Consider the following 228,067-nt stretch of genomic DNA (forward strand, 5'->3'; position numbering starts at 1 on the left):
CCAATAATTTGATAACACACCAGTTTGAATAAGCTGCAAGCGTCCACTATGTGGTTCTCGACGTACGGTCGAGAACAGCCCCGGCACCGCCCTCACAGGCGCGTCGGGGTCTATAACTGAAAAATATAGAATCGATCCATCGAAAGATGTTTCGGCGGCTATAGCGAGAGGGAAACGCCCGGTCACATTCCGAACCCGGAAGCTAAGACTCTCAGCGCCGATGGTACTGCAGGGGGGACCCTGTGGGAGAGTAGGACACCGCCGGACTTAACTTAGAAACACCAGAAAAGCCACCCCACGGGGTGGCTTTTCTGCTTTAACCCTCACGGGCGTTCGAGGAGTCGATACGTCATCGCCGTGAACTGGGGGCGCTCGGGATCTACGAATTCTGTGAACCCAGCTCGACGGTAGGCCCTCACCGCAGGCTCATTGTCCGCGACGACGGCCAGGCGGACTTCGTCAACTCCGAGTTCGCGAGCCTTTTCGATGACTGCCCGGGTGAGTACGTGCCCCAGGCCCTGCCCGCGGTACCGGGGGTCGACAATGACTCGTCCCAGGCGGGCTGAAGCGCCGCCCACCGTGAGATCGAAATGTCCCCAGGCGGCCGGATATTCGTCATGAGCCACCATCCAGGCGCTCAGCCCCGGTCTTCGGGAGATCTCCTCGAATTGCGCTACGGTCGGCGGCCACGTCACGCTCGGACCGGCAAACAGGTACAACGCAGGCGCGTCGGGCACCCACTCAAGAAGACGCGCGTAGTCACGTGCGCGCGCAGGACGGGTCACAACCATGCCATGACACTAGTGCGATCGACCGTCACTGTCCGCGAAGAAGGCGCCCTCTCACACGTTCCTCCGAGAGTTGCCTTTCCGGTCGAGAGTTACCCTCGTACGGGTAACTCTCGACCGGAAAGGTAACCGGAGGGATGGCTAGCGGGCGGGGACGGCGTCCAGGGGGTCCAGGTCGTTGTCGAGATCGTCTACGGGAGTCAGGACCTCGCCGTTGAGTGCCTGGAGGGTCCAGCCGTCGTCGTCGACCTTGGCGACGGTCAGGGCCGCGTTGGTGATGGTGCCGACGAACTCGCCCAGGGCGCTCATCAGGGTCAGGCGGATCAGGGTGCCGTGGGAGACGACGATGATGCGGGCCCCCGGGTGCGCCGCCGCGAGCTCACGCAGTGCGTGGAGGCCGCGGGAGGCGACATCCGCCTCGGGCTCTGCGCCGATGAAACCGCCGTTGCCGGTCGGGCCCCCGTCGACGCGGAGCGCGTCGAGCTCGGAGCCGGCGCTCAGGCCCTCCGCGGGGCCATAGTTGCGCTCGACGAGCTCGGGGATGCGCCGGGTCACCGTGAGGCCGAGGCCGTCCGCAATGAGGTCAGCGGTCTCAGCCGCGCGAGACAGGGTCGAGGAGACGACGAAGTCCCAGTCGTATCGGGCCAGGTGCCCCACCGCCTCGGCGGCCTGGTCACGCCCGGTGTCGTTGAGGGGGATGTCCGACAGGCCCTGAATCCGCATAGCGGCATTCCAGTCGGTCTGGCCGTGGCGGATGAGGGCGAAGGTCGTTGGTGAAGTCACCCCTCCATTGTCCCCCGGCCGGGGAGGCAACGCAGAATCACCCGATGGCGACCTGCGTGGACCGGACTACGCGGCGAAGGTGCGCGCGTCGCTCGCGGCCAGGCGGCGAGACAGCAGGGCGGGCGAGGTGACGGGAGCCACGACCATGCGCCACAGAGCGACAAGCGACCAGCCGAACATCACGATCAGCAGGCCGTTACGCGCGGTGAGCAGCACGAGAGCCGACAGGTCGCCGTTGATGAGCGGCATGTAGAAGACCGGGAAGATCAGGGTGGTCAGAATGCCGATGGCGACCATCATGTACGCCGGCGCACGCCACGCGTGCCAGCTCTGGCTGACCCCGACGACGACGACGGGTGCGAGCCACAGCATGTACTGCGGGGACCCGACCTTGTTGAAGATGATGAAGGCTCCGACGAGGGCAAGGGACCCGACCAGCAGGAGCTGCGAGACGTCGTGGTGACGGCGCAACGCGACCAGCATGAGCGTGACGATCGCCCCCATCGCGATGAACATCAGCGGGTTCATCAGGGAGGCGACGAGCGTGGTGCCGGGGCCGCTGACCTCGCGGGTGGCGATCGCGTAGTTCTGGTAGATGAATGTGTTCGGGTGGCCGAGGGCGGCGAGCCAGACCCAGGGGGTCGTGATAGGCGCTTCGAGCTGCATGGCCCGGTCGGACTGCATCGTGACGAATCCGGTGATGTACTTGAGGCCGCCGAGGGCGAAAACCGTGCCGACGATGCCCGCGGTGACGGCGATGCCCGTGAGGATCACGGTGATGCGACGCCGGGAGGCGACGACGACCGCGACGACGACGGCGGCGGGCCAGACCTTCACCCAGGTGGCGATGGTGAGCAGGGCTGCCGCGACGACCGGGCGGCGCGCGAGCAGCACGAGGCCCATGATCACGAGCGGGGCGGTGAGACCCTCGAGCCTGAGGAGTCCGACGGGGCTGAGGACGAAGCTGATCACCAGGAAGAACCAGGCTGAACGGTAGCCGCTGATCTTGCGGCCGGCATCCGTCAGCACGACGACGGCGAAGGCGTTCAGCGCGGCCGTCATCAGGAACCACATCAGCTGGTACAACAGCGGGCCGCCGAGGCCGGCGACCACGATCGGGAACAGGGCGCCGATCGGGTACACCCACTCGACGTTGATGCCCATCCACACGTGGTGCACGAGGCCCTGCTGGGCCCAGGTGCGGTACAGGGGCAGGTCGCCGAGCACATTGCCGGTCAGGATCGCGGGAAGCAGGGCGAGCAGGAAGACGACGTGGATGGCGATGAAGCCGATCACGAGGGTGCGCGGGGTTTCCAGCCACAGGCGCCGTGCGGGCGTGAGGACGCGTCGGACCCGGTGGTCGACCTGGTCAAGAATGTAGGACATTTCACTCACCTCTGCAGACGGCCAAAAGCCCGGGAGGGCAGACTTCATCCAAATTATAGGTTTGTGCGCTGGGTTGCAAGACAGTTCTGCCCGGTTACCGGCCCTTCCTGCTGAGAGAGCTCACAGCCTGATGGCGGTCAGGCGAGCAGTTCGCGGATGTCCGCGGCCGTGAGCGCGGTTCCCCTGGCGCCGTCGGCGGAGAGCACGCTGTCGAAGAGATGGGCCTTGGTGGCCTTGAGCGCCATGACCTTTTCCTCGATCGTGTTCTTGGCGACGAGCCGGTACACGAAGACGTTCTTGGTCTGGCCGATCCGGTGCATCCGGTCGACGGCCTGCGCCTCGGTGGCGGGATTCCACCACGGGTCGAGCAGGATCGCGTAGTCGGCCTCGGTGAGGTTGAGCCCGAATCCGCCCGCCTTGAGGCTGATCAGGAACACCGCGTTGTCGCCGGTCTTGAACTCGTCGATCACCGCCGCCCGGTTGCGGGTCTTGCCATCGAGGTACGAATAGCTGATTCCCGCGGCGTCGAGCCGGGCGCGGGCCCGGCCGAGGTACTGGGTGAACTGGCTGAAGATGAGCGTGCGGTGCCCGCCGGCGACGATGTCCTCCAGCAGTTCGAGGAGGGCGTCGAGCTTGGTCGAGGGGATCCCGTCGTACTTGGCGTCGTACAGCCCCGCATCGAGGCTCAGCTGGCGGAGCATCGTGAGCGACCGGAAGATCTCGAACCGGTTCGCGTTCAGGTTCTCGATCAGGCCGAGCACCTTCTGGCGTTCCCGCTGCAGGTGGGTGTCGTAGACGGCCCGGTGCCGGGGGTTGAGCGTGAGCTCGAGCACCTGTTCCTGCTTGCTCGGCAGGTCACCGGCGACCTCCTCCTTGGTGCGGCGCAGCATGAACGGGCGGATGCGGCGGCGGAGCTGGGCGAGCCGCTCGTCGTTCGCGTCCCGCTCGATGGGTTTCTGGTAGAAGTCGGCGAAGCGCGTCGGGCTCGGGAACAGGCCGGGCGCGGTGATCGACAGCAGCGACCAGAACTCCATCAGGTTGTTCTCGAGCGGGGTGCCGGTGATCGCGAGCTTGAACGGCGTGTCCAGGCGCCGGGCGCACTGGTAGGCCCGGGACACGCGGTTCTTCACGAACTGGGCCTCGTCGAGCAGGAGACCCGCCCAGGGGACGGCGTTGTACTCGTCGAAGTCGAGGCGGAACAACGTGTACGAGGTGATCACGACATCCGCTCCGGCGTGCAGTGCCGCGATGCTCGTCGCCCGTTTGCGTGAGGTCTCGGTGACGGAGGCGACGCGCAGGTCCGGCGCGAACCTTGCGCATTCGGCGGCCCAGTTCGAAACGACGCTCGTGGGCGCGACGACGAGGAACGGGTCTGCGGGTGCGTCGCTGTCGCGTCCGGCCACCGTGCGGCTGATCAGGGCGATCGCCTGCAGGGTCTTGCCGAGACCCATGTCGTCGGCGAGGATGCCGCCGAGCCGGTGGTCGTGGAGGAAGCCGAGCCACTCGAAGCCGGACTGCTGATAGCTGCGGAGGGTCGCGTGCACGCCGTCCGGCACGGGGAGCGTCGGCACCCGTTCGACATCGGTGAGCCCGGCGACGATGTCCCGCCAGCCGGCGGCCTGGCTCGTGACGACGCCGAGTTCCTGCAGCTCTTCCCAGAGATCGGCCTGGAACGGGCTGATGCCGAGTGAGGTCGCGTGCGGTTCCTGCAGGCTGCGGGCTTCCTCGATCAGGCGGCGCAAGGTGTGCAGTTCGGGCCGGTCGAGACTGAAGTAGGTGCCGCTCGGCAGGATGAGGATGTCCTGGCCCGTGGCGAGGGCCCGGAACAGCACGTCGAAGGGCACGTCCTCGCCGTCGATCGACACGGAGACCGCGAGGTTGAACCAGTCCCGGTCGTCGAGGCGTTCGCTCGTCCCGACGCTGATCACCGGGGCGGTGTCCGCCGGGCGGTAGTCGATCACGTCGCCGCTCTGGACGACGAGGACGTCGGGGAGTTCGTCGAGCCGCGGCAGGACCTGCTCCAGGAAGTGGATCATGCCGGCGCCGCCGAGTTCGGAGTGCGCGGACAGCCGCGGCACGCCGCCGCGTCTCGGCGCGAGCTCGGTGAGGGGGGCGAGCAGGTCGTCGACGCCGCGGAGGATCCGGGCCTCAGCGGCGGCGTCGCGGTAGCGGTGCTCGCCGGGAACGGGCCTCAGTTCGAGGTCGTAGGCGCCGCCAGGGGCCTCGGCGGGAGTCCCCGTTGTGCTGGCGGAGGCACCGGCGGCCGACGGACCGGCCTGGTAGCGCCACGCCCAGTTCAGGGCGATCCGGGCATCCGTCTGGTGGCCGATCGTGAGCGTGAGCGCGGGCCGGGGGGTCTCGGGCAGCTCGAACGAGGCGTCGCGGCTCGTGACGCGCGCCCGGTCGCGGAGATAGGGGTAGAACTCGGCGAGGAAGGCCGGCTCGTCGTCGGTGGGCACGTCGATGGACTGGCTGCTCAGCGCGAGGGTGCGCAGTTCCCTGCTGACCTCGACCGCGAGCGGGGCGAGGGTGAGGCGGCCCCCGGTCGGGTCCCCGACGGGGGCGTCCTGCCAGGTGTAGATGCCGTGGGCGGGATCGCCCGTGAACCCGAACCGGCCCCCGGGCAGCCGGTGCTCGTCGAGCACGACGGTGGGGGTGAGCGCGAGGCCGCCGGGCGTGCGGCGGATGTCGAGCTCGAGCGATGCCGGACGCTCCGCGATGCGGACGGGATCCTGGGCGCCCGAGGTGGAGATGAGCGGGATGCCGGCGGCCGTCGCCTCCTCGAGCAGGCCCCAGAGCGCGCGGTCGGGGAAATCGTCGAGCTGGATCCACTGCGTCGCCGAGCCGTAATACGGGCGTCCGGCGAGATGCAGGGCGTAGAGCGCGGACAGCACCCGCCGTTGGGCGCGCTGGGCGGTGCCCGCGGTCTGGGCGATGTTGTCCCAGGTCAGGGCGCCGCGGATCCAGCGGCCCTGCTTGCCGAGCAGCATCGGCCGGGCGGCCAGGTGCCGTCCGCCGGACTGGAACCGGGAGTTGACCGGGGCGAGCACCTGGAACTGCAGCGCGAGTTCCGTCCCGGTCTGCGCGGAGGTCTCCCCGGGCGTCGGCAGGACGCCGAGCGCGCTGCGCCAGCGCGGAACGGACGGCGCGGGCGGGGCCGCGGGGGGTGTGGGGGACTGGAGTGCGTACAGGGCCGGCGGCGCGGATCGCCGGTTGAAGCGGTCGACGCCGGCCTCGTCGACCTCGATCGAGCCCGGGTTCCCGCCGTTCCGGCTCGTGACGAGGAGGGCGGCGACATGCTTGCAGTTGCTCCGCATCGGGCAGGTGCAGAGTCCGGTCGCGCGCACCGCGACCCCGGCGGGATTCAGGATGAACGAAATGGTCACCGTGTACGGGGAGCGTCCGGTGCCGCGAACCTTCCCGGTGAGCCTGGTCCCCGACTCGTCCCAGATCTCGGAGAGGACGTGGCCGTTGCGCGCGTAACGTTCACCGCGCGAAAAGGCCTGGCTTCCAACGAGGAGGGCGATCTCGTGTGAGCTGAGAGAGTGAGCCATAAGGGGGAAGAGGGTTCCTTAGAAGGTCGAACCCCATTCTCCCACGGTGTGCGGGCACTCGTCGGCGATGACGGCCCCGCGGGTGCGGCTCAGCGGGCCAGCCGGGCGGACGCGCCGGTGGGAACGACGATGAGCGGCACGGGCAGGGCGTTGAGCATGCGGTGGGCGGTAATGCCGAGGAAGATCGTGGTCGGCTGGGCGAGGCGGCTCGAACCGACGAAGGCGACCTCCTCCGCACGCCACTCGATGGCCTCGACGGCGGACTCCACGTTCTCGCCGACGGCGACCTCGGTCGTGATGGTGCCCGGTGCAGGCGCCCGCGTGGTGAAGTACTCGAGCACCGATTCCAGATGCGCCGTGCTCTCTGCGGTCCGGGCCGCCTCCAGTGCGGGTGTCGACTCGCCATGCTGGGTGCGCCGGGAGTCGACCTCGACGAGGGTGAGGAAGCGCACGTCCACGGTGAGGCCCGCCGTGAACGCCAGGAGCGAATCGAGGAGCGTCGACCAGCCGGGCCGGGTGCCGATCGCGCAGGTGATCCGGGAGAGCTGTGCCGGGGCGAGGTACCCGTGCGGTGCGAGCGCGACGGGAACGGGCGAGGCGTGCAGCAGTGCGTTGGCGACGCTGCCGATCGTGTAGCGGCCGCGGATGCCGTGCCGGGAGGCCCCGACGACGATCCGGTCGGAGTCGAATTCCGTGACGGCCCTCAGGAGACCGTCGGAGACAGCATCCGCCCAGATCAGGTGCGTCGTGGCCACAATGCCCGCCGGAACCCGCGCCGCGGCCCCGACGAGCCATTCGAGGCCCTGCTGCTCGAGGAGCGCCTCGAAGTCGGAGCCGGAGGCGCGCAGCCGTGAGGGCGCGACGGTCGAGTGCGGCAGCACCAGGCAGATCCGCAACTCGGCTCCGGTCAGGCGCGCGAGGGCGACACCGAGCTCGATGGCATCATTGCCGCGATCGGTTGCCTCGTAGGCGACGACGTAATTCGCTGTCCTGGTCACTCTGGATCTCCCTGGGGTCTCGGTGAAATATCGGTCGTGCTGGTCTGTGCGCTTCGGGGCCTGTGCTGCTGCTGCTCAGGGCTGCTCAGTGCTGGTCGTGATGCCGGTGCCCGTCGGTGTGGGCGGGTCCCGCGTGACTCGCCGGCACGTCGAGGGAGGGGTTGCGGTCGAAGAAGCCGACCGGCTTGAGCCAGAACGACACGGTGTCCGCCGGCATGATCGGCCACTCCTCCTGGCGGGTGATGTGGTGGATGCCGAAGACGTACCAGAGCACGATGTCGGTGTTCCGTACCGTTCGACCGGCACGGGTCCACTCGGGCAGGCCGTGGTCGACCGCGCTCTGGTTGACGAACTCACCGCAGGGCCAGCGCTGCCGGTCGTCGGAAGGCGTGACCCACACCGTGTGTCCGATCACCTGGGCGCGCTGGAACACCGGGGAGGCGGGGTCGAAGAACGCCGGGATGGCGCCGCCCGGAACGAGCTTGTACGACACCGGGGTGCCGAGCCCGTTGACCGCGGTCTCGTTCACGACCTTCCAGCTGCGCTGGGTCGTCCAGTCGTAGTCGTCGAAGCCCTCGGTCTCGATGGGCGTGTTCTGCTGGGTGAGGGCCAGGCCGAGCGGATTCGCGTCGTCGATCGGCTCGACGCGGGTCTCGGAGCGGAACACCGTGTTCTCGGGCCCGTCGATGTCGAGGTCCATCCGCGCGACGATGAAGTGCTGGTGGAAGGGCGCATAGGTGCGCGTGTCCACGAGGGTGCCGTTCGGGTGCGGCTGGCCCTCTGCGAGGCTCGTGACGACCATGATCCCGGTGGCACGTACCTCGCACTCCATGTTGCCGTCCTGGTAGAAGCGCCAGTAGACGAGGTATTCGTAGTTGGCGACGGTGACATGGAAGGAGACGACGAGGCGCCGCATCCGTCGTACCTCCGATCCACCGCTATGGTCGACGTGCTTCCAGAGCACCGCGTTGTCCTCTTCGTGGATGCAGATGGCGTTGGGGATCGCGTACGGTTCGCCGGCGCTGTTGTGCAGCACGGCGTCGAGGTAGCGGATCTCGCCGAGGCAGTCGCAGCCCAGTTCGAGGGAGGTGGTCATGAAGCCCAGGCCCCACTCGCCGATGTCGAAGGCCGTGCGACGGAAATGGTCGACGCTGGGATCCCGGTAGGGCACGACCATCTCGGCGAAGGAGAGCCGATTGGCGATCGGGCGCACCCGCTCGCCGTCCCGGTAGCTCACCTCGTGCAGGGTCATGCCCTCCCGGTAGTTGAAGCCGACCCGCAGCGACCAGTTCTGCCACTCGACCCGGTGGCCGGTGACCGTGAAGCTCGGCCCCTCCGGCTGCACGATGTCGAGCGGCTTGAGCGGCGGACGCCTGCTGAGGTCGCGGATGCGGGGCGGGATGAGGTGCGGGACGTATTCGCCCATCACGGCCGGCCGGTCGACCGCGAACGTGTCCTCGACGTCGAGGAGTTCCATCGTGTTGACGTCGATCACGAAGTGCAGGCCGCTCACCGGTCCGGCGTACGGGTTGGCGCCCGCCTCGGCGCGCACCCAGACGTCGGACCAGCCGATCCTCCGGCCCCGGAACCGCTCGGGGATGACGGCGTCGCCGTAGGTCCAGGTATCGATGAAGACGGTGTCGAGATCGGTGATGCCCCTGCGGGCGAGGGCCGCGACCACCTCCGGGTGCGCGCGGAGAGCGGCGTCCGCTTCGTCCCACTCGTCGACCGTGAAGTTGGCCTGCACGCCGGGCACCGTGCTCCAGTCCAGCAGGGCGTCGGCGCTGAGGGAGACGACCGCCAGCCAGGTGCTGTTCTCGGCCCGGTTCAGCACGACGAGCCGGGCGAGGCGCTCGGGGACCGCCCCCGCGACGTCGAAGGCGGCCCTGGCGTGCCGGCCCGGCTCGACGAGTTCGATCGAGGCGAACCTCCAGCCCGGTCCGACGCCGCGTTCGCGGGCGAGGATGCCTGCGGAGGCGGTGAACTCGTCGGCCGTCAGCGGGTCGAGGGGATGGAAGGTCATCGGGGCTCCTCGTGATCGGCTGTGCGTGTCGACGGCGCTGTTGCCCGGCACCGTTTGCGGTCATTATGGCACCGGTACCGTCGATCGTGAGTGCTAGCGGCATCCGCTGAGATCCCCTAAACTTGAGTCGATGCGACTCAGCTTTGCCCGTCGGCGGGTGGTCGCGCGAGAGAGAGGATCTTCCCCATGCAAGCAGGCCAGCAGCCGCCCCAGGAAGAAGCGAAATCTGCGCTCGAGAAGTACGGCGTGAACCTCACCGAGATCGCGAAGAGCGGCAAGCTCGACCCCGTGATCGGGCGCGACGCCGAGATCCGTCGCGTGAGCCAGGTGCTCACCCGCCGGACCAAGAACAACCCGGTTCTGATCGGCGAACCCGGCGTCGGGAAGACCGCCGTGGTCGAGGGCCTCGCCCAGCGGATCGTGGCCGGCGACGTCGCCGACTCGCTCAAGGGAAAGCAACTCGTGGCGCTCGACCTCGCGGCCCTCGTGGCCGGGGCGAAGTACCGCGGCGAGTTCGAGGAGCGATTGAAGGCCGTGCTCAAGGAGATCAACGACGCCGAGGGCCAGATCATCACCTTCGTCGACGAACTGCACACCCTGATGGGAGCGGGCGGCGGGGAGGGCTCGGTCGCGGCATCCAACATGCTCAAGCCGATGCTCGCGCGCGGCGAGCTGCGCCTGATCGGCGCGACGACGCTCAACGAATACCGTGAGTTCATCGAGAAGGACGCCGCCCTCGAGCGGCGCTTCCAGCCCGTGCTCGTCGACGAGCCGAGCGTCGAGGACACCGTCGCGATCCTGCGCGGCCTCAAGGAGCGCTACGAAGCCCACCACAAGGTGTCGATCGCGGATGCCGCCCTCGTCGCGGCCGCCTCGCTCTCGAACCGCTACATCACCGCCCGGCAACTGCCGGACAAGGCCATCGACCTGATCGACGAGGCCGCGAGCCGGCTCCGGATGGAGATCGACTCCGCACCCGTCGAGATCGACGAGCTGCGCCGCAGTGTCGACCGCCTCAAGCTCGAGGAGCTCGCGCTCAAGAAGGAGAAGGACGACGCCTCCCGCCAGCGACTCGAGAAGCTGCGGGCCGACCTGCTCGAACGTGAGGACACCCTGAAGGGGCTGCAGGCGCGCTGGGACAAGGAACGCGCCTCGCTCAACCGGGTCGGCGAACTCAAGACCCGGCTCGACACCGCGCGGAGCGAATCGGAGCGCGCCCAGCGCGAGGGCAACCTCGAACGCGCCTCCCGGCTGCTCTACGGCGACATCCCCGTGATGGAACGCGAGCTCGCCGCGGCGGAGCAGGCGGAGTCGGACGGGCCCCGGATGGTCAACGACCAGGTCACCGCGGAGGACATCGCCGCGGTCGTCGCCATGTGGACGGGCATTCCCGTCGGGCGCCTGCTCCAGGGCGAGACCGAGAAGCTCCTGAACCTCGAGGGCGAACTCGCGCACCGACTGATCGGCCAGAAGCGCGCCGTGCGCGCGGTCGCCGACGCCGTGCGCCGCAGCCGGGCCGGCATCTCCGACCCGGACCGGCCGACCGGCTCGTTCCTCTTCCTCGGCCCGACGGGCGTGGGCAAGACCGAGCTCGCCAAGGCGCTCGCCGAATTCCTCTTCGACGACGAGAAGGCCATGATCCGCATCGACATGAGCGAGTACGGCGAGAAGTTCTCGGTGTCCCGCCTGGTCGGTGCTCCTCCGGGCTACATCGGTTACGAACAGGGTGGGCAGCTCACCGAGGCGGTGCGCCGGCGCCCGTATTCGGTGATCCTGTTCGACGAGGTGGAGAAGGCGCATCCGGAGATCTTCGACGTGCTGCTGCAGGTGCTCGATGACGGGCGCCTCACCGACGGCCAGGGCCGCACGGTGGACTTCCGCAACACCATCCTCGTGCTGACCTCGAACCTCGGCTCGGCGTTCCTGATCGACCCCACCCTCAGCACCGAGCAGAAGGAGGAAGCCGTGCAACTGCTCGTGCGGCAGACCTTCAAGCCGGAGTTCGTCAACCGGCTCGACGACATCGTCGTCTTCCAGTCGCTGTCGATGGAGGACCTCGGCCAGATCGTGGAGCTCATGATCGACCGGCTCGAGAAGCGCCTCGTGGAGCGCCGCCTCGAACTCGCCGTGACCCCGAAGGCGCGCACCTGGCTCTCCGAACGCGGCTACGACCCGATGTACGGTGCCCGTCCGCTGCGGCGCCTCATGCAGACCGAGATCGACGACCGGCTCGCGACAGCGATCCTCTCCGGCAAGGTGCGCGACGGCGACACCGTGCTCGTGGACCTCGCGGCGGACGGCGACTCCCTCACGGTCACGCCGGCGCCCGCGGTGCCCGTGCCGGCGCATCCGCTCGACGAGGCCGACCTCTAGGTCACCTCGGGCACCGGCCCGTATCACCGCGAGAGCGGGTGAATCGTCGTTTTCGGGTCCCGAAACCGACGATTCACCCGCTTTCGCGGTCAGCGGAACGGGGGTTGAGCGACTGCGTGCTCGCGAGGGCGGGAACTAGGCTCGAAGCATGCGTGCAACTGTGATCTATGGCGAGCGGGACATCCGCCTCGAAGAAGTACCCGACCCGATTCTCTCGACCGGCGGTGACGCGATCGTGCGTGTCGTCGCAGCCTGCGTGTGCGGCTCCGACCTGTGGCCGTACCGCGGCGTGCAGCCCACCACCGAGCCGCACCGGATCGGCCACGAGTTCGTCGGAGTCGTCGAGGAGATCGGCGCAGACGTAACGACGATCAAGGTCGGCGACTTCGTCATCGCCCCCTTCTACGACTGCGACAACACCTGCATCAACTGCCGCAACGGCGTGAGCACCTCGTGCCTGCACGGCGGCTGGTGGGGTGCGGACGACCGGCTCGGCGGCTTCGCCGACGGCGCCCAGGGCGAGCGCGTGCGCGTTCCGCACGCGGACGGTTCCCTCGTCGCGACGCCGGCCATGCCGACGGATGCCCAGATCCCCGGCCTGCTGACCCTCGCCGATGTGATGGGTACCGGCCACCACGCCGCGGTCTCTGCGGGAGTGACCGCGGGCAGCACCGTCGTCGTCGTGGGTGACGGCGCCGTGGGCCTGTGCGCGATCATCGCCGCGAAGCGCCTCGGCGCCTCGCGGATCGTCGCCATGTCCCGGCACGCCTCGCGGCAGGTCGTCGCGCGCGAATTCGGCGCGACCGACATCGTCGAGGAGCGTGGCGCCGAGGGTGTCGCGAAGATCCGCGAGATGTTCGACGGTATCGGCGCGGACTTCGTGCTCGAGTGCGTCGGCACCAAGGAATCGATGGAGCAGGCGGTTGCGTCTGCCCGTCCCGGCGGAATGGTCGGCTACGTCGGCGTGCCCACCGGTGGCCCGATCGCGATGCAGCCCCTCTTCGGCCGCAACGTCGGGATCAACGGCGGCGTCGCATCCGTGCGCGGCTACATCGAGGAACTGCTCCCCGAGGTGCTCTCCGGGTCGATCAACCCGGGTCGCGTCTTCGACCTGGAGCTGCCGCTCGCCGACGTCGCCGAGGCATACGCCGCGATGGACGAACGCCGCGCGATCAAGGTGCTCCTCCGCCCCTGAACCGCCCGCGCCAGGCTCGGCTCGCGCCGTTCCTGACCGCGAGAGTACGAAAAGGGCCCCTTCACTTCGCGTGAAGGGGCCTTTTTCGTGCTCTCGCGAGGGGGGAGGGGCGGGTTAGTCGTTGGCGAGCAGGAGCTCGGCGAGGGGCTTGCGGGTGCGCGGGGCGATCTCGCGGGCGTAGAGCTCGGGGGAGAGGGCGTCGACGTCGCCGAGGACGCCGAGCACGGTCACCGAGACGACGGCCAGGTCGGGCGTGAGTCCGAAGGATTCGGCGATCGCGGCACCGTCGATGCCGCCGAGCTGATGCGTGTACAGTCCCTCTTCCTGGGCCTGGATGGTGAGGTGCGCGACGGCCTGGCCGAGGTCGTAACGCGCCCACGGGTTCTCGCGGGTCTCGTCGATCGGCAGGTGCGCGATGTTCACGATCAGGACCGACGCGGAATCGGCCCAGGCCTTGTTGAAGCCCATCAGGCCCTCGTGCACCTTGGCGAAGCTCGCGGTGCCGCGGCGCGCGACGATGAAGCGGGCCGGCTGGATGTTGCTCGCGGAGGGGGCCCAGCGGGCGGCCTCGAGGATGGTGGTCAGGGTGGTCTCGTCGATGACCGCGGTCGGGTCAAAACCGCGCGGGCTCCAACGCTCGGAGAGCACGGAGAGGATGGGCGACGTCGTGTCGGCGGCGCGGCTGAGGGTGTCGGTGATGAGGGTCATGTGCCCGTCTTTCGTCTGGAGCCTATGGGTGTCCGGGGCAACGCTGACCCACGATCTAAAACGCGCACGCCGCGCGCTTATTCCATGCGCACGCATACTGTGCGCTCGCGTCTCCCCGTGTGCCCCCCTATGCGTCGCGAAAGCGGGTGAATCGTCGGTTTCAGCGCGCGATAACGACGATTCACCCGCTTTCGCGGGAGGGGGTGGGCCGGGGCGGGCGGGACTAGTTGGGGGTGGCGGCGATGAGGTCGTCGCGCACGGAGCGGCGGAGCACCTTGCCCATCATCGAGCGGGGGAGTTCCTCGACCTCGACGATGCGCCGGGGCACCTTGTACGCCGAGAGGCGGGTGCGGCAGTAGACCCGCAGAGCGTCGACGTCGAGCGCGGCACCGTCGGTGAGCACGATCGCGGCAACGACGTCCTCTCCGCCGTTCTTGCTCGCGAGGCCCACGACTGCAGCGTCGGCGACGTCGGGGTGCGAGAGGAGAGCGGCCTCGACCTCGGACGGTGACACGTTGAACCCGCCGGTGATGATGAGTTCCTTGATGCGGTCGACGATCGTGACGAAGCCGTCGGCGGAGACGCGCACGATGTCGCCGGTGCGAAGCCAGCCGCCCTCGAGGAGGACCTTGGCGGTTTCACTCGGCTGGTCCCAGTACCCGGAGAAGACCTGCGGGCCGCGCACGAGCAGCTCGCCCTCTTCCTCAACACCGCGGTCGATCGACGGGTCCGCCGGGTCGACGACCCGGATCTCGGTGCTCGGGAACGGCACCCCGACGGTGCCGGGGCGGCGGCTCGGGCCGATCGGGTTTCCGACGGCGATCGGCGAGGCCTCGGTCATGCCGTAGCCCTCCACGAGCAGCCCGCCGGTCGCGGTCTCCCAGCGTTCGACGATCGAGACGGGCAGGCTCATCGCGCCCGAGATCGAGAAGCGGATGCTGCGCAGGCTCACCTTCCGTTTCTCGGCAGCGGTGACCAGCCGGTCGTAGATCGGCGGGACCGCGGGAAGGAAGGTCGGCGGAGTGTGCTTCGCGGCATCCAGCAGCAGGTTCTCGTCGAACTTGGGGAACAGTACGAGCCGGGCGCCGGTCGCCATCGCGAAGGTGAGGCACAGGGTGAGGCCGTAGGCGTGGAACATCGGCAGGACGGCGTAGAAGACCTCCTGGCCGGGGGTGAGCCCCGGTACCCACGCCTCGCCCTGGAGCGCGTTGGCCCTCAGGTTGGAGTGGGTGAGGATCGCGCCCTTCGGGGTGCCGGTCGTGCCGCTGGTGTACTGCAGCACGGCGGTGTCGCCGAGGGCCGGCCGCGGGTGGTTGTGGCGGAGCTTGCGGGCGCGCACGAGGGAGGACCACTCGACGGCGTCCTTCGGCAGCGCGGAGACGGTGAGTGCGTCTCGCGAGGACCTGGCCTGCTTGATCGGCAGCCGCAGGGCGAGACGCTTGACGAGCGGCATCGCATCCGTGAGGTCCACGGCGACCACGGTGCGGACCCCCAGGTCGGCGGGGAAGTCCCGCACGGTCGCGTAGACCTTGTCCCAGACGATCGCGACTCGGGCGCCGTGGTCCTCGAACTGATGCCGCAGCTCGCGCTCGGTGTAGAGCGGGTTGTGCTCGACGACGATCGCGCCGAGGCGCAGCACGGCGTAGAACGCGACGACGTGCTGGGGGCAGTTGGGCAGCACGAGCGCGACCCGGTCGCCGGGCTTCACGCCGAGGCGCATCAGCCCGTTCGCGACGCGGGAAATCTGCTCGCCGAGCTGGGTGTAGCTCGTGGTGCCGCCGAAGAAGTCGAGCGCGATCGCGTCGGCGTAGAGCCGGCAGGAGGCCTCGATCATGCCGACGAGGGTCTCGGAGGGGGCGGGGATGGTGTTCGGCACCCCGGGGGCGTACGAGCCGAGCCAGGGTTTGTTGGCGAAGGCGTTCATCGTGCGGCCGGTTCGGGGGTCGGCGCCGTGTTCAGGTCGCTCGCGAGTGCGTGAGCCGATCCGAGCTCGACCGTGAGCGCGGCGACGAAGGCGTCGATGTCGGTCTCCTCGGTGTCGAAACCGCACATCCAGCGCACCTCGCCGGTCGCCGGGTTCCAGTCGTAGAACCGGAACGCCTCGCGCAGGCGGTCGGCGACGCCGGGCGGCAGCACCGCGAACACCGCGTTGGACTGGGTGGGCTGGCTGAAGGAGACACCCGCGATCGAGCCGTCGGCGATGCCGGCGTCGAGGGCGGTGCGCAGCTTGGTGGCCATGGCGTTCGCGTGGCCGGCGTTGCGCAGCCAGAGGTCGCCGTCGAGCAGCGCGATCAGCTGAGCCGAGATGAACCGCATCTTCGAGGCGAGCTGCATGTTGAGCTTGCGCAGGTAGACCAGGCCCGCGGATGCCTCGGGGTTGAGCACGACGATGCACTCGCCGTACATCATCCCGTTCTTAGTGCCGCCGAAGCTCAGCACGTCGACGCCGGCGTCGCGCGTGAACGCGCGGAACGGGACACCGAGCGCCACGGCCGCGTTGGAGAGGCGGGCGCCGTCCATGTGCAGGGCCATCCCGTTCGCGTGCGCGTGGTCGGCGATGGCCCGCACCTCGTCGACGCTGTACGCGGTGCCGAGCTCGGTGGTCTGGGTGATCGAGACGACGAGCGGCTGGGCGCGGTGCTCGTCCCCCCACCCCCAGGCCTGCTGGTCGATCAGCTCGGGGGTGAGCTTGCCGTCCGGGGTGTCGATGGTGAGGAGCTTGATGCCGGCGACCTTCTCGGGGGCACCGCCCTCATCCGAGTTGATGTGCGCGGTCGATGCGCAGATGACGGCGCCCCAGCGCGGCAGCATCGACTGCAGGCCGACGACGTTCGCGCCGGTGCCGTTGAAGACGGGGAAGGCCTCTGTGCCCTCGCCGAAGTGCCGCGCGAACACCTCCTGGAGTCGCTCGGTGTAGACGTCTTCGCCGTAGGCGATCTGGTGGGCGCCGTTGGCCCTGCCGATCGCCTCGAGGATCTCGGGGTGCACCCCGGAGTAGTTGTCCGAGGCGAAACCGCGCGAGGAAAGGTCATGGAGTTGAGTCACCCCTCCATCCTTGCGCATCCGGCTCCGCCACCACTGTGAGTCGTGCCGACCGGGCGACTCCCGCGCATCCGCTCAGCCACGTCCGCTCAGCCCCGGAGCGCCTCGCGGAAGGTGACCCGTGCGCCCATCCGGAGCAGCGAATTCGCGTAGATCCGGGAGCCGATCAGGATCACGAGCGCGGTCGAGGCGAGCAGGATCGCGAGCGAGAGCAGCGGCTCCCACCAGGCGGCGGTGCCGAGGAAGATCCGCATCGGCATTCCGACGGGTGCCGAGAACGGAATGTAGGACATGATCGCGAGCACGGTGGGGTTGTCGTTGAACAGGATCACCAGGAAATACGGAATCATCACGAGGACGAGCACCGGCGACGTCGCGGAGCCGACGTCCTCCTGCCGGGACACCATCGACGCCGTCGCCGCGAACAGCGAGGCGAGCATCACGAACCCGAACGCGAAGAACACCGCGAACCAGACGAGCGCCGGGCCGATGTCGCCGAGCAGGACGTGCTGGCCGGTGACCGCCATGCCGATCGAGACGAGCAGGCCGATCGCGACGATCTGCCCGAAGGCCATGACGCTGTTGCCGACGACCTTGCCGGCGAGGAGCGCCCGCACCGGGATGGTCGTCATCAGGATCTCGACGACGCGGGTCTGCTTCTCTTCGACGACGCTCTGCGCGATCGTGGAGCCGAAGGTGATCGCCGACATGAAGAAGACGAGCCCGAAACCGATCGCGACGAGGTACACGAGGCCCTCCCCCTGTTTCGACGGTTCCAGGAGGGTCACCTCCGGCCGGAGGCTCAGGACGCCGACGACCTCGAGCGGGGTCCCGGAGAGGGCGATCACCCGCACGGGCAGCGGGTAGCCGGCCTGCGACTCCGCGGGCACGATCGCGGCGGTCACCGTGCCCGCGCGCACGAGGGACTCGGCGGCGGCGACGTCGTCGGCCTCGACGGCGGTCAGCGTGCCGGCCTGGCGCACGATCTGCGCGGCGGCGGACCCGACCACCGCGACCTTGGGCAGGGTCTGGTTCTGGCTCGCGATGCCGCCGGCGACGACGGACCCGATGGAGACGAGCAGCAGGATGCCCGTGGAGATCAGGAAGGCCTTGCTGCGGAGCCGGGCCACGATCTCCCGGGTCGCCACGAGCCGGACGCTCTGCCCGAGCGAGGGCGCGGGATGCCGCGGGTACCGTGTCGGGGTGGCGTTGCCGCTCGCGGTGCTCACTGGACGACCTCCTTGAAGATGGTGGCGAGGCTCGGGCGCTGCTGGCTGAACGCGGAGACCGGGCCGCGCTCGAGGGCGAGGCGGAGGACGTGCTGGCTCACGGCATCCGTCTGGGCCTCGAAGACCGCGAAACCGCCGTTCACCTCGAGGACGTCGATGCCGGGGACGGTACGGACCCAGCCGACGTCGTCACCCGTGCGGATCTCGAAGCGCGGGCTGCTGTGCCGCTCGCGAAGCTCGTCGCGGGGGCCGTTCGCGCGGATCTCGCCGCCGGCGATGATGACGAGGTCGTCGCAGAGGCGTTCGACGATGTCGAGCTGGTGCGACGAGAACAGCACAGGGACGCCGCGTGCGGCATAACTGCCGAGCACGCCCATCACGACCTCCACCGCGAGCGGGTCGAGCCCGGAGAACGGTTCGTCGAGGACGAGGAACTCGGGGTCGTGCACGAGGGCCGCCGCGATCTGCGCGCGCTGCTGGTTGCCGAGGGAGAGCGATTCGACGAGATCGCCGCTGCGCTCGCCGAGGCCGAGGCGTTCGAGCAGCTCTGCGGTGTTGCGCCGGGCGGATGCCGGTGGCAGCCCGTGCAGGCGGGCCAGGTAGACGAGCTGCTCGCCGATCTTCATCTTGGGGTAGAGCCCGCGTTCCTCGGGCATGTAGCCGAAGCGGCGGCGGTCGTCCGCGGTGAGCGGGACCCCATCGAGCCGGACCACGCCCGAGTCGGACGAGAGCACGCCGAGGATGATCCGCATCGCCGTGGTCTTGCCCGCACCGTTCGCCCCGACGAAGCCGGTCAGGCGGCCGTCGGCAATGTCGAAGCTCACATCGGTGAGCACCTGCCGGGTGCCGAACCGCTTGTCAACGTGCTCGATCGAAAGCATGCCCCTCCTCCGTCTGAACGCCCACGCTAGCGCGGGCCGCCGACCTGCGGGGCGGCGGTTTCGGGGGACGCTCCGAGGAGACGGCGGGTGAGGGCGCCGCGGGCTGAGACCAGCGCGTCGAGGGCGTCGGCGAGATCCGCGTCGCGTGGTGGCCGGGCGGCCTCGGCGGCGAGCAGTACGGTGCGCCGCATGAGTTCCTTGGCGAAGGCGCCCGTCGCACCAGTGGCGCGCTCGGCGGCGGCGTGGATCGCCCCGGGGGAGAGCGGCAGGCCACGCGCGTAGAGCTCGAAAAGTTGACGTCGCGCATCCGCATCGGGCAGCGGGATCTCCACGGCGAGGTCGACGCGGCCGGGGCGGTCGGCGAGGGCGCGTTCGAGCACGTCGACCCGGTTCGTCGTGAGCACGAAGGCGACGTCGGCGTCGCCATCGAGCCCGTCGAGGGCATCGAGCATCGCGAACAGCAACGGCTGCGGGCCCTGCGCCAGTGAGCGGTCCTCGGCGATGAGGTCGACGTCCTCGAGCACGACGATGGCGGGCTGCATCGCCCGGGCGAGCTCAGCGGCCTGGGTGACGAACACGATGCTGTTGCCCGTGAGGACGACTGCGGTCACCCCGGGAGTCGCGCTCAGCAGGTGTCGCACCGTGAGCGTTTTTCCGGTGCCGGGAGGGCCGTAGAGCAGGACGCCCCGCTTCAGGTGCCGGCCGGAGGCCCGCAAGGCCCGGCGATGCGCCCCGATGCCGACGACCTGGCGCAGGATCTCGTCGAGCACGCCGGGCGGGAGGATCACGTCCTCGACCGGGACCTCGGGCCGCGGCAGGAAGTCGGCGCCCGCCGCACCCATGTTGTATTGGTTGCCGCTGAAGGACAGCACCTGGCCGCGGAGCACGCTGCGCTCGAGCATCAGGCGCCGGAGGGCGGAGAGGAACGCCGCGCTGCCGGCCTCGTCGACGGCGAGGATCTCGAGCCGGGCGCTCTGGCGGTTGAACTCGGGGCGGGCGCCGCGTTGCAGCACGGCGACCGGATGCCCGTCCACGGTCAGCAGGCGGATGCCGAAGGAGACGACGCGACGTTCGGTGTCCGGGCCGGTCGCCGCGGTGATGTAGTCGACGGGCGCCGTCCCATAGGCGAGAAAGGGGCTGGAGATGAGCTCCTGGAACGAGCAGTGCTCCCGCTGCTGGCCGCCGGAGACTCCGAGCAACCGGGAACCGGGCCCGGCGGCGAGTTCGTCGAGGGCGATCTCCGCATCGACCAGGCGGTGAGCGGGCAGGTCTTCGGTGACGAGGGGGAGCGTGGTGACGTCGGCGTGCAGGAACTCCTCCACCACTTCGCCGAGCGGGGTGCGGGACGACGGGGTCGGTCGTGGCGCGAGGATCAGCTCCTCCATGAACCGCCGAGCCGTGTCCAGGAATTCCGTCTGGCGATCGTCCATGGTGTGCTCCCCCGAGCCGTCGATGGTGCCGGTTGGTGCGCTGCTGGTGCGTCTGTGCGTTCAGGCTAGTGGTCGCAGGGCCGGCTGGCCACTATCTGTGGCCGGGAGGTCAGCCGAGGGGGATGCGGGTGTTGGTGACGGATGCCGCCGGCACGTCCCAGAGGGCGACCACCCGTTCGGCGAGCTCGGGTTCGAGGCCGTCGAGGGCGCGGACGACGAAGATCGCGGTCGCGGCGGTCTGGCCGCTCGGAAGGGCAGCCTTCGCGAAGCCGTGGCCGACGGCGCGGGTCCAGGTCTCGGCCGCCGACTTCGCCGCGGCGTAGTTGGCGCCGCCGGGGGTGGGGGTGCCCACCGAGACCGAGGAGACGATGGCGAGGCGCCCGGCCGGCGAGGCCAGCAGGTCGGCGTTGAAGGCGCGGGTCGTGTTGCGCAGCGTCGTGACGATATTCCGGTGCAGGAATGCCCAGTCCTCGTCGGACTGCCCGGCGAGCCCGCCGCCGCCGCGCCAGCCGCCGACGAGGTGGATGAGCCCGTCGATCATGCCGTGATCGGCATGGACGCGTTCGGCGAGGCCCGTGACGGCCGGGGGGTCGGCGAGGTCGCAGACGTAGGGGAATGCGCCGGGTACGCTCTCGACGAGCGCGTCGAGGCGCTGCCCGTTCGAGCCGACGACGATCACGCGGGCGCCGGCCCCGGCCAGCGCCGCGGACACCGCACGGCCGGCGGTACTCGTCGCGCCCGCGACGAGTACCGTGCGGCCGGCGACGGACCGGCGCGCGGCATCCACTGCTTCGGTCATCGTCGCCGGCCCAGCCCGGCCTAGTCGCGCCCGGTGATGCCGGCCGTCGACTCGATGACGGTCTTCATCTTCTTGTCGAGCGCCTCGAAGAACATCGAGAGCGGGAACTCGTCGTCGAGGACGAGGTCGGTGTACCCCTTCGGCGGCCCGGCGAGCACGTCGATGGGCAGCCCGCGCGCCCAGGTGGAAGCCGGGTTCGGAGTGAGCGTCTCGGCGACCATCGCGTATGCGGCGAGCCAGTGTGCCTTCTTCGGCCGGTCGATCGAGGCCCAGTAGAGCTCGTCGATCCGGGCTCCGAGGGCGATCACGACATCGGGGACGGCGTCCCAGTCGAAGGTGAGCGCCGTGTCCGTCCAGTGCAGCACATGGTGCTGGTGCATCCACGCGAACAGCAGTTGCCCGCCGAGGCCGTCGTAGTTGCGTACCCGGCTGCCGCTGATCGCGAACCGGAAGATCCGGTCGAAGATCACCGCGTACTGCACGAGGCTCGCGTGCCTGCGGGCCTCCGGGCTCGCGTTGTCGTCGCGCTCGATCGTCACGGCTTCGCGGAAGGCGGTGAGGTCGCAGCGCAGTTCCTCGAGGGAGTAGAGGAAGAACGGCATCCGCTGCTTGATCATGAACGGGTCGAAGGGGAGGTCGCCGCGCATGTGGGTGCGGTCGTGGATCAGGTCCCACATCACGAAGGTCTCTTCGGCGAGGTGCTGGTCCTCGAGCAGCAGGGACAGGCCGGCAGGTACCTCGAGCCGGGTGATGGCGGATGCCGCGCGCACGACCCTGCGGAACCGGGCGGCCTCACGGTCGGCGAAGATGGCGCCCCACGTGAACGTGGGGATCTCCCGCATCGCGACCGTCTCGGGGAAGAGCACCGCGGAATTGGTGTCGTACCCGGGCGTGAAGTCAAGGAACCGGATCGGCACGAACAGCTTGTTCGTGTATTCCAGCTCCAGCTCGGCGACGAACTCCGGCCAGATCACCTCGACGAGGACCGCCTCGACCAGCCGGTTCGTGCTGCCGTTCTGCGTGTACATCGGGAAGACGACGAGGTGACGGATTCCGGCGGCCCGGTGCACCTGGGGCTGGAACTGCATCAGTGAGTCGAAGAAGTCGGGCACGCCGAAGTCCTCGGTCGCCCAGCGGGCGAAATCACGGTCGAGCGCCGCGAGGTAGCCGGCGTCGTGCGGGAAGTGCGGGGCGAGTTCTTGAATGGCGGAGCGGATCGCGGCGACGTGGCCGGCGGCATCCGCCCGGTCGGTGGGCTCGGGGACCGAGCCGTCCTTCGCCTGGATGGCCTGCATCGCGGTTGCGGCCGCCTTGAGCCGGAGCCACTCCGACGACGTCGCGAGGTTCGCGGCGTCTTCGAGAACCTCGGGCTCACCGACCAGTGCTTCTGCAATGTAATTCGACATGGGAACCTCCCGTCCTCGTGAGTGCCGCGGTCGCGGCGGGGTGAACGCGTTTCTCGGCGCGCGCCCCCAGCGTATCCGGGGACAGACGGCGTTTTCATGCGGGCTTCCGCAGTGAATCGCTGTGTTCGGTCGGTTTCGCGCGTGAATATGCCGCGCCCGACCGGCCGGCGTCGGCCCCGGACGCTGGGGACGCGAGTCGGGTTGGCTCGTCATCTCGCTCGCGATGTCCTGAAACGATTCACGGTCCGTGCGCTCGTCGCGACGGCCTAAACCGGAGGTGAGATGTGCACAAAGATCGTGTACGTTGCTAATGATGTGTGAAAACCCACACGACTTTCTCAGCCGGCCCACACGGTCGCGCTGAGCCGTGCCACCGGAGACACACGTCCTTAATCCACACCCAAAGGAGTCCAAGGTGGCGTCGAAACCTGCTGCAGAGATTATTCAAAGTATCGGAGGTGCCGGAAACGTCGTGGGTCTGACCCATTGCGCCACCCGGCTCCGCTTCCAGCTCAAGGATGCATCCGGAATCGACCAGTCGGTCGTCGAGGCGATCCCGGTCGTTTTGGGCGCTGTCCCCCAAGCGGGCGAACGCTACCAGGTCGTCATCGGTGGAGCGGTTGAGACTGTGTACAACGACATTATGGCGCTGCCCGAAATGAAGCGGATCAGCTCCGGCGAAGCCGCCGCCGGTGACTCCGTCGCCGACATGAAGGCCGCCGGACGGGCACAGGGCCCGCGCGGCAAGTTCGCCTGGCTCGACACGTTCTTCGAGGTCTTGTCCGACTCGTTCCGCCCGATTCTCGGCGCCCTGCTCGGCGCCTCGCTGTTCATTACGTTCATGGCCCTGATGGCCACCCTCGGTGTCATTCCGGCGTGGAACGCCCCGGGCGTCACCCTCGACCCGTCCTGGCAGTTCGTGAACCTGATGTGGAAGGGCGTTTTCGTCTTCCTGCCGCTCATGGTCGCCTACAACGCCACCAAGAAGCTCGGCGCGGACCCGTGGGTCGGCTTCGGCGTCATGGCCGTCGTCATGCTCCCCGGCTTCACGTCCCTCGGCCTCACCGAGGGTGCGCAGACCGTCTTCGACGGCCACGCGACCATCGTGCAGGTCTTCGGCCTGCCGCTGACCGTGACCGACTACAGCTCGCAGGTGTTCCCGCCGCTGCTGATGGCCGGCGTGCTCGCGCTGCTGAACAAGGGCCTGAAGAAGATCATCCCCAGCAGCATCCAGCTGATCTTCGTGCCGTTCATCCTCATGCTCGTGATGATCCCGCTGACCGCCTTCCTGATCGGCCCGCTCGGCGTCTACGGAGGCGCCGCACTCGGCAACTTCCTCAAGTCGATCAATGACTTCTCACCGTTCATCTTCGCGGTCGTCATCCCGCTCGCCTACCCGTTCATGGTTCCGCTCGGACTGCACTGGCCGTTGAACGCGGTCATGCTGCTCAACATCCAGACCCTCGGGTTTGACTTCATCCAGGGCCCGATGGGCGCCTGGAACTTCGCGTGCTTCGGTGCAACCGCCGGTGTGCTCGTCATCGCCATCCGCGAACGTGACAAGCAGATGAAGCAGACCGCAACGGGCGCGCTCGCCGCCGGTCTCCTCGGCGGTATTTCAGAACCCTCCCTGTACGGAATCCACCTGCGCTTCAAGCGCATCTACCCGCGCATGCTCATCGGCTGCCTCGTCGGCGGTGTCATCATCGGAATCGGCGGTGGCGTGAAGACGAGCGCATTCGTGTTCACCTCGCTGCTGACCATCCCCGCGTTCGACAACATCCCCCTCTACACGATCGCCGTCGCCGCATCGTTCATCGTTGCGATGGTCCTCGTGATCCTCTCCGGTTACCAGACGCCCGAGCAGAAGGCGGCCGTTGTCGCCCAGGTCGAAGCCGATGACGCCGCAACCGCCAAGAAGGACGCGCACGCCGCATCCGTCGCAGCACCGGTTGTCGCCGGTACCGCAGGCGTCGCCACGGCAACTGCCGCAGCGACCAGCACCGGCACGGCCACCGCCGTCGCCACCCTGCTCGCCACGATCGGTTCGCCGGTCGCCGGTATCGTCGTTCCGCTCGCCGAGGTCCCAGACCCCGTGTTCAGCAAGGGAATCGTCGGCCCCGGCGTCGGGATCGACCCGACAGAGGACACCGTCTATGCCCCCGCGGCCGGCAAGGTCCTTGTCGCGCAGCCGACCGGTCACGCTTTCGGGCTGCTGCTCGACAGCGGCGTCGAACTGCTCATTCACGTGGGTATCGACACCGTGAACCTGGCCGGCAAGGGCTTCGACGTCAAGGTCGCCGCCGGCGACCGGGTCGAAGCCGGCACCCCGCTGGTCACCTTCGACCGTGCGGTCATCGAGGCTGCGGGCTACTCGCTCGTCACCCCGGTGCTCGTGACGAACGCCCGGAAGTTCGGGCCCGTCGAGCCGGCCGCCTCCGGCCACGTCCAGGTCGGAAGCCCGCTCCTGACCGTCGACGCGAAGTAGCGGTCGTCACTCGCTAGATCGCTTCACCGTTTGACCGCTTCACCGCACAAGGCGGGCGGAGAATCCTCTGCCCGCCTTGTGTTTTTTCAGTCAGGGGTGTTCAGGGGCGCTCGGGGGCGGATGCCGCGCGCAGCCGCCAGAGCGAGGTCACCTCTGCGGTCCTCGCCGCGTGCAGCGGGTCGTCGGCGTCGGCGGCCTTCCGGTGCACGGGCTTCGTGTCGAGGCGGGCGACGACCTCGAGACCGGCGTCGTCGAACTGGTCGAGCAGGGCGTCCCTCGATCGCAGGCCGAGGTGCTCGGCGATGTCGGAGAGCACGAGCCAGCCCTCGCCCCCGGGAGTGAGATGGCTCGCGAGGCCGGAGAGGAAGCCCTGCAGCATCTGCCCGTCCGGATCGTAGACAGCATGGTCGGTCGCGGTGACGGCGGCGCCGGGGATCCACGGCGGATTGCAGACGATCAGGTCGGCCAGACCCGAGGGGAACAGATCGATGTCCTCGATCGAGACCGTTTCCGTGAGGCCGAGCCTGGCCACGTTCTCGCGCGCACAGGCCAGTGCGCGCGGGGCCGTGTCCGTGCCGATCACGCGATCGAAGCCACGGCCGGCGAGGATCGCGGCGATCACGCCGGTGCCGGTGCCGATGTCGAAGGCGGTGCGCGAGGCATCCGCTGCCGCGTTCGCGGTCCCGGTCGCAGCGGTCGCGGCCGACGCGGGGAGCGGCGCGGCGAGCACGAGGTCGAGGTACTCCCCGCGCACGGGCGAGAAGACGCCGTAGTGCGCGTGGATGCTGCCGCCGAGCGCCGGGACATCGACGCCCCTGACCCGCCACTCGTGGGCGCCCATGACGCCGAGGAGCTCGCGGAGTGACGTGACCGTCGCGGTGCGGCCGGCCGGGCCGTAGGTCTCGAGGCAGGCGGCGCGGGCGTCTGGCGCGCGACGCAGGGCGATCGTGTAGTCGGCGTCGAGCGGGATCAGCACGAGGCCGAGTAGCCGGGCGCGCTCGTGGGCGTCGGCCCTGGTCCGCTCGAAGAGAGCCGCCGGGCCGCGGCGCGGCGGATGCGTGCGGCGGCGGGCGGTGTCGATGTGGTCGATGCGGCGGGCGAGCGCGCCGAGTAGCTGCCGGGCGTTCTGGAAGTCGCCGGCCCACAGCATCCCGGTGCCGGACTTGGCGAGGCGGTAGGCCGCGTCGGCGGTCATCCGGTCGTCGGCGACCACGACGGTCTCCGGGGCGGGCCAGTGGTTCTCCGAATGCCACCCCGTGAGCGGCGGCGACGGATGCGTGAGATCGGCGGGCTTCTGCGGCGTGCGGGACATGGGGTCCGCTCCTGTGACACGACACGTGGTGGCTGGGCCTCCGACGCTCGTGCGCGTGGGACGACACGGCCGGGCGGCGCCCGGCGGTCTTCCCTGAGTATCGCAGTACGAACCCCGAACGGGTACAGCGAACCCGGAAGTGAGACGGGCAGGGCTCTGTGCTCGGACCGGTCCCGGTCCCGCAAGCGGGGCCGGAACCGGGCCAGGCGCCGGCCAGGTCAGCCGTTGATGACCTGAGGCACGGAAACGCTCTTGAGCCCCTCGACGCCGAACTCGAGCCCGTAGCCAGAGCCCTTGACACCGCCAAAGGGAATCATCGGGTGCACGCCTCCGTGCGAGTTGATCCACACCGTTCCGGCCTGGATCCGCGCGGCAATTCCCCGGGCGGCCGCGGCATCCGCCGACCACACCGACGCGCCGAGCCCCACGTCGAGTCCATTCGCCAGGTCGATCACCTCGTCGAGGTCGGTGTAGCGCACGATGGGCAGGGCCGGACCGAATTGTTCTTCGATGACGAGCGGATTCTGTGGGTCGAGGTCGGCGATCAACGTCGTGGGATAGAAGTTGCCCACTGCCGTCCGGTCGGGATTCCCGCCCAGGAGGACCCGGCCGCCTCCGGCTTTCGCGGCCTCAACGAGACTGTCGACGACGTTCCACTGCATCCGGTTCTGCAGCGGACCGAGCACATTGGCTTCCACGAGACCGACACCCATCGGCGCCGCAGCGGCCACGTCGACCAGGGCCTCGCAGACGGCGTCATAGACGTCGGCGTGAACGTAGAGACGCTTGAGCGCTGCACAGGTCTGGCCGGTGTTGATGAAGGCGCCCCAGAACAGGTCGGGTGCGATCTTCCGTGCGTCGACGTCCGGCAGCACGATCCCGGCGTCATTGCCCCCGAGTTCGAGCGTGAGCCTGGCCAGGTTTCCGGCCGAGGCCTGGATGATCCGCCGCCCGGTCGCCGTCGAGCCCGTGAACATGATCTTGCCGAATGCTGGATGCGCCGCAAGAGCGGCTCCGACGTCGCCCGCGCCGGTCACCACGTTCAGCACCCCGGCAGGCAGCACCGTGTTCATGACGGCGATCAGCGCGAGGCCGCTGAGGGTGGTGTATTCCGACGGCTTGGCGATGACGGCGTTGCCCATTCGCAGCGCCGGCGCGATCTGCCAGATGGCGATCATCATCGGCCAGTTCCAGGGGGTGATCACGCCAACGAGGCCCACCGGGCGATAGTGGAGTTCGGCGTAGCTCGCGCCGTCGTCGATGACGGTCTCCTTGGGAAGTGGAATCGCGGCCGTCGCACGCAGCCAGGTCGCGCATGCCTGCACCTCGAACCGGGCGTTCGGCCCGTTGAGCGGCTTGCCCTGCTCGCGGGAGAGGAGTTCGGCCAGGGCCTCTGCCGCGCTGTCGATGGCGTCCGCGGCCAGGTTCAGGATCGACGTGCGGTCTTCGTCGGGTCGGGCGGCCCACGCCGGTTGCGCCGCTGTGGCGCGTTCGATGGCGTCCTCGAGGTCTGACACGCCCTGAACGGGTGCAATCCCGACTATCTCACCCGTCGCGGGGTCGAGCACCTCCCTGGTACCCCCTGCCTCCGGCGTGATGCGATCCAGCAGCGTCTGATAGTTCTCCATTGATCCTCCTCGTGACTGTTCGTCCAGCCTCACAGGCCCGGGCATCGGGGTCCTTGACCGTGCGCGCACAGCCCGTGGTCGTCTGCGCAGGACCGCATCCGTGCGTGGCGGGTTTCGCGGGGGTGTGAGAGCGTCGGGATGACGAGGGAGCAGCGGATGCCTGACCGAGACCAGACCGAACAGAGGCCGATCGAACGGGAGGAGTTCCGCCGCCGCGCCGCCAGCCTGCTTGCTCGGTTCCGGAGCCACACCGACGCCGATCCCGAGTGGACCTACCTGTCGCCCAGTTATGCACTCGTCGGACTCGACGAGTGGTCGATCGGAGACGGCGCGGCGGCCGATGTCGACGCGTGCATTCGCGATCTTCACCGGTCCGCAGCGCGGCGGGGCATTCAGCGCATCGTTGTCGAGGTGGTGGCGTCGGATGCCCCTGCGCTCGCCGCCTTCCGTGCCGCGGGCTTGCGGGACAGCTCCGTCTTCGCCGTCGCTTCGAGCGCGGGAACGTCGTCGGTGCGGGTCCAGGTCGACACGGTTCGCACGGCCGGGACCGAGGACCGGGCGACCATCGTGGCGCTCGCCCGCGAGGAGGCGCTCTTCCAGGCCGTATCGACCTCCGCCGGTACGTCTGTGCACCAGCCGGTCGCCCTGTTCGAGGCGCTCGCCGATGACTGGTTGGGCGACCTCGGCTCGACGACCGTGCTGGTGGCGGAGACGGGCCTCCCGACCGGGCGCCCGGAGATCCTGGGCCTCATGGTCGTGCAGGACACCGAGAGCGCCGCGTCTGAACGGGGTCTCGGGCTGCCAGAGCGTCATGGCTATATCGCCGTGGCGAGCGTGACGGCGACGGCCAGGGGCCGCGGAACGGGGAGTGCTCTCTTCGCCGCCGCCGAAGCCTGGTGCGTCGGACGCGGCCTGGACGCCATCGCCTTGGACTACATCGTCGACAATGCCGCTGCGCGCCCGTTCTGGTCGGCGCGTGGGTTCCGGCCCGTCGTGATCCGGCTCGCGATGCGGGTGGGCTGAGCGGCCTCGCTATCGAGTGCCGCCCAGCCCTCCGTCGTAGCGGGAAACGCTCAGGCGGCGGGGTCGAACTCGTCGGAATGCACTGTCACGCTGATGAGGCGACCGTGGGCGCCGAAGGTGAAGTGTGTCGGAACGGTGCCGGTTTCGTCGAGTCCGAACAGCACGCCGTGGGAACGGATCGCGCTGGCGTCGCGGTGGTCTGCGATGGTGATCGAGGCACACGGGATGACTTTTTCACGCCACGCGAACACATAGATGCCGGGGCGGATCTCCCAGACCGAATTCTCGTCCGTGTCCGCGAGGCCACGTTCCGGGCCCGCAAGGCATTGCCACGTGTACCACTGCGGCGAGAGGTAGACGTGCTCGTACGCGTGTTCGGGGCTGTAGATCCACTGGACCCTCCGGCCAATGAGCGCAGTCGTGGGCGCCGGGGCCGTCCCGGTCGCCGGGACGCCCTCGATGGTCATCGGGGTGAACGTCTGTGTGACGGCCGTGCGGCCGGGACCGGCTTCGCCGATCGTGCTCACGCCGGCGAGCGCGCGGCCGTGACGCAGGTCGATCACGAGGGAGACGGCCTCCGTCGGCAGGTGGGCATGGTGGAACTGGGCGAAATAGAGACCGTCGTCGACGAGGAAGGCCTCATACGGATCGTCCCCGGACCCGGCAGGGTAGGTGTCCGTGGCGCCGGGCTCGTAGCTCCAGACCACCCGGCCGTTGTTGAAACTGTGCCGGATCGTGGTCCCGCGCCCGTCGACGATCACGATGTCGCGGCCCTCAAGATCGCCCGTCGGCTCCGCCTTGTTGGCGTCGAACCCGGGAGCCAGGCCGTCCAGCGGCAGCCAGGTGGACGTGTCGGACAGGGTGTTGCTTTCGGTCATCGGTTCTCCAATTGTGGTGCGGTCAGTGGGAGCATGCGCAGGATCCTGCACTGCACGAGCAGGTGGCGGCGACCGCGCCATCCGGCAGGTCGAGCGCGGGGTTTCGGTCCAGGAAGCCGTACGGCTTGAGGAGGAACCCCGAGTAGTCGACCGGCATGATGGGCCAGTCCTCCGGGCGGGGAATGTGCGTGGGACCGAAGACGTGCCAGAGCACGATGTCCGTGCCATCGAGGTCGCGGTCGGCGGCGGTCCAGCTCGGCAGACCGGCCCCGCCGGCATGGGCATTGGGATAGTCGCCGGCAGGGAACCGTTCGGCGGCATCGAACGCGGTTCCCCACAGGTGCTTCGTGGCGAAAGTCGCCCGGCCGAAGACACTGGACTCCGGCTGCGCCATCAGCGTCGGGCCGCCCTGCGGAAGGAGGTGGTACGAGGTGGGCTTTCCGACCGCGTTGACACGTGATGCGCTGCTCACCTCCCAGACCCGTCCGAGGGCTGGAGCGGCGAGACGCTGCGCGTCGGACTCCCGGGACAGCTGTGTCGACGACCAGGTGAACGCGTTGCCGTACGGATTGTCCGGGCCCATCGGAACTCCGACGACGTCGATTTCGTGCAGGGTGTTGTCGTCGCCGTCGATCGCAACATCGAGCCGCGCGCAGAACAGGTGCTGGTGGACGGGCGCGAAGACACCGGGTGCTATCTCGGGGGCGTGCGGATTGTTCGACCCGGGGATTCCGGCACCGACGAAGACGATCCCGGTGGCCTTCGCCTCTACCTGGATGGTCCCGTCGAGATAGAAATACCAGAAGAAGCCGTAGTCGTAGTTTCCGATGGTCGCGAAGTACGAGACCACGAGCCGCCGCGATCGTCGCACTTCGCTCTTTCCGTCGAGATCGGTGTGCTTCCAGAGCACTCCGTAGTCCTCCTCATGCATGCAGACCACCTGGGGGATGCGGACCGGGTGGCCGTGATCGTCGGCGACGAAACCGTCGAAGTAGTGGATGACGCCCAGGCAGTCGCAGCCCAGGGCGAGGGTGTTCGCGTTCTTGCCCAGCAGGTATTCCCCGGCATCGAAGTAGCTGATCCAGAAGCGCGTGGGTGTGACATCGCCATAGGGCACCACCATTTCGGGCACGCTGCCGCGGTGCAGCACGGAGCGGTCTTCGTCCCCGTCACGAAAGGTGACTGTGTTGAGCACGAGTCCTTCGCGTCCGTTGAAGCCGACCCGGAACTTCCAGTTCTCCCATTCGACGGCGGAGCCGTCGACCCGGAAACTCGGCCCTTCCGGCTGGGTGATCTCGATCGGCTTGAGGCTTGTGCGGGCGGGACCGACGGTGGCTGCGTCGTAGTTGCCGCTCTCCATCGGAACCGGGACGTCGCCCTCGTCCTCGACCCGGATGACGCGCGCCGCTGTGAGGTCGATGTGCACGATGAGGCCCTCGACCGGGTGCGCCCAGGGGCTGTCCCCCGGCGCCAGCCGAAGGAAGGTGAGCGAGCGCACGACACGTCTCCCGATTTCGTCGGCGCGGCCGAAATATCCGGGTGCGAGCGGCGCGCAGAAGGCGAGGTCGATGTGCTCGGCGAGCCCCCTTCGTTCCATGGCGGCCCGCCATTCCGGCGAGGCCTGGGCGATGGTCGCAGCCGCGTCGTACTCCTCGAACAGGTACTGCGGCTGGCCGTACGGGGCCTCTCCGGTCGTGAGCGGCGTATGCGAGACGACGGCGGAACCGGTGATCGAAACGACGGCCTCCGCGGATGTCCCTGTCGCGGTATCAATCAGGACGACCAGCACGGAGCGAGCAACCGGGTCACCCCGGCGGAAGCCGGCGACGACGTCCTTGGTCGGCTCCACGGGAAGGAGGGAGGCGAAGCGGACCGACTCTCCGAGAAGACCGGCGTTCTCGAGCACGGTACGCGCGGCGGAGATCTCGTCGCCGGTCAGCGGATCGAGCGGGTGCCTCACGTCGGTCGGCGTGGTGCTCGTGGGGTGAAGACTATGCGTGTGCGACATGGAGTGGCCTTTCGGGATGCTCGATCCAGTATCCGGGCGTCGATTCGGATCGGGTTGACTGAGAGGGTGAAGTGGTTGCCCCTGCGCGACCAGCCGCTACGGCGCGTGCCACCTGCGGCTGCGCTGATCGTGAGGGACTGCCCGCCTATCGGGGTATCAGGGTGTACTTCGTCGAGAGGTATTCCTGAATGCCTTCGAGACCTCCTTCTCTCCCGAGCCCGGACTGTTTGATGCCTCCGAACGGTGCGGCCGCGTTCGAGATGGCACCCGTGTTCAGGCCCATCATCCCCGTGTCGAGACGGTCGATCATTCGCTGGCCCCTGGCCAGGTCGCGGGTGAAGACATAACTGGCGAGCCCGTATTCGGTGTCGTTGGCAAGGTCGACGGCCTCATCTTCGGTCTGGAACTCGACGATGGTGACGACGGGACCGAAAATCTCCTCCTGCAGGATCGTGCTGGTGCGCGGGACGCCGGTGAGGACGGTCGGAGCGTAGAAGCTGCCGGTGCGCCGTGGGCGGATGCCGCCGATCACCAGGCCGGCCCCGTCCGAGATCGCCGCGCGCACCAGGGAATCGGCCTTCTCGACGGCCTTGTCGTCGATCAGTGGGCCGATGGTCACGTCTGGTTCGGTGCCCCGGCCGACGATCATCGCGCTGACCCGGACGGCGAGACGTTCGGAGAACGTCCCTGCGATCGAGCTGTGCACGATGAACCGGTTCGCGGCAGTGCAGGCCTGGCCGGTGTTGCGGAACTTCGCCGCGATGGCGCCGTCGACGGCGGCCTCGAGGTCGGCGTCCGCGAAGACGATGAACGGCGCGTTCCCACCGAGTTCCATCGACGTGCGCAGCACGTTCTCTGTCGCCTGCTTCATCAGGGTCCGTCCGACTGCCGTGGAACCAGTGAAGCTGAGCTTCCGCAGGCGGGGATCGGCGATGATCGGTGCGGAGACCGCTGAGGATGTCGACGTGGTGAGCACGTTGACGACCCCGGCGGGCAGACCGACCTCGTCGAGCAGGGCGGCGAACATCAGCGTGGTGAGGGGAGTGAGCTCGGGCGGCTTGATGACGACGGTGCAGCCTGCCGCAAGAGCGGGGGCGATCTTCCGTGTCGCCATGGCCAGCGGGAAGTTCCACGGCGTGATCAGGAAGCACGGTCCCACCGGCCGTTGACTGATGACCATGGTGCCCGTGCCTTCGGGGTTCGAGCCGTAGCGGCCTGCGACACGCACGGCCTCCTCGCTGAACCAGCGCAGGAATTCGGCCCCGTAGCTGACCTCGCTGTGCGACTCGGCGAGCGGCTTGCCCATCTCCAGGGTCATGAGTAGGGCGAAGTCCGCGGATCGCTCGATCAGGAGGTCGAACGCGCGGCGCAGAAGCTCGCCGCGAACCCGGGGTGCGGTGGCCGCCCAGCCGTCGGCCGCGGCGACGGCTGCGTCCAGTGCCGCCGTTCCGTCATCGGGTTGCGCATCGGAGATGCGTTTCAACAGGCTTCCGGTGGCGGGGTCGAACACGTCGAGGGTTGCACCGTTCGAACTGTCTGCCCATTCACCGCCCACGAAGAGGCGGCTGGGGATCCTGGCGAGCAGCTCGGACTCCCGTGCGGCCTGGTCGCTGTGCCCGGCTGATTCGCTCACAATTGCGATCCCAGCTTGAAGCCGGCCGGCTCGTCGTCGATGCGGGTATAGGAGAAACCGTCGGCGCCGATGGTGACAGCGTCTTCACGGGCGTCGGTCCGCTGCTCCACGCCGCGGGGGACACCGTCCAGGTCGAGCACCGTGGAGGCGTTCGTGTACCAGCTCGGAACGACGGGGGTACCCCACCAGTCGCGGCGCTGGTTGTCATGGACGTCCCAGGTGATGGTGGGGTTGTCCGGGTCACCCGTGTAGTAGTCATGCGTGTAGATCTCGATCCGATGCCCGTCCGGGTCGAGCAGGTAGAGGTAGAACGCGTTGGAGACGCCGTGGCGGCCGGGGCCGCGTTCGATCTTGTCCGACTGGCGGATGGCGCCGAGGTGGTCGCAGAGGTGCAGGATCTGGCTGCGTTCGTGGGTCGCGAAGGCGATGTGGTGCATCCGCGGCCCGTCGCCCCCCGTGAGAGCGACGTCGTGCACCGTGGGCTTGCGGAACATCCAGGCGGCATAGACCGTCTTCTCGGCGTCTTCGATGTCTTCGGAAACGCGGAAGTTCAGTCCCTCGTAGTACTTCACTGCGGCAGGGACGTCTGGGGTGACGACATTGAAGTGGTCGAGCCGGGAAATGGCCCCGGCCCCATGCACGTCGTAGCGCTGGGTGAACCGTTCGACGTGTTCGGCGTCGTAGAAGAACTCGATGGGAAAGCCGAGGGGATCTTCGATGCGCACGGCTTCGCCGATCCCGCGGGTGGCGCCGGCCGCCCGTCGCTCGACACGCACTCCCAATTGCGTGTAGTACTCGACGGCCACGTCGAGTTCGCGGGGCGACCGCACCCGGTAGGCGAGAACCGCGAGGGCGGGAACCGGGCCTTTCCGGATGATCAGCGAGTGGTGCAGGTACTCCTCGAAGGCGCGGAGGTAGATGGCCTCGTCGTCTTCATAGGTGACCACGAGACCGAGGACTCCGACGTAGAAGGCACGCGATTCGGCCAGGTCGGAGACGATGAGCTCGGCGTATGCGCAACGAAGGACGTCGGGCGGGGTCGCCGCGGTGGCGGTGATGTCAGTCATGGTTTTCTCCTCATTGAGTGGGTGTGTGCTCGAAGGCACGATGGATCAGTCCGGGCGAGGCCGGTCGTCGTCGCCGGCCGTCCGGGTCAGGCCGACGTCGCACCGAACTTCGCGGTGTGCACGTCCCCGAGGGTGATGTGCACGGCCTGGGAATCGGTATAGAAGTCGATGGAGCGGTAGCCGCCCTCGTGGCCGAGACCCGACGACTTCACTCCGCCGAACGGGGTGCGCAGGTCGCGGACATTATGCGAGTTCAGCCACACCATTCCGGCTTCGACCGCGTGGGCGAAGGTGTGGGCGCGGGTCAGGTTCGAGGTCCACAGGTAGGCCGCGAGACCGTACTTCACGCCATTAGCCAGTTCTAGGGCTTCGGCATCGGTGTCGAACGGGGTGATGGCGACAACGGGTCCGAAGATCTCCTCCTGGAAGATGCGGGCTTCGGGCTTCACGTCGGCGAAGACGGTCGGCGAGACGTAGTTGCCCTCGGGCAGGCCGGGAGGCCGGCCGCCGCCTGCGAGGAGGCGGCCCTCGGTCTTGCCGATCTCGACGTAGCTCATCACCTTCGCGTAGTGCTCCGGGTGCACGAGGGCGCCGACCTCTGTGCGGGGGTCGTGCGGGTCCCCGACAATGATGTTTCGCGCCCTGGCGGCGTATTTCTCGAGGAACTCCTCGTAGATCGACCGTTCGACGAGGATTCGGGAGCCGGCCGTGCAGCGCTCGCCGTTGAGGGAGAACACACCGAAGAGCGTCGAGTCGATGGCGGCGTCGAGGTCGGCGTCGGCGAAGACGATGGCAGGGGACTTACCGCCGAGCTCCATCGAGAGCCCCTTGAGATTCGCGGCGGCGTTGCGGAAGATCGTCTGCCCGGTGGTGGTCTCGCCGGTGAACGAGATGAGGGGCACACCGGGGTGTTTCACCAGGGCGTCGCCTGCTTCTTCGCCCAGCCCGTTGACCAGATTGAACACGCCGTCAGGGAGACCGGCGTCCCGGAAGATTTCGGCCCACAGGCTCGCGGAAAGGGGCGTGAATTCGGCGGGCTTGAGCACGACGGTGCACCCGGATGCGAGCGCGGGGGCGAGTTTCCAGCTCTCAAGCATGAATGGGGTGTTCCAGGGGGTGATCAGGCCGGCAACGCCGATGGGCTTGCGGTTCACGTAGTTCACCTGGACGCCGGGAACCTTGTAGGTGTCGTCGGCCTGGGCAACGATGAGGTCGGCGAAGAACCGGAAGTTCTCGGCCGCCCGTTTGGCCTGGCCGAGTGCCTGGGTGATGGGGAGACCGGTGTCGAAGGTCTCGAGTTCGGCGAGCCGGGCGTCCTGTGCCTCGACGGCGTCCGCGATTCGGTTCAGGATGCGCGACCTGGCCCGCGGCGCGAGGCCGGGCCACGGCCCGGTCTGGAAGGCCTTCGTGGCTGCGGCGACGGCGAGGTCGACGTCTTCCTTCTGGCCGGCGGCGGCGGTGGCGTATGTCGTGTTCGACACGGGGTCGAGAACGTCGAACGTGGCTCCGGAGACGCTGTCGACGAAGTGGCCGTCGATGAAATGCTGGATGCGCGACGGCAGGTTTTCGGGGATGAAGTGCGAAGCCATGTTCAGCTTTCTGTCTGGGGCGAGGGGTGGACGGAGTGACGTGCCTGGAAGGCGAGGAAGGCGTCGAGGGTGCCGATTCGGTGGGCCCTGGCGGCCAACTCGATGGGGAGGGGGTCCCCGCCGGCTTCGATCCTTCGGAGCAGGTCTTCGTGCTCGACGACCGATTCGCGGGCCCGGCCGGGCACGAATCCGAATGTCGAGTCGCGGAGAGCGTTCAGCCGGTCCCAACCGCGGTGTACGAGATCGAGAAGGTGCGGGTTCGGGCACCGCTCGTAGAGCACGGAGTGGAATTCGGTGTTGAGGCTCGTGAATCGGTGCGGGTCGAAATGGTCGAGGCACTCGATCATTTCAAGATTGATGGCGCGGGCCCTGGCGATATCGTCCGCCGTCACCGAGGGTGCGGACAGCGCGGTCGCAGCACCCTCGACGAGGGCCAGCGTCTGCATCGTGAACTGGTATTCCGAATCGTCGAACATCGCAACCTGGGCGCCGACGTTGCGTTCGAAAGTCACGAGGCCTTCGGCTTCGAGCCGGCGAATGGCCTCACGGACGGGGACGACGCTGACGTCGAGTTCTTTCGCGATCTGCCCGAGCACAAGCCGGAAGCCCGGCGAGTACGAGCCGTCGGAGATGCGGGCCTTGATCCACTGGTAGGCGCGCTGGGACTTGCTCTGATCTTTCACCCTGCCTGTGGTCATCGCTGTCGGCTCTTCCATTCGGAGTACCTCACTTTCCATTCCGCGTTCAGGGGGAACAGGCCCTCGATGCGCTCGCCCGCACCGATCCGCTCTGCGATGAAGGACTCTTCGCGCTCCTGTTCGATCGCCGCGTCGACGACCTCGTCGACGAGATCGGGCGGGATGACGAGCAACCCGTCGGCATCGCCGACGATGACATCGCCGGGTTGCACCGCGGCACCCCCGCAGGCGATGGTCAGGTCGATGTCCCAGGGAACATGACGGCGGCCCAGGACTGCGGGATGAGCCCCGCCGTAGTACGTGGGTATATCGAGCCCGGCCACGATGGCGAGGTCACGCACTCCTCCATCGGTGATGATGCCGGCCGCCCCGAGCACCTGGGCGCGTAGCGCCAGGATGTCACCGACCGTGCCGCTGCCCAGTTCGCCGCGCGCCTCCATGACAAGGACGTCTCCGGGCTGCAGGGAGTCGACGACACGCTTTTGGGCGTTGTAGCCACCACCGTGGCCGGCGAAGAGATCCTCGCGGAGCGGGATGTAACGCAGGGTCCTGGCTCGCCCGACGAGACGTGTGGCCGGGCGGGTTGAGCTCAAGCCGTCGATCGACACGTTGTCCAGCCCGCGCTTGCGAAGCTGCACGCTCAGGGTCGCGGTCGAAACGCTGTTGATCTTCGCCTTCAACGCCTCAGTGAGATCGAACCCGGCCGGCGTGGGGGCGACGGCCTCGGTGCTGCCCCACGCTTCGGCGAGCTGGACGTCGTCGACCTGGGGCGGAGCGCTGAAGGGGGGAAGCGGGACGGTGCCCTCGACGACGTTCGTGATGAGACGTCCCGTGCTCGGTGCGCCGGGCGCGGTCGGCGCATCGACCTCGACCTCCACCGTGTCTCCGGGTGCGACAACGGACGCTCCGGCGGGAGTGCCCGTCAGGATGATGTCACCGGGTTCCAGGGTGAGGAGCTGGGAGAGGTCGGCGACAAGCTGTCCGAAGGGAAAGAGCAGGTCGTCGGTCGTGTCATCCTGAGCGAGTTCGCCGTTGACCCAGGTGCGGATGCGGAGTGCGGCGGGGTCGATCTCGGCCGCCGCGATGACGCCGGGGCCGAGTGGGGTGAAGCCGTCGCCGCCTTTCGATCGCAGATTCGAGCCCTTGTCGGCTTGACGCAGGTCGTAGACGCCGAAATCGTTCGCGGCCGTGACGCCGCTCACGGCTGCCCAGCCTTGCTCCGGGGTTGCCCGTCGCAGGGTCTCGCCGATGATCAAGGCGATCTCGCCCTCGAACGCCAGAAGTTCGGTCCCGAGCGGTCGTTCAATGCTGCCGCCCGATGCCGCGACCGACGTCGCCGGCTTGAGGAAGTAGGACGGGAAGGACGGTGTCCTGCCTCGTTGGGCGGCGCGGGAGGGATAGTTGATGTGCACGGCGATGATCTTGCCGGGGCTCCCGGGTGTGAACGGCGTTGTCGGCATGGGTTGTCCTGTCTCTCGGGGCGACAATATCACAGAAGATATACGATCTGCTACAGTAGTTTTCACTGCCAGACCGAGGTCACGGCCGGTACCGTCACTGGACCGCCCGTCGCCCAGGAATCCAAAGAAGGATGTCATGCTCGATCCCGAGGTCATCGCCCGCATTGCCGACGAACTCGTCGACGCGGCCGCCACGCGAGTGCCGGTCAAGCTGCTCACCGCCCGATATCCCGGCATGACCATAGACGATTCCTACGCCGTGCAGTCGCTCTGGCGGGAGCGCAACGAGAGGGCCGGGCGGACGCTCGTCGGTCGCAAGATAGGCCTGACCTCGCGAGCGATGCAAATGGCGACGGGAATCACCGAGCCTGACTACGGCATCATCTTCGACGACATGGTGTTCGAGACCGGTTCGGTCCTGCGGTGGAGCGACTACGCGAACCCGCGGGTAGAGGTCGAACTCGCGTTCGTACTGAACCGGAGGCTCGAGGGTCCCGGTTGCACAATCTTCGACGTCCTCCGGGCCACCGAATATGTAGTTCCCGCCCTCGAGATCCTGGATTCGAGAATCGAGATGGATGGCCGCAGCATCGTCGACACCATCAGCGACAATGCCGCGATGGGCGTCATGGTCACGGGCGGGAGACCGGTTCGCCCGCACGACGTGGACCTGCGGTGGATCGGAGCCATGCTCTACCGGAATCAGACGATTGAGGAGACCGGCGTATCCGGTGGGGTGCTCAACCACCCGGCCTCGGGGGTGGCTTGGTTGGCCAATAAGATCTCGGCCCACGGAGCCGTCCTGGCGGAGGGCGAGATCATCCTCGCCGGCTCGTTCACCCGCCCGATGTGGGTCTTTGAGGGCGATACGGTCTTCGCGGACTACGGACCATTGGGGACGATCACGTGCCAGTTCCAGTGAACGCCGTCACCGGCTTCAGCGCTGCCCTCGCAGACGCGACGCGCCCCCTCGTCGGGATGTGGGCCTGCAGCGGCAGCCCGCTCGTCGCAGAAATCTGCGCCGGCTCCGGCCTGGACTGGCTGCTCATCGACGCCGAGCACAGCCCGAACGGCCTCGAGTCACTGCTCGCCCAACTCCAGGCGGTCGCCGGCTACCCGATCGTCCCCGTCGTCAGGCCGCCTGTCCTCGACCCCGTCATCATCAAGCAGTATCTCGACCTCGGAGCACAGAACCTGCTCATCCCGATGGTCGACACCGCCGATGACGCCCGGCTTGCCGTCTCCAGCATCCATTACCCGCCCCGCGGGATGCGCGGAGTCGGATCGGCCCTCGCCCGGGCATCCCGCTGGAATCGCATCGACAACTACCTCGACCGCGCCGGTGACTTCCTCTCCGTCACCGTCCAGATCGAATCGACGACGGCCGTGGCCAATCTGCGCGACATCACCGCAGTGGACGGCGTCTCAGCCGTCTTCATCGGTCCCAGCGATCTCGCAGCCTCCATGGGGCTCCTCGGTCAGCAGGACCATCCCGACGTCGTCGACGTCGTCGAACGCTGCATCCGGACTGTCGCTTCGTTCGGCAAACCTGTGGGCGTGAACGCATTCGCGGAGCCGCTTGCTCGCCGGTACCTCGCAGCCGGAGCCGATTTCATTCTCGTCGGGGCCGACGTCGCCCTGCTGGCGCGGGGGTCTGAGCAGCTCGCGACGGCATACATCAACGACGCGGAGAACACCCGTCCAGGGTCGGCGCCGACCCAATCGTACTGAGGCACCTGGCGGCCCGGCGATCGCCGCTCCCCGAAACACCACCCTGAAAACCATCCGAAGCCCCACAGAGAAGTGAGGAATGCCGTGCAATTCCACCACAACGGATACGTGTCCACAGATCCGCGAATCCAACCAACAGCGGGGGTCGGCATTGTTCGGCCTGACGCGCTTCCCGAGAATGTCGACGTGCTCATCGTCGGAACCGGTCCGGCGGGCATGATCACCGCCGCCCAGCTGTCCCAGTTCCCCGGCATCACGACACGCATCGTGGAGCGGCGGGGCGAACGCTTGGCCATCGGACAGGCCGACGGAATCCAGGCCCGCAGTGTCGAGACCTTTCAAGCGTTCGGTTTCGCCGATCGCATCATCGCCGAGGCCTACCGGATCACGGAGATGGCCTTCTGGAAGCCGGACCCCAGCGATCCGGCCCGCATCGTCCGAACAGCACGGGCCGTTGATGATCCTTCGGGCATCAGCGAATTCCCGCACCTCATCGTCAACCAGGCCCGGGTGTTGGACTATTTCGCCGAAGTGATGGCCAACGCGCCGACCCGCCTGACGCCGGACTTCGGTTGGGAATTCCGCAGCCTCAGCACCTCCGGTACCGGCGACCACCCGGTCGCGGTCACGCTCGTGCACACGAACGGTGATCGGCAGGGTCAGGAACAGACCGTCCACGCCAAATACGTGATCGGCGCGGATGGCGCGCGCAGCCGGGTGCGCGACGCGATCGGCTGCACGCTGGCCGGCGACCAGGCGTTCCATGCGTGGGGCGTCATGGACGTTCTCGCGGTGACCGATTTTCCGGACATTCGCATGAAGTGCGCGATCCAGTCGGGGTCCGGCGGCAATATCCTGCTCATTCCCCGCGAGGGTGGATTCCTGTTCCGCATGTACGTCGACCTGGGTGAAGTGGCGTCTGATGACGCCGGGGCCGTGCGGAAGACCGCTCTCGACGAGATCATCGCGACGGCGAACGACATCCTGTACCCGTACACGCTCGACGTGAAGGACGTGCCCTGGCACAGCGTGTACGAAGTCGCTCACCGTCTCACTGACAGGTTCGACGACGTCCTCCCCGAGGAGATCGGCACTCGGACGCCGCGGGTCTTCATCATGGGTGATGCGTGCCACACGCACAGCGCCAAGGCCGGCCAGGGCATGAACGTCTCCATGCAGGACGGCTTCAACCTCGGCTGGAAGCTGGCCCACGTGCTCGAGGGCCGCAGCCCGGAAAGCCTACTCAGCACGTACTCGGCTGAGCGCCAGACGATAGCCAAGGACCTCATCGACTTCGACAAGAAGTGGTCGACCCTGATGGCGACGAAGCCGGAGGATCTCACGAACCCATCGGAACTCGAGGATTTCTACACGAGGACTGCCGAGTTCCCCGCCGGCTTCCGGACGACGTACCAGCCCTCGTTGATCGTCGGCGGCGCTCGCCACCAGCGACTGGCCCCCGGCTTCCCTATCGGGAAACGCTTTGCCTCCGCGGTCGTGGTTCGCGTCGCCGACGCCAACCCTGTTCAACTCGGACACCACCATCGGGCGGATGGGCGTTGGCGCCTGTATGCGTTCGCCGATGCCGGCGCCGCCGGCGAGGCCTCGGCCCTCACTCACTGGGCGCACTGGCTGCGGACGGCTCCCGACTCGCCCCTCCTCGTCCATACGCCGGTCGGCGGCGACCCTGACAGCGTCTTCGACGTCAAAGTGATCTACCGGCAGGCGCACAGCGAGGTCGATCTCGGCCGGGTTCCCGAGGTCTTCCTCCCCAGGATCGGTCGATACGGGTTGACCGACTATGAAAAGGTCTACTCTGCAGCGCAGGATCAGGACGTCTTCGAACTCCGCGGACTGGGCGCTTCCGGCGCCGTCATCGTCGTCCGCCCGGACCAGTACGTGGCCGACGTGCTGCCGCTCGAGGGGACCGGTGAACTGGCGGCGTTCTTCAGGCCGATTCTGTTCGCCGTGTAGGGAAAGGCGGGCGGTCGGGCGGTCCGTCCTCAGAATGGGCCGTCCTGCCGCCGACAGTCACTCCGTGGCGGCTCGGGCGCGGCACTCACTCGGCGCGTAGCCATAGCAGGCCTTGAACACCCGGCTGAAGTGCGCGGCATCCACGAAGCCCCAGCGGGCCGCGATCGCGGCGACCGGGCGGTTGGCGAGATGCGGGTTGACGAGATCGCGGTGACAACGGTCCAGTCTCTTCGCGCGGATCCACGTCGACACGGTCGTGCCCTGTTCGTGGAACATCCCGTGCAGGTGCCGCGTGGAAATGAAGTGGGCGGCAGCTATCTGTCCGGGACCCAGGTCGCTCGACGCGAGATGTTCGTCGATGTATCCGTGGATGCTCTGCATGAGCTCGCGGTGCGGGTCACGCACCGCGACACCGGTATCGAGCTCATTGGCGATCATGGTCGTGACCAGGTCAAGGGCGCTGCGGGCCAGGCGCGATCCTCCTGGGGCGGTCAGCACCTCGAGGTGGTCGGAGAGCTGGCTGAGGAACGGGACGACGAGGCTCCCGACGCCGGCGCCACCGGAGATCCTGACCGCGGTGAGCTGCCCGACGGCGTGGGAAGGCAACTCGATCAGATGCTTCGGGAACATCATCACCATCGTGCGGAACGCGCTGTCGAAGGCCAGGGAATACGGCCGGTTGGTGTCGTAGACGGCGAGGTCGCCCGGCTGCAGCAGGACTTCCCGGTTGTCCTGGATCAGGATCCCCGATCCCTCGAGCTGCAGGCTGAGCTTGAAATACTGTCGGTTGCTCCGCGCGATCAGTTCCGGCGTGCGTTCGACGACGTGCCCCGCCGCGTTGACCTCCGAGACGTGCAGCTCGTCGACATCGACCGACCGGATGCTGCCCCAGAACGGATCGGGGTCCTCGCACGTCGTGTTGAGGGGCACGAAGGAGTTCGACACGTCGGCGCGGAAGTCACCGAAGGACTTGGACACCGCCGCGGTGACGCGTCGGGGTGCGTGGCCGGCAGCTGTACTCATGGAGAACCGCCTCTGCAGGATCAGGGAACCGTGGCGACATCGACGCGGTCCGTTCCGGTATGTTAGCAATTCCGCGGGCACGGGTCGAGGTTTTCGCTCTGGGACAGCGTTCGCGCGTTCGCGGAACAGTCCTCTTGGTGATCGATGCGTAGCGTGTGACGGATGATGGCACTCTCGCTCAACGGCGCTGCCGCCGCGTTCGCGGTGTTGCTGACGCTCGGGGGCCTCGGCTGCCACCTGGCGCTGCCCAGGCGGTCGCGGCATGACGGGGCGGGGATCTTCGCGTCCGTGGTCGCGGGTGTGTCCACGCTGGACATGGTGTGTCCGGGTGTGTCCCTTCTGCCGCCGCTGCTCTGGGCGCCCGGTCTTCTGCTGGTCGGACTCGTGCTCCTGTTGTCGAGAGGTTCCCGGGTCGATATCGCTCTCGATTCTGCGGGTCTCATCCTGATGGGTGCGTTGTGGCTCATGCCGGTGGGCCATGCCGCGACACATCCAGGCTCCGTGTCGTCCGCGCCGCAGGGCCACCACGCGGCCGCGCTCGTCGATCCGGCGCTCGCAGTCGCCGTTCTCTGCATCCTGTTCCTGGCCGCCACGATTGCCGTCTGCGTTCGAACGGGGACAAGCGGGCACCCCCGACGCTGGGGACAGGCGATGATGGCCGGTTCCATGGTCGCGATGGCCGTCGCGATGGCGTCATGAGGCAGGCCAGGGTGGAGCCCCGTTCTTCGACTCACTATCGAGGTTGCGTGTTCCGTCAAGGGCTGTTCACTACCGGAACAGCGGAGCGCGTCGCCGCACGACAGGATTGGGCCACTCAACTCGACCGGCTGTTCGTCAACCGGCCGGTCAACCCACGCACAAAGGAGAGTCCATGACCTCGACAACACGCCAGGGGACGAGGGCGACTGCCGCTGTCCCCGAGCGCCGACGTCTCGGCGTGCCCGCCGTTGCATTCCTGATCGTTGCCGCCTCTGCACCGCTGACCGTGCTCGCAGGCGGGGTGACCTCGACATTCTCGGTGACGCATGTTGCCGGTGTCCCACTTTCTTTCGTGCTGCTGGCGATAGCGCTCGCGATCTTCGCCATCGGCTACGCGGCGATGAGCCGCTTCATCAACAACGCAGGCGCCTTCTACGCCTACGTGGCCCAGGGAATCGGCCGGCCCGCCGGCGTCGGCGCGTCGATCGTGGCGATCGTGGCGTACAACATGATGCAGATCGGCATCTACGGCATGTTCGGTTTTCAGGTCTCGACCCTCCTTCAGGAGAAGATGGGAATCGAGGTCCCGTGGTGGGTGCCGGTGCTCGTCTGCATCGGCATCGTCGGGTGGATGGGCGTCAACCGCGTCGACCTCTCGGCAAAGGTGCTGGGAGTGCTCGTCGCCCTCGAGTTCGTTGTGGTCATCGTCTTCGACGTCGTCGCATTCGCCAACCCATCCGACGGATTCACCGCAGCACCTCTCACCCCCTCCACGTTGCTTGTGCCGGGAATCGGGGCCGTCTTCGCCTTCGGAATCGCGGCATTCATGGGCTTCGAGGGCGCGGCCATCTACGGCGAAGAGTCGAAGGACCCGCGTCGCACCATTCCGCGCGCCACCTTCCTCGCCGTGGCCGTGATCGGGGTCTTCTACGCCGTCTCATCCTGGGCGCTCTCGCTGGCCATCGGCGTGGACAAGATCGTCGACCCGGGAGGGATCTCGGCGGAGGAGGCCGGTCCGCCGCTCTTCTTCGGATACATCGCCCAGCACCTCGGTACCGTGTGGGTCGACATCATGTCCCTGCTCTTCATCACGAGCCTGTTCGCGTCGCTTGCGAGCTTTCACAATGCGGTTGCCCGCTACGGATTCTCGTTGGGCCGAGAGGGCGTCCTGCCCTCGTGGTTTGCCCGGGTCAGAGCGGCCAGCGGGGCGCCCTGGGCCGGTTCCCTCGCGCAGACCGTCCTCGCGGTCGTCGTGATCGTCGGCTTCGCCATCGGAGAGCTCGGCTGGGATCCATCGAAGGGACCGTACGCCGTGCTCACTCTGTTCACCTGGCTCACGAACGCCGGCGCGCTCGGACTGGTGCTTCTGATGGCCGTTGTCTCGGTCGCCGTCATCGGCTACTTCCGTCGCGATGGTCGCGGCGTGGGCATCGGGAGCCGCGTAATCGCGCCGGCCGTTTCGGGCGTGGCGCTCAGTGTCGTCTTCGTGCTCATCATCGTCAACTTCGATGTGCTGCTCGGGCAGCCCGAATCCAACGCGACGACATACCTGCTTCCGGCCCTCGCGATCCTCCCCGGAGTCGTCGGGGTGTTCTGGGCCTATCGCATCCGCTCGCGCCGGCCGGAGATCTACCGGCAGATCGGGCACGGCACCGATCACGGCGAACTCCTCGGCGAAGAGGACTAGCCGGAGGTCGGCGAGAATGCAGCTCGACCTGGACGGCCGAGTCGTCGTCATCACGGGGGCCGGCAGTGGGATCGGCCGGGCGTGCGCGCTGGCGTTCGCGACGGAGGGGGCGTCGGTCGCCCTCCTGGATCGCGATGTGGACGCCCTCGAACGCGTTGGTCGTGAACTTTCGAAGGCGGGCGCTTCCGTGCACTCCGTCCTGTGCGACGTGACGGACGAGGCCGCCGTGGCCGTCGCTATCGCCGGGGTGGTGGAGCGGTTTGGCGGTATCGGCCACCTCGTGGGCTGCGCGGGCATCTCCGGACCGTTCGGCCGTGATATCTCCCAGACGACCCTCGCCGAGTGGGAGAAGGTCCTCTCCGTGAACGTCACGGGAGCCTTCCTCCTCGTCAGGGAAGCACTTCCGTGGCTGCGGGGCTCCGAGGCGGCTACGATCGTTTTCGTCGCCAGCGACTCCGCCGTCGTCGCGGCGCCGGGGATGGTTCCCTACTGTTCGTCGAAGGCGGCGCTCGTGCAGTTCGGCAAGGCTCTGGCCGTGGACCTCGCCGCCGACGGTATCCGTGTCAACAGCGTCTGCCCGTCGATCGTCGACACTCCGATGTCGCGCGTCGACCTGGGGCGGGAGGACAGTGGTTTCCACGAGGCCGACTTCCCCGTCCAGGCTCCTGAGGACGTTGCGCAGCACGTGCTCTACCTGAGTTCGGTCCGGTCGTCACCCGTGAACGGCGTCGCCCTCCTCTCCGACTTCGGCTATTCCGCCCGCTCGTCCTTCCCTGCCTAGAAAGGCCGTCATGACCCACCCACTCAGTTCCGTTGCCGGCAAAGTCATCGTGGTGACCGGCGGCGGCACCGGGATCGGCGCGGCGATAGCCGCGCGATATCGAGCAGAGGGCGCCAACGTGGTCGTCATCGGTCGACGCGAGGGGCCGCTCCGAGACGTCGCATCGGCCACCGGAGCGGTCCCGGTCGTCGCGGATGCGAGCGATACCGAGTCCGCCAGGTCGGCGGTCGCCGAGGTCCTCACCCGCTTCGGGCGGATCGACGTTCTCGTCGCCAACGCCGGCGGGCATGGACTCGCCTCGGTGGCCGACACGGATGACGCAGCGTGGCAGGCGAGCTTCACCGCCAACGTGACCAGCGCCTTCGTGATGGCGCGGGAATGCATCCCCGCGCTGATGGAGTCGCGCGGCCAGATCGTGATGATCTCGTCCCTCGCGGGCCTGTTCGCCGGCCCGGAGGTCGCGGGGTACACGGTCGGTAAACATGCCCTCATCGGGCTCACCCGATCACTGGCGCGCGACTACGGTCGCCACGGGGTGCGCGTCAACGCGATCTGTCCCGGCTGGGTGCAGACGCCGATGGCCGATGAGGAGATGGATGCCTTCGCCTTGCGCTCCGGCTTCGTCGGGCGCGAACACGGCTACCGCCTGGTCACTGCCGATGTGCCGCTGCGACGGCCGGCACACCCCGATGAGATCGCATCCGTCGCGCGCTTCCTCGGGTCGGCCGAGTCCTCGTACATCACGGGGGCGGTCATCGTCGCAGACGGGGGCGCGCACATCGTCGACGTGCCGACCCTCGCGATGGGCTGAACGGGCCGTTGGCCACCGGCCCGCCGAGTCGGCATCCGTGCATGCCCGGCGACCCGGCCAGGCATGTCGTGCGGTCGCCGTCGGGCGTCTTCAGAGTGCAGAGGCGCCTGGTCGACAGGTGCTGGGAGCGTAGCCGTACCCAGTCTTGAAGACGCGGCTGAAGTGCGCGGCATCGACGAATCCCCAGCGTGCCGCGATCGCGGCGACGGGGCGGTCGGCGTATCGCGGGTTCATCAGGTCGCGTCGGCAACGCTCGAGGCGCCTGCTCCTGATCCACGTGGAGACCGTGGTGCCCTGATCCTTGAACAGGCCGTGCAGGTGTCGTGTGGAGATGAAGTGCGCGGCCGCGATCTGGCCGGGTCCGAGGTCCGTGGATGCGAGGTGCTCGTCGACGTACATGTGGATCCGCTTGACCAGATCCCGGCGCGGATTGCATCGGGACGCGGTCGCATCGAGCTCGCTCGCGACCATCGTCGTGACGAGATCGAGGGCGCTGTGCGCGAGTCGGGTGCCGCCTGGGTCGGCGAGCAGGTCGAGGTTGTCGGCGAGTCGACCGAGGAACGGCGCCACGAGGCTGCCGACGCCGGTCGTCCCTGAGATGGCGACGCCCGTGAGCTGCCCGACGATGTCGGGAGGCAGATCGATCGCGTGCTTGGGGAACATCATCACCAGGGCCCGGAATTCGTCCTCGAAGACCAGGGTGTACGGGCGGTTCGTGTCGTACACGGCGAGGTCGCCCGGTCGCAGAACCGCCTCGCGATTGTCCTGGATGAGGAGCCCTGACCCAGACAGCAGCAGGCTGAGCTTGATGTAGTTCCGGTCACCGCGTGCGATGAGCTCCGGTGTACGCGTGACGACGTGGCCGGAGGCCGCGACCTCGGAGACGTGCACCTCGTCGATTCCGATCGAGCGGATGCGACCCCGGAACGGATCGGGGTGCTCGCACGTTGTGTCGAGCGGCACGAAGGACTGCGACACCGCGGTTCGGAACTCCCTGAAGGTGCCGGCCACCTCCGCGACTACGCGTCGGGGGGAACTGTTCATCGCTGTACTCACACGAGGCCACCTCACGGGATCCATCAGACCGTGTCGACACTGTATGCGCTCCGGGCCCACCCCTGCTCGACTTCTCCGTCATTCCCCGCCTTCAGTTCCGTCCTGGACAGGTGTCGTGCGGCGGCGGAACAGTGTGTCCCCTGTCCACGCCCGCGATTGACAGGGGAGCGCACAGCGTTCTAGTATGGAATCGTTTCCATGGAATCGTTTCCACGAGGTACGGCCCGATCACACAATGAGGTGAGCATGATGAACGCGATCACGATCCGCGAGGTCGCAGCGCTCGCCGGCGTCTCCGTCGCCACCGCCTCCCGGGTGCTCTCCGGCAACCCGGCCACGTCCCCGGCGTCGCGGGCCCGCGTCGCCTCTGCCGCGGCGGAACTCGACTTCCGGCCGAACGCCCAGGCCCGCGCGCTGCGCGGGGCCAGGACGAACGCCCTCGGCCTGCTCGTCTCCGACGTGCGGAACCCCTTCTTCGCCGACCTCGCCCACACCGTGGAACAGGCGGCCATCCTGCACGGCTACGTGACGCTGCTCGGCAACGCCAACGAACGCGCCGACCAGCAGGACCGGTACCTCGACACCCTGATCTCGCGGAGGGTCGACGGCATCATCCTCGCCCCCGTCGGGGCGGGGAGCGACAGCATCCGCTCGCTGATCGCCCGCGAGATCCCCACCGTCTTCGTCGACCGCACGATCGCGGGCATGGACGTGCCGAGCGTCACGACGGACGGAACGGCCGGCATCCGCCAGGCCGTCGAGCACCTCGCGGCGGCCGGGCATACCCGGATCGGCTACATCTCCGGCCCGCAGGCCAGCTCGACCGGGCGCGACCGGTTCGCCGCGTTCACCCGGTCCGTCGTCGAGAACGGGCTGAGTCCCGACCCCGCGCTCGTCTACTTCGGCGACTACCAGGCGGCCAGCGGATCGGCCGGAGTGCATGCCCTGCTGGGCCTCCGCAAGCCGCCGACCGCCCTGCTCGTGGCCGACAGTCTGATGGCCGTCGGCGCCATCGCCAGCCTGCACGACCGTGGGGTGCGGCTCGGCGTCGACCTCGCGATGGTCGCCTTCGATGACATCGAATGGTTCGCGCTGCTCAACCCCGCGCTGAGCGTCATCTCGCACAGCGTCGCGGACATGGGCCGCACCGCCGTCGACCTGCTGCTGCAGGTCATCGACGGCGGCACCCCCGCCTCCGTCGTGCTGCCGAGCGAACTGATCGTCCGGGCGTCGTCGGCAACAACGGCAACAGCGGGAACGCCGGCGACCCCGCCCACAGCACCCACAGCCAGTCATAACAGCGTAAGGACGCACTGAAATGAATCCACAACCCCTGGTCACCCTGCAGAACGTGGGCAAGATCTTCGGCCAGGTGACCGTCATCAAGGACGTCACCGTGAGCGTGTACGCCGGCCACGTGCAGGTGCTCCTCGGCGAGAACGGCGCCGGAAAATCCACGCTGATCAAGATGATGGCCGGTGTCTACCAGCCGGATTCCGGCGCCATCGTCGTCGACGGCGCCGTCGTGACACTGCCGACGACCCGCGCGGCGGAGGACCTCGGCATCGCCACCATCCACCAGGAGCTCAACCTTGTACCGACCATGAGTGTCGCCGAGAACGTGATGCTCGGGCGGATGCCGACCAGGCACGGCATGGTCGACCGGCGCGCGCTCCGCAACCGGGCGCGTGCCGCCCTCGCCCTGATCGGCCTCGACGTCGACGTGGACACCCCGGTCGGCGAGCTCGGCATCGCCAAGCAGCAACTCGTCGAGATCGCCAAGGCGCTCAGCATCAACGCGCGCATCCTCATCCTCGACGAGCCGACCGCCGCGTTGACCAGGCACGAGACCGAGGCGCTCTTCGCCGTGATGGCCGACCTGCGGCGCCGGGGCGTCGCGATGCTCTTCATCAGCCACCACCTCGACGAGATCGCCGAGGTCGGCGACACCGTCACGGTGCTGCGCGACGGCGAGTTCGTCGCGGAGGTGCCCGCGTCCACGCCGGAGGCCGAGTTGGTGCGGCTCATGGTCGGCCGCAACATCGAGGACCAGTTCCCCCGCCGTGCCCCCGAGCTCGTGAACCCGGCCGAGATCCTCGCGGTCGACAAGCTCGGCGCGAGCGGCTCGTTCAGCGACGTCAGCTTCACCGTGCACGCCGGAGAGGTGCTCGGCATCGCCGGGCTCGTCGGCGCGGGGCGCACCGAGCTGATCCGGGCAATCGCGGGCGTCGACCACTATGACTCCGGCACCGTTCTGGTGCGCGGGCACCGGCTGCCCAAGGGCAACATCCCGGCCGCGATCGCGGCAGGGATCGGCCACGTGCCCGAGGACCGCAAGGGACAGGGGCTCGTACTCGGGGCATCCGTCAACGACAACCTCGGCTACGCGACGCTCGCGTCGACCGCCCGCCTCGGGCTCGCGGACTTCACCGGGCAGCGGCGCAGGGCCCAGGCCGTCGCCGAGAAGCTCCGCATCCGGATGCACACCATCGACCAGGCCGTCGGCGCGTTGTCGGGCGGCAACCAGCAGAAGGCCGTGTTCGGCCGCTGGATCATTGCCGCCTCGACCGTGCTCCTGCTCGACGAGCCCACCCGCGGCGTCGACGTCGGCGCCAAGGTGGAGATCTACGAACTGATGAACGCGATCACGGATGCCGGGGGCGCGATCGTCATGGTCTCGAGCGAACTCCCCGAGGTCCTCGGCATGAGCGACCGCATCCTGGTGATGCGGGACGGCCGGATCGCCGGCGAGCTGAGCACCGCGGAGGCGACCCAGGACGCCGTGATGACCCTCGCCGCCCGGGAGGCGGGCAGCACCGAGATCGACGCCATCGTCGACGACATCGAATCCGACGAACCGATCAGCGAACCGAACAGCACGACGATCGACGGCACCCTCGCCGCCGTCACCCCAGACAACGCACCGACCCACGAGAAGGAATGACACCGATGTCCACGACTACCCTGGCCCCGGCGCGCCGCCGCGTCGACTACAAGAAATTCCTCGCCAACAACGGAGCGCTCGTCGGCCTCGTCGTGTTGTGCCTCGCCCTCTTCATCGCCACCCCGGACTTCCTGACCGGGCAGAACCTGCTGAACATCGGCATCCAGGTCTCGACCGTCGCCGTGCTCGCGTTCGGGATGACCTTCGTCATCGTCGCGGGCGGCATCGACCTGTCGGTCGGCGCGGTCGCGGCCCTCGCCGCCATGGTGTCCAGCTGGCTCTTCGTCGCCGCCGGGCTGCCCGGCTGGCTTACCCTGCTCGGCGGCCTCGCCACCGGGCTCCTCGCCGGCATGGTCAACGGCCTGGCCAACGCCTACGGCAAGCTGCCCTCCTTCATCGCGACTCTGGCCATGCTGAGCGTCGCCCGCGGACTCACCCTCGTGATCTCCGACGGGCGGCCGATCAAGACCGCGCCCGAGGTCTCCTTCCTCGGCGGAAACCTCGGACCCGTCCCGATGCCGATCGTCGTGCTCCTGCTTTCGGCCGTCGTCGCCTCCTTCGTGCTCAACCGCACGGTGATCGGGCGGTCGATGTACGCGGTGGGCGGCAACGCCGAGGCGGCTCGCCTGTCCGGACTGCCGGTGAAGCGCATCCTCGTCACGGTCTTCGCCCTCGCCGGCCTGTTCGCGGCGCTCGCCGGGCTCCTCCTCGCCGGGCGGCTCGACTCCGCGCAGCCCCAGGCCGCGGCCGGCTACGAGCTCGACGCCATCGCGGCCGTCGTCATCGGCGGCGCGTCGCTCTCCGGCGGCCTCGGCAAGATCTCGGGCACCTTCGTCGGCGCGCTCGTGCTCGTCGTCATCCGCAACGGCCTCAACCTGCTGAACGTCACCTCGTTCTGGCAGCAGGTCGTCATCGGCCTCGTGATCGCCCTCGCGGTCGGCGTCGACGTGCTCCGCCGCAAGACGCGCAACAGCTGACCCGCCGGCGCCCGTCCTCCCTCCTTCCCCTTTTTCCCTTCCATCGCCCAACCCAAAGGAACACACAATGAAGTCGTCCTCTTTCCGCAGAATCGCCGCCGTCACCACCGCAGCCGCACTCATCCTCGTCGGCACGACCGCCTGCGGCCGGGGCGGCGGGGACTCGGCATCCGGCACCAAGATCGTGCTCGCCGTCTCCACCCTGAACAACCCGTTCTTCGTCGAACTCCGCGACGGCGCCCAGGCCGCCGCGACGGCCGCCGGTGTCCAGCTCAACATCGTGGATGCCCAGAACGACTCGGCCACCCAGGCCAACCAGCTGGCCACGGCCGCGTCGAGCGGCGCCAAGCTCGTCATCGTCAACCCCGTCGACTCGGATGCCGCCGGCTCGGCGGTCAAGGCGCTCAACACCGCGAACATCCCGGTCATCGCGGTCGACCGCACCGTCAACGGCGCCACCGTCGCGTCCCTCGTCGCGAGCGACAACGTCGCAGGCGGCAAGCAGGCCGCGATCGAGCTCGCGACCGCGATGGGCGAGAAGGGCAGCGTCATCGACCTGCAGGGTGTCTCGGGAACCAGCGCGAGCCGCGACCGCGGAGCCGGCTTCGAGGAGGGCATGAAGGCATACCCGAACATCACCGTCGTGGCCAAGCAGACCGCCAACTTCGACCGGGCGACCGCACTCGACGTGACCACGAACCTGCTCCAGGCCCACCCCGACGTGACCGGCGTCTTCGCCGAGAACGATGAGATGGCCCTCGGCGCCGTGCAGGCGCTCGGCTCCCGCGCGGGAACCGACATCAAGGTCGTCGGCTTCGACGGAACCACCGACGGACTCGCCGCGATCACGGCGGGCACCCTCGCCGCCACGATCGCCCAGCAGCCGGCCGAACTCGGCAAGCTCGCCATCGAACTGGCCGTCAAGACCCTCGCCGGCGAGAAGGTCGACGCGACCGTCCCCGTCGAGGTCGTCACCGTCACGAAGACGAACGTGGGCGACTTCACCAAGTGAGTTCCTTCACCCCCACCGCTGACGGCGGCCCGATCGTCGTCGTCGGCTCGATCAACGTCGACCAGGTGATGGTCGTCGAGCGCCACCCCGCGCCAGGGGAAACCCTGATCGCGCGGTCGATGGAATTCCTGCCGGGCGGCAAGGGCGCCAACCAGGCCGTCGCGGCGGCCCGGCTGGGCGCGCACGTCAGCCTCGTCGGCGCCACCGGACGCGACGCGGTGGCCGCGCTCACGATCGAGCTCCTCGAACGGGCCGGCGTCGACCTGTCCGCCGTGTCCGCAATCGACGGCCCGACCGGCCTCGCCCTCGTCACCGTGGCCGACGACGGTGAGAACACGATCGTCGTCGTCCCCGGCGCGAACGCCGCGGTAGGAGAGAGCGTCGTCGTCGGCGCCGCCGAGCTCATCGCGCAGGCCGCCGTCGTCGTGCTGCAGGGCGAGATCCCCGCCGCCGGCATCGAGGCCGCCGCACGCCTGGCCACCGGCCGGGTCGTGCTCAACCTCGCTCCGGTGATCACGGTCGACCCCGCCACGATCCGGCGGGCCGACCCGCTCGTCGTCAACGAGCACGAGGCCGCCCTGGTCCTCGCGATCCTCGACCCCGGGACCGACATTCCCCGCGCAGACGCCGAGCTCGTGTCCCGGCTCCGCGCCACCGGCGTGACCTCCGTGGTACTGACCAGGGGAGAACAGGGCGCGATCTGCTCCGATTCTCTCGGCACGACCACGGTTCCCTCTCCCCGGGTCGCCGCGGTCGACTCATCCGGCGCAGGCGACGCCTTCGTCGGGGCGCTGAGCGGGCGGCTTGCCGCCGGTTCCAGCCTCGTCGACGCCGTGCGCCTCGCGGTCAGGGTCGGCGCGTTCGCGGTGCGCACCCTCGGCACCCAGCAGTCATATCCTGGCGTGGACGACGACCTGCCCGAGGTGGAGAAATGAAGCGAACCGGCATCATCAATGCGGACCTCTGCGGAGCCCTGGCCCGCCTCGGACACACCGACGTGGTGCTCCTGGCCGATTGCGGCATGCCGATCCCGGCCGGGGTCCCGGTGATCGATCTCGCCCTCGTCCACGGCATTCCGCGGTTCGCGGAGGTCCTCGATGCCCTCACGAGTGAGATGGTCTTCCAGCACTGCATCGCCGCCGAGGAGGCGAAGGGCGCCCCTGCGGGTGCCTGGCTGACGGCGCGCTTCGACGGGATCGAGTACATCAGCCACGAGGAGCTCAAGACGCTGTCCGCGTCCGCCAAGCTCTTCATCCGCACGGGCGAGGCCACGCCGTACGCGAATGCGGCGCTGGTCTGCGGGGTGTCGTTCTGAGCCACGGCTCCAGAGATCGACGTGGTGCACCGAAACGGCCACACTGAGGGGGTCGGGGAATTCTCCCCGGCCCCCTTTTTTCGCCCCCATCGGCCGCGCTCGGCAGAGGAAACCGCATGAAGTTCGTTCTGGCACCCGACTCCTTCAAGGAATCGCTGACCGCGGCGGAGGCCGTCGCCGCGATGGAACGCGGCATCCGCTCGGTGTTCCCGGATGCCGTCTGTGTCGCCGTGCCCATGGCCGACGGCGGCGAAGGCACGGCAGACGCCCTCGTGACCGCGCTCGGAGGCACGCTTGTCGCGGCCGAGGTGCCGGATGCGCTCGGCCGGTTGGTGCGGGCCCGCTATGGGTACGTCGCGGCCGAAGAGCTCGCGATCATCGAGATCGCAGCGGCCGCCGGCATCCACCTCGTCGCGGCGCCCGACCGCGACCCGCGGATCGCGAGCAGTTTCGGGGTCGGCCGGCTGATCACCGACGCGCTCGACCGCGGCGCGCGCCGGTTCATCGTCGGGCTCGGCGGATCCGTCACCAACGACGGCGGTGCCGGGATGCTGCGGGCCCTCGGAGCCAGGCTGCTCGACGCGGACGGTGCTGAGCTGCCAGACGGCGGAGCCGCCCTCGCCCGGCTCACGCGGATCGACCTGGCCGGGTTCGACCCGCGCCTCGCTGGCACGGCCTTCCGGATCGCGAGCGACGTGACCAACCCGCTGCTCGGCCCGGACGGCGCCAGCCGGGTGTTCGGACCCCAGAAGGGCGCCGACGCAGGCGCCGTGGCCGAGCTCGATGCGGCCCTCGGCGTCTACGCGGCCGTGGTTCGGGAGGCCACCGGGCGCGAGGTCGCCACGGTCGCCGGGTCCGGCGCCGCCGGCGGGCTCGGGGCCGCCTTCCTCGCCTTCTTCGAGAGCACGATGCGGCGCGGCGTGGACGTCGTGATGGACGCTACCCACCTCTCGGAGTCGATGGCGGGCGCCGACGTCGTGTTCACCGGGGAGGGCGGCATCGACGCCCAGACCCTCGGCGGGAAGACACCGTTCGGCGTCGCTGAGCTCGCGGCCCGGCACGGCGTGCCGGTGATCGCCTTCGCCGGGCGGGTCGGGGAGGGCGCCGAGGCGCTCTATCGGCACGGGTTCGCTGCCCTCGTGCCGATCGTGCCGGGCGTCTGCACCCTGGAGGAGGCGCTCGCCGCGGGCGCGGCCAACCTGGAGAACGCCGTCGCGACCACCTGTCGCCTGCTCGCGGTTTCGACGCACGCCGGGTCCTGACCCGCGGCATCCGCTTCCGCAACTCGAGCGGGTTAGGTGCCGCCGTCTGCGGTGAGCCGGGCCGCGGCCGGCAGCGCGGCGGCGGAGTCGAGGTAGTGGCCGCCGGCCGAGAGCGGCTGCCGCGGGAGCGCATCCGTGGGTTCCGTCACCAGGTCGGCGATCGTGAACCGATAGACGAGCGGATGCCCGGTCGGCAGATTGAGCCGGTGGATCGCGTGGTCGTCGAGGCCGTCCAGCAGGGCGCAAAAGGCCCGGAGCGAGTTTCCGTGGGCGACGACGAGCACGGTCTGGCCGAGGCGCAGGCGCGGAACCACCCGTTCGGCATGGAAGCGGCCGACCCGGGCCATGACCTGGCTGAGCGCCTCGGTGCGGGTCAGTGCTTCGGCAGGGAGCCCGCGGAACAGGGGAGAGTCGCGGGCGGCCGCGAAGGCCGCATCGTCGAGCGGGGGCGGCGCGGTGTTCACCGACCGCCGCCAGGCCAGGAACTGGGCCTCGCCGAATTCGGTGCGCACATCGGCCTTGGAGCGACCGGTCAGGGCCCCGTAATTGCGCTCGTTGAGCCGCCAGTCGGCCAGCGCGGCCGCCGGGTGCGGCCGGAGCTCCTCGACCACTATTTCGGCCGTTCGCCGGGCCCGCTGTAAGGCGGAGGTGAACACGACGTCGGGGTGCAGGCCCGCCGAGGCCAGGAGCCTGGCGGCCGACCGGGCCTCTGCCGCCCCCTGGTCGGACAGCGGCGCGTCGAGGATTCCGGTGAACAGGCCGGCGGCATTCGCCGTGCTCTCGCCGTGCCGCAGGAGCACGAGGGTACCGGGAGTGTGGGTGCTCACTGGCTTGTCCTCTCGGCGCTCCGGCTGGGACGCTCCTGTCAGGCTATCGCCCGGTCGTGTCGTGTCGTGTCGTGCCGTGGAGCGCCGTGCGGCGTCGTCCTGTGCGGCGTCGTTCCGGGGCGGGGCTCAGAAGTCGAAGCCGCCGCCGAAGTCCCCGCCGCCGAAGTCGCCCCCGCCGAAGTCGCCGCCCGAGTCGGCACCGGTGTCTGCACCGGCTTCCGTGCTCGTGTCGCTTGCGGCGTCCCCGCCGGAATCGGTCCCCGAGTCGCTCGCGGCGGCATCCGTCGCCCCCGGGTCCGGCATGAACGCGCTCACGAGCGCGGACCCGATCACGTAGCCGGCGACCGTGCCGAGGATGGTGCTGCCGACCATGCCGCCGAACCCCAGGCCGCCCTGGCCCTGGCGGCCGAGGGTGCGTTCGAGGGTGCCGGGCTCGCGGAGCTCTGCACGGGTGGCCGCCTTCGCGAGCGTTGCCGGTTCGGCGTCGGCGGGTCGTTCGCTCGGCGTGGAGTTCTCGGTGAGGCGCTGGAAGAGCAGGTCGCGCTGCTGGTCGGTCAGCTTCGCGAACGCCTCGGTATGCACCTGCTCGATGGTCTCCGGCGGTGCGGTGCGCAACAGGTACTGGTAGCGCTCGACGGCGATCTCGTCGCCGGTGCGCTGCGGGGTGGCGCCGCGCGTGGTGGGCGCGGTTCGGGCCTGCGCCGTGGTGCCCTGTTCGTCGCGGCCGAAGAGGCGGTCGAGGAATCCCATGGTGTGCTCCTGGTCAGTCGGTGTTCGGGGTAGATCGTCGATCGGTTGCGTCCACGATGGCAGGCCGGGCTGGGTATGCACTGGGCTTCGCAGGCGCTCCCGCGGGTGGCGGCCCCCGGACCGGCGGCGATGATGAATGATGGAGGCATGACTCGAACCGTTTCCGGAGCCCGCGTGCTGATCACCGGCGCTGCCAGCGGCATGGGCCGCCTCTACGCCGAGCGGGCCGTCGCCGAAGGGGCGCGGGCGGTCATCCTCTGGGACCGGGATGCCGCCGCTCTCACCCGCACCGCCGCTCTCCTCTCCGAGGGCGCCACCGGATCGACGACGGTGTTCCCCTACGTCGTCGACATCGGAGACCTCGGCGCGATCGCGCAGACCGCCCAGCGCGTGCGCACAGAGGTCGGAAATCCGGACATCGTGATCAACAACGCCGGGATCGTGCGCGGCGCCTTCTTCTGGGAGCACGACAACGGCGACGACACGCGCCCGACCATGCAGATCAACGCCCTCGCCCCGATGTACATCGCCCGCGAGTTCCTGCCGGGGATGATGAGCACCAACGGCCGCGAATCGCGGATCGTGAACATCGCCTCGGCGGCGGGACTGCTCTCCAACCCGAGGATGAGCGTGTACGCGGCCTCGAAGGCCGCCCTGATCGGCTGGAGCGACTCCCTCCGGCTCGAACTCGTGCAGCAGGGCTTCAGAAGGGTCAAGGTCACCACGGTGTCGCCGAGCTACATCTCGACCGGCATGTTCGACGGCGCACGCGGGCCGCTGCTGACCCCCATCCTCACCCCGGAATACGTCGTCGACCGGGTCTGGCGGGCCATGCTCGCCGGGACTCCGCAGGTGACCATGCCGTGGACGGTCGGTCTCTCGAGAGTGCTGCGGGGCATCCTGCCGCTGCCGGTCTGGGACTTCGTGGCCGGCCGTGTCTTCGGCGTCTACAACACCATGGACGGCTTCGTCGGCCGTCGCTGACCGTCGCTGACCGTCACTGAGCGTCGGCGACCATCGCTGGCCGTCAACGCGGGTCAGGGCAGCAGCACGATCTTGCCGCGCGGATGCCCGTGCTCGCTGAGGTCCTGGGCCGCGGCGGCCTCGGCGAGCGGAAAGACCGCCGCGATCTCGACGTCGAACCGGCCGGCGGCGGCCAGCTCGGTGGCGAGCCGCAGGCCCTCCGCCCTGAGCTCGACCTGCTCGGGGGTGAGCGGCACCGGGCTGCCGCCTGACCAGGCCTGGATGCCGAGTTCTGCTGCCTTCCAGCCGACCACGATCGTGCCGATCCTGCTGCGGTCGTCGACGAGCGCGAAGGAGGCCTCGAGGGCCTCATCGGTGCCCGCGGCATCCAGGACGACATCGACGCCCTGGGGCGCGACCGCGCGGATGCGATCGACGAGGCCGGGCCCGTACACGACCGGGATGGCGCCGAGTTCGGCCAGCCGGGCCTGGTTCGGCTTACTCGCCGTGGCGATCACGGTTGCACCGTCGAGCAGGGCGAACTGGATCGCGGCCTGGCCGACGCTGCCGGAGCCGCCGTGGATGAGCAGGGTGTCCGCGGACCCCAGCCCGAGGGAACGGAGCGCCTGGTACGCCGTCCCGGCCGGTACCCCGAGGGCGGCGGCCTCCGCCCAGCCGAGCCCGTCCGGCTTCCGGGTGAGCTGCGCGGGGGTCGCCGTCAGGCGGCTGGCATAGGCCCCCGCCGCGCCGAGGACGATCACGGCGTCCCCGACCGACCAGCCGGTCACTCCGGCACCGACCTCGACGATCCGGCCGGAGGCGTCGGAGCCTGGCCGCCTCGGCGTCGTGATCGGGCCGGTCGGGCGGATGGCCCTCCGGATCTTCCAGTCGATCGGGTTCACGCCCGCCGCCCGGACCGCGATGACGACCTCGCCGGCGGATGCCCGGGGCTCGGCGACCTCGACCAGTTCGAGCACCTCGGGTCCGCCGAATTCGTTGTACTGAACGACCTGGGCCATGTGCGTCTCCTCGCGTGAGTGCCGGGGGAAGAACAACCCCCTCTCGCATTTTGACACCTCCGCGCCCCCGCCATAGTCTGGGCATCAGCTTGGAAACGTTTCCACTTAACGCAGTCCCGGCCGGGCAGGGGAGTGCAGTGATGGTCACGATCACCATCAAGGATGTCGCCGCACTCGCCGGCGTGTCCGTCGCGACGACGTCCCGGGTGCTCTCGGGCAATCCCGCCACCTCGGCGGACGCCCGCTCCCGGGTGCATGCGGCCGCCGCAGAACTCGACTATCACCCGAATGCCCAGGCCAGGGCGCTCCGGTCGACGCGCACGCACGCGATCGGACTTCTGGTGCCGGATGTCCGGAACCCGTTCTTCGCGGACCTCGCGCACACGGTCGAGCAGGCCGCCCTCGTGCACGGCTTCGCGACGCTGCTCGGCAACGCGAACGAACGGAAGGACCAGCAGGACCGCTACCTCGACAACCTGATCGCCCGGCGCGTCGACGGCATCATCGTGGCGCCGCTCGGGGACGGGAGCGGCAGCATCCGCTCGGTCGTCGGCCGGGAGATCCCGGCCGTCTTCATCGACCGCACCATCGAGGGCATCGACCTGCCGAGCGTGACCACGGACAGCGACACCGGGATCCGGGAGGCGGTGGATCACCTCGCCGCGCTCGGGCACACCCGGATCGGCTACATCGCGGGGCCGCAGTCCACCTCGACCGGCCGCGAACGCTACGCGAGCTTCGTGCGGGCCGCCGGCGACCGGGGCCTCAGCCTCGACCCCGCGCTCATCGTCTTCGGCGACTTCCAGGCCGAAAGCGGATCCACCGCCGTGCGCACCCTGCTCGCCCTCCACGAACCGCCGACCGCGCTGCTCGTCGCGGACAGCCCGATGGCGATCGGCGCGATCGGCGCGATCCAGAGGCTCGGCCTGCGGATCGGCACCGACGTCGCTCTCGTCTCCTTCGACGACATCGACTGGCTCGCTCTGCTCGACCCGCCCGTGAGCGTCATCGCGCACAGCGTCGCGGACATGGGCCGGATCGCCGTCGACATGCTCAGGACCGTGATCGACGGCGGCGCGCCAGAGTCCGTGCGCCTGCCCAGCCGGCTGATCGTCCGCGCCTCCTCCGCGACACCGATCGATCCCGGCCGATCCCGCTAGGCTCGGCGCGTGACCGAATCCTTCCGTTCCCTGTTGCGCTCCCTGCCGGACTTCCCGGCCTCCCTCCCGCCCTTCGACGCGAAGGCCGCCGAGTCCGATCCCACCCTGCTCTTCCAAGGCTGGCTCGCCGCTGCGCTCGCCGCCGGGGTACCCCAGCCGCACGCCTTCAGCCTGGCCACGGCGACGGCCGCCGGCCAGCCGTCCTCGCGGATGCTGATCCTCAAGAACATCGACGAAGCCGGCTGGCACTTCGCGAGCTCGGTGACATCGCGGAAGGGGCTCGAGCTCAGCGAGAACCCGCGCGCCGCGATGAACTTCTACTGGCCGCAGCTGGGCAGGCAGGTGCGGGTGGTCGGTTCGGTCATCGAGCTCTCGGCCGAGGCATCCGCCAGGGACTGGGACGAGCGCCCGGCCACAGACGGCCGTCCCAACCCGAGCTGGCGGCTCTACGCCCTGCAGCCGAGCGAAATCGAATTCTGGCAGGCGAGCGCCGACCGGAACCACGTGCGCTACCGGATCGAGCTGTCGAAATGACCGCCGCTTCGCCGAAGAAATCGCCGAACAAGTCCGGCTGGACCGCCGCGGACATCCCCGACCTCCGCGGCCGCACGGCCATCGTCACGGGAGCGAACTCGGGGCTCGGCTTCGTGACGGCGTCGGAGCTGGCCGGGCACGGGGCATCCGTCACCCTCGCCGTGCGCGATCTCGCGCGGGGCGAAGACGCCGCGCGGCGCATTCTGGCGGGGCTTCCTGCCGGCCGGGCAGCGGATGCCGCGGTGCAGGTGCGCGTGCTCGACCTGTCCAGCCTCGCCTCGGTTCGGGCCTTCGCGAGCGACTGGCTCGCCGAGCACCCGGGCGGACTCGACATCCTCGTCAACAACGCGGGCGTGATGAACGTGCCGGAGCGCCGGACCGCCGACGGATTCGAACTGCAGTTCGGCACCAACCACCTCGGCCACTTCGCGCTCACCGGGTTGCTGCTGCCCGGCCTGCTCTCCCGCGCCGCCGCCGGCACGGACACCGTCGAGGACAGCGTCGGGGGAGCCGGCCGGAAGGCCAGGGTCGTCACGCTCTCCTCCGCCCTGCACCGGCGCGGCCGGATGGACTTCGACGACCTGATGGGCGAGCAGAAGTACAAGCCGTGGGCCGCCTACGGCCAGAGCAAGCTCGCCAACCTGCTCTTCACGAGCGAACTGCAGCGCCGGGCCGACGCCGCGGGGGCACCCCTGCTCGCCCTCGCCGCCCACCCCGGGTACGCCCGCACGAACCTGCAGTCCGTCGGCGCGAGCATGCGCGGCAGCGGCTTCGAACGCCGCCTGACGGAGCTCGCGAACCGGGTGCTCGCCCAGCCCGCGGAGATGGGGGCGCTGCCCTCGCTCTACGCGGCGACCGAGCCGGGCCTCGGCGGGAACACCTTCGTCGGGCCGGACGGCTTCGGCGAGCAGCACGGCCACCCGCATCCGGTCGGGCGGTCCGAGCGGGCCGCCAACCGAGCGGATGCCCTCCGCCTCTGGTCGGAAAGCGAACGTCTCACCGGGGTCACCTTCGATCTCGGCTGACGCCCTGTCGCTCCTGTAGACGAGCTCGGCCGCTCGTCGCATTCCTGCGTCCACGCCCGCGCCGGTTTTCGCAGGCCGCGCCCGAAACGGCGGGCGCGGCCTGCGAAAACGGGAGCGGCGGCGGCGCCGCGCGCATCCGGTCGCGCTGGATTGACGGGGAAACTAGCGCAGCGAGGAGATGCCGAGGGCGATCTGCTTGAGGTTCCGGATCCGCTGCTCGTAGCGGGCAGCGAGCACGATCAGCAGGGTGCCGCCGATTCCGAGCCACAGCCACCAGGCGACGGCGGCGTAGGCGAGCGCGATCCACGGCCACAGCTGGGCGAGACCGTGCACGAGCAGCACCACGGCGCCGAGCACGAACGGCGCCTGCAGGCGCTGACGGAGGCCGACCAGGAGCACGCCGAGCGCGAGCACGCCGAGTCCGACGATCCGCCAGAGCGGGCTCTCGGTCACGTCGAGCAGCAGCGATGGAACGAGGAGCACGACCAGGCCGGGCGCGAGCCACGGCCAGCTGCGCGCGGACGGCGTCGCCTCGAGGTGCAGCCAGCCGCTCGCGACGAGTGCGACGGCGAGCGGCACGCTCACGATTTCGATCGGGTGCGGCACGCCGTGACCGTAGCCGGCGATCACCGCGACTCCGCCGGCAATGATGGCCAGCCAGGCCACCCAGCGACCGCCGCGGCTCGGGTCGAGCTGGAACAGCGTGACGTGCACGGCGGAGAATGTCCACGCGAGCAGCACCACGCGGATCGTCGCGAGCGGCTCGTAGCCGAGTGCGGCGACTTCGGCCCCGAGCACGCCGGCCATCGCCAGGACGACGAGACCGTAGCCGGTCAGGAGCGCTGCGGCATCCGTCGCCGGAGCCCGCTGCGGACCAGGCGGCGTCGGACCAGGCGGGGTCGGACCAGGCAGTGCACCGGTGAAGCGGATGTCGTCGCGTGCGTCGTCGCCGATGGTGCCGTCGGGCGCGCGGTCGCCGACGGCAGCGGGGAGCCCGGCGAGGGTGCCCCGGCGGGCCCCGGCCACGAGAATGATTCCGGTCGCGGTCGTCAGGAGGGCAGCGGGTAACAGCCAGCCCTCGAGCCGGGAGTCCGGTCCGTCTGGGACGCTGTCGAGGAGCGGGCTCACCCGGTTCAGGGCGGTGAGCAGTACGGCGACGAGTCCGGCGGCGACGGCCGACCAGGCCAGCGGGTGCCATGCCGGTGCTGCGCTGAGTGCGGCGCCGCCGATCGCGAGTGCGCCGCCGAGGGCGAGCACGAGGATCGGGCGGAGCAGGGACCCGTCCGGTGCCTGCGGGAGCGTGGCGCTCGGGAGTACGGCGAGCAGGAGGCCGGCCTGGATCCAGAACTGGGTCGACCGGGCCGCGCCCGGAAGGGGGTTGCGGAAGAAGTCGGCCGCGAGGAGACGTCCGGCGACGATCGCGAGTCCGACGGGCACCGTCACGATCTCGAGCGGAACCGGGACGCCGTGCAGGTACCCGCTGAGAAGTGCGACGCCGGCCCCGCTGAGGGCGGCCCAGGCGAGGGCGCGGCCCTCGGGGGTGCGGTCCCACCGGATCAGGCCGACGTGCACGGCCGCGCAGGCGAGGGCGAGCAGTATGACGCGCGGGGCGGCGAGCGGGGTCTCGTCGGGGGCCACTGCGGCGAGGCTCAGGACCTCGGCGAGTGCGCCGAAGGTGATGGCGAGCGTGAGCAGGCCGTAGCCGGTGCGCACCGCGAGCCGGGCGGTGATGTGGGCGTCACCGGCAGCCGAGGCGTCCCCGAGCATCCGTCGCCCGGATCGTGCGCTGAGGATTCCGGCGACCACGAGAACCAGCAGCGCGGGCAGGAGCCAGGCCTCGATGAGCAGGCCCGCGTCCTCGGGGCCGCGGAGGAGCGCCACGATCCGGCCGCCACTCGTCACGAGGAGCCCGAGGGCGCCGCTCGCCGTGGCCGCCGCGAGGTACCCGGACCGCGGAGGGGTCCAGCGCACGGCGCAGCCCACAAGGAGCAGCACGGCCGAGACGCCGGCGACCGCGAGCGGGCGGGCGAGCGCGCCGGTCCCGGAGACGAGCGCGAGGGGCACGAGCGCGACGAGCAGCCCCGCGAGGGTGAGCCAGCCGGCGACGGGGCTCCCGGCGGTCCGGCGGTCGACCAGGCCGAAGCGGCGGATGAGCGCGGCGAGCACGAGCAGGACCGCCGCGACGGGCAGCACATAGGGTTCCAGGGCCTCGGTTCCCGACCGGGAGAGGCCGAGCCAGAGGCCCGCGATCCCGAGGCAGAGCGCGACCCAGCCGAGGTGGCGTCGCGGGGAGCGCGAACCGAACAGCCCGTCGGAGGCGATCGCGGCCAGGAGCGCGGCGAGGCCGGCGAGGAGGAGCGCGACCCAGCCGAGCGGGCGGCCCGTGGCGATCGCAGTGATCGTTGCCGGGCCGAGCACGAGCAGCGCACCGGCCTCGAGGGCGAGCCGGTCGGAGGGGCGGCGGGGCATCGACGGGGGTGTCCCGGGCGGCGTGCGCGACCCGAGCGACCCGAGCGTGAGCCCGAGGGCACAGCAGAGGATGGCGGCGACCGGCGCGGCGACGTCGGCGACGGTGGTGGGGGCATCCGTCGCCCGGAGCACGGCGCTAAGGAGCAGGAGCAGCACCGGGGCGAGCGCGACGATCGCGGTGAGGCGCTCGATGGGTGCACCGACCCGGTTTCCGCGGAGGGCGAGCCAGAGAGCGGCGGCGGCGAGCAGCACCGCGGTGTGGATGATGCCCGCGACCGGTTCGGGCTGCAGCAGGTCGGCGCGTCCGGCGGGGTCGAGGGCCGCGGCGAGGCTCGCGACAGGCAGGGCGAAGGCCAGGATCGTGGGGGCGAGCAGGGTGCGGAACGCCCAGCGGCGCTCGGTGAGCTGCACCCACCGGGGTAACGGAACGGCGAAGAAGAGCTGGAGGAGCGCGGTCGCGGCGGTGAGGCCGCGCAGTTGATCCACGAGCAGCACCGATGCCGGTGGGCGGGCGCCGAGGGTGAGCGCCCACGGTGCGACGACGGCGGCGAGGAGGGTGAGCAGGACCGCGCCCGCGAGCAGTGCGCCGCGCCCCTGCGCTCGTCGGCCGCGTGCGGGCTGGTCGGCGGGTCCGGAGACGTTCGCTTCCTGGCCGGCGCCGAGCAGGCCGCGGGCGACGACGAGCGCGAGGATGCCGGCGGCCGTGCCGATCCACCAGGTGTCCGAGCGCGCCCAGCCGACCAGGAAACCGAGGGAGATGCTCACGATGACGAGCGCGAGCACGATCGGGCGGAGGGATCCGAGCGGCAGGCGGCCGTGCTGGTGCGCGAAGAGAGCGAGCAGGGCGCCCGCGCCCACCAGCGCGAAGAGCGCGGTGACGAGCCACAGCAGGCCTGAAACCGGCCCGGTGAACGGAACCGCGAGCACGAGAGTCGCAGCGAACAACGCGGCGACGAGGCGTGCGCGGGCGCGCAGCAGCCCGCCGGCGCGCCAGCTGGCGGCGGCGAGGGCGCCGGCGGCGACAAGGGCGCCGAGGGCCCAGAGACTGGTCGCACCGACCGGGTCGTCCAGCTCGTCGAACCAGGAGAGGAGCGGGTTGAACGTGGTGCCCGGGTCGCCGGAGAACACCGTCAGGCCGCGCACGACCGCGACGCCGAGCGGCCACGCCGCCGCAGAGAGCGTCGTCGCGAGGCCGAAATAGCCCGCCGCAAGTGCTGCGGTCAGGGCGGCGACGCGCTCGGCGGTGCGCCGGGCTCCGGTGGCGCGGTTGGACAGGAACTCCAGGCCGAGCGCGAGGGCCAGCGCGACCAGCAGGGGCGCCGTGACGAGCAGCGGCATGGTGCTGGTGCTGGTGCGGATCGCGATGATCAGGGCGATCAGCGAGAGCGCGAGCGCCGCGACGGCCGAGCAGAAGCACGCGAAGACGAGCGATCCGGCGCCCGGGGCCGGAAGCGCCGAGCGCACCCCGACGACCATGGCCGCGTGCACTGCCGCGACGAGCGCGACCGCGCCGAGCAGCCAGAGGGGGGCGACCTCGATGCCCGGGTCGACGAAGAGGGCCGTTGCGAGCGCGCCGAGCAGCGACACGACGGCGAAACCGAACACGATCGCCCGCTCGGGCGCCCGGTCGGGCGCCCGGTCAGCACCGGGTCGGCGACCGGCCGGCGCAGCGGCACCCGTCGATGGTGACACCCGTGTGAAGCGGTGGATGAGCGCGCCGACGGCTGCCCCGAGGCACGCGAGGTAGACCCGGGTCACTCCGTCCTGGCCGACGGCCGCGGCGGAGAGGAGCAGGCCGAGACCGGGCGCGGCGGCCGCGAAGCCGGCGACGCTCGCGACCCGCAGACCGGACACGGCGTTCCAACCGAGGAACAGCACGGTGCAGAGGAGGAGCGTCACTCCCCAATAGCCGTCGGCCTCTGTCGCGCCGAGCCCGAAGAGGTCGTTCTGGCGGAGGGACCAGGCGTCGAGCAGCACGAGCACGACCGCGAGGGCGCCGATGCCCTCCGCCGTGACCCCGAGACCGCGCCGCTTGAGCAGCGCGGCCGTGACCAGTGCCCCGGCGGTGAACGCCCCGACGATGAGGGAGCGCACGAGGAGCCCGGCGAAGATCCACGCCACCGTGAGGAAGAAGATCGCGGCGACGGACACGAGCGTGACCCCGACCAGGAGCAGCAGGATCTGCACGCTCGACCGTTTCGGCGGGAGCGACGGGTCCCGCGGCGCCGGTGCGGACTGCGGGGGTGCCTGCCGCGGCGGGGACGGGCGGGGCGTGGATTGGCTGGGCGGCGACTGGTGGGGCTGCGTGGACATCGCGGGCGCGGACAGGGAGGGCGCCGGCGTCGCGTGCGCGGACGGTACCGGCACCGAAGAAGCGGTCGAAGCCGCACCCGCGATCGGGACGACCAGGGGAGCAGTCGCCGACGGTTGGGGCAGCCAGGACAGGGGAGGCGCCGGAGCGGGCGCGGTCGGCGTCCGCTGCACCTGCTGGGCGGCGGCCCGGGCCTGGGCCGCGTCGAAACGCAGCCGCCCGATCAGTGCGATGCGCCGGTCGAACAGTTTCGCGGCATCCGTTGACACGGCGAGAAGGTCTGCGGCGACCGGATGCCGCAGGTCGAGCCCGCAGGACGGGCACCCGTATGGTGCGAGCGGGGTCTGGCAGGCCGGGCACAGGGTCGTGTCGGTCAGGTCGCGGAGCGCGCCGGGCCAGAGCACCGTGCCCGCGTACTGTGCGAACGGATCGGGTACGGCGGAATCGCCGCCGGCCGGTTCTGACATCGTTGCCCCTCGCTAGATGTGGACTGCCCCCACAGGCTATCGTGCGGCCGCAGGCACGCGGCGGCCCCCGTTCGGCCTGTGGACAACCGCTTCCGTCTCCCACCCCTCGCCCCCCTGTTGTTCCGCGAGAGCGGAGTTATGGCCCTTAAACCAGCGTTTTAAGGGCCATAACTCCGCTCTCGCGGGAGGGCGAGCGGATGCTCCGCGCGGGGAGCGGAGCGCGGGAGGGGGCTAGAGGCCGTTGGAGGTGAGCCAGTCCAGGAGCACGCGCTCGAACTCCTCGGGACGCTCGACGCTCGGGAGGTGCGCGGTGTCGCGGAAGGTGCAGCCGCTCGCGAAGGGCAGCGTCGACAGCAGGTACTCGTACTGGGCGAGCGCCGGCGTCACGTCGAACTCGCCGACCGTCACGAGCGCGGGAACCTCGATGTCGATCACCCGGTTGCTCGCGGGCGGTTCGAGCGGGATCGGCACCGGACTCTCCTCGGCGTGCACAACGTTGACCCGGTTGAGCGCGTACGCCGTCGACACGAACTCGGGGTCGAGGGCCTTCTCGTCCCTGGTCGGCCCGATCGCCCAGAGCGCGACCTCGAGCTGGGCGAGCCGGTGCCAGTCCCGGGCGTCGAAGGCCTCGTCGAGCTCGTCGAAGCGGGCATCCTCGAGCTCGGTGAGCTCGACCTCGGGGAACCCGCTCGGGCCGGACCCGATCGTGACGAGCCCCGCGACCCGGTCCGGGCTCTCGACGGCGATGTCGATCGCGATCGATCCTCCGCGCGAGCAGCCGATGAGGGTCGCGGACGCGATGCCGAGATGGTCGAGCAGGGCGAGCGCATCCGCCCGGTTGGAGAACGCGACGTTCTCGGTCGAGGTCTGGCCGAAGCCGCGCGAGTCGAACCGCACCACGAAGTGCTTCGCGGCGAGTGCAGCGACCTGGGGGTCCCACATCCGCAGGTTCGCGATCCCGGCGTGCAGCAGCAGGATCGCCGGTGACGACAGCGCGCCCTCGGTCTCGTAGTAGAGCGACGCACCCGGAACGCTGAGATGAGGCATGCTTCGAGCGTACGGCGGCGGCGTGACCGCTGGCAAGGAACCGGCTCCCGCTGCGGCCGAACTGTCCCCTAATCTGGGAGTAATGAGCGGCGTCCTGGTCGGGTTCTCCATCATCGGATTCGTGATCCTGGTGGGCTACCTCATCGAGCGTGCGGGGTTCGCCGGCCCCTCGGCGGGGTTCGTGCTCAACCGGGTCGCGTTCTTCGTGGCGATGCCCGCGTTGCTGTTCACGGTGTTGAGCCGCACGGATGTCCGGGTCGTGTTCTCCCGCTTCCTCCTGACGACCCTGTGCAGCGTCCTGATCGTGGTGGCCCTGTACCTGGTCGCGAGCCGGTTCCTCGGCCGCGGCAGCGGATCAGGCGCGGTGCCGCGCCGGGACCGGGTCGCCGAGACGGTGCTCGGGGCCGCCGGCGCCAGTTACGTCAACTCGAACAACATCGGCCTGCCCGTTGCGATCTACGTGCTCGGCAGCGCGCACTACGTCGCCCCGGTGCTGCTCCTGCAGCTGCTCCTGTTCGCCCCGATCGTGCTCGGCATCCTGGACGTCACCACGAGCGGGCGACTCTCGTTCCGGGCGGTCGCGACCCAGCCGCTGCGCAACCCGATGATCCTCGCGTCGCTGTGCGGGCTCATCGTGGCGGTGTTCGGCATCCCGATCCCGGAGGCCGTGTTCGCTCCCCTCGACATTCTCGGCGGGGCCGGCGTGCCGATGGTCCTGCTCGCGTTCGGCATGTCGCTGCACGGCGACCGGGTGCTGCGGCCGGGGTCCGGCCGGCGCAAGGTCGTGCTCGCCGCCGTGCTCAAGATCGCCGTGATGCCGGTCGTCGCGTGGGCCCTCGGCCGGTTCGTCTTCGACCTCTCACCCGCGGAGCTCTTCGCCGTGGTGAGCGTGGCCGCGTTGCCGACCGCGCAGAACGTCTTCAACTTCGCGGCGCGGTACAACCGGGGCACCGTTGTCGCGCGCGACACCGTGCTGATCACCACGCTCGCCGCCGTGCCCGCGCTGATCGTGATCGCCGCGCTGCTCGCGCCGGTCGCGTAGCGTCCCGGACTGTCAGACCCGCGGGCGGCGGTAGGCGGATGCCGGCGGCCGGGTCAGCCACGGGCGGAGCCACCGCGTGATCCACGGCATCACGAGCAGCGTCATCGTGGGCGCCATCACGAGGGTCGTCAGCAGGATGCGGGGCACGATCGGGAAGCCGCCCCACTCGGGGATCGCGAGGGTGACCAGGAACGTGAAGACGACATTCGTCGGAAAGAAGCCGAGGCCGATCGCGACCGTCTGCTTCCACTGCGAGGGCTGGTAGATGCTCGAGTCCGCGCCCTCCTGCGGGGTGTCGAACCAGCCTTCGATGCCGGTGCGCTTCTGCACCCGGGCGTCGAGGATGTAGTCGACGCCCTGGGCGAGCCACTCGGCGCGTTCATCGGAGCCTTCCCAGGCATCCAGGGAATCGGAGTTGTCGAAGCGGTAGAGCATGTGCCAGCTGAGCGAGTCCGCGCTCGTGCGCACCCAGCCGGAGCCGAGGAACCCGGGGAACGCACTCGCGAGGTCCATGCCCTGCTGGGCCCAGTGGGTTGCCTCGGGGATCCGGGTGGGCTGCACGCGGCGGGTGATGGAGACGGTGATGGAATCGGACGGCCCGGCCGCCGCCGGATTGCCATCGTTCCCCGGCGATACGGAAGACATGCATCCAGTATCCTCGACGGCCGCGGTCCCGGTCGAGCCCCCACCGCATCCTTCCGCTCAGGCATCCCGTGCGGCGGTATGGTTCCGAATTCAGGAGTTGAGCCCCACAGGTGCTCGAACTCAGCGGATGTGCGGCACTGGTCTGCGACCCGGGGGACCGCACTCGAGCTCAACTCCTGAATTCGGAACCACACGGGGCCGGTAGAGCCATGCGGGTCGGGCGGCTCGACTAGAAGATCATCGGGCGGTCGTCGTCCTCGTCGTCGAGCGTGAGGTCGACGACGACGGGCACGTGGTCACTCGGTGCGTCGCCCTTGCGCTCGTTCCGGTGGATGCTTGCGTCCGTGACGAGGTCGGTGAACGCCGGCGAGCCGAGAATGAAGTCGATGCGGAGGCCCTCATTGCGCGGGAACCGCAGCTGTTTGTAGTCCCAGTAGGTGAAGCCCTCCGGAACGAGGGGGCGCACCGGGTCGGTGAGCCCCGCGGCGGCGAAGGCCTCGAAGGCGGCCCGTTCCGGCGGTGAGATGTGCGTCGACACCCCGGGGATCAGCGTCGGATCGCCGACGTCGGAGTCGAGCGGGGCGACGTTCCAGTCGCCCATCAGCGCGAGGGCGAGATCGGGGCGGGCGGCGAGTTCGGCGCGGGTGTGCCCGTCGAGCTTGGCGAGCCAGTCGAGCTTGTACGCGTAGTGCGGGTCGTCGAGCGCGCGCCCGTTCGGCACGTAGAGGCTCCAGAGTCGCAGGTCGCCCACCGTGACCCCGAGCGCCCGGGCCTCGAGTGGCAGCCCGGGGCCCTCCTGGCCTTTGAGGAAGCCGGGCATGCCGGGGAAGCTCGTGGCGACATCCGTCATAGGGTGCCTGCTCGCGAAGGCGACGCCGTTCCACTGGCTGAGGCCGTGGATGGCGAGCTCGTAGCCGGCCTCCTCGAAGATATCGGAGGGGAACTGCTCCGGCTTGCACTTGATCTCCTGCATGGCGAGCACGTCGATGTCCTCGCGCACGAGCCAGTCGACGACACGGGCGGAGCGGGCTCGGATGGAGTTGACGTTCCAGGTGGCGATGCGCATGCGCCCAGCCTATTTGACGGATGCCGCAGCTCGCGTTTGCGCGCACGGCTCCGTGAGGTGTCGCAGATCGACGTTCGCGGGACGTGGGAACCTCGATCTGTGACACCTCAGGCATGAGGCCGCTGGGGTGCCGGCCTCAGGGGGCTACGGGCGCCGACTGCTTCGGGCCGACCTGGGCGGCCAGCGCTGCGAGCACGTCCGCCGGGGTCGCCGCGGCCTGGAGGGTGGCGCGGAACGCGGGCTTCATCAGGGCGCGGGATAGCTGGGCGAGCACCTTCAGGTGCTCGGTTCCGGCCGCCGCTTCCGGAACGGCGATCAGGAAGATCAGCTTGGCCGGGGTGCCGTCCGGCGAGGTCCAGTCGACGCCGTGCCTGCTGCGGGCGAAGGCCAGGATGGGGGCGCTCACTCCGTCCGACTTGGCGTGCGGGATCGCGATGCCGTCGCCGACCGCCGTCGTGCCGAGCTGCTCGCGGGCGAGGGCCGCCCGGACCACGAGGCCCTCGTCGGTGACGCGACCGGTCGTGCCCATCAGGCCGACGAGGGTGCGGATCATCGCGTCCCGGTCGGTCTCGGCGGCGTCGAGCACGATCGTGTCTTCGTCGATGTAGTCGAGCACCGTCTTCGGTGCTGTCGAGACGGATGTCTTCGCGGCGGCGGGCGTGACCCCCGCCGGGTCGGGCGTGGGGTCATCCGCCAGTGACGTGCTGGCCGGAGCGGAGACCGAAACGGGGGAACCGTTCGTCGGAGTCGTGCCAGCGACCGACGGTGCGTGGCGTTCCGCCCTGCGCGCCGATACGCCGAGAAGCAGCAGGGAGACGAGGGCGGTGACGACGGCACCGATGAGCAGAGCGGCGAAGTACATCGGCACCCCGGAGACCGCGCCGAAGACGGCGACGATCGGGCCTCCGTGCGGCACGGAGTCGGTGACCGCGAAGAGGGCGGCGATGCCACCCGCGACGGCTCCGCCGATCATGTTCGCGGGGATGACCTGCAGCGGCTTGGCGGCGGCGAGCGGGATGGCGCCCTCGGTGATACCGAAGAAGCCCATGAACAGGGCGGCGATCCCGGCCTCACGCTCCGGCTTGGAGAAGTAGCGGCCGCGGATCAGGGTGGCCAGGCCCATTCCGAGCGGCGGAACGGCGATCGCGGCGGCGACCATGCCCATCGGGGCGGGGTTCCCCGTCGCGATCAGGGCGCTGCCGAAGAGGAACGCGGTCTTGTTGACCGGACCGCCCATGTCGAAGGCGACCATGGCGCCGAGGATCAGACCGAGCACAATCGCGCTGCCGCCCTGCAGGCCGGTGAGGAACGTGCTCATGGTCGAGAAGACCCAGCTGATCGGCTGGCCGAGGGCGAGCACGAAGGCACCGCCGACGATCACGGTCGTGAGCACGGGGATGACGAGGATCGGCATGATCGGCTTGATGTAGCGGTGTACGGGGATCTTCTTGATGCCGAGGGCGACGAAGCCGACGAGGAATCCGGTGACGATGCCGCCGATGAAGCCCGCCCCAGATTCGGAGTGGTAGAACGATCCGGTCGTGGCGATCCAGCCGCAGATCATGCCCGGCGCGAGCCCGGGCCGGTCGGCGATCGCGTAGGCGATGAAACCGGAGAGGATCGGCACCATCAGGGTGAAGCCGAGCACGCCGATCTGGTTGATCGTCAACCAGAAGCTGCCCTCCGGGATGACGAGTCCCTTCGGGGTCGCCTCGCCGCCGAGGGAGAGCGAGATGGCGATCAGCAGCCCGCCGACCACGACGAACGGGATCATGTAGGACACGCCGTTCATCAGGGCGCGGTACAGGGTGCCGCCGAAGTCGGTTCTGCCGGTGGTCGAGGCCGGGGTCGCCCCGCCCGAACCGGCGGAGCCGTCGGCCGTGGGGGAGGGCTCGGCTGCGAGGGCCTCCCGGATCAGTGCGGCGGGGCGGTGGATGCCGTCGGCCACCCCGACGGAGACGATCCGCTTGCCCGCGAAGCGCGACGGGTCGATCCTGGTGTCTGCGGCGATCACGACGGCATCGGAACGGTCGATGTCGGCCTGGCTGAAGGTCCCTTCGACGCCGACGGAGCCGTGTGTCTCGACCTTCATGTCGTAGCCCAGTTCGGCCGCCGCGGCCGCGAGTTTCTCTGCGGCCATGTAGGTGTGCGCGATGCCGGTGGGGCAGGCGGTGATTCCCAGGATCAGAAGCCGATGCGGTGCCATCGGCGCTGCGGTGAGGGGTTCGGGCATGGCTCGAGAGTCCTTCCGGGCCGAGGTCGACCGGAATCTCCGTGAACACCACAGCTCAATTTCATAAGCTTAACTAACTTCATTTCGCCCCGCGAACGAGGGTGACCGGGTGAGGTGTCGCAGATCGACGTTCGCGGGACGTGGGAACCTCGATCTGCGACACCTCGGGAAGAGCGGGGACGTCCGGGCGGTTATGGGACGTGACAGGATCGAAGAATGAGCGGAAAGCGGGACCGGTGCACGGCGAACTGAGCATTTTCGCACTCGGCGGGATCGGCGAGGTCGTGGCGGGCGACGACCTCGCCGGGCTGATCCTCGCGGCCGCAGGTGCCGCCGGTGCCGGTGCGGGCACCCTGCTGCGTGACGGCGATATCCTCGCGGTCACGAGCAAGATCGTCTCCAAGGCCGAGGGGCGGGTGCGCGCGGCGAGTGACCGCGAGCAGGCGATCACCGACGAGACCGTGCGCGTCGTCGCGACCCGCGCATACCCGGGCGGCGTCACCCGCATCGTCGAGAACCGGCAGGGCCTCGTGATGGCCGCGGCCGGCGTCGACGCGAGCAACACCCCCGACGGCCTCGTGCTGCTGCTCCCCTCCCAACCGGATGCCTCCGCCCGCGCCCTCTGCGCCGCGCTCCGTGCGCGCACCGGGCTTCGCCTCGGCGTGATCATCACCGACACCGCAGGACGCCCCTGGCGCGAGGGCCAGACCGACATCGCGATCGGCGCGGCCGGCGTCGCCGTGATCGACGACCTGCGCGGCACGACGGATGCCCACGGCCGGCGCCTCGACGTCACCGCGCCCGCCGTCGGCGACGAGATCGCCGGCGCTGCCGACCTCGTCAAGGGCAAGGCGAATGGCACCCCGGTCGCCGTGATCCGGGGACTCGGCCGGCTGGTCCTGCCGCTCCCGGCCACGGAGGCCCCCGATGCCGCATCCGCAGGCACCGGCGCTGCACCGACCGGCGCCGACAACGGTGCTGCTCACCGGGGTGCTGTCGACCAGACGGCCGACGACCGCGGTGCTGCGGTCCTGCTGCGCCCGAGCGCGACAGACATGTTCCGGCTCGGCAGTGCGGAGGCGGAGGCCCTCGGCTATGCCCGGGGCTACGCGGCCGGACTCGCGGCCGGGCGGGTTGGCGACGCTGAAGTGGTCGCGGACGTTCCAGCCGCGACCGCGAAAGCCGACCTGCCGTGAGCTGGGTGGTCGTGGTTCCGGTCAAGGGCAACCCGGGCGCGAAGACGCGCCTCGGCGGCCCCGGCCAGGACCGTGCCCGGCTCGCCGACGCGTTCGCGCTCGACACCGTTGCCGCCCTCGCCGCCGCCGCCCCGGTCCTCGCCGTCTTCGTCGTGACCGGGGACACCGTCCTCGGCGCGCAACTCGCCCGCCTCGGCGCGCACATCGTCCCCGAGATTCGGGACCAGGCCGACGCGCTCAACGCCGCGATAGTCGTGGGGCTGGCCGCGGCCGCTGCGGAGTTCCCGACCGCCCATCGTGCCGTGATGACCGGGGACCTGCCTGCCCTCACCGCGGCCGACGTCGAACGGGCGTTCGTGCTCGCCGCGGGGCACGAACGCTCGTTCGTGCCCGACGCCGACGGGACCGGCACGACGACCCTGCTCGCGCTCGCCGGGGTGCCGATCAGCCCGCGCTTCGGACCCGGCTCACGTGCCGCGCACGAGTCGGCGGGGCACGTTCCGCTCGCACTGCCCGCCCGGTCCGGAATCCGCCGCGACGTCGACACCCCGGCCGACCTGGACCGGGTCGAACGGCTGGGCGCGGGACCGCACACGTCCGCGCTGTTCGCCGCGGCATCCGCCCCTCGCGCCGTTCCCCACGCCGTGCCCGACCCCGTCGTCACCCCGTCCACCGATCGCCCCCTCGAGAAATGAGCATCATGCTTCCTCTGAAACTCGGATACAAGGCATCCGCCGAACAGTTCGCCCCGCGCGAGCTGGTCGAGATCGCCGTCGCCGCCGAGCGGCACGGTTTCGAATCGGTCGCGGTGAGCGACCACTTCCAGCCCTGGCGGCACACCGGCGGGCACGCGCCCTTCTCGTTGGCCTGGATGGCGGCCGTCGGGGAGCGCACGACGCGGGTGCAGATCGGTACCTCGGTGATGACGCCGACGTTCCGATACAACCCGGCCGTGATCGCCCAGGCCTTCGCGACGCTCGGCTGCCTCTACCCGGGCAGGATCATGCTCGGTGTCGGGACCGGCGAGGCCCTCAACGAGATCGCGACCGGGTTCCGCGGCGCCGGCGCCCAGGACTGGCCCGAGTTCAAGGAACGTTACGCCCGGCTGCGCGAGTCGATCGCGCTGATGCGCGCGCTCTGGTCGGAGGACAAGGTGAGCTTCGAGGGCGAGTACTACAGCACCCACGACGCGAGCATCTACGACCGACCCGAGGGAGGCATCCCGGTGTACATCGCGGCGGGCGGGCCCCTTGTGGCCGGCTACGCGGGACGGTCGGGGGACGGCTTCATCTGCACCTCGGGCAAGGGCATGGAGCTCTACACCGAGAAGCTGCTGCCGGCGGTCGCGGCCGGCGCGGAGAAGGCCGGGAGGGACGGGGCCACGATCGACCGGATGATCGAGATCAAGCTGTCCTACGACACCGACCCGGCGCTCGCGCTCGAGAACACCCGGTTCTGGGCGCCGTTGTCGCTCACGCCCGAGCAGAAACACGACATCACCGATCCCTCGGAGATGGAGGCTGCCGCGGATGCCCTCCCGATCGAGCAGGTCGCGAAGCGCTGGATCGTCGGTTCGGACCCCGACGAGACGGTCGCGGCGATCGGCCAGTACATCGACGCCGGCTTCAACCACCTGGTCTTCCACGCCCCCGGACACGACCAGGAGCGGTTCCTGACGGCCTTCGAGCGCGACCTGGCCCCCCGCATCCGCGCCCGCGCCGGCGCCTGACCCGCGCCTGGCCTTGTGGAACGCCGCCGCCCGGGCGGAGCGCGCCATCGGCCGTGGCTAACTCAGGAGATTCCCCAGGGTGGGGTGGATCGGCCGCACTGGTCCGCGGGGTGTCCGCGGCCGGCGGGGCGGATTTCCTGAGTTCGCCCCCGCAAAGGCGGGCGCCCGGTGTGGGGCCATGCCTCTTAGGGCCTGAGGCGATCCCCAATTCGGTGGCTCGGTGGCGTGGTGTGTATCCGGGTGAGTGTGGCTAACTCAGGAGACTCCCCGGGGTGGGGTGGATCGGCCGCACTTGTCCGCGGTGTTTCTGCGGTCGGCGGGGCGGATTTCCTGAGTTAGCCCCCGCCGGTGCCGGAGACAAGTGGGTGTCACGCGGTGCAGGGTGGTCGGCCCCGCGGAGTCAGGCCTGGGGGTGCTCGGGCTTCTTGAGGTTGGCGCTGATCGCGAGGGCCTCGAGCACGGCGGCGGGAGTCTGTGCGGACTGGATCGCGGCGCGGAACGCCGGCTTCGCGAGGCAGCGCGAGAGCTGGGACAGCACCCGGAGGTGTTCGGTTCCCGCCGAGGCCTTGGGCACGGCGATCATGAAGATCAGCGTCGCCTTCTCACCGTCGGCCGAGTTCCAGTCGATGCCGTGCTTGCTCCGGGCGAAGGCGAGCACCGGCGCGAGCACGGCCTCGGACTTCGCGTGCGCGATCGCGATGCCGTTGCCCATGCTCGTGGTGCCGTGGGTCTCACGGCGGAAAGCGGCCTGGGCGACGAGTGCGACGTCGGTGATGCGACCGGTCGTGCTCATCATGCCGGCGAGGGTGCGGATCATCCGGTCCCGGTCGGTCTCGTCGACGTCGAGCACGATGGTGCGCGCGTCGATGTAGTCGAGCACGGTCTTCTTGCCTGTCGACACCGAGCCGGTCGTCGTCGACGGCACGATCGGGATCGCGGTCGTCAGCGGCATCGTCATCGTGGCGAGGTTGCGCTTGGGGTGCGGGGTGCTGATGACCACGGGCTCGGCCTTCGGGTGCACCAGGGACGGGGCTGATGCGACGGGGGCGGATGCCGCGGCTGCGGCCGAGGCGACGGCGCGTGTCCCCGGGGTCGCGGCAGGGGTCGCGGCCGAAGCCGGAGCGGGCGCTGCGGCCCGGGAGGTTGATGCGCCGGTGGAGTCAACCGAGGGGGCTGCCGCGCGGCGCCGGGAGACGACGATCGCGACGACGACGGCCGCCACGACGATGACGCCCACGATGAGAACGGGGACGATGGCCGGCATGCCGGGAACTGCTCCGACGACGGCGGTGATCGAGCCGCCGTGCAACACGGAGTCGAGATGTGCGGGCATGACAGTAGGGTCCTTCCGGTAGGCCGACCGGAATCGAGCGCTGAACCGGGGGCAAATTAGTTAGCTTAAGAAATAATTAGCCTGACTTAGTGTATCCCCCGCGCGGGCGACGCCACTCGGAACAATGTTGCCGCAATTTCCGCCGTCGTGTCCAGGTCGTGCATCCAGAGCGGCACGGCGAGCGAGCGGATGCCGGCGGCCGTGAGAGCGGGCAGGGCCGCGGCATCCGTTTCGTCGACGAGCCAGCCGTCCAGGAGGCCGCCGGTGGACCGGGCGCCGTAGTGCAGGCCGACGGCCGCAGCGGTCGTGGCGACGCCGATGGTCTGGAGGCACGCGTCGGCCATGCCGCGAACGGCGGCTCCCGCGATGATCGGCGAGACGCCGACGACGCGGGCCGGGGTCGACCGCAGGGCGTCGCGGATGCCCGGGATCGCGAGGATCGTGCCGATCGAGACCACGGGGTTCGACGGCGGCAGGATCACGAGGTCCGCCGTCAGGATCGCCTCGAGGACGCCCGGCGCGGCCTCAGCGGCGTCGAGCCCGCGCTGCACGAACTGCGTGACCGGCACGCTCGCGCGGTACCGGACCCACCATTCTTCGAAGTGGATCAGGTCCCCGGCGCGGTGCTCGTCGGCATCCGCTGCGAGGCGGGCGTGGGTCTCGACCGGCTGGTCGCTCATCGGCAGCAGGCGGGCGCCGGGCTGCCAGCGCTCGCAGAGGAACGCGGTCGCCTCGCTCAGGGTGGAGCCGGAGCGCAGCAGGTCGCTGCGCACAATGTGGGTCGCGAGGTCGAGGTCGCCGAGCGTGAACCAGGACCAGCCGCGCCCGTACGCCGCGATCTCGGACGAGGTGCGGCGGGACTCGTCCGGGCGGCCCCAGCCCTGCTCCTCGTTGATGCCACCGCCGAGGGTGTACATCACGGTGTCGAGGTCGGGGCAGATCCGCAGGCCGTCGAGCCACATGTCGTCGCCGGTGTTGACGATGACGGTCACCTGCGCGGACGCATCGTTCGCCGCCAGGTAGTGCAGCAGCCCGCGCGTGAACCGGGCCCCGCCGATCCCGCCCGCCAAAACCGTGATCTTCGTCATACCCCTATCCTCCTGCAGTCGTCCTGCTGCCGCTTTCGCGAACGGGCGGGGCGGGGGCGAAGAGCAGAGACGGATGCCCGCCGCGGGGGTGCGGGACGACGAAACTGTCCACGCCATAGACAGCGGCGATGACCGAGGGGACCAGCACCTCGGCGGGGGCGCCGGCAGCTGCCAGGCGGCCGTCGGAGAGCAGCAGGATCTGGTCGCAATACGCGGCGGCGAGGTTGAGGTCGTGCAGGGCGAGGACCGCGGTGAGGCCGAGGTCCCGCACCTGGGCGAGCAGGCCGAGCTGTCCGCCGATGTCGAGGTGATTGGTCGGTTCGTCGAGCAGGAGCAGGCTCGGGCGCTGGGCGAGGGCGCGGGCGATCTGCACCCTTTGCTGCTCGCCGCCGCTCAGGGAGCCCCAGTTCCGGTCGGCCAGCTCTGTGCCGCCGACCTGGGCGAGCGACTCGGCGACGATGCGCAGGTCCCCGGCCCCGTCGAAGCCGCCGAAGATTCCGGTGCGGTACGGGATGCGACCGAGGAGGACGACCTCACGCACGAGGAGGTCGATCGTGGGGCTCGCGTTCTGCTCGAGGAGGGCGATCCGCCGGGCGGTCTCGCGCCGGCCGAGGGTCGCGAGGGGCGCGTCGTCGAGGGTGATCCGTCCCGTCGTCGGGGTGTGCAGGCCCGCGATGAGGCGCAGCAGCGTGGATTTCCCCGCACCGTTCGGGCCGAGCAGGCCGGTCACCGAGCCGGTCGGGATCGCCGCGGAGACGTCGTCCAGGATCGTGCGCCCGCCGATGCGGAACGACACCCGCTCGATGACTACACCCATGTCCCGGACTTCCGGCTCTTGATCAGCGCGATGAACACCGGCACCCCGATCAGGGCGGTGATGATCCCCACCGGCAGCTCACGCGGGTCGAAGACCGTGCGGGCGAGGGTGTCCGCGATCACGAGGAACACCGCGCCGGATACCGCGACGAGAGGCAGCAGTCGGCGATGCCCCGGTCCGCTGAGCCCGCGTACGAGGTGCGGCAGGATCAGCCCGACGAACCCGATCGCACCGCTCACGGCGACCATCGCCCCGGTCAGCAGCGCGACCAGGCCGAGGAGCGCCCAGCGGGTGCGGTTGACGTCGACTCCGAGCGAGGCGGCGGCGGTGTCGCCGAAGGCGAAGGCGTCGAGGCGGCTCGCGGCGAGCACGAGCCCGGTGCCGGCGAGGAGAAGCGCGCTCCCGGCGATGAGGACCGTTCCCCAGGAACTGCCGGCGAGGGAGCCGAGCAACCAGTTCAGGATCTCCCGGTAGGAGTCGCCCTTGGCCGCCCAGAAGATCACGAAGGAGGTGCCCGCCGCGCCGAGCTGGGCGATGGCGAGGCCGGCGAGCACGGCCCGGCCGGGCGTGATCGTTCCGCCGACCCTGGCGATCGAGAGCGTCGCGACGAGCGCGGCGAGTGCCCCGGCGAAGGCGGCGAGGGGGAGCGCGACCCCGACGCCGAGGATCACGACGCAGACCGCGCCGAGCGACGCCCCCGACGACAGGCCGAGCAGGTACGGGTCGGCGAGCGGGTTACGCGTCACGCTCTGCATGACCGCGCCGCTCAGGGCGAGGCCGGCGCCGACGAACGCCGCGGTCAGCACCCGGGGGAGCCGCAGCTGCCAGACGATCGCGTCCGTGAGCACGGGCACCGTGCCGGAGTGCGGGAAGCCGAGGTGCGCCGCGAGGCTGCCGAGGACATCCGTGAGGCTCACCGGGGCGGGCCCGATCGTCACGGCCAGCGCGGAGACGAGCACGAGAGCGGCCAGGGCGAGCGCGAGCCACAGCCCGAAGCGAGCGTTCCGGCGAGCGGATGCCGCCGGCCGGGTCCGTCCCGCCGCGGAGCCCGTGACCGCTCTCACCGACTACTTGCTCAGCGAGTTGAGGTCGGCCAGCTGGTCGATCGTCGTGGCCGCGGCCTCGACGTTGCGGATGCCGGCCTCCGTCGAGGCGAACGGGAGGGTGATGTAGCGCTTGTTCTTCACCGCGGAGAGGTTCTTCGTCGCCGGGTTCGCCTCGAGGGTCTTGATCTTCGACTCTGCCGTGTTCCAGGTCGCGTCGACGAGCACGATGACGCTCGGGTTGGCCGCGACGACGGATTCCCAGCCGACCGAGGTCCAGGTGTCCTTCACGCTCGCGAAGACGTTCGTGAGGCCGGCGGCATCCATGATCATCTGCGGCGCGCCGATTCCGGCACCGACGTACGGGCTGTCGACGCCGCTCGAGTACCAGACAGCGGAGGTCTTCGTGGTCGCGGGGGAGAGCGTCGTGAGCTCCTTGCGCTGGGTGGCGACGAGCCGCGCGGCGGCCTCCGGGGCGCCGAACACGGCGCCGGCCTGGGTGATCTCGCCGAAGACGGTGTCGAAGGTGAGCGGGTTGGGCTGGGCGGCGCCCTTGCAGGCGGACGGAGCGACGTAGCTGCCGATGCCGACCGCGGCGAGGGTGTCGCGGGTACCGACACCGTCGGCGGCGAAGTTGGACTCCCAGCCGCCGAAGACGAAGTCCGGGTTCAGGGCGAGCACGGCCTCCTGGCTGGGCAGGAAGTCGCTGACGACCTTGAGGTTGGTGCCGATGGAACTGAGCGCCTGCGGGAGCGGACCGTCCAGGAACGCGGTGCCGACGATGCGGTCGCCGAGACCGAGGGCGAGGAGGAGTTCCGTGGCCGACGACTTGATCGACACGATCCGGCTCGGGGCCTTCGTGATCGTGGTCGTCCTGCCGCAGTTCTCGATCGTGAGCGGGTAGGCCGGCGTCGCCGTCGGGGTGGCGCTGGCCGTTGCCGCATCCGGGGCGGGGCCTGCGGGAATCGGGCTCGTGGTCGCGCAGCCTCCGAGGAGGGCGGTGAGCGCCGTGGCAGCAATGAGCGCCGGCCAGGCGCGAGAAGCGCGGGGCCCGCGGGAGAACGGGAGACGTGTCATGAGACCTTCGGTGGCCGGGCGGGACTTTCTGAATCGTACCAGCGCCTGATAACGGTTTCGCCGATCGCTTGCCACGGGCGCTGTTGGGCGACAGGATGATCCACACGCACTCAGCACGCCCGGAAGTTCCAGTGCAGGTTCAGTCATCTCGCAATACTGACTTGGTGGAGGCAGACATGTCCGACGGATCCAATAACCCGGCCAGCGGGAAGATCGGTCGGGATGCAGCCGGCCAGGGTGCGAACATCGTGCGAGCGGCGATCACCCAGGCCACCTGGACCGGCGACGAAGCATCCATGATCGCCAAGCACGAGGGATTCGTCCGCTCGGCGGCCGCGCAGGGCGCGCAGGTGATCTGTTTCCAGGAGCTCTTCCACGGCCCGTACTTCGGCATCGTCCAGGACCCCCAGTACTACGGCTACGCGACGAGCGTCCCCGGGCCGCTCGTCGAACGGTTCCAGGCGCTCGCCGCGGAGCACCACATCGTGATCGTGCTGCCGGTCTACGAGGAGGAGCAGGCCGGGGTGCTCTACAACACCGCCGCAGTGATCGACGCCGACGGCAGCTACCTCGGCAAGTACCGCAAGCACCACATCCCGCACCTCCCGCAGTTCTGGGAGAAGTTCTACTTCCGGCCCGGCAACCTCGACTACCCGGTCTTCGACACCGCGGTCGGGAAGATCGGCGTCTACATCTGTTACGACCGGCACTTCCCGGAGGGCTGGCGCATCCTCGGCCTGAACGGCGCCGAGATCGTCTTCAACCCCTCGGCCACCAAGCCCGGCCTGTCCAACCGGCTCTGGGAACTCGAGCAGCCGGCCGCCGCCGTCGCCAACCAGTACTTCATCGGCGCCAACAACCGGATCGGCACCGAATCCGGCGAGTTCGGCGACGAGGCCGTCACGTTCTACGGCAGCTCCTACTTCGTCGACCCGCGCGGCAACTACGTCGGCGCCATCGCCTCGACCGACACCGAGGAGATCGTGATCCGGGACCTCGACCTGAGCGTGATCCGGGAGACCCGCAACTCCTGGCAGTTCTACCGCGACCGCAGGCCGGACTCCTACGACCCGATCGTCGAAGCATGAGCACCCGGGTCGGGCGCACCCTGATCCGGGGCGGCACGGTGGTCAGCTCGACCGGCCGTTCCGAAGCGGATGTCCTCATCGACGGCGAGACGATCGTCGCCGTGCTCGCCCCCGGCTCCACGATTCTCGGGTTCGACGTCGCGGCATCCGCCGACCGGGTCATCGACGCGACCGGGAAATACGTCATCCCCGGCGGCATCGACGCGCACACCCACATGGAGCTGCCCTTCGGCGGCACCGCGGCCTCGGACACCTTCGAGACCGGCACCCGCGCCGCCGCGTGGGGCGGTACGACGACGATCATCGACTTCGCCGTGCAGAGTTACGGGCAACGGGTCTTCGACGGCCTCGCGACCTGGCACGAGAAGGCCGCGGGCAACTGCGCGATCGACTACGGCTTCCACCAGATCATCGGCGACCTCAACGCGGACTCGCTGCAGGCGATGGACGGGCTGCTCGACGAGGGGGTGTCGAGCTTCAAGCTCTTCATGGCCTACCCGGGCGTGTTCTACTCCGACGATGCGCAGATCCTCCGGGCGATGCAGAAGTCCGCGAAGACCGGGCTCATGACAATGATGCACGCCGAGAACGGGCCGGCGATCGACGTGCTCGTCGGTCAGCTGCTCGCCGAGGGCAAGACCGACCCGTACTACCACGGCATCGCCAGGGCCTGGCAGCTCGAGGAGGAGGCCACCCACCGGGCGATCATGCTCGCCGACCTCACCGGGGCGCCGCTCTACGTCGTGCACGTCAGCGCGAAACAGGCCGTCGCCCAGCTCGCGGCCGCCCGCTCCCGGGGCAAGAACGTGTTCGGGGAGACCTGCCCGCAGTACCTCTACCTCTCGCTCGAGGAGAACCTCGGCGCCCCGGGCTTCGAGGGTGCGAAATGGGTCTGCTCGACGCCGCTGCGTTCCCGCGCGGAGGGACATCAGGAGGAGCTCTGGCAGAGCCTCCGCACGAACGAGCTGCAGCTCGTCTCGACCGACCACTGCCCGTTCTGCATGAAGGGCCAGAAAGACCTCGGACTCGGCGACTTCTCGAAGATCCCGAACGGCATCGGCTCGGTCGAGCACCGCCTCGACCTGCTGTACCAGGGCGTCGTCGAAGGCCGGATCACCCTCGAGCGCTGGGTCGAGTTGACCTCGACGACGCCGGCCCGGATGTTCGGCCTCTACGGCACCAAGGGCGTGATCCAGCCGGGGGCGGATGCCGACGTGGTCGTCTACGATCCCGCCGGGCACACCTCCATCGGGGTGGGCAAGACCCACCACATGAACATGGACCACTCCGCGTGGGAGGGGTACGAGATCGACGGGCACGTCGACACCGTGCTCAGCCGCGGCAAGGTCATAGTCGACGGCAACAGCTACCTCGGGGCGAAGGGCGACGGGCGGTACCTGCCGCGCGGCCTGAGCCAGTACCTGACCTAGTCGCGTCACCCCGGCATCCGCCGCCCACCCGCCCCACCACCGAGAGAGCGCAGGCAACCCATGGACTTCGGAGCAGTGCTGCAGACCAACCCGCCATCGGCCAGGGTCGTGCAGCTCGCGCAGCTCGCCGAGGCCTACGGGTTCAGCCACGTCTGGACCTTCGACTCGCACCTGCTCTGGCAGGAACCGTACGTGATCCACAGCCGCATCCTCGCCGAGACCCGCAAGATCCTGGTCGGCCCGATGGTCACGAACCCGTCCACCCGGGATTGGACGGTGACCGCGTCGACCTTCGCGACCCTCAACGAGATGTACGGAAACCGCACCATCTGCGGCATTGGGCGCGGCGACTCCGCCGTGCGCGTCACGAACGGCGCCCCGGCCACCCTGAAGACCCTCCGGGAGGCGATCCACGTCATCCGTGAGCTCGCCAACTCCCGCGCCGTCGAATACAACGGTGCCATGCTCCGGTTCCCGTGGAGCTTCGGCAGCTCCCTCGAGGTGTGGGTCGCCGCGTACGGGCCGCTCGCCCTCAAACTCACCGGCGAGGTCGGAGACGGCTTCATCCTGCAGATGGCCGACCTCGACGTGGCCGAGTGGATGATCACGACCGTCCGGAAGGCGGCCGCGGCCGCGGGCCGCGACCCGGCCGCGGTGAAGTTCTGCGTCGCCGCCCCGATGTACATCGGCGACGACTGGGAGCACATGCGCAACCAGTGCCGCTGGTTCGGCGGCATGGTCGGCAACCACGTCGCCGACATCGTCGCCAAGTACGGCGCCGACTCCGCCGTGCCGCGGGCCCTCACCGACTACATCGCCGGCCGCGAGGGCTACGACTACAACCAGCACGGCCGGGCGGGCAACACCCACGCCGACTTCGTGCCGGACGAGATCGTCGACCGGTTCTGCGTGCTCGGAACCAAGACGGACCACATCACGAAACTCGAGGCGCTCCGCGACCTCGGCGTCGACCAGTTCGCCGGATACCTGCAGCACGATAACAAGGAAGAAACCCTGCGGGTCTACGGCGAGAGCGTCATCCCCGCGCTGCAGACCGCGGTCTCGGCGAAGTCATGAGTCGCCGGGCCGACACCCCGGTGCCGGCAATCCGCCCGGCAGATCCCATCCGGCCGGCCTGTCCGGTCCGGCCGAAACACCAAGGAGAACCCCTGTGACCGACCGCAAGCCGACCGCCGATCTCGACGAACTCACCGTCGACCTCGACCTCGCCCACGTGTTCCACTCCTGGTCGGCGCAGGGCGGCGGGCGCACCCCGTTCGTCCTCGCCGGCGGGCTCGGGTCCCGGGTCTGGGACCACTCCGGCACCACGTATCTCGACTTCTCGAGCCAGCTCGTCAACCTCAATATCGGCCACCAGCATCCGGCCGTGGTGCGAGCGATCGTCGAACAGGCCGGCCTGCTGGCCACGGTCGCGCCCGCGACGGCGAACCTCACCCGCGGCCAGGCCGCGAGCCGCATCGTCGCCCGCGCCCCCGACGGCTTCCACAAGGTGTTCTTCACCAACGGCGGGGCGGATGCGAACGAGAACGCGATCCGGCTGGCGCGGCTCCACACCGGTCGCGACAAGATCCTCTCGACCTATCGCTCGTACCACGGCAACACCGGCGCCGCGATCGTCGCGACGGGGGACTGGCGGCGGGTGCCGAACGAGTTCGCGCGCGGCCACGCGCACTTCTTCGGCCCGTACCTCTACCGCAGCGACTTCTGGGCGACGACCCCGGAGCAGGAGTGCGAGCGCGCCCTGCGGCACCTCGAGCGGGTGATCGTGAGCGAGGGGCCGAGCGGGATCGCCGCCGTGCTGCTCGAGACGATCCCCGGCACCGCGGGCGTGCTGCTGCCACCGCCCGGGTACCTGCCGGGGGTGCGCGCGCTGTGCGATCGCTACGGCATCCTGCTGATCCTCGACGAGGTGATGGCGGGCTTCGGCCGCACCGGCAGCTGGCTCGCGCTCGATCTCTACGACGTGGTTCCCGACCTGATCACCTTCGCGAAGGGCGTCAACTCGGGGTACGTTCCCGCCGGCGGGGTGATCATCCCGGATTCGATCGCGAACGACTTCGACACGACCGTGTTCCCCGGCGGACTCACCTACAGCGGGCATCCGCTCGCCATGGCCGCGATCGTCGCGGCGCTCGACGCCATGGAGTCGGAGGGGATCGTCGACAACGCGGCCCGGATCGGCCGGGACGTGCTCGCGCCGGGGCTCGCGGAGCTCGCGGAGCGGCACCCGATCATCGGCGAGGTGCGTGGGGTCGGCGTCTTCTGGGCGCTCGAACTCGTCGCGGACCGGGCGACCCGCGAACCCGTGGGAGCCGGGGTGATGGCCAAGATCAAGGCCGAGCTGCTCGCCCGCGGACTGCTGCCCTTCATCGCCGAGAACCGCATCCACGTGGTGCCCCCCTGCGTCGTGACCGACGCCGAGGCAGCCGAAGCCCTCTCCATCTACGACGAGGTCCTCTCCCTGCTCTAGCCGCCCGCACCGCGCCGCACCTCCCCGCATGCTCGCGTCCGCTCATCCGCTCATCCGCTCGTCCGCTCTTCCGCGAGAGTACGAAATGTGCCCCTAAACCACGCGAATACGGGCACATTTCGTACTCTCGCGGGAGGGTTGGCGGCGGTTTACGGGGTGCTGGCGGTGGGGGCGGATGCGGGGGTGTGGGCCTGCTGGACGCGGGCGGCCTGGGTACGGAGCACGTCGACGACCGTGCGCACCGCGAGGCGCTCGGCGCGGTCCGGGCGCATCAGCGCGACGATCTGCCGCTCGGCGTCCACGCCGCGCAGGGGCTTGAGTGTCACCTTGTCCGGCTCCCCGTCGCCCCAGGTGTACCGCGGCACGAGCGCGATCCCGAGCCCGGCCGCGACGAAGGCCTCGATCAGCCGCATATCGGCGAACCGCTGGGCGACCTTCACGTGGCCCGGGGTCCGCTCCTCGATCTCGTCCAGGATCCGCTCGAAGGGGTATCCGTCCGGTACCCCGATCCAGGTCTCGTCGATCACGTCCGCCGGGGCCAGCCAGGACCGGCCGGCGAGCCGGTGATCGGCCGGCAGCCCGACGTCGATCGGCTCGGTCATGAGCGGAACCACGGTGAGACCGCGCCCGCCCCAGGACCGCTGGCCGCTCAGGCTGTACGCGAGCACGATGTCGTAGTCGGCCGTGAGCGCGGGGAAGTCCCGCAGCTCGGGATCGAGGTCGGTGCACGTGACCACGAGGCCCGGCCGGTCGGCGAGTTGCAGCATGGTCCCCGGCAGCAGCATCTCGCCCGCAGTCGGGAAGGTGACCACGCTGACCCCGCCGGAGGCGTCGTTCCGGAACTCGTGCCAGACGGCGGTGGCGCGGGCGATCGCGACCGACACATCGGTGGCGCTGCGGGCGAGCGCGCGCCCGGCATCCGTCAGCACGATGCCCCGCCCGCGACGCTCGGTGAGGCGCACGCCGGCCTCGCGTTCGAGCACTTTGAGCTGCTGCGAAACAGCGGATGCCGTGCGATGCGTCGCCCGGGCGACGTCGGTGATCGAGCCGCGTTCGGCCAATTCCCTGAGCAGTTCGAGCCGCTGAATGTCCATGTAGCCACGCTACACAATGAGTGCAGGACAATGCGATTGTGCTGAATGGTTAGAGGTGGTCAAATAAATACGTCGAACACGTGCAGCAGTGCCTCCGTCTCACCGACATCCACCCCTGGTTGAAAGGCCCCATCGTGTTCGTTCTCATTGCCGTGCTCTCCCTGATCGTCGTCGCGTCCATCGTCGGCGTTGTTGTCGATGTGCAGAATGACGGCTACCGTCACATGCCCGAACAGCGCACCTTCGTCCGCGGCTTCTGATCCCGGCGCGACGCCTCCCTGTCCCCCGGGACGGGGCAGGCATCGCCAATCCCGAATGGCATACAGTTGATCCGTGACGGACATTCGGCAGCAGCTCATTGACTACATCTCGGCTGAGGCCGTGTTCCACGGTGACTTCACCCTCACGAGCGGCAAGAAGGCGACGTACTACGTCGACCTCCGCAAGGTGAGCCTCGACCACCGGGTTGCCCCGCTGATCGGTCAGGTCATGATCGACCTCATCGCCGACGTACCCGACGTCTCCGCCGTCGGCGGTATGACGATGGGCGCAGACCCCGTCGCCGCTGCGATCCTGCATCAGGGCGTCGCCCGCGGCCTCGCCTACGACGCGTTCGTCGTGCGCAAGGAGCCCAAAGACCACGGTCGCGGCCGCCAGGTCGAAGGCCCTGACCTCGCCGGCAAGCGCGTGATCGTGCTCGAGGACACCTCCACCACCGGTGGGTCCCCGCTCGCGGCCGTCGAAGCCCTGCTCAAGGTCGGCGCCATCATCGCGGGCGTCGCGGTCGTCGTCGACCGCAACACCGGCGCCCGCGAAGTGATCGAAGCGGCCGGCTACCCCTACTTCGCAGCGATCGGCCTTGAGGACCTGGGGCTGAACTAGTGCCGGATCAGCCGGGGAGCGGCGAAGAAGGACTCGACTGGCTCGCCTCCCAGCTCGGCGACGGAACCAAGCCGACCCTGCCGGACGACTTCGTGATGCGCCGCCCGCGTCGGGCGAAGGGCACCCCCGCGGATGCCGCCAGCCGGGTCTCCCGTGCAGGCCACGGCGACTCCGGTGCTGCTGGTACTGCCGGCACACCCCCGGCTCCCGCTGCTCCGGCCCCCGCTTTCCTGTGGGGACTCAAACCGACGACGGCGACCGCCGCGGTCACCGTGGTCAAGCCGGCGGTCCCTGCCCCGCCGGTCGCGCCGCTCGCCCCGCCCCTAGCACCGACTCCCGCGGTGCACACTCCGGCGCCCTCTGGCGAGCCGACCGCAAGCGAGCCGGCCGTGTTCCGGCCGCGCGCCGCCGGCGCCTCGTCCTTCGCGACCCCGGCCGGGCTGACGCCGGCCGGGCTGACGCCGGCCGGGCTGACGCCGGCCCGGGTGACCCCATCGACTTCTTCGGCGTCCGCAGGCTCTGCAGCCGGAACCGCGGGCTCCGCAGCCGGAGCCTCTGCGTCCGCAGGCTCCGCAGCCTCTGCGTCTGCCTCCGCAGGCTCGGGCTCACCGACCTCGCCTGCTTCGACCGGCGCGGTCGGTTCCGCAGGCTACGCCCCCGGCGACATCTTCTATCCGTCCGCGCGCCCACTCGCGACGACCGGCGACGCTGCCGCGACTCCGAACGTGGGCGCCACCGGAGGCTCGTCGACCGTGGGTGCCGGCCGGGGCATCCGCCCGGAGACCCCGCCCGAACCGTGGTGGACCACCCCCGCACGGTCGCCGCTCGTGCTCACGCCCGAGGAGGTCGCCGCGGATCGCGCCGCCACCGCCGACGGGCGCGGCACCCTGTACCCGGCTCGCAACCTGCCGGAGCCGGTCCCCGAGCCCCTGCCCGTGGCGCCTGCGCCGTCGCACTTCCGGCTCCGCGGGCGTCGTGCCGCCGCTCAGGCGGCCGACTCGGCGGTGCCGGCCGCGGCGACCGCCGCCGGTGCTGCCAGTGCCGCTGCAGCGACTGCCGCTGCAGCGGCGTTCACCGCCGCGACCGCCGCAGCCACGGCACGTGCGGTCGCCGAGGCTGCCGCCGCGCGTGCGGCGTCCGAAGCCGTCGAGCGTGCCGCCGTCGAAGCCACCGCCAGGGCGCGTGCCGAAGCCGTCGCTGCTGCCGCTGCTGAACGTGCCGCGGCCGAAGCCGCTGCTGCCGATCGTGCAGTTGCCGAAGCCGCGGCGTCCGAAGCAGCCGAGCGAGCCGAAGCAGCCGAGCGTGCCGAAGCAGCCGAGCGTGCCGAAGCCGAAGCCGCCGCGTCCGAAGCAGCCGAGCGTGCCGAAACCGAAGCCGAAGCCGTCGCAACTACCGCTGCTGAGCACGCCGAAGCCGTTGAAGCAGCGGCAACCGCCGTCGAGCGTGCCGACGCCGACGCCGACGCGTCCGCATTCGCTGGCGCCGAGCATGCCGACGTCACGGCCGCGACCCGCGCTGAGTTCGACATCGCGGGCGCCGCCGCCGCGAGTGCCGCTGCCGCGGTCGCCGCGGCATCCGTCGCGTCCGCGAGCGCGGCGCCGGCCGCAGCACTGCCGCCGCTCCCGGCTCCGATCGTGCCCTTTCCGGTCGACAACGACCCGTGGGCCGATTCCGGACTGGCGCCGACCGAGCTCGTCACCCCTCCGGCCCCGCTCGCCGAGTCCACCGAGCACCCGGCTGCACCCGCGGCCATCGACGGCGCAGAACCTGCAGGGGCGCTGAGCGCGTTTGACGCCCTGTTCCAGGTCCCCGCCGACACGGACGGACACGACGCCGCGGTCGCGGAGGCCGGTGCCCCGACGATGGTTCTCGCTGCCGGGACTGGTGCGGATGCGTCCCCTCAGACGCCCGCAACGGCCGGCTTCTTTTCGCGTCGCTCGAAGGGAACACCCGTCGGCGACTCGGAATCACCCGCCGCCGCAGCTGGCGTGCCCGGGACAGGCGTTTCGGGGAAGGCACCCGCTTCCGCACCGAGCGGTTCCGGCCACGGCGGCTCGGGAAACGGCGGTTCCGGCAACGGTGGTTCCGGGCACGGCCGGAGCGGAGCATCCGCCGAGCATGGCGGTCTTCCGAAACCCTTGATCTGGACCGCGGTCGGCCTGCTCGTCGCCGTCGTTCTGGTCGGGCTCTTCCTGCTCGGTCAGCGCCTCGTCGGCTCCCCGGCGACGACCGCCGCCTCTGCATCGGAGACCCCCACTCCCACCGCGACGCCGACCCCCACGCCGACCCCGGCGCCCACCGCAGCGCAGCCGGTCGGCGTGCACGCCTGGCAGACCCTCTTCGGTGGCGAATGCCTGCAGCCGTACGTCTCCCCCTGGGAAGAGACCTTCACCGTCGCCGACTGCGCAGCCCCGCACCAGGCGCAGCTCGTCTATCGCGGGCTGTTCGCCGGCGACGCGACAACGCCGTTCCCCGGCGAGGCGGCGCTTGCTGCGCAGATCAACCTGCTCTGCAGCGCGCCCGGCGTGATCGACCTCGCGGCAGCGGACGCGTATCCCGACGTGCAGGTGCAGGGCAGCTACCCCATCACCGCCGAGCAGTGGGCGGATGCCCCGCACCAGTACTTCTGCTTCGTCAGCCGGTCATCGGGCGACGGAATCACCGGGAGCCTCGCCGGCCCCGGGCCGACCGCCTAGCCGCAGTCGCGTCCGTCTCCTCGTTCGTCGCTGTACCGAATTCAGGAGTCGGGCCCTGCGAGCCGAGGCCCGGCCCCGGACCTGTGCCGCGCATCCGCCCCGCCGGGGTGGGGACGCGCTCAACTCCTGAATTCGGAACGCGCCAGCGGGGGGGGGGGGGGGATGACGCGGGATGGTGGTGGGAGGCGGGATGACGCGGGGCGGGTCGTTCAGATCTCGTCGGACTCGACGGGTTCGGCTGACACGAGCTTGTCCACCCCGGAGATGATCTCGTCCGGACGGAACGGGTAGCGGCTGACCTCGGCCTCGTCGCTGATCCCGGTCATCACGAGCAGCGTGTACAGGCCCGCCTCGATCCCGGCGACGATGTCGGTGTCCATCCGGTCGCCGATCATCGCCGTGTTCTCCGAGTGCGCGCCGATCTTGTTCATCGCCGAGCGGAACATCATCGGGTTCGGCTTGCCGACGACGTACGGCTCCATGCCCGTCGCCTTCGAGATGAGGGCGGCGATGGCGCCCGTCGCGGGCATCGGGCCGTCCGCGCTCGGCCCCGTCGCATCCGGGTTCGTGGCGATGAACCGCGCGCCGGCGAGCAGCAGGCGGATGGCCTTCGTGATCGCCTCGAAGGAGTAGTTGCGGGTCTCGCCCACGACGACGTAGTCGGGGTTGGTCTCCGTCATGATGAAGCCGGCCTCGTGCAGTGCCGTCGTGAGGCCGACTTCGCCGATCACGAAGGCCGTGCCGCCGGGCATCTGGCTCTTCAGGAAGTCGGCGGTCGCGAGGGCCGAGGTCCAGATGCGCTCCTCCGGCACGTTGAGCCCGGACGCGCGCAGCCGGGCGCTCAGGTCCCGGGGTGTGAAGATGGAGTTGTTGGTCAGCACGAGGAACGGCGTCCCCGCGTCGGCCCACTGTTGCAGAAGCGCGGCAGCCCCGGGCAGCGGGCTGTTCTCGTGGACCAGCACCCCGTCCATGTCGGTGAGCCAACATTCGATCTCGTCACGGCGTGTCATTCGGCGCTCCTCAGGGTCTCTTCCAGAGTAGCGGTCGAGGGTTCACTCAACTACGGACGGCACCGTGAGCCAGATCGACGCAGCCTCCGCATCGGAGAGAGGACGGATGTCGCCGCCCGGCAGCCGGACCCGCCCCGGTTCCCGCACCTCGAGTTCGGTTCCCGGCCCGATGCCGTCGCGAGCGAGGCCGCGGAGCACCACGGGATCCCGGTCGCTCACCCGCAGCACGACGCCGACCAGGCCGGGGTCGGCCCGGTCGACCGTGATCCCGGAGCGCGGCAGCACCGTGCCGTCCGCCGCGGGGATCGCGTCGCCGTGCGGGTCGATCACCGGCCGGCCGAGGCGTTCGTCGATCGCGTCCAGCAGCCGGTCGGAGAGAGCATGCTCGAGGATCTCGGCCTCGTCGTGCACCTCGTCCCAGTCGTAGCCCATCTCCTGCACGAGCCAGGTCTCGATCAGCCGGTGTCGCCGCACGACGGCGCTCGCGCGCAGCACCCCCGCGGGAGTGAGGGCGAGCGGTCCGTAGGGCACGTGCGTGATGAGCCCGGCGGCGGCGAGCTTCTTCACCATCTCGGTGACCGAGGAGGGCGCGACCCCGAGCCGGGCCGCGAGCGCGGAGGGGGTGATCCGCTCCGGCTGCCATTCGGTGTGCGCGTAGATGGTCTTGAGGTAGTCCTCGGAGGCCGGGGTACTGGTGCCGTTGTGCTTCATGCGCTGCCGTCCATCATGAGCGGATGCCGGGCATCCGTCGCTGAAATGCCGGGCGGATGCCGGTCATGCGCCGCTGAAGATCAGGACGAGGAGGACGACGTTGAGCGTCACGAGCAGCAGCGCGGCGATCGCCCCGGCGAGGGTCGTGAACCAGCGGTTGGCGTACTCGCCGAGGAGCTCGCGCCGGGAGGTGAGCCAGACGAGGGGGACCAGCGCGAACGGGATCCCGAAGGACAGCACCACCTGGCTGAGCACGAGGGCCTCCGTCGGGTCGAGGCCGATCGCGAGGATGGCCAGCGCCGGGATCAGCGTGACGAGCCGGCGCACCAGGAGCGGCAGCCGCAGGTGCAGCAGCCCGTGCATGATCTCGGCGCCCGCGTACGCGCCGACGGAGGTCGAGGCGAGCCCGGAGGCGAGCAGGCCGACCGCGAACACGGTCGCGACGATCGGCCCCAGGTTCGCCCGCAGCGCGTTGTAGGCGCCGGGCAGCGAGTCGGTGCCCGGCACACCCTGCAGGGCGGATGCGGCCAGGACCAGCAGGGCCACGTTGACCGTTCCGGCGAGCACCATCGCGAGGGTCACGTCCCAGCGGGTGCCCCAGAGCAGGCGGCGGGTGGTCGGCTGGTCGTGGGCGCCGGGGAAACGGTCGCGGGCGAGGGCGGAGTGCGCGTAAATCGCGTGCGGCATGATCGTCGCACCGAGGATCGACGCCGCGAGCAGCACCGAGTTGGCGCCCTCGAACCGCGGCACGAGGCCGGCGAGCACACTCGCGGGGTCCGGCGGCGCGAAGAACACCCCGGCGGTGAACCCGATCGTGATCACGCACAGCATCGCGACGATCACCCGTTCGAAGCTCTGCGCCCCGCGGCGGGCCTGCGCGGTGAGCACGAGCATCGACACCGTGCCCGTGATCACGCCGCCGAGCAGCAAGGGCAGCCCGAACAGCAGGTAGAGCGCGACCGCGCCGCCGATGATCTCCGCGAGGTCCGTGGCCATCGCGACGAGTTCGGCCTGCAACCAGTAGAGCCGTCGCAGAAACGGATGCCGGAACCGCGCCCCGAGGAGCTCCGGCAGACTCTGCCCGGTCACGATCCCGAGCTTCGCGGACAGGTACTGGATCAGCCAGGCCATCAGGTTCCCGGCGAGCACCACCCAGACCAGCAGATACCCGAACCGGGCGCCGGCGGTCATGTTGCTCGCGACGTTGCCCGGGTCCAGGTAGGCGACCCCGGCCACGAGGGCGGGACCCAGCAGCATCGCCAACCGGGCGGGCGCAGCCGGCAGGCGCGCAGCATCCGCTACGGTGCCCCCAGCAGTTTTAGGCATACCGAAATCATACGCGCGCCCCGCCCGTTCCGTCTCGCCCGCCCGCCCGTCCCTGTCCGCGAGAGCGTACTTTTGGCCCTTAAACCGCCGTCTTAAGGGCCAAAAGTGTACTCTCGCGGGGACGAGCACGGGCAGGTATTCGGGGCGGGGGTTGGCGCGGGGCGGGATACGGTGGAGCGGTGACCGAACCGCTGCTCCCCATTCCCGCTCAGACCGCCGCACCGACCGTCGAGCTGTCGACGAACGGGGTCGGGCCCTGGCAGGGGGAGCTGCCCGAGGAGTCCTTCTACGACCCGGAACTCCTCGAGCGCGGCGACACCCGCAACGTGATCGACCGGTACCGGTACTGGTCGATGGCCGCGATCGTCGCGGACCTCGACGAGAAGCGGCACCCGTTCCATGTCGCGATCGAGAACTGGCAGCACGACATGAACATCGGCTCGATCGTGCGCAGCGCCAACGCCTTCGGAGCGGACACGGTGCACATCATCGGCCGCAAGCGCTGGAACAAGCGCGGTGCCATGGTCACCGACCGGTATCAGCACGTGCTGCACCACGCGGATGTCGCCACGTTCGTCCTCTGGGCGGCGAACGAGGGCCTGCCGATCGTCGCGATCGACAACGTGCCCGGCAGCGTGCTGATCGAAACCTTCGCGATCCCGGAGCGGTGCGTGCTCCTGTTCGGCCAGGAGGGCCCCGGCCTCTCCGACGAGGCGATCGCCGCGGCGGACGCGGTGCTCGAGATCAGCCAGTTCGGATCGACGCGCTCGATCAACGCCTCGGCCGCCGCCGCCGTCGCAATGCACGACTGGGTGCTTCAGCACCGCTTCAAGTAGCGATTTCGCGACGGCGGTCGACGCCCTCGCGCACACCGGGATCGCTCTCATGGGTGAGCTCCTCGCCCTCCGCGCCCGGCTCGCCGTCCTCCCGTTCCTGATCGGTGCCGTGCTCGTGTCCATGAGCCGCCGGCGCCGCGCCCAGCGCTCCGAATAGGGGCTAGCGTTGCACTATGACTGCGATCACTGACGATCTGCCCGCCCGCCTGCTGCACGAAGAGCGCGAGGGCTGGGATGCGATCCTTGCCCGCCGCGCCGGCGACTACTACTGGCGCACGATGACGCGCGATGCCCTGTTGGTGCTCCCGGGGAACGTGGTCGCCCGGGACGCGGTCGCCGCGTTCTTCGAGGCACTCCCGCAGCTCGACAGCTACGAGCTGCACGACCCCGCCGTGATCCGGATCAACGATCGCGCGGGCATCCTCGTCTACCGGCTCGTCACCCGCCGTGGCGACGAAACGGTCGAAACGGCCGCCGCAACGACGTACGTGTTCCAGAACGGCGGCTGGTGCGTGGCCCTGCACCAGCAAAGCCCCGTCTAGCTCCGTAACCCGTCCGCGAAAGCGGGTGAATCGTCGGTATGAGCGTGCCATAACGACGATCCACCCGCTTTCGCGAGCGGATGCTGCGCGGCTTGTGGGCACACGGGGGCGGGTCTAGCGTGGCTGGACCGGGGTTCCGCACGGTAGGGGACCTTGGGTAGCGAAGAAGGGACCTGGGTCAATGGCTGACTTTGGAAACGAGGGCCTTGCGGAGTTCTATCGCCGGCCCGGTGACGCATCCACCGTTTATGTCGACGTCACGCAGAATCGTGAGGATCCGAGACGCACCTCGAGCCTGCGGCATCGCTCGGTGCGCGAGGCGCTGGCCGACGCCGGCGCCCCCGATGCGGATGCCGACGCCGTGATCGACCGGATCGAGGAGCCTCCCGGCAGGCCGGGCAAGGTCAGCAGGCTGCTCGTCGTCCGGGACGGTGTCGTCGAACTCGACGAACTCCTGCCCGGCGAACCGCTCGGCGAACTGATCGTCTCGTACGGGCCGGTGCCGAGCCTGCTGCCGCTGCTCACCCAGCGACCGCGCGACCTCACGTACATCATCGCCGAGGTCGGGCGCGACGGCGGCGAGATCCGGCAGTTCCGGCTCAGCCGCACCGGCGCCGTCGCCGAGGAGGAGATCGAGGGCGACACCGAGTACATCACCAAGGTGCAGGGGGGATTCCTCTCCAACTCCCGGTACCAGCGCGACACCGAGGAGATCTGGAAGCGCAACGAGGGCCAGGTTGCCGACGCGATCGACGAGATGGTCCGCACGAGCGGCGCGGAGCTGCTGATGCTCACGGGAGACGTGCGCGCGCGGCAACTACTGGTCGCCCAGCTGGCCCCCGCGAGCAGGGACATCCTCGCCGTGGTGCCGACGAACACCCGGCCAGGCGGCGCGACGACCGAGGAGCTCGAGGCCGACCTCGACCGGCACCTCGCGGCGATCCTCGCCCAGGACGAATACGACGCCCTCGAACGCCTCGAGTCGGGTCGCGACGAGGGACTCTCCGAGGCCGACTTCGCCGCCGTCGTGCGCGATCTGCAAGAGGGCCAGGTCGAGGTCCTCCTGCTCGCATCCGGCGCGCTGCCCGAGGCGACCCTGCTCGCGCTCGATCGTGAGCCCTGGGTGGCGTCGACCGAAGCGGATGCCCTCGGCGCGGTCGTTCTCGGAGCCGTGCCTGCCGCAGACGCGCTCGTCCGCGCCGCGGTGCTCACCGACGCGCGTGTCGTCGTGGTGTCGCCGGCGGAGTTGCCCGGTGGGAGCGGGGCCGCCGCCCTGCTGCGCTGGTCCACCCTCTCGACCCACTGAGCCGTGCCGCCGCCGCGCCGGTTTCGGCAGCCCGCGCCCGCCGTTTCGGGTGCGGCCCGCGGAAACCGGCGCGGGCGCGATCGCGATCGGCCGATCAGCCGATCAGGCTGGGGCGCAGGTCACGCAGGGTGCGGAAGTGCGTCATCCGCGTCACGCCGACCGCGGCGAGCACCAGGCCGCCGACAACCCAGAGCAGCAGCACCCCGGCATCCGCCCAGGCCGTGGCCGGGTTGCCGCCGTACATCAGCTGGCGGATGCCGTCGACCGCGTAACTCATCGGCACCACGTGGTGCAGCCACGCGAGCGGGGCCGGCAGGGTCTGCCAGGGGAATGTCCCGCCGGCGGTGACGAGCTGGATCACCATGAGCACGAGGCCGATGAACTGGCCGACGCTGCCGAGCCACACATTGAGGGCGAGGATGATCGCCGCGAACGCGAGGGCGGCGAGCCCCATCATCGCGTAGGTGCCGACCGGGTTGTGCACCTCGAAGTGCAGGATCCCGGCGAGGATTCCGAACAGCCCCGCCATCTGCACGAGCCCGAGCAGGCCGGGGGTGAGCCAGCCGGCCAGGGTGATCTTGAGCGGGGAGTGCAGGGCCGTGATCGCCCGGCGGGAGACCGGCTTCACGATCAGGAACAGCGCGTAGATGCCGATCCAGCCGGCGAGGCTCGCGAAGAACGGGGCCATGCCGGCGCCGTAGGTGCCGGCCGAGGTGACGGCGGCGGTCGTGAGCGAGACCGGGTCGGCGATCGTCGAGCCCTGCAGGGTGCGGGTCGGCGCGTCCGAATTCGGGATGCTCGTCACCCCGTTCGCGAGGCCGTCGCGCAGCACGCCCGCGCCGGACTGCAGCGTCACGAGCCCGGTGTTGAGGCTCGTCGCGCCGGTCGCCAGGCTTTCGGCGCCGGTCGCCGCGGTGCTCGCTCCGGTGGCGGCGGATGCTGCGCCGCTGTTGACCGTTCCGGCTCCGGTGGAGAGCGACGCGGCCCCGGATGCGGCGGTGCCGGCTCCGGAGGCGAGCTTCGCCGCGCCGGTCGAGGCATCGCTCGCGCCGGACGCGACGCTGCTCGCGCCGGTCGCAGTCTGCGCGGCTCCGGCAGCGAGGGTTGCCGCGCCGTCCCGTGCGGTGACGGCGCCCGCGGCGGCCTTCTTCGCTCCTGTGGCGACGTCCTGCGCACCGGCGTTGAGCTTGGCACTGTCGGGAACGAGGGTGTCGAGCTTGGCATGGACCCCGGTTACTATCCCGCTTCCAGTTCCCAGCCCAGTGCTGACGGGTTCCAACTCTTTCAGCACTGCAGCAATCTGCGCCGTGCTGAGCCCAGCCAGTCCATTCTTGATATTCGTGGTCGCGGAGTCGAGTGCCGAGGTGGCTCCCGTGAGAGCGGTGTCGGCCGTTGCGACCGACCCGTCGAGTTTGGGCGCGTCTGTTGCGAGCTGCGCCGTGCCCGCCGCGACTCCGCTCGCACCGCCCGATAGAAGTGCGGTTCCGTCCGCGAGGTCCTTCGTCCCGGTCGCGAGGTCCGCAGCACCCGAGGAGACCTTCGTCGCCCCCGCAGATACCTTGTCCGCGCCGGTCGCGAGCGTCGCGGTCCCGGTGGCGAGGCTCGTTGCACCGGTGGCGAGGTCTCTGGTGCCGGTGGCGAGCTGGCCCGCGCCCGTCGCGAGGGAGCTCGTCCCGGTGGCGAGCTGGCCGAGACCGGAGGCGAGGACGCCGACTCCGCTCGAGAGCTGGGCGGCACCGCTCGCGAGGCTCGCGCTTCCGTCGGTGGCCGATGTCGCGCCATCCGTCAGTTTGGTGGCGCCGTCTGCGGCCGTCACAAGGCTCGACCGCACGTCGGAGAGCCCGATCAGCAGCCGGTCGGCCGCCTCCTCGTTGACCTTCGAGACGATCGCCTCGCGGATCTTCGTCGCGGCCTGGCCGCCGATCGTCGAGGCGAGGTAGCTGTTGGTGTCGTTCGTGGTGAGGGTGATCACCGATTTGCGCGGCGCGGATGTCGCAGAAGACGCGATGCCCTCGGAGAAGTCGGCCGGGATGGTCACGCTGAAGTCGTAGCTCGCGTCGGCGACACCGGCCTCTGCGGTCGCGGCGGAGACCCGATGCCACTGGAAAGCGCCGGCGTCGGAGAGCTCGGTCGCGATGTCATCGCCGTAGTTGTGGCTCACGTTGTCGATGACCGTTCCGGTGTCTGCGACGACAAGCGCGACGGGCACCCGGTCGAGGCCGGCGTACGGGTCCTGGTTGGCCCACAGGTACAGGCCGCCGTAGAGCACGGGCACGAGCAGCAGGGCGGCGAGGGCGACCCGGGACATCACTGTTGCGGTCAGGCGCGCCAGTTCGGCGCGGATCATGGCGAGGACTTTCACAGGGCATCGGCTCCAGCAGTGGTTATCGGCGAGCGTCCGAGTCCGGAGGGCAGCACGCCGTCCGGCTCGAGGTTGGCGAGCTCGAGGTCCGCGATGGCGTGCGCTGAGGCGTCTCCGGCGATGACGAGCACCGCATAGCCGCGCGCGGCCAGGCCGCCGGCGATATCCCACCAGCCGAGCGGGTCGCCGCCGTGGCGGTCGGGAGAGGTGAGAACGAGGCCGAGCACGCCGTCGCGCAGCACGGCCAGCTCGGTCAGCAAGCGGATGCGGTCGTCGGGTGCGAGGTCGCCCATGTCCCACCGTGCCCGGTCGGCGAGGCCGAGGCCGGCGAGGAGGTGCTGGGTGGTCTTGCGGCGGAGGCCGGCGAACATCAGCTCTTCGGCGACGACGTCTTCGACCATGACGTCTGCGGCGGGCTCCGAGACGCCCAGGGCGTCGACGAGGGCGATCTGACGGCGCATCGCGGCGTAGTCGGTGTGGCCGTCGATCGTGACGGTCCCGGTGTCCGGGCGCATCCGGCCGGAGGCGATGAGGCCGAGGACCGTGGGACGGCGTTCGGTCTCGGCCCGGGCGAAGGCGACCGCGCCACTGGTGAATTCCAGGGTCGTCGGGGGAAGGGCCGAGTCTTTCGGACCCTTGGCGACGGACGAGAGGTTAACGCGCATGCGAGCGCCTCCGGAGGTGAGAGGAAACCGGTACGAGGCCGGCACGGAATCCTGGGGACAGGACGGGGTATCGCGGCGCTGGGACTGAGGTCACTCTAATTCACCCGGCCCCGTTTTTACCGACTAGTCAGTCTGAAGACGCGCTGGATTCCGGGCAGGCGTCGGGCAGCCCGGCACTCGCACCGGTCGAACCCGCCCGTCCTTGCGCGGCTGGGCTCGTCGATCTATACTGACTAGTCGGTACAAAACGAGTACCGCCACGAAAGGAACGACGTGCAGGCGACATTGGTAGCGGACGAACTGACTGTCAGTTACAAACGAGGCCTGGTCTACGGGCCGATCAGCTTCACCGCCGATGACGGCCTCACGGTCATCTGCGGCCCGGCCGGCAGCGGGCGCACGAGCCTGCTCCTCACCCTCGCCGGGCGGATGCGGCCATCCTCCGGCACCCTGTCGGTGCTCGGCGAAGACCTTCCTCGCCACGCCCGCCGGGTCCAGCGCCGCACCGGCGTGTCCGGGTTCCACGGCATCGACTCCCTCGAAGAGTCGGTCACCGTCGGGGCGGCCATCCGCGAGCGCCACGCCTGGCTCGCCCCCTGGTGGTCCTTCATCCGTGCGGTCGACGACGCCGAGGTCTTCCGCGTCTGCGGACCGGTCTTCGGCGACATCCCGGTTCCGGCCGCGAGCACGATGATCTGGGACCTCGACGAGGTCGAGATGGTGCTCCTCCGCGCATCCCTCGCCATGATGAGCCGGCCCAGCGTGCTGTTCTTCGACCAGGTCGAGCAGGTGCACTCCCCGGAGGCACGCCGACTGCTCTGGTCCCGGCTCGGCGCGATCGTCGCGGCCGGCACTCCCGTGATCGCCTCGGCCATCGCACCAGACTTCGAAATGTGGGCGGATCTCGGGCTCAAACCGACCGTCCAGTACATGAACCAGGAGATTCGCTAGATGTTCGCCTTCCTCTCTACGGGCACCGAACTGCGCCGATTCGGCAAGGGCACCCTGCCCAAGATCGCCCTCGTCGTCTTGATGTTCATTCCGCTGATCTATGGCGCCCTCTACCTCTGGGCGTTCTGGGCGCCGGACAAGGAACTCAGCAAGCTCCCGGTCGCCCTCGTCAACTCCGACACGGGCGCCGTCCGCGACGGCACGGACGTGACCGCGGGCAATGACCTCGTCGGCAAGCTCCTCGACGGTCACGACCTGGGCTGGGTCGAAACCAGCGCGGCCGATGCCGCCACCGGTGTGACCGACGGCGACTACTACTTCTCCGTCACCATCCCCGCGGACTTCTCCACGGATGCGATCTCCGCGGGCACGGACACCCCGACCGCCGCCCAGGTCATGGTCGACTACAACGACAGCAACAGCTTCCTCGCCTCCACCCTCGGTAAGCAGGCCATGATCCAGCTGCGTGACGCCGTGTCCCTGAACATCGGCGACCAGACCGTCAACACGATGCTCGTGGCCGTCAACAAGGCCGGTGACGGCATCCGCACCGCCGCGGCCGGTGCCGGAACCCTCGCCGACGGTCTCAGCACGGCCGAAACCGGCACCGGGACTCTCGTCGCCGGGCTGAACGACCTCTCCGCCGGCGCGTCCACCCTCGACGACGGCGCGGCCCGGGTGGCCGACGGATCGTCAACGCTGGCCGCGGGGATCGGCACACTCTCCTCGGGCGCGGCAACGCTCTCTGACTCCTCGGTAAAACTCTCCGACGGCGCGTCGACTGTCGCCGCCAAGACCAAGCTGGTGTCCGACGGACTCGCATCAGCAGCCACGGGTGCAGCCACCCTTTCGGACTCCTCCGACAAGCTCGCTGCGGGGGCGACGTCGATCGCGACGGGAACCGGACAGCTCGCAACCGGAACGAAGGACCTCGACGACAGCCTCGCGAAGCTGCAGACGGCCATGGCCGCTGCCCCGCCCGGAACGCCGGCATCCGCGTTCCTGCCGACCGTGACGCAGCTCGCGACCGGAGCCGACACCCTCAATACGAAGACGCAGGGCGCCGCCGCCCAGGTTTCCGGCTACGCGACCCTGAGCGGAAACTTCGCCACCGGCATGGGGACGCTCTCCGATTCGCTGACCGCCGGCGCCCCCGGGGCCGCGCAGGTGGCGGCCGGAGCGGCGCAGGTGGCCTCCGGATCGGCCGCCCTCGCCTCCGGAGCCGGCCAGCTGGCCACCGGCGCGTCCACCGCCGCCACCGGGTCGGCCACCCTCGCCACCGGCGCGGACAGCCTCGCCGCCGGAACCGGCACCCTCGTCGACGGCAGCAGCCAGCTCGTCGCGGGCGGCACCGCCCTGGAGTCCGGCACCGTGCAACTCGCCGACGGCAGCCACACGCTCGCCGACGCCCTCGCGACCGGAGCCGCGGACGCACCGAGCCTCACCGACGCGCAGATCTCCGAGAAGGCCGCGGTGATCGCGAACCCCGTCGACCTCAACCAACGGTGGGAGAACGCCTCGGACAGCTTCGGCGAGGGCTTCGCGCCCTTCTTCCTCGCCCTGGCCACCTTCGTCGGTGCACTCATCACGTGGCTCATCCTGCGGGCCCTGCCGACGCGGGCGCTCGCCAGCGCAGCCTCCGGCCTGCGGGCCACGATGACCGGGTTCCTGCCGGCCATGGCGATCGGGTTGAGCCAGGTCATCATCATGGTCCTGGTGCTCGTCTATGGCATCGGGCTGACCCCGGCGCACTGGCTGGGCATGTCCGCGTTCATCTACCTCACCACGCTTGCGTTCCTGGCCCTGCAGCAGATGTTCATCATTCTGTTCGGCACGGCGGCCGGCCGCGTGATCAGCCTGGTGCTGCTCATGCTGCAGCTCAGCTCCTCCGGCGGAACCTATCCCGTCGAGACCACGCCGGAGTTCTTCCAGATCCTGCACCCGTGGATGCCCGCTTCCTACGTCGTCACCGGGCTGCGGCAGCTCATCACGGGCGGGATCGACTCTAGACTGTGGCTTTCCGTGCTCGTTCTCGTAGGCATCCTGGTCGGCTCGATCGCGATCAGCGCCTGGAGCGCGTCTCGGCAGCGGATGTGGACGATCACCCGGCTGCACCCGGAACTGACCATCTAGGGTTGCGACCCGAACCGAGTGCGACGAAGGGACCGACAATGCCACGTGCCACGGGAACAAAACGGGCGATCCTGGACGCCGCACTGGAGCTGGCCGCCACCCGCGGGATCACCGGCACCACGATGGACGACGTCGCCGAACTCGCGCACGTGGCGAAGGGCAGCCTGTACTACAACTTCAGCTCGAAGGACAAGCTCTTCGAGGCGCTGCTGGAGGAGGGGGTCGGTTCGCTTTCCGACTCCCTCCGGGCGGCGCGGGACGGGTTGCACGGGAGCGAGGCGCTCGTCGCGCTGATCGCGGTGCTCCTCGACCTGATCGAATCGAACGCGGGACTGGCCAAGCTCATGGCGGCCGAGATCTTCCGCACCGACCGCGCCTGGCAGAAGACGCTGTTCGCCCTGCGGCACGAGGCCCTCGCGGTCTTCGCCGAGGCGATCGCCGAGGCCCGGCCGGCCACGGCGGCAGCGGGAACGAGCGGTCTGATGGCGTCGAGCGTCTTCGGCGCCGTGCTGATGGCGGGGCTCGAATGGCTGGTCTTCGATCCCGACCGCGACCGCGACGAGGTCTCCGCGGCCATCCTCGAGTCACTATCCGGCGGCCTGCTCGCCTGATCCCGCTCTGGGTCGTGCCGACGTGCTCCCGAAACCGGGACATTTCCGGTCATTGGCCCCCGGGGCGGCAGGTTCCGTGGGGCTCAGAGTGCTCACCGCGTTAGGATCGAGTGTGACCGGCGAAAACTTGATCGACCAGCCCGAGACCCTCCTTCCCGCGGAACCGGAGGTGATCGCGGCGCTCCGGAGTACCGAAAGCCACGCGTTGCCGTCCCTCGTCGCCGCGCACCCGACGTCGTCCCTGGCCTGGGCGGTGCTGGCGGATGTCGCCCACCTCGAGGGCCGCACGATCGAGGCATACGCCTTCGCCCGCGTCGGGTACCACCGCGGCCTCGACGCCCTCCGCAAGGCCGGCTGGCGCGGACACGGTCCGATCCCGTGGACCCACGAGCCCAACCGCGGGGTGCTGCGCGCCCTGTATGCGTTGCGCCGCTCTGCCGCCGAGATCAACGAGCAGGACGAGTTCGACCGCCTCACCGTCTTCCTGAACGACGCCGATCCGACCGCGATCGCGCGCATCAACCAGGAGACCATCACGCCTGATGGGTACCGGGCCGATGACCCTGCCCCGATCACCGAGGCGTTTTTCATCCGAGGAGAGAACTAATGCCAGCGATCGTTTTGGTCGGAGCCCAGTGGGGCGACGAGGGCAAGGGTAAGGCCACCGACCTCCTCGGCAGCCGCGTCGACTACGTCGTCAAGTTCAACGGCGGTAACAACGCCGGGCACACCGTCGTGATCGACGGCGAGAAGTACGCGCTGCACCTGCTGCCGTCCGGCATCCTGACCCCCGGTGTCACGCCGATCATCGCCAACGGCGTCGTCGTCGACATCGAGGTGCTCTTCGAGGAGCTCGACGCACTGATCTCCCGCGGCGTCGACGTGTCCCGGCTGAAGGTGAGCGCCAACGCGCACATCATCACCCAGTACCACCGCACGGTCGACAAGGTCACCGAGCGTTTCCTCGGCAAGCGCCAGATCGGCACGACCGGTCGCGGCATCGGCCCGACCTACGCCGACAAGATCAACCGCGTCGGCATTCGCGTGCAGGACCTCTTCGACGAGAACATCCTCCGCCAGAAGGTCGAGGGCGCCCTCGCCCAGAAGAACCACCTGCTCGTCAAGGTCTATAACCGTCGCGCCATCTCGGTCGACGAGATCGTGACCGACCTGCTCAGCTACGCCGAGCGCCTCCGCCCGATGGTCGCCGACACCGCGCTGCTCCTGCACGAAGCGCTCACCGCAGGCAAGACCGTGCTCTTCGAGGGCGGCCAGGCCACGATGCTGGATGTCGACCACGGCACGTACCCCTTCGTCACCTCCTCGAACGCGACGTCCGGCGGTGCGGTGACCGGATCGGGCATCGGCCCGAACCGGATCGACCGCGTCCTCGCCGTCGTCAAGGCGTACACGACCCGCGTCGGCGCCGGCCCGTTCCCGACCGAGCTCTTCGACGAGTCCGGCGAGTTCCTGCGCGCCAAGGGCTTCGAGTTCGGCACCACGACCGGCCGCCCGCGCCGCTGCGGCTGGTACGACGCGCCCGTCGCCCGCTACACGGCCCGCATCAACGGGGTCACCGACTTCGTGCTCACCAAGCTCGACGTGCTCACCGGCCTCGCCTCCATCCCGGTCTGCGTCGCGTACAGCGTCGACGGCGTCCGCCACGACGAGGTGCCCGTCTCGCAGTCCGACTTCCACCACGCGAAGCCGATCTTCGAGGACTTCCCCGGCTGGACCGAGGACATCACCGGCGCCCGCACCTTCGAGGAGCTGCCGCGGAACGCCCAGGACTACGTGCTCGCGCTCGAGAAGATGAGCGGCGCCCGCATCTCCGCGATCGGCGTCGGCCCCGGCCGCGAAGCGATCGTGTCCCGCCACGACCTGATCAACTAGCGACCAGGCCCGGCGCGGTTGAGGCCGGGCCGCAGGGTCTGAACGGAGAGAGCGGATGCGCGTGGCGCATCCGCTCTTGTCGTCTCGCGCCGTCCCACTCCGCGTCAAACGAGCGGATGCTGCCATTCACCGGCGGGATCCGGACGTTGCGCTCCGAGGGGGCCGACGCGGGCGGCCGCACACGTTACAGTCGGCAGGTGACCGATAGCACCGCCCCGCGCGACGCCCCCACTTCTGCCGCAGCCGTCCCCGCATCCGCAGCCGTCCCCGCATCCGCTCCTGCCGAGCCGGCCCGCCGTGCCCTCGTTGCGCTGCAGTTCCTCGGCATGGGCGTCGTCTGGGGCTCGAGCTTCCTGTTCATGAAGGTCGCCCTCGTCGGAGTGAGTTTCGGCCAGGTCGCCTGGTCGCGCCTCGTGCTCGGCGGCCTCACCCTCGGCCTGATCGTGCTCGTCACGCGGCCCCGGGTGAACGGCGGCCCCGTGCTGCCGCGCGACGCGGTCGTGTGGCTGCACTTCCTCGTGATCGCGGTGAGCGGATGCGTCGTGCCGCACCTCCTCTTCGCGTGGGCCGAGCAGTACGTGTCGTCGAGCCTCGCGAGCATCTACAACGCCGTGACGCCGATCATGACGGCCCTGATGGCGACCCTCGCCTTCCGGGTCGAACGGCTCGGGCGCGGGCAGGTGCTCGGGGTCGTCGTCGGGATCGCCGGCGTGCTCGTGATCATCGGGCCGTGGCGGTACGCGGCGCTCACCGGGGACCTCTGGGGCCAGCTCGCCTGCCTCGGCGCGGCCGTCTGCTACGGCTTCACCTTCGGCTACACCCGCCGGTTCCTGAGCGGGCGGCCGATCGCGGGGGCGACGTTCGCGTTCCTCAACATCGGGCTCGGCGGGGCGATCATGCTGCTGCTCACCCCGGTGCTGGCCTGGCACCCGGTGTCGCTCAGCCCGGCGATCGTCCTGAGCCTGCTCACCCTCGGCGCCCTCGGCACCGGGCTCGCCTACATCTGGAACATTAACGTGCTCCGCGCCTGGGGGCCCACGAATGCGTCGACGGTCACCTACGTGACGCCCGTCGTCGGCGTCGCCCTCGGGGTGCTGCTGCTCGGCGAGAGCCTCTCCTGGAACGAGCCGCTCGGCGCACTGCTCGTGCTGCTCGGCATCCTGCTCGCCCAGAAGCGCATCCGCTTGCGCCTGCCGCACCGCGTCCTCGCCTGATCCGAAACGAGGCCCGCGGCCAGGCCGACTCGTCAGGCCTCGCGGCGCAGTCTCGCTCACCGAGGCCCGGCCGGCTGAGTGCCGTATCCGCTCTCTCCGGCGCGATCGGGCGAATCGTGGGTGCGTTCCGGGAGTCAGAACGATTCACCCGCTTTCGCGCCCGGGCGCGCACGGTATCGTCGAACCATGGCCGAACACGAGGAGTTGCCCGCCGGCGCGGGGCAGGATGCGATCGACGAATTGACGGGCATCCGTCAGAGCATCGACAACATCGATGCCGCTCTCATCCACATGCTCGCTGAGCGTTTCAAGTTCACCCAGCAGGTCGGACGCCTCAAGGCGAAGCACGGCCTCCCGCCCGCAGACCCCGCGCGCGAGCTGCAGCAGATCCAGCGGCTGCGCGCGCTCGCCGAAGAGGCCAGGCTCGACCCGGGCTTCGCCGAGAAGTTCCTCAACTTCATCGTCGCCGAGGTCATCCACCACCACGTGCGGCTCGCCGGCGGCCAGGCCGCCTCGGGCGACGAGCAGGGGCCCGGCGCCGCGATCGGGGTCGAGCCCGATTCGGCGATCGGCGCCCCGGCACCCGCGACCGGCGTCGTCGCCGACTCCGCGATCGGCACCCCTGCTCCGGTCGCTGCAGCCCCGGCTCCCGCAACCACCGCAACTACCGCGCCTACCGCGCCTACCGCGCCTACCGCGCCTACCGCGCCTACGGCCCCGGCTCCCGCAGCCTCGGCGCCCACGACCCCGGCGCCTACGGCCCCGGCTCCCGCAGCCTCGGCCGCTGCAGCCCCGGCCCCCGCGGCCCCGGCGTCCGACCCAGCATCGTGAGCTGGGACCCGCACCACTTCCCCTCCCAGTCCGGCAAGTCCTTCGTCGTCACCGGCGCCAACGCCGGCCTCGGCTACTTCACAAGCGAACAGCTGGCCGCGACCGGAGCGCACGTCGTGCTCGCCTGCCGCAATCCGGTGAGAGCGGATGCCGCCCTCGCGGCTATCCGCGGACGGGTGCCCGGGGCATCCGTGTCGGCGATCACGCTCGACGTCGCCGACGCCGACAGCGTGCGCGCCGCGGCCGCGCTCCTGCTCGAGCTGCCCCGGCTCGACGGGCTCGTGCTCAACGCGGGCATCGTGCACCCGCCGCGGAAGCGGGAGGTGAGCGCGGCCGGTAACGAGATCGTCCTCGAGACGAACTATCTCGGGCACTTTCACCTCACCGCGCTCACGCTGCCGGCCCTGCTGCGCACGCCCGGCAGCCGGGTCGTCGCGCTCGGGTCGCTCGCGACGCGGCTGGTCGTCTCGCGCCTGGACAACCTGCAGCTCGCGACGGGGTACAGCGGCTGGGTCGCCTACGCGCAGTCGAAGATCGCGATGCAGGTGTTCGGCTTCGAGCTCGACCGGCGACTCCGGCTCGCGGGAGTCGGCGGACCTGACGGGGTGCAGAGCCTCGTTGCACACCCCGGCTACTCGGTGTCGGGGCTGACGCCGGGCATCCGTGGGGTCAATGAGCCCAGCCGGCCGCAGCGGTTCGCCGACAACCTGCAGGGCCTGATCGGCGCCCAGGGCAAGGACCACGGCGCCTGGCCGACCGTGCGCGCCGCCCTCGACACGGATGCCCGTGGCGGCGAATACTACGGCCCCCGCTATCTGACGCGCGGCGTGCCCACTCGCCAGCAACCCACCGACACGAGCCTCGACCCCTCGGTTGCGGCGAACCTCTGGTCCCGCACCGAGCGACTCACCCTCCCCTTCCCCGTCTAACCCGAGCGCCCCGAGCCGCTCCGCCCACCGCTCCCGCCCAAACCCGCCCAAACCCGCCGCGAGAGTACGAATTGTGCCCCTTCGACGCTGGCGAAGGGGCCATTTCTCCGCTCTCGCGAACCCGTCAGCGCGGCGCCCCGTTGCGAGAGTACGAATTGTGCCCTCATATCGCGCACCAAGGGGCCATTTCTCCGCTCTCGCGGGAAGAGTGAGGGGTGAGGGGTGCCGCGGGGGCTGGGTCGACGCGAACGCGACGGTTGGATGGGTCAGGGACGCCAGCCGCGGTCCCGAAGTGCGGTGTCGACCTTGCGCACGGCCGAGGCACTCTTGAGTCGAATATGGGTCTTGTTCAAGCGAACCACCCGCCAATCGGCTTCCATGATCGCGTCGAGTCGGTCGATGTCCCAGTGATACTGCTCTTCGTCCGTTCGATGCTGCTCGCCGTCGTACTCAACGAGCACTCGATACTCCCGGTAGACGAGGTCACCCGTCGCAATCTTCCGTCCCGACCTATCCGTCAGGGGAGCGTTCACTTCCGGCTCGGGTAGGCCGGCCCGCACCAGGAGTAGCCGGATCTCGGTTTCCCGTGGTGAGAGCACGCCGGGGCGGACCCACTCGAGCGCTTCTCTGAGCCGCCGTGCACCGCGCTTACCGGCGTGGCGCGCCACGCCGGTGCGCAGCTCGGCCATGGTCGCCAGCGGCCGCTTCCCTCCGACCAGGGCGTCGCCCATCACTATGAGTTCATCCAGGCTGAGCACGGCAGCGAGCTGGCGCCAGACATCGACCGGTGCGGCCACGCGATAACCGCCGATATCGACCCGGCGTACAGTGCCAGGTCGAGCGTGATGTGCGACGGTCCCTCTCACTCTCTGTCGTTCCGCCGGGTCGTCGACGCAGACATGAATCACGCCGGACGACGCGAACCTCCGGGGGAGAGGAAGACCGTGCAGGTGCGCTGCCGTGACGTGACTGAAGAACTGGGCCGTCGACATCCGCTCGGAGTATGCCGCTATGAGCGTCGCGATCGTTGCTGGGCCTACTCGTGGTGAGCGGATGCCGTGAAACGGCTGCTCAAGGTCCACGCCCCTCATCCGCTTCCGCGATACGCCCTCGTGGCGTCCACGGCGGGTGGTGAAGTGTCGGCCACGCAACGTGGGGGGAAGCTCGCGACGTCGTTTCATCCCCCGATGATGCCGATTCTCACGAACGAGCGAGCGTTCTATCCACAGCCCGTCGGCCAGGGACCGCGAGAGTACGAAAAAGGCCCCTTCGGATGTCGTGAAGGGGCCATTTTCGTACTCTCGCGAACCACACGCCCGTTCTGGGGGCGGGCGGCGGGAGCGCGGGGGGCTAGGCGAAGTGGGCGGGGAGGGTGGCGGTGTGGCGGGAGCGGAGGTCGGCGAGGGAGACCGTGAAGACGTCCTGGATTTCCAGGGCGTCGAGGGTGTTGTCGGTGACGCCGATGCGGAGAACCGGGTAGTTGCGGCCCTCGCAGAGGCCGAGGAACTTCACGTCGTCCTCGCGCGGCACCGAGACGATGACGCGGCCGGCCGACTCCGAGAACAGGGCGACGGATGCGTCGATCCCGTCCCGCTCGCAGATGTCGCCGAGCCACACGCGGGCCCCGACCCCGAACCGGAGCACGGCCTCGGCCAGGGTCTGCGCGAGCCCGCCGGAGGACAGGTCGTGCGCGCTGTCGACGAGCGCCTCGATCGACGCCGCGTGGAGCAGCCCGGCGAGGCGGGCCTCCCCGGCGAGGTCGACGACCGGCGGCAGGCCGCCGAGGTGCCCGTGCACGACATCGGCCCACGCCGAGCCGTCGAGTTCCTCGCGGGTGATGCCGAGCAGGTAGATGTTGTGGCCGTCGTCCTGCCAGCCGCTCGGCACCCGGCGGGCGACGTCGTCGATCACGCCGAGCACGGCGACGACGGGCGTCGGGTAGATCGGCTGGTCGCCGGTCTGGTTGTAGAACGACACGTTGCCGCCGGTGACGGGGATCTCGAGCTCGAGGCATCCGTCGGCGAGGGCGGTGACGGCGCGTTCGAACTGCCACATCACCTCGGGGTTCTCCGGGGAGCCGAAGTTGAGGCAGTCGCTGATGCCGACGGGCACCGCGCCGGTCGCGGCGACGTTGCGGTACGCCTCGGCGAGGGCGAGCTGGGCGCCGCGGTACGGGTCGAGCTGGCAGTAGCGCCCGTTGGCGTCGGTCGCGATGACGAAGCCGAGGCCCGACTCCTCGTCGATGCGGATCATGCCGGCGTCGTCGGGGAAGGAGAGCGCGGTGTTTCCGAGCACGTAGCGGTCGTACTGGTCGGTGATCCAGCTCGGGTCTGCGAGGTTGGGCGAGCCCAGCAGGGAGAGGAACTGCGCGCGCAAGTCGGCGGCATCCGTCGACCGGGGCAGAGCAGAGGCCGAGTCGGCCTGGAGCGCGTCGATCCAGGTCGGGTAGGCGACCGGGCGGTCGTAGACCGGGCCATCGATCGCGACGGTGCGCGGGTCGACGTTGACGATCTCTTCGCCGTTCCAGTCGATCACGAGCCGTCCGGTGTTGGTGACCTCGCCGAGCACGCTCGTCTCGACGTCCCACTTCCGGGTCATCGCGAGGAAGCCCTCGAGCTTCTCCGGGGTGACGACTGCCATCATCCGCTCCTGGCTCTCGCTCATCAGGATCTCCTCGGCGGTGAGCGTCGGGTCGCGCAGCAGCACCTTCTCGAGCTGGATGTACATGCCGCCGTCGCCGTTCGAGGCGAGCTCCGAGGTGGCGCAGCTGATGCCGGCCGCGCCGAGGTCCTGGATGCCCTCGACGAGCTTGTCGCGGAACAGCTCGAGGCAGCACTCGATGAGCACCTTCTCGGCGAAGGGGTCGCCGACCTGCACCGCGGGGCGCTTGGTCGGGCCGTCGGCGCTGAAGGTGTCCGAGGCGAGAATGGATGCCCCGCCGATGCCGTCTCCGCCGGTGCGGGCTCCGAAGAGCACGACCTTGTTGCCCACGCCGCGGGCGTTGGCGAGGTGCAGGTCCTCGTGCCGGAGCACGCCGACCGAGAGCGCGTTGACGAGCGGGTTGCCCTGGTAGACCGAGTCGAACCAGGTCTCGCCGCCGATGTTCGGCAGGCCGAGGCAGTTGCCGTAGAAGGAGATGCCGGAGACGACGCCGTGCACGACGCGTGCGGTGTCCGGGTCGTCGATGCGGCCGAAGCGGAGGGCGTCCATCACGGCGACCGGTCGGGCGCCCATCGAGATGATGTCGCGCACGATGCCGCCGACGCCGGTCGCGGCGCCCTGGAACGGCTCGATGTAGGAGGGGTGGTTGTGCGACTCGATCTTGAAGGTGACGGCCCAGCCTTCACCGACGTCGAGCACGCCCGCGTTCTCGCCCATGCCGACCATGAGGTTCTTCTTCATGGCGGGGGAGACCTTGTCGCCGAACTGGCGCAGGTACTTCTTCGAGCTCTTGTAGGAGCAGTGCTCGCTCCACATCACCGAGTACATCGCGAGCTCGCCGCTCGTGGGCCGGCGGCCGAGGATGGTGCGGATCTCCTGGTACTCGCCTGCGGTCAGCCCGAGGGCTCCGAAGGGCTGGTCCTTGTCCGGGGTGGCGATCGCGTTCTCGACGGTGTCGGCGATGCCGCGGGAGTGGGTGTTTGAGGCAGCGGTCACGAGCGGTGTACTCCCAGAGTCAACGGATGCTTAGCGCGGCCCAGTCTACCGGTTGCCTTCCCGGAGGGCCGTGGCCCCTCGGAACTGTTGCCGCTGCGGACACCTGTGACCGGCGCACCGGCCACAGTTGTCCGCACCGGCAGCACCTGCCGCGAATTCGGGCCGCACTGTCCTTTCGGGAGCGCCCCGTTCGTTCCTAGAGTAGATCCCACCATTCCCGATGGGTCATTCGCTGAAATCCCCGATGAAGGAGTCACCATGCCCAGCTATGTTGCCCTGACCTACACCCGCGACGTCGACTGGACCGCCCCGGAGCAGGCGGCAGAGATGCAGGAGTACCGCGAGTTCGGCCGCGACGCCGAGGCCGTCATCCGCGGCGGTGCCGCGCTCTACCCGACCCAGACCGCTACGACCGTGCGGGTCACCGGCGGCAAGGGCGGCGACATCGTCGTCGGCGACGGCCCATACGCCGAGACCAAGGAGGCCCTCACCGGCTTCTACCTGCTCGAGTGCGACAGCCTCGACGAGGCGATCCGGCACGCGGCCGCGATCCCCGCCGCCTGGAACGGCGTCGTCGAGGTGCGTCCGACGGTGCCGACCCTGATGTGATGACCGCGACGGATGCCGGTGGCGGTATCCCTGAGGTGTCGCGAATCGACGTTCCCGCCGGCGATGAACCTCGATCTGCGCCACCTCACGGGACTATCCGGAGCGCGGCAGTCGCGGCAGTCGAGGCCGGCCCCGACCCGGGCGGCGCGCTCGCCGCCCTGCTGCGGGGCGAGCGGCGCCGGGTGCTGGCCACCGTCATCCGCCTGACCGGCGACCTGCACCTCGCCGAAGACGCCGTGCAGGACGCCGCCGTCAGCGCCCTCGAGACCTGGCGTCGGATCGGCGTGCCGCCGAATCCGCGCGCCTGGCTCACCCTCGCGGCCAAGCGGCGGGTGATCGACCTGCTCCGGCGGGAGGGCGCGCGGCCGGTCAAGGAACGGGAGGCGATCATCCTGGCCGTGCAACGGGCCCCCGACGACACCCCGCCCGGCGTCGTCCGCGACGACCAGCTCCGGCTGATCTTCACCTGCTGCCACCCGGCTCTCGCGCAGGAGGCCCAGGTCGCGCTCAGCCTGCACGTGCTCTGCGGGCTGAGTGTCGCCGAGGTCGCCCGGGCGCTCCTCGTCTCGGAGGCGACGATGGCCAAGCGCCTCACCCGGGCGCGGCGCAAGATCGCCGACGCCGGCATCCGCTATCGGGTTCCCGATGCCGAGGAGCTGCCCGGCCGGCTGGGCGCCGTCGCGACGACCGTGTTCCTGCTGTTCACCGAGGGCTACGCGTCCCGGTCGGCGGATGCCCCGCCTCCCGTGTCCCCACCCCCGCCGCCCGTGTCGCCCGCGCCGCTTCCGCCAGGGCCGGCCGAGCGGGCCGGGCCGCCCGGCGCATCCGTCGCAGAGGCGGCGATCCGGCTGGGTCGGCTACTCGTCGAGCTGATGCCGGGCGAGCCCGTGCTCGAGGGGCTCCTCGCGACGATGCTGCTCCAGCACTCCCGGCTTCGCGCCCGGTTCGACGACGCCTGCGACATCGTGCTCCTGGCGGACCAGGATCGCAGCCTCTGGGACACTGACCTTGCCGCGGAGGGCATCGAGCTCGCCGCGTCCGCGATCCGCGGCAGCAGCATCCGCCCCGAACGGTTCGCGGTCACGGCCGCGATCGCCGCCTGCCATGCCCTCGCAGCGGATGCCGCGGCGACCGACTGGAACGCGGTCCTCGCCTGGTACGACGTGCTGCTCCACCTCGACCCGAGCCCGGTCGTGCGGCTGAACCGGGCGGCCGCCCTCGCCGAGAGCGGCGACCCGGCCGCGGCGCTCGCCGTCGTGGACCGGATCGAGGGCCTCGACGACTACTTCTGGTTCCACGCGACCCGGGCGGAGCTGCTCCGCAGGCTGGGGCGCGACCGGGAGGCGGGCGTCGCTGCTGTCGTGGCGGCCGGGCTCACCGAGTCCGCGGCGCAGCGCCGACTGCTCGCGCGCCGGCATCCGCTCTGAGGCAGGCGCGCGAGCGCCCACACGCCCGGCCGCAGGCATCCGCGCCGAGGCAGGCGAGAGCGCCCGAGCGCCCGCATCCGCGGGTACATTGCTGGCATGGAAAGAGCATCCGTTCGCGCCCGCCACCGGGCGCTCCTCGCGGCCAGGGACTCGACGGAGCGGCTCGAGTTCTTCAGCGACGCCGTGTTCGCCATCGCGATGACGCTCCTCGTGCTCGACTTGCGGGTGCCCTCGCTCGCGACAGTCCCGCGGGACGAACTCGGTCGGGCGCTTCTCGACCAGGCGCCCAAGTTATTCGCCTACGTGCTCAGCTTCGCCGTGATCGGCCTGAACTGGTCGAGCCATTTCCGTCGGTTCCAGGTGATCGACCGGGTTGACCGGCGCCTGGTGCAACTCGACCTGCTGCTCCTGATGCTGGTCGCGTTCGTGCCGTTTCCCACGGCGGTGCTCAGCGAGTACGGCCCGGAGGTCCTGAGCGTCGTGCTCTATGCGGCCACGGTTGCGCTGATCATCGCCGTGCAGTGCCTGATCTGGGTACACGTCAGGAGGGCGGGCCTGCTCAGCACCCTGGTCGACCGCGGGCTGTATCGCTACGTGCGGCGCAACATCCTGGTGCCCGGAGTCGTGTTCACGGTCTCGATCGGGATCGCCCTTCTCGGCCAGCCCCTGATCGCGATGCTCAGCTGGATCGTGATCTCGCCCGCATCGATACTGCTCAGTCGGGCCAGAATCGTTCGCTCTGATGAATACGAGCCGGCCGTGCGCCCCCGGTCGCCCGCGGGCGTGACCGCCGTGCCTGGAACGCACGCCGGGCCTGCCCCGCCAGCCACACCTGCCGCGCAGGGCCCCTGAGTGGATGCACCGTGCCACGATGGAGGAATGACCTACCTTCCGGCTGACACCAGATATGAGTCCATGCCCTACCGCCGCACCGGGAAGAGCGGCCTCAAGCTACCGGCCGTCTCGCTCGGGCTGTGGCAGAACTTCGGCGGGGTCACCCCGCTCGAGACGCAGCGCGCGATCCTGCGCCGCGCCTTCGACCTCGGCGTGACGCACTTCGACCTCGCCAACAACTACGGCCCGCCGTACGGCAGCGCCGAGAGCAACTTCGGGATCCACCTCAAGCAGGACTTCCGGCCGCACCGCGACGAGCTCGTCATCTCGACCAAGGCCGGCTACGACATGTGGGCGGGCCCCTACGGCGAGTGGGGCTCCCGCAAGTCGCTGCTCGCGAGCCTCGACCAGTCGCTCGGCCGGATGGGCCTCGACTACGTCGACGTGTTCTATTCGCACCGCGCCGACCCGGACACCCCGCTCGAGGAGACCATGGGCGCGCTGCACACCGCGGTCACGAGCGGCCGCGCCCTCTACGCCGGCATCTCCTCATACTCGCCGGAGCGCACCCTGCAGGCCGCGGCGATCCTCGCCGACCTCGGTACGCCGCTGCTCATCCACCAGCCCTCGTACTCGATGTTCAACCGCTGGGTCGAGGACGACCTGCTGAGCACCCTCGAGGACCTCGGCGTCGGCTGCATCGCCTTCTCCCCGCTCGCCCAGGGGCTGCTCACCGACCGGTACCTGCACGGGGTGCCCGCGGACTCCCGGGCGGCACGCGCCGGGTCGATGAAACGCGACATGGTCAGCGACGAAACGCTCGTCCACATCCGCGCCCTGACCGACATCGCCGAGGCGCGCGGGCAGTCGCTCGCGCAGCTCGCCCTCGCCTGGGTGCTGCGGCGCCCGGAGGTGACGTCGGCGCTGATCGGGGCGTCCTCGGTCGCGCAGCTCGAGACCAACGTCGCCGCCGTCGAGAACCTGACCTTCACAACCGCGGAGCTCATCGCGATCGACGCGCACGCCGTCGACGCCGGCATCAACCTGTGGGAGGCATCCGCCGCCGTCTAGAAGCTCACTGTTCGCGAAAGCGGGTGAATCGTCGGTTGCGGTACTGATAACGACGACTCACCCGCTTTCGCGGGATAGGGCGGGCGAGCGGATGCCGGCGCGCACCGCAGGTGCCCGGGTTACGCGGTTGCGAGCATCCGCTCGATCGCGGAGGTGAAGAACGTGAGGCCGTCGGTGCCGCTGCGCATCGCGGACGCGGTGTCCGGGCCGAAGCCGGGCTCGACCGCGTGCTCGGGGTGCGGCATCAGGCCGACGACGTTGCCGCGCGCGTTGCTGATGCCGGCGATGTCGTTGAGGGAGCCGTTCGGGTTCAGGCCGACGTAGCGCACCACGACGCGGCCTTCGCCCTCGAGCGCGGCGAGTGTCTCGGCTGAGGCGATGAAGCCGCCCTCGCCGTTCTTGAGCGGGATGGTGATCTCCTGGCCGGCGGTGAAGCCGCTCGTCCAGACGGTGTCGGTGTTCTCGACGCGCAGCTGCTGGTCGCGGCAGATGAACGAGCCGTGGTCGTTGCGGGTCAGTCCGCCCTCGAGCAGGTGGGCCTCGGTGAGCATCTGGAAACCGTTGCAGATGCCGAGCACCGGCATGCCGCTGTTCGCGGCGTCGATGACCTCGGCCATGATCGGCGAGAGGCTCGCGATCGCTCCGGCGCGCAGGTAGTCGCCGTAGCTGAAGCCGCCGGGCAGCACGATCGCGTCGACGCCGCGGAGGTCGTGCTCGCCGTGCCAGAGCGCGACGGCTTCGGCGCCCGCGATCCGGATCGCGCGCTGCGCGTCACGGTCGTCGAGCGAACCGGGGAAGGTGACGACGCCGATGCGCATCAGGCGGATGCCCCGACTGTGCTGTCGGCGCCGACGACGTGGATGCCGACGACGTCTTCGATCACGGCGTTGGAGAGCACGGAGTCGGCGAGTTCGCGCACTTCGGCGAGCATGGCCTCGTCGACGGGCCCGTCGACGGTGAGCTCAAAACGCTTGCCGAGGCGAACGCTCGTGAACCCGGTCTTGCCGAGGCGGCCGAGGACGCCGGCGACGGCTTTTCCCTGCGGGTCGAGCAGCTCGGCCTTGGGCATAACTTCAACGACGATGGTTGGCATGGTTCACTCCGAGACGTCGGGGGCGTGGATGCCTCGATTCTACAGTCCACGGGGGCCGCACCCGGGTCGGCTTCTACCGCCCGCTGCCGGCGCCGCTCTGCCCGAAGCCCGGTGCGATGCCGGTCCCCGGTGCGAGGCCGGCCTGCCCGAGCAGCACCCCGCGCAGCACGTCGCGGATCGCCGCGACCCCTTCGAGTGTCTCGACGAAGCTCGTGCTGAGCGGCGACAGCCCGATCCGCAGCCCCTCCGGCCCGCGGAAATCGGGGATGACGTCGTGTTCCCAGAGCGTCGTCGTGACCTGCCGCATCGCCGGGTGGTTGACCGTGACGTGGCCGCCGCGGTGGGCATGGTCGCGCGGCGACGTGAGCGTCACACCGAGCGGCGCGAGCCACTCGTCCACGAGGGTGATCGCGAACTCGGTGAGCGCGACCGACTTCGCCCGCACCTCCTCGATGCCCGCCTCGCCGATCATCGCAATCGTGTCCTGCATCGCGAGCATCCCGACGATCGGCGGCGTCCCGCTCTGAAACCGGCGGATGCCGTCGGCCGGGTGATACCCCGGCCCCATCGTGAACACGTCCCTGGTCCCCATCCAGCCCTGGATCGGCTGGGTGAGTACGTCCTGCAGGTCACGGCGCACATACCCGAAGGCGGGAGCCCCCGGCCCGCCGTTGAGGTATTTGTACGAGCAGCCGACGGCGAGGTCGACGTCGCAGAGGTCCAGCTCGACCGGGACGGAGCCGACGGAGTGGCTGAGGTCCCAGAGCACGAGGGCGCCGACCGAGTGTGCGGCCGCAGTGATCCGGCGCATGTCGGCGAGGAATCCCGAGCGGTAGGCGACGTGGCTGAGCAGCACGAGCGCGGTCTGCGGGCCGATCGCCGCGCGCACCTGGTCGACCGAGACCCCGCCGGCAGGGTCGGAGTGGATCCAGTGCAGGGTGAGGCCGCGCTCGGCGGCGATGCCCTCGAGCAGGTACCGGTCGGTGGGGAAGTTGTCGGTGTCGAGCACGATCTCGGTGCGCGCCGGTTCCGAGCCGACCCTGCGGTAGTCCACCGCCGCGCGGGCGAGCTTATAGAGCAGTACGGTCGTCGAGTCGCCGATGAAGACCTGGCCGGGTCCCGCCCCGAGCGCGACCCGTCCGAGCTCGTCACCGATCCGGAACGGCAGGTCCATCCACTCCTCGTCCCAGCCGCGGATCAACCGGGTGCCCCAGTTGTGCCTCAGGAACTCGGTGATCCGCCCGAGACTCGCGAGGGTGGGCCGGCCGAGCGAATTGCCGTCCAGGTAGACGAAGGGATCGGCCGCCGCGCCCGCCTCGGTGCCCACGAACTGCCGACGGTAGTGGGCCAGCCCGTCGATCCGGTCCATTCTGCGCGCGAAGACGAGGTGGGCATCCGTGCCGCCCTCGCCGCCGGCACCGGTGCGGCTCTGGTCGGGAGGAGGCGTCATCGGGAGTCCTTGGTTCTCAGGGAGGCTGCGGGCCGTTGACCGGCGCGACGCGGTTCTCCGGCGAGATTCACGGGTTCGCACGCGAGACCCGGTTCTCCGGCGCGATTCTATCCCGGACGGCGGAATCCGGGCGTGGACACAGGCGACATGGAGGATTCCCTCCGACCAGGCATAGCCGGGGGACTTAGAATCGACTCCATGACTTCGTCCGAACCGACCACGCAGGACGGCGCACAACCGCGTCGGCGCGACGCCCGGCAGAACCGGGAGCGCCTGATCGTCGAGGCACGGGCGCTCATCGCGCAGAACGGGGTCGACGCCTCCCTCGAGGAGATCGCCCGCCGTGCGGACGTCGGCGTGGCCACGCTGTACCGCAACTTCCCGACCAGGGACGACCTCGTGCGCGCCCTCTACGACATCGCGCTCGCCGAACTCGCGACCGTCCGCGACGAGGTCGTCGCGGCGCCGACGGCCTGGGCCGGCATCGAGCTCTACATGGAACGTGTCTCCGAGTGGCTCGTCGCCGACCCCGCGCTCCCGCACATCCTCAAGCGCATGGAGGTCATCGACCCGGGCAGCGGTCGCGGCAAGGAATTCCAGACCGTGATCGCGGGGCTCGTCGCCCGCGCGAAGAAGGACGGTGCACTGCGAGCGGATGTCGACGCGGTCGACCTCGCGGTCCTGGTCACCATGGTCGGTTCCCTCGGCACGCACGGCGGCGGTCACACCGGCCAGTGGCGCAGGCAGCTCGCGATCGTGCTCGACGGCCTGCGCCTGCCGGCCACGGACCGGCCCCGGCTGCCCGGCCGGCCGCTCGCCGCCCGCGAATTCCAGGCGGCGGTTCACGGGCTCACCCGGCGCGCCAAGCGCGCGGCATCCGGCAGCGGTTCCGGGCGCTGAGTGAAGGTCGCGACCGTCTACGACGTCGCCGCCCACGCGGCGGTGTCGATCGCGACGGTGTCCCGGGTGCTGCGCCGGCCGGATGACGTACGCGAGTCGACCAGGCAGCGGGTCCTCGCCTCCGTGCAGGCCCTCGGCTACGTGCCGAGCGCGAGCGCACGCTGCCTCGCCGCCCAGCGCACCGGCGTGCTCGGCCTGTTCTTCCCCGGCATCGACGACGAGGATGACGGGGGAGAGGCGCCGTTCGTGCAGGACCTCTCGGTCTCGATGGTCGTCGACGCGGCCGGCGGCAGCGAGGTCGCACCGCCGAACCTGTCCTTCGACGGGGTGCTGCGCGGCAGCGAGCGCGAAGCCTGGCGCCAGGGTTTCGCCCTCATGGTCGGCGTCGGCAGGGATGCCAATCCCGCCGACATGTTGCGGGACATCGCCGGACGGGTCGACGCTGTCGCGGTGCTCGCCGGCAGCGTCCCGGACGAGCTCCTCAAGCACGTCTCGCGGCGGATCCCCGTCGTACTGATCGGCGGTCCCCGCCGCTGCGCCGAGATGGACTTCGACCACGTCAGCGTGAGCAACCGGGAAGGCATGCGCGCCCTGACCGCGCACCTCCTGGAGAACGCAGACGCCACCGACCTCGCCTTCGTCGCCGGGCCCGCCGATTCGCCGGACAGCGCCGAGCGCTATCAGGGCTTCGTCGAAGCCCTCGAGGGGGCGGGCTTCGACCCGGCCGCCGCGACGATCCTGCAGGGCGACTTCTCCCGCATCCGTGCCCGTCGGCTCGCCGAAACGCTGCTCGCCACCGGGCGGATGCCGCGGGCCCTGGTCTGCGCGAACGACCGGACAGCGCTCGGCATGCTCGACGTGCTCGTGCCCGCCGGGGTGCGCGTGCCGGAGGACGTCATCGTGACCGGTTTCGACGGCATCGAGGCCGGGCGCCTGTCGACCCCGCGGCTCACGACGGTGTACCAGCCGATGGTCGAGCTCGGGCGGGCGGCGATCCGGGCGATGCTCAGCCGGATCGAGCACCCCGACCAGCCGCCGATCACGGCGCGCCTGCCCGTGAAGGTGCTGCTCCGCGAAAGCTCGGAGGGCACCCTCCCCGCCTGACCCGCGCCCGCTGCACGTGCCGACTGTCGCCGCTGTCGCTCAGTGTCGCCGGTGGACCGGGTCGCCTCGGCGGCAGCGGCGATTCTCGGCGGAGGCCGGGGTGCGGCGGCGTTGCCGCGCCTAGGCTTGAGTCCTCGGCAGCACGGCGGCAGACCCGGCCGTCGGGCCGGAAACGGAGCGCACCATGAGCACGATCGACCCCACTGTCACCCCGCCAGCGACCGGGCGCCATTCAGCCGAGGCGGCCATCATCGCGGACGTCACGAAGGTCACGGATGCCACGGGCGTCGCGGACGTCACGGACGTCACGGACGTCGCGGACGTCGCGGACGTCGCGGACGTCACGAGCGCTGCGGCCGGCACGTTCGACGGGTGGCCCGGGGTGCCGCGGTTCGGCACCCTGCCGGTCCCGCTGACGGATGCCGTCGCGAACGTCGGCATCGACCTCCCCTTTGGGCGCGTGACGGCCCTGCATGCGCGGCCGGAGGCATCCGCTCGAGGCGTCGTGCTTCTCGTGCCCGGGTTCACCGGTTCGAAGGAGGACTTCGGCGGTTTCCTGCCGTTGCTCGCCGACCTCGGCTGGGACGCCTGGTCGTACAGCCAGCGCGGGCAGGCGGACTCCGCGGCCCCCGCCGGCGCCGAGAATTACACCCTCGAGGCGTTCGCGCAGGACGTCGTCGCCGTGGCCGAACTCGTCGGCAGCGGCCGGCCCGTGCACCTGCTCGGGCACAGCTTCGGCGGGGTCGTTGCCCGGGCGGCCGCGATCCTCGCGCCCGAGCGCTTCCTCGACGTCACCCTGCTCTGCTCGGGTCCGCACGGCTGGGCCGGGCGGATGGAGCGCGAGGAGGCGATCCTCCGCGAGCGCGGATCGGCGGCGTGGTGGAACGAGGACAATCCGCACACCGTTGGGCTGCCCGATGCCGCCCTGACCGCCGACGAGGCCTTCCGCCGGCTGCGGATGGGGGCCACGAGCGACGACCAGTTGCTCGGCGCGGCCGCGATCCTCAGCGACGAGACCGACAGCACCGGCGAACTGCTCGCGACCGGCCTCGACACCCTCGTCGCGCACGGCGTCGACGACCCGGCCTGGCCGCAGGACTGGCAGGCGAGCATGGCCGGCCTGCTCGATGCCCGGTACGCGATCATCCCGGAGGCCGCGCATTCGCCGCAGCTTGAGAACCCGGAGGCGACCGCCGACCTGCTCGATGAGTTCTGGGGTCGCGACCGCGCGCATCCGCCGGTCGAGCCGCAGCAGCAGTAGCAACTCGCGCCTTGCCGCGCCCGCACCCCGCGCCCGCATCAGCGTCGAGCGTCGCCGTTCGCGTCGAGTGTCGCCGCTGTAGCGGGTCGATTCGGTAAGAACGGCGACACTCGCTGGGGAGTGCGCGGGGTTGCCCGTACTGGCCGCCGCCGGTGCGGCCTCGCCCGGACTTGCGATACTGGCCGAATCGTCAGTGGGCGCCGGAGCCGGGCAGAGGCGCACGAACGCCCGCGGTCGTCAGGCGGGGAGCGCCGTGCGCACCACGATCTGGTTGCCCCAGGGGTCGTCGAAGCCGAGGGTCTGCCCGTCGTGCCGGGTCTCGATGCCGAAGTGGGACATCCGCTCGCCGAGCGCACCGAGGTCGTCGGCGCCGGGCAGCACGATGTCGACCTCGCCGAGGCCGAGGGCGAGGCGGCGCCGGCCCGAGCCGGCGCTGTTCCAGGTGTTCATCGCCATGTGGTGGTGGTACCCGCCGGCCGAGACGAAGAGCGCGGACGGGCCGAAGTTCGCGGTGGCCTCGAAGCCGAGCCGGTCGACGTAGAAGGTGCGGGCGGTGGGCACGTCGCCGACGGAGAGGTGCACGTGCCCGACGATCGCGTTGCCGGCGCCGGGGTCGGACAGCCCCGTCTCGGTGAGGTGCTCGCCGATGAAGGTGTTGGGGTCGAGGGCGAGGGTGGCCATCTCGACCTGGCCGTGGGTCCAGCTCCACTCGGTGCGGTCACGGTCCCAGTAGAGCTCGATGCCGTTGCCCTCTGGATCGGTGAAGTAGAACGCCTGGCTGACGAGGTGATCGGCGCTGCCGGTGAAGGTGCCCGGATGCTTCGTCGCGACCGAGTAGACCGCTGCGGCGAGCTGCGCCTGGGTCTCGAACAGGATCGCGGTGTGGAACAGGCCGCTCGAGCGCGGCTCGGGGGCCGCGAGCTCCGGGGCGTGCTGCAGGATCACGATCGGGGTCGTGCCGCGCCCCATCACGGCGATGGCGCCGTCCTGGCTGAGCAGGCTGAGGGTGACGGCGTCGCGGTAGTACGCGATCATGCGGTCGAGGTTGCCGACGCGCAGGGTGACGGCGCCCATTCCGGTCGCCGCGGGGAGGAGTTCTGCTGCAGATCTGGTCACACCTGCGTCAACGGATGCCCCCGCCCCGCTATTCCGCGCCGCGCCGCCCCGAAGGTGCGGCGGTGTACCCCGGTGCTCGCTCTGCGGCCCCGGTCTGAGGCGTGGGGCGTGGCCAACTCAGGAGATGTGCGGGGTGGGCGTGGTTGGGCCGCACTGGTTCGGGGGTTTCCTGCGGTCGGTGGGCCGGATTTCCTGAGTTAGCCCCCTCGTGCGTGCCGGAGCGGCCTCTCCTGCTGACCGTTGCGGCCCCGGTGGCGGTCGGGTCTGCGGTGGTGGGTGTGGCTAACTCAGGAGATGTGCGGGGTGGGCGTGGTTGGGCGGCACTGGTTCGGGGGTTTCCCACGGTCGGTGGCGCGGATTTCCTGAGTTAGCCCCCACGTGAGGGTGAGAGGCGGCGTAGAACGGCGAACGAGTGCTGCCGGACCGGCGTTGCGGGGCGGGAGGGGTCAGTCCTGGTGGAGCTGGATCAGGTTGCCGCAGGTGTCGTCGAAGACGACAGAGGTGCCGAAGGCATCCGTGTACGGCTCGCTCGTGAACTGCACGCCGAGGCGGCCGAGCCGCTCGTATTCGGCGCGGACGTCGGGGCTGCCGAAGACGATCGCGGGCAGGCCGAGGGCACGGATGCCCTGGGCGTATTTCGCGGCGACCTTGTTGTCGCTCGGCTCGAGGAGCAGGCCGACGCCGTCCGGGTCCTCCGCGGACTTGACGATGTACAGCTGGTGCTCGGGCATGGCGAGGAGCTTCTCGAATCCGAGGACGGAGGTGTAGAAATCGAACGCGGTGGCGGGGTCTTTCACGTGGACGCTGCACATCTTGATTCGCATGCCCGGAGCGTAACATTCGGCGGCGCCGGGCGCCGAGTCCTGTGACCGCGCGCGTCGGGTCGCGGTCGACCCGCGGGACGGATGCCCGGGGCCGGCGAGGCCGTGGATCAGGAGCGGGGGACAGCTGTCGGCCCGGTATGCGGGTCTGGCGCCCGGATCAGGCCGTCATCTCGGTACGCGGGACGGATGCCCGGGGCGGGCGAGACCGTGGATCAGGTACGCGGGCCAGCCGCCGGCCGGGTACCTGGGTTAGCCGTCAGCCGTCAGCCGTCAGCCGTCAGCCGTCAGCCGTCAGCAGTCAGCAGTCAGCCGGGTACCCGGGTCAGGCGAGCGGGGCGGCCCCGGCGAGCCGCGTGAGCAGTTCGCGGTAACGGGCGGCGGTGCGCTCGATGATGTCCTCGGGGAGGGCCGGGGGCGTACCGGTCTGGTCCCAGTGCGCGCTCAGCCAGTCGCGGACGATCTGCTTGTCGAAGCTGGACATCCGCTGCTCGGGGGTCGTGCCGGTCTGCCAGAGGGCGGCGTCCCAGTAGCGGCTCGAGTCGCTCGTGAGCACCTCGTCGGCGAGGGTGATCTCGCCGGTCGCCCGGTCGGCGCCGAACTCGAACTTGGTGTCGGCGAGGATCACGCCGCTCTTCTCGGCGACGACGGATGCCCGGCGGAAGATCTCGAGGGAGAGGCGGCGCAGCTCTGCGGCGACGTCGGCGCCGACGAGCTCGACCGTGCGCTCGAAGGAGATGTTCTCGTCGTGCTCGCCCATCGGGGCCTTCCAGGCCGGGGTGTAGATCGGCTCGGGCAGGCGGTCGCCGTTCTGCAGCCCTGCCGGGAGCGGGAGGCCGCAGACCGTCTGGCTGACCTGGTATTCCTTCCAGCCGGATCCGGTCAGGTAGCCGCGCACGACGCACTCGATCGGGAACATGTCGAGGGTCGTGCAGAGCATGGCGCGGCCGGCGACGGCGGCGGGGATGCCGTCGGTACCGTGCGTGACCGCGGTGACCGCGGTGACCGCGGTGACCGCGGTGTCAGCGGTGCCCGAGGTCTCGGCGGTCGCAGCATCCGCCAGCAGGTGGTTGGGAATCCCGGCGAGCTGGCCGAACCACCAGAGGCTGAGCGTCGTGAGCAGCACACCCTTGCCCGGGATACCGGGCTCGAGCACGTGGTCGAAGGCGCTGACGCGATCGCTCGCGACCACGAGCACGCGGGAGGCGGCGTCGAGGTCGGGCGTCGCGGCATCCGCTGCCGGAGCGGCCGGCACGTACAGGTCGCGGACCTTGCCGGAGTAGGCGTGGCGCCAGCCCGGGAGGTCGAGGGGGGCGGATGCGGTCGGCTGGTCGAGTGCGGTCACGGCCCCATTCTCCCGCACCGGCCCGCCCCCGCGCCAAACCCGCCCCGCGGGACGCGCCAGCAGGGCGGCCGTTTCCCGGGGCGGCGGGTCAGGAGGCGACGCGGGCGGCGATGTCCGTGCGGAACTGCGCACCCTCGAGGGTGATCTCGGCGAGGGCGGCGTACGCGCGGCTGCGGGCCTCGGCGAAGCCGTCGCCGAGCGCGACGACACTCAGCACCCGGCCGCCGGTGGAGACGAGCGTTCCGTCGACGAGGGCCGTCGCGGCGTGCGCGATTGTGACGCCGTCCACAGCGGATGCCGCGTCGAGGCCGACGAGCGGCCGCCCGGTCACCGGGGTGTCCGGGTAGTTCTCGCTCGCCAGCACGACGGTCACGCAGGATTCCCCGGAGAACACCGGTCGCGCGAGCCCGCCGAGCCCGCCGGTGGACGCCGCGAGCAGCAGCCCCGAGAGCGGGGTCACCAGCCGGGGCAGCACGACCTGGGTCTCGGGGTCACCGAAACGCGCGTTGAACTCGATGACGCGGATGCCGGCATCCGTCAGAATGAGGCCGCAGTAGAGCAGCCCGATGAAGGGGGTGTCCTCGGCGGCGAGGCGGCGGACGGTGGGGAGGGCGATCGTGTCGAGGACCTCGTCGACGAAGGCCTGCTCGCTGCCGAAGCCGGCGTCGAGCCAGGGCAGCGGCGAGTATGCGCCCATGCCGCCGGTGTTCGGGCCGAGGTCGCCGTCGGCGAGGCGCTTGTAGTCCTGCGCGGGGGAGAGCGGCAGCACGGTGTGGCCGTCGCTCAGGAAGAACAGGGAGACCTCCTGGCCGGCGAGGAACTCCTCGATGAGCACGCCGCCGTGCTGCAGCCAGTGCTCGGCGTGGGCGAGGGCGGCGGCGCGGTCTTCGGTGACGAGCACGCCCTTGCCCGCCGCGAGCCCGTCGGCCTTGACGACGTAGGGTGCCCCGAACGTGTCGAGGGCGTGGGTCGCCTCGGCGAGGGTGCCGGCGCGTTCGGCACGGCCGGTCGGCACGCCGGCCTCGTCCATGATGCGCTTGGCGAAGGTCTTGCTGCCCTCGAGGGCGGCGGCGGCGCGGCCGGGGCCGAACACCGGGATGCCCTGTGCCCGCAGCGCGTCGGCGACGCCGGCGACGAGGGGGGCCTCCGGCCCGATCACGACGAGGTCGACCCCGTGTGCGATCGCGTACTCGGTGACGGCGCCGGGCACGTTCGGGTCGAGGGCGACCACGGGCACCGCGGCGGCGATGCCGGCGTTGCCGGGCGCGGCGACGACCTCGTGGCGCGGCTCCTCGCGGAGCAGGGCGGTGATGATGGCGTGCTCGCGGGCACCGGAACCGAGGACCAGAATTCTCACCGGTTCAGGCTACCGGATGCGCCCCGGTCCCTGCCCGCCCCGTCCCCGGCCACGGGTGGACCGCGACCTCGGGGGCTAACTCAGGAAGAACGGTGGCGCGCCAGGGGAATGTGCCCGAAAATACGCGGCGGAGTAGCTCACGTGCGCTGGATCTCCTGAGTTAGCCACCACCGGGCAGGCGAACGGGGGCCCGGCTGTCCGGTGCGGCGGCGAATCCGGGACAGTCGGCGCATGGAACCCGGCAGAATAGGGGGATGGCCAGGGCGAGGATCGACGACGGAGTGGGCCGGGCCGCGGTACGCGGCTACGCGGCGGATGCTGCGGGCGCGAGTCGGGACATCCGTGCGCTCGCCGTGCGCTACACCCTGCAGCTGCTCTCCGAGGAGGCCAACGGCAACACCCTCGAGGTGCGCGTGCCGCCGTTCGGGGCCGTGCAGTGCATCGCGGGCCCCCGGCACACCCGCGGCACGCCGCCCAACGTCGTCGAAACGGATGCCGCCACCTGGCTCGCCCTCGCGACCGGCGAGCTCGCGTGGTCCGACGGTCTCGCGAGCGGGCGCATCCACGCGAGCGGACAGCGCGCCGACCTCACCGCGCACCTGCCGCTGCGCCTCGCCCCGTAAACCGTTCCTCCCGCCCCCGCGCCGCCTCTCGCGTCCCGCGTTTGTCGTCCCGCGCGAGTGCACTCTCGCGGTGGGTTCAGTCGAGGGGTCAGGCGAGGATCGCGGCGACCTCGGCGTGCGTCGGCATCGATGCCGTCGCGCCGGCCCTCGTGACCGAAACGGATGCCGCGACCGTCGCCCAGCGGATGGCGTCGATCATGGCGTCCTCCGAAACCTCTGCGCGAGCGCGCGCGGTGCCGGGTGTCGCAGCACTCTCAAGCGCGGCGTCCGAAGCACCTGCCGTGCCTGCACCAACCGCCGCACCAGAGTCAGCGCCCGCGGCACCTGCGGCACCTGCGGCACCTGCGGCACCTGCGGCACCGGCGGCGAGCCGGGCGACGAGCGCGCCGACGAAGGTGTCCCCGGCTCCCGTGGTGTCCACGGGGCGCACCGGCCGGGCGGGTGCGAGCCCGAGCGCGACGCCACCCCTGGCGACGACGCAGCCCTCCTCGCCGAGAGTGACGATCGCCCAGCCGCGGCGCGCGCTGAGCGATTCGGCCGCGCGCGCGGCATCCGCTTCACCCGTGAGCTCCTCGGCCTCGAGCCGGTTGGCCACGATCAGGTCGACGCCCGCGAAGAACCCGGCGGGCAGCGGCACCACCGGCGCCGGCGTCAGCACCGTGAACGTGCCGGACGCCCGCGCGACCGCGAGCCCCTCAACGAGCACGGGCACCGGCAGCTCGCACTGCAACACGAGGAAGTCCGCCGCCGCGATCGCCGCGCGCTGCCCCGCGTCGAGCACCGTCACGGCGGCGTTCGCTCCGGAGACGACGACGATCGAGTTCTCGCCGGAGTCGAGCACGGTGATGTGCGCTGTGCCGGTCGGCCCGTCGACGGTGTCGAGACCGTCCACACGGATGCCTTCGCTCACGAGGAGCGCCCGGAGTTCCGTCCCGTAGTCATTGCGTCCGACCGCGCCGAGGAAGTCGACCGCGCCACCCTGGCGGGCGGCGGCGACCGCCTGGTTGAGTCCCTTGCCGCCGGGCACGAGGGCGAAGTCGTGGCCGAAGATCGTTTCGCCGGGGCGGGGGAGTCGCGGCTGGCGCACGACGAGGTCCATGTTCGCGCTTCCGAGCACCGCAATCCTGTTCACCCGTCCAGTGTCGCACCCGCGCCGGTTTCCGCGGCCCGCGCCCGGAACGGCGGCAGCGGTCTGCCGAAACCGACGCGGCGGTAGGCGACCGACCCCGGGGCACCCGCAACGCCGCCGCCGACCGGCCCCGCACCGGCTCCCGGCGCACTCCCGGTGCGCGCGTGCGAGAATGTCCCCATGAGCGCAACCGAGCAGCCCGGGAACGACATCGCGGCGGTGCCGGCCACCCCCGAGATCCTCGTCGGCCAGGCCGCGGCCACCGTGCGGCGTTCCCCGCGCTACTTCAACTTCATGATCGTCGGTGCCGTCCTCGGGGCGGTCACCGCGCTGATCCTCACGGTCGGGTTCCCCCAGACGGCCGAATTCGGGCTCCTCCAGGTCTTCGGGTTCCTCCTCCTCGTCGGCGTCGTCGTGGGCCTCGCCCTCGGCGCCGTGGTCGCAATCGTGATCGACCGATTCACCAGACGCTCGGCCCGAGCGGTCGTCGTCGATAGACTGGGCGTCTACGGCGCGAGCGGTGAAAACGCTCCTTCCGAGGCAGACGACCCCCCAACATCCAGCACTAATCCGCTGTAAAGATAGTTAAGAGGCATCGATTTGGCTGGTGGCGACGGACTTCTCGGTCACGATCTCTTGCAGGGCGAGAAGGGGCCACAGGATGCCTGTGGCGTCTTCGGCGTGTGGGCCCCCGGTGAAGAGGTGGCCAAGCTCAGCTACTTCGGGCTCTACGCCCTGCAGCACCGCGGGCAGGAATCGGCCGGAATCGCGACGAGCGACGGCAGCAAGATCCTGATCTACAAGGACATGGGCCTCGTCGCCCAGGTCTTCAATGAGGCGGCGCTGAGCACCCTCATCGGTCACATCGCGGTCGGGCACACCCGTTATTCGACAACGGGATCCTCGAGCTGGCAGAACGCCCAGCCGACCCTCGGCCGCACGTCGAGCGGAACCGTCGCCCTCGGCCACAACGGCAACCTGACCAACACCGCCGAGCTGCTCCAGCTCGTGCACGAGCGCTACCCGAAGGTCGAGGGTGAACTCGCCCGCGGCAACACCACGGACACCGCCGTCATCACCGCCCTCTTCACCGGGGACCTCGACCACACCCTCGAGGCCACCGCGCTCGAGGTGCTGCCGCGCCTGCGAGGCGCGTACTGCCTCGTCTTCATGGACGAAACCACCCTCTACGCCGCCCGCGACCCCCAGGGCGTGCGCCCGCTCGTCCTCGGCCGGCTCGAGCGCGGCTGGGTCGTCGCCTCGGAGACCGCTGCCCTCGACATCGTCGGCGCGAGCTTCGTCCGCGAGGTCGAACCCGGCGAGCTCATCACGATCGATGAGAACGGCCTCCGCTCGCAGCGGTTCGCCGAGTCCAAGCCCGCCGGCTGCGTCTTCGAGTACGTGTACCTCGCCAGGCCGGACACCACGATCGCCGGCCGCGGCGTGCACGAGGCCAGGGTCGAGATGGGCCGCCGCCTCGCCGCTGAGTACCCCGTCGAGGCCGACCTCGTGATCCCGACCCCCGAGTCCGGCACCCCGGCCGCGATCGGCTACGCGCAGGCATCCGGGATCCCCTTCGGTCAGGGCCTCGTCAAGAACTCCTACGTCGGCCGCACCTTCATCCAGCCGTCCGAGACGATCCGCCAGCGCGGCATCAAACTCAAGCTCAACCCGCTCAAGGCCGTGATCAAGGGCAAGCGCCTCATCGTCGTCGACGACTCGATCGTGCGCGGCAACACCCAGCGTGCCCTGGTCAGCATGCTCCGCGAGGCCGGTGCCGCCGAGGTGCACGTGCGCATCTCGAGCCCGCCGATCACCTGGCCCTGCTTCTACGGCATCGACTTCGCCTCCCGGGCCGAACTCATCGCGACCGGCCTCGGCGTCGACGAGGTGCGCCAGGCCATCGGCGCCGACTCCCTCGGCTACCTCTCCCCTGAGGGCATGATCGCCGCGACCGAGCAGCCTCGTGACCGCCTCTGCACCGCCTGCTTCACGGGCGTGTACCCGATCCCGCTCCCCGACGCCCTGCACCTCGGCAAGAACCTGCTCGAGCGCACCGCCCCGGCCGGGTCGACCGACTCGACGCGGTCGACGGCGTCCGCAGGGTCGCCGGTCGTCGCGAGCGACGCATCCGTCGCCGCCGCAGAGGCGTCCCGCACCTCAGACGGATGCGACCCCGGACCCGACGCGGAATACGAACCACTGCTCGACCCGGCTTCGATGCGGGCGAGCACGCGGCCCACCACGCGCGGCACGCAGGGACAGTTCATGATCGGCGATCCAGGAAGACAAGAATGAGCAACGCATCGTACGCGGCAGCCGGAGTCGACACCGAGGCGGGTGACCTCGCCGTTTCGCTGATGAAGGCGGCCGTCTCGCGCACCCACGGCGCAGAGGTGCTCGGCGGTTTCGGCGGTTTCGCCGGGCTCTACGACGCCTCCTTCCTCACCGCGTACAAGCGCCCGCTGCTCGCGACCTCGACCGACGGCGTCGGCACCAAGGTCGCGATCGCCCAGGCCATCGACAAGCACGACACCATCGGCCAGGACCTCGTCGGCATGGTCGTCGACGACATCGTCGTGGTCGGCGCCCGCCCGCTCTTCATGACCGACTACATCGCCTGCGGACGCGTCGTCCCCGAGCGCATCGCCGAGATCGTCGGCGGCATCGCCCGCGCCTGCGCCGAAACCGGAACGGCCCTCATCGGCGGCGAGACGGCGGAACACCCGGGGCTCCTCGGCCCGGACGACTACGACGTCGCGGGAGCCGCGACCGGCGTCGTCGAGGGCGACCAGGTGCTCGGCGCCGAGCGGGTCCGCGCGGGCGACGTCGTCGTCGCGCTCGCCTCCTCCGGCCTGCACTCCAACGGCTTCTCGCTCGTCAGGCACATCCTCGCCGAGCGGGGCATCGGCTACACCGACACGTCCGATGAACTCGGCGGGGTCGTCGGCGAAGTACTTCTCGAGCCGACCCGGCTCTACACCGGCCCGCTGCTGAGCGTGCTCGCCGACCCCGAACTCGACGGAGCGGTTCACTCGCTCAGCCACGTCACGGGCGGCGGCATCGCCGCGAACCTCGCCCGGGTCCTCCCGATCGGCGCCTGGGTCGAAGTGGACCGATCCACCTGGTCGCCCGCCCCCGTCTTCCGGGTGCTCAGCGCCTTCGCCGGCAGCACCCTCGAGAGCTCTGAGGGCACCTGGAACCTCGGCGTGGGCATGTTCGCCGTCGTCGCAGCGGATGCCGCGTCCTCCGTCATCGCGAGCCTCGCCGCCGACGGCATCCCGGCCTGGGTCGCCGGACGCGTGTCCACGGCCCCGCACGACCTCACCGGTTTCGTGCAGGGCGCCAAGGGCGTCAACGGCGGCGCCGTGCGCCTGGTCGGCGGCTACGCGGCCTGACCCGCCCGCGCGCCCCGCGGCATCCGCCGCCCGCCCGCGGTATCGGCCTTCGAGCGCGCCGCTGTACCTGCAGGCGCCGAGGGCTACCTTTCCGGTCGAGAGTGACCGGTAGACCGGGAACTCTCGACCGGAAAGGTCACTCTCGCACGACGCGTATGAGCGAATGCTGCCAACTCGCTGGATGCCGCGCGCTCAGCGCGGTGCGGATGCCGGCGCACGCAAAACGGGCGCCCTCAGCGGCGCCCGGTACGGTGAACGGCGGTCAGGCGCGCTTCTGCTCGTCTTCGGTCGCGTAGGTGTCGACGTATCGGTCGGGTTCCTCGGACGTACCCGGCTCGTACTCCGGCCACTTGGCGAGGTCCTCGTCGAGTCGCTCGTCGTCCACGGGATGCCCCGTGAGCTCACGTTCGAGCGCGTTGTAGTTGGTGTCCGGGCTGAAATACTTCAGCTCACGGGCGACCTTGGTGTGCTTTGCTTTTTGACGGCCGCGCCCCATGCGAGACCCCCTAACGATGCCAGGCCAGGTGAGGAATGAGTCACCCGGGAGTTGCCGAACGGAATGGTGAAAACTAGGCGCTAGTTTAGCATGGTGGGCCTGAAGGCCCGATTGTGGCTCGGAGGGCGAACCGCTGCGCGCACAGTGATCTTACGCCGGACGTACGGTGGTGCAGAGGGGGGATGCGATGTCGAGCGACGCGAGCGTTCCCATCGTCATCGTCGGGGCGGGGCAGGCGGGCCTTGCCGTCGCGTACTACCTGCGTACATTCGAGCTGATTCCCGGGCGCGACTTCGTGCTTTTCGATCGCGGCCCCGACGCGGGTGGCGCCTGGCAGCACCGCTGGGCGGGACTCCGCCTCGGGTCGGCGCACCGGGTGAACGACCTGCCCGGCATGAGCGAACTCGGCCTGAGTTTTGCGACGGCCGACCGCACTCGCCCGGCCAGGGACGTCGTCACCGAGTACTACCGCCGGTACGAGGAGCACTTCGACCTCAGGGTCGTGCGCCCCGTCACCGTCACTGCCGTGTTCAATCGCCGTGCTGATCTCGTGGTCCGGAGCGCGTCGCCCGGGTTCGGCGACCACGAGACGACCGCCCGTCTGCTCGTCAACGCCTCGGGCACCTGGGGCGCGCCCTTCGTGCCGCACTACCCGGGCGCCGCGAGCTTCGCCGGGCAGCAGCTGCACACCTCGGGCTACCGGGCGGCCGGGGACTTCGCCGGCCGGAAGGTCGTGGTCGTCGGCGGGGGGACATCCGCCATCGGTTTCCTGCTCGAACTCGAGCACGTCGCCGCCGAGCTGACCTGGGCCTCACGCCGCCCGATCGACTGGGTGCACACCGAACAGCTCGAACTCGAGGGGGCCTCGGCCGCGGTGGCCGCCCAGGACGAGGCGGCCCGGTCCGGTCGGGCGCTACCGAGCATCGTGAGCGGCACCGGCGTGCCCGTGAGCCGCCGGATCGCCGCGGGGATCGAGCGCGGCGTGCTCGTGGCCCGGCCGATGTTCACGAGCGTCGAGCCGACCGGGGTGCGCTGGGCCGACGGCAGCTTCACGGAAGCGGACGTGATCATCTGGGCGACCGGATTCCGGCCCGAGGTGCGGCACCTGGCCCCGCTGAAGCTCCGCGCCAAGGCCGGCGGGCTCGTCGTCGGGGCCGGCGCGAGCTGGACCGACCCGCGGATCTTCCTCGCCGGCTACGGGCCGCAGGCGAGCACGGTCGGCGCGCACCGCGCCGGCCGGACGATCGCCCGCCAGATCGTCGCCCTGCTCTGACCCGCTCGCCCTGCTCGACCCGCCCGCCCTCTGCTCGTCACTTCAGCCGGTCCGTGTGTTCCGAATTCAGGAGTTGGCGGAGTTCCGCGGGGAGCCGCCCCGGAATCCCGGGCCCGCGGCCGCGAGAATCACCGCAACTCCTGAATTCGGAACACCAAACAGCTCGTGAGAGGTGAGCGGGAGGCTGGAGTCCGGAGGGAGGGGTGCTCAGCGGGCGAGGAGATAGCCGGCGGCGCAGACCGCGATGCCGAGCAGCAGGGTGCCGACGAGGTTGAGCACCGCGGAGCGCCAGCGTCCCTTGAGGGCGAGATCGATCGTCTCGACGCTCCAGGTGCTGAAGGTCGTGAGGCCGCCGCAGACCCCGGTCAGGAGCACGAGCCGCAGGTCGCTGCTGAGCACGGCACGCTCGGCGAGCCCGAGGATCACACCGCCGAGCAGCGCCCCGGCCACGTTGACGATGAGCACGCCGATCGGCAGGCGGCCGGGTCCCACCGGGAGGGCGCGCGACACGAAGTACCGCACCACGGCTGCCGCACCGCCGCCGGCGACCACGGCGGCGAAGACGAGGGCGTTCATGACCGGGCCCCGGCATCCGCTGCGGGGAGGTGACGGATGCGCCCGCCGAGCCAGACGCCGAGCAAGGCCGCCGGGAACCCCAGCAGCAGTGTCGCGAGCAGGTACAGCCCCGCGAGCGGCCACGACGAAGCCGCGCCGAGGGAGACGAGGGACACCATCACGGCCGAGAACGTCGTGAAGGCGCCGAGCACGCCGGGGCCGAGCAGGAGCTTGAGCCAGGCGGGCACCGCGGGGCGCGTCCAGAGGCCGGCGACCAGCCAGCCGAGCACGAACGCGCCACTCGTGTTGATGATCAGGGTGCTGATCGGGAATTGGGTGTCGCTGTGCGGCAGGGCGCGGTCGATGCCGAGCCGCAGGGCCGTGCCGATGATGCCGCCGGCGAACACGGCCAGTGCATTCCGCACCGGGTTATTTGCGCTTCCGGCGCCGGGCGCCGGGGCGGGCGGGCTGCCCGGGGCGACCCGCGGCGGCTCCGGCCTTGGCGCCGGCACCGGATGCCGCACCCGAGCCGGTCTTCGCCGCTGCGGCCGCCGCGGCAGCGGCCTGGATCTCGAGAGCGGAGGTCGCCGGAGCGAGCGGCCGCCGGGGGATCGGGCGGGGGCGCACCGGCTCGCCACGACGGTCCTGGCCGGGGATCGGGCGGGACCTGCGGCCGTAGATGAGTTCGGAGGAGTCGAGCAGCCACGGCACGAGCGCGATCGTGACGCCGTGCACGAGCATCAGCTTCTGGCGGAGGCGCCGCGCCTTGTGGTTGTGCAGCAGGTTCTCCCACCAGTGCCCGACGATGTAGATCGGGGTGTAGATGGTGACGACCTCGGAGCCGTGTGCCGCGCGGCGCTCCTTGATGTAGCTGATCAACGGCCAACTGATGTCCCGGTACGGCGACTCGACGATGCGCAGCGGCACCTGGATGTTCTGCCGCACCCAGTCGCGCTGGAGCTGTTTGGTCTCTTCTTCGTCGATCGAGATGTGTACGGCCTCGATGCCCTCGTGCCGGGCGGCGATCGCGTAGTCGAGCGCCTTGAGCACGGGCTTCTGCATCTTGCCGACGAGCACGATCGCGTGGTCTCCGGTGGAGCCGAAGGTCGTGTCGGGGTCGACTTCGATCTCCTTGGCTACGTCCCGGTAGTAGCGGTTCACGCCGAGCATCAGGGTGAACAGCACCGGCATCATCACGAAGACGAGCCAGGCGCCGTGGGTGAACTTCGTGATCGTCACGACGATGAGCACCACGCCGGTGAGGGCGGCGCCGAAGCCGTTGATCGAGAGGCTCATGATGATCGAGGCCCGGTTCGGCGGGTTCGTCTTGAGCAGGGTGAGCCAGTGCTTGACCATGCCGGTCTGGCCCAGGGTGAACGACACGAAGACGCCGATGATGTACAGCTGGATCAGGACCGTCAGGTTGGCCTGGAAGACGATCAGGATCAGGCACGCGAAGAGGGCGAGGAGCACGACGCCGTTCGAGTAGATCAGCCGGTCGCCGCGGGTGCTGAGCGACTTCGGAGCGTAGGAGTCCTTCGCGAGCACCGAGCCGAGCAGCGGGAAGCCGTTGAACGCCGTGTTGGCGGCGAGCAGCAGCACGGCGGCGGTCGCGGCCTGCAGCACGAAGAACATGATCGAGTTGTTGCCGAAGGTCGCCGCGGCGATCTGGGCGATCAGGCTGCGCTGCGGCGACGTGGCGCACTCCGCCCAGCCGATCAGGTCGCAGGGGTTCTCCGCGTAGTGCACCTTAGCGATCAGCGCGAGGGTGGTCAGGCCGATGAACATCACGATCGCGATGCCGCCCATCAGCACGAGGGTGCGCTGGGCGTTCTTGACCTTCGGGTGCTTGAAGGCCGGCACGCCGTTGGCGATCGCTTCGACGCCGGTCAGGGCGGAGCATCCGCTCGCGAAGGAGCGCAACAGCAGCAGGATGAACGCCGACTGGGCGAGGTTCTCGGCGTGCACGCCGTAGCTCGCGGACTCGGCGACGGGCGCATCGCCGAAGACGACCCGCACGAGGCCGACGACGACCATCAGGATCACGCTCGCGATGAAGAGGTAGGTCGGGAAGGCGAAGGCCTTGCTCGACTCGCGCACGCCGCGCAGGTTGACGGCGGCGAGCATCACGACGAAGAAGACGGCGACCTCGACCCGGAAGTTCACGAGTTGCGGCACGGCCGAGATGATGTTGTCCACGCCGCTCGCGACCGAGACGACGACGGTCATGACGTAGTCGACGAGCAGGGCGGATGCGACGAGCAGGCCCGCGCGTTCGCCGAGGTTCTTGGAGGCGACCTCGTAGTCCCCGCCACCGGAGGGGTACGCCTTGATCAACTGACGGTAGGACGCGACGACGACCACCAGCAGCAGCACGACGCAGGCCGCGACCCAGGGCGCGAAGCTCAGGAAGGCGAGCCCGCCGAGGGTCAGGATCATCAGCAGTTCCTGCGGGGCGTACGCGACGCTCGACAGCGGGTCGCTCGCGAAGATCGGCAGGGCGAGGTGCTTGGGCAGCAGTTGACCCTCGAGATGCTCAGTCGAGAGTGGTTCGCCGATGATCCACCGCTTCGCGGAGCGAGTTTCTGGCGCTTGGGAGCCGTCTGGTGTCACGAGGGACGACACTACTCCGTTGCACAGAAGTGTCAAACTTCCGGGAATACTGCGAGCCGCGCGCGAGTTGGGTTATCCCCGCTTCCCGCACCCCGCCGGTCCGCGGCTTCCGCGAAAGCGGGTGAATCGTCGGTCTGCCGCAGCGAAAGCGACGATTCACCCGCTTTCGCGGGTCAGGGGGACTGCGCCGCGTCGATCACCCGCCAGAGCGAGGTGCGGAGGGCGGTGAGCTCGTCGAGGCTCATGCCGAGCCTGTCGATGATGCGCGGCGGGATGCTGAGGGCGTCCTCGCGAAGCGCACGGCCGGCATCCGTCAGCGTGATGTCGAGCACGCGTTCGTCGTGGGTGTTGCGGGTGCGCGTGACGAGGTCTGCGGCCTCGAGGCGCTTCAACAGGGGGGAGAGGGTGGCCGGTTCGAGGCGCAGTTCGGCGCTGAGGTCGGAGACCGACCGCGGACTGCGTTCCCAGAGGGCGAGCAGCACGAGGTACTGCGGATGCGTAAGGCCGTACGGCTCGAGGATCGGCCGGTAGACGGAGATCACGCTGCGGGACGCGATCGCGAGGGCGAAGCAGACCTGGTCCTCGAGGCGGAGCAGGTCGGGTGCGGCTGCGGGTGCGGCTGCGGGTGCGGCTGCGGGTGCGGCCGGGGTCGCGCCGGGGGTCGCGCGGGCGGATTCGGTCGCGGTCGGGGAATCCTGTGTCATCGGTTCGTCCCGTGTCCTACTGTTCGGCCGTGTCGACGGAATTGATTAGTGCACTCATCGTAATTGATTAGTACACTAACGATTATGACACGCCAACCGAAGAATGGGACGAATGACCCGGGCACTCCGGGCGACAAGGACTCCGGTGAACACGGTCTGCTGGGCGCCGTGTCCTGGCTGAATCGCACGCTCTTGCCCTGGATCGGGCCGCCGCCGCTCGGCCCGTACACGACGGAAACGACGGAGCAGAAGCAGGCGGAGCGCGCCGAGGCGACCTGCCCGATCTGCGGCGAACTGATGAGCCGGCACGAGATCGACCGCTCGGGCGAGCGCACCCAGATCCACCACCCCGCCCCCGCAGCCCCCTAACCGCCTTCCCTGCCCGCTCCCCTCCCCGCAGGTCGCCTCCGACCCTTCCCCGGCAACGTGCGTTCCTCTCCGCGAGAGCACACTTATGGCCCCTAAAACACGGTTTTAGGGGCCACAAACGTACTCTCGTGAACACGCGCGGCGCGCGGTAGGGCGCGTGGTGCGGTTAGCGGGGCAGGGTGTTCAGGATGCCGGCGCGCACCTCGGCGAGGCGGGCGCGCAGGTCCGAGACGGTCGCGGCGGGGACCCGCGCGTGCACGGCCTGCTTGCGCAGGTCGGCGCGCAGCTGCTGGCGGAATTCGTTGAGCACGAGGTCGGCCTCGCGCAGGGCGCGATTGGACTCGAGGCGACGGTCGGTGGAGGATCCCGACGGGGTCCCGGTCGTCGGCGTCTGGCCGCCTGTACCTGTACTTGCGCCGGCCGGACCCGCGCTCGTGCCGTCTGCGGAACCCGAGCCGGCCGAACCCGAACCCGCACCCGGAGCCGCGCCGGCAGAACCGGAACCCGCGGCATCCGCTGGGCCGCCCGTACCCGGATACCCGGTACCGGCGCCCGCGCCAGGCGCAGTGGTACCCGTGGTGGGACCCGAGCCCCCACGTGCCCGCCCGGCCGTTCCGAAGCCGGCGTCGTCCCTGGCCTGCCGGGCGGCCGCCGCGAGATCGGCGCGCAGGTTCGTCATCGCCGCGGCGACACCGGACCTGACCTCGTCCGCGAGCCGGCGCACCGAGTCGGTCACCTCGTTCTCGAGCGCGTGGAGGTCGCCCGCGCGGGCGAGGAGCTCGGCGCGTCCGGCGTCGGTGATCTCGTAGACGGTCTTGCGCCCGTCCGTCGACTTCGTGACGAGGCCCTCCTCCTCGAGCTTGGCCAGTCGCGGGTAGATCGTGCCCGCGCTCGGGATGTAGGTGCCGCCGAACCGGTCGCTGAGCGCCTGGATCAGTTCGTACCCGTGCCGCGGCTGCTCGGCGAGCAGGCTCAGCAGGTAGAGCCGCAGGCTGCCGTGGGCGAAGACGGGAGTCATTCCGAGACCCCCGTTGCGGTGTCCGCCGGGGCGTCTCCGACCGACGCGGAGCCGGAGGCGGCGGATGCCGACGGCGCCGACTCCGACGTCGCGGTCCAGGCGGTGCCCGCCGGGGCATCCGCTGCCGCGGCCGGACGGCGCACGACGGAGATGTCACCGGAGACGGAGTTCGCGTGCAGTTCGAGCCAGCTGCCCGCGAGCACGCCCGTGCTCGACTCGTAGCCCTTGCCCAGGGTGCCCTTCACGGTCTGGTCGTCGAGCTGGAGCACGCCCGAGATCGTGTTGAGGTGGTACTTGATCGGGAGGCCGGCCTCGACGCGGGCGGTGAGGTTGCCGCTGACGGTGTTCGTGTTGACGGTGTCCGGCGAGCCCTCGAGGTCGAGGAAGACGTTGCTCGCGACGCCGTCGACGCTGAACCGGCGGATGCTGCCGCTCGCGGTGACGTCGCCGGAAACCGTGTGCGTGGTGATGTCGCCGAAGTGGTTGCTGACCGAGATCTCGCCGTTGATCGCGTTGACTTCGATGTCGCCCATGACGCCGTCGACGACGAGGTCGCCGGAGACGGTGTTGAGCTTGAGGTCGCTGCGGAGGCCCGTGATGAGCGCGGTGGCCGAGACCACGCCGAGCTTGAGCGCGATGTCGCGCGGGACGGTGATGCTCACGTCCGCCCGGGCGCTGCCGCGGAAGGACGCGAAGACCTCGATGAAGTTGTCCCAGCGCAGCTGCGGGTGGTCGATTTCGAGGGTGTCGCCGTCGAGGGCGATGCGCAGGTCCTTGCCGCTGACGCTGTGCACCTCGACCCGGGTGAACGGCTCGTCGTGGCCGATGATGTCGACCTTGCCGCCGATCAGCCCGACCTTGAGCCGGTTCACGAGTTCGACGTCGATCACCCGGGTCTGCCCGGGGGCGACCAGCCATTTTTCGAGTGCCATTGTGTGCTCCTTCTGGGGGCATCCGCTGCGGGTGCCGGAAACTTTTTTCGCGCTATATCGCGTCTGTTGTCATTCACGATATATCGCGTTTTGCGACCGCGCAACCCCCGTGCACCTTTCCGGTCGAGAGTGCCCGTTCGGCGGGTGACTCTCGACCGGAAAGGTGCACCTCACGGGCCGGCGGACGCGTCAACGCGCGGGCGCGCGCGGGCGGGTGCGCGTCAGTAGAGGAAGATCGGCAGCCAGGCCGGGGTGTGTGCGTGCACGATCACGAGGAAGACGACGAGGTCGAAGAGCAGGTGCACGACGATGACGTAGCCGAGGGATTTGGTCAGCGCGAAGGTGAAGCCCTGCAGGAGCGCGAACGGGAAGGTGATCAGCGGGCCCCAGCTGCGGTAGCCGAGTTCCCAGAGGAACGAGGTGAAGATGACTGCCTGGAGCAGGTTCGCGAGCCAGTCCGGGAAGTGCCGGCGCAGCAGGGCGAACACGGTGCAGATGAAGAAGAGCTCGTCCCAGATGCCGACGAAGCCGACGCCGACGAAGAGCCGCCCGATCTCGTCCGGCGCGGTGACGGTCGGCCAGTTCTGGAATGCGCCGGAGCGGATGAAATAGGTCGGCAGGATCGTATAGCCGAGCGCGATCACGACGACCAGGTACCCGAGCGCGGCGGATGTCCACGGTCGCCCGGTGCGGATCGGGAACCGGATCGCCCGCTCGCGGTAGAGGTAGCGCGACACCAGGTACGGCAGGAGCACCGCGAGCGTGAGTACCGTCCCCATCAGCGCCATGTTCGGGTAGTCGATGTTGGCCGCAAGGGAGATGGTGCTGATCAAGAGCAGACCGAGGGCCACGAGGGCGAGGTCGTGGGCGAGCGGCCGGTCGATGACGAACGCCGTGGCGAGGGCGAATCCGAGGAGCAGGTAGCCCGCGGGGATCGAAACCGGGGTGTGCAGGCCGAAGAGCAGCACCGCTGACGCCGAGACGAGGGACGCGGGCACGAGGCGGAGTGCCAGGCGCGCGCGGGGCCGCGCCGCGGCATCCGTTGCCCGGGTCGTGTCGTGCATGCCACATGGTACCGAATCGAATTCGGCACCCGGGCTTGACCTTGACGCAACGTCAAGAATTATCGTGGGGAACACGCTGGCAGCAGCGCCGGCAGCGGGAGGAGCGAGGAGCGCACATGGACTGGTCGATTCAGGAGATTGCTCGGCTCGCCTCGACGACGAGCCGCACCCTGCGGCATTACGGCGACCTCGGGCTGCTTCCGCCGAGCCGGATCGGCAGCAACGGCTACCGCTACTACGACGCGGCGGCGCTCGTGCGGCTGCAGCGCATCCTGATGCTGCGCGCACTCGGGCTCGGGCTCCCCGCGATCCGCGAGGTGCTCGACCACGAGACGGATGCCCCCCGCGCCCTCGCCGTGCACCTCGCCTGGCTGCGCGGCGAGCGTGACCGCCTCGATCGCCAGATCGGCTCGGTCGAGGACACCATCACCACCCTGAATAGAAAGGAACAACTCATGGCCGAGGACATGTTCGACGGCTTCGATCACACGGAACACAAGGACGAGGTCGAACGGCGCTGGGGCGCCGCGGCCTGGGCGAGCGGCGACGCCTGGTGGCGCGGGATGAGCGCCGCGGAGAAGGCGGCGTGGCAGGAGCGGCAGACGCGGCTCCTCGCGGACTGGCGCGCGGCGGCGTCCGCCTCTCGCTCCGGAGCATCGGGCGTGCTCGACCCCGCGGGACCCCAGGCCCAGGCGCTCGCGCAGCGGCAGTTCGACTGGTTGCGGGCGATCCCGGGCACCCCCGGCGGCGGGCCCGGCGGCGCGGGACCGTCGAGGGAGTACCTCACCGGCCTCGGCGAGATGTACGTCTCCGACGAGCGCTTCGCCGCGAACTACGGAGGCCAGGCCGGCGCCGCCTTCGTGCGCGCGGCCCTCCAGGCCTACGCCGACCGTAACCTCTAGCGCGCGTCGGCCAGGGCCGAAGCGGGCGCGGGCGTCCGGGACGCGGGGAGCGGCAGCGCGAGGCGGGGGATGGTCCACTGGCAGAGCGGACCGACGAGCGCCGCGAACAGTACGGTGCCGATGCCGACGTTGCCGCCGAGCACCCAGCCGAGTGCGAGCACGGTGCCCTCGATGCCGGTGCGCACGATCCAGATCGGCCAGCCGGTGCGGCGGTGCAGGCCGGTCATCAGGCCGTCGCGGGGTCCGGGGCCGAGGTGCGCCCCGATGTAGAGGCCGGTCGCGACGGCGAGCAGCAGCACGCCTGCCGCGAAGAGCAGCGCGCGCAGCCACAGGTCGAGGCCCGCGGGCACCAGCCAGAGGCCGACATCCACCGACGGGCCGACGAGGAGCGCGTTGAGTACGGTTCCGACGCCCGGCTTCTGGCGCAGCGGGATCCAGAACAACAGCACGACGCCGCTCAGAATGACGGTCAGCAGGCCGAACCCGAGGTGGGTGTGGCTGTCGATGCCCTGGGTGAGCACGTCCCAGGGGGCGACGCCGATCGCGCCGCGCACCATCAGCGCGATCGCGATTCCGTAAAGGAAGAGTCCAATAAGCAGCTGGAGGAGGCGACGGGTCATGGAAACCAATCCAATTGCACGAGTGGCCTGTTATCAAGTAGCCAATCTGTCTAGAGTGGCCTCATGTCGGATACCCAGCTGAGCGCCCGTGCCCTCGAGTCGAAGCTCGGCGAGTGGCGCACCGGCGGGAGCGCCTATCGGGGACTGGCCGATCGCATCCGCCTGCTCGCCCTCGACGGCCGCCTCACCGCCGGCACCCGCCTGCCCGCCGAACGCGAGCTGGGCGTGCGGCTCGGGTTGAGCCGCACGACCGTGACGGCCGCCTACCGTGAGCTGCGCGCCGCCGGCCTGCTCTCGAGCGTGCGCGGCTCCGGCAGCGTGGTGCGGCTGCCAGGCTCCGGCGCGGGCTCCCTCGCTGCGGCCGGCCCGGGTTCCGGGAGCGCATCCGGTGACACCAGCGTTCTCGATCTCAGCAAGGCGACGATGTCGGCGCTCGGCGGGCTGGCGGATGTCGCCGCGCGCGCAGCCGAGGACCTCTCGCGCCACCTGAACGGTCCCGGTTTCGATCCCGTCGGCATCCCGGAATTGCGCGCCGCGATCGCCGAACGGTACCGGGTGCGGGGGCTCCCGACGGACCCGGAACAGATCATGGTGACGATCGGAGCCCAGCATGCGATCGCGCTGCTGGCCCGGGTGTTCGTCAGCCGAGGAGACCGGGTGCTGATCGAACAACCGAGTTACCCGCACGCGGTCGAGGCGTTCAGTGCGGCCGGGGCGCGGCTCGTGCCCGTGAGCGTGACCGCGCGCGCGAGCGCGGGTTCGGCGGCGGGTTCGGGTGCGCTCCCGGTCCGGGCCGCCGGCGGCGCCGACCCGGACGGCTCCTCCGGCTGGGACGAGCCGGCCCTGCTCCAGGCGCTGCGCGGCAGCAACCCCGTGCTCGGCTACCTGATGCCCGACTTCCACAACCCGACCGGGCAGACCATGCCCGCCGAGCAGCGCACCCGGGTGATCGAGGCCGCAGCCCGGCAGGGCACGGTCCTCATCGCGGACGAGACCATGGGCGAGCTGAGCATCGACCGGTCGGATGATTTCATGCCGTTCGCGGCATACGCGCCGGGCGAGCGGGGGAGCGTGGGAATCAACGGCTCTGGAACGGTCGCCGACAGCGGCACAGGCGTCGGTATCGGCGCTGGCACCGGCGACCGCGGCACGGTCGTGACGGTCGGTTCGGTGGGCAAGACCATCTGGGGTGGCCTGCGCATCGGCTGGATCCGGGCGGAGCCCGCGCTGATCCGCCGGCTGGTCGCCGCGCGCACGGCAACGGACATGGGCACACCGATCCTCGAGCAGCTCATCGTCACCCGGATGCTCCCGGAGATGCCGGCGATTCTCGAGCGGCGCAGCCGCGAGCTCCGGGCCGGGCGCGATCACCTCGAGGCCCTTCTCGCCGAGCGCTTCCCCGAGTGGGCCGTGCCGCACGTCGACGGCGGCCTCACGGCGTGGGTCAACCTCGGGCGGCCGGCGAGCTCACAGCTCGCGCTCGCCGCGCGCAATCACGGCCTCCTCGTGCCCGCCGGTCCCCGCTTCGGCGTCGACGGCGCCTTCGAACGGTTCCTGCGGGTCCCGTTCTGCCACGGCGCGCTCGAGATGGAACGCGCGGTGGACGCACTGGGCCTGGCCTGGGGGTCGCTGCTGCGGCATCCGCTGCCCGACACCGGCTACCTCGCCGACGTCGTCTGACCCCGGGGCGCCCGGCCGCACGGAACAAGGGGTGCGAAACGCAACACGGGTGTCACACGGCGATGCGATACTGAGCCATGCATTTTCTCGCCGTGCTGAGCATGAAGAACAGGGCCCTGATCGCCCTGATCACGATCGTCGCCGCCATCTTCGGCAGCCTCGCCCTCACGAGCCTCAAGCAGGAGCTGATCCCCTCACTGCAACTGCCGCAGTTGCTCGTCTCCACGAGCTACCCCGGCGCCTCGCCCGAGGTTGTCAACGACGACGTGTCGACACCGATCGAGACCGCGATCCAGGGCATCGCGGGGCTCGAATCCACCTCGACGACGAGCAGCACGAACTCCTCGCTCGTGAGCGCGACGTTCACCTACGGCACCGACCTCGTCAAGGCCGAGTCCCGCATCAGCCAGGCGATCAACCGCATCAAAACCCGCCTGCCCGACAACCTCGACCCGCAGGTGATCAGCGGCAGCATCGATGACTTCCCGGTCATCTCCCTCGCGGTCTCCGGCGGCGACCAGGCCACCCTCGCCGACGACCTCAAGCGCAGCGTGCTCGGCGACATCCGCGACGTGTCCGGCGTGCGCGAGGCCGCACTCGTCGGCGACGTCGGCCGCCGGGTGACCATCACAGCGGATGCCGCCCAGCTGGCCGCCCGTGGCCTCAGTACGCAGGCCATCCGTTCGGCGCTGCAGCAGAACGGCGCGCTCATCCCCGCCGGTTCGCTCACCGAGGGGGACAAGACCCTGGCCGTGCAGGCCGGCGGCAAGCTCACCTCGGCTGCGGACATCGCCGCCCTGCCGCTGCTTGCAAGCGGTACCGGCACAGCCCCGGGCGCCGCACCCGGCACCGCACCGGGCGCTGCCCCCTCCACTCCGCTGACGATCGGCGACGTCGCCACGGTCGTGCTCGGCGAGAACCCCGTCGCGAGCATCTCCCGCGTCAACGGGCAACCGGCCCTCACGATTGCGGTCACGAAGGTGCCCGCCGCCAATACCGTCGACGTGTCGACGGCCGTCCGGGCGATCCTCCCGAAGCTCCAGGACGCCGTGCCCGGCACGACCTTCACCGTCGTCTTCGACCAGGCCCCCTTCATCCAGGAGTCGATCAACTCGCTCACGCAGGAGGGCATCCTCGGCCTCGTCTTCGCCGTGCTCGTGATCCTCGTCTTCCTGCTCTCGGTGCGGGCGACCCTCGTCACGGCGATCTCCATCCCGACCTCCGTGCTGATCACGTTCATCGGCCTGCAGAGCGTCGGATACTCGCTCAACATCCTCACCCTCGGCGCCCTCACGATCGCGATCGGCCGCGTCGTCGACGACTCGATCGTCGTGATCGAGAACATCAAGCGCCATCTCGTTCCCGGGGTGGACCGGGCCGAGACCATCGTCGAGGCCGTGCGCGAGGTCGCCGGAGCGATCACGGCATCGACGATCACGACCGTCACGGTGTTCCTGCCGATCGCCTTCGTCGGCGGGTCGACCGGCGAACTCTTCCGCCCCTTCGCCCTGACCGTCACGATCGCGCTGCTCGCCTCCCTGCTCGTCTCTCTGACGATCGTGCCCGTGCTCGCCTACTGGTTCCTGCGCGCCCCGAAGCCGAAGCCCGCCAAGACGCCGAAGCCCGGCAAGCCCGAGAAGACGCCGAAGTCCGCCAAGCCGGGCGCAACTCCCGAGGCGGCCCCGGTCTTCGTGGCAACGGATGCCGCCGCCGGCGAGGCCACCACCGCGCCGGTTTCGGCGGAATCGGACCGCGACCGCGCCGGTTTCGGCAGCCCGCTCCCGAAACCGCAGGCGCGGGCTGCTGAAGCCGGCGCGGCGGCGGACCCGCTCGGCGAGTCCGTCCTCGCGGCGACCCCCGCGACCTCCACCACTGCGGCCCCTGCGGCCCCCGCATCCCGGCGCACGCGGCACGCGGCATCCGCCCCCGAGACCGCCATCGTCGAGGAGACGAGCCGCCTGCAGACCGGCTACCTGCCGATCATCCGGTGGACGCTCCGGCACGCCGTCGTCACACTGCTGCTCTCGGTGCTCGTGCTCGGCGGGACGGTCGCGATCATCCCGTTCATGAAGGTCAACTTCCTCGGGTCGACGGGACAGACCACGTTCCGGGTCGCGCAGGCGCTCCCGGTCGGCACGAGTCTCGCCGCCCAGGACGCTGCCTCGACGACGGTCGAAACGGCCCTGCGCGGCACGGCGGGCGTCAAGATCGTGCAGGTGTCGATCGGCGGCGGCAGCGCCCTCGCCGCGTTCGCCGGGGGAGCGCCGACCACGAGCACGGTGAGCTACTCGATCACGACCGACGGCGTGGCCAAGCCCGACGCCGTTCAGGACGCCGTCCGCGGCAAGCTCGCCGCGCTCACCGACGTCGGCGACTTCAGCGTCTCGGCAGGCGGCGGCTTCGGCGGCACCTCGGACATCGCCGTGGACATCACCGCGGCCAACGGCGCCGACCTGCAGAAGGCGAGCGACAGCATCCTCGCCGCGGTGAAGAAGCTCGACGCGATCAAGGAGAGCTCGAGCAACCTCGCCGCCTCCCGGCCCTATCTCGCCGTGACGATCGACCGCACGAAGGCCGCCGCCGCCGGGCTCAGTGAGCTCGCCCTCGGCACCCTCGTCTCCCAGGCGATGCAGCCGAGCGTCGTCGGGTCGATCGTGATCAACGAGGCGAACCTGTCCGTGTATCTCACCGGGGGCACCTCCCCGGCGACGACCGCCGAGCTCGCGGCCCTGCCGATTCCGACGCTCGCCGGGTCGGTCGCGCTCAGCACCCTCGCGACGGTCGCGCAGGTCGACGGTCCGGCCACCCTCACCACGACGAAGGGCCTGCGCACCGCGACGGTCTCCGCGACGCCGAACAACAACGACCTCGGCACCGCCAACGCCCAGATGGCGACCGTGCTCGCCGACACGACCCTGCCGACCGGCGCGACCGCGACCCTCGGCGGCGTCACGAAGGACCAGACCGACGCCTTCCAGCAGCTCGGCATCGCGCTGCTCGCCGCGATCCTGATCGTCTACATCGTCATGGTCGCGACGTTCCGGTCGCTGCTGCAGCCGCTGCTGCTGCTCGTGTCCATCCCGTTCGCGGCGACGGGAGCGATCGCGCTGCAGGTGATCACCGGCATCCCCCTCGGCGTGCCCTCGCTGATCGGCGTGCTGATGCTGATCGGCATCGTCGTCACGAACGCGATCGTGCTGATCGACCTCGTCAACCAGTACCGGAGGCGGGGGCTCGACGTGCGCGAGGCGCTCGTCAACGGCGCCTCCCGGCGGCTGCGCCCCATCCTGATGACCGCGCTCGCGACGATCTTCGCCCTGCTCCCGATGGCGGTCGGCCTCACCGGCACCGGCGGCTTCATCTCCCAGCCGCTCGCCCTCGTCGTGATCGGCGGGCTGGTCTCCTCGACGTTGCTCACCCTGATCGTGCTTCCGGTGCTCTACTTCCTCGTCGAGGGCGGCCGGGAACGCCGGGCCGTCCGCCGCGAGGAGAAGAACGCGGCCCGCGCGGCCGCACCGGTCAGCGACGACGCATCGGCCTGACCGTCCTGGGCTGCCTGTTGGTCAGACCCGGTCGGTGCCCGTTCCGACCTGTCTTCCCAGGTCGGGCGCGGCTCCTCCGATCACTTCTCAGGCTGTCTGTCCGGCTGTTCCTCCGGCCGGGCCTGCACGTGCCGCCGCTTCGAAGAGAGCACCCCCGGGGCTGATTCGCCGGGCAGGAGGCCGTCCGAGACCTCCTTCTTGCGCACAAGGCCCACGCCGCCGATCCAGATCGGCACCCTGCGGATGTAACCGAGGGCGAAAAAGCCGAGGACGCCCACGACGATGGCAATGACGCCCCAGGTTCTCATCCACGACAGTTCCGCCGTGCCGCCGAACGCGAAGCCCATGATGCCGGCAACCAGCACCACCCCGACGATCGAACCGCCTTTGTGCAACGCTTCGCCGCCGAGCGCGGCCGCGATCACCAGGGGCAGGACCACCGCGGACAGCATGATGAGATTGCCGGCCACGGTTCCCGGGTTTCCCGCTCGGTCTCCATGGGGGCCGGCCATGGTCCAGCTGAGGTACGAGACCAGGCCGCCGACCACGAGGAGCGCCGGGATCGATGCCAGAAGCAGAATCGTCCAGACCCGAATCGCGCGGTCACTGGACCGGTAGACCTGTTCCCCGGGCGCGCGCCGACCCGGGCTCACTCCGGTCGCCGCCGGTCTCGTTCGCTTTCGCCCACTGGATGAAACCATCATTGCCCCCACGACATGTCGCACGCCCGGAAACGGTCGTGGTCTCAACCTAACCGCTCCGCTGCCCGGGGCGGGTGCAGCGGATACCGCGATGAACGCGCCCGGAGAATCGTTGGGTAAACGCGGGGTTAAACTGGGTGAAGCGGGGTAGGCAGCAGCCTCTGGCCCGGCACACCGGTCACACCGTCGCGGCCTCCAACTCGCGAGAGGCACTCCATGACCGGGCTATCCATCCTCGCCGACCCGTACCGCAACAAGGGCACCGCGTTCACCCGGGCCGAGCGGATGCGCGGCGGCATCACCGGGCAACTCCCGCACGTCGTGCAGACCATCGAGCAGCAGTCGGGCCAGCTCTACCGCCGATTCCTGGCCCGGCCGAACGACCTCGAGAAGCGCCTGTTCCTGATGGACGTCTGCACCCGGAACCGGCGCCTCTTCTACTACGCCATGTCGCGGCACCTCGTCGAATTCCTGCCGATCGTCTACGCGCCGACCGTCGCCCAGGCGATCCAGCAGTACAGCGACTACTACGCGGGCAGCGATGTCGCCTACATCTCCGCACTCGACCCGGAGAGCATCGCGGACGCGCTCCGGATCTACGCCAACGGGAGGGACATCCGCCTGATCGTCGCGACCGACGGCGAGGGCATCCTCGGCATCGGCGACTGGGGCGTCAACGGGGCCGAGATCCTCACCGGCAAGGTCGCCGTCTACACCGCGGCAGCGGGCATCGACCCCGCCCAGATCCTGCCCGTCTTCATCGACGTCGGCACCGACAACGCCGGCCTGCTCGCCGACCCGCGGTACCTCGGGAACCGGTTTCCGCGCATCCGGGGTGCGGACTACGACGGATTCATCGACGCCTTCGTGCAGACCTCGCTCGCACTCTTCCCCGGTGCCTTGCTGCACTGGGAGGACTTCGGCCGTGCGACGGCGGCGCCGATCCTCGAGCGCTATCGCGACAGCATCTGCACCCTCAACGACGACATCCAGGGCACCGGTGTCACGATCCTCGCCGCGCTCAACACGAGCATGCTGATCTCCGGGCTGACCCTGGGCGACCAGCGCGTGCTGGTCTTCGGGGCCGGGTCCGCCGGGATCGGCATCGCCGACCAGATCGTCGACGAGTTCGTCGTGACCGGGGGACAGTCCCTCGCCGAGGCCGAGGCCCGGATCTACCTGATGGACCGGCAGGGGCTCATCGTCGACAGCCTGCCCGACCTCACCGCGGGCCAGCGGCGGTACGCCCGGCCCGCGCGGGAACTGGCCGGGGATGCGTTCGCGCCCGCGCTCGCCGACCCGCGCTCGCTGCAGAGCGTGATCGCCGCCGTGCACCCGACCGCGCTCATCGGCACCTCGACCCAGTTCGGCGCCTTCACCGAGGCGGCCGTCCGCGAGATGGCAGCCCACGTCGAACGCCCGCTGATCTGCCCGATCTCCAACCCGGCCGAGCTCGCCGAGGCGACCGCGGCCGACGTGATCGAGTGGACGGCAGGCGCCGCCCTCGTGAGCACCGGCTGCCCCTCGGCGCCCGTGCGGTTCGACGGGATCGACTACGAAATCGGCCAGGGCAACAACGCCCTGATGTATCCGGGAATCTGCTTCGGCGCGATGGTCGCCAGGGCGACCGTGCTGAACCGGGCCATGCTGCTCGCCGCTGCGCACGCGATCGCCGGCATGGTCGACGTGACCCGACCGGGCGCTGCCGTGCTGCCGTCCTTCCGGGACCTGCCCGAGGTGTCGCGCCGCGTCGCCGTCGCCGTGGTCGCCCAGGCCGTGCGCGACGGGGTCAACGGCGTCGCCATCGCTGACCCCGAGGCCGCGGTCGCCGCCGCGACCTGGCATCCCGCCTACTAGCTAGTCTTTCCTTCCTGGCGCGTCCTTCTCGCCGCACTCTCCGGCAGACCCGGGGGCTAACTCAGGAAATTCGCGTCGGCGCCGGCGCGCATCCGGGTGATTCCAGGCCCCGGCATTCAGGTGAGGCACGGTCTTCCTGAGTTAGCCCCCGATGTTCGCCGTGACCGCCCGTCCACGCGACCAGCAGGGACTGTCCGGTGGGCGCCTAGTAGACGAGAGAAGCAGGGGCGAACGGACCGGCATTGACGAGGCCGATGAGTGGGTCGTCGCAACCCTGGATCGGATTGGGCGTCGTCACCCGGAGAGGGACATCCGTGCCGGGCGGTGTCACCTCGAGTTCAGTGACGGCGACGAGCGTGCAGGTGTAGACGCCCGCCTGGTGCAGGTGCAGCAGGCTGTAGGCGGATGCGCCGGGAGCGAGCTCGACGGCATCCTCCGTCACCGTCGGGTAGCGTTCGTGTGCCGCGGCCGGGCCGAGCAGCGCCCCCGTGACCGCATTCACGAGCCGGACACCGGGGTACCCCTGCACCGTGCAGGCCTGGGACCCGGTGTTGGTGAGGGTGAGGTCCCAGAAGAAGCTGCTCATTCCGCTGTCCATCGGCCGCGAGACCAGGGCCGCGCCGAGCGCACCGGCCGGGCAGGCGACGGGAACGTCGTCGCCGGGCGTGGACGTGGGGACCGCTGCGGGTGACCGGGTGGGGGTGCCGGTCGGGGCATCCGTCGCCGTCGGGGTCGCCGAGGCCGGTGCCGTCGCCGTCGTGCTGGCCGTCGACGACGGTGCCGCCGTCGCGCACGCGGAGAGCGCTGTGCAGAGCAGCGCCGCTGCCCCGAGCGCCGCCGCCATTCGGTGCCCGGTGCCGCCCGACGTCCCCCGCCGCGCTGCCTCGACCCGTGAACTGGTCATGTCGCCCCCCCCTGTCGCGGTCCGTCTGAGCGGCCGCATCACCAGTCTCGCACCAGCCTCGCGCGGTGCCTCCGTGCGGGAGGGGGGTTGCGCAGACCGGCACCCGGTGCCGCGGTGGCTAACTCAGGAGATCCGTGGAGTCTGCCCGAGGCATCCGCGTGTTTCCGAGCCCGCGCTTCGAGCCGACGTGAAATCTTCCTGAGTTAGCCCCCATACTGCACGGGTGAGGGCGGGGCGGCGAGTGAGGCGTGGTGCCCGGGACCGCACTGGCTAGGCTCGAAGGATGGCCACTCCTGATTTCGTCCTCGAACTGCGCAAAAGCATCGGTCACGCCCCGCTCTGGCTCATCGGCGTGACCGCGGTCGTTGTGCGCGGCGACGAGGCGCTCCTCGTCCGTCGCGCCGACAACGGCAACTGGTCGAACGTCGCCGGCGTCGTCGATCCCGGTGAAGAGCCGGCGGATGCCGCGGCACGCGAGGTCCTCGAGGAGTCCGGCCTCGTCGCCGAGGTCGACGCTCTCGTCGGCGTCTTCGCCAGCGAGCCCCTTCAGTACGCCAACGGCGATCACGCCCAGTACCTCGACGTCCTCTTCCTCTGCCGCTGGGTGAGCGGCGAACCGCACCCGGCCGACGGAGAGAACACGGCCGCCGCCTGGTGGCCCCTCGACGCCCTCCCGCCCCTGCCGGGCACCCACGACGAACGGCTTCGGCTCGCGCTCGCCCACGCCGGACCCGCGCTCTTCCGCCGCCGCAACAGCCCGGCAGAAAGCCCGGCAGACAGCCCGGTAGACACCCCGGCGTAGCGACCCCCGCAGCAGACCCGAACGGGGCATCCGCCCGGCCTGACATGACCTGCGCACCCCTGCTATCGTGCTGTTCGAAACGAGCGGGACCCTCGCCCGGCAGCCCGCCGGCGACGGTTCCCGCGTGAGAGGGGCACCCATGAAGGCATCAGCAGAACTCGGCGGCAACCTGCAGTCCGTCCTCGTCGACCTCATCGAATTGCATGTGCAGGGCAAGCAGGCGCATTGGAGTGTCGTCGGCCACAACTTCCGCGACCTGCACCTGCAGCTCGACGAAATCATCGACGACGCCCGCATCTTCTCCGACGAACTGGCCGAGCGGATGCGCGCCCTCGACGCTCTCCCCGACGGCCGCACCGAGACGGTCACCAAAGACACCCACCTGCCGAAGTTCCCTGCGGGGGAGGTCGACACCGCCGAGACCGTCGTCATGATCACGGAACGGCTCGACGCGACGGTGAAGAACATCCGCACGGTGCACGACGCCGTCGACGACGAGGACCCGACGAGCGCCGACATCCTCCACGGCTTCATCGAGAAGCTCGAACAGTACGCCTGGATGGTCAGCGCCGAGAACCGCCTGCCGCGGAAGGCGACCGCCAAATCGCCGACCCGCCCCTCCGGCCGGGCGGTCACGGAGATCACGGACTGACCCCTGGCCGGACGGGCACGTCAGGACCAGGATCAGGATCAGGACGGGGTTCGGCCGCGAGGGCGGAACGCCGAACGCCGCGAACCCGGGGACGCGGCGACGGGGGAAGCGGCGAGAGGAGGATGCCGGGAACCGGCACGCGGGTCGACGATGACAAGCACAAGAAGGCGAGGCCGCAGATGAACCAGCGGAATTTCGACAGCGAGAGCGCACCGGTCTGGCTCGCCGCGCCCGGAGACCGTGAGGCGAGTGAGCAACTCCGGGTGGTCGCCGACGAGGCCCTGCTCGTGAACGGCGACACCGGGCGAGCACTCCGCCTGGCGACGCACCTCGGGAGCCGGCTGCCCGGTACGGGCGAGGGCGACACCCGGCGCCTCTTCGAGACGCTAGCGACGGTGTCGGCGGCGGACCTGTCCGCGGCGCGTGCCACCGACGGTCATCTCGCCGCCCTCTCGATCCTGGGCCAGGCATCCGTCGAACCGGGGCAGCTTCCCGGCGGCGAGGTCGACCGGACCCGTAGCTGGGGTGTCTTCGCGGCCGAAGCGCGCGGCACCCGCCTCGATGCGATCGAGTCGGAGCAGGGCTGGCGGCTCGACGGGCTCAAGCCGTGGTGCTCCCTCGCGGGCTCGCTGAGCAACGCCCTCGTCACCGCGCACACCTCGGGCCATTCGATGCGGCTCTTCGCCGTCGACCTCACCGCGCCGGGAATCACCGTGCTCGAGGACGCCTGGGTCGGCCGGGGACTTCCCTCGATCACGAGCGGCCCGGTCGACTTCCGCGGCGTGCCCGCGGTCGCGATCCGCGAGGACGACTGGTACTTCGACCGGCCGGGTTACGCCTGGGACAGGATCGGTGTCGCCGCCTGCTGGTTCGGCGGGGCGGTCGGGATCGCCCGCCGGGTGTTCCGCGGGGCGCAGGACTGGCCGGCGGACCAGATCGCGCTCGCGCACCTCGGTGCGATCGACGTTGCCCTGAGCGCGTGCGGCGGCGCCCTTGCAGCGGCGGCTGCGGCCATCGACGACGGCACTGCGACCGGCCAGGCGGGGGCAGTCCTCGCGGCGAGGGTGCGGGGCCTCGTCGCGCGCTCGGTCGAGGACGTCATCATGCGGGCCGGCCACGCGCTCGGCCCGTGGCCGCTCGCCTTCGAGGCCCGTCACTCGCAGCGGGTTGCCGACCTCGAGCTCTACGTGCGCCAGCACCACGCCGAACGCGACGAGGCCGCGCTCGGCGCCCTGCTCCTCGACGGTGGCTCGGTCCCCGGGGGCGGCCCCTCGCCCTGGTAGCGGTGTCGCTCGCCCGCGGCTCGTATGGGAGGTGCCCCGCCCGCAGTGAACCCCGCACAGCGGTGGCAGCCCAGGGTTCGGCGCGGTGGACGCCCGGCCGCCTGATGTGACAGGATTCCGCCGTGACCACTCCACCGGAGCGCCGGATGCTGCTCGACACCGCTGCCCTGTACTTCCGTGCCTTCTACGGGGTGCCCGACACCGTGCGCGCGCCGAACGGCCAGCCGGTCAACGCCGTGCGCGGGCTGCTCGACATCATCACCCGGCTCGTCACCGAGTTCCCGCCGACCGAGATCGTGGCGTGCTGGGACGACGACTGGCGGCCGCAGTGGCGCGTTGACCTGATCCCGACGTACAAGACCCACCGGGTCGCGGCAGTCAACCCGCCCGAGTCCTCCCCAGCGGATGCCCCCACAGCGACCGAGGACGTCCCCGACCTTCTCAGTCCTCAGGTTCCGATCATCCGCGAGCTGCTCGGCGCGCTCGGGATCCCCGTGATCGGCGCCCCGCGGCACGAGGCGGACGACGTGATCGGCACCCTCGCCTCCCACTCGGACATCCCCGTCGACGTCGTCACCGGTGACCGGGATCTCTTCCAGCTCGTCGACGACTCCCGCGACGTGCGGGTGATCTACACCGGCCGCGGCATGGCCAGGCTCGAGACCCTGACGGATGCCGCCCTGGTCGCCAAGACCGGTGTCACCCCGGCCCAGTACGCCGATTTCGCGGCCCTCCGCGGCGACGCCTCGGACGGCCTGCCGGGAGTCGCTGGTGTGGGCGAGAAGACCGCGGCCACCCTGCTCGCGGACTTCGGCGACCTCGACGGGATCGTCGCCGCAGCGGCCGACCCGGCCTCGGTCATGGCCGCGGGGGTGCGCGCGAAGATCCGCGCCGCCGCGGGTTACCTCACGGTCGCCCCGACGGTCGTGAATGTCGTGCGCGACCTGGTGCTGCCGACGTTCGACGCCCGCATCCGTCCGGCCACCCCCGAGCAGGATGCCGACCTCGACCGGATCTCCGCCGAATGGGGCCTTGACTCCTCCATGAAGCGCGTGCGCGCCGCCCTCCTCGCCCGCACCTGACGGCCGTGAGCGCCGGTCCCGGGCGAGCGGTCCCGGGTCGGAATGCCCGGACGTGCGCTGTCGCGCACGGCGCCGGACGAACGCTCCGGGTCGCCGCGGTGTTTCCCGTCAGCGGCGTTGGCGCGCCCGCCGTGAACGCCCGACCAGGACGAGCAGGAGTCCGATGCCGAGCAGCACTGCGGTTCCGAACAAAACGGGGGCGATGTCGATTCCGGTCGCGGCAAGCTCCGCGACGGGCCCGGTCGTGCTGGACGGGGTCGTGGCCGAGGGCGTCGGTGTGGCCGTGGCGGCGGCCTGGGCGGCGGCTTCAGCGGCGGCGGCCTCGGCAGCGGCCTGCGCTGCTGCTGCGGCGGCCGCGGTCTGCGCCGCCGTCGGCGTGCTCGCGACGATCGCGGTGCGCGCCGCGCAGTCGCTGGGCCGGGTGATCACGTTGGAATCCAGGGTGACGGCACCGGTGCTCGCGAGAAGTCGGCCCGCGACCGTGGCGCCGGTCTCGGCGGTGATCGAGGTCTGGGCGAGAATCGTGCCGGCGAAGACCGAGTTGCTGCCGAGCGTTGCCGAGCTGCCCACCTGCCAGAACACGTTGCATGCATTCGCGCCGCCGGAGAAGGCGACGGTGCTCGACGATGCGGTGATCAGCGTGCTCGCGGCCTGAAAGATGAAGACCGAGCTTGCGCTACCGGCCAGGGTGACCGTGCCGCTGAGGGAGAGCGCTCCGCCGGCGTAGACGCCGGGAGCGAGGGTCTGGCCGGCGAGGTCGTTCAGGTTGGAGACGTCGGGGGACCGGCCGGCCGCATCGTTGAAGGCCGTGGTCAGGTCGGCCTGGGCGAGCTCGGCCTGGGCGTCCGTGGCGTGGACCACGCCGTTGTCGATCGTGACCGGGGCGAATCCCGTGACGGAGGTTCCCGGGCTCAGGCCGACATCACCGTCCGTGATCGTGGTCGCTCCTGTGTTGGTGACTGTCGTGTGGCCGAGCACTCCGAAGCTGTCGAGGGTGCCGAGGCCGATGACGGCCTGAACCGAGCCGGCGGCGTGCGCTGCGCCGGCCCCGCCTGCAGCGAGCAGAAGGCCGAGGGCGAAGGCGGCGCCGGTCACGAGCATCCGCCGGGGAGATGATTTCAGGTTACGCAGGTGCATGGGGGCCCCCAAGAGAAAGGAAGCCACTGCCCTATCCTGCTATGCAGGTGCGCGGGAGGGCGGGAGGGCCATTCCCTCCCGTCTACTTCCGGTTTTACCCTAGAGGAACCCTCAGATTTTGTATACAACTTATTGGTTCGTTCAGGCGATTCCCGGTCAGGCGCGCAGCGGTCGAGCGAGCCGGCGGCGGTCCTGATCGCGAGCGAGTGCGGTTCAGGTGCCGAGGTTCACGCCGCGGAGGGCCAGGAACGGGACGGCGTCGACGGCGGTCCCGTCGATCCTGACCTCGAAGTGCAGGTGGCAGCCGGTCGAGGCGCCGGTGTTCCCGACCCCGGCGATCACCTGGCCGGCCACAACGCGTTCACCGACGCTGACCAGGGTCTCCCCGGGGGCGATGTGCGCGTAGCCCGTTGCGACGCCGCTTCCGTGGTCGATCAGGATCCAGTTGCCGTAGGTGCCCAGCACGCCGGCGGCCTCGACGACTCCGTCGGCCGCCGCATAGATGGCCGCGTCGCACCCGGCGCCGATGTCCGTCCCCCGGTGGAAGTCGCCGACCCCGGCAACCGGGTGCACGAGACGCGGACCGAACTCATCGGTGATGCGCCCGGTGGCCGGTGCCGTCCAGCCCTGTCCGCTCAGACGCCCGCTGTCTGCGACTGGTGGGGGTGCCGGGAACGGGTGCACTTCGCTCGCAGCCGTGGCTGCCGGAGCTGACCGGGCAAGGTCGGCGAGGGCGGCGGATGCGGCATCGATCTCGTGTTGCGCCGCCGCGACCGCCGTGCGGGCGGCGGAAACGGGGACCGCGGCGATGGCGGCCTGGGCTGCGACATCCTGCTTCTCGAGCGCCTGCTCCCGACTGACGTCCGCAGCGACCCGCGTGCGCACGTCGTCGAGATTCGCGGTCAGCCTGGACAGGGTATCCAGTGTGCCGAGCTGGAACAACAGGTCGTGGTCGGCCCTGTCGTCGAGCAGCACGTCGAGGGTGCTGTTGCCGGACTGTTGCATCAGGCCGCGAATCAGGGTCGCCAGCACTCGGCGGGATGCCTCGGCGGTGACTCCGGCCCGTTGCCTGAGCGCATGCACGAGGTCGGCCCGGCTGACGGCGGCCGCGTAGTCGGCGCGGGCGGAGGCGTCGGCGAGCTTCGCCGCAGCCAGGCTGATCTCCGCCGCGCGCAGGCGGGACTGGGCGGCCGCGACTGCGGCGGCGCGGCGGGCGGACGCTTGTTCCGTCAGTGCTCTCGTGGAGTCGGCGGCGCGGGCGGCAGCGGCTGCCTGTCCAACGGCCGACGACACGACGGATGCCCGGGGGCCGAAGGCCTGCAGGGGTTCCGGCGCGACTATGACCGGGGCAGGCGGGGTCGTCGACACTGTGGGCGTGGGTTCCGGAGTCGCTGTCGCTGTCGCCGTCGGGGTCTCAGTCGGCGTCGGCGTGGGAAGAGTGCTGGGCGTGGGATCCGGCGCCGTGGTCGGAGTCGGAGTCGGAGTCGGCGTCGGGGTGGGAAGTGGAGTAGGTGTGGGCTCCGGGGCCGTCGTAGGGTCGGGCGCCGGCGACGGCGCCTGGGTGGGTGCGGGTTCCGTCGTCGTCGGTGTCGTCGTCGCCGTGGACGTTGGATCGGGTACGGGCACGGGCACGGGCACGGGCGCGGGCAGTGGATCGGGTACGGGCGTCGGTGCCGGATCCGGCGTGGGGACGGTCGTTGCGACCGGAACCGGCTGGTCTGCGGGCTGCATGGCGTCCGCCTGTGCCGACGTCGGCATCCCCGCGATCACGAGCGCGACGATCACGATCGTCGCGAGCGGAGGCACCAGTCGGGAGGCCGGGCGAATGCCCGCACGGCGACTGATCCGACGGACACCTCGGGGTGCACTCATGAGTCTCAGCAATCCAGCTTCGGGTGATGGATGGGCAGATCGACCGGGTCAATGCCCGGCCATCGTGACATGGGCCGGCCCGGGTGACAAGCGCGGCACGAGGCGTGCCACGCCGGCCTCCGGGCAGGATGGGCTCCCATCGAGGATGGGCTCCCATCGTGACCACGGCACTCCGGGCGGACAAGCCTCACGTTGGGGTGCTCGACCACCCAATTCGGGGGGTGCAGTGACGCTCGCCCCCCAATTTTGGGGAGGAGAGCATCCCTCAGGTGCGGCTTGGTCGGCAGGTCGCGTCCGACCAGCATGGAGCCTTCCAGACGTTGGAGGTCACCATGGAAGCGACGAGAGACTCGTCCGGGTTCACTTCGTTACGGCGGCCTCTGTGGCAGCGGATTGTGATCGCCGCCGCCGCGGTGGTCATGCCGATAGCGATGCTCTCGGCCCCGCCCGCGCTGCCCGCCCAGGCCGCGACGACGAGCAGCCTGACGCTGAACGTGATCAGCGCCCGCACGGAGCCCCGTGCCTTCTCGGGTGCCGGAGTCGCCAAGGGTGCCGCCATCCCCAACTTCACCTACATGGTCAACGAGGACAACACCGGGACGACCGCCCAGCGGAGTCCGGCGCTCGGTTCCGGCTGCAACACCCTCGACACCGGGTATCCGGGCTCCTGCGAGTGGACATCGATCAGGGAGACTCCGCACAGCACGAGTCCGATCGTGCGCCAGGGCGACCAGTCCGACTTCGCCGGCGGTCTCACCCTCCCGAACGGGCGTTATCTGATCTCTGTGCTCTCCGACGGCTACAAGATCGACGGCGCGCACTTCACCGTGCCGCTTCCCGACCCGGGTCTCGTCACGGTCGAACTGCAGCCGACCCCCCTTCCCGACTCGACGCTCCGGGCGCAGATCTTCCAGGACAGCGCGACGACCAACGGAACCCTCGACCAGGGCGAGCCGGGCCTGGCCGGCTTCACCGGCCACATCGCCGACACTCTCGGCGAGGTACAGACCGACGTGTATGGCAACCCCCTGTGCACCGTGTACCAGGGTGAGGACCCGATCAGCCACGTGATCCCGGTGGCCAGCCTCGACGCGGGCATGCTCCCCGTGCCGATCCCGGGGTCAGGCGGCCACTGTGTCAGCGATGCCGACGGCATCCTGACCATGCCCCACCTCGGGAGCAACCGCTACGCGCTCACTGCCTCGGCCCCGCCCAACCAGACCTGGATCCAGACCACGACCCTTGAAGGAAACCATGACTTCGACGCCTGGGTGATGGAGGGCAGCACCGGATACGACACCGAGGCCCTGTTGGCCGGCGAACCCGTACCCGGGCCGATCTTCGGATTCGTGAAGCCCACGAACACCCTGACCGCAGGCTCGGGTCACATTACAGGCGCGGTCGTCAACGTCAAGCAGTACAGCCCGCCCAAGGGCGGCGACTACAACCACTGGCTCGGTCTGACCGGGAGCAAGATGGGCAAGCCGATCGTCAACCCGTGGCTCTCGCTCAGCGACCTGCAGGCCGGCGACCAGGCAGTCTGGGTGGGTCACGGCGGCACGGACGGCACCTTCGACATCTCGGGCGTGCCCGACGGCAACTACAGCCTGAGCTGGTGGGACGAGCCGCAGAACCACTTCCTCGACTCGGTCAATGTGACCGTGAAGAACGGCGAGACGGTGAAGATGGGCAATCTGCCGGACAGTGGCTGGTGGACCGAATACGACGGGTACGTCTTCAACGACACCAACCGCAACGGTGTGAAGGACCCGGGCGAAACCGGCATGCCCAACTTCACGCTGACCATGCGCAAGCAGGACAACTCTCTGATGGACAGAGGGACGAACCTCGTCACCACCGACAGCACCGGCTACTACCACTTCGAGAGCGCATACCCCCTCAGCGAGTGGACCGTCATGGAGAACTTCAACAACTCCTTTTACACGACCGGCGTCACGTACCAGGCTGACAACCAGCCGACCCCGACCACGGTGAAGGGCGCCGGCGTCGACGTCAGCGTGCTCAGCATCATCGGCCTCGGCGGCACGATGGACTGGGGCGTACACTCCTACGATTCGACAGGCGCCAACGGCATCGACCCCCGCAATGGCGGCATCGTCGGCTCGGTCAGCTACGACACGACCCGCAATGAGCTCGACCCGCAATATGCCGCATCCGAGGACTGGCAGCCGGGTGTCTCCGACGTGCCGGTCGAGCTCTGGTCCACAGTCGACTGCGGCACGACGACCGCGCCGTGTGGGGGCACGAACGACGCGTTCGAACTCGCGCCGGACGGGTCGTTGGCCAAGGGAAAGCTGTTGAACACCTACCTCTCGGAACACTGGAGCCGCCCGACCGGCTGCGTGGCCCGGGATGTCGATGGCAAGCCTCTCGTCCACGCCGCAGACAACTCGGCGGCCTTCGACGAGAACGTGCTCGCGCCGAACCAGGAGACATCGGGAGAGTGCATCTCGAGCTTCATCCAGGGCGTCCAGTTCGGGCCGTACCCGACCGACCAGGGCACACCGGCGGCGAACTTCGGTGCGGCCGTGGACGGCAACTACGGCTTCGCCGACGCTTGCACGGGAACGGTGATCGCCACAGATCCGGCCAACCCCGTGTGCGACGGAGGTACCTTCCAGCCGCTCGGAAGCGGCGACTATCTGGTCAAGATCGCGATCCCGCAGGATGCCACCGGCGACCCCCTGTACAAGGTCACCAGCGAGACGGACATCAACATCGCGAACGGCGATCAGATCGTTCCGCAGGTGCCGCCGCCGGCTTGCGCGGGAACGCTCCACACCGTCGACCTCGCGGGCAGCAAGACGGACAACTACCCCGCAGTGGTCGGCGACGGTACCAACGGGGTCCCCGTCGGCGTCACCGTAGCGGCCTCGACGGCAGTGTCGAACCCCACGTTCCTGGGCATCGGCGGGTCGCCCTATGAAGGCGCAGCCAAGCCGACCTGCGACACCAAACTCGTGCGGGTGAACAACGGTAAGTCGGTCGTGCCCATGTTCAACATCTTCACGGATGTCCCCGTCCCGGCCCGTCTGCGCGGCCTGATCGTGGACGACATCAACTTCTCCACCGACCCGCGGTCCACGCTCTTCGGTGAGAAGACGGGTGTGGCCTTCGCCCCGGTCGGGATCTACGACTTCGCCAACCGGCTGGTCACGACCGTCGAGTCCGATTTCAACGGCGCGTACGATGTGCTGCTGCCCTCGACGAACCACATCAGTTGCCCGACCCCCTCGGGTGTCTGCGCCAACATGTACCGTTTCGTGGGCAACGACCCCGGTGTCCCCGGGCATCTGAACGCAAACTACAACCCGCGATATCGCTCGATCGCGACCGAGTTCGAGGCATTCCCCGGCGTGACCATTCCGACCGACCTCGCCCCGACCCAGGTCGGCGTGTATGTCGGGTCCCCGACCACCGGGGTCAACACGGCGGTGACCTGCGCCCTCGACACCGCCACACCGCAGCTGCTGAGCGTGTCGCAACCGTACGTGGCCGCAACGGGCAGCCGCTCCTTCACCATCGCCGGTACCGGCCTGGGCTCGGCCCAGGGCACCGGTCACGTCAATCTGGGCTCGACAACGCTCGACGTCACCGCCTGGAGCGACACGTCGATCACGGCCAGCGTGCCGGCTACGGCCCCGGTCGGGGCGCAACAGCTCACGATCACCTCGGGCAACGGGCAGACGACCGTCAACGGGCTCAGCTTCCATGTGCTCGGAACCGGCTACAACCCTGCCGTTCGAGAGGTCGGCCCCGGCCGCACCCACACAACGATCCAGGCCGCACTCGACGCGGCGTTCGCCAACAACGGCGACGACCTGGTCATCGTGTACCCGGCAACGCCCACCGCGGCCAACCCCCGCGGCGCATATTACGAGAACCTGGTCATGGCCTCTCCGGTCAAGCTGCAGGGCGTCGGGTCCGGCGGCTTCCAGGGCACCACCTTCGTGCCGGGATCGATCATCGACGCCGGCGCGTTCGGCGGAGACACCGCCCTGGCCACGGCCTGGTTCGCCAAGGTCGGCGGCCTGACCTGGGACGGTAACCAGGCGGTGAACGACGGCGAAGCGATCTACGTGCTGGCGTCGGCGAACGCCACGACGGCACCCGGTGCGGCCCGCCAGTTCACCAGTGGATTCACGGCGGCCATCGACGGCTTCGACATCCGCGGCGGCGACCAGGTGGGCTTCCCCGGCAACATCGACGCCCTCACCGGGGGTCCGACGGGCCTGCCGCCGAACATCACCACGCAGGGCGGAGCGATCTTCGCCAACGCGTACGCCCGCTCCCTGCAGATCACCAACAACGTGGTGCAGAACAACGGCGGCGGCTACGGGACCATCCGGATCGGCACGCCCGACCTGGCCGCACCGAACACGAGCAACCACAACGAGAACGTGCGGATCGCCAACAACCGCGTCATCGCCAACGCCGGAACCAACCTGGCAGGCGGCATCGGCCTCTTCGCGGGCGCCGACGGCTACGAAGTATCCGGCAACGACATCTGCGGCAACTTCTCGCTGGAGTATGGCGGCGGGCTGAGCGCCTACGGCCTGAGCCCGGGCGGCAAGATCCACCACAACCGCATCTATTTCAACTCGTCCAACGACGAGGGCGGAGCGATCATGATCGCCGGGCAGCTGCCGGCAACGGTCGGTGCACTCTCGCCCGGCTCCGGTCCGGTGGACATCTATGCCAACCAGATCCAGGCCAACATGGCCAATGACGACGGTGGCGGCATCCGTTTCCTGATGGCCGGCAACTTCCCGATGAATGTCTACAACAACATGATCGTCAACAACGTGTCCACCCACGAGGGCGGCGGCATCGGCATCAACGATGCCCCGAACGTACGGGTTTACAACAACACGATCATGAAGAACCTGACGACGGCCACAGCGGTCACGTCGGACGGCCAACCGGCCCCCGCCGGCCTGGCGACCTCGGCCAACAGCGACCAGCTGCAGGCCACGCTGCCTGCCGGTTCGCCGACCTTCAGCAATCCGGTGTCGTTCAACAACATCTTCTGGGACAACAGGGCCGGCACCCGGGCCGGAACCACAGTCACCGGCATCGGCCTGACCGGCGCAGCGGACATCAACAACTGGGATCTCGGTGTGGCCGACGGCACCGGGGTGCTCGCCCCGACCAACTCGGTCGTCCAGCAGAGCTCAGCGTCCCACGCGTACACGACCAGTCCGACGAACAGCTCTGCCGACCCGGCAGTGGTCTCGACGTATGACGTCTCCGTTTCCTTCGCGACCTGGCGACAGAACCCGGCGTTCGTGGACGCCACGCTCGTCACCCTGCAAGCGCCGCCGAACCTGCTCGGCAATTACCACCTGAGCGCCTGCCCCGGAACGCCTGCCTGCAACCTGGGCGCGGCGAGCACCGCCGGCGTGAACGCGCCGGCCACGGACTTCGACAACCAGGCCCGGCCGGCACTGGGCGGCTTCGACAGTGGCGCAGACGAGTTCGGCGCGACGACAACGCCTCCGCCGGCCTCGGACCTGTACTTCTCGACAACGGGAAACACCAACCCGCCCGGCGTGTCCGGCACCGCTGACGACGCTGACATCCACGTCTGGAACGGCACCGCATTCAGCCGGTCGATCGATATGACCGCCGCGCCGTACAACGTCCCGAGCAGTGCCGACACGGACGGTTTCTCCCGAGTGGATGCCACGCACTTCTACGCCTCGTTCGCCGGGAACGTCACCCTCCCCGGGATCGGCACCGTGGCCGACGAGGACGTCGTGTACTTCGACGGCAGCTCGTGGTCGTTGTGGTTCGACGGCAGCGCAAACGGGCTCCTGGGCGCCATCGACATGGGCGCGATCAGTGTCGTCGGGAACACGCTGTTCTTCACCACGAACAACGCGGCCGTACCTCCGGGCGCGGGCGGCACCGGTGACAACGCCGACGTCTACCGCTGGAACGGTGGCAGCTCCTACGTTCGCGTCCTGGATGCCACGGCCGCGCCGACCAACCTGCCGAACAGCGGGTCGGCCACCGGCGCGACCAACCCCAACGTCGACGGCCTCATCTGGAAGGACGCCACCCACTTCTACCTGTCGTTCAGCAACACGACCACCACCGTTCCGGGCGTCGGCGCGGTGGACGACGAGGACGTGGTCTACTTCGACGGCGCCTGGTCGATCTACTTCAACGGCGGCGCCCACGGCCTCGACGCCTCGGCCAACCTCGACCTGGACGCGATCTCGTTCGCCACCGGTGCCCTTCCTCCGCCACCGCCACCGGCCGGCCAGTCCCTGTACTTCTCGACGCAAGGGAACAGCAATCCGCCCGGCGTCGGTGGCACGGCGGACGACGCGGACATCTACCGCTGGACCGGCAGCACCTTCGGTCGGGTCCATGACGTGACGACCGCGCCGTACGGGTTGCCGACCGGTGCCAATGTCGACGGCTACGACCGGGTCGACGACACCCACTTCTATCTCTCCTTCACCGGGCAGGTCACCGTGCCCGGCCTCGGGAACGTGCAGGACGAGGACGTCGTCTACTTCAACGCGGGCACCTGGTCGCTCTACTTCGACGGCAGTGTCCACGGCCTCGGCGGCAACGACAACCTCGATCTGGATGCGATCAGCGTCGTCAGCGGAATTCTGTACTTCTCCACGGTGGGCAACGCGAACCCGCCAGGCGTAGGAGGTTCCGCAGACAACGGCGACATCTACAGCTGGAACGGCACCGCATACAGCAGGGTGATCGACAGAAGCGCCGCGCCATACAACCTGCCGACCAACACCGACATCGACGGCTTTGTGCGGGTGGACGCCACCCACTTCTACGTCTCGTTCAGCGCCGCCAACACGACCGTGCCGACGCTGGGGGCGGTTCAGGACGAAGACGTCGTCTACTACAACAACGGCGTCTGGTCGGTCTACTTCGACGGCACCGCACACGGCCTCGGTGGCAACGGCGACTTCAACGTGGATGCCTTCGATGTCCCCTGACCCGATCGACCAGGCACACCGCAACGGCACCTCCGATCCCAAGGGAGATACGGGAATGATCTTCAAACAGCCTTTCAGCCGACGCGACCTCCTCAAGTTCGCCGGCGGCGCGGTGGCCATCGTCGGGACCGGCGTCTGGGCGGGCAACGTCCTGCTTCCCGAGGCCGCCATCGCGGCCATCGGGGATCCCGACCTCTACCTGGCCGGGACAGACGGGTGGATCTTCCTCCCGAAGACCCCGGCCATCCCGCCGTTCCACCCCGACGTGCTCGCGCCGGACCCGTTCACGACCTACATCTTCGGGTTCCGCAATGTCACGGGCCTGGGCGACACCCAGTTGACGAACCAGAAGAACAAGGCCCAGCACTCCGCACCGATGTTCTGGACGAAGCAATTCGACCCTGCCCACCCGGTCGATTTCACCGTGCAGCTGACCAACCTCGGTCTGGCGTTGCGGCCGGACCTGTTCGACGCCCATACCCTGCACTGGCATGGGTTCCGCAACGTGATCCCGTTCTTCGACGGTGAACCGTCCGGGTCGGTGGCCGTGCGGACCGGGCGGGTCTTCTCCTACGTGTACCGTCCGCGCGAGCCGGGGACCTACATGTTCCACTGCCACGTCGAGGATGTCGAGCACGTCCAGATGGGCATGACCGGTCTGGTATTCGTCCGTCCCCTGCAGGACGGTCAGAACATCGGCGGGCACACCCAGTTCATCTACAACGACGGGGACGGCTCCACCGGCTACGACCGCGAGTTTGCGATGTTCCTGTCGGAGGTGTGGGCCGAGGCGCACTGGGCGGATGCTCATATCCAGCTGCCGCAGTGGAGCGACTACCGGGCCGACTTCGGCCTCCTCAACGGACGGGTCTACCCGGACACCATCGCCCCCAATGCACCGATCGATGCGGCAGCATCCATTCACGCCCTCGCGGTGCAGACCGACCCGGTTTCCGGCGACCTCGTCGCCCCCGACGGGCATCCCGAGCTGCAGTACCAACCGCAGTCGTCGCTCGTGACCTGCAACGCCGGCGAGACGGTCGCCCTCCGGTTCGCGAACCTCGGATTCCGGGAGCAGGCGATGACCCTGGCCGGGATCCGGATGCGCGTGGTCGGCCGCGATGCCACCCCGATGCGGGGACGCGACGGCACCGACACGTCCTATGAGACCGAGACGATCAGCATCGGCCCCGGCGAGAGCTTCGACGTGGTCTTCACCGCACCCGCGCACACCGGGCCGGGCTTCGACACCTACATGCTCTACAACCGCAACTACCCCGCGACGAACAACCTGGCTCCGGGCGGAATGGGTGGCCAGGCCACCGAGATCCGCGTGTACGCGCCCGGCGGCCTCCGCGCGCAGGCCTATCCGAACGACTGGGGAGTCTGAGAGCCATGATGAGAGGGAATGCCGTGTCGCACGTGAAGGTTCGCGCTCGCGGTCTGCGCCGGGCGGCGCTGCTGCTCGCCCTGACCCTGGTCGGGGCCACGATGGCCACGTTCACCCAGCCGGCGATCGCCGTGACCCCTCCACGGGTGGGTATCGCCTGCACCACGGGTGTCGGGGGAGGTGCCACCACCCCGATCTTCAACCTGACGACCAAGACCGGCTACATCAGCCTGCCCGACGGAAACACCGCGTTCATGTGGGGGTATTCCAGTGGGTTCGGCGCCTTCCAGCACCCGGGTCCGGTGCTGTGCGTCAACGCCGGAGACACGGTCACCGTGATCCTGCGCAACACCCTGCCGGAGGCCGCTTCGATCGTCTTTCCGGGCCAGACGAATGTCCTGGCCAACGGGACCCCGGCGCAACCGGAGTCCACAGGGTCAGGCGCGATCACCTCGCTGACCAGCACGGCCGCTGCCGGAGGCGGGACCGTCACATACAGCTTCGTGGCCGCCAACCCGGGCACCTTCTTGTACGAGTCGGGGACCAACCCCGAGAAACAGGTCCGGATGGGCCTGTTCGGCGCCTTGATCGTGCGCCCGTCGGCCGTTCCATCGGGTGGAGCGGCCGGCTCGGTCGCGAGCGAGTACGCCAACAACCGGGCGGACAGCCGGTTCAATCCGGCCGAGGAATTCATGGTGCTCCTGAGCGAGATCGACCCCTACCAGCACCAGGCGGTCGAGAACGGCAAGAGCTTCAACATGAACAACTACCACCCGCGGTACTGGCTGATCAACGGGCGCGGCTACCCGGACAGCATCGCAGACAACGGGGCAAGCTGGCTGCCTGCGCAGCCGTACGGTGCGCTCGCGCAGGTGGGCGAATTCGACCGCACGGCCGTCCCGGTCGACCAGCCAGGGATGGCCCGCTACCTGAATGTGGGCACCGAAGACTATCCGTTCCACCCGCACGGCAACAACGGCCTCGTCGTGGCCAGGGATGGCGGCCCGCTGGAGGGTCCGACGGGGGAGGACCTCGCGTTCGAGAAGTTCGCCATCAACATCGGCCCCGGGCAGACCTGGGACGTGATCTTCAAGTGGTACGACGCCGAGAACTACTCCCCGTCCAACCCGGTCCCGGTGACGGTGCCGTCTCTGGCCGACCAATCGATCGGTGTCTTCTACAGCGGAAGTCCGTACCTCGGGACCAAGGAGGCCCTGCCGCCCGGCATTCAGAGCGTGAACCAGTGCGGCGAGTACTACATCATCTCCCACAACCACGCCCTGTTCCAGATCACGTCCTGGGGCACGAATATGACCGGGCCGATCACGTACATGCGGATCGATCCGCCGACGCCCAACAGCTGCGGTTGACCAGGAAGGGTGCAGAACGATGTCTCACCGGAAGAGCATGAAGAAGACGGTCTCCGCCCTCGTGACCGGGCTGCTGGCGGGGGGAGGGCTCGCCGTGTTGGTGGCCCTCCTCGCGCCGGCAGCCGCGGCCCAGGCCGCGAGTGTGTCCTGCACCGCGCCTGGCGACCTGTACGCGGCCTCGGGATCCACGACCCTGGGAACCCAGGCCGTCACCGTCTGGGGCTACAGCACCACCGCTGGTGCCGGCGTGACCCGACCCGGCGGGCCGACACTGTGCGTCAACGCCGGCGACACGGTCACCGTCACGCTGCACAACCAGCTGCCGGAGAACACCGCCCTGCTCTTCCAGGGGCAGCAAATGGTTCCGGACCGCGTCGGCGCCGCCCCCGCGGCATCCACGACCTACACCTTCACGGCCAGCCGTCCGGGCACGTACCTCTACGAGGCCGGTCTGGTTCCGAATGGCCAGCACCAGGTGGCGATGGGCATGTATGGCGCGCTGATCGTCCGTCCCGCGACATTGGGTCAGGCGTACGACGCGACCACCGCGTTCGACGACGAGGCGGTCCTGGTCCTCAGCGAGATCGACCCGGCTCTCAACAACGCCGCCAGCCCGGCGGCCTTCGACATGCGCAAGTACGCTCCCCGCTACTCCCTCATCAACGGGAAGGCCTACCCGAACACGGACCCGATCCCGGCGACGGCCGCGGGTAACAAAGTCCTGCTCCGCTACGTCAACGCGGGCAGCCTGTACCACTCACTGGCCGCACTCGGCACAGAGCAGAAGGTCGTCGCCCTGGACGGCAGCCCCCTGAAGTACTCACGTCACTACATTGCGGAGACCTTCGGTCCCGGCCAGACGGCAGACGCCATCGTCACGACCCCTGCGGCGACCGCCGCGCCGAGCAGGTTGCCGATCTACGACGGCAGCCTGCTGCTGCACAATAGCAATGCGGCCGGCGCCGGCGGCATGCTCACCTTCGTGACTGTTCCCGCGAGCGGTGTGGTGGGACCGGACACCAGCGGACCGGCCACGAGCGCTGTCGCGTTTGCGGCAGGCACCCTGAGCGCCACCATCAACGACACCAGCACCGGTGGATCGAGTGTCGCGGGGGCCGAATACTTCATCGACACCGTGACCGGCACTGGCCTCCCGATGACGGGTAGCGGAGCCGGCAGCGTGAACGTCACCGCCTCGGTATCCATTCCCTCCGGCCAGCACATCGTCTACGTCCGAGGCCAGGACTCCGTCGGTAACCGGGGGGTCTTCAGCTCGGTGCTGGTCACCGGCGGCGACGCCACCGGACCGACCACGAAGGCCCCGTCACTGGCTCCCAGCCTCACGAACGGGACAGGGACTGCGGTCATCGCCGTGCACGCCACCGGGGACGACTCGGCGACCGGCGGCTCGAATATCACCGGGGCCGAGTACTTCATCGACGCCGTCGGACCCAATGGTTCGGGACCGGTGCTGGCGGTCAACGCTGCCGCACCGACGGCCAGCCTGGACGCCACCATCCCTGCGGCGACCGTGAACGCGCTCGCCGAAGGCACCCACGTCGTGTCGATCCACAGCCAGGATGCAGCGGGCAACTGGGGCGCGCCGGTCACCATCAACCTGGTGGTCGACAAGACCGCGCCCACCACCTCGGGCATCACGGTCGCGCCGACACCCAACAACGGCACCCTGGCGTTCAACGGCAGCCCTTCAGCCATCCGGGTGACCGTGGCGACCATGGCCGATCCCGTCTCCGCCACCGTCAGCAGCAACATCAGCTCGGCCGAGGCCTTCGTCGACACGGTCACTGCAAACGGCTCCGGCATCGTGGTCAGGGCCACGGACGCCGCCTACAACAGCACCTCCGAGGCCGGCTACTTCGAGATTCCACTGGCGACCGTCGCCAAGCTCTCGGATGGGAGCCACGTCATTTCGGTGCATGCGAAGGATGCCGCGGGTAACTGGGGTGCGGTGGCGACGTCGACCCTGGTGATCGACAAGGTCAAGCCTGCGGTCAGTGCGGTCGCGGCAACACCGAACCCGACGGGGGGCGCCGCTACGGTAACCCTGACGGCGCAGGCGACGGATGCCGGTTCGGCCGTCACGCGTGCCGAGTGGTTCTCGGGGGCGGATCCGGGTGCCGGCAATGGGACGCCGATGACTCTCACCGGGACGGGCCCGTGGGCCGTGTCCTCGGTTGTCGACGTGCGAGGGTTCAGCGAGGGCCCGCAGACGTTGACGGTGCGGGTGCGGGATGCTGCCGGGAACTGGAGCGGGACCGCGTCCACGGTGCTCCAGGTGCAGGCGGCGCTGTCGTTCTCCACGCTGGGGAACACGAACCCGGCCGGTGTGGCCGGCACGGCCGATGACGCGGACATCTATTCCTGGAGCGGTACGGCCTTCAGCCGGGTGATCGACGCGAGTGTCGCGCCGTACAACCTGCCGGGCGGTGCCAACGTTGACGGTTTCGACCGGGTCAGCCCGACCCAGTTCTACCTGTCATTCACGGACCAGGTGACCCTGCCCGGGATCGGCATCGTGCAGGACGAGGACGTCGTCTTCTTCAACGGCAGCTCCTGGTCGCTCTACTTCGATGGCAGTGTTCGTGGCCTCACCGGAGCCCGGGCGACGGACCTGGACGCGATCAGCATCGTCGGGGGTCAGCTGTACTTCTCCACCGACAATGCCGCGGTACCCCCGGGCGTCACTGGAGCCGGTGACGACGCCGATATCTACAGCTGGAACGGGACAGCGTTCAGCCGGGTGATCGACGCGAGTGCCGCGCCGTACAGCCTGCCGGCCGCGGCGAACGTGGATGGATTCGTGCGAGTGGATGCGACCCACTTCTACCTGTCCTTCAGCGCCGACACGACGACGGTGCCGGTCCTGGGCGCTGTGCAGGACGAGGACGTCGTCTACTACAACGCGGGCACCTGGTCGGTCTACTTCGACGGCACCGCCCACGGCCTCACGACCGCCAACCAGGACCTGGACGCCTTCGATGTCCCGTAGCGAACACCGTCGGCCGGCCGGCCACCCCCGGCCGGCCGACGGAAGGAAGGACTCACAATGACCACGGACATCCTGCCCCAGTCGGACACGCACCCGGAGTCGAACCCGGAGGATTCGATGGAGCGTCCCGGTCGCCGCCGCCTGGTCGCCATCGCCGTGGTCGCCCTCCTTCTTCTCGGTGTGAGCACCGGTGCCGCGTTCGCCTGGTGGCCGGGACAGAAGGCCGATGTCCGTGCGGGCACCACCCTCGTCACCGCCGAGGGCATGGCGGCCCGGTACGGGATCGACGTCAATCTGATCGGAGTCACGGCGGCGGGTGGCCTGATCGAATTCCGCTACCAGGTCGTCGACCCGGACAAGGCCGATCGGATGATCCACGACACGACCCTGCTCCCCATCGTGGTCGTGGAGGACACCGGGGCGACCATGGTCATCTCCAGGCCCCACCACGCGTCCGAGCTCGAGCTGGGGGGAACCTACTTCTTCCTGTTCGCCAACTCCCACAACGCCATTCACGCCGGGTCACTCGTGACCCTGGTTCTGGGCGACTCCCGGCTCGAGCACATCGAGGCCAGGGGATGACCCGGTCCTGGCTCGGGATTCGGAGCCGCGTGGCCGCGATTCTCCTTGCCGCCGTCGTGCTGGTGCTGTTCGGGGCGTCGCCGGCCTGGGCCCACAGCGGACTCGAGCGCTCCGATCCTCCCAATGGCGGCGTGATTTCCGTGGGCAGAACGACCCTCACTCTCTGGTTCACGGAGGCCATCTCCGAGGATGCCAGCACCTTCGAGCTCCGCACGGCCGACGGAGAGCGGGTGGCCGCGAGTGCGTCCGTGTCCGAAGCGGATGACGGCGGCATCGTCAGGATCCAGACGCAACCGCTCGCGAAGGCGACGTACCTGCTGGATTGGAAGGTGCTCGCCACCGACGACGGTCACACGTCCAACGGGACGATGTACTTCGGCGTCGGGACCCGTCCCGCGGGAGTCGCCTCCGCAGCGGACGGACTCCCCGACCTGCCGGGACTCCTGATCCGCTGGATCGATCTCTCCGCGATCATCCTCTGTATCGGGGCGTTTGCCGTCTCGGGTCGAGTGCTCGGTTCGACGGACGAGACGGGGATGGCTCCGCGCCGGCGGGCACGGTTCATCGGAGCTCTCGCCGCCGGCGTCGCGGTCGTCACCGGGGCACTCACCCCCTTTCTGCTCACTCAACCGGGGGGCGGCTCCCTGGGCGACTGGTTCGACGCAACCTGGGCAACCCTGACCGGCACCCCCTGGGGTTACCTGTGGTCGGGGCGGGAAATCGCGCTCGTGATCACGGCGGTCGCCCTGTACCGGGCCGCACGTTCACCTCGGGCCGTCGGGCAGCTGCGGAGTGCCGTCATCGCGCTCGTGGCCGTCGTCGGGCTGGAGTCGTGGGCTGGTCACGCGTCAACTTTGCCCCGGGGATCCGTCCTGGCTGTCCTTGCTGCCGCGTCGCACCTGGTCGCCGCCGGAGTCTGGGCCGGTGGCCTCGCCGTCCTCGCCCTGTGTCTGAGTCCTCTGCTCCACCGCAACCGGGAAACCCGCAGGTCGATCCTTGCGTCGGCGTGGCGGGCGTTCAGCCCGATGGCGGCCATCGCGACCGTCGTCCTGGTCGCGACCGGACTCTACGAGACGGGTCTCCACGTCCCCGACCTGAGCTTCGTTGCCTCGACCGTCTATGGCGCCGTCGTCGCCGGAAAGCTCGTCCTGGTGGTCGTCGCCCTGGTTCTGGGCGGGATCAACACCCTGCTCGTCAATCCCCGACTGGCCGCGCGGGTGGGCCGAGTCCTCGGTCGATCCGGAGGATGGGCGCCGGTACCACCCCGGCGATTCGCCGTCATCGTCGGTGCTGAGGTCCTCGTTCTGGTGCTTGCGGTGGGCGCCGCGGGGTTGCTGACCTCGGTTCCCACCGCCCGCGAGGTCGCCTCGGCGACCAAGGAGACCACCCTGCACACGGCTACCGTCGACGGGCTCTTCGTCACGCTCGAGCAGGTGGCGGCCGGACCGGACCGGAGCCGCCTCATCGTGCGGTCCCGTTCGATCGTCAAGCTCGAGGCGGAGCCCGTCAGCGACGTCACGGTCACCCTCGCCGGCCCGACAGGGACAACGGGTGAGGTGGTCCTCGAGCGGATCGAGCCCGGCCGCTTCGAAGCCGAGACGGCCCAGCCGGCGTCGGGCGACTGGAGTGCGACCGTTGCCCTCGATCGGGACGGCCGCCCCACCGCGGTCACGCGCGTCGACTGGACTGTCTCCGTCGCGGGCCCCGCGGATGTCCGGCCACTGGAAATGGTGACGTCCGTTCTCGCCATCCTGCTCCTCGGAGCCCTGCTGGGAGCCGTCTACTTCGTCCGTCGCCGGAGGCCCGCCGCGGTCGCGGTTTCGCTCCATCCGGTGCGGGCCAGCGAAAACAGCGGGAGCAAACGATGAAGAAGACACTTGCCGTGGCGGCACTGGTCGCGCTGCTGGTCACGGGGCTCGCCCCCGCGGCCTCGGCCCGGCCCGGCACCGCTCCGGGATCCGCCGGCCTCGACCCCGGTCTCCAGGCGATCCTCGCCGCCCTCCCTCCCGGCGGTGTGACCACCGTGGTCGTGACCTTGCGCGACAGGGCCGACCTGAAGCGCGTCCGTGGTACCAGCCGGGCAGCCCGGCTGAAGGGCGCCATCCAGGAGCTGACGGCCACCGCGAACGCGTCGCAGGTGCCGATCCGAACCCTGTTGCGAGCCAGGGCCGACCAGGGCACGGTCACCAGGAGCATCCCCCTCTGGGTCGTCAACGGGATCTCGGTGACCGCCACCGCGGATGTCATCCGGGACCTCGCCGAGCGCCCGGACGTCGCGAGCATCATCCCCGACGAAGTCACCGTGGTTCCTTCCGTCGGCCTCCCGGAACCCGGCGTCGACAAGGTCAGCGCTCCGGCCCTGTGGAACCTGGGCTTTTCCGGGCAGGGCGTGGTGGTTGCGAGCCTCGACAGCGGCGTGGACGTCTCCCATCCGGACCTCGCGGGCCGCTGGCGCGGTGGAACGGACAGCTGGTTCGATCCCTACGGCGAGCATCCCGTCACGCCGACCGACCTCACCGGCCACGGCACGGCGACGACCGGCGTGATCCTCGGCGGGGATGCCGGCGGCACGTCGATCGGGGTGGCTCCGGGCGCCCGCTGGATCGCCGCAAAGATCTTCAACGACAGGGGCGTGGCGACGGCGACGGCGATCCACCAGGCATTCCAATGGGTGCTGGACCCCGACCATGATCCGAACACGCCGGACGCTCCCCAGCTCGTCAACGGGTCGTGGTCGATCGGCGCCGGACCCGGGTGCGACCTCTCGTTCCAGCCCGACCTGCAAGCCCTGCGCGCGGTCGGCATCCTGCCCGTCTTCGCCGCCGGAAACTACGGCTCGGGCGCTTCCACGAGCGTGAGTCCGGCAAACTACCCCGAAGCCCTGGCCGTTGGCGCGGTCACCGGAAACGATCTGATCTATACCTCCGGCAGTCGTGGGCCATCCACGTGCGGCGGGCGAACCCGGATCTTCCCCGACCTCGTCGCGCCGGGCGTGAATATTCTCACCGATGATCGCTACGGTCTCTATCAGACCGCCTCCGGCACGTCGATGGCCGCGCCGAACGCCACGGGAGCGCTCGCGCTGCTCCTCAGCTCGGTCCCCGGACTGACCACCGACCAGGCGCAGGCGGCGCTCACCGCGACCGCGCTGGATCTCGGCCCCACCGGTCCGGACCCGTCCTATGGCTCCGGACGGCTCAACGTCCTGGCCGCTTATCAGTGGCTCCTGGAACATCCGATCGCCGCCGACCTCACCGGACCGGTGACGTCGTCACTCGTTCTTGCACCCAGCCTCAGCAACGGCACGACCGATGCCGGCCTGCACGCCACGGCCAACGACACCACGACCGGGGGCTCCGCCATCGCGGCGGCCGAGTATTTCCTCGATACCCTCGGCGCCAATGGGACGGGGGCGGCCATGAGCGTCACCCCGACCCCGCCGACGGCTGGCCTGGACGCCGCGATCCCCGCAGCACTCCTCGCCGCGCTCGCAGACGGTAACCACACCGTCTTCGTGCATGCGAAGGATGCGGCGGGTAACTGGGGTGCGGTGGCGACGACGATCCTGGTGATCGACAAGATCAAGCCCGTGGTGCCGGCGGCGCTGTCGTTCTCCACGCTGGGGAACACGAACCCGGCCGGTGTGGCCGGCACGGCCGATGACGCGGACATCTATTCCTGGAGTGGCACGGCCTTCAGCCGGGTGGTCGACGCGAGTGTCGCGCCGTACAACCTGCCGGGCGGTGCCAACGTTGACGGTTTCGACCGGGTCAGCCCGACCCAGTTCTACCTGTCATTCACGGACCAGGTGAACGTGCCCGGGATCGGCACCGTGCAGGACGAGGACGTCGTCTTCTTCAACGGCACCACCTGGTCGCTCTACTTCACGGGCAGTGCGCACGGTCTGGGCGGCAGCAACAGTCTGGACGTGGACGCGATCAGCGTCGTCGGATCCACGCTGTACTTCTCCACCCTCGGCAACTCGAACCCGCCCGGAGTGGGCGGTACCGCCGATGACGCGGATGTCTACAGCTGGAACGGGACGGTGTTCAGCCGGGTGATCGACGCGAGCGCCGCGCCGTACGGTCTGCCGGCCGCGGCAAACGTGGACGGGTTCGTGCGGGTGGATGCCACGCACTTCTACCTGTCCTTCAGCGCCGACACGACGACGGTGCCGGTTCTGGGCGCGGTCCAGGACGAGGACGTCGTCTACTACAACGCGGGCACCTGGTCGGTCTACTTCGACGGCACCGCTCACGGCCTCACCGCCGCCAACCAGGACCTGGACGCCTTCGATGTCCCGTAACGGCGAGGCCGGCGAGGCCGGGCGAGGCCAGGTCCTGGTCAGGCTCGGCGAATCCGCACCAGGACGGTGGTTCCCTCTCCGACGACGGACGTGATCGAGAGGGACCCTTCCGTCATCTGCACGGTGTCGCGCATGATGCGCAGTCCCAGATGCCCACCGGGGGCCGCAGCGGCCGGGTCGAAGCCGCGACCGTTGTCCCGGATCGACAGGCTCGTCGTCACCGCGTCCCCGGTGATGACGAGGTCGACGACGGAGGCACGGGAGTGCTTGACGACGTTGGCGAGGGCCTCCCTTGCGACGCGGTACAGCACAGCGATCCGCTCCTTGTCGGACGGAACATCCGGCGACAACTCGGAGTGCACGACAATGCCGGTATCGGCCACGTGGTCCAGGAGGCGTCGGAGCGCCTCGTTGAGACCGAGCCGCTCCAGGTCCGGCGGATAGAGCTCGGTGGTGATCGCGCGCAAGGTGCGCAGGTTGCGCAGGAGGATCCCACGGGCCTGCCCGGTGAGTGCGCGACGTTCACTCGCACCGTGCCTCTCCTCCGCTTCGAGGGCATACGACAGGCCCGCGAGGTCCTGGATCACTTCGTCGTGGAGCTCCCGGGCGATTCTGCGTCGTTCGAAGTCGGATGCGACGATGGCGTGTTGCACCAGACGCCTTCGGGATGCCTGGCCGGCCTGGATCCGGCGGGCAAGTCCGATCGCCGGAAGGAGCTGCGCGAGCTGCAGCAGGACGAGCGAGACCACGAGCACGGGGAGCACGTCCAGCATGAGCCGGGATTGGGCGTTCTGAACGGCCTCATCGTCGTAATACGCCTCGAAGATGACCGGCCAGCCCTCGGCATCCGTTGCACGGACGTTGATCTCGACCAGCTCGCCCGCCGCCGCCTCGTTCACGGTGTCCAGGCCGATGGGCTGGCCGAGCCAGGCGTGTTCCCGCCCCCCGGAGAGGAGGTCGGGGCTCCACGCCGGGAGGGGATACGTGTCGCCGATCAGGTCCGCGCTGTCCGAATACAGGATCTTCCCGTCGCCGCTCCAGATCTTGACCCGCACCAGGGAGCCGTCTGCCATCCACGGCTTGAGCCCGGCATTCACCCGACTGATCGCCGATTCGTCTCCGGCCCGGACGGCTCTGTCCAGGAGCGGGCCCACCGTGAAATCGGCGAGTTGATGAGTGCGCAGGATGGCTTCGGAGAGGGCACGCTGCTCGGCCTGGCCGTGGATCCAGGCGTACACCGGGATCAGGACGGCGACCAGGGTGATCACGCCGATGGCGAGGAAACGCAGGACGGCGCTCCGAACCTCGGAGGTATCACTGGTCCCTCTGGTGCGGGCCCATCCCCGGTCGTGGACCCACCCCCGGTTGCGAAGCCAGGTCCGGTCGTGTCCGCCACCCCGGTCGCGAAGCCACCGACGGTCGTGCTCGTCGCGACGACGACGGGTCTCAGCCATCGTCGCATGCTGGACTACACACGCTCCCGCACCTCCAGGAGGCCCAGTTTCGTCGCGTTGACCACGGCCTGAAGCTGCGAGTGCGCGTCGAGCTTGGCGAGAATCGACTTCACATAGCCGCGGCAGGTGTTTTCGGAGATTCCGAGGATCTGGGCGCTGATCCGCACCTCCGTGCCCTCGGCCATCAGGGCGAGTACGTCCAGCTCGCGGCGTGTCAGCGACGCTGACGGCTGCTCCAGCATTCGGGACTGCCGTTGGGTGCTGAGCTGAATCATGAGGGAAGGGTGCAGCGAGAAGGTGCCGAGCCGCGCGTGACGGATCGTGTCGACGAGCCCGGCGAGGGAGCCATCCTTGGGAAGGAAGGCACACACGCCGAGCGCCGCCGCCTGCTCGATCACCTCCGGGCTGGGATCCCCGGTGAGCATGACGATCCGGGTCGACGGCCGCTCGGCGAGGATGAGTGCGACGGCGGCGAGTCCACTGCCGTCTGTCAGGTGGTAGTCGAGCACGATGAGATCGGGCTGGAGCTCACGGCTCAACTCGACGGCTCGTCGTGTGCTCTGGGCCGTTCCGACCGTACAGAGATCGGGTTCCCGGTTGAGCGCGCCCGCGAGCAGCTCGGTGAACGTGGTGTGGTCGTCGGCGAGCAGGATGCGAATCATTGTTCCCCCGGGTCGGTCGCTGCCCTGTCGGGAACTGGACTACCTGCGTGTTGAGGTCATCATCATGGCCTCACCCGACCGGTTCGTCTATCTGCCGCGATACCCCCGTTCGGGACGAACCGGGCGCCGATCGAGCACTCAGGCGAGCGGCCCCGTGACGGATGCCGCGGCATCCGTCACCGCGCCCGTCGCGACGATCTGCACGACGGCTTCGATCTCGGGGGAGAGGAAGCGGTCGTGTCCCGGACCCTCGGCGACGGTGCGGACGAGGTCGCGCACGGCGCCGGTCGCCGCACCCGGCAGGAGCGGCGCGCGCAGGTCGAGCGAGCGGGCGGCGGTCATGATCTCGATCGCGAGGACGCGCTCGAGGCCGTCGATCGAGCGGCGGAGCTTGCGGGCGGCGGCCCAGCCCATCGAGACGTGGTCCTCCTGCATCGCGGAGGAGGGGATCGAGTCGACAGAGGCCGGCACGGCGAGCCGCTTGAGCTCCGAGACGATCCCGGCGGCGGTGTACTGCGCGATCATCAGGCCCGAGTCGACGCCGACCTCGTGCGCGAGGAACGGCGGCAGGCCCTTGTTGCGATATGCGTCGAGGTGGCGGTCGGTACGGCGCTCGCTCATGCTCGCGACGTCGGCGGCGGCGATGGCCAGGAAGTCGAGCACGTAGCCGACCGGGGCGCCGTGGAAGTTGCCGTTGGACATCACCCGGCCGTCGAGGGTGACGACGGGGTTGTCCACCGCGCTCGCGAGCTCGCGCCCGGCGATCAGGGCGGCGTGGTCCGCGGTGTCGCGGGCGGCGCCGTGCACCTGCGGGGAGCAGCGCAGCGAGTAGGCGTCCTGGACGGTCGGGTCCTCGGGGCCGGCGTGGAAGGCGAGCAGGGGCGAGCCGGCGAGGATCGCGCGGAGGTTGCCGGCGCTCGCGGCCTGGCCGAGCTGGGGCCGGAGAGCCTGCAGGTCGGCCGCGAAGGTCGCATCCGTGCCGAGCAGGGCCTCGACGCTCATCGCCGCGGCGATATCGGCGGTCGTCAGGAGGCGCTTCAGGTCGGTGAGGGCGAGGACGAGCATGCCGAGCATGCCGTCGGTGCCGTTGATCAGGGCGAGACCCTCCTTCTCGGCGAGCACGACCGGGGTGATGCCGGCCGCGGCGAGGGCTTCGGCGCCGCCCATCGGAGTGCCGGCAGCGTCGCGCACGCGCCCCTCGCCCATGACGGCGAGGGCGCAGTGGGCGAGCGGGGCGAGGTCGCCCGAGCAGCCGAGCGAGCCATATTCGTGCACGACCGGGGTGATGCCCGCGTTGAGCACGGCAGCATAGGCCTCGGCGGTCGCGGGGCGCACGCCGGTGCGTCCGGTCATCAGGGTCGAGAGCCGCAGCAGCATGAGGGCGCGCACGACCTCCCGTTCGACCTCCGGCCCGCTGCCGGCGGCGTGGGAGCGCACGAGGCTCGCCTGCAGCTGGGCGCGGCGGTCGCTCTCGATGAACGTCGACGCGAGCGCGCCGAAACCGGTCGAGATGCCGTAGTGCGGGTTCACGTCGCTCGCGAGGCCGTCGATGATCGCGCGCGTCGCCGCGACGCCGGTGAGAGCGGCCGGGTCGAGCACGATGCGCGCGTCGTGACGGGCGACGGCGACGACGTCGGCGAACGAGACGGCGCCGGCGCCGACGGTGACGGGTGCGGCGCTCGATGTGGCGGCGGATGCTGCGGCCGGGTGGGTGCCCGCTGTGACGGATGCTTCGGTGTGGCTCATCTTCTGATTGCACACCCGACGCGGCGGCCGGGGGACACGGATACACTCGAATGTGTCCGGGATACCGGACATCTTGCGCACGGGGTGGCAGGCAGGGAGGCATCAGGATGGCGGTCACCCCCAAGGTGCCGGCCGCACTCAATACCCTGCGGCTGCTCTCCCACCTCGCCGCGCAGCGTGGCCCGGCCCGGGCGAGCGCGATCGCGACCGCCCTCGACCTGCCGCGGTCGACGGTGTACCAGTTGCTCGCCGTGCTCGTCGAGCAGGGATTCGTCGTGCACCTCCCCGAGGAGCGCCGTTACGGCCTCGGCGTCGCGGCCTTCGAGCTCAGCACCGGATTCTCCCGCCAGCAACCCCTCTCCCACCTGGGCCGGCCGCTCGTCGCGCAGCTCGTCGACCGCATCGGCGAGAGCGCCCACCTCGTCGTGCTGCACGGCCGCGACGTCGTCTATCTCGTCGAGGAACGCGCGCCGCGGCGGCCCTCGCTCGTCACGGATGTCGGCGTCCGCCTCCCGAGTCACCTCACCGCGAGCGGGCGCGCCCTGCTCGCGGCGCTGCCCGCCGCCCAGTTGCGCGCGCTGTATCCCGACAAGGCGGCCTTCGAACGCCGCCAGGGCGAGGGCCCCGGCCAGGGACCGCGGAGCTCGTCCGAGCTGCGTGCGCTGCTGACGCGGGTGCGGGCCGACGGCTTCGCCCGCGAGGACGGGGAGATCACGCCGGGGATGGCATCCGTCGCCGTCGCCGTGCGGGACCACACCGGCTGGCCCGCCGCCGGGATCGCCGTGACCTTCCCCCGCGAGCGGATCGCGGAAGACCTGTGGCCGGCGCTCGCCGCCGAACTCGCCGGCACTGCCGCGGAACTCTCCCGCCGCATCCACGGGCGTCCGTGACAGCTGCCTCAGCGGACGAACAGGGCGATCAGCAGGGCCACGTAGACGACGACGAACACGGCCGGTGTCACGAACCGCACCACGTTCACCCACGGTGCCGCAGACACGATGCGCAGGGTCACGGCCGACGTGCTTCCCCCGGCTCGCAGGTCGGCGATCACGGCGAGGGCCTCATTGGCGGCGTTGATCTGCACGAGCGCGCCGAGGATGCCGGAGGCCAGGAGCACGCCGGCCGCCGCGACCCGCACGCTCGGCGCTGTTCCGGCCAGGCCCAGGGCCAGGAAGCCCACCAGTGCGGTGAGCAGGAAGGTGGGGGCGACCTGGGACACGATGACGTGCCAGCGGGCCTTGATCCACAGGTTGACGAGCTCGGATTCGGTCATGCGGGGCTCCACTCCGGTCACCGCGGACGGGCGACGTGCCTCCATTCTCGCGCGGCGCATCCATCTGCGGACCCGCCGAGCGCAACTGTGGCCGTTGATGTCGCACCTGACCGGTGCGCGGGTGACCATTCTCCCCGGCGGTCAATGCGGGGAGCCCGGTCGCGCAGCGGATGCGCGGCTCAGTACCAGCCGACGCTCACCGAGTGCGCCCACGCGCCGCAGGGCGTTCCGTAGGCGGCGGCGATGTAGCCGAGGCCCCAGTCGACCTGGGTTGCGGCGTTCGTGCGCCAGTCGGATCCGGCAGAGGCCATCTTGCTGCCCGGCAGCGACTGGGGGATGCCGTATGCCCCCGAGCTCGCGTTATAGGCGTCGGCTCGCCAGCCGGATTCCTTATTCCACAGCGACACGAGGCAGGTGTATTCGCCGCCGCCCCAGCCCCGCGCGGAGACTGCGCCGGCCGCGTACGCCCGGGCGGCCGCGGGAGACGACACGGTGCCGGACGGCGGGGCCGTGGTCGACCCGGCGCCCGAGCCGGAACCGGAGGATCCGCTCGACCCAGACCCGCCCGACGCCGGTTGGGCCGCCGCTGCCGCAGCGGCCTGGGCCGCCGCGTTCGCCACGGCCGCCCGCGCGGCTTCCTCCTGCTGCTTCTGGTACGCCGCGGCAGCTGCGACGCCGGCCCGGTAGGAGCGCTCCGTCTCGGCAGTCGTGTTCTTGAGGCTCGCGAGCTGGGCATCGAGCACGTCCGAGCGTGTGCGCTGCTCGGCGAGCTGGGCATCGGCCGCGCGCTGGGCCTCGGCCGCGGCCGCCGCGCGATCCTTCGCCTCGACGGCGAGGCGGTCGCGTTCGGTCGACGCCACGGCGGCCTGCTCCTCGAGGCTCTGCACGAGGTTGCGCTGGGCGAGGGCCCGGTCGCGGATGCCGGAGGTCAGTTCGCTCAGCCGGGTCGAGGTGCTCAGCGCCGCGAGGAGATCGCTCGCCTGGCCCGGAACCAGGAGCAGGGTGGCGACGGCGTCGCTCGCGCCGGAGCGGTACAGCTGCGCACCCAGGAGCCCGAGCTGGACATCCGCTGTCTGGGCCTTCTCGGTCGCGGTCGCGAGCCTGCCGGCGAGGGTCGCGGCGCGTGCGGCGGCCGCGAGCGACTCGGTGTCGGCGGTGGCGGATGCCGCGCTCGCGGTGATCGCCGCGTCTCCGAGTGTCGCGGCCTGGGTTTCGAGCCCCGTCAGCAGGGTGCCGATCCGGGACACCTCCGCCTCGGTCGCCGCGGTCGAGGCGCGGGCGGCCTCGACGTCGGCCCAGCTCGGATAGTCGTCGGCCTGGGCGGGAACGGCGACGGATGCGCCCGCGCCGAGCAGGGCGATGACGCTTGCCATCACACTCCACGCCCGCACTCTCGCCCGCACCTGTCTCCCGCCGATCGTCCACCGAGTTTAGTTCGGCGGCCCCTGAAACTGGTCCGTGACATTTCAGTGTCTATCCGGTAACGTAGTCAGGTCGGCTCTTGACACCGTGTGCACTTGTATGCGCGGATGGGTTTGTAAGTCAGGATGGGCCGGTTTCCCAGTAATCCGCTGGTGAAAAATCACTGTATGTGAACGGCCCCGGCCATAGACTGCCCGGGTTCTCAGGTTGCGACGCGTGTGCGTCGTTGTTCTGCCATGTACCCAATACAACCCAGGAATTTTCTATGCCTACGAGCAACAATCCGGCTGTCAGTCGATCCAACAAGAACTTCGACCCGAAGTACGCCGCCAAGGGCGGACCCTCCCGCGGAGGATCCAACAACGGCAGCAAGAGCCCGGGTCACCGCGGCTACCAGGCCGATGCGGGCGCCCCCAAGAAGGCCCGCTGGAACGCCGGCGAACGCGCCGACCGCGCCGCGGGACGACCCGCCAACGACCGCCCGGCCTATGGCGACCGTCCGGCCCGCAGCAACGACCGTCCCGCCTACGGCGACCGGCCGGCCCGCGGCAACGACCGCCCGTCCTACAACAACGACCGTCCGTCGTACAACGGCGCCTCGCGCACCGATCGCCCGACGCACAGCAACACCGATCGCCCGACGTACAACGCCCGCTCGGAGCGCCCGTCGTACAACAGCGACCGTCCCCGCACGGACCGTCCGTCGTACAACAACGACCGTCCGTCCTACGGTGACCGTCCGGCCCGCAGCAACGACCGTCCGGCCTACAACAAGGACCGTCCGTCCTACGGCGACCGTCCCGCCCGCAGCAACGACCGTCCCGCGTACAACAACGACCGTCCCCGTACCGACCGTCCGGCGTACAACAACGACCGTCCGTCCTACGGCGACCGTCCCGCCCGCAGCAACGACCGTCCCGCGTACAACAACGACCGTCCCCGCACTGACCGTCCGGCGTACAACAACGACCGTCCGTCCTACGGCGACCGTGCTGCGCGCACCGAGCGTCCGTCTTATGGCGACCGTCCGGCCCGCACCGAGCGTCCCTCGTACGGTGACCGTCCCGAGCGTTCGCACTCCGACCGCCCGTCCTACGGTGACCGTCCGGCCCGCACCGAGCGTCCCTCCTACGGTGACCGTCCCGACCGTGCGGCTCGCACCGAGAGGTCCGACCGTCCCTCCTACGGTGACCGTCCCGACCGTTCGCACTCCGACCGCAGCAACCGTTCCGCGCACGACGACGGCGGCCACTCCAGCAACTTCTACCCGAGCCGCGACACCAAGGCGCACTTCGCCTCCGGTGATGACGTCGTCCTCGAGCGCCTCGAAGCCATCGCGACCACGGCAGCTGAAGTTGTCGGCGTGACCTTCGGCGACCTGGGCCTGGGCGAGAACATCGTCCGCGAACTCGGCGCCCTCGGTGCCGCCAGCCCGTTCCCGATCCAGGCCGCGACCATCCCGGACGTGCTCGCCGGGCGCGACGTGCTCGGCCGTGGCAAGACCGGCTCCGGCAAGACGATCGCCTTCGGCGCTCCCCTCGTGGAGAAGCTGATGGAGAACAACGGCGCCAAGGACCGCAAGATGGCCCGCAAGCCCCGCGCGCTCATCCTGGCCCCGACCCGCGAGCTCGCCCTCCAGATCGACCGCACCGTGCAGCCCATCGCCCGCAGCGTCGGCCTCTTCACCACCCAGATCTACGGCGGCGTTCCGCAGTACCGCCAGGTCAGCGCCCTCCAGCGCGGCGTGGACATCATCATCGGCACCGCCGGTCGCATCGAGGACCTCATCGAACAGGGTCGCCTCGACCTCAGCGAGGTTGTCGTCACCGTCCTCGACGAGGCCGACTACATGTGCGACCTGGGCTTCCTCGAGCCCGTCCAGCGCATCCTGCGTCAGACCAAAAAGGGCGGCCAGAAGCTGCTCTTCTCGGCAACCCTCGACAAGGGTGTCGCCTCGCTCGTCAAGGAGTTCCTGACGAACCCGGCCGTCCACGAGGTCGCCGGTGAAGACCAGGCCTCCTCCACGATCGACCACAAGGTCCTCGTCATCGAGCACCGCGACAAGAGCGCCATCATCGGCCAGCTCGTCGACCGCCAGGGCAAGACGCTCATCTTTTCCCGCACCCGTGCGTACGCCGAGCAGCTCGCCGAGCAGCTCGAAGACGCCGGCGTGAAGGCGACGAGCCTGCACGGCGACCTGAACCAGGCCCGCCGTACCCGCAACCTGCAGATGCTGACCAGCGGTCGCGTCAACGTGCTGGTGGCAACGGATGTCGCGGCCCGCGGCATCCACGTGGACGACATCGACCTGGTCATCCAGGCCGACGCCCCCGACGAGTACAAGACCTACCTGCACCGTTCCGGTCGTACCGGCCGTGCAGGCAAGTCCGGCACCGTCGTGACGCTCATCCCGAAGCAGCGTCGTCGTCGCATGGACGAGCTCCTCGAGCGCGCCGACATCGAAGCCAGCTTCATGAACGCCGCCCCCGGCGACGCGGCCGTGCGCGAGCTCGCCGGCCTGTAACACCCGCACCGCCCGCAGGGCATCCACCATCCGGTGGGTGCCCTGCGCTCGTTAACCCCCGCCCGTCCCCGCTGAGGTGTCGCACATCGAGGTTCCCGGGGCGGATGAACCTCGATTCGCGACACCTCACGGTGGGCGCGGCGGGGGAAGGGCGGCGCGGCGCGTGGCGTGGGTGAGCGGATGCCGCGGGTCAGGCGAGTGCGAGCATCGCGGCCGCCGCGAGCGCGAGACCGAGGCCGACCCACTGCACGGGTGCGATCCGTTCCTTGAGCACGACCGCAGCCAGCAGGATCGTCCCGGCCGGGTACATCGCGGTCAGCACGCTGATCACGCTGAGGTCCCCAATCCGGATCCCGATGAGCAGAAGCAGGTTCGCCGCGACGTCGATGACACCGCAGACCGCGGCCAGTGTGAGGCCGATCGTGAGGGTGGACCGGGTGCGCCGGCCGGTGTGCTCGGGAACCGCGGCCGGGTCTGTTGCGCGAGCCACAGCATCCGTGGCCTCGAAACCGGAGGCGGCATCGCTCCCGACACGGCCGGCGCTGCTGCCCACGCTGCTGCTCATTCCGCTCGCATCGCCGCCGGTCGCGCCGACCCCGGCGAGCACCCGCCGCCGACGCGCGGCGACGAACGCGAGCACGCCCACGATCGAGAACATGATCGCGGCGTTGACCGCCCGGTTGAGCACGAGCGGCACGAGTCCGCTGTCGTCGGGCGTCAGGTCGATCAGGATCAGGAACGCGCCGATCATGATGCCGGACCCGATCGCCATCAGCAACCCGAGCGTCGTCGGCCGAACCGCGCCCTTCTCCGGCACGAAGCCGACGAGCACGACCGCGACGAGGGCGAGGCCGAGGGCGGCGTATCCGACCGGGGCGAGACGTTCGCCGCCGACGAGACCGGCGGTCATCGGGACGACCGCCGAGACCACGGCGGTCAGGGGCGAGAGGATGCTCATCGGACCGATCGCGAGGCACGCGTACAGCAGGGAGATCGCGATCGCCCCGGTCACGCCGGAGAGTGCGCCCCAGAGCACGGCATCCGGCGACCAGACGCCGCCGACGAACGGCAGGGCACCGAGCAGGACGACCAGCCCGGAGCTCGCCGCGATTGCGGTCACGAGCACCGAGCTGAGCCGCTTGGCCGCGAGACCGCCGAGAAAGTCGGCGCTCCCGTAGATGAGGGCGCCGGCGAGTCCGACCAGGGCGGTGAGCATAGGCATCCAGCCTAGGCGAGTGCCGTGCGTCGGCACAGGCCTGCGAACTTCCCGGGCACCGGTGCCGATTCCGGCACCGGTATGGTGGGAGCCACACGGCCGAAGGAGGGACAATGACCGCACGCTGGACGCGCTTCGTCCGCGGCTGGGCGATCGCGGGTTTCGCGACCTTCGTCGCGGCGCTCTCGCACACCCTCGGCGGCGGGGCTGCCCCCGGTCTCCTCCCGGTCGTCGTCTCCCTCGCGTTCGCCGGCATCGTCTGCATCGGCCTCGCCGGCCGCACGGCCTCGCTCTGGCGCTCCGCGACGGCCGTGCTCGCGAGCCAGCTGATCTTCCACGGCCTGTTCTCCCTCGGCACGCCCGGCGGTGCCCTCCAGGCGGATGCCCCGGCCGGCACCCTGCCCGCCCACAGCCACGCGGCCGGTTCCGCCCTGCTCTCGGTGCAGTCGGGGGCGACAGCTGCGCCCGGACTGTCCGGTGCCCACTCCGCCCTGCCGATGGCCGGCATGTCCGCGGCCCCGCTCGACGCCGCCCTGATGTGGCTCGCGCACCTGCTGGCGGCCGTCGTGACGATCGTCGCCCTGCGGCACGGGGAACGCGCGCTCGACATCCTCGTCGCGGCCGCGCGCCTCGTCGTCCGCAGGGTCCTCGTCGCCGGTGCCGTGCCGATTCGCACGCGCGCGGCGCACCGCGCCCCGGCGCCGGCGTTCGTCTTCCTGCCCCGAGACCTGGGGGTGCTCCTGTCCGTGATGCGGCACCGCGGCCCGCCGGCGACCCTGCGTCCCTGCTGACTCACCCCGCGATCCTCCGAGAGCGCGGCTTCGCGCACGATCGCCGGGCCCCGCACCGCTGATCCGCGCGGCGCAGCCTGCAGCACGCAGCCCGCACCCAGCACCAGACCGTTTCCCCTGCCGCTCCGAACCACGGTCAGACGCAGCGATCGGCTTCGCCGCCGTTCGCCCGCTCGCCCTCCTGTTCGGTGTCGCATCCGATTCACCCATTCTTAAGGAACCACCATGACGTTCAAGACCACCGCCCTCGCGGCATCCGCCCTGCTTGCCGGCGGCATTCTCGCCCTCGCCGCGCCACTCTCCGCGAGCGCGCACATCGAGATCGACCCGTCGTCGGCCGCGGCCGGCTCGTACACCGTGCTGAGCTTCGCGCTCCCGCACGGCTGCGCAGGCTCGCCGACGACCTCCATCAGCATCGCGATCCCGGAGAGCATCGCGAGCGTGACGCCGACCGTCAACCCGCTCTGGACGGTCGCGAAGACCGAGACCCCGCTCGCGACCCCGATCACCGACGACGACGGCAACTCGATCACGACCCGCATCGGTGGCGTCGTGTACACGGCGATCACCCCGATGGCCGATGGCCTGCGCACGACCTTCGACCTCAGCCTGATGCTGCCGGCGGATGCCGCGGGCACGACCCTCGAGTTCCCCGTCGTTCAGACCTGTGTCACCGGTTCGACGAACTGGGACGCGCACACCGTCGAGGGGGAGGCCGAGCCGGAGCACCCGGCGCCGTCGATCGCGGTCACCGCGGCCGTCGCTTCCGATGAGCACGGCGCCGCCCACACCGACACCACGGCCGAGGCGAGTTCCGAAGCGACGGATGCCGCGGCATCCGCCCCCGACGTGCTCGCTCGGGTGCTCGGAGTCGGCGGCCTCGTCGTCGGCGTCGTCGGTCTCGTGCTCGCGATCACCGCCCGTCGCAAGCACTCGGCCTAGGAGAGAACCATGCGACGCAACCACGTCCGCGACTGGTCCCTGCGCGCGCTCGGCGTCGCGGCCGTGGTGGCCGCGGCGCTGGGGTTCTCCGCCGCCCCGGCGTCCGCGCACAACTACCCGGTCGGGTACGCGCCCGCGGAGAACTCCGTCGTGACCGAGCAGCCCGGCCACTTCACCCTCACCACGAACGACACCCTGCTGAACCTCGACGGCACCGGAACCGGCAACGCCATGCGGATCAGCGGTCCGACCGACGCACCTCTCTATTACGGCGACGGCTGCGTGACACTTTTCGGCGCGAAACTCGAGACCACGGCCCAGCTCGGCCAGCCGGGGGAGTACACCGTGACCTGGCAGGTCGTCTCGACCGACGGGCACCCCGTCTCGGGCAGCTACACCTTCACGTGGCAGCCCGCAGCCGGCCAGGTCCTGGCGCCAGGCCTCGCCGCCGCCCCGACCTGCGGCACGACCACCCCCACGGACACCCCCGCAGCATCCGCCCCCTCCGCCTCCTCCGGCGCCGCGCAAGGCGCGGTCGCCTCCACCGACCTGCTCTGGATCGGCGGCGCGGCCGCTGCCGTCATCCTCGCCGTAGCCGCCACCCTCCTCCTCACCCGTCGCCGCCCCACCCCCTAACCCGCCCCACCCATTGCCGCGAGAGCGGAGAAAGTGCCCCTTCCCGCTCCGGGAAGGGGCACTTTTCGTACTCTCGCGAGACGGGCGGGGTGGGGAAAGCCGGCGAGCGTGTCCGGGGTCGCCGGTAGACTCGCGGGGTGAGTTGGACTGCCGAACTGCCCCGTGAACCGGACGAGTGGGTGCCCGACGACCGCGATGCACCGGAGGACTACGACGCTCCGCCGCCCCCGGACTACGGAGCGGGCGAGGGTGCCGGCGACGGCAACGGCCCGGGAGCCGGTGCCCCGCGGCGCGCGGCATCCGCGGGCGCGTTCGCACAGGCATCAGTCCCGCCCCGCCGCGCCACGGCGAAGTTCGCGACCGCAGCGGATGCCCTTCGCACGGTGTTCGGCTACGACTCGTTCCGCGGCGAGCAGGCCGCCATCATCGACCAGGTCATCGGGGGCGGCGACGCCGTCGTCCTGATGCCCACCGGCGGCGGCAAGAGCCTCTGCTACCAGATCCCGTCCCTCGTGCGCGAGGGCACCGGCATCGTCATCTCCCCGCTGATCGCCCTCATGCAAGACCAGGTCGACGCCCTCACTGCCGTCGGTGTCCGCGCCGAATTCCTCAACTCGAGCCAGGACTCCGCCGAACGCTCCCGCGTCGAACGCGACTACCTCGCCGGCAACCTCGACTTGCTCTACGTCGCCCCCGAACGGCTGTCCTCCGAGGCCACCAAGCGCTTCCTCGAACGCGGCACCATCGCGCTCTTCGCCATCGACGAGGCCCACTGCGTCTCGCAGTGGGGCCACGACTTCCGCCCCGACTACCTCGCCCTGTCCGAGCTCGCCGACCGCTGGCCCGACGTGCCGCGCATCGCCCTCACCGCCACGGCGACGGATGCGACCCACCAGGAACTCACGCAGCGCCTGCAACTCGAGGGCGCGCGGCACTTCGTCGCGAGCTTCGACCGTCCGAACATCCAGTACCGGATCGTCGCGAAGGCCGAACCCCGCAAGCAACTGCTCTCCTTCATCAAGACGGAGCACCCGCACGATGCCGGGATCGTCTACGCGCTCAGCCGCAAGAGCGTCGAGGCGACCGCCGAATTCCTGCGCGCCAACGGCCTCAACGCCCTGCCGTACCACGCCGGCCTCGACCAGGCCGTGCGCGCCCGCAACCAGTCCCGGTTCCTCCGCGAGGAGGGCGTGATCATCGTCGCGACGATCGCGTTCGGCATGGGCATCGACAAGCCCGACGTGCGCTTCGTCGCCCACATCGACCTGCCGAAGTCCGTCGAGGGCTACTACCAGGAGACCGGCCGCGCCGGCCGCGACGGCCTGCCCTCGACCGGCTGGCTCGCCTACGGCCTGCAGGACGTCGTGCAGCAGCGCCGCATGATCGACGAGTCGCCCGGCGACCTCGCCCACCGCCGCAAGCTCTCCGCCCACCTCGACGCCATGCTCGCCCTCTGCGAGACGGTGCACTGCCGCAGGGTCAACCTGCTGCGCTACTTCGGCCAGGCGAGCGAACCCTGCGGCAACTGCGACACCTGCCTCGAACCGCCCGTCGGCTGGGACGGCACCGTGCCGGCCCAGAAACTGCTCTCCACCATCGTGCGGCTGCTCCGCGAGCGCAACCAACGTTTCGGCGCCGGCCAGATCGTCGACATCCTCCGCGGCAAGACCACCCCGCGCACCACCCAGCACCACCACGAACAGCTCGCGACCTGGGGCATCGGCGCCGACCTGTCCGACCAGCAGTGGCGCGGCGTCGTGCGCCAGCTGCTCGCCCAGGGCATCCTCGCCACCTCCGGCGAATACGGCACCCTCGTGCTCACCCCGGTCGCCACCGAGGTGCTCGGCGGCCACCGCACCGTCGAACTCCGCAGCGAACCCGAGCGCGCCGCCCGGTCGACGTCCTCCGCCCGCACCGGCGCCGCGAAGGCCGCGGCCACCGATCTCACCCCGCAGCAGGAGGCGCTGTTCCAGGCACTCCGGGCCTGGCGCTCGGCCGTGTCGAAGGAGCAGGGCGTTCCCGCGTACATCGTCTTCGGCGACGCGACCCTGATCGCGATCGCCGTCGCGAACCCCGGCAGCGTCGGCGACCTCGACGGCATCTCCGGGGTCGGCGCCAAGAAACTCGAGGCCTACGGGGAAGGCGTCCTCGAGGTCGTCGCCGCGGCATCCGCTTAGGATTTCTCGCCTTTGTGCCTAAGGGCACTCGTTCGGGCGCGGCACCTGTGGAAAGCTACAAGGCGGATGCCGGGCTCGGCACCCGCCTTTGTAGCCTCGTCATGCACTATTTCCGGCCCTCGCCGACCCGCCCTAGTGTGTAGAAAAATTCTGCCTGCAAAAAATCTCTGTAGACAACGTCCGCGTAGAAAATTTCGAGTTCGAGCGAGAACAAAGGACCAACGATGGTTGACACTGCCCAGCGCTCCGCACCTCTGACACCGGCGACGCCCTCCCCGGTCGCCCCTAAACCCGCCCCCACCGGCACCTTCACCCCGATTCCCTCGATCAACGTCGCGGCGCTCAGCCGCCAGTTGCTCGGCAGCTGGCCGGAGATCCGGATCGAGGCCCGAAAGCTCACCGCCCGCCCCGAGCTCCAGGGCGTACCCGGCCTCTCGATGGCCGAGCACCGCCTGCGCGTGCTCGAGCAGCTGAAGATCCTCGCCGCGGAGGGCCACGTGCACCGCGCCTTCCCGGTGCACCTCGGCGGCGAAGACAACCACGGCGGCAACATCGCCGGGTTCGAAGAACTCGTCACCGCCGACCCGAGCCTGCAGATCAAGGCCGGCGTGCAGTGGGGCCTCTTCGGCTCCGCCGTGATGCACCTCGGCACCCGCACGCACCACGACGCTTACCTGCCCGGCATCATGAGCCTCGCCACCCCCGGCGTCTTCGCGATGACAGAGACCGGCCACGGCTCCGACGTCGCGAGCATCGCCACCACGGCGACCTACGACCCGGAGACCCAGGAATTCGTCGTGCACACCCCGTTCCGCGCAGCGTGGAAGGACTACCTCGGCAACGCCGCGAACGACGGCATCGCGGCCGTGCTCTTCGCCCAGCTCATCACGGGCGGCGTGAACCACGGCGTCCACGCCTTCTGGATGCCCCTCCGCGACGAGACCGGCGCATTCCTGCCGGGCGTCAGCGGCGAGGACGACGGCCTCAAGGGCGGCCTCAACGGCATCGACAACGGCAGGCTCGCCTTCGACCACGTCCGCATCCCCCGCGAGAACCTGCTCAACCGCTACGGCGACGTCGCCGAAGACGGCACGTACTCGAGCGCCATTTCGAGCCCCGGCCGCCGGTTCTTCACGATGCTCGGAACCCTCGTACAGGGCCGGGTGTCCCTCGACGGGGCCGCGACCCAGGCATCCGCCATGGCCCTCACCATCGCCGTCACCTACGGCAGCCAGCGCCGCCAGTTCACCGCCGGCGGCGAGGCCGAGCAGGTCATCCTCGACTACCAGCGCCACCAGCGCCGGCTCCTGCCGCGCATCGCGACCACCTACGCGCAGACCTTCGCCCACGACGAGTTCCTGGTCGCCTTCGACAAGGTCTTCAGCGGCGTCGCAGACACGGATGCCGACCGCCAGGACCTGGAAACCCTCGCCGCAGCCCTCAAGCCGCTCTCGAGCTGGGCAGCACTGGACACCATCCAGGAGGCCCGCGAGGCCTGCGGCGGCGCCGGCTTCCTCGCCGAGAACCGCCTCGTCGGCCTCCGCGCCGACCTCGACGTCTACGTGACCTTCGAGGGCGACAACACCGTCCTGCTCCAGCTCGTCGCCAAGCGGCTCCTCACCGACTTCAGCCGCAAGTTCGCCGACGCCGGCAGCGGGGTCCTGGCCCGCTACGTCGTGCAGCAGGCCACCGACCGTGCCCTGCACAACACCGGCCTCCGCACCCTCGGCCAGGCCGTCGCCGACTTCGGTTCGACCGCGCGATCGGTCGGCCAGCTCCGCGAGACGAACGTGCAGCGGGAGCTGCTCACCGACCGGGTCGAGACCATGATCCGCGACATCGCCGGCAAGCTCCGCCCGGCGAGCAAGCTGTCCCCGCAGCAATCCGCCGACCTGTTCAACTCGCACCAGGACGAACTCATCGAGGCGGCCCGCGCGCACGGCGAGCTCCTGCAGTGGGAGGCGTTCACCCGCGCCGTCGAGCACACGACGGATGCCGGCAACAAGCAGGTGCTGACCTGGCTGCGCGACCTGTTCGGGCTCGGACTCGTCGAGAAGCACCTCGCCTGGTACCTGATCAACGGACGCCTGTCCGCCCAGCGCGCCCAGTCGGTGACGGCCTACATCGACCGGATCATCGCCCGCCTGCGCCCCTTCGCCCAGGACCTCGTGGACTCGTTCGGGTACAGCCCCGAGCACCTGCGCGCGAAGATCGCCTCCGGAGCGGAGCAGGAACGCCAGGACGAAGCGCGCGAGTACTACACCGCGCTGCGCGCCTCCGGCAACGCCCCGGCAGACGAGAAGGCCCCGCGCAAGAAGTAGCGGCCTGCCAAAACCGGCGCGGACGCATCCGTCGAGATCGCCGCCGCGCCGGTTTCGGCAGCCCGCGCCCGCCGTTTCGGGTGCGACGTGCGCAAACCGGCGCGGCGGCGGATGCTGCGCTGCGGGCGCGCGGGAGCGCGGCCGTCGTACCGGGGTACCACGCACAACGGCCGGTAAGCATCCGTTCGGCCGATGCGCCCCGGGAGGCGCCCTGCGTATCGTGAGTGCGGGGCCGACGTCCACCGACGTCCGGCCCCGCCAACGATGCGAATGAGGAGACGGATGATTCAGGCACAGTCCCTGACCAAACGCTACGGAAGCAAGGTCGCGGTCGACGCGATCGACTTCACCATCCAGCCCGGAACCGTGACGGGCCTGCTCGGCCCGAACGGCGCGGGCAAGACCACGACCATGCGGATGATCGTCGGCCTCGACCGGCCGGACTCCGGCACGGTCCTCGTCAACGGGCAGCGCTACCAGGACCTCCGCGCCCCGCTCCGCGAGGTCGGCGTGCTGCTCGACGCCAAGGCCATCCACACCGGCCGCTCGGCGCGCAACCACCTGCTCGCGATGGCCGCGACCCACAACATCCCGACGAGCCGCGTCGACGACGTGATCGAGCTCACCGGCCTCACCTCCGTCGCCCGCAAGCGCGTCGGCGGTTTCTCCCTCGGCATGGGCCAGCGCCTCGGTATCGCCGCCGCGCTCCTCGGCGACCCGGGCATCCTGATCCTCGACGAACCCGTCAACGGGCTCGACCCCGAGGGCGTGCTGTGGGTGCGCAAGCTGATGCGGCACCTCGCCGGCGAAGGCCGCACCGTGCTGCTCTCCTCGCACCTGATGAGTGAGATGGCGCTCACCGCCGACCACATCATCATGCTCGGCCGTGGCCGGGTCATCGCCGACGCTCCCGTGTCCGAGATCATCGGCCAGGCCGGCGGAGCGACCGTCCGCGTGCGCAGCCCGCAGGCGACCAGACTCGCCACCCTGCTCGCGCAGGCCGGGGTTACCGTCGTGAACCTCGAACAGGACGTGCTCCAGATCTCGGGTATCACGGCCGCCGAGATCGGCGACCAGGCCGCAGCGGCCGGCGTCGCGCTGCACGAACTCACGAGCCTGACCGCATCCCTCGAGGACGCGTACATGTCCCTCACCAAGAACGAGGTCGAGTACCGCACCGGCGGCACCGGCGACGACGAATTCGGCGACGACGATTCCGACACGACAGACGCCGCAGCGGATGCCGCAGCGAACGACGATCCGCGCGAGACCGAACTGCAGGAGGCAGCACGATGAGCACCCCCACGACCCTGGCTGCCGGCACCCCGGAGACCCTCGCCGACATCGGCACGGAATTCGTGCCCGCGCCGACACCGACCGGTCCGCACCTCAACGCGATCGGCATCATCCGCTCGGAGTGGATCAAGCTCAGCACCGTGCGCTCGACGATCTGGTGCTTCGCCGTGCTGCTCGTCGTGTCAATGGGCCTTGCCGCGATCATGGCATTCGGGCTCGACCTCGCCGGGACCGACATCGCGACGGTTCCGGGCACCGACCAGGCCCGGTTCGTGGCGCAGGCCTCGACCTTCGGCGTGTTCTTCGGCCAGCTCATCGTCGCCGTGCTCGGCGTGCTCGTCGTTACCGGCGAGTTCACGACGGGCATGATCCGGTCCACCCTGACTGCGGTGCCGAAGCGCCTCCCGGCGCTCTGGGCGAAGGCCCTCGTGCTGTTCGTCACGACCTTCGTCGCCGGCCTCGTCAGCAACATCGCCGCCTACGCCGTCACGGTCGCGATCGCGAACGGCCAGGGCCTGCACGCGAGCCTCTTCGCCCCCGAGGTCATCTTCCCCGTGCTCGGTGGTGCGCTGTACCTGGCGCTCGTCGCGGTGTTCGCACTCGGCATCGGCACGATCGTGCGGAGCGGGGCCGGCAGCATCGCGGTCGCGCTCGGCGTGATCCTGCTCCTCCCGGTCGTGCTCCAGATGATCCCGGCCACGTGGGCGACCGACGTGCTCCCGTACCTGATCTCCTCCGCGGGAGTCAGCATGTTCGGCCTGATCCAGTTCGCCCAGGTGCCGCTCGACTGGACGGTCGACCTGATCATCGTCCTCGTCTGGGTCGTCGTGAGCCTCGGCTCCGCCGCGGTGCTGCTCAAGCGCCGCGACGCGTGACCGGCAGGGTCGAACGGAACCGGGCAGGCAGCGCGGGGCGGTGCGCCGACCGGTGACCGGCATCCGCACAGTCCGCAGCAAGTAGAGTCCCAAGCATGACCTCCACCAGTCCCAGCCCCGCCGCGACCCCCGTCGCGGACGGGGCTGGCCTGCGCTTGCCGACGCCTCCCGGGGTCGCCCGCCGGTTCTGGGCGCGGCACCCCTGGCTCGTCGATTCCCTCGTCGCGGCCGCCTACCTCGTGCCGACCGCGATCGTGCTCCTGATCGACGCGACCCGCCCGGGCGGCGGCCCCGCGCCGGTCGCCATCGCCTCGGCACTGCTCCTCACCGCCCTGATCTCCGGCGCACTGCTCTTCCGCAGACACGCGCCGCTGCTCGCCCTCGCCATCTCGTGCACCGCGCTGCTCCCGTCGTTCCCGAACCACGGCCAGGGCGACACCCTGCCCGTGATGATCGCCCTCTACGCGGTCGCGGTCTACCGCAACGTGCGCAGTGCCTGGATCGGCCTCGCCGTCGCGGTCGGCATCTCCACCCTCGGCGCCTACTTCGGTTCCGGCAACCCGTTCATCTCCTGGGTCACCGTCGCCTCGCAGGATGCGGTCCTGCTCATCGTGGCGACCGTCATCGGCGTGAGCGTGGGCGACCGGATGCGTTACGTCGCCTCGCTCGTCAGCCTCGCCGCCCAGCTCGCCCACGACCGCGACCGGCAGGCCCAGCTCGCCCGCAGCTCCGAACGCGCCCGGATCGCCCGCGAGCTGCACGACATCGTCGCCCACAGCCTGTCCGTCATGGTCGCCCTCGCCGACGGAGCCGACGCCCTCGCCGTCCGCGACCCCGAACGCTCCCGCGCCGCCATGCGCGAGGTCGCCTCCACCGGGCGCGGCTCGATGGCCGAGATGCGCAGGCTCCTCGGCGTGCTCGGTGACGACCGCGACGACGAGGAGACGGCGGATGCCGCGGCATCCGCCCCCGGGCAGCCTGCGCCAGGGCTCGGCGCCGGAAGCGCGTCGGCCACCACTCCGTCGGCCATGGCGACCACAGGTGCCGCCGCCCCACTCGCCCCGCAGCCCGGCGCCGACCAGCTCGTCGACCTCGTCGACTCCTTCCGCTCCGCCGGGCTGCCGGCCCGGCTCGAGCTGAGCGGGCGCGTGCCCGGCAGCCCGGGCGTGCAGCTCACGATCTACCGGATCGTGCAGGAATCCCTGACCAACGCCCTGCGCTACGCGGCGCAGCCGAGCGTCGTCTCGGTGCGGCTCTCCTCGACGCCCGGCCGGGTCGAGGTCATCATCGACGACGACGGCCGTTCCCGCGCGGAGCAGCCGAGCGTGGGCGGCCGACGGGGCATCATCGGTCTCGGCGAACGGGTCGCCCTCTACGACGGCACCCTCGAGGCCGGTCCGCTCCGCGGCGGCGGCTGGCGGGTGCGCGCAACGATGAGTCTCGACGAAGGGCAGGCCCCCGCATGACCGGTTCCCTCGACCCGGCTGCCACGAACCCGGCTGCCACGAACCCGGCTGCCCTCGACCCGGCGTCCGTCTCCGCCGCGGTCGATCCCGCCCCGGCCCAGACTCGGATCATGCTCGTCGACGACCAGTCCCTGCTCCGGATGGGCTTCCGGATGGTGCTCGAGGCCGAGGACGACTTCACGGTCGTCGCGGAGGCTGGCGACGGGGCTGCGGCGGTGCGGCTCGCCGCGAGCATGCAGCCCGACGTGATCCTGATGGACGTGCGGATGCCCGGCGTCGACGGGATCGAGGCGACCCGGCTGATCACCGCGGCACACCCCCAGATCCGGATCATCATCCTGACCACCTTCGACCTCGACGAGTACGCGTTCGGCGGCCTCAAGGCCGGCGCTCGCGGCTTCCTCCTCAAGGACGCCCAACCGAGCGAACTCACCGCCGCGATCCGGGCGGTCGCCTCGGGGGAGGCATCCGTTTCGCCCCGGGTCACCCGGCGGATGCTCGAGCTGTTCGGCTCCCGGCTCCCCGCCGAAGGGGAGGACGCCGCCGAGGCGGGCGAGGGCTCCGCCGCGGATGCCGCACGCATCGACGTGCTGACCGACCGGGAGCGGGAGGTCTTCTTCGCGATCGCGGAGGGCCTCTCCAACACCGAACTCGCCGAGCGGTTCTTCCTCTCCGAGTCGACAGTGAAGACGCACGTCGGCCGGATCCTGCAGAAACTCGGCCTCCGCGACCGAGTGCACATCGTCATCCTCGCCTACGAACAGGGCCTGGCCCGCCCCTGAGCGCCGTAGGCTCGGAAGATGCGCACCTTCTACCCTGAACTCGAACCCTACGAAACCGGGATGCTCGAGGTCGGTGACGGGCAGACCATCTACTGGGAGGCATCCGGTAACCCGGACGGCAAGCCGGCGGTCTACCTGCACGGCGGCCCCGGCGGCGGATCGAGTCCCCAGCAGCGGCGCGTGTTCGACCCGGCCAAGTACCGCATCATCCTCTTCGACCAGCGCGGCTGCGGGAAGAGCACCCCGCACGCGAGCGCAGCGGATGCCGACCTCAGCACGAACACGACCTGGCACCTGGTCGCCGACATCGAACGCCTGCGCGAGCACCTCGGCATCGACCGCTGGCAGGTCTGCGGCGGATCCTGGGGCAGCTCCCTCGGCCTGGCCTACGCCGAAACCCACCCGGAACGGGTGACCGAGATCATCCTGCGCGGCATCTTCACGCTGCGGCCGGTCGAACTCGACTGGTTCTACGAGGGCGGCGCCGCGGCGATCTACCCCGACCTGTGGGAGGGCTTCCTCGCGCCGGTTCCCGTCGAGGAGCGCGGCAAGCTCATCGAGGCATACGGCCGGCTGCTGCACGACCCGGACCGCTACGTGCGCGAGCGCGCCGGCGTGGCCTGGTCGACGTGGGAGTCGTCGACGATCACACTGCTGCAGCAGCCCGCGACGATCGCCCGGTTCACCGAGCCCGACTTCGCGGTCGCGTTCGCGCGTATCGAGAACCACTACTTCAGGAACCTCGGCTGGTTCGAACCCGGTCAGCTGATCCGCGACGCCGGTCGGCTGAGCGAGATCCCCGGCGTGATCGTGCAGGGCCGCTACGACATGTGCACGCCCGCCTTCACCGCCTGGGAGCTGCACAAGAACTGGCCGGAGGCCGACTTCCGTATGATCCCCGACGCCGGGCACTCCTTCGAGGAACCCGGCAACCTCGACGCGATCATCGAGGCGACCGACCGCTTCGCCGACTGACCCGCGCACGGGCGGTTCACTCGAGGGTGAGCTGCCCGTCGTGCTGACGGTAGCGTTCCCCGGTGGCCGGGCAGACCCAGAGTCCGTCGCCGACGTGTTCCAGGGTCGCGCCGCTGCGGCCGACCCAGCCCACCCGTTCGGCGGGGACCCCGACCATGAGGGCGAAGTCGGGCACGTTCGCGGTCACGATGGCGCCGGCGGCCACCATCGCCCAGCGCCCGATCGTCAGGGGCGCGAGGCACACGGCGTGCGCCCCGACGGATGCCCCGGTGCGCACCGTCACGCCGAGCGTCGAGCGTTCGCTGGCGGGCCGTGCCGACCCGTCGCCGTTGATCGCGCGCGGGTGCGGGTTGTTCGTGAACACGGCAGCCGCCCCGACGAAGACCCCGTCTTCGAGCAGCGCGGGCTCGTAGACGACGGCGTATTCCTGCACGATGCAGTTCCGGCCCACCACAACGCCCGGTCCGACGTACGCGCCGCGGCCGAGCATGCTGCCCGGTCCGATCCGGGCGTACTCGCGCACCTGCACCAGGTCGGCGATGTGTGCGCCCGCGCCGATGACCGCGCTCGGGTCCACTTCCCCGGGGGCCGTGACGTTCATCGGGCGGCTCCTCTCGGCAGGGCGGAGGGCGGTGTGATTGATCGGGGTCGGTGCGATAGTCGGCGCGGTGAGGTCGTATTCACGGCAATCCCTGTGCTCGGGTGTACAGGAGGAAGCGGACGGTACGAGGAACGGATGCGTCGTGGCCGCCGATCCCGGCGGTCACGAACGGAACGTACCCCGCAATTGCCGCGACACGCTAGTACCCCTCGGGGGGACATCCGCTCCTGTGCGAGCGTCACTGAGTGGAGAGCTTGACCGAGTAGACGGGGACGAGATTGACCGTGACCTTGCTCGTGTCGATGCCTGCGGCATCCAGCTGGGCCTTGAGGGCCGCGGTGTCGGGCACCGGGAGAGGGCCTTCGAGGCGGATGTAGACATCGGCGTCCCGGGTGCTCACCGTGTCGACCTCCCAGCCGACCGACTGCGCCCAGGTCTCCGCCACCCGATGGACGCCCTGCTCGACGATGGCGCGCGCACTGATGCCGATGCTGGAGAGTGCGAGCGGCACGCCGATCACGACGAACATGATCGTGAGCAGGGCGACGGTGCGGCCCATTCCCCTGTGCGCTTCGCCGGCCAGGGGCTCGCGGGCGAGCCGGGTCACGCCGTAGACGGACATCACGACGACGCCCGTGCCGATGATGGCCACGACGTTGGTCACGAAGAGCAGCAGCGCGCCGAGCGACTGGGCGACCGAGCCCGACTCGAGGGTGAGGCCGGCCACGGCGAGCGGCGGCACGAGCGAGATCGCGATCGCGACGCCGGGCAGGGTGTCCGAGATGTCCTTGCGCACGAGCGCGACCGAGCCGACCACGCCGGTGCCGAGGGCCGCGAGCAGGTCGATCAGGCCCGGGGTGACCCGGGCGGAGACCTGCGCGTTCGTGTCGGCGAGCACGTCGTTGACGACGAGGAACCCGACCGCGTACCCGATCGCGACCGCGGTCGCGGCGCCCGCGACGACCAGGAGCAGCGAGCGGATGAGGTTGGCCCGGTCCCCGATCACGGTCGCGAGCATGGTGCCCATGATCGGCGTCATGAGCGGGGCGACGATCATCGCGCCGATCACGGTCGCCGTGGAGTCGCCGACGATCCCGGCCGAGGCGATGACCGCGGACAGCACGAGCAGCATCCAGAACCGGCTGTAGCGGCTACGGACATCCGGGCCGTCGAAGAAGACCGACGCGCGCATGTTCGCGACGGTGTTGAAGCGGGCCTCATCGAGCATGATTCGTCCCTCGCGATCGTGGGTGCGGCGCCGTCGTGCGGGGAATGGGTAGGCGCATGCAGTGATCCTAGAGAGGAACGTGCATCCGCGGCAGGGGCAGGTGACAGCGGGCGCACCAGAGCACCTGGAGCCCGGCCGCGCCAGACGCGACGCCGTACGCTTGCGGATATGACCCGGACCCCGCTCGCATCGAATCCAGGACCCGGCCACCCCGGCGTCGACGTGCCGGACGGCCGGGGCAGAACCGGCCTGGATCGGGTCGGAACAGACCTGGACAGGAACCCTGACGTCACCGTCGACCGTGTCGAAGTCACCTCCGACGGGTGGCACGTTCTGCGTCGCACGACCTTCCGGTACCGAGGACGCAACGGGCAGCAGACCAGCCAGCAGCGTGAAACCTACGACCGCGGCAACGGCGCCACGATCCTGCTCTACGATGCGAATCGCAAGACCGTCCTGCTGACTCGCCAGTTCCGGTATCCCGCCTATGTCAACGACCATCCCGATGGCATGCTCATCGAAACCGCGGCGGGCCTGCTCGACGAGGATTCGCCCGAGGTCGCAATCCGGCGCGAGGCGAGCGAGGAGCTCGGCGTGAGGGTCGGGGAGCTGCGGCACGTGTTCGACCTCTACATGAGTCCGGGTTCGGTCACCGAGCGCCTGCACTTCTACGTCGCCGCCTACGGCCCGTCCGACCGGGTATCGCCAGGGGGCGGCCTGCCCGAGGAGGGCGAGGAGATCGAGGTCCTGGAAATCCCCTTCCAGGAGGCCCTGGCCATGGTGGCCGACGGCCGCATCGTCGACGGCAAGACCGTGCTCCTCCTGCAGTGGGCCGCCCTTAACGGCCTCTTCTGAACCGAGCGGCGAGCTTGCAGATGGAGCGACGCTACTGCAGCACGGAGGAGAACGTGCTCAGTCCGCCGGGATCTCGGCAAACTCCTTCTTGGTGGAGGTGTACCAGTCCATCGATTGCTTCGGGTGCCTCCACCGCGCTTTCATCTCGTTGTGGGCTTGCTCGTGCGCGGTGTCTCCCGCCTTTACGGCATCTTTGAGGTGCTGGTTCTGGGCCTTGATGACGTCATCGGCTGTTTCGCCACGTAACGTTTCCTGGCAGGGTCCGCCTAGCTGCTCGCAGGTCATTGTCTTCATCGATTCGAATCCTCACTGTGAATGCGCAGTCCCCTGCTGGGGTCTGCTACCTGTATGACGGTTGAGCATTGCTAAGTGTGACCGCTGACGTCCTCGATGGATATCAGGTGACGGTCAGCCGCGGCTTTTCCCCGCTTCACGCCGGACGACTGCAGCCAGTACTACCGGGTCGGCGCGGAAGTCGATTCGGGCGACAACGCCGTCGATGATCGTGAAATCAAACGCGACGCGTGCCGAACCACGGTGGAACCACGCGGCACCCGCGCGACCGTCGATGAACACGGGGAGCGCGGCTTTGGCGGCACCGTTGAACAGCGCAGCGACAGCGCTCTTCCCCTCGAGTCGGGTCGGTGTGCCCGTCGCAATGGCCGCTTCATCACCGGCGACGACCACGCCTGGTGCCAGGAGTTCCAGGAGCTGCTCAAAATCGCCCTCTCGTGCAGCGGCCAGGAACGCGTCGACGACCTTCCAGTCGGCCCTGCCGCTTCTTCCGATGTCATGCGGGCGCACTTTGCTGCGCGCCCGCGAGGCAAGCTTGCGCGCAGCCGCGGGAGTGCTTCCGAGGATCGTGGCGATCGTGGGAAAGTCAACGCTGAAGCTGTCGTGAAGCACGAAAGCCACACGCTCATTGGGCGAGAGGCGGTCGAAGACCACCTGAAGCGCCGTCCCGACAGTGTCCGCCAGCGCCACTTCGTCGGCGGGATCGGTGGTCGTGGACGGGAGCGTTGTGTCCTCGACGAGGATCGGCTTCTCGGCGCGCAGTCTGTCCAGGCAGAGCCGGGTGGTGACCGTGGTCAGCCAACCCGGCAGATTCTCGATTTCGGCGTCAGTGGTGTGAAGTCGAAGCCAGGCCTGTTGGACGATGTCCTCGGCCTCTGCGTTGTCCCGCAGGATGCGTCCGGCAAGACTCAACAGTCTGGGACGCTCCCGCTCGAAAACTACCGTCTCGTCCATGATCGCCACGCCTTCATTGGAGGTCTCATACTATGGGAGGCATGCGGGCTTCGCTCCGTGCCTCAGAAAGGTCCAACGGATTCCCGTGTCATCGATAGAGCAGATCATCGCCGGAGTCGGCGGCTGGCGTGGTGACATGCTCGCCCACGTTCGCGAGCTGATCCTCACGGCCGAGTCCGGCGTCGTCGAGGAGACCAAATGGCAGAAGGCGACCAACCCGCTCGGCGTGCCGACGTGGAGCCTTCAGGGGCTCATCTGCACGGGTGAGACCTACAAGGACAAGGTGAAACTCACCTTCGCGAAAGGCGCCGCGCTCGAGGACCCCGACGAACTCTTCAACTCCAGCCTCGACGCAAACGTGCGGCGAGCCATTGACCTCCACGAGGGCGACACCATCAACGCCACGGCCTTTCAAGCGCTCGTCCGTGCCGCGGTAGCGCTCAACGCCGCCTAGACAAGCTCAGACCGGAAAACACCGTTCGTTCGCCGGGGCGATCCTGGCCGGCCTCCTCTGACCCGCTCGGTATCAGGCGGCGATGGACCTCATTCGCCAGTTCGTTTCCCAAGTCGACCCGTCGTCGGTGGAGGGGGCGAGCTCGAAGACCGGATGCAAACGGTGAGCGGATGCTCCTCGCGGCCTACGCTCCCAGGTCGCGCAGATACGTCTGCGTCGGCCGTTTCAGAAGCGAGTGTGGGAACGGCGCGCCCCACGGCATCCACCCCTGACGTTCATAGAGCCGAACCGCCGGGTGGTTGTCGGCCAGGACGTGCAGAACGGCGCGCTCATGGCCGCGGCGAGCGAGGGCATCGGCGACCCGGGCGAGGAGCGTGCCGCCGAGCCCGAGTCCCTGTGCGTCGGGTGCGATGGCGAGCAGGCTGACGACCGCAGCGTCAGGCGGATCAGTCGGCAGGCCGCTTTGCGGCTTTGTCGCGAGTACGAACCCCACGATCCCGGTGCCGGGCTCTTCGGCTACGATCCAGCTCTCCACGTGGCCGAACTTCGGTCGGGCTCGTTCCGCCACTCCGGCGACGGCGACTCCGTCACGCGCGGCGCAGGCCCTCACCCACAGCGCGGCGCACTCCTCAATGTCCTCTGCACTGCCGTGGCGGATCATGCGGCGATGAACCTCATCCGCCAGTTCGTTTCCCACGTCGATCCGTCGTCGGTGGAGAAGGCTTGCTCCCACGTCGGGTCCTCGCGCGTCGAGTCCCAAATGAAACGCACGACGATGGGGATTCCATCGAGCGTGTCGGTCGCCAGGAAGGTCCCGATCCCGTTTTCGAAGGCCCCTGTGACGGGCGTGTCCAACGACGATGGATTGCGGCCGTCGAGCCACCATATGCTCCACTGCCCCGTCCCGGGGTTGTAGGAACGCAGGGCGACAGCACGTGAATCACCCGCGGGATACCTCAAAAGGTTGTCCTCCAGATTGCCGAAGCCTCCGAGGATCTTTGACGTTGACGAGAGCCCGTCGAACTCGTCCCATACTTCGGAGCCCGTGAACCGCTCGCGCAGCCGTTCATGTTTCACGACCCAGTCTCCAATAATGAAGTCGAAATCGTTCGGTGCGTGAGCTGAGCGGGGGAGCGGCATGACTCGTCCTTCAGTTAGGTATTGGAGCGGCAGGGTTCGACGTCTCGGCCGCAGCCGACGGCCGGCGAATCGTCGCGCTGTCAGTCGTGCATCCAGAGGCAGCCATCAGGACGACGAGCGAGCCCCCACCGACAAGGAGCGGGCGTCGAACAGTCATCTGGTTTTCCCAGACCTGTGCTTCCGCCCAACGTAGCCGATGTCAGGCCGCCCTCGCCGCCTGACCGCGTCCGTGGTCACGCCGAGTTGCCGTGCGTGGCGATGCAGCCCACCCACGCTGGAACTTGCTGCCGACGCGCACCGGCAGTTGGATGTGGGTTCGGTCTTCGGTCGAATCGTCCTCGTTCCCGAGGGTGCGGGCATCCGGCCCGCCGTGGAGTAGCTCGGCACGCCCGAAAGACTCCTGCCGGTGCGTTGGGGCATGTCGAGACTTCTGAGCGAGGGCGCAGGCCGCCGAGCCTAGTTCTTTCACAGCCGCGGACATCCGCTCGAGCGACCCGTCTTGTGGGCCAGGTCGGTCGCTACCGAACGGCTGCGTCCTTGGCCAGGTAGGTTGCGGCCCGCAGCGTCAATCGTGGCTGAGCGCGCCTGAGGCAGGTGATCGCGGCGAGGTCATTGCTCACCGGGTCAATTCCGGCCCGAGCGAGAACTGTCGTCGCCCACATGCGCGCGGCGGGTGGCGGTCCAGCTGACGGTGCAACTCCGCCGAAGATGACCTCGAGGCGGCGCCGAGGGTCTTCCTTGTCTCCGAAGACCTTCGCGAAAAATTCGCTCTGCATGGTCGTGTCCCTTCCAGGCCGATGTCTGTGGTCGTGCTTTCACGGTAGCGCGCATACATGTGCGGGGTGCGCGGCCCGCCGCGAAACACTCCGGCGCTCGGGGCCGGCACGATCTACAGTCGAGGCATGACCAGTGCACGGGAATCGGGCGAGAGTATTCGTGTCCTGTACGTCGAGGCCGACGGCCCAGCGATCTCGACCCCGGAACAGACCTCCGACCTGATCGGGAACGCCTGGATGGACCATGCTGACCTGCTCGCGATCCCGGTTGCGCGGCTGGATCCGGACTTCTTCCGGTTGTCGTCGGGGCTCGCGGGGGAGATCACCCAGAAGGCGGTGAACTATCAGGTGCGGCTTGTCGTGCTCGGAGACGTGAGCGAATGGGTTGCCCGAAGCGACTCGTTCCGCGACTTCGTCTGGGAGTCCAACCGTGGCCAGCACGTCTGGTTCGTCGCCGATCGCGCCGCCCTCGAGGCCAAACTCGCGCCGAGAATCGCCGACAGCGCCGAGTAACCCCTGTCTGGTCGGCTGGCCGTTGACCCTCGTCGGGTGTTCACGCCGAGCTGCCATGCGTGGCGATGCAGCCGACCCACACGCCGTCCCGGGCACGGGTGACGCCGACGAACAGTTCCCGCCGGTCTCGTTCGTCTCGCTCCGTCGTCGAGTCGATCTGCGATCCGGGGGAGCGGACGCCCGGAGACATGAGATGCTCGGCCACCCACGGCAGGAGAACCTGTTTGAACTCAAGGCCCTTGGCCCGCTTGATCGTGCCGACCTTCACGGCATCGGTGGGGCGGCCATCGTATGCGGTCAGTTCGATCACCGGGATGCCTGCGGCGCGCAGCAACGTGACGGCGGCTTTCACTTCGCTCGTGCGGAAGCAGAGCACGCCCACGTCGCCCCAGCCCACGTCCACGCCCGTCGTGATGCGACGGATGTGTTGCACGAGGCGGCCGTCGTGTTCGGTGCCGGTGCGTGCTTTCACGAGCACCGGTTTCTCGCCGTGCCGCGGTGAGGTCATGGCGACGACGCCGGACGTCGCACCCTCGATATCGACGTAGTCGGAGCCATCGACGATGCGGGCCGCGACGGCAAGGATTTCTGCGGTGTTGCGGTAATTGACGTCCATCACCACTCCTCGACCGGCGACAGACAGGCCGGCTTCGGCGAGGGTGTACCCGCCGGGGTAGATGGTCTGCTGGCCGTCGCCGATCAGGGTGAACGCATCCGCGCCATCGCCTGCGACTGCGGCGAGCATACGGATCATCGCACAGGACAGGTCCTGCGCCTCGTCCACGATGACCGCGGTGTACCCGAGAAGCGGTTGAGCCCGAAGGGTCGCTTCGGCAAGCAGGATGAGATCGGAGAAATCATGGACACCGCGCTCTCGAAGCAACGACTCGTATCGTTGATAGAGCGCCCAGACGGATCGCCGCTGGTCAACGGTGAGACGGCGACGACGGCCGATGCGGGCACAATCCGCATAGTCCTCGAAGGTCGTCAGACCGCGACCTTTGATGACGTGATCGAGCTCCTCCTTCCAATACGCGGACTTCGCCTCGATCGCCGTGAGCGGAGTGGATGTCTGGCGCCAGGCATCCGCGAAAGCCAGATCGGCCGCCTTGGTGTTGACCCGCACGTCGATGCCGCGCAGATCGAGTACCTTGCTGGCGAACTGGTGCACCCCGCTGAATTCGACGCGGTCGGCGACGTCCGGGGCCATGCGGGCGAGCAGATTGCCCAGGACTGCGGGCAGCGTGCGCACATAGGTGGTTACGAGCACTTGGGCGTCGGCCTGGGAACGCGCGAGGTATGCCGCGCGGTGCAGCCCCACGACGGTCTTGCCCGTGCCGGCCGCGCCGCGGATGCGGGATGGCCCGTTGAAGCTGCGGCGCACGAGCTTCGCCTGGTCGGGATGCAGGAACGTCATCCACTCCTCGATCGGAGGAGCGAGGAGCCCTTCGAGGATGGCGGCTTCGATGTCGCTCTCGTTCGGCAGATGGTCCAGGTCGGGCGCTGGTTCCGGGGCGATGATCGGCTCGGGCAGGGTGACGTCGACCGGGGCCGGCGCGCCGATCAGCGGGAAGTAGGTCAGAGCCGCGGCCAATACCCGCTCGACGGCCGACGTGGTCAGGCGCTGCCCGCGGCGCGCGATATGGCGCACGATGTCACCTTCGCCGACGATCTCAACCCCGCCGACCGATGCGTTGACTCCCTTGTGGCCGGCGAAGACGACGATCGGCCGCACTTCACCGGGAGCAAGACCGATCTCCGCCAGGGCCGCCTCTGTCTTCCAGGCGAGGTCGGCCAGGGCGTCGAATTCGTCAGTCACATCGGCCTGCCCCCGGAACACTCGACCCGCGGCGACAACCGGGTCCTTCCAGGCTTTGGTGTCCACAATGAAAAGTCCGCCCGGCCCCACCACGACCATGTCGACCTGAGCGCGACGGCTGCCGGGCCACTGGCGGTCGGGAAGGAAGTGGTATCCGGCCGCGGCCAGGGGAGCGAGGACGTGCGCGATGCGCTTTTCACTGTCGGCCGCGGCGAAGTAGTTGGCCGCCTTGGCCCGTGAGGATTCAGCGGCGAGCACGTGAGCTTCCGAAAGTGCCAGCTGGCGTGTCGCCTCGGTCCATGCCGATCCGCCTGCCGGCATCCGTCCCCCCGAACCTAGATATGTGCTGAGCCTAGCGGCCCAGACCCGCATTGCTGACCGGGCCGCTGAGCCCTTTTCGGGGCCGCACCAGGGCGTGGGTGTTGGCAGTGCTGCACCGTTCGTGACGGAGCGCCAGACGTCGCCGTGCTCACGGAAGGCGTCGATGGCGAGGCATTCCCGGAGCGCTCGTGCCAGTAGGTTGGGGCCATGTCGACTTTCGTCTGGTCACCGTCTGATCTGGAGGATGCGCCTGTCGCAGTCCTTCTTCCCGGCGTCGGTTATCCCGTGAAGGGTCCACTCCTCTACTGGTGCGGACAGATGCTGGCCCAAAGCGGATGGCACGTGCAGGCCGTCGAGTGGACCATCGACGACGACGCGCGGAGCGATCCGCAGCCCTTCGTCGAGAAGGCAGTCGCGGAGGCCTTCGATGCTGCGCCTTCATCGTCGCGGCGGCTCGTCGTCGCCAAGTCATTTGGCTGTTTTGCTCTCCCCTGGGCACGCCGCAATGGCATTCCCGGCGTCTGGCTGACGCCCGTCCTGACCGACGCTGGTGTTCGAACGGCACTCGCCGAAGCCCCGGTCACCGATATGGCCATTGGAGGCACCGCTGACGCGCTGTGGCTCCCCGCGTCGATCGCTGAGACGCGGGCGAACGTGATGTCGGTGCCGAGGGCCAACCACTCGTTGGCCATTCCTGGAGATTGGCGCGGCTCACTCACCGCCCAGTCTGCAGTATTCGACGGTATTGCGAGCCACCTCGGACTGACATAGGGGATGAACCCCCGGGGCTACCGCACCCCGCCGAGCGATGGTACCGAGATGCTTGTCCCCGGGCAGGTGTCGTCGGTAAGGTTCGAGAAGGCGTGGTGTCTATGGGGGGGCAACCAGTCAGTGGTTGGAGGCAGAACTTGAATCGTGGAACGTCGCTCGCGCTGATTGCGGTACTTGTGGTCGCACTCGTAGCATCAGTGTTCATCCAGGTGTGGGTTCTCCCCGCCGAGGCGGCGAGCGTTGGTGCCGCGTTCCCGGAGGTCTCGCTGCTCGTGGTTCCGGGCATTACGTGGGGCGTACTCGCCATCGCATGCTGGCAGGTTGCTGCCGTCTTCGGGTTGAGAGTCGTGGTGCTCGCGCGTCAGCACCGATTCGAGGTGGCGCACGGTTGGTTGCTCGCTATGGCCGGGTGTCTCGTCGCATTCCTCGTGCTCGTTGTGGCGGCCTTCATCGCGCTGAGCGTGATGGGATACACGACTCCGGGTGTGATGCTCGGGCTCATCGGCGGGGGACTTCTCGCGCTGATCGCGATTGGCGCTCTTGGCGCGCTTGCCCGCTTCCTGCGGGCGGGCGCCTCATCGCCGCAGTACTCCCACGACTGATCCTGACTCGGTTCCGCCCGGGTCACCCGGTGAGCGTCGCGGCGATCGCCCTGACCTGCGCAAGAACTGCCTGTGCGTTGGCTCGCTCAAGGGTTTCCGGGCGGGCAAGGCAGTCGATGTGCCGTCCGAGGCCCGGGTAGGCCAGCGGACGAAGGACCAGCTCCGGGTGGTCGCGCAGGTCGGTTGTGTACCGCGGCATCAAGGCGACGCATCCGCTCGCTTCGACGACGGAGGCGGCAACGGAGAACTCGTTGATCCGGTGCGGGATTCGTGCCTCGTTCCCTCCGATTCCCGCGATCAGGGCGAGAGCCTGGGTGAGCGGGAAGCCGTCGTGAACCGCGACCCAGTCCTCGTCGCGAAGATCAGCCGGTTCGATCGCGGCTTTCGACGCGAGGCCGTGATCGCGGCGGACCGCGATATCCAGCGGCTCGTACAAGAGGGGTTCCACCCGAACTGACCGTGGCCACGCGGAACTTCCGGCCAGACGATGGGCGAGCACAAGATCATGATCGGTGGTGAGCAGGGGGAAGTCCTCCTGGGCTACATCGAAGTCGCTCAGCAGAACGCCGGGCAGCTCAGGCCTCCGGCAGGCGGCGATCAACGGTCCGAAGACGGCCAGGCCCACGCTGTGGAAAGCGGTCACGGAAACGGTGCCCAGATGATCGCCCTGGAACCGTGCCACCGCCTGCGCGGCGCGTTCGAGCGCTACCTCGACATCGATCGCCGCCAACGCAAGGGCGCGCCCGGCATCCGTGAGTGCCGTCCTTCTGCCGTCCCGGAAGGTCAGGGGAGCGGGCGACTGACGCTGCAGGGCACTGATCTGCTGCGAAACCGACGACGGCGTGACGTGCAGCGCAGCCGCGACGGCGGCGATGCTGCCCCGGTCGCCCAGTTCCCTCAACGCTCGAAGCTGACCCAGTTCCATAAGTTGAAACTAACGCATGGGACACCAAAGTGCTGTCTTGTATTACGCGACGGCAGGCTGGACGATGGAGGAATGCCCGCCCTCCTCAGCCGATTCCGCGTCGACCTGCTCCTGCTTCTCGTCGCCGCCGCGTGGGGATCGACCTACCTCGTCGCCAAGGAACTGGTTACGCCCCAATCCGTCGTCGCCCTGCTCGCAACACGGATGCTGCTCGCTGCGGTCATCATGGCGGCCCTCGTCGCCGCGGGGCGGCACCGGATCACGGCAGCGGAGTTGCGCTCCGGGATGCTGCTCGGGAGTGTGCTGGCTGCCGTGTTCGCTTTCGAAACCTTCGGGATCGCCCACACCTCGGCCACGAACGCCGGACTCATCATCAGCCTCACGATCGTGTTCACCCCGATTCTGGATACCGCCGTATCCGGTCGACGTTTGCCCGGCAGGTTCTTCCTGGCCGCGCTCATCGCCATCGGTGGAGTCGCCCTGCTCGCCAGTGGCGGTGTCTTCCAGGCGCCGAGCCTCGGCGACCTGCTCGTGTTTGCCGCGGCCATCATCCGTGCCGTTCACGTCACGTCGATGTCCAAGCTCACGGGCAACACGCCGATGAACTCGCTCCACCTCACCACGGTGCAGCTGTCGACCTGCGCGGTCCTCTTCTCGGCGGCGTCACTGTTCTACGGCGACTCGATCCCGCACTTTCTGGCCCGTCTCGACCCCGGGAGCACGGCCCTGTTCCTCTATCTCGTCATCGCGTGCACCGTCTTCGCGTTCCTGATCCAAACCTGGGCGGTCCGCCGCACCTCGCCCTCGAGAGTGAGCCTCCTCCTCGGAACCGAGCCGGTCTGGGCGGCGATCGTTGGGATTGCCGTCGCTCATGACCCTGTGGCGCTCGCCGGATACCTCGGCATCGCCCTGATTCTCGCGGGCACGGCGTGGGGCCGGTCCATCGAGCAACGGCACCGCCTCGCCCCTGCAGTCGGTATGGCTCCCCACGCGACGCCGGCAGCGGCTGTCCGGAGCTGAAGTCGTGAATGGCGAAAGTGGCGCGGTATTAGCGTCGACTGCGTGTCACGTAGCTATTGGCCGCCGCCCAAGTCCCGAACAGGACGAAGAACTGTACGAGCGCGATGTACTCCGCTCCCAGGGCATCCGTGACGAGCGTGAGGAAGACCGTGACTACCGACATCACCAGTGCGACGATCCCCACAATCCCGAAGGCATTCATGGCCAGGCTTCGATCCCGCTCATCGATGTACTTCATCGAATTGAGCCGGTCGACGTCCGAGGCTTCCCCGGGTCGCCGATAAATGCGAACGATGTTCCAGGCCGCACTTCCCGCCACGGCGAGAATGACGATGAGGAAGGCCGGGTTTCCCGTCAGCCCGATGATCACTGACGCGACCACGATAGTGACGACCACCACACCAATGTTGAGAGCGAGCGAGCGGTCAATCTTCGACATAGAAAATCTCCTCCACAGGGCGGTTGAAATGGCGGGCAATCCGAACGGCGAGCGTCAGAGACGGGTCATACCGACTGGTCTCGATCGCGTTGATCGTTTGACGCGAAACCATGAGGATGCCGGCGAGTGCAGCCTGCGAAAGCCCCGCTTCGATTCGCAGTTCCTTCAGTGCGCTTCTCATGTGACAAGCGTACTTGTCACACCAGGTCTATGACAAGCCTGCTTGTCATATCGGATGTCCAGGTCAAGAACGGATTTGGAACAACCACTGGCGCCCAAAGTTGTGATGGTAGCCATTCACCGACCAAGGCGGTTAGGGAATCATGGGCCAGGTCGAGTCCGGCATCGGGCGAAGGCTTTTCAAGAACTCGGCCGATAGTGGCTGCTTGTGTTCGTCCGCTGCTGGTGCGAATCCCCGAACAGACCAGACGACTTCGCCGCAGTTTCGGATTGTGATGTCAACGAGAGGCCCCGAGAGGGGCCACAGGGTCCATTCCATCTGGGCATCCGTGCCCGTGCCGCCCGATGTCTTGCGCATGATGGATAGCTGGGCTCCGCCGGTATTGACGGCCTGAACCGACCACTCTGGCATCAGCACGCTTGCTGCCTGTTCTTCGAACCGTCCATCACGCAGTGCTACCTCGAAGGTTTCCTGGGCGCGATTGAACTCGTCATCCGCAACAAGCCAGACCTCGACGAAGAGTTGCCCCCCGACGGTCGAGACGATGATCCTTTCCGCTGCGCTCATACCGGTAGTGTCGCACCGTCAGACGCGGTCCGGATCTCCACGAATGTTCTCCGCACTGGAGAGTTCGGCGACCTCGTGCGGTTCCTGGGCGCGCAAATTCTGACTTGTCCCACCCTTCGCGAGGACTCGACTCGGGTGCGCTGCCGATCCCGGATTGGGTTCGGGCGAGAACCGAGGCACAGGCGAGGCCATCTCAGTCGGTGGCAGCCGGGCGGGACCTGGGTCGGTGCGGGATTGGGAGGGCGTCTTCCAGGTCTGGCGGAGATTCAATGAGTTCCAGGGCGTCCTCGCGAGTGACGTTGGTCGGAAAGTTGTACCGTGCGAATCTGCCCTCGGGGTCGTGAACGGATACCGGTATCGCGATATGTGACTGCCGAATCACATCCAGCGCAAGCTCGGCGAGCTCGCGGTTGAGCGTGCGTCGCCGAGCATCTCTGATGAGAACTACGGCGCGCAGCCCGGTGTCCGATCGCAGCAGCAGATTGATCGCCCGATGTTTCTTCGAGGCGCTGACGAGCAATTGCGCCGATGTGATGTCCGAATAGTGAGCGCGACGCCGTCGGGCGCGGATCGTTGACGTTGACGGGTTGATCCGCGCAAAGGGATATGCGAGTCGGGCGACCCACAATGGCAGGGCGAGCATCAATGCGGCCGAACCAGCCATTATCGCGATTAACCAGATGAGAGCCAGACCGTCTCGGACAAAAAGAAGACTCAGGTTGATGCCGTCGACCATTAAGACCATGAGAAGCAGCGGAGTCACGACGAAGACCGGTAGCCAACTCTTCGGTCCCCGCAGGGAGACCCATCGTTCGTGACCGGATTCGCGTCCCATGCCGAGATAGTGCCACGATCTGCGTGATCGCACTCGATGCCGAGAGTTGCCGTGTTCGCCCACTGGCCAAGGTGTGCCGACTCTTCTCTGCGAGCGGATGCGGTGGCGCGGCTACACGAATCTTGGTCCGTTCAACCGGTGACTTCACGAAGCAACGGTGCTAGATGTTTACTAATTAGTAAAAGGTGGTGGGGTCATGAGCGCAGGAATCCTAGCTCGTTCTGCCCGTGCGGCGAGCGGTCTGAGTCAGAGTGAGCTGGCCGTTCGATCCGGGATCGCCGGCTCCTCGCTGTCGCTGATCGAGAACGGCAAGCGTGAGCCCACAGTTGCGACGCTCGAGGCGCTCCTCCTCGCGACGCGGCACACCGTCGTCACGCTTCCGACGGTGCGCAGTGACGCCGCCCGGATCGCCTCGGATATCAGTGCCGCGCTGGCCGATTCCGACGAGCCCGAGGCGTTCCGCCGCTTCCTGCAGCTCGCCGACAACCTGGCTGCCGAGAGAGGCTCGACACGAGTCGGCCTGACCCTGACCGAGCCGCTCCCGACCGGCTCCGAGCATTGGGACACCGCCATCGCCGCGCTGTGCGAGTACCGACTGAACGCGGATGCGCTGCCGGTCCCGGACTGGATCCTTGCCAAGGAGGGGAACCCTGACAGCCCGTGGTCACCCCGGACCAGCGACTACGACATCCCCGCAGAGGTGAACCGGGTGCCTCGCGAGTTCCGTGACCGCGGCATCCTGATTGAGGCTGCCACGCTGGAGAGCGTCTGATGCCTGGTGACCAACTCGACCGCGACGGAGAACCGGCTTCTGGAGTCCGGCGCGATGCGGGAGTCTCGACACGCTCGGGGGCCATTGGCAGCCGGGTGAGGCAGAGACCTAGTTCAGATCAGGAGTCCGCCATGCAGAAGGCCATGATGGCCTGCTGTACCGGCATGAGTGACGCTTTGAATCGGTAGCCGACGAAGGCGCGGTGGTCGATCGCGTCGGCGCTCACTTCCCTTCCGCGATGAAACGGCGGACAGGGGTTGAATTGCAGGCCGGTGGGGGCCGTGTCCAGGAGTGAGGCCGTGATCCGATAGGGGGTGAGCTGGTCTTCGTGAGTGCCCGGTGCGTCAGTCAGGAGCACGTCGGCCGAGCGGATGGCTGACTCGAGGTCGTCCGTCCACCGCGCTCCGGGCGTGGCGAGTTCTGCGGGACAACACTGCATCAGATCGAGTGACATTGCACGGGCGGCTTCCTGCCAGGCGCGGGAAATATTGCCGTCGGCCCCAACGAACAAGAACCGCAGTGACTGCAGGTCACGCTTCCTGCGCAGCTCATACAGGTCGGAGAGCACTTCGCAGGGGTGGTTCGTGTCTGTCATCGCGTTGATCACGGGGATGGCGTTGGCAGCCGCGAGCGCTTCGATGATGTCGATCCGAGCATGGCGGACCACGAGTACGTCGGCCCAGGACGCCAGATAGTGAGCCACGTCTTCTATGGCTTCCGGTTTGTCGAGCGTTTCGCTGGGGAAGACAACGGGCTGCAAGCCCATGAGCGAAGAGCCGCGCTCAAAGGACACTCTGGTCCGGAGGCTCGTCGGCGGGAAGAACATCACGGCGCAGCCCGAAACCTCCCGATCTGATTCGCTGCGGTAGCTGTCAGCGAGGACAAAGACCTTGTCGACATCGTCGGCCGTCCAGTCATCGAGTCGAATCAAGTTCCGCATTCCCTCAGGCTATGGGTCGAACGATGGCTTCGTCGCCGCCGATGAACTCAGGAAGAGCCCGCTAACGCTCCCCGAGAGACCGACGATCCGGCGAGAGCGATTGCAGCAAGCAGGGAGGTCGAACTGGCGGCGGACAGTGCCGTCAGGAACCACCCTGGTGAGACCACCAACGGCTTTCCGGAGATGTCGAAGTAACGGCATTCCAAACCGACCGGCCACAGTAAGAACTCCCCAGCTGCGCCCTACCTGAGGTCGGTGTCGCCGGGAATGGCGCAATCGGTAGCGCAGGCATCCTCGGAGTCGTGGCCCCCAGTCGTGGTCACACGGGCCCGCTATGGCCTGAGTTCTCGCCCGGGCCGCCGTAGCGTTTCAAGAATGAGCAGTGAAGCGGCGTTGACGCCCAAGAGAATGCGATTGCGCTACTCCGGACCATGCCGCATTTGCGACGTCGAAATCCTTGCGGGGACCATGGCACTCTACGAACGCGAGACCAAGACCGTCGCCTGCCTGACGTGCGCTCAGGACTCGGCGGTGGCCACTCCATCCGTCGCCGTCCCGATTGAACGCAGCCCTGTCGACAAAGACGCGGTCACGAGCCCGGAGCCAGCACCCGAGGACCTCGAGGTGTTTGGGGGCACGGCCGGCGCATCGGCCCAGCGAGAGCACGACCGCCGCAAGGACAAGCGTGAGACAAGGATCCGTGAGAACCACCCGCATATTGGTGGGCTCATCCTGGCGCTGAGCGACGAGCCGCAGAGCACCCGGGCGTGGGCAGTCGGGGCGCAGGGCGAGGTGGCCCTGGGCCAGCGGCTCGACAAGCTCAGCGGGAGTGGCGTCCACGTCCTGCACGACCGTCGCATTCCTCCGACGCGAGCCAATATCGATCACATTGCGGTCTGCCCCTCGGGAGTCTTTGTCATCGACGCGAAGAAGTATCAGGGTCGCCCCAGACTTCAGGTCGAAGGAGGACTGATCCGGCCCCGGACCGAAACGCTCATGGTCGGCTCGCGCAAGCAAGACGGGCTGGTGGCTGGTGTGCTCAAGCAAGTCACACGAGTCAGCGCGGCACTCGCGGGCGCAGGCAAGGACGGGGTCCCTGTGCACGGGATGTTGTGCTTCGTGGCCGCCGAGTGGCCGCTTTTCGGCGGAGACTTCATCATCGACGGAGTTCATGTCCTATGGCCCAAGAAGGCGGTCGAGCACCTGCAGAAGGCGGGGCCTCTCGACGAGCCGACGATGAGGCAGATCCACCGAGCTCTCGCGTCCGCCTTCCCGCCGGCGTGACGTATCAAATCGCTCTCGCCTTGCCCTCGATTGTCGGCGGTCCCTGGTAGATCAGGGTAGGACAGAGGCGAGCGACAATGGGAGGAAGCATGGGCTCCGTGACGTCCTCCGAAACGGCGAGGGGCAAGCGCTACCGGGTGAGGTACCGCACGCCCGATCGGCACCAGACCGACAAGCGCGGATTTCGCACCAAGCGGGAGGCCGAAGACTTCCTGGCCTCCGTCGAGGTCGCAAAGATGCGCGGCGAGTGGGTCCATCCGACCCGGTCCAAGGTCAACGTCGGCGAGTGGGCCGAAGCCTGGTACTCGGCGCAGCTGCAGATTAAGCCGACGACGCGGGCCGGGTACCGCCTGTACCTGGACAAGCACGTGTTGCCGAAATGGGGGACCGTGCCACTCCGTAGCGTGCAGCACGCCGATGTGTAGCGCTGGGTGAGCAGTCTGGCGGCGACGCTCGCGCCGTCGACCGTGCGGCAGATCCACTTGGTCCTGGCCGGCACGCTGAACTACGCCGTCAGGGACGGACGCCTCGTGAAGAGCCCAAGCGACGACATCCGCTTGCCGCGGATCGTTCGCACGCCGCGCGGGTACCTCACGCACGACCAGGTCGCCCGGCTGGCCCGAGAGTGCGGAGAATTCGGCGACGTCGTGCGGTTCCTGGCGTACACCGGGCTGCGCTGGGCGGGATGGCCGCGTTGAGGGTGGGGCGAGTTGATCTCAGCAGGCGGCGGATCGAAGTCGCCGAAGCGGTCTCAGAGGTCGGCGGGGCCGCCGTCTGGGGGACACCGAAGGGTCATGGCCGCCGATCCGTGCCATTCCCGGCGTTGCTGGCCACCGAGCTTGCGCAGAGGTGCCAGGGCAAGCGCCCGAAGGACCTCGTCTTCACGAGCGCGGCGGGTGCGTGGCTGCGCAACGGCAATTTCCGGCAACGGTACTTCGACCCGGCGCTGACGCTCATCCGCGAGGGACGCAGCGACTCGGACGACCCCGTCCTGAACGTGGAGGCCGACCCGAACTTCCCCGTCGTGACCCCGCACGACCTGAGGCACACGGCCGCGTCGCTGGCGGTGTCGGCGGGGGCGAGCGTCAAGAGCGTGCAACGGATGCTGGGCCACGCCTCAGCCGCAATGACGCTCGACGTCTACGCCGACCTGTTTGACGACGACTTGGACGCCGTGGCCCGCGCTCTGGATGACCAGGCCGCGGCATCCGGAAGAGGGCGCGACGCGTGAGTCTTGGAACTCCACTTTGACGCGATCTGCTGCGAACCCTGACGCTTGGAGAGGTGTCGAGGATCCAAACACGATTGCCGGGTCGTGAACAGTGATATGCCAGTAGCGACCGTGCGACGGTCTTCTATCTTTCGAATATTTCGAATAGAATATCGCGAAGAAAGGTGATCATAATGAGTCTCACTCGTGAGAAACGCCAACCGCGAACCTACCTGCCCAGCGAAATAGATTCCCGTGCAATCGACGAATTTATAAAGCAGATCCAGAACATCCACGGCAAGAAAGCAACGCTCACCTCGGCCGACGGCGCCCAGGTCATCGAGTTGCCTGAGCCTCTCTTTGATGTGCTGCGACAGGTTGCGGATGCGTTGAGCAACGGTAAGGGTGTCACGGTCGCTCCCCAGGAATCCAAGCTCACGACTCAGTCTGCCGCCGACTTTCTCGGCATGTCGCGCCCAACGCTCGTGAAGCTCTTGGAGTCCGGGGAAGTTCCATTCGAGCTCGTTGGGCGGCACCGTAGAGTGACACTTCGGGACCTGGTGGAATACAAGGACAAATTCAGGGTCGAGCGCCGCGCTGTTCTGCGCAAGATGGCCCGGGAGGGCCAGGAAGCGGGCATCCTGGATTTGACGGCCGCGGACATGCCGGGACGAAGATAGCGCCCGATGTCCTTCCCCGCCTTTCTCGACACGTGCACCTTGTTCGGAGCGGCCCTCAACGATCTGCTCTTGGAGCTGGCTGAGCGAGGTGCGTACAGGCCGCTTTGGTCGGCACACGTGCTGCAGGAACTGGAAAGCAACTTGACTGACAAGCGCATTGGCGCTCAGGCAGCTCGGAACAGGATTGCGGCAATGCAATACGCATTTCCCGATGCTGAAGTGACCGGATATGACGACCTGATTGACGGCTTGCGAAATGACCCGAAGGACCGGCACGTGCTCGCAGCCGCAATCCGCGCCAACGCGGAGGTCATTGTGACGTTCAATCTGAGGGATTTCCCGGAGGACGCACTGGTGGGATACGACCTCGAAGTAATCCACCCCGATGAGTTCCTGTTGGACCAGCTTGACCTGTACCCGTCCCTCACGCTGCTCGCTGTAGACGAGATTGCGGCGGCATATGAAAACCCGGCGATGACAGCCGAGGAGTACCTGGAACGTCTGCGCGCGGCAGGAACTCCGATGTTCGCGGATGCCGTTCTGGACCGCATCTAAACGGGCGCTCTCACGATCCCTGGGTGTCGTCGAAATCAGGCGGATAGAGGCCGCCGAGTGAGCCCTCAGTGACCACGTAACTGTTTCATGTGTGGGCAAAATGTGGGCAAAAGCCGTATTCGAGGCCGGAGAAAAGACATCCGTTAACGAGAAAAACCCCGGATAACCGGGGATTTCAGCGGGTGGCCCCGACGGGCGTCGATCCCGTGACCTCTCGATTTTCAGTCGAACGCTCTACCAACTGAGCTACAGGGCCAGAAAACAACCTCGAGAAGTCGCTTCCAAGGAAAAAACCCTCTCTCGCGAAAGGGCGTTTTACCTTTGCGACCCTGACCGGACTTGAACCGGCGACCTCCGCCGTGACAGGGCGGCGCGCTAACCAACTGCGCTACAGGGCCTCACAATGAGAACCAAACGTGCGTTTTCATTTATTGGTGATGCTGGTGTTGCTTGTACTGATTTACTACCTGCTTATTGTTGCACATTCAGTTAGGCAGGTTGCGTAGCCCCAACGGGATTCGAACCCGTGTTAACGCCGTGAAAGGGCGCCGTCCTAGGCCTCTAAACGATGGGGCCGAGACGCCATAAACATCATGGCTACCGACGAGTAAGCATACGGTCTCTGGGGCGAAAACCCCAAATCGGCGACTGAGCGGATGCCCCTGGCGTGTCGCCCGCGCCCCGGCGCGCCCGCGAATGGCGGCCAATCCACCCGGTTGGGGGTTAGATTCGGGTCCGATACCGGGCGATACTGGCGCGAACTTGTTACTGTGAATTGAGGTGGCATCGTGACCAGTGTGTTCACGCGGTGCCCAATCAGGGAGTTCTATGCGCAAGGCAGTGACGAGTGACCGCGGGGCCAAAGCACAGGCAGGTCCGCTCCGGCCGGTGAGCGGACGCCGCGTTCACGGTCATCGACGCCTGATCAGAGGCACCGCCGCCACCGCCCTCGCCACGGCCCTCGCCCTCATCGTGACGCTCGTGATTCCCGCCGGCGGCGCTCAGGCGGTCGATTACCCGAGCTGGCAGGACGTGCAGAACGCCAAGTCGAACACGGCCGCCGCGTCCGCCAAGGTCACCGAAATCCAGAATCTGATCTCGAATCTGCAGACCCAGGTCGCCCAGACCCAGGCCGAGTCCGAGAAGCGTGGCGCCGAACTCCGGGTCGCCCAAGAGAACTACGACGAAGCCACCCGGCGCGCATCCGACCTGCAGGCGCAGGCCGACGCCAGCAAGGCGACAGCGGATGCCGCGACGAAGCAGGCCGGTCAGCTCGCGGCCCAGCTCTACCGCACGGGAGGCACCGACCTCACCGTCAACCTGCTCCTGGACGGCGAGGCGAGCGGCACAGGCGCCGACGCCCTGCTCGCCAAGCTCGGCAGCATGAGCAAGATGGTCGAACGCAGCACGGGCGTCTACGAGGAGGCCCAGGCCGCCACGAACTCGGCGCAGTCGCTCGGTGACCAGGCCAAGATCGCTCAGACCGAGCGCGAGCGGCTCAATGTAGCTGCGCAGGCCGCGATGGCGGCGGCGCAGGCGGCCGCAGAGGCCGCCGCGAACGCCCTCGCAGAGTCAGAGTCCAAGAGTGTCGAACTCGCAGCCCAGCTGGCGTTCATGCAGGACGCCCAGGCCTCCACGACGGCCGGCTACGAGGCCGGTGTGGCCGAGCGTGCGCGCCTCGCCGCGATCGAAGCGGCCCGGATCGCCGCTGAGGCCGCCGCGGCAGCGGCAGCCAACCGCGGCAACTCGGGCGGCGGTGGCGGCGGCAGCAGCCCCGGTGCCGGACTCGGCGGCGGCTACATCAGCTCCCAGGGCTGGGCCGTTCCGGCCAGCGGGCGCATCACCGACGGGTACGGCCCGCGCGCGGTCATCTGCGGCTCGAGCTGCAGCAAGGGATTCCACAGCGGCACCGACATCGGCGCGAGTTGCGGCTCCCCGATCTATGCGGCCCACGATGGCGTGGTCACCTACGCCGGCCCCAACGGCACCTACGGCAACTACATCCAGATCAACAATGGCGGCGGGGTCTCCACCGGATACGCGCACATTCGCTCGGGCGGAACCTTCGTCTCCAACGGCCAGAGCGTCAGCGCCGGGCAGAACATAGCCAGCGTCGGGATGACCGGCGCGGCCGACGGATGCCATCTGCACTTCGAGGTCCGCGTCAATGGCCCCCAAATCGATCCACAGCCCTTCATGGCGAGCAGGGGAGCACCACTTGGCTAACGACGGCACATCCTTCACGAGACGGAAGCCCGTGCGTCTCTTCGCCGCGGCCGTCGCGATCGGCGCGGTGTCGGCATCCGTCGGCATCGTCGCACCCGCCGCCTACGGTGACCAGGGCTACCCCAGCTGGGACGACGTACAGAAGGCGAAGGCGAGCGAGGCGACCAAGCAGGCCGAGATCGAGAAGATCACGGCGTTGCTGACCGGTTTGCAGGCGGCAGCGGATGCCTCGTCCAAGGCCTCGCAGATCGCCGCCGAGGCGTACCGGGTCGCCCAGGACGAGCTCGACGCCGCCACCGTGCGCGAGACGAGCCTGACCGAGCAGGCCGCGACCGCCTCGAAGAAGGCGGACACCTCGAAGATGCGGGCCGGTCTGATCGCCGCGCACCTCGCCAAGACCGGCGCGCAAGACCTCTCGCTCAACCTGTTCCTCAACGGCAGCTCCGCCGACGTGCTCCTCGAGCAGCTCGGAACCGCGAGCAAGCTCAGCGAACAGTCCGAGACCATCTACCGGGAGGCCGTGCAGGACAAGAACTCGGCAGAGTCCCTCGGCGGGCAGGCCGCGGCGGCGAAGGTGGAGCGCACCCGGCTCACCGGCGAGTCGATGACGAAGTTCGACGCCGCGAATGCCGCGGCCCAGGACGCCGAGGCCGCCCTCGAAGCCGAGCAGCAGAAGTCGAACGATCTCTACGGACAGCTCGCCCTCCTCAAGGACACCACCGCCGACGTCGAGCGGTCCTACCAGGCCGGCGTCGATGCGGCGGCAGCGGCTGCGGCACTCGCGGCAGCGCAGTCGGCTGCAGCGGCGAGGGCAGCAGCGGACCAGGCAGCGGCGGCTCGCGCGGCGGCAGCAGCGGCAGCGCAGGCGGCAGCGAACGGCTCGGGCTCCGGCAACTCGGGCTCGGGCAACTCGGGCTCCGGCAACTCCGGTTCGGGCAACTCGGGTTCGGGTAACTCCGGGTCCGGTTCCGGCGGGTCGTCCTCCGGTGGTGGCGCGGTGACCGCGCCCGCTCCGAACGGGAATGCGGTGCAGACCGCTATCGCATTCGCCAAGCAACAGCTCGGCGACCGCTACGGACTCGGCGGCTCCGGACCCGACGTCTGGGACTGCTCCGGCCTGACCAAGGCCGCGTATGCCGCGGCCGGCGTCTACATCGGCACCCACTCCGCCACGAACCAGTACAACACCATGGCCAGCCAGGGCAGGCTCGTCTCGTTCAGCAACGTGCAGGTCGGCGACCTCGTCTTCTGGGGCGGCGGCGGAGACTACTACCACGTCGCGATCTACGTCGGCGGTGGCCAGGTGCTCGAGGCGCCCGATTACGGCAAGCCGGTGCGCATCCATTCGATCTGGTCGCCCGGCGACGTCGCGTCCTACGTGGGCCGCCCCACCGGCTAACCCGCCCACGGCACGCAGAAAGGCCCCCCGGAGTGATCCGGGAGGCCTTCGTGGTGCGCGAGCGCTGAGGGTCAGTGGCCTTCGGCGGCGAGCTTCTTGATGCCGTCTTCGACGATCTGGTTGGCTTCGGCGGCGTCGCCCCAGCCCTCCGTCTTGACCCACTTGTTCGGCTCGAGGTCCTTGTAGTGCTCGAAGAAGTGCTCGATTTCCTTGCGGGTGTACTCCGGGATGTCGAGGACGTCCTGGATGTGGTCCCAGCGGGGGTCGCCGGCGGGAACGGCGATGACCTTGGCGTCCGAGCCGCCGTCATCCGTCATGTTGAAGACACCGACCGGACGCACCGAGACGCCGACGCCGGGGAACAGCGGGAAGTCGAGCAGCACGAGAACGTCGACGGGGTCGCCGTCCAGGCCGAGGGTGTTCTCGAAGAACCCGTAGTCCGTCGGGTACACGAAGCTCGTGTAGAGCACACGGTCGAGGTAGACCCGTCCGGTTTCGTGGTCGACCTCGTACTTGTTGCGGCTTCCCCGGGGAATTTCGATTACTGCGTCATATGCGGCCATGGCCTGGTCTCTCCCTTGTTCACAGTCTCCGGATAACGTTACTGGATGGAGTCCACGCGCCGCCCGAGACTGACACCGGAGATCGCCGACATCCGCCGGGCGATCCGCACCGTGCTGGCGGATGCCTGGCTCGGCGCCTCCGCGACGCCCCCGGCCCCCGGGTCCGGCCCCTCCGCCCCCGACAGCTACGGTCCGGCCCCCGACACCCGAGGCCTCGTCCTCGTCGGCCTGAGTGGCGGCCCCGATTCCCTCGCACTCGCGGCGGGAACGGCCTTCGAGGCACCGCGGGCGGGACTCCGCGCCGGGGCCGTGATCGTCGACCACGCCCTGCAGGCCGGGTCCGCGGACGTCGCCGCCGAGGCCGCCCGGCAGGCCACTGCGCTCGGCCTCGACCCCGTCCTCGTCGTGCGCATCACCGTCGACCACGGCGAGACCCACCGGGAGAGTGCCGCAGACACCGACCCCGCCGAGAGCTACAGCGGCCCGGAGGCCGCCGCCCGCACCGGCCGCTACGCCGCCTTCGTCCGCGCACTCGCCGACACCGGCGCGACCCACGTCCTGCTCGGGCACACCCTCGACGACCAGGCTGAGACCGTGCTGCTCGGCCTCGCGCGCGGTTCCGGCCCGGTCAGCCTGCACGGCATGCTGCGGGTCAGCGGTCCCTACCTCCGCCCGCTGCTCGGCATCCGCCGCGCCCAGACCCAGGCGGCCTGCGCAGATGCCGGCCTCACCCCCTGGACGGACCCGCACAACGCGGAACACCGGTTCGCCCGCGTCAGGGTGCGCGAGACGGTCCTGCCGGTGCTCGAGCGCGAGCTCGGTCCCGGCGTAGCCGAGGCGCTCGCCCGCACCGCCGACCTGCTGCGGGAGGACGACGCAGCCCTCCGGGAACGCACGCTGGAGCTCGCCGAAGGGTGCTTCGAGGCCGTTGCCGACGGCATCCGTGTGCCCGTTTCGATGCTCGCAGCGCAGCCGGCGGCGCTGCAGAACCGGCTGATCCGCCTCGCCGCGGCTCGCGCCGTCCTGCGGCCCACGGCGCCAGCGCCCCTGCCCGAGGCCGCGATGCCGCCCGCCGAGCCGCCCGCCGCGGGCCCCAGCGCACGGCACATTCCGGGCGGTGTAGTGCTGGCCCTTCCCCGCGGGGCGACCCTGGCCGTCGGCCGGCTCGTGACCGATTGGCACGGCCAGGGCCCGCTCGACCTGCCAGGCGTTAGAGTTGTACGGCACGACGGCTGGCTCGTCTTCACCGGGCCCGGCCTCGCACGGCACGCTCGGCCAACTGAATACGCACAAAGCAAAGGACCCTCCCTCCCCCATGGAACCCCGCGACATTGATGGCGACCTCACCGAAATCCTGATCGAAGAAGAGCAGATCCACGGCCGCCTCGCCGAACTCTGCCGCCGGATCGAAGCCGACTACGCGGGCAAGGACCTCCTGCTCGTCGGCGTTCTCAAGGGTGCCGTCATGGTGATGGCGGACCTGGCCCGCGAACTCAAGCACCCGATCGCGATGGACTGGATGGCCGTGAGCTCCTACGGCTCCGGAACCCAGTCCAGCGGCGTCGTCCGGATCCTCAAGGACCTCGACACCGACCTGCACGGCCGCAACGTGCTCATCGTCGAAGACATCATCGACTCCGGCCTCACCCTCTCCTGGCTGATCGCGAACCTCAAGTCCCGCCAGCCGGAATCCGTCGAGATCTGCGCGCTGCTCCGCAAGCCCGACGCCGCCCGCGTCGAGATCGACGTCAAGTACCTCGGCTTCGACATCCCGAACCAGTTCGTCGTCGGCTACGGCCTCGACTACGCCGAGAAGTACCGCAACCTGCGTTCCGTCGCGGTGCTCGCTCCTCACATCTACTCCTGAGCAACGGATGCCTGCCTCGGCCTTGCATCGCGCTCAGGGCGAACACACGGTCACCGTCCAGTGCGGGCACGGTAGCCTGACAACACGATGAACGTCAAGAAGCTACTCCGCGGGCCACTCCTCTACATCATTCTGGCGATTATCGCCGTCTGGATAGGGTCGAGTCTGATCACCATGTCCGGGTTCCGAGAGATTCCGACCGCACAGGGACTCCAGTTCCTCAAGGACGGAAAGGTCTCGGAGGCCAAGATCGTCGACGGCGAACAGCGCGTCGACCTCACCCTGTCCAGTGCAGACGACAAGCTCGGCACCAAGGTGCAGTTCTACTACGTCGCCCCGCGTGGTTCAGAGGTCGTCAAGGCCGTCACCGACGCCGACCTCTCCGGCGGCTTCACCGACGAGGTCCCGCAGACCAACTGGCTCGTGACCCTGCTCGGGTACCTGCTGCCCGTGATCCTGATCGGCGGTTTCGCCTGGCTGATGCTCTCGGGCATGCAGGGCGGCGGTAACAAGGTCATGCAGTTCGGCAAGTCGAAGGCGAAGCTCGTCTCGAAGGAGAGCCCGCAGGTCACCTTCGCGGACGTCGCCGGCGCCGACGAAGCCATCGAAGAGCTCGAAGAGATCAAGGACTTCCTCAAGGAGCCCGCCAAGTTCCAGGCCGTCGGAGCGCGCATCCCCAAGGGCGTGCTGCTCTACGGCCCTCCCGGAACCGGTAAGACCCTGCTGGCCCGCGCCGTCGCCGGCGAGGCCGGCGTGCCGTTCTACTCGATCTCCGGCTCCGACTTCGTCGAGATGTTCGTCGGCGTCGGCGCGAGCCGCGTCCGCGACCTGTTCCAGCAGGCCAAGGAGAACGCCCCCGCGATCATCTTCATCGACGAGATCGACGCCGTCGGCCGTCACCGCGGCGCCGGCATGGGCGGCGGGCACGACGAGCGCGAGCAAACCCTCAACCAGCTGCTCGTCGAGATGGACGGCTTCGACGTCAAGGCGAACGTCATCCTGATCGCCGCGACCAACCGTCCGGACATCCTCGACCCGGCCCTGCTCCGCCCCGGCCGTTTCGACCGCCAGATCGGCGTCGACGCCCCCGACATGCTCGGTCGCAAGAAGATCCTCGAGGTGCACGCCAAGGGCAAGCCGATGGCTCAGGGAGTCGACCTCGAGGTCCTCGCCCGCAAGACCCCCGGCTTCACCGGCGCCGACCTCGCCAACGTGCTCAACGAGGCCGCGCTCCTGACCGCCCGCTCGAACGCGCAGCTGATCGACAACCGCGCCCTCGACGAGGCCGTCGACCGCGTGATGGCCGGACCGCAGCGCCGCACCCGCATCATGCGCGACAAGGAAAAGCTGATCACCGCGTACCACGAGGGTGGCCACGCCCTCGTCGCGAGCGCGATGAACAACACCGACCCGGTCACGAAGATCACCATCCTTCCCCGCGGCCGCGCGCTCGGCTACACGATGGTCATGCCGCTCGAAGACCGCTACTCGGTCTCCCGCAACGAACTCCTCGACCAGCTCGCCTACGCGATGGGCGGCCGTGTCGCCGAAGAGATGATCTTCCACGACCCGACCACCGGTGCCAGCAATGACATCGAGAAGGCCACCGCGACGGCCCGCAAGATGGTCACCGAGTTCGGCATGAGCGCCGCCGTCGGCCCGCTCAAGCTGGGCCAGGCATCCGGTGAGATGTTCCTGGGCCGCGACATGGGCCACCAGCGCGACTACTCGGAGCGTCTCGCCGAGAGCGTCGACACCGAGGTGCGCCTGCTGCTCGAGGCCGCCCACGACGAGGCATACGAGGTGCTCGGCAAGAACCGCGCCATCCTCGACAAGCTCGCCGCGGAACTGCTCGAGCACGAGACCCTCGGCCAGACCGAACTCGCGCCGATCTTCGCCGGCATCGAGAAGCTGCCGCCGCGCCCGCAGTGGCTGTCGAGCGACAAACGCCCGGTCTCCGACGTGCCCCCCATCGATATGCCGCTGCCCAAGGCGCCCATCGAAGAGGGCGTCGTCGACGGCGGAGTCTCCAGTGGAGACGCCGCAGAGGCCAAGCCCAAGCGCGCGCCCGCCCGCACCCCGCGGCCCGCCACCGCCTAGGCCCCGGGTGGCAGTCGACAGGGCCCGCATCCAGGGTCTCGTCTCGGAGCTCCTCGCGGCGATCGGCGACGATCCGAACCGGCCGGGACTTGCCGACACGCCGCGTCGCGTCGCCGAGTCCTACGGGGAGTTCTTCGCCGGACTCGGCACCGACCCGCTCGACCTGCTGCGGGACACCATCCCGGTCGGCCCGACGACCGGCGAGCTCGTGCTTGTGCGCGACCTTGACTTCCGGTCGGTGTGCGAGCACCACCTGCTGCCGTTCCTCGGCCGCGCCCACATCGCCTACCTGCCCGGTGAGAAGGTCGTCGGCCTCGGTCGGCTGCCCGCACTCGTCGACTGCCTCGCCGCCCGCCCCCAGGTGCAGGAACGCCTGACCGAGGAGATCGCCGAGGCGCTCCAGACCGGTCTCGAGCCCCGCGGCATCCTCGTCGTGCTCGACGCCGTGCACGGGTGCGTCACCATGCGCGGCCCGCGCCAGGTCAACAGCTCGACGGTCACACTCGCCGTGCGCGGCGAACTCGCCGAACCTGCCCGCCGCGCCGAAGTGATGGCCCTGATCGGCGCAGGCTCATGACCCGCATCATGGGCGTGCTCAATGTCACGCCCGATTCCTTCAGCGACGGCGGCAAGTGGGCGTCGACGGATGCCGCGATCCGGCACGGTCTCCTGCTGCAGTCCGAGGGCGCTGACGTCATCGATGTCGGCGGCGAATCGACGAGGCCCGGCGCCGGCCGTGTCGCCCCCGCCGTCGAACAGGCCCGGGTGATCCCGGTGATCACCGAACTCGCCCGGCAGGGCCTCGTGCTGAGCGTCGACACCCTCAACGCCTCGACCGCCCGCGCGGCCGCGACCGCGGGGGCGAGCATCATCAACGACGTCTCCGGTGGTCTCGCCGACCCGCAGATGGCCGGTGTCGCCGCCGAGACCGGCCTGACCTTCATCGCGATGCACTGGCGCGGTCACGCCCGCACCATGGACGACCTCGCGGTCTACGGCGACGTCGTCGCCGACGTGCGCGCCGAACTCGCCTGGCGCGTCGAGGCACTCGTCGCCGCCGGGGTGCAGCGGGACCGGATCGTGCTCGACCCCGGCCTCGGCTTCTCCAAGCTCCCCGCCCACAACTGGACCCTGCTCGCCAACCTCGCCGCCTTCGACCTGCTCGGCCTTCCCGTCATGATCGGCGCCTCCCGCAAACGCTTCCTCGCGACCGCGCTCCCGGACGACGCCCCGATCCCCGCCCGCGACCTGCCGAGCGCCGTTGTCAGCGTGCTTGCCGCCCAGGCCGGCGCCTGGGCCGTGCGCGTGCACGACGTCGCCGCAACCCGCGCGGCCCTGAAGGTGCTCTCGCTCGTGGAGTCGGCCAGAATAGAGCCATGATCCGCGATTGCATCACTCTCACCGGGCTGCGGGTCACCGCTCACCACGGCGTCTACGACTTCGAGCGTGAGAACGGCCAGGACTTCGTGATCGACGTCACCGTCTGGCTCGACCTGCACGCCGCGGCGTCGAGCGACGACGTCAGCCGCACCATCCACTACGGTGAACTCGCGATCGAGGTGACCGAGGCCGCAGCGGTCAACCCGGTCGACCTGATCGAGACCGTCGCCGAGCGCATCGCGGGCGTCGTACTCGCCCACCCGGCCGCCGAGACCGTGCAGGTGACCGTGCACAAGCCGCAGGCGCCGATCAGCGTCCCCTTCACCGACGTCTCCGTGCAGATCACGAGGTCCCGCCCGTGACCCCCACCCCCGTGACGCCGAACCCCGCCCCCGTGACCCCCACCCCCGCTGAGGTGTCGCAGATCGAGGTTCGCGAGGCTCGCGAAGGTCGATCTGCGACACCTCACGAGGCTACGGAGGCGGTGTTGTCGCTCGGGAGCAACCTGGGGGACCGGGAGGCGACTCTCGCGGCGGCCGTCCGCGACCTCGCGACCGTGCCCGGGCTCGTCGTGACCGGGGTGTCTCCGCTCTACGAGTCCGCTGCCGTGAAGCCGGACGGTGTCGACGAGGACGCGCCCCGCTACCTGAACCTGGCCGTCGGCATCCGCTTCGCCGGCTCTGCCCTCGGCCTGCTCGAGGCGGTCAACGCGATTGAACACGACCACGGCCGGGTGCGTGCCGAGCGCTGGGGCGACCGCACCGTCGACATCGACATCGTCGTGTTCGGGGCGCTCGAACAGGCGGATGCCCGGCTCACCCTCCCGCACCCGC

At 69.5% G+C, this 228,067-nt stretch carries 192 protein-coding genes, 3 tRNA genes, 1 rRNA gene and 2 pseudogenes (1 of these 198 cut by a window edge); 107 read left to right on the top strand and 91 right to left on the bottom strand.

Annotation, left to right across the window (positions count from 1 at the left end; genetic code table 11):
• The first annotated feature begins 150 nt into the window (after nt 1–150).
• Nucleotides 151–267 (top strand): 5S ribosomal RNA (gene rrf, locus MQH31_RS08595).
• Nucleotides 268–323: 56 nt separating this feature from the next.
• On the opposite strand, the gene MQH31_RS08600 is transcribed toward rrf, so the two are convergent.
• The 6 genes from MQH31_RS08600 to MQH31_RS08625 all read right to left on the bottom strand — a co-directional run bounded on the left by MQH31_RS08600 (nt 324) and on the right by MQH31_RS08625 (nt 9,532).
• The gene (locus tag MQH31_RS08600) at nt 324–791 is read right to left on the bottom strand and encodes a GNAT family N-acetyltransferase (RefSeq protein WP_243011700.1); all 468 of its coding nucleotides are present in this window, start codon (nt 789–791) and stop codon (nt 324–326) included.
• A gap of 138 nt (nt 792–929) precedes the next feature.
• A complete protein-coding gene (locus MQH31_RS08605; protein ID WP_243011701.1) occupies nt 930–1,571 on the bottom strand; it encodes a histidine phosphatase family protein in 642 nt (213 codons plus the stop codon).
• Between the two features lie 66 nt (nt 1,572–1,637).
• Nucleotides 1,638–2,957: a glycosyltransferase 87 family protein gene (locus MQH31_RS08610; RefSeq protein ID WP_243011702.1), complete on the bottom strand. Its 1,320-nt coding sequence runs from the start codon at nt 2,955–2,957 to the stop codon at nt 1,638–1,640.
• 137 nt (nt 2,958–3,094) lie between these two features.
• Complete coding sequence (locus tag MQH31_RS08615) at nt 3,095–6,511, bottom strand: DEAD/DEAH box helicase (RefSeq protein WP_243011703.1); 3,417 nt, start codon at nt 6,509–6,511, stop codon at nt 3,095–3,097.
• Nucleotides 6,512–6,600: 89 nt separating this feature from the next.
• The gene (locus MQH31_RS08620; protein WP_243011704.1) at nt 6,601–7,509 is read right to left on the bottom strand and encodes a universal stress protein; all 909 of its coding nucleotides are present in this window, start codon (nt 7,507–7,509) and stop codon (nt 6,601–6,603) included.
• Between the two features lie 85 nt (nt 7,510–7,594).
• Nucleotides 7,595–9,532: a primary-amine oxidase gene (locus tag MQH31_RS08625; protein WP_243011705.1), complete on the bottom strand. Its 1,938-nt coding sequence runs from the start codon at nt 9,530–9,532 to the stop codon at nt 7,595–7,597.
• Between the two features lie 186 nt (nt 9,533–9,718).
• Here MQH31_RS08625 and MQH31_RS08630 point away from each other — a divergent pair, with 186 nt between their 5' ends.
• Complete coding sequence (locus MQH31_RS08630) at nt 9,719–11,905, top strand: ATP-dependent Clp protease ATP-binding subunit (protein ID WP_243011706.1); 2,187 nt, start codon at nt 9,719–9,721, stop codon at nt 11,903–11,905.
• Between the two features lie 148 nt (nt 11,906–12,053).
• Nucleotides 12,054–13,100: a zinc-dependent alcohol dehydrogenase family protein gene (locus tag MQH31_RS08635; RefSeq protein WP_134533102.1), complete on the top strand. Its 1,047-nt coding sequence runs from the start codon at nt 12,054–12,056 to the stop codon at nt 13,098–13,100.
• A 114-nt stretch (nt 13,101–13,214) separates the two neighbouring features.
• Here the strand turns inward: MQH31_RS08635 and MQH31_RS08640 are convergent, their stop codons facing one another.
• The 8 genes from MQH31_RS08640 to MQH31_RS08675 all read right to left on the bottom strand — a co-directional run bounded on the left by MQH31_RS08640 (nt 13,215) and on the right by MQH31_RS08675 (nt 22,595).
• On the bottom strand, nt 13,215–13,808 hold the full coding sequence (locus tag MQH31_RS08640) for a nitroreductase family protein (RefSeq protein ID WP_134533104.1): 594 nt from the start codon (nt 13,806–13,808) through the stop codon (nt 13,215–13,217).
• Nucleotides 13,809–14,031: 223 nt separating this feature from the next.
• Nucleotides 14,032–15,732, bottom strand: a complete 1,701-nt coding sequence (locus MQH31_RS08645) for a long-chain-fatty-acid--CoA ligase (RefSeq protein ID WP_243011707.1) — start codon at nt 15,730–15,732, stop codon at nt 14,032–14,034.
• Nucleotides 15,729–16,853: a threonine aldolase family protein gene (locus tag MQH31_RS08650; protein WP_243011708.1), complete on the bottom strand. Its 1,125-nt coding sequence runs from the start codon at nt 16,851–16,853 to the stop codon at nt 15,729–15,731. Before MQH31_RS08650 ends, MQH31_RS08645 begins: the two co-directional genes overlap by 4 nt.
• 86 nt (nt 16,854–16,939) lie before the next feature.
• Nucleotides 16,940–18,079 carry an ABC transporter permease gene (locus MQH31_RS08655; protein ID WP_243011709.1) on the bottom strand — a complete coding sequence of 380 codons (1,140 nt, stop codon included), beginning with the start codon at nt 18,077–18,079 and terminating at the stop codon, nt 16,940–16,942.
• Nucleotides 18,076–18,960 (bottom strand): ABC transporter ATP-binding protein, encoded by an 885-nt coding sequence (locus MQH31_RS08660; protein ID WP_243011710.1) that lies wholly within the window; start codon nt 18,958–18,960, stop codon nt 18,076–18,078. Before MQH31_RS08660 ends, MQH31_RS08655 begins: the two co-directional genes overlap by 4 nt.
• Before the next feature lie 26 nt (nt 18,961–18,986).
• Nucleotides 18,987–20,390, bottom strand: coding sequence for an AAA family ATPase (locus tag MQH31_RS08665; RefSeq protein WP_243011711.1), 1,404 nt, complete (start codon nt 20,388–20,390; stop codon nt 18,987–18,989).
• Between the two features lie 109 nt (nt 20,391–20,499).
• Nucleotides 20,500–21,189 carry an SDR family oxidoreductase gene (locus tag MQH31_RS08670; RefSeq protein ID WP_243011712.1) on the bottom strand — a complete coding sequence of 230 codons (690 nt, stop codon included), beginning with the start codon at nt 21,187–21,189 and terminating at the stop codon, nt 20,500–20,502.
• Nucleotides 21,190–21,209: 20 nt separating this feature from the next.
• On the bottom strand, nt 21,210–22,595 hold the full coding sequence (locus MQH31_RS08675) for a DUF6421 family protein (RefSeq protein WP_243011713.1): 1,386 nt from the start codon (nt 22,593–22,595) through the stop codon (nt 21,210–21,212).
• Between the two features lie 472 nt (nt 22,596–23,067).
• Here MQH31_RS08675 and MQH31_RS08680 point away from each other — a divergent pair, with 472 nt between their 5' ends.
• Entirely contained in the window at nt 23,068–25,083 is a 2,016-nt protein-coding gene (locus tag MQH31_RS08680; RefSeq protein ID WP_372488133.1) for a glucose PTS transporter subunit IIA, read from the top strand.
• A 100-nt stretch (nt 25,084–25,183) separates the two neighbouring features.
• Here MQH31_RS08680 and MQH31_RS08685 read toward each other — a convergent pair whose 3' ends face one another.
• A complete protein-coding gene (locus tag MQH31_RS08685) occupies nt 25,184–26,395 on the bottom strand; it encodes a methyltransferase (RefSeq protein ID WP_243011714.1) in 1,212 nt (403 codons plus the stop codon).
• Between the two features lie 218 nt (nt 26,396–26,613).
• Nucleotides 26,614–28,023 (bottom strand): aldehyde dehydrogenase family protein, encoded by a 1,410-nt coding sequence (locus MQH31_RS08690; RefSeq protein ID WP_243011715.1) that lies wholly within the window; start codon nt 28,021–28,023, stop codon nt 26,614–26,616.
• A 156-nt stretch (nt 28,024–28,179) separates the two neighbouring features.
• Here MQH31_RS08690 and MQH31_RS08695 point away from each other — a divergent pair, with 156 nt between their 5' ends.
• Entirely contained in the window at nt 28,180–29,046 is an 867-nt protein-coding gene (locus MQH31_RS08695; protein ID WP_243011716.1) for a GNAT family N-acetyltransferase, read from the top strand.
• A gap of 50 nt (nt 29,047–29,096) precedes the next feature.
• Here MQH31_RS08695 and MQH31_RS08700 read toward each other — a convergent pair whose 3' ends face one another.
• From MQH31_RS08700 to MQH31_RS08730, 7 genes are all read right to left on the bottom strand, one after another.
• Nucleotides 29,097–29,924 carry a molybdenum cofactor biosynthesis F family protein gene (locus MQH31_RS08700; protein ID WP_243011717.1) on the bottom strand — a complete coding sequence of 276 codons (828 nt, stop codon included), beginning with the start codon at nt 29,922–29,924 and terminating at the stop codon, nt 29,097–29,099.
• 22 nt (nt 29,925–29,946) lie between these two features.
• A complete protein-coding gene (locus MQH31_RS08705; protein WP_243011718.1) occupies nt 29,947–31,932 on the bottom strand; it encodes a primary-amine oxidase in 1,986 nt (661 codons plus the stop codon).
• A gap of 145 nt (nt 31,933–32,077) precedes the next feature.
• On the bottom strand, nt 32,078–33,574 hold the full coding sequence (locus MQH31_RS08710) for an NAD-dependent succinate-semialdehyde dehydrogenase (RefSeq protein ID WP_372488147.1): 1,497 nt from the start codon (nt 33,572–33,574) through the stop codon (nt 32,078–32,080).
• Complete coding sequence (gene hpaD, locus MQH31_RS08715) at nt 33,562–34,632, bottom strand: 3,4-dihydroxyphenylacetate 2,3-dioxygenase (protein WP_243011720.1); 1,071 nt, start codon at nt 34,630–34,632, stop codon at nt 33,562–33,564. Before hpaD ends, MQH31_RS08710 begins: the two co-directional genes overlap by 13 nt.
• Nucleotides 34,633–34,718: 86 nt before the next feature.
• Entirely contained in the window at nt 34,719–36,221 is a 1,503-nt protein-coding gene (hpaE, locus tag MQH31_RS08720; RefSeq protein ID WP_243011721.1) for a 5-carboxymethyl-2-hydroxymuconate semialdehyde dehydrogenase, read from the bottom strand.
• Between the two features lie 2 nt (nt 36,222–36,223).
• Nucleotides 36,224–36,919: a GntR family transcriptional regulator gene (locus MQH31_RS08725; protein WP_243011722.1), complete on the bottom strand. Its 696-nt coding sequence runs from the start codon at nt 36,917–36,919 to the stop codon at nt 36,224–36,226.
• Nucleotides 36,916–38,379 carry a fumarylacetoacetate hydrolase family protein gene (locus tag MQH31_RS08730; RefSeq protein WP_243011723.1) on the bottom strand — a complete coding sequence of 488 codons (1,464 nt, stop codon included), beginning with the start codon at nt 38,377–38,379 and terminating at the stop codon, nt 36,916–36,918. The genes MQH31_RS08725 and MQH31_RS08730 overlap by 4 nt, the downstream gene beginning before the upstream one ends.
• Nucleotides 38,380–38,515: 136 nt before the next feature.
• On the opposite strand from MQH31_RS08730, the gene hpaH reads away from it, so the two are divergent.
• From hpaH to MQH31_RS08745, 3 genes are all read left to right on the top strand, one after another.
• Nucleotides 38,516–39,301 (top strand): 2-oxo-hept-4-ene-1,7-dioate hydratase, encoded by a 786-nt coding sequence (gene hpaH, locus MQH31_RS08735; protein WP_243011724.1) that lies wholly within the window; start codon nt 38,516–38,518, stop codon nt 39,299–39,301.
• Nucleotides 39,286–40,110 carry an HpcH/HpaI aldolase family protein gene (locus tag MQH31_RS08740; protein ID WP_243011725.1) on the top strand — a complete coding sequence of 275 codons (825 nt, stop codon included), beginning with the start codon at nt 39,286–39,288 and terminating at the stop codon, nt 40,108–40,110. Before hpaH ends, MQH31_RS08740 begins: the two co-directional genes overlap by 16 nt.
• 84 nt (nt 40,111–40,194) lie before the next feature.
• Nucleotides 40,195–42,084 carry an FAD-binding monooxygenase gene (locus MQH31_RS08745; RefSeq protein WP_243011726.1) on the top strand — a complete coding sequence of 630 codons (1,890 nt, stop codon included), beginning with the start codon at nt 40,195–40,197 and terminating at the stop codon, nt 42,082–42,084.
• A gap of 57 nt (nt 42,085–42,141) precedes the next feature.
• Here MQH31_RS08745 and MQH31_RS08750 read toward each other — a convergent pair whose 3' ends face one another.
• The gene (locus tag MQH31_RS08750; RefSeq protein WP_243011727.1) at nt 42,142–43,107 is read right to left on the bottom strand and encodes an AraC-like ligand-binding domain-containing protein; all 966 of its coding nucleotides are present in this window, start codon (nt 43,105–43,107) and stop codon (nt 42,142–42,144) included.
• A gap of 162 nt (nt 43,108–43,269) precedes the next feature.
• Between MQH31_RS08750 and MQH31_RS08755 the strand changes: the two genes are divergently transcribed.
• The 4 genes from MQH31_RS08755 to MQH31_RS08770 all read left to right on the top strand — a co-directional run bounded on the left by MQH31_RS08755 (nt 43,270) and on the right by MQH31_RS08770 (nt 47,085).
• Complete coding sequence (locus MQH31_RS08755; RefSeq protein WP_243011728.1) at nt 43,270–43,806, top strand: hypothetical protein; 537 nt, start codon at nt 43,270–43,272, stop codon at nt 43,804–43,806.
• A 172-nt stretch (nt 43,807–43,978) separates the two neighbouring features.
• Entirely contained in the window at nt 43,979–45,493 is a 1,515-nt protein-coding gene (locus MQH31_RS08760; protein WP_243011729.1) for an APC family permease, read from the top strand.
• Nucleotides 45,494–45,509: 16 nt separating this feature from the next.
• Nucleotides 45,510–46,274, top strand: coding sequence for an SDR family NAD(P)-dependent oxidoreductase (locus tag MQH31_RS08765; protein WP_243011730.1), 765 nt, complete (start codon nt 45,510–45,512; stop codon nt 46,272–46,274).
• Between the two features lie 10 nt (nt 46,275–46,284).
• Nucleotides 46,285–47,085, top strand: coding sequence for an SDR family NAD(P)-dependent oxidoreductase (locus MQH31_RS08770; RefSeq protein WP_243011731.1), 801 nt, complete (start codon nt 46,285–46,287; stop codon nt 47,083–47,085).
• Between the two features lie 90 nt (nt 47,086–47,175).
• Here MQH31_RS08770 and MQH31_RS08775 read toward each other — a convergent pair whose 3' ends face one another.
• Nucleotides 47,176–48,129: an AraC family transcriptional regulator gene (locus MQH31_RS08775; RefSeq protein ID WP_243011732.1), complete on the bottom strand. Its 954-nt coding sequence runs from the start codon at nt 48,127–48,129 to the stop codon at nt 47,176–47,178.
• A 258-nt stretch (nt 48,130–48,387) separates the two neighbouring features.
• On the opposite strand from MQH31_RS08775, the gene MQH31_RS08780 reads away from it, so the two are divergent.
• From MQH31_RS08780 to MQH31_RS08810, 7 genes are all read left to right on the top strand, one after another.
• On the top strand, nt 48,388–49,458 hold the full coding sequence (locus MQH31_RS08780; RefSeq protein ID WP_243011733.1) for a LacI family DNA-binding transcriptional regulator: 1,071 nt from the start codon (nt 48,388–48,390) through the stop codon (nt 49,456–49,458).
• A gap of 1 nt (nt 49,459) precedes the next feature.
• Nucleotides 49,460–51,085, top strand: a complete 1,626-nt coding sequence (locus tag MQH31_RS08785; RefSeq protein WP_243011734.1) for a sugar ABC transporter ATP-binding protein — start codon at nt 49,460–49,462, stop codon at nt 51,083–51,085.
• A 5-nt stretch (nt 51,086–51,090) separates the two neighbouring features.
• On the top strand, nt 51,091–52,062 hold the full coding sequence (locus tag MQH31_RS08790; RefSeq protein WP_308196438.1) for an ABC transporter permease: 972 nt from the start codon (nt 51,091–51,093) through the stop codon (nt 52,060–52,062).
• Nucleotides 52,063–52,129: 67 nt separating this feature from the next.
• Entirely contained in the window at nt 52,130–53,074 is a 945-nt protein-coding gene (locus MQH31_RS08795; protein ID WP_134533131.1) for a substrate-binding domain-containing protein, read from the top strand.
• Entirely contained in the window at nt 53,071–54,009 is a 939-nt protein-coding gene (locus tag MQH31_RS08800; RefSeq protein WP_243011735.1) for a ribokinase, read from the top strand. Before MQH31_RS08795 ends, MQH31_RS08800 begins: the two co-directional genes overlap by 4 nt.
• Complete coding sequence (gene rbsD, locus MQH31_RS08805; RefSeq protein WP_243011736.1) at nt 54,006–54,389, top strand: D-ribose pyranase; 384 nt, start codon at nt 54,006–54,008, stop codon at nt 54,387–54,389. The genes MQH31_RS08800 and rbsD overlap by 4 nt, the downstream gene beginning before the upstream one ends.
• A 116-nt stretch (nt 54,390–54,505) precedes the next feature.
• A complete protein-coding gene (locus tag MQH31_RS08810; RefSeq protein ID WP_243011737.1) occupies nt 54,506–55,651 on the top strand; it encodes a glycerate kinase in 1,146 nt (381 codons plus the stop codon).
• Between the two features lie 32 nt (nt 55,652–55,683).
• On the opposite strand, the gene MQH31_RS08815 is transcribed toward MQH31_RS08810, so the two are convergent.
• Both MQH31_RS08815 and MQH31_RS08820 read right to left on the bottom strand, forming a co-directional pair.
• Nucleotides 55,684–56,478, bottom strand: a complete 795-nt coding sequence (locus tag MQH31_RS08815; protein ID WP_243011738.1) for a 2,3-bisphosphoglycerate-dependent phosphoglycerate mutase — start codon at nt 56,476–56,478, stop codon at nt 55,684–55,686.
• A 126-nt stretch (nt 56,479–56,604) separates the two neighbouring features.
• Complete coding sequence (locus MQH31_RS08820; RefSeq protein ID WP_243011739.1) at nt 56,605–57,228, bottom strand: hypothetical protein; 624 nt, start codon at nt 57,226–57,228, stop codon at nt 56,605–56,607.
• 147 nt (nt 57,229–57,375) lie between these two features.
• On the opposite strand from MQH31_RS08820, the gene MQH31_RS08825 reads away from it, so the two are divergent.
• Nucleotides 57,376–58,212, top strand: coding sequence for an SDR family NAD(P)-dependent oxidoreductase (locus tag MQH31_RS08825; protein WP_243011740.1), 837 nt, complete (start codon nt 57,376–57,378; stop codon nt 58,210–58,212).
• A 53-nt stretch (nt 58,213–58,265) separates the two neighbouring features.
• Here MQH31_RS08825 and MQH31_RS08830 read toward each other — a convergent pair whose 3' ends face one another.
• Nucleotides 58,266–59,210 carry an NADP-dependent oxidoreductase gene (locus MQH31_RS08830; protein ID WP_243011741.1) on the bottom strand — a complete coding sequence of 315 codons (945 nt, stop codon included), beginning with the start codon at nt 59,208–59,210 and terminating at the stop codon, nt 58,266–58,268.
• Nucleotides 59,211–59,350: 140 nt separating this feature from the next.
• Here MQH31_RS08830 and MQH31_RS08835 point away from each other — a divergent pair, with 140 nt between their 5' ends.
• From MQH31_RS08835 to MQH31_RS08845, 3 genes are read left to right on the top strand one after another with little or no spacing between them, the layout of a single operon-like run.
• Nucleotides 59,351–60,370 (top strand): LacI family DNA-binding transcriptional regulator, encoded by a 1,020-nt coding sequence (locus MQH31_RS08835; protein ID WP_243011742.1) that lies wholly within the window; start codon nt 59,351–59,353, stop codon nt 60,368–60,370.
• Between the two features lie 9 nt (nt 60,371–60,379).
• Nucleotides 60,380–60,904 carry a pyridoxine/pyridoxamine 5'-phosphate oxidase gene (locus MQH31_RS08840; RefSeq protein ID WP_134533147.1) on the top strand — a complete coding sequence of 175 codons (525 nt, stop codon included), beginning with the start codon at nt 60,380–60,382 and terminating at the stop codon, nt 60,902–60,904.
• Complete coding sequence (locus MQH31_RS08845) at nt 60,901–61,929, top strand: oxidoreductase (RefSeq protein ID WP_243011743.1); 1,029 nt, start codon at nt 60,901–60,903, stop codon at nt 61,927–61,929. The genes MQH31_RS08840 and MQH31_RS08845 overlap by 4 nt, the downstream gene beginning before the upstream one ends.
• A gap of 162 nt (nt 61,930–62,091) precedes the next feature.
• Here MQH31_RS08845 and MQH31_RS08850 read toward each other — a convergent pair whose 3' ends face one another.
• On the bottom strand, nt 62,092–67,176 hold the full coding sequence (locus tag MQH31_RS08850; RefSeq protein WP_243011744.1) for an SCO7613 C-terminal domain-containing membrane protein: 5,085 nt from the start codon (nt 67,174–67,176) through the stop codon (nt 62,092–62,094).
• Nucleotides 67,177–67,407: 231 nt separating this feature from the next.
• Nucleotides 67,408–68,223 carry an alpha/beta fold hydrolase gene (locus MQH31_RS08855; protein ID WP_243011745.1) on the bottom strand — a complete coding sequence of 272 codons (816 nt, stop codon included), beginning with the start codon at nt 68,221–68,223 and terminating at the stop codon, nt 67,408–67,410.
• 82 nt (nt 68,224–68,305) lie between these two features.
• On the opposite strand from MQH31_RS08855, the gene MQH31_RS08860 reads away from it, so the two are divergent.
• A complete protein-coding gene (locus tag MQH31_RS08860; protein WP_243011746.1) occupies nt 68,306–69,265 on the top strand; it encodes an AEC family transporter in 960 nt (319 codons plus the stop codon).
• Between the two features lie 12 nt (nt 69,266–69,277).
• Here the strand turns inward: MQH31_RS08860 and MQH31_RS08865 are convergent, their stop codons facing one another.
• From MQH31_RS08865 to MQH31_RS08875, 3 genes are all read right to left on the bottom strand, one after another.
• Nucleotides 69,278–69,910 (bottom strand): antibiotic biosynthesis monooxygenase, encoded by a 633-nt coding sequence (locus tag MQH31_RS08865; protein ID WP_243011747.1) that lies wholly within the window; start codon nt 69,908–69,910, stop codon nt 69,278–69,280.
• A gap of 229 nt (nt 69,911–70,139) precedes the next feature.
• On the bottom strand, nt 70,140–70,976 hold the full coding sequence (locus tag MQH31_RS08870; protein ID WP_243011748.1) for an exodeoxyribonuclease III: 837 nt from the start codon (nt 70,974–70,976) through the stop codon (nt 70,140–70,142).
• 136 nt (nt 70,977–71,112) lie between these two features.
• On the bottom strand, nt 71,113–73,209 hold the full coding sequence (locus MQH31_RS08875) for a PTS fructose transporter subunit IIABC (RefSeq protein WP_243011749.1): 2,097 nt from the start codon (nt 73,207–73,209) through the stop codon (nt 71,113–71,115).
• 200 nt (nt 73,210–73,409) lie between these two features.
• Between MQH31_RS08875 and cofE the strand changes: the two genes are divergently transcribed.
• From cofE to fgd, 3 genes are read left to right on the top strand one after another with little or no spacing between them, the layout of a single operon-like run.
• Nucleotides 73,410–74,405 (top strand): coenzyme F420-0:L-glutamate ligase, encoded by a 996-nt coding sequence (cofE, locus tag MQH31_RS08880; protein ID WP_372488134.1) that lies wholly within the window; start codon nt 73,410–73,412, stop codon nt 74,403–74,405.
• Complete coding sequence (gene cofC / locus MQH31_RS08885) at nt 74,402–75,100, top strand: 2-phospho-L-lactate guanylyltransferase (RefSeq protein ID WP_243011750.1); 699 nt, start codon at nt 74,402–74,404, stop codon at nt 75,098–75,100. The genes cofE and cofC overlap by 4 nt, the downstream gene beginning before the upstream one ends.
• A gap of 5 nt (nt 75,101–75,105) precedes the next feature.
• The gene (gene fgd, locus MQH31_RS08890) at nt 75,106–76,134 is read left to right on the top strand and encodes a glucose-6-phosphate dehydrogenase (coenzyme-F420) (protein WP_198415872.1); all 1,029 of its coding nucleotides are present in this window, start codon (nt 75,106–75,108) and stop codon (nt 76,132–76,134) included.
• Between the two features lie 400 nt (nt 76,135–76,534).
• On the opposite strand, the gene MQH31_RS08895 is transcribed toward fgd, so the two are convergent.
• The 5 genes from MQH31_RS08895 to MQH31_RS08915 all read right to left on the bottom strand — a co-directional run bounded on the left by MQH31_RS08895 (nt 76,535) and on the right by MQH31_RS08915 (nt 81,492).
• On the bottom strand, nt 76,535–77,467 hold the full coding sequence (locus tag MQH31_RS08895) for a PTS sugar transporter subunit IIA (RefSeq protein ID WP_243011751.1): 933 nt from the start codon (nt 77,465–77,467) through the stop codon (nt 76,535–76,537).
• Nucleotides 77,468–77,553: 86 nt separating this feature from the next.
• The gene (cofD, locus tag MQH31_RS08900; RefSeq protein WP_243011752.1) at nt 77,554–78,555 is read right to left on the bottom strand and encodes a 2-phospho-L-lactate transferase; all 1,002 of its coding nucleotides are present in this window, start codon (nt 78,553–78,555) and stop codon (nt 77,554–77,556) included.
• Between the two features lie 4 nt (nt 78,556–78,559).
• Entirely contained in the window at nt 78,560–79,372 is an 813-nt protein-coding gene (locus MQH31_RS08905) for an ABC transporter ATP-binding protein (RefSeq protein ID WP_243011753.1), read from the bottom strand.
• Nucleotides 79,363–80,436 (bottom strand): putative F420-0 ABC transporter permease subunit, encoded by a 1,074-nt coding sequence (locus MQH31_RS08910; protein WP_372488135.1) that lies wholly within the window; start codon nt 80,434–80,436, stop codon nt 79,363–79,365. The genes MQH31_RS08905 and MQH31_RS08910 overlap by 10 nt, the downstream gene beginning before the upstream one ends.
• 3 nt (nt 80,437–80,439) lie before the next feature.
• Nucleotides 80,440–81,492, bottom strand: a complete 1,053-nt coding sequence (locus tag MQH31_RS08915; protein ID WP_134533167.1) for a putative F420-0 ABC transporter substrate-binding protein — start codon at nt 81,490–81,492, stop codon at nt 80,440–80,442.
• A gap of 176 nt (nt 81,493–81,668) precedes the next feature.
• Here MQH31_RS08915 and MQH31_RS08920 point away from each other — a divergent pair, with 176 nt between their 5' ends.
• The 4 genes from MQH31_RS08920 (at nt 81,669) to MQH31_RS08935 (ending at nt 86,501) form a co-directional block, all read left to right on the top strand.
• Entirely contained in the window at nt 81,669–82,580 is a 912-nt protein-coding gene (locus tag MQH31_RS08920) for a nitrilase-related carbon-nitrogen hydrolase (protein WP_134533169.1), read from the top strand.
• Nucleotides 82,577–84,010, top strand: coding sequence for a dihydropyrimidinase (hydA, locus tag MQH31_RS08925; protein WP_243011754.1), 1,434 nt, complete (start codon nt 82,577–82,579; stop codon nt 84,008–84,010). The genes MQH31_RS08920 and hydA overlap by 4 nt, the downstream gene beginning before the upstream one ends.
• A 60-nt stretch (nt 84,011–84,070) precedes the next feature.
• Complete coding sequence (locus MQH31_RS08930; protein ID WP_243011755.1) at nt 84,071–85,087, top strand: TIGR03842 family LLM class F420-dependent oxidoreductase; 1,017 nt, start codon at nt 84,071–84,073, stop codon at nt 85,085–85,087.
• Nucleotides 85,088–85,181: 94 nt separating this feature from the next.
• Nucleotides 85,182–86,501 carry an aspartate aminotransferase family protein gene (locus tag MQH31_RS08935; RefSeq protein WP_243011756.1) on the top strand — a complete coding sequence of 440 codons (1,320 nt, stop codon included), beginning with the start codon at nt 85,182–85,184 and terminating at the stop codon, nt 86,499–86,501.
• Between the two features lie 149 nt (nt 86,502–86,650).
• Here MQH31_RS08935 and MQH31_RS08940 read toward each other — a convergent pair whose 3' ends face one another.
• Complete coding sequence (locus tag MQH31_RS08940) at nt 86,651–87,595, bottom strand: LysR family transcriptional regulator (RefSeq protein WP_243011757.1); 945 nt, start codon at nt 87,593–87,595, stop codon at nt 86,651–86,653.
• A gap of 134 nt (nt 87,596–87,729) precedes the next feature.
• Here MQH31_RS08940 and MQH31_RS20640 point away from each other — a divergent pair, with 134 nt between their 5' ends.
• The 3 genes from MQH31_RS20640 (at nt 87,730) to MQH31_RS08950 (ending at nt 91,173) form a co-directional block, all read left to right on the top strand.
• Nucleotides 87,730–87,855: a hypothetical protein gene (locus MQH31_RS20640; protein WP_255454334.1), complete on the top strand. Its 126-nt coding sequence runs from the start codon at nt 87,730–87,732 to the stop codon at nt 87,853–87,855.
• A 73-nt stretch (nt 87,856–87,928) separates the two neighbouring features.
• On the top strand, nt 87,929–88,477 hold the full coding sequence (gene pyrE / locus MQH31_RS08945) for an orotate phosphoribosyltransferase (RefSeq protein ID WP_134533179.1): 549 nt from the start codon (nt 87,929–87,931) through the stop codon (nt 88,475–88,477).
• A complete protein-coding gene (locus MQH31_RS08950; RefSeq protein ID WP_243011758.1) occupies nt 88,477–91,173 on the top strand; it encodes a hypothetical protein in 2,697 nt (898 codons plus the stop codon). The genes pyrE and MQH31_RS08950 overlap by 1 nt, the downstream gene beginning before the upstream one ends.
• A 209-nt stretch (nt 91,174–91,382) precedes the next feature.
• Here the strand turns inward: MQH31_RS08950 and MQH31_RS08955 are convergent, their stop codons facing one another.
• The 3 genes from MQH31_RS08955 to MQH31_RS08965 form a co-directional block, all read right to left on the bottom strand.
• Nucleotides 91,383–92,183 carry an HAD-IIA family hydrolase gene (locus tag MQH31_RS08955; protein WP_134533183.1) on the bottom strand — a complete coding sequence of 267 codons (801 nt, stop codon included), beginning with the start codon at nt 92,181–92,183 and terminating at the stop codon, nt 91,383–91,385.
• Nucleotides 92,184–92,225: 42 nt separating this feature from the next.
• A complete protein-coding gene (locus tag MQH31_RS08960; protein ID WP_134533185.1) occupies nt 92,226–92,894 on the bottom strand; it encodes a metal-dependent transcriptional regulator in 669 nt (222 codons plus the stop codon).
• A gap of 63 nt (nt 92,895–92,957) precedes the next feature.
• Entirely contained in the window at nt 92,958–94,220 is a 1,263-nt protein-coding gene (locus MQH31_RS08965; RefSeq protein ID WP_372488136.1) for an Nramp family divalent metal transporter, read from the bottom strand.
• 179 nt (nt 94,221–94,399) lie between these two features.
• Between MQH31_RS08965 and MQH31_RS08970 the strand changes: the two genes are divergently transcribed.
• The 3 genes from MQH31_RS08970 to MQH31_RS08980 all read left to right on the top strand — a co-directional run bounded on the left by MQH31_RS08970 (nt 94,400) and on the right by MQH31_RS08980 (nt 96,904).
• The gene (locus MQH31_RS08970) at nt 94,400–95,056 is read left to right on the top strand and encodes a TrmH family RNA methyltransferase (protein ID WP_372488137.1); all 657 of its coding nucleotides are present in this window, start codon (nt 94,400–94,402) and stop codon (nt 95,054–95,056) included.
• Nucleotides 95,057–95,229: 173 nt separating this feature from the next.
• Nucleotides 95,230–95,598 (top strand): DUF4440 domain-containing protein, encoded by a 369-nt coding sequence (locus MQH31_RS08975; RefSeq protein ID WP_243011759.1) that lies wholly within the window; start codon nt 95,230–95,232, stop codon nt 95,596–95,598.
• A gap of 181 nt (nt 95,599–95,779) precedes the next feature.
• The gene (locus MQH31_RS08980; RefSeq protein WP_243011760.1) at nt 95,780–96,904 is read left to right on the top strand and encodes a baeRF2 domain-containing protein; all 1,125 of its coding nucleotides are present in this window, start codon (nt 95,780–95,782) and stop codon (nt 96,902–96,904) included.
• 94 nt (nt 96,905–96,998) lie between these two features.
• Here the strand turns inward: MQH31_RS08980 and MQH31_RS08985 are convergent, their stop codons facing one another.
• Together MQH31_RS08985 and MQH31_RS08990 are read right to left on the bottom strand one after the other, a co-directional pair.
• A complete protein-coding gene (locus MQH31_RS08985; protein WP_243011761.1) occupies nt 96,999–99,251 on the bottom strand; it encodes a YhgE/Pip domain-containing protein in 2,253 nt (750 codons plus the stop codon).
• An 11-nt stretch (nt 99,252–99,262) separates the two neighbouring features.
• Nucleotides 99,263–99,931, bottom strand: a complete 669-nt coding sequence (locus MQH31_RS08990; RefSeq protein WP_243011762.1) for a hypothetical protein — start codon at nt 99,929–99,931, stop codon at nt 99,263–99,265.
• Nucleotides 99,932–100,204: 273 nt separating this feature from the next.
• Here MQH31_RS08990 and MQH31_RS08995 point away from each other — a divergent pair, with 273 nt between their 5' ends.
• From MQH31_RS08995 to MQH31_RS09030, 8 genes and pseudogenes are all read left to right on the top strand, one after another.
• A complete protein-coding gene (locus MQH31_RS08995; RefSeq protein WP_134533193.1) occupies nt 100,205–100,882 on the top strand; it encodes an ATP-binding cassette domain-containing protein in 678 nt (225 codons plus the stop codon).
• Entirely contained in the window at nt 100,883–103,015 is a 2,133-nt protein-coding gene (locus MQH31_RS09000) for a YhgE/Pip family protein (RefSeq protein ID WP_243011763.1), read from the top strand.
• Between the two features lie 38 nt (nt 103,016–103,053).
• The gene (locus tag MQH31_RS09005; RefSeq protein ID WP_134533197.1) at nt 103,054–103,626 is read left to right on the top strand and encodes a TetR/AcrR family transcriptional regulator; all 573 of its coding nucleotides are present in this window, start codon (nt 103,054–103,056) and stop codon (nt 103,624–103,626) included.
• Nucleotides 103,627–103,738: 112 nt separating this feature from the next.
• A complete protein-coding gene (locus MQH31_RS09010) occupies nt 103,739–104,233 on the top strand; it encodes a DUF3151 domain-containing protein (RefSeq protein WP_134533198.1) in 495 nt (164 codons plus the stop codon).
• Entirely contained in the window at nt 104,233–105,519 is a 1,287-nt protein-coding gene (locus MQH31_RS09015; RefSeq protein ID WP_134533200.1) for an adenylosuccinate synthase, read from the top strand. The genes MQH31_RS09010 and MQH31_RS09015 overlap by 1 nt, the downstream gene beginning before the upstream one ends.
• Nucleotides 105,520–105,830: 311 nt before the next feature.
• Complete coding sequence (locus MQH31_RS09020) at nt 105,831–106,733, top strand: DMT family transporter (RefSeq protein WP_443655768.1); 903 nt, start codon at nt 105,831–105,833, stop codon at nt 106,731–106,733.
• 186 nt (nt 106,734–106,919) lie between these two features.
• Nucleotides 106,920–107,246 (top strand): annotated as a pseudogene (locus MQH31_RS09025) (chorismate mutase); the annotation flags it as partial.
• Between the two features lie 314 nt (nt 107,247–107,560).
• Nucleotides 107,561–108,493 carry an SDR family NAD(P)-dependent oxidoreductase gene (locus tag MQH31_RS09030; RefSeq protein ID WP_243011764.1) on the top strand — a complete coding sequence of 311 codons (933 nt, stop codon included), beginning with the start codon at nt 107,561–107,563 and terminating at the stop codon, nt 108,491–108,493.
• 266 nt (nt 108,494–108,759) lie between these two features.
• Here the strand turns inward: MQH31_RS09030 and MQH31_RS09035 are convergent, their stop codons facing one another.
• Together MQH31_RS09035 and purL are read right to left on the bottom strand one after the other, a co-directional pair.
• Complete coding sequence (locus MQH31_RS09035; protein ID WP_243011765.1) at nt 108,760–109,575, bottom strand: putative endonuclease domain-containing protein; 816 nt, start codon at nt 109,573–109,575, stop codon at nt 108,760–108,762.
• Nucleotides 109,576–109,843: 268 nt separating this feature from the next.
• Entirely contained in the window at nt 109,844–112,150 is a 2,307-nt protein-coding gene (purL, locus tag MQH31_RS09040) for a phosphoribosylformylglycinamidine synthase subunit PurL (protein ID WP_243011766.1), read from the bottom strand.
• Nucleotides 112,151–112,408: 258 nt separating this feature from the next.
• On the opposite strand from purL, the gene MQH31_RS09045 reads away from it, so the two are divergent.
• The 4 genes from MQH31_RS09045 (at nt 112,409) to mgrA (ending at nt 116,091) form a co-directional block, all read left to right on the top strand.
• A complete protein-coding gene (locus MQH31_RS09045) occupies nt 112,409–112,759 on the top strand; it encodes a YciI family protein (protein ID WP_134533210.1) in 351 nt (116 codons plus the stop codon).
• Nucleotides 112,759–114,186, top strand: a complete 1,428-nt coding sequence (locus MQH31_RS09050) for an RNA polymerase sigma factor (protein WP_243011767.1) — start codon at nt 112,759–112,761, stop codon at nt 114,184–114,186. The genes MQH31_RS09045 and MQH31_RS09050 overlap by 1 nt, the downstream gene beginning before the upstream one ends.
• A gap of 96 nt (nt 114,187–114,282) precedes the next feature.
• Nucleotides 114,283–115,038 (top strand): TMEM175 family protein, encoded by a 756-nt coding sequence (locus MQH31_RS09055; protein ID WP_243011768.1) that lies wholly within the window; start codon nt 114,283–114,285, stop codon nt 115,036–115,038.
• 27 nt (nt 115,039–115,065) lie between these two features.
• On the top strand, nt 115,066–116,091 hold the full coding sequence (gene mgrA, locus MQH31_RS09060; protein WP_243011769.1) for an L-glyceraldehyde 3-phosphate reductase: 1,026 nt from the start codon (nt 115,066–115,068) through the stop codon (nt 116,089–116,091).
• A 119-nt stretch (nt 116,092–116,210) separates the two neighbouring features.
• Here mgrA and purQ read toward each other — a convergent pair whose 3' ends face one another.
• The 3 genes from purQ to MQH31_RS09075 all read right to left on the bottom strand — a co-directional run bounded on the left by purQ (nt 116,211) and on the right by MQH31_RS09075 (nt 118,553).
• Nucleotides 116,211–116,909: a phosphoribosylformylglycinamidine synthase subunit PurQ gene (gene purQ / locus MQH31_RS09065; protein ID WP_243011770.1), complete on the bottom strand. Its 699-nt coding sequence runs from the start codon at nt 116,907–116,909 to the stop codon at nt 116,211–116,213.
• On the bottom strand, nt 116,909–117,184 hold the full coding sequence (gene purS / locus MQH31_RS09070; RefSeq protein ID WP_134533220.1) for a phosphoribosylformylglycinamidine synthase subunit PurS: 276 nt from the start codon (nt 117,182–117,184) through the stop codon (nt 116,909–116,911). The genes purQ and purS overlap by 1 nt, the downstream gene beginning before the upstream one ends.
• A 73-nt stretch (nt 117,185–117,257) precedes the next feature.
• Nucleotides 117,258–118,553 (bottom strand): kynureninase, encoded by a 1,296-nt coding sequence (locus MQH31_RS09075; protein WP_243012160.1) that lies wholly within the window; start codon nt 118,551–118,553, stop codon nt 117,258–117,260.
• 279 nt (nt 118,554–118,832) lie between these two features.
• Between MQH31_RS09075 and MQH31_RS09080 the strand changes: the two genes are divergently transcribed.
• The 3 genes from MQH31_RS09080 to MQH31_RS09090 all read left to right on the top strand — a co-directional run bounded on the left by MQH31_RS09080 (nt 118,833) and on the right by MQH31_RS09090 (nt 121,899).
• Nucleotides 118,833–119,534 carry a TetR/AcrR family transcriptional regulator gene (locus MQH31_RS09080; protein WP_166792550.1) on the top strand — a complete coding sequence of 234 codons (702 nt, stop codon included), beginning with the start codon at nt 118,833–118,835 and terminating at the stop codon, nt 119,532–119,534.
• Nucleotides 119,535–120,638 carry a LacI family DNA-binding transcriptional regulator gene (locus MQH31_RS09085; protein WP_243011771.1) on the top strand — a complete coding sequence of 368 codons (1,104 nt, stop codon included), beginning with the start codon at nt 119,535–119,537 and terminating at the stop codon, nt 120,636–120,638.
• A gap of 184 nt (nt 120,639–120,822) precedes the next feature.
• The gene (locus MQH31_RS09090) at nt 120,823–121,899 is read left to right on the top strand and encodes an alpha/beta fold hydrolase (protein WP_243011772.1); all 1,077 of its coding nucleotides are present in this window, start codon (nt 120,823–120,825) and stop codon (nt 121,897–121,899) included.
• A 237-nt stretch (nt 121,900–122,136) separates the two neighbouring features.
• Here the strand turns inward: MQH31_RS09090 and MQH31_RS09095 are convergent, their stop codons facing one another.
• The 4 genes from MQH31_RS09095 to purD all read right to left on the bottom strand — a co-directional run bounded on the left by MQH31_RS09095 (nt 122,137) and on the right by purD (nt 126,538).
• On the bottom strand, nt 122,137–122,973 hold the full coding sequence (locus MQH31_RS09095; protein WP_243012161.1) for a VOC family protein: 837 nt from the start codon (nt 122,971–122,973) through the stop codon (nt 122,137–122,139).
• A gap of 488 nt (nt 122,974–123,461) precedes the next feature.
• Nucleotides 123,462–123,839, bottom strand: a complete 378-nt coding sequence (locus MQH31_RS09100) for a VOC family protein (RefSeq protein ID WP_243011773.1) — start codon at nt 123,837–123,839, stop codon at nt 123,462–123,464.
• A gap of 322 nt (nt 123,840–124,161) precedes the next feature.
• Entirely contained in the window at nt 124,162–125,181 is a 1,020-nt protein-coding gene (locus MQH31_RS09105) for a phosphoribosylaminoimidazolesuccinocarboxamide synthase (RefSeq protein ID WP_243011774.1), read from the bottom strand.
• 88 nt (nt 125,182–125,269) lie between these two features.
• On the bottom strand, nt 125,270–126,538 hold the full coding sequence (gene purD / locus MQH31_RS09110; RefSeq protein WP_243011775.1) for a phosphoribosylamine--glycine ligase: 1,269 nt from the start codon (nt 126,536–126,538) through the stop codon (nt 125,270–125,272).
• Nucleotides 126,539–126,792: 254 nt separating this feature from the next.
• Between purD and MQH31_RS09115 the strand changes: the two genes are divergently transcribed.
• A complete protein-coding gene (locus MQH31_RS09115; RefSeq protein WP_243011776.1) occupies nt 126,793–127,161 on the top strand; it encodes a sterol carrier family protein in 369 nt (122 codons plus the stop codon).
• Between the two features lie 88 nt (nt 127,162–127,249).
• Here the strand turns inward: MQH31_RS09115 and MQH31_RS09120 are convergent, their stop codons facing one another.
• Nucleotides 127,250–128,293, bottom strand: coding sequence for a ribokinase (locus MQH31_RS09120; RefSeq protein ID WP_243011777.1), 1,044 nt, complete (start codon nt 128,291–128,293; stop codon nt 127,250–127,252).
• A gap of 177 nt (nt 128,294–128,470) precedes the next feature.
• Here MQH31_RS09120 and MQH31_RS09125 point away from each other — a divergent pair, with 177 nt between their 5' ends.
• Genes MQH31_RS09125 through purM form a run of 3 tightly spaced genes read left to right on the top strand, consistent with a single transcriptional unit; the run spans nt 128,471 to nt 131,688 of the window.
• Nucleotides 128,471–128,869: a hypothetical protein gene (locus tag MQH31_RS09125; protein WP_243011778.1), complete on the top strand. Its 399-nt coding sequence runs from the start codon at nt 128,471–128,473 to the stop codon at nt 128,867–128,869.
• A 21-nt stretch (nt 128,870–128,890) separates the two neighbouring features.
• A complete protein-coding gene (gene purF / locus MQH31_RS09130) occupies nt 128,891–130,588 on the top strand; it encodes an amidophosphoribosyltransferase (RefSeq protein ID WP_134533238.1) in 1,698 nt (565 codons plus the stop codon).
• Nucleotides 130,585–131,688, top strand: a complete 1,104-nt coding sequence (gene purM / locus MQH31_RS09135; RefSeq protein ID WP_243011779.1) for a phosphoribosylformylglycinamidine cyclo-ligase — start codon at nt 130,585–130,587, stop codon at nt 131,686–131,688. The genes purF and purM overlap by 4 nt, the downstream gene beginning before the upstream one ends.
• 262 nt (nt 131,689–131,950) lie before the next feature.
• Here purM and MQH31_RS09140 read toward each other — a convergent pair whose 3' ends face one another.
• Nucleotides 131,951–132,184, bottom strand: a complete 234-nt coding sequence (locus MQH31_RS09140; protein WP_134446236.1) for a DUF3073 domain-containing protein — start codon at nt 132,182–132,184, stop codon at nt 131,951–131,953.
• A gap of 187 nt (nt 132,185–132,371) precedes the next feature.
• Here MQH31_RS09140 and MQH31_RS09145 point away from each other — a divergent pair, with 187 nt between their 5' ends.
• Nucleotides 132,372–133,457 (top strand): NAD(P)-binding domain-containing protein, encoded by a 1,086-nt coding sequence (locus tag MQH31_RS09145; RefSeq protein WP_243011780.1) that lies wholly within the window; start codon nt 132,372–132,374, stop codon nt 133,455–133,457.
• 207 nt (nt 133,458–133,664) lie between these two features.
• On the opposite strand, the gene crcB is transcribed toward MQH31_RS09145, so the two are convergent.
• From crcB to MQH31_RS09165, 4 genes are all read right to left on the bottom strand, one after another.
• A complete protein-coding gene (gene crcB / locus MQH31_RS09150; RefSeq protein WP_134533244.1) occupies nt 133,665–134,033 on the bottom strand; it encodes a fluoride efflux transporter CrcB in 369 nt (122 codons plus the stop codon).
• The gene (locus MQH31_RS09155; protein WP_243011781.1) at nt 134,030–134,437 is read right to left on the bottom strand and encodes a fluoride efflux transporter FluC; all 408 of its coding nucleotides are present in this window, start codon (nt 134,435–134,437) and stop codon (nt 134,030–134,032) included. The genes crcB and MQH31_RS09155 overlap by 4 nt, the downstream gene beginning before the upstream one ends.
• Nucleotides 134,438–134,441: 4 nt before the next feature.
• The gene (locus tag MQH31_RS09160; RefSeq protein WP_243012162.1) at nt 134,442–136,625 is read right to left on the bottom strand and encodes an APC family permease; all 2,184 of its coding nucleotides are present in this window, start codon (nt 136,623–136,625) and stop codon (nt 134,442–134,444) included.
• Nucleotides 136,626–136,798: 173 nt separating this feature from the next.
• Nucleotides 136,799–137,329 (bottom strand): MarR family winged helix-turn-helix transcriptional regulator, encoded by a 531-nt coding sequence (locus MQH31_RS09165; RefSeq protein WP_243011782.1) that lies wholly within the window; start codon nt 137,327–137,329, stop codon nt 136,799–136,801.
• Nucleotides 137,330–137,413: 84 nt separating this feature from the next.
• Between MQH31_RS09165 and MQH31_RS09170 the strand changes: the two genes are divergently transcribed.
• A complete protein-coding gene (locus tag MQH31_RS09170; RefSeq protein WP_243011783.1) occupies nt 137,414–137,698 on the top strand; it encodes a hypothetical protein in 285 nt (94 codons plus the stop codon).
• Between the two features lie 631 nt (nt 137,699–138,329).
• Here the strand turns inward: MQH31_RS09170 and MQH31_RS09175 are convergent.
• From MQH31_RS09175 to MQH31_RS09185, 3 genes and pseudogenes are all read right to left on the bottom strand, one after another.
• Nucleotides 138,330–138,716 (bottom strand): annotated as a pseudogene (locus MQH31_RS09175) (PadR family transcriptional regulator); the annotation flags it as partial.
• A complete protein-coding gene (locus MQH31_RS09180) occupies nt 138,713–139,648 on the bottom strand; it encodes a DUF4097 family beta strand repeat-containing protein (RefSeq protein WP_243011784.1) in 936 nt (311 codons plus the stop codon). The pseudogene MQH31_RS09175 and the gene MQH31_RS09180, both read right to left, overlap by 4 nt.
• Before the next feature lie 221 nt (nt 139,649–139,869).
• Nucleotides 139,870–140,712 carry a CPBP family intramembrane glutamic endopeptidase gene (locus MQH31_RS09185; protein ID WP_243011785.1) on the bottom strand — a complete coding sequence of 281 codons (843 nt, stop codon included), beginning with the start codon at nt 140,710–140,712 and terminating at the stop codon, nt 139,870–139,872.
• 116 nt (nt 140,713–140,828) lie between these two features.
• Between MQH31_RS09185 and MQH31_RS09190 the strand changes: the two genes are divergently transcribed.
• Nucleotides 140,829–141,614, top strand: coding sequence for a MerR family transcriptional regulator (locus MQH31_RS09190; RefSeq protein WP_243011786.1), 786 nt, complete (start codon nt 140,829–140,831; stop codon nt 141,612–141,614).
• Here the strand turns inward: MQH31_RS09190 and yczE are convergent.
• Nucleotides 141,611–142,234: a membrane protein YczE gene (yczE, locus tag MQH31_RS09195; RefSeq protein WP_134535083.1), complete on the bottom strand. Its 624-nt coding sequence runs from the start codon at nt 142,232–142,234 to the stop codon at nt 141,611–141,613. The two genes, MQH31_RS09190 and yczE, sit on opposite strands and share 4 nt — an antisense overlap.
• Before the next feature lie 63 nt (nt 142,235–142,297).
• Here yczE and MQH31_RS09200 point away from each other — a divergent pair, with 63 nt between their 5' ends.
• Together MQH31_RS09200 and MQH31_RS09205 are read left to right on the top strand one after the other, a co-directional pair.
• Nucleotides 142,298–143,914 carry an aminotransferase-like domain-containing protein gene (locus MQH31_RS09200; protein WP_243011787.1) on the top strand — a complete coding sequence of 539 codons (1,617 nt, stop codon included), beginning with the start codon at nt 142,298–142,300 and terminating at the stop codon, nt 143,912–143,914.
• A gap of 77 nt (nt 143,915–143,991) precedes the next feature.
• Entirely contained in the window at nt 143,992–147,456 is a 3,465-nt protein-coding gene (locus MQH31_RS09205) for an efflux RND transporter permease subunit (RefSeq protein ID WP_243011788.1), read from the top strand.
• A gap of 80 nt (nt 147,457–147,536) precedes the next feature.
• Here the strand turns inward: MQH31_RS09205 and MQH31_RS09210 are convergent, their stop codons facing one another.
• Nucleotides 147,537–148,109, bottom strand: a complete 573-nt coding sequence (locus tag MQH31_RS09210; protein WP_243011789.1) for a hypothetical protein — start codon at nt 148,107–148,109, stop codon at nt 147,537–147,539.
• Between the two features lie 264 nt (nt 148,110–148,373).
• On the opposite strand from MQH31_RS09210, the gene MQH31_RS09215 reads away from it, so the two are divergent.
• Nucleotides 148,374–150,014, top strand: a complete 1,641-nt coding sequence (locus MQH31_RS09215; RefSeq protein WP_243011790.1) for an NAD-dependent malic enzyme — start codon at nt 148,374–148,376, stop codon at nt 150,012–150,014.
• Between the two features lie 205 nt (nt 150,015–150,219).
• Here MQH31_RS09215 and MQH31_RS09220 read toward each other — a convergent pair whose 3' ends face one another.
• A complete protein-coding gene (locus MQH31_RS09220; protein WP_243011791.1) occupies nt 150,220–150,918 on the bottom strand; it encodes a DUF4232 domain-containing protein in 699 nt (232 codons plus the stop codon).
• Between the two features lie 283 nt (nt 150,919–151,201).
• On the opposite strand from MQH31_RS09220, the gene MQH31_RS09225 reads away from it, so the two are divergent.
• The 4 genes from MQH31_RS09225 (at nt 151,202) to MQH31_RS09240 (ending at nt 154,737) form a co-directional block, all read left to right on the top strand.
• Nucleotides 151,202–151,720, top strand: a complete 519-nt coding sequence (locus tag MQH31_RS09225) for an NUDIX hydrolase (RefSeq protein WP_243011792.1) — start codon at nt 151,202–151,204, stop codon at nt 151,718–151,720.
• Nucleotides 151,721–151,859: 139 nt separating this feature from the next.
• Nucleotides 151,860–152,372: a Dps family protein gene (locus tag MQH31_RS09230; protein WP_134535077.1), complete on the top strand. Its 513-nt coding sequence runs from the start codon at nt 151,860–151,862 to the stop codon at nt 152,370–152,372.
• A gap of 122 nt (nt 152,373–152,494) precedes the next feature.
• Entirely contained in the window at nt 152,495–153,655 is a 1,161-nt protein-coding gene (locus tag MQH31_RS09235) for an acyl-CoA dehydrogenase family protein (protein WP_243011793.1), read from the top strand.
• A 146-nt stretch (nt 153,656–153,801) separates the two neighbouring features.
• Entirely contained in the window at nt 153,802–154,737 is a 936-nt protein-coding gene (locus tag MQH31_RS09240; RefSeq protein ID WP_243012163.1) for a 5'-3' exonuclease, read from the top strand.
• 108 nt (nt 154,738–154,845) lie between these two features.
• Here the strand turns inward: MQH31_RS09240 and MQH31_RS09245 are convergent, their stop codons facing one another.
• On the bottom strand, nt 154,846–155,874 hold the full coding sequence (locus MQH31_RS09245) for an ice-binding family protein (RefSeq protein ID WP_243011794.1): 1,029 nt from the start codon (nt 155,872–155,874) through the stop codon (nt 154,846–154,848).
• Nucleotides 155,875–156,087: 213 nt separating this feature from the next.
• Nucleotides 156,088–157,746 (bottom strand): M23 family metallopeptidase, encoded by a 1,659-nt coding sequence (locus tag MQH31_RS09250; protein WP_243011795.1) that lies wholly within the window; start codon nt 157,744–157,746, stop codon nt 156,088–156,090.
• 332 nt (nt 157,747–158,078) lie between these two features.
• On the opposite strand from MQH31_RS09250, the gene MQH31_RS09255 reads away from it, so the two are divergent.
• The 7 genes from MQH31_RS09255 to MQH31_RS09285 are packed head-to-tail and all read left to right on the top strand — an operon-like array spanning nt 158,079 to nt 175,405.
• Nucleotides 158,079–164,747, top strand: coding sequence for an SdrD B-like domain-containing protein (locus MQH31_RS09255; RefSeq protein ID WP_243011796.1), 6,669 nt, complete (start codon nt 158,079–158,081; stop codon nt 164,745–164,747).
• Nucleotides 164,737–166,137 carry a multicopper oxidase domain-containing protein gene (locus tag MQH31_RS09260; protein ID WP_166792643.1) on the top strand — a complete coding sequence of 467 codons (1,401 nt, stop codon included), beginning with the start codon at nt 164,737–164,739 and terminating at the stop codon, nt 166,135–166,137. Before MQH31_RS09255 ends, MQH31_RS09260 begins: the two co-directional genes overlap by 11 nt.
• A 32-nt stretch (nt 166,138–166,169) precedes the next feature.
• Entirely contained in the window at nt 166,170–167,507 is a 1,338-nt protein-coding gene (locus tag MQH31_RS09265; RefSeq protein ID WP_243011797.1) for a multicopper oxidase domain-containing protein, read from the top strand.
• 37 nt (nt 167,508–167,544) lie between these two features.
• Nucleotides 167,545–170,517, top strand: a complete 2,973-nt coding sequence (locus MQH31_RS09270; protein ID WP_243011798.1) for a multicopper oxidase family protein — start codon at nt 167,545–167,547, stop codon at nt 170,515–170,517.
• Between the two features lie 57 nt (nt 170,518–170,574).
• A complete protein-coding gene (locus tag MQH31_RS09275) occupies nt 170,575–171,099 on the top strand; it encodes a hypothetical protein (protein ID WP_134535066.1) in 525 nt (174 codons plus the stop codon).
• Between the two features lie 29 nt (nt 171,100–171,128).
• Entirely contained in the window at nt 171,129–172,967 is a 1,839-nt protein-coding gene (locus MQH31_RS09280; protein ID WP_243011799.1) for a copper resistance CopC/CopD family protein, read from the top strand.
• The gene (locus MQH31_RS09285; RefSeq protein WP_243011800.1) at nt 172,964–175,405 is read left to right on the top strand and encodes a S8 family serine peptidase; all 2,442 of its coding nucleotides are present in this window, start codon (nt 172,964–172,966) and stop codon (nt 175,403–175,405) included. Before MQH31_RS09280 ends, MQH31_RS09285 begins: the two co-directional genes overlap by 4 nt.
• A gap of 38 nt (nt 175,406–175,443) precedes the next feature.
• Here MQH31_RS09285 and MQH31_RS09290 read toward each other — a convergent pair whose 3' ends face one another.
• The 3 genes from MQH31_RS09290 to hutH form a co-directional block, all read right to left on the bottom strand.
• Nucleotides 175,444–176,859 (bottom strand): sensor histidine kinase, encoded by a 1,416-nt coding sequence (locus MQH31_RS09290; protein WP_243011801.1) that lies wholly within the window; start codon nt 176,857–176,859, stop codon nt 175,444–175,446.
• A gap of 14 nt (nt 176,860–176,873) precedes the next feature.
• Nucleotides 176,874–177,521: a response regulator gene (locus tag MQH31_RS09295; RefSeq protein ID WP_243011802.1), complete on the bottom strand. Its 648-nt coding sequence runs from the start codon at nt 177,519–177,521 to the stop codon at nt 176,874–176,876.
• Nucleotides 177,522–177,659: 138 nt separating this feature from the next.
• Nucleotides 177,660–179,267 (bottom strand): histidine ammonia-lyase, encoded by a 1,608-nt coding sequence (gene hutH / locus MQH31_RS09300; protein WP_243011803.1) that lies wholly within the window; start codon nt 179,265–179,267, stop codon nt 177,660–177,662.
• A gap of 107 nt (nt 179,268–179,374) precedes the next feature.
• On the opposite strand from hutH, the gene MQH31_RS09305 reads away from it, so the two are divergent.
• Nucleotides 179,375–180,157 (top strand): IclR family transcriptional regulator, encoded by a 783-nt coding sequence (locus MQH31_RS09305; protein ID WP_134535060.1) that lies wholly within the window; start codon nt 179,375–179,377, stop codon nt 180,155–180,157.
• Between the two features lie 8 nt (nt 180,158–180,165).
• On the opposite strand, the gene MQH31_RS09310 is transcribed toward MQH31_RS09305, so the two are convergent.
• Entirely contained in the window at nt 180,166–180,540 is a 375-nt protein-coding gene (locus MQH31_RS09310; RefSeq protein ID WP_134535059.1) for a hypothetical protein, read from the bottom strand.
• Nucleotides 180,541–180,719: 179 nt separating this feature from the next.
• Complete coding sequence (locus tag MQH31_RS09315) at nt 180,720–181,913, bottom strand: aggregation-promoting factor C-terminal-like domain-containing protein (RefSeq protein ID WP_243011804.1); 1,194 nt, start codon at nt 181,911–181,913, stop codon at nt 180,720–180,722.
• Nucleotides 181,914–182,227: 314 nt separating this feature from the next.
• Between MQH31_RS09315 and MQH31_RS09320 the strand changes: the two genes are divergently transcribed.
• Nucleotides 182,228–184,486, top strand: a complete 2,259-nt coding sequence (locus MQH31_RS09320) for a DEAD/DEAH box helicase (RefSeq protein ID WP_243011805.1) — start codon at nt 182,228–182,230, stop codon at nt 184,484–184,486.
• A gap of 190 nt (nt 184,487–184,676) precedes the next feature.
• Here MQH31_RS09320 and MQH31_RS09325 read toward each other — a convergent pair whose 3' ends face one another.
• Nucleotides 184,677–185,708, bottom strand: a complete 1,032-nt coding sequence (locus MQH31_RS09325; protein WP_243011806.1) for an EamA family transporter — start codon at nt 185,706–185,708, stop codon at nt 184,677–184,679.
• Between the two features lie 107 nt (nt 185,709–185,815).
• Here MQH31_RS09325 and MQH31_RS09330 point away from each other — a divergent pair, with 107 nt between their 5' ends.
• The 10 genes from MQH31_RS09330 (at nt 185,816) to pip (ending at nt 197,963) form a co-directional block, all read left to right on the top strand.
• A complete protein-coding gene (locus tag MQH31_RS09330) occupies nt 185,816–186,493 on the top strand; it encodes a hypothetical protein (RefSeq protein ID WP_243011807.1) in 678 nt (225 codons plus the stop codon).
• 225 nt (nt 186,494–186,718) lie between these two features.
• A complete protein-coding gene (locus MQH31_RS09335; protein ID WP_243011808.1) occupies nt 186,719–187,435 on the top strand; it encodes a YcnI family protein in 717 nt (238 codons plus the stop codon).
• 9 nt (nt 187,436–187,444) lie between these two features.
• Nucleotides 187,445–188,071 carry a copper resistance CopC family protein gene (locus tag MQH31_RS09340; RefSeq protein WP_243011809.1) on the top strand — a complete coding sequence of 209 codons (627 nt, stop codon included), beginning with the start codon at nt 187,445–187,447 and terminating at the stop codon, nt 188,069–188,071.
• 137 nt (nt 188,072–188,208) lie between these two features.
• Entirely contained in the window at nt 188,209–190,248 is a 2,040-nt protein-coding gene (recQ, locus tag MQH31_RS09345) for a DNA helicase RecQ (RefSeq protein ID WP_243011810.1), read from the top strand.
• Nucleotides 190,249–190,472: 224 nt separating this feature from the next.
• Nucleotides 190,473–192,569 (top strand): acyl-CoA dehydrogenase family protein, encoded by a 2,097-nt coding sequence (locus MQH31_RS09350; RefSeq protein WP_243011811.1) that lies wholly within the window; start codon nt 190,473–190,475, stop codon nt 192,567–192,569.
• A 282-nt stretch (nt 192,570–192,851) separates the two neighbouring features.
• Nucleotides 192,852–193,865 (top strand): ABC transporter ATP-binding protein, encoded by a 1,014-nt coding sequence (locus tag MQH31_RS09355; RefSeq protein ID WP_134535052.1) that lies wholly within the window; start codon nt 192,852–192,854, stop codon nt 193,863–193,865.
• Nucleotides 193,862–194,740 (top strand): ABC-2 transporter permease family protein, encoded by an 879-nt coding sequence (locus MQH31_RS09360; RefSeq protein WP_243011812.1) that lies wholly within the window; start codon nt 193,862–193,864, stop codon nt 194,738–194,740. The genes MQH31_RS09355 and MQH31_RS09360 overlap by 4 nt, the downstream gene beginning before the upstream one ends.
• 95 nt (nt 194,741–194,835) lie before the next feature.
• Nucleotides 194,836–196,206 carry a sensor histidine kinase gene (locus MQH31_RS09365; protein ID WP_243011813.1) on the top strand — a complete coding sequence of 457 codons (1,371 nt, stop codon included), beginning with the start codon at nt 194,836–194,838 and terminating at the stop codon, nt 196,204–196,206.
• Nucleotides 196,207–196,316: 110 nt separating this feature from the next.
• Nucleotides 196,317–196,988: a response regulator gene (locus MQH31_RS09370; protein WP_243012164.1), complete on the top strand. Its 672-nt coding sequence runs from the start codon at nt 196,317–196,319 to the stop codon at nt 196,986–196,988.
• Between the two features lie 18 nt (nt 196,989–197,006).
• Complete coding sequence (pip, locus tag MQH31_RS09375; RefSeq protein ID WP_243011814.1) at nt 197,007–197,963, top strand: prolyl aminopeptidase; 957 nt, start codon at nt 197,007–197,009, stop codon at nt 197,961–197,963.
• A 16-nt stretch (nt 197,964–197,979) separates the two neighbouring features.
• Here the strand turns inward: pip and MQH31_RS09380 are convergent, their stop codons facing one another.
• Both MQH31_RS09380 and MQH31_RS09385 read right to left on the bottom strand, forming a co-directional pair.
• Nucleotides 197,980–198,564 (bottom strand): acyltransferase, encoded by a 585-nt coding sequence (locus MQH31_RS09380; protein WP_134535047.1) that lies wholly within the window; start codon nt 198,562–198,564, stop codon nt 197,980–197,982.
• A gap of 238 nt (nt 198,565–198,802) precedes the next feature.
• On the bottom strand, nt 198,803–199,792 hold the full coding sequence (locus tag MQH31_RS09385; RefSeq protein WP_243011815.1) for a DUF389 domain-containing protein: 990 nt from the start codon (nt 199,790–199,792) through the stop codon (nt 198,803–198,805).
• A 168-nt stretch (nt 199,793–199,960) separates the two neighbouring features.
• Between MQH31_RS09385 and MQH31_RS09390 the strand changes: the two genes are divergently transcribed.
• Complete coding sequence (locus tag MQH31_RS09390; protein WP_243011816.1) at nt 199,961–200,647, top strand: NUDIX domain-containing protein; 687 nt, start codon at nt 199,961–199,963, stop codon at nt 200,645–200,647.
• Between the two features lie 57 nt (nt 200,648–200,704).
• Here MQH31_RS09390 and MQH31_RS09395 read toward each other — a convergent pair whose 3' ends face one another.
• Together MQH31_RS09395 and MQH31_RS09400 are read right to left on the bottom strand one after the other, a co-directional pair.
• A complete protein-coding gene (locus MQH31_RS09395; protein WP_243011817.1) occupies nt 200,705–200,941 on the bottom strand; it encodes a hypothetical protein in 237 nt (78 codons plus the stop codon).
• 114 nt (nt 200,942–201,055) lie between these two features.
• Entirely contained in the window at nt 201,056–201,895 is an 840-nt protein-coding gene (locus MQH31_RS09400; protein ID WP_243011818.1) for a sigma-70 family RNA polymerase sigma factor, read from the bottom strand.
• Nucleotides 201,896–201,980: 85 nt separating this feature from the next.
• Between MQH31_RS09400 and MQH31_RS09405 the strand changes: the two genes are divergently transcribed.
• Nucleotides 201,981–202,349, top strand: coding sequence for a DUF1801 domain-containing protein (locus MQH31_RS09405; protein WP_243011819.1), 369 nt, complete (start codon nt 201,981–201,983; stop codon nt 202,347–202,349).
• Nucleotides 202,350–202,533: 184 nt separating this feature from the next.
• Here MQH31_RS09405 and MQH31_RS09410 read toward each other — a convergent pair whose 3' ends face one another.
• The 3 genes from MQH31_RS09410 to MQH31_RS09420 form a co-directional block, all read right to left on the bottom strand.
• Nucleotides 202,534–203,010 (bottom strand): GNAT family N-acetyltransferase, encoded by a 477-nt coding sequence (locus MQH31_RS09410; RefSeq protein WP_243011820.1) that lies wholly within the window; start codon nt 203,008–203,010, stop codon nt 202,534–202,536.
• On the bottom strand, nt 203,007–203,489 hold the full coding sequence (locus MQH31_RS09415) for a hypothetical protein (RefSeq protein ID WP_243011821.1): 483 nt from the start codon (nt 203,487–203,489) through the stop codon (nt 203,007–203,009). Before MQH31_RS09415 ends, MQH31_RS09410 begins: the two co-directional genes overlap by 4 nt.
• Nucleotides 203,490–204,007: 518 nt before the next feature.
• The gene (locus MQH31_RS09420) at nt 204,008–204,265 is read right to left on the bottom strand and encodes a hypothetical protein (RefSeq protein ID WP_134535039.1); all 258 of its coding nucleotides are present in this window, start codon (nt 204,263–204,265) and stop codon (nt 204,008–204,010) included.
• Between the two features lie 126 nt (nt 204,266–204,391).
• Here MQH31_RS09420 and MQH31_RS09425 point away from each other — a divergent pair, with 126 nt between their 5' ends.
• The gene (locus tag MQH31_RS09425) at nt 204,392–204,778 is read left to right on the top strand and encodes a DUF4180 domain-containing protein (protein WP_243011822.1); all 387 of its coding nucleotides are present in this window, start codon (nt 204,392–204,394) and stop codon (nt 204,776–204,778) included.
• Between the two features lie 40 nt (nt 204,779–204,818).
• Here MQH31_RS09425 and MQH31_RS09430 read toward each other — a convergent pair whose 3' ends face one another.
• The gene (locus tag MQH31_RS09430) at nt 204,819–206,855 is read right to left on the bottom strand and encodes a nuclease-related domain-containing DEAD/DEAH box helicase (protein WP_243011823.1); all 2,037 of its coding nucleotides are present in this window, start codon (nt 206,853–206,855) and stop codon (nt 204,819–204,821) included.
• 270 nt (nt 206,856–207,125) lie between these two features.
• Here MQH31_RS09430 and MQH31_RS09435 point away from each other — a divergent pair, with 270 nt between their 5' ends.
• Together MQH31_RS09435 and MQH31_RS09440 are read left to right on the top strand one after the other, a co-directional pair.
• On the top strand, nt 207,126–207,689 hold the full coding sequence (locus MQH31_RS09435; RefSeq protein WP_243011824.1) for a hypothetical protein: 564 nt from the start codon (nt 207,126–207,128) through the stop codon (nt 207,687–207,689).
• 137 nt (nt 207,690–207,826) lie between these two features.
• A complete protein-coding gene (locus MQH31_RS09440; protein ID WP_134535035.1) occupies nt 207,827–208,291 on the top strand; it encodes a DUF2975 domain-containing protein in 465 nt (154 codons plus the stop codon).
• Nucleotides 208,292–208,313: 22 nt separating this feature from the next.
• On the opposite strand, the gene MQH31_RS09445 is transcribed toward MQH31_RS09440, so the two are convergent.
• A complete protein-coding gene (locus MQH31_RS09445) occupies nt 208,314–209,216 on the bottom strand; it encodes a LysR family transcriptional regulator (protein WP_243011825.1) in 903 nt (300 codons plus the stop codon).
• Nucleotides 209,217–209,288: 72 nt separating this feature from the next.
• On the opposite strand from MQH31_RS09445, the gene MQH31_RS09450 reads away from it, so the two are divergent.
• Nucleotides 209,289–210,236 carry a DMT family transporter gene (locus tag MQH31_RS09450; protein ID WP_243011826.1) on the top strand — a complete coding sequence of 316 codons (948 nt, stop codon included), beginning with the start codon at nt 209,289–209,291 and terminating at the stop codon, nt 210,234–210,236.
• Nucleotides 210,237–210,264: 28 nt separating this feature from the next.
• Here the strand turns inward: MQH31_RS09450 and MQH31_RS09455 are convergent, their stop codons facing one another.
• From MQH31_RS09455 to MQH31_RS09470, 4 genes are all read right to left on the bottom strand, one after another.
• A complete protein-coding gene (locus tag MQH31_RS09455) occupies nt 210,265–210,675 on the bottom strand; it encodes a hypothetical protein (RefSeq protein WP_134535031.1) in 411 nt (136 codons plus the stop codon).
• Nucleotides 210,662–210,856 carry a helix-turn-helix transcriptional regulator gene (locus MQH31_RS09460; protein WP_134535030.1) on the bottom strand — a complete coding sequence of 65 codons (195 nt, stop codon included), beginning with the start codon at nt 210,854–210,856 and terminating at the stop codon, nt 210,662–210,664. The genes MQH31_RS09455 and MQH31_RS09460 overlap by 14 nt, the downstream gene beginning before the upstream one ends.
• Before the next feature lie 132 nt (nt 210,857–210,988).
• Entirely contained in the window at nt 210,989–211,423 is a 435-nt protein-coding gene (locus MQH31_RS09465; RefSeq protein WP_243011827.1) for a hypothetical protein, read from the bottom strand.
• Nucleotides 211,424–211,616: 193 nt separating this feature from the next.
• Nucleotides 211,617–212,258 carry a hypothetical protein gene (locus MQH31_RS09470; protein WP_243011828.1) on the bottom strand — a complete coding sequence of 214 codons (642 nt, stop codon included), beginning with the start codon at nt 212,256–212,258 and terminating at the stop codon, nt 211,617–211,619.
• A 196-nt stretch (nt 212,259–212,454) separates the two neighbouring features.
• Between MQH31_RS09470 and MQH31_RS09475 the strand changes: the two genes are divergently transcribed.
• Nucleotides 212,455–213,030, top strand: a complete 576-nt coding sequence (locus MQH31_RS09475; protein ID WP_243011829.1) for a helix-turn-helix domain-containing protein — start codon at nt 212,455–212,457, stop codon at nt 213,028–213,030.
• 118 nt (nt 213,031–213,148) lie between these two features.
• On the opposite strand, the gene MQH31_RS09480 is transcribed toward MQH31_RS09475, so the two are convergent.
• Nucleotides 213,149–213,970, bottom strand: coding sequence for an ornithine carbamoyltransferase (locus MQH31_RS09480; protein ID WP_243011830.1), 822 nt, complete (start codon nt 213,968–213,970; stop codon nt 213,149–213,151).
• A gap of 375 nt (nt 213,971–214,345) precedes the next feature.
• Between MQH31_RS09480 and MQH31_RS09485 the strand changes: the two genes are divergently transcribed.
• The 6 genes from MQH31_RS09485 to MQH31_RS09510 all read left to right on the top strand — a co-directional run bounded on the left by MQH31_RS09485 (nt 214,346) and on the right by MQH31_RS09510 (nt 217,699).
• Nucleotides 214,346–215,254: a nuclease-related domain-containing protein gene (locus MQH31_RS09485; RefSeq protein ID WP_243011831.1), complete on the top strand. Its 909-nt coding sequence runs from the start codon at nt 214,346–214,348 to the stop codon at nt 215,252–215,254.
• Between the two features lie 98 nt (nt 215,255–215,352).
• Nucleotides 215,353–215,679, top strand: coding sequence for an Arm DNA-binding domain-containing protein (locus MQH31_RS09490; RefSeq protein ID WP_243011832.1), 327 nt, complete (start codon nt 215,353–215,355; stop codon nt 215,677–215,679).
• 6 nt (nt 215,680–215,685) lie between these two features.
• Nucleotides 215,686–215,952, top strand: coding sequence for a site-specific integrase (locus MQH31_RS09495; RefSeq protein WP_243011833.1), 267 nt, complete (start codon nt 215,686–215,688; stop codon nt 215,950–215,952).
• Complete coding sequence (locus MQH31_RS09500; protein ID WP_243011834.1) at nt 215,940–216,485, top strand: tyrosine-type recombinase/integrase; 546 nt, start codon at nt 215,940–215,942, stop codon at nt 216,483–216,485. Before MQH31_RS09495 ends, MQH31_RS09500 begins: the two co-directional genes overlap by 13 nt.
• A gap of 173 nt (nt 216,486–216,658) precedes the next feature.
• A complete protein-coding gene (locus MQH31_RS09505; protein ID WP_243011835.1) occupies nt 216,659–217,144 on the top strand; it encodes an excisionase family DNA-binding protein in 486 nt (161 codons plus the stop codon).
• A gap of 6 nt (nt 217,145–217,150) precedes the next feature.
• Nucleotides 217,151–217,699, top strand: a complete 549-nt coding sequence (locus MQH31_RS09510; RefSeq protein ID WP_243011836.1) for a PIN domain-containing protein — start codon at nt 217,151–217,153, stop codon at nt 217,697–217,699.
• Nucleotides 217,700–217,882: 183 nt separating this feature from the next.
• Here the strand turns inward: MQH31_RS09510 and MQH31_RS09515 are convergent.
• From MQH31_RS09515 to MQH31_RS09525, 3 genes are all read right to left on the bottom strand, one after another.
• Nucleotides 217,883–217,955 (bottom strand) — tRNA-Phe (locus MQH31_RS09515).
• A 68-nt stretch (nt 217,956–218,023) separates the two neighbouring features.
• A tRNA-Asp gene (locus tag MQH31_RS09520) sits at nt 218,024–218,097 on the bottom strand.
• Nucleotides 218,098–218,202: 105 nt separating this feature from the next.
• A tRNA-Glu gene (locus MQH31_RS09525) sits at nt 218,203–218,275 on the bottom strand.
• A 252-nt stretch (nt 218,276–218,527) separates the two neighbouring features.
• Between MQH31_RS09525 and MQH31_RS09530 the strand changes: the two genes are divergently transcribed.
• Together MQH31_RS09530 and MQH31_RS09535 are read left to right on the top strand one after the other, a co-directional pair.
• Entirely contained in the window at nt 218,528–219,925 is a 1,398-nt protein-coding gene (locus MQH31_RS09530) for a peptidoglycan DD-metalloendopeptidase family protein (RefSeq protein ID WP_243011837.1), read from the top strand.
• Nucleotides 219,918–221,324, top strand: a complete 1,407-nt coding sequence (locus tag MQH31_RS09535) for a C40 family peptidase (RefSeq protein ID WP_243011838.1) — start codon at nt 219,918–219,920, stop codon at nt 221,322–221,324. Before MQH31_RS09530 ends, MQH31_RS09535 begins: the two co-directional genes overlap by 8 nt.
• Before the next feature lie 71 nt (nt 221,325–221,395).
• Here MQH31_RS09535 and MQH31_RS09540 read toward each other — a convergent pair whose 3' ends face one another.
• Nucleotides 221,396–221,887 (bottom strand): inorganic diphosphatase, encoded by a 492-nt coding sequence (locus tag MQH31_RS09540; protein ID WP_134446288.1) that lies wholly within the window; start codon nt 221,885–221,887, stop codon nt 221,396–221,398.
• Nucleotides 221,888–221,932: 45 nt separating this feature from the next.
• Here MQH31_RS09540 and tilS point away from each other — a divergent pair, with 45 nt between their 5' ends.
• The 7 genes from tilS to folK all read left to right on the top strand — a co-directional run.
• Nucleotides 221,933–223,222 (top strand): tRNA lysidine(34) synthetase TilS, encoded by a 1,290-nt coding sequence (tilS, locus tag MQH31_RS09545; RefSeq protein WP_243011839.1) that lies wholly within the window; start codon nt 221,933–221,935, stop codon nt 223,220–223,222.
• On the top strand, nt 223,203–223,754 hold the full coding sequence (gene hpt / locus MQH31_RS09550; protein WP_134535681.1) for a hypoxanthine phosphoribosyltransferase: 552 nt from the start codon (nt 223,203–223,205) through the stop codon (nt 223,752–223,754). Before tilS ends, hpt begins: the two co-directional genes overlap by 20 nt.
• Before the next feature lie 87 nt (nt 223,755–223,841).
• Nucleotides 223,842–225,854, top strand: coding sequence for an ATP-dependent zinc metalloprotease FtsH (gene ftsH, locus MQH31_RS09555; RefSeq protein ID WP_243011840.1), 2,013 nt, complete (start codon nt 223,842–223,844; stop codon nt 225,852–225,854).
• Between the two features lie 7 nt (nt 225,855–225,861).
• Complete coding sequence (folE, locus tag MQH31_RS09560) at nt 225,862–226,431, top strand: GTP cyclohydrolase I FolE (protein WP_243011841.1); 570 nt, start codon at nt 225,862–225,864, stop codon at nt 226,429–226,431.
• Nucleotides 226,428–227,234: a dihydropteroate synthase gene (gene folP, locus MQH31_RS09565; protein WP_134535678.1), complete on the top strand. Its 807-nt coding sequence runs from the start codon at nt 226,428–226,430 to the stop codon at nt 227,232–227,234. Before folE ends, folP begins: the two co-directional genes overlap by 4 nt.
• Nucleotides 227,231–227,596: a dihydroneopterin aldolase gene (gene folB / locus MQH31_RS09570; protein WP_134446294.1), complete on the top strand. Its 366-nt coding sequence runs from the start codon at nt 227,231–227,233 to the stop codon at nt 227,594–227,596. Before folP ends, folB begins: the two co-directional genes overlap by 4 nt.
• On the top strand, nt 227,593–228,067 hold the 5' portion of the coding sequence (gene folK / locus MQH31_RS09575; protein WP_243011842.1) for a 2-amino-4-hydroxy-6-hydroxymethyldihydropteridine diphosphokinase. 146 nt of this gene lie beyond the right edge of the window; the window shows 475 of its 621 coding nt (coding positions 1–475); the start codon lies at nt 227,593–227,595; its stop codon lies off the right edge, out of view. Before folB ends, folK begins: the two co-directional genes overlap by 4 nt.

Source organism: Cryobacterium zhongshanensis (genome assembly GCF_022760445.1).
Taxonomy (GTDB): Bacteria; Actinomycetota; Actinomycetes; order Actinomycetales; family Microbacteriaceae; genus Cryobacterium; species Cryobacterium algoricola.

What these genes read in the sequence shown, in the direction of transcription:
- MQH31_RS08600 (WP_243011700.1), bottom strand. Translation starts at nt 791, where the DNA reads ATGGTTGTGACCCGTCCTGCGCGCGCACGTGACTACGCGCGTCTTCTT.
- MQH31_RS08610 (WP_243011702.1), bottom strand. Translation starts at nt 2,957, where the DNA reads ATGTCCTACATTCTTGACCAGGTCGACCACCGGGTCCGACGCGTCCTC.
- MQH31_RS08615 (WP_243011703.1), bottom strand. Translation starts at nt 6,511, where the DNA reads ATGGCTCACTCTCTCAGCTCACACGAGATCGCCCTCCTCGTTGGAAGC.
- MQH31_RS08625 (WP_243011705.1), bottom strand. Translation starts at nt 9,532, where the DNA reads ATGACCTTCCATCCCCTCGACCCGCTGACGGCCGACGAGTTCACCGCC.
- MQH31_RS08630 (WP_243011706.1), top strand. Translation starts at nt 9,719, where the DNA reads ATGCAAGCAGGCCAGCAGCCGCCCCAGGAAGAAGCGAAATCTGCGCTC.
- MQH31_RS08635 (WP_134533102.1), top strand. Translation starts at nt 12,054, where the DNA reads ATGCGTGCAACTGTGATCTATGGCGAGCGGGACATCCGCCTCGAAGAA.
- MQH31_RS08640 (WP_134533104.1), bottom strand. Translation starts at nt 13,808, where the DNA reads ATGACCCTCATCACCGACACCCTCAGCCGCGCCGCCGACACGACGTCG.
- MQH31_RS08645 (WP_243011707.1), bottom strand. Translation starts at nt 15,732, where the DNA reads ATGAACGCCTTCGCCAACAAACCCTGGCTCGGCTCGTACGCCCCCGGG.
- MQH31_RS08660 (WP_243011710.1), bottom strand. Translation starts at nt 18,960, where the DNA reads ATGCTTTCGATCGAGCACGTTGACAAGCGGTTCGGCACCCGGCAGGTG.
- MQH31_RS08665 (WP_243011711.1), bottom strand. Translation starts at nt 20,390, where the DNA reads ATGGACGATCGCCAGACGGAATTCCTGGACACGGCTCGGCGGTTCATG.
- MQH31_RS08670 (WP_243011712.1), bottom strand. Translation starts at nt 21,189, where the DNA reads ATGACCGAAGCAGTGGATGCCGCGCGCCGGTCCGTCGCCGGCCGCACG.
- MQH31_RS08675 (WP_243011713.1), bottom strand. Translation starts at nt 22,595, where the DNA reads ATGTCGAATTACATTGCAGAAGCACTGGTCGGTGAGCCCGAGGTTCTC.
- MQH31_RS08685 (WP_243011714.1), bottom strand. Translation starts at nt 26,395, where the DNA reads ATGTCCCGCACGCCGCAGAAGCCCGCCGATCTCACGCATCCGTCGCCG.
- MQH31_RS08690 (WP_243011715.1), bottom strand. Translation starts at nt 28,023, where the DNA reads ATGGAGAACTATCAGACGCTGCTGGATCGCATCACGCCGGAGGCAGGG.
- MQH31_RS08695 (WP_243011716.1), top strand. Translation starts at nt 28,180, where the DNA reads ATGCCTGACCGAGACCAGACCGAACAGAGGCCGATCGAACGGGAGGAG.
- MQH31_RS08700 (WP_243011717.1), bottom strand. Translation starts at nt 29,924, where the DNA reads ATGACCGAAAGCAACACCCTGTCCGACACGTCCACCTGGCTGCCGCTG.
- MQH31_RS08705 (WP_243011718.1), bottom strand. Translation starts at nt 31,932, where the DNA reads ATGTCGCACACGCATAGTCTTCACCCCACGAGCACCACGCCGACCGAC.
- hpaD (WP_243011720.1), bottom strand. Translation starts at nt 34,632, where the DNA reads ATGACTGACATCACCGCCACCGCGGCGACCCCGCCCGACGTCCTTCGT.
- hpaE (WP_243011721.1), bottom strand. Translation starts at nt 36,221, where the DNA reads ATGGCTTCGCACTTCATCCCCGAAAACCTGCCGTCGCGCATCCAGCAT.
- MQH31_RS08725 (WP_243011722.1), bottom strand. Translation starts at nt 36,919, where the DNA reads ATGACCACAGGCAGGGTGAAAGATCAGAGCAAGTCCCAGCGCGCCTAC.
- MQH31_RS08730 (WP_243011723.1), bottom strand. Translation starts at nt 38,379, where the DNA reads ATGCCGACAACGCCGTTCACACCCGGGAGCCCCGGCAAGATCATCGCC.
- hpaH (WP_243011724.1), top strand. Translation starts at nt 38,516, where the DNA reads ATGCTCGATCCCGAGGTCATCGCCCGCATTGCCGACGAACTCGTCGAC.
- MQH31_RS08750 (WP_243011727.1), bottom strand. Translation starts at nt 43,107, where the DNA reads ATGAGTACAGCTGCCGGCCACGCACCCCGACGCGTCACCGCGGCGGTG.
- MQH31_RS08755 (WP_243011728.1), top strand. Translation starts at nt 43,270, where the DNA reads ATGATGGCACTCTCGCTCAACGGCGCTGCCGCCGCGTTCGCGGTGTTG.
- MQH31_RS08760 (WP_243011729.1), top strand. Translation starts at nt 43,979, where the DNA reads ATGACCTCGACAACACGCCAGGGGACGAGGGCGACTGCCGCTGTCCCC.
- MQH31_RS08765 (WP_243011730.1), top strand. Translation starts at nt 45,510, where the DNA reads ATGCAGCTCGACCTGGACGGCCGAGTCGTCGTCATCACGGGGGCCGGC.
- MQH31_RS08770 (WP_243011731.1), top strand. Translation starts at nt 46,285, where the DNA reads ATGACCCACCCACTCAGTTCCGTTGCCGGCAAAGTCATCGTGGTGACC.
- MQH31_RS08775 (WP_243011732.1), bottom strand. Translation starts at nt 48,129, where the DNA reads ATGAACAGTTCCCCCCGACGCGTAGTCGCGGAGGTGGCCGGCACCTTC.
- MQH31_RS08780 (WP_243011733.1), top strand. Translation starts at nt 48,388, where the DNA reads ATGATGAACGCGATCACGATCCGCGAGGTCGCAGCGCTCGCCGGCGTC.
- MQH31_RS08785 (WP_243011734.1), top strand. Translation starts at nt 49,460, where the DNA reads ATGAATCCACAACCCCTGGTCACCCTGCAGAACGTGGGCAAGATCTTC.
- MQH31_RS08790 (WP_308196438.1), top strand. Translation starts at nt 51,091, where the DNA reads ATGTCCACGACTACCCTGGCCCCGGCGCGCCGCCGCGTCGACTACAAG.
- MQH31_RS08795 (WP_134533131.1), top strand. Translation starts at nt 52,130, where the DNA reads ATGAAGTCGTCCTCTTTCCGCAGAATCGCCGCCGTCACCACCGCAGCC.
- rbsD (WP_243011736.1), top strand. Translation starts at nt 54,006, where the DNA reads ATGAAGCGAACCGGCATCATCAATGCGGACCTCTGCGGAGCCCTGGCC.
- MQH31_RS08810 (WP_243011737.1), top strand. Translation starts at nt 54,506, where the DNA reads ATGAAGTTCGTTCTGGCACCCGACTCCTTCAAGGAATCGCTGACCGCG.
- MQH31_RS08820 (WP_243011739.1), bottom strand. Translation starts at nt 57,228, where the DNA reads ATGGGATTCCTCGACCGCCTCTTCGGCCGCGACGAACAGGGCACCACG.
- MQH31_RS08825 (WP_243011740.1), top strand. Translation starts at nt 57,376, where the DNA reads ATGACTCGAACCGTTTCCGGAGCCCGCGTGCTGATCACCGGCGCTGCC.
- MQH31_RS08830 (WP_243011741.1), bottom strand. Translation starts at nt 59,210, where the DNA reads ATGGCCCAGGTCGTTCAGTACAACGAATTCGGCGGACCCGAGGTGCTC.
- MQH31_RS08835 (WP_243011742.1), top strand. Translation starts at nt 59,351, where the DNA reads ATGGTCACGATCACCATCAAGGATGTCGCCGCACTCGCCGGCGTGTCC.
- MQH31_RS08845 (WP_243011743.1), top strand. Translation starts at nt 60,901, where the DNA reads ATGACCGCCGCTTCGCCGAAGAAATCGCCGAACAAGTCCGGCTGGACC.
- MQH31_RS08850 (WP_243011744.1), bottom strand. Translation starts at nt 67,176, where the DNA reads ATGTCAGAACCGGCCGGCGGCGATTCCGCCGTACCCGATCCGTTCGCA.
- MQH31_RS08855 (WP_243011745.1), bottom strand. Translation starts at nt 68,223, where the DNA reads ATGCCTCATCTCAGCGTTCCGGGTGCGTCGCTCTACTACGAGACCGAG.
- MQH31_RS08860 (WP_243011746.1), top strand. Translation starts at nt 68,306, where the DNA reads ATGAGCGGCGTCCTGGTCGGGTTCTCCATCATCGGATTCGTGATCCTG.
- MQH31_RS08865 (WP_243011747.1), bottom strand. Translation starts at nt 69,910, where the DNA reads ATGTCTTCCGTATCGCCGGGGAACGATGGCAATCCGGCGGCGGCCGGG.
- MQH31_RS08870 (WP_243011748.1), bottom strand. Translation starts at nt 70,976, where the DNA reads ATGCGCATCGCCACCTGGAACGTCAACTCCATCCGAGCCCGCTCCGCC.
- MQH31_RS08875 (WP_243011749.1), bottom strand. Translation starts at nt 73,209, where the DNA reads ATGCCCGAACCCCTCACCGCAGCGCCGATGGCACCGCATCGGCTTCTG.
- fgd (WP_198415872.1), top strand. Translation starts at nt 75,106, where the DNA reads ATGCTTCCTCTGAAACTCGGATACAAGGCATCCGCCGAACAGTTCGCC.
- MQH31_RS08895 (WP_243011751.1), bottom strand. Translation starts at nt 77,467, where the DNA reads ATGCCCGCACATCTCGACTCCGTGTTGCACGGCGGCTCGATCACCGCC.
- cofD (WP_243011752.1), bottom strand. Translation starts at nt 78,555, where the DNA reads ATGACGAAGATCACGGTTTTGGCGGGCGGGATCGGCGGGGCCCGGTTC.
- MQH31_RS08905 (WP_243011753.1), bottom strand. Translation starts at nt 79,372, where the DNA reads ATGGGTGTAGTCATCGAGCGGGTGTCGTTCCGCATCGGCGGGCGCACG.
- MQH31_RS08915 (WP_134533167.1), bottom strand. Translation starts at nt 81,492, where the DNA reads ATGACACGTCTCCCGTTCTCCCGCGGGCCCCGCGCTTCTCGCGCCTGG.
- MQH31_RS08920 (WP_134533169.1), top strand. Translation starts at nt 81,669, where the DNA reads ATGTCCGACGGATCCAATAACCCGGCCAGCGGGAAGATCGGTCGGGAT.
- hydA (WP_243011754.1), top strand. Translation starts at nt 82,577, where the DNA reads ATGAGCACCCGGGTCGGGCGCACCCTGATCCGGGGCGGCACGGTGGTC.
- MQH31_RS08930 (WP_243011755.1), top strand. Translation starts at nt 84,071, where the DNA reads ATGGACTTCGGAGCAGTGCTGCAGACCAACCCGCCATCGGCCAGGGTC.
- MQH31_RS08940 (WP_243011757.1), bottom strand. Translation starts at nt 87,595, where the DNA reads ATGGACATTCAGCGGCTCGAACTGCTCAGGGAATTGGCCGAACGCGGC.
- MQH31_RS08955 (WP_134533183.1), bottom strand. Translation starts at nt 92,183, where the DNA reads ATGACACGCCGTGACGAGATCGAATGTTGGCTCACCGACATGGACGGG.
- MQH31_RS08960 (WP_134533185.1), bottom strand. Translation starts at nt 92,894, where the DNA reads ATGAAGCACAACGGCACCAGTACCCCGGCCTCCGAGGACTACCTCAAG.
- MQH31_RS08965 (WP_372488136.1), bottom strand. Translation starts at nt 94,220, where the DNA reads ATGCCTAAAACTGCTGGGGGCACCGTAGCGGATGCTGCGCGCCTGCCG.
- MQH31_RS08975 (WP_243011759.1), top strand. Translation starts at nt 95,230, where the DNA reads ATGACTGCGATCACTGACGATCTGCCCGCCCGCCTGCTGCACGAAGAG.
- MQH31_RS08980 (WP_243011760.1), top strand. Translation starts at nt 95,780, where the DNA reads ATGGCTGACTTTGGAAACGAGGGCCTTGCGGAGTTCTATCGCCGGCCC.
- MQH31_RS08985 (WP_243011761.1), bottom strand. Translation starts at nt 99,251, where the DNA reads ATGATCCGCGCCGAACTGGCGCGCCTGACCGCAACAGTGATGTCCCGG.
- MQH31_RS08990 (WP_243011762.1), bottom strand. Translation starts at nt 99,931, where the DNA reads ATGCGCGTTAACCTCTCGTCCGTCGCCAAGGGTCCGAAAGACTCGGCC.
- MQH31_RS09000 (WP_243011763.1), top strand. Translation starts at nt 100,883, where the DNA reads ATGTTCGCCTTCCTCTCTACGGGCACCGAACTGCGCCGATTCGGCAAG.
- MQH31_RS09005 (WP_134533197.1), top strand. Translation starts at nt 103,054, where the DNA reads ATGCCACGTGCCACGGGAACAAAACGGGCGATCCTGGACGCCGCACTG.
- MQH31_RS09015 (WP_134533200.1), top strand. Translation starts at nt 104,233, where the DNA reads ATGCCAGCGATCGTTTTGGTCGGAGCCCAGTGGGGCGACGAGGGCAAG.
- MQH31_RS09045 (WP_134533210.1), top strand. Translation starts at nt 112,409, where the DNA reads ATGCCCAGCTATGTTGCCCTGACCTACACCCGCGACGTCGACTGGACC.
- MQH31_RS09050 (WP_243011767.1), top strand. Translation starts at nt 112,759, where the DNA reads ATGACCGCGACGGATGCCGGTGGCGGTATCCCTGAGGTGTCGCGAATC.
- MQH31_RS09055 (WP_243011768.1), top strand. Translation starts at nt 114,283, where the DNA reads ATGGAAAGAGCATCCGTTCGCGCCCGCCACCGGGCGCTCCTCGCGGCC.
- mgrA (WP_243011769.1), top strand. Translation starts at nt 115,066, where the DNA reads ATGACCTACCTTCCGGCTGACACCAGATATGAGTCCATGCCCTACCGC.
- purQ (WP_243011770.1), bottom strand. Translation starts at nt 116,909, where the DNA reads ATGCGCATCGGCGTCGTCACCTTCCCCGGTTCGCTCGACGACCGTGAC.
- purS (WP_134533220.1), bottom strand. Translation starts at nt 117,184, where the DNA reads ATGCCAACCATCGTCGTTGAAGTTATGCCCAAGGCCGAGCTGCTCGAC.
- MQH31_RS09075 (WP_243012160.1), bottom strand. Translation starts at nt 118,553, where the DNA reads ATGGACCGGATCGACGGGCTGGCCCACTACCGTCGGCAGTTCGTGGGC.
- MQH31_RS09080 (WP_166792550.1), top strand. Translation starts at nt 118,833, where the DNA reads ATGACTTCGTCCGAACCGACCACGCAGGACGGCGCACAACCGCGTCGG.
- MQH31_RS09090 (WP_243011772.1), top strand. Translation starts at nt 120,823, where the DNA reads ATGAGCACGATCGACCCCACTGTCACCCCGCCAGCGACCGGGCGCCAT.
- MQH31_RS09095 (WP_243012161.1), bottom strand. Translation starts at nt 122,973, where the DNA reads ATGGGCGCCGTCACCCTGCGCGTCGGCAACCTCGACCGCATGATCGCG.
- MQH31_RS09100 (WP_243011773.1), bottom strand. Translation starts at nt 123,839, where the DNA reads ATGCGAATCAAGATGTGCAGCGTCCACGTGAAAGACCCCGCCACCGCG.
- MQH31_RS09115 (WP_243011776.1), top strand. Translation starts at nt 126,793, where the DNA reads ATGGCCAGGGCGAGGATCGACGACGGAGTGGGCCGGGCCGCGGTACGC.
- MQH31_RS09125 (WP_243011778.1), top strand. Translation starts at nt 128,471, where the DNA reads ATGAGCGCAACCGAGCAGCCCGGGAACGACATCGCGGCGGTGCCGGCC.
- purM (WP_243011779.1), top strand. Translation starts at nt 130,585, where the DNA reads ATGAGCAACGCATCGTACGCGGCAGCCGGAGTCGACACCGAGGCGGGT.
- MQH31_RS09140 (WP_134446236.1), bottom strand. Translation starts at nt 132,184, where the DNA reads ATGGGGCGCGGCCGTCAAAAAGCAAAGCACACCAAGGTCGCCCGTGAG.
- MQH31_RS09145 (WP_243011780.1), top strand. Translation starts at nt 132,372, where the DNA reads ATGTCGAGCGACGCGAGCGTTCCCATCGTCATCGTCGGGGCGGGGCAG.
- crcB (WP_134533244.1), bottom strand. Translation starts at nt 134,033, where the DNA reads ATGAACGCCCTCGTCTTCGCCGCCGTGGTCGCCGGCGGCGGTGCGGCA.
- MQH31_RS09165 (WP_243011782.1), bottom strand. Translation starts at nt 137,329, where the DNA reads ATGACACAGGATTCCCCGACCGCGACCGAATCCGCCCGCGCGACCCCC.
- MQH31_RS09170 (WP_243011783.1), top strand. Translation starts at nt 137,414, where the DNA reads ATGACACGCCAACCGAAGAATGGGACGAATGACCCGGGCACTCCGGGC.
- MQH31_RS09180 (WP_243011784.1), bottom strand. Translation starts at nt 139,648, where the DNA reads ATGGCACTCGAAAAATGGCTGGTCGCCCCCGGGCAGACCCGGGTGATC.
- MQH31_RS09185 (WP_243011785.1), bottom strand. Translation starts at nt 140,712, where the DNA reads ATGCACGACACGACCCGGGCAACGGATGCCGCGGCGCGGCCCCGCGCG.
- MQH31_RS09190 (WP_243011786.1), top strand. Translation starts at nt 140,829, where the DNA reads ATGGACTGGTCGATTCAGGAGATTGCTCGGCTCGCCTCGACGACGAGC.
- yczE (WP_134535083.1), bottom strand. Translation starts at nt 142,234, where the DNA reads ATGACCCGTCGCCTCCTCCAGCTGCTTATTGGACTCTTCCTTTACGGA.
- MQH31_RS09200 (WP_243011787.1), top strand. Translation starts at nt 142,298, where the DNA reads ATGTCGGATACCCAGCTGAGCGCCCGTGCCCTCGAGTCGAAGCTCGGC.
- MQH31_RS09205 (WP_243011788.1), top strand. Translation starts at nt 143,992, where the DNA reads ATGCATTTTCTCGCCGTGCTGAGCATGAAGAACAGGGCCCTGATCGCC.
- MQH31_RS09215 (WP_243011790.1), top strand. Translation starts at nt 148,374, where the DNA reads ATGACCGGGCTATCCATCCTCGCCGACCCGTACCGCAACAAGGGCACC.
- MQH31_RS09220 (WP_243011791.1), bottom strand. Translation starts at nt 150,918, where the DNA reads ATGACCAGTTCACGGGTCGAGGCAGCGCGGCGGGGGACGTCGGGCGGC.
- MQH31_RS09225 (WP_243011792.1), top strand. Translation starts at nt 151,202, where the DNA reads ATGGCCACTCCTGATTTCGTCCTCGAACTGCGCAAAAGCATCGGTCAC.
- MQH31_RS09230 (WP_134535077.1), top strand. Translation starts at nt 151,860, where the DNA reads ATGAAGGCATCAGCAGAACTCGGCGGCAACCTGCAGTCCGTCCTCGTC.
- MQH31_RS09235 (WP_243011793.1), top strand. Translation starts at nt 152,495, where the DNA reads ATGCCGGGAACCGGCACGCGGGTCGACGATGACAAGCACAAGAAGGCG.
- MQH31_RS09240 (WP_243012163.1), top strand. Translation starts at nt 153,802, where the DNA reads ATGCTGCTCGACACCGCTGCCCTGTACTTCCGTGCCTTCTACGGGGTG.
- MQH31_RS09245 (WP_243011794.1), bottom strand. Translation starts at nt 155,874, where the DNA reads ATGCACCTGCGTAACCTGAAATCATCTCCCCGGCGGATGCTCGTGACC.
- MQH31_RS09250 (WP_243011795.1), bottom strand. Translation starts at nt 157,746, where the DNA reads ATGAGTGCACCCCGAGGTGTCCGTCGGATCAGTCGCCGTGCGGGCATT.
- MQH31_RS09255 (WP_243011796.1), top strand. Translation starts at nt 158,079, where the DNA reads ATGGAAGCGACGAGAGACTCGTCCGGGTTCACTTCGTTACGGCGGCCT.
- MQH31_RS09260 (WP_166792643.1), top strand. Translation starts at nt 164,737, where the DNA reads ATGTCCCCTGACCCGATCGACCAGGCACACCGCAACGGCACCTCCGAT.
- MQH31_RS09270 (WP_243011798.1), top strand. Translation starts at nt 167,545, where the DNA reads ATGAAGAAGACGGTCTCCGCCCTCGTGACCGGGCTGCTGGCGGGGGGA.
- MQH31_RS09275 (WP_134535066.1), top strand. Translation starts at nt 170,575, where the DNA reads ATGACCACGGACATCCTGCCCCAGTCGGACACGCACCCGGAGTCGAAC.
- MQH31_RS09285 (WP_243011800.1), top strand. Translation starts at nt 172,964, where the DNA reads ATGAAGAAGACACTTGCCGTGGCGGCACTGGTCGCGCTGCTGGTCACG.
- MQH31_RS09290 (WP_243011801.1), bottom strand. Translation starts at nt 176,859, where the DNA reads ATGGCTGAGACCCGTCGTCGTCGCGACGAGCACGACCGTCGGTGGCTT.
- MQH31_RS09295 (WP_243011802.1), bottom strand. Translation starts at nt 177,521, where the DNA reads ATGATTCGCATCCTGCTCGCCGACGACCACACCACGTTCACCGAGCTG.
- hutH (WP_243011803.1), bottom strand. Translation starts at nt 179,267, where the DNA reads ATGAGCCACACCGAAGCATCCGTCACAGCGGGCACCCACCCGGCCGCA.
- MQH31_RS09305 (WP_134535060.1), top strand. Translation starts at nt 179,375, where the DNA reads ATGGCGGTCACCCCCAAGGTGCCGGCCGCACTCAATACCCTGCGGCTG.
- MQH31_RS09310 (WP_134535059.1), bottom strand. Translation starts at nt 180,540, where the DNA reads ATGACCGAATCCGAGCTCGTCAACCTGTGGATCAAGGCCCGCTGGCAC.
- MQH31_RS09315 (WP_243011804.1), bottom strand. Translation starts at nt 181,913, where the DNA reads ATGGCAAGCGTCATCGCCCTGCTCGGCGCGGGCGCATCCGTCGCCGTT.
- MQH31_RS09320 (WP_243011805.1), top strand. Translation starts at nt 182,228, where the DNA reads ATGCCTACGAGCAACAATCCGGCTGTCAGTCGATCCAACAAGAACTTC.
- MQH31_RS09325 (WP_243011806.1), bottom strand. Translation starts at nt 185,708, where the DNA reads ATGCCTATGCTCACCGCCCTGGTCGGACTCGCCGGCGCCCTCATCTAC.
- MQH31_RS09330 (WP_243011807.1), top strand. Translation starts at nt 185,816, where the DNA reads ATGACCGCACGCTGGACGCGCTTCGTCCGCGGCTGGGCGATCGCGGGT.
- MQH31_RS09335 (WP_243011808.1), top strand. Translation starts at nt 186,719, where the DNA reads ATGACGTTCAAGACCACCGCCCTCGCGGCATCCGCCCTGCTTGCCGGC.
- MQH31_RS09340 (WP_243011809.1), top strand. Translation starts at nt 187,445, where the DNA reads ATGCGACGCAACCACGTCCGCGACTGGTCCCTGCGCGCGCTCGGCGTC.
- MQH31_RS09350 (WP_243011811.1), top strand. Translation starts at nt 190,473, where the DNA reads ATGGTTGACACTGCCCAGCGCTCCGCACCTCTGACACCGGCGACGCCC.
- MQH31_RS09355 (WP_134535052.1), top strand. Translation starts at nt 192,852, where the DNA reads ATGATTCAGGCACAGTCCCTGACCAAACGCTACGGAAGCAAGGTCGCG.
- MQH31_RS09360 (WP_243011812.1), top strand. Translation starts at nt 193,862, where the DNA reads ATGAGCACCCCCACGACCCTGGCTGCCGGCACCCCGGAGACCCTCGCC.
- MQH31_RS09365 (WP_243011813.1), top strand. Translation starts at nt 194,836, where the DNA reads ATGACCTCCACCAGTCCCAGCCCCGCCGCGACCCCCGTCGCGGACGGG.
- MQH31_RS09370 (WP_243012164.1), top strand. Translation starts at nt 196,317, where the DNA reads ATGCTCGTCGACGACCAGTCCCTGCTCCGGATGGGCTTCCGGATGGTG.
- pip (WP_243011814.1), top strand. Translation starts at nt 197,007, where the DNA reads ATGCGCACCTTCTACCCTGAACTCGAACCCTACGAAACCGGGATGCTC.
- MQH31_RS09380 (WP_134535047.1), bottom strand. Translation starts at nt 198,564, where the DNA reads ATGAACGTCACGGCCCCCGGGGAAGTGGACCCGAGCGCGGTCATCGGC.
- MQH31_RS09385 (WP_243011815.1), bottom strand. Translation starts at nt 199,792, where the DNA reads ATGCTCGATGAGGCCCGCTTCAACACCGTCGCGAACATGCGCGCGTCG.
- MQH31_RS09390 (WP_243011816.1), top strand. Translation starts at nt 199,961, where the DNA reads ATGACCCGGACCCCGCTCGCATCGAATCCAGGACCCGGCCACCCCGGC.
- MQH31_RS09395 (WP_243011817.1), bottom strand. Translation starts at nt 200,941, where the DNA reads ATGAAGACAATGACCTGCGAGCAGCTAGGCGGACCCTGCCAGGAAACG.
- MQH31_RS09400 (WP_243011818.1), bottom strand. Translation starts at nt 201,895, where the DNA reads ATGGACGAGACGGTAGTTTTCGAGCGGGAGCGTCCCAGACTGTTGAGT.
- MQH31_RS09410 (WP_243011820.1), bottom strand. Translation starts at nt 203,010, where the DNA reads ATGATCCGCCACGGCAGTGCAGAGGACATTGAGGAGTGCGCCGCGCTG.
- MQH31_RS09415 (WP_243011821.1), bottom strand. Translation starts at nt 203,489, where the DNA reads ATGCCGCTCCCCCGCTCAGCTCACGCACCGAACGATTTCGACTTCATT.
- MQH31_RS09420 (WP_134535039.1), bottom strand. Translation starts at nt 204,265, where the DNA reads ATGCAGAGCGAATTTTTCGCGAAGGTCTTCGGAGACAAGGAAGACCCT.
- MQH31_RS09425 (WP_243011822.1), top strand. Translation starts at nt 204,392, where the DNA reads ATGACCAGTGCACGGGAATCGGGCGAGAGTATTCGTGTCCTGTACGTC.
- MQH31_RS09435 (WP_243011824.1), top strand. Translation starts at nt 207,126, where the DNA reads ATGTCGACTTTCGTCTGGTCACCGTCTGATCTGGAGGATGCGCCTGTC.
- MQH31_RS09445 (WP_243011825.1), bottom strand. Translation starts at nt 209,216, where the DNA reads ATGGAACTGGGTCAGCTTCGAGCGTTGAGGGAACTGGGCGACCGGGGC.
- MQH31_RS09450 (WP_243011826.1), top strand. Translation starts at nt 209,289, where the DNA reads ATGCCCGCCCTCCTCAGCCGATTCCGCGTCGACCTGCTCCTGCTTCTC.
- MQH31_RS09455 (WP_134535031.1), bottom strand. Translation starts at nt 210,675, where the DNA reads ATGTCGAAGATTGACCGCTCGCTCGCTCTCAACATTGGTGTGGTGGTC.
- MQH31_RS09460 (WP_134535030.1), bottom strand. Translation starts at nt 210,856, where the DNA reads ATGAGAAGCGCACTGAAGGAACTGCGAATCGAAGCGGGGCTTTCGCAG.
- MQH31_RS09465 (WP_243011827.1), bottom strand. Translation starts at nt 211,423, where the DNA reads ATGAGCGCAGCGGAAAGGATCATCGTCTCGACCGTCGGGGGGCAACTC.
- MQH31_RS09470 (WP_243011828.1), bottom strand. Translation starts at nt 212,258, where the DNA reads ATGGGACGCGAATCCGGTCACGAACGATGGGTCTCCCTGCGGGGACCG.
- MQH31_RS09475 (WP_243011829.1), top strand. Translation starts at nt 212,455, where the DNA reads ATGAGCGCAGGAATCCTAGCTCGTTCTGCCCGTGCGGCGAGCGGTCTG.
- MQH31_RS09480 (WP_243011830.1), bottom strand. Translation starts at nt 213,970, where the DNA reads ATGCGGAACTTGATTCGACTCGATGACTGGACGGCCGACGATGTCGAC.
- MQH31_RS09485 (WP_243011831.1), top strand. Translation starts at nt 214,346, where the DNA reads ATGAGCAGTGAAGCGGCGTTGACGCCCAAGAGAATGCGATTGCGCTAC.
- MQH31_RS09500 (WP_243011834.1), top strand. Translation starts at nt 215,940, where the DNA reads ATGGCCGCGTTGAGGGTGGGGCGAGTTGATCTCAGCAGGCGGCGGATC.
- MQH31_RS09505 (WP_243011835.1), top strand. Translation starts at nt 216,659, where the DNA reads ATGAGTCTCACTCGTGAGAAACGCCAACCGCGAACCTACCTGCCCAGC.
- MQH31_RS09510 (WP_243011836.1), top strand. Translation starts at nt 217,151, where the DNA reads ATGTCCTTCCCCGCCTTTCTCGACACGTGCACCTTGTTCGGAGCGGCC.
- MQH31_RS09530 (WP_243011837.1), top strand. Translation starts at nt 218,528, where the DNA reads ATGCGCAAGGCAGTGACGAGTGACCGCGGGGCCAAAGCACAGGCAGGT.
- MQH31_RS09540 (WP_134446288.1), bottom strand. Translation starts at nt 221,887, where the DNA reads ATGGCCGCATATGACGCAGTAATCGAAATTCCCCGGGGAAGCCGCAAC.
- tilS (WP_243011839.1), top strand. Translation starts at nt 221,933, where the DNA reads ATGGAGTCCACGCGCCGCCCGAGACTGACACCGGAGATCGCCGACATC.
- hpt (WP_134535681.1), top strand. Translation starts at nt 223,203, where the DNA reads ATGGAACCCCGCGACATTGATGGCGACCTCACCGAAATCCTGATCGAA.
- ftsH (WP_243011840.1), top strand. Translation starts at nt 223,842, where the DNA reads ATGAACGTCAAGAAGCTACTCCGCGGGCCACTCCTCTACATCATTCTG.
- folP (WP_134535678.1), top strand. Translation starts at nt 226,428, where the DNA reads ATGACCCGCATCATGGGCGTGCTCAATGTCACGCCCGATTCCTTCAGC.
- folB (WP_134446294.1), top strand. Translation starts at nt 227,231, where the DNA reads ATGATCCGCGATTGCATCACTCTCACCGGGCTGCGGGTCACCGCTCAC.